Source organism: Pararhizobium polonicum (genome assembly GCF_001687365.1).
Taxonomy (GTDB): domain Bacteria; phylum Pseudomonadota; class Alphaproteobacteria; order Rhizobiales; family Rhizobiaceae; genus Pararhizobium; species Pararhizobium polonicum.
Map to the genome: position 1 here is coordinate 57,539 of NZ_LGLV01000006.1, position 230,686 is coordinate 288,224.

General features: G+C 59.5%; 208 protein-coding genes and 8 pseudogenes (1 of these 216 only partly in view). 127 read left to right on the forward strand and 89 right to left on the reverse strand.

Annotation, left to right across the window (positions count from 1 at the left end):
• Positions 1-4 precede the first annotated feature (4 nt).
• Positions 5-1,012: an IS481 family transposase gene (locus ADU59_RS09145; RefSeq protein ID WP_244506382.1), complete on the forward strand. Its 1,008-nt coding sequence runs from the start codon at positions 5-7 to the stop codon at positions 1,010-1,012.
• On the opposite strand, the gene ADU59_RS09150 is transcribed toward ADU59_RS09145, so the two are convergent.
• Entirely contained in the window at positions 994-1,287 is a 294-nt protein-coding gene (locus ADU59_RS09150) for a DUF6393 family protein (protein WP_068953807.1), read from the reverse strand. The genes ADU59_RS09145 and ADU59_RS09150 overlap by 19 nt on opposite strands.
• A 179-nt stretch (positions 1,288-1,466) precedes the next feature.
• A complete protein-coding gene (locus ADU59_RS09155; protein ID WP_202970064.1) occupies positions 1,467-1,994 on the reverse strand; it encodes a hypothetical protein in 528 nt (175 codons plus the stop codon).
• Positions 1,995-2,284: 290 nt separating this feature from the next.
• Here ADU59_RS09155 and ADU59_RS09160 point away from each other — a divergent pair, with 290 nt between their 5' ends.
• Together ADU59_RS09160 and ADU59_RS09165 are read left to right on the forward strand one after the other, a co-directional pair.
• Entirely contained in the window at positions 2,285-2,677 is a 393-nt protein-coding gene (locus ADU59_RS09160; RefSeq protein ID WP_068953809.1) for a hypothetical protein, read from the forward strand.
• A gap of 40 nt (positions 2,678-2,717) precedes the next feature.
• Positions 2,718-3,179 carry a hypothetical protein gene (locus tag ADU59_RS09165; RefSeq protein ID WP_068953810.1) on the forward strand — a complete coding sequence of 154 codons (462 nt, stop codon included), beginning with the start codon at positions 2,718-2,720 and terminating at the stop codon, positions 3,177-3,179.
• 181 nt (positions 3,180-3,360) lie between these two features.
• Here the strand turns inward: ADU59_RS09165 and ADU59_RS09170 are convergent, their stop codons facing one another.
• The 14 genes from ADU59_RS09170 to ADU59_RS09235 form a co-directional block, all read right to left on the reverse strand.
• Positions 3,361-4,302, reverse strand: a complete 942-nt coding sequence (locus tag ADU59_RS09170) for a dihydrodipicolinate synthase family protein (RefSeq protein WP_068953811.1) — start codon at positions 4,300-4,302, stop codon at positions 3,361-3,363.
• Positions 4,303-4,339: 37 nt separating this feature from the next.
• The gene (gene hydA / locus ADU59_RS09175; RefSeq protein WP_068953812.1) at positions 4,340-5,752 is read right to left on the reverse strand and encodes a dihydropyrimidinase; all 1,413 of its coding nucleotides are present in this window, start codon (positions 5,750-5,752) and stop codon (positions 4,340-4,342) included.
• A gap of 28 nt (positions 5,753-5,780) precedes the next feature.
• A complete protein-coding gene (locus ADU59_RS09180) occupies positions 5,781-6,194 on the reverse strand; it encodes a DUF3830 family protein (RefSeq protein WP_083198183.1) in 414 nt (137 codons plus the stop codon).
• Positions 6,191-6,943 (reverse strand): HpcH/HpaI aldolase family protein, encoded by a 753-nt coding sequence (locus tag ADU59_RS09185; RefSeq protein ID WP_202970065.1) that lies wholly within the window; start codon positions 6,941-6,943, stop codon positions 6,191-6,193. The genes ADU59_RS09180 and ADU59_RS09185 overlap by 4 nt, the downstream gene beginning before the upstream one ends.
• Positions 6,944-7,025: 82 nt before the next feature.
• Positions 7,026-7,799: an amino acid ABC transporter ATP-binding protein gene (locus ADU59_RS09190; protein ID WP_068953813.1), complete on the reverse strand. Its 774-nt coding sequence runs from the start codon at positions 7,797-7,799 to the stop codon at positions 7,026-7,028.
• Positions 7,800-7,820: 21 nt separating this feature from the next.
• The gene (locus ADU59_RS09195; RefSeq protein ID WP_425332008.1) at positions 7,821-8,468 is read right to left on the reverse strand and encodes an amino acid ABC transporter permease; all 648 of its coding nucleotides are present in this window, start codon (positions 8,466-8,468) and stop codon (positions 7,821-7,823) included.
• Positions 8,469-8,635: 167 nt separating this feature from the next.
• The gene (locus ADU59_RS09200) at positions 8,636-9,475 is read right to left on the reverse strand and encodes an ABC transporter substrate-binding protein (protein ID WP_068953814.1); all 840 of its coding nucleotides are present in this window, start codon (positions 9,473-9,475) and stop codon (positions 8,636-8,638) included.
• 115 nt (positions 9,476-9,590) lie between these two features.
• Complete coding sequence (locus ADU59_RS09205) at positions 9,591-9,884, reverse strand: DUF4286 family protein (protein ID WP_068953815.1); 294 nt, start codon at positions 9,882-9,884, stop codon at positions 9,591-9,593.
• A gap of 10 nt (positions 9,885-9,894) precedes the next feature.
• A complete protein-coding gene (locus tag ADU59_RS09210) occupies positions 9,895-10,848 on the reverse strand; it encodes a dihydrodipicolinate synthase family protein (RefSeq protein WP_068953816.1) in 954 nt (317 codons plus the stop codon).
• On the reverse strand, positions 10,845-11,279 hold the full coding sequence (locus ADU59_RS09215; RefSeq protein ID WP_068953817.1) for a MaoC family dehydratase: 435 nt from the start codon (positions 11,277-11,279) through the stop codon (positions 10,845-10,847). Before ADU59_RS09215 ends, ADU59_RS09210 begins: the two co-directional genes overlap by 4 nt.
• A 4-nt stretch (positions 11,280-11,283) precedes the next feature.
• On the reverse strand, positions 11,284-11,697 hold the full coding sequence (locus tag ADU59_RS09220; protein ID WP_068953818.1) for a MaoC/PaaZ C-terminal domain-containing protein: 414 nt from the start codon (positions 11,695-11,697) through the stop codon (positions 11,284-11,286).
• Positions 11,698-11,709: 12 nt separating this feature from the next.
• Positions 11,710-12,873: an acyl-CoA dehydrogenase family protein gene (locus ADU59_RS09225; RefSeq protein WP_068953819.1), complete on the reverse strand. Its 1,164-nt coding sequence runs from the start codon at positions 12,871-12,873 to the stop codon at positions 11,710-11,712.
• A gap of 37 nt (positions 12,874-12,910) precedes the next feature.
• The gene (locus tag ADU59_RS09230; RefSeq protein WP_068953820.1) at positions 12,911-14,116 is read right to left on the reverse strand and encodes a CaiB/BaiF CoA transferase family protein; all 1,206 of its coding nucleotides are present in this window, start codon (positions 14,114-14,116) and stop codon (positions 12,911-12,913) included.
• The gene (locus tag ADU59_RS09235; RefSeq protein WP_068954115.1) at positions 14,116-15,303 is read right to left on the reverse strand and encodes a CaiB/BaiF CoA transferase family protein; all 1,188 of its coding nucleotides are present in this window, start codon (positions 15,301-15,303) and stop codon (positions 14,116-14,118) included. The genes ADU59_RS09230 and ADU59_RS09235 overlap by 1 nt, the downstream gene beginning before the upstream one ends.
• A 189-nt stretch (positions 15,304-15,492) precedes the next feature.
• Here ADU59_RS09235 and ADU59_RS09240 point away from each other — a divergent pair, with 189 nt between their 5' ends.
• Positions 15,493-16,395: a LysR family transcriptional regulator gene (locus ADU59_RS09240; protein WP_068953821.1), complete on the forward strand. Its 903-nt coding sequence runs from the start codon at positions 15,493-15,495 to the stop codon at positions 16,393-16,395.
• Between the two features lie 234 nt (positions 16,396-16,629).
• Here ADU59_RS09240 and ADU59_RS09245 read toward each other — a convergent pair.
• Together ADU59_RS09245 and ADU59_RS30595 are read right to left on the reverse strand one after the other, a co-directional pair.
• Positions 16,630-16,833, reverse strand: a pseudogene (locus ADU59_RS09245) (IS6 family transposase); the annotation flags it as partial.
• Between the two features lie 38 nt (positions 16,834-16,871).
• Positions 16,872-17,009, reverse strand: coding sequence for a hypothetical protein (locus ADU59_RS30595; protein ID WP_158515709.1), 138 nt, complete (start codon positions 17,007-17,009; stop codon positions 16,872-16,874).
• Positions 17,010-17,202: 193 nt separating this feature from the next.
• Between ADU59_RS30595 and ADU59_RS09250 the strand changes: the two genes are divergently transcribed.
• The 9 genes from ADU59_RS09250 to ADU59_RS09290 all read left to right on the forward strand — a co-directional run bounded on the left by ADU59_RS09250 (position 17,203) and on the right by ADU59_RS09290 (position 27,056).
• Positions 17,203-18,351, forward strand: a complete 1,149-nt coding sequence (locus tag ADU59_RS09250; protein ID WP_068953823.1) for a transporter substrate-binding domain-containing protein — start codon at positions 17,203-17,205, stop codon at positions 18,349-18,351.
• Between the two features lie 12 nt (positions 18,352-18,363).
• Positions 18,364-18,972, forward strand: coding sequence for an ANTAR domain-containing response regulator (locus ADU59_RS09255; RefSeq protein WP_068953824.1), 609 nt, complete (start codon positions 18,364-18,366; stop codon positions 18,970-18,972).
• Positions 18,973-19,220: 248 nt separating this feature from the next.
• Positions 19,221-20,471 carry a transporter substrate-binding domain-containing protein gene (locus tag ADU59_RS09260; RefSeq protein ID WP_068953825.1) on the forward strand — a complete coding sequence of 417 codons (1,251 nt, stop codon included), beginning with the start codon at positions 19,221-19,223 and terminating at the stop codon, positions 20,469-20,471.
• Positions 20,472-20,627: 156 nt separating this feature from the next.
• Positions 20,628-21,521: an urea ABC transporter permease subunit UrtB gene (gene urtB / locus ADU59_RS09265; protein ID WP_068953826.1), complete on the forward strand. Its 894-nt coding sequence runs from the start codon at positions 20,628-20,630 to the stop codon at positions 21,519-21,521.
• 1 nt (position 21,522) lies between these two features.
• A complete protein-coding gene (urtC, locus tag ADU59_RS09270; RefSeq protein ID WP_068953827.1) occupies positions 21,523-22,662 on the forward strand; it encodes an urea ABC transporter permease subunit UrtC in 1,140 nt (379 codons plus the stop codon).
• A gap of 1 nt (position 22,663) precedes the next feature.
• Positions 22,664-23,413: an urea ABC transporter ATP-binding protein UrtD gene (gene urtD / locus ADU59_RS09275; RefSeq protein ID WP_068953828.1), complete on the forward strand. Its 750-nt coding sequence runs from the start codon at positions 22,664-22,666 to the stop codon at positions 23,411-23,413.
• Positions 23,413-24,108: an urea ABC transporter ATP-binding subunit UrtE gene (urtE, locus tag ADU59_RS09280; RefSeq protein WP_068953829.1), complete on the forward strand. Its 696-nt coding sequence runs from the start codon at positions 23,413-23,415 to the stop codon at positions 24,106-24,108. Before urtD ends, urtE begins: the two co-directional genes overlap by 1 nt.
• A gap of 26 nt (positions 24,109-24,134) precedes the next feature.
• Positions 24,135-25,886, forward strand: coding sequence for a nitrilase-related carbon-nitrogen hydrolase (locus tag ADU59_RS09285; RefSeq protein WP_083198185.1), 1,752 nt, complete (start codon positions 24,135-24,137; stop codon positions 25,884-25,886).
• A 12-nt stretch (positions 25,887-25,898) separates the two neighbouring features.
• Complete coding sequence (locus ADU59_RS09290; RefSeq protein WP_068953831.1) at positions 25,899-27,056, forward strand: iron-containing alcohol dehydrogenase; 1,158 nt, start codon at positions 25,899-25,901, stop codon at positions 27,054-27,056.
• 317 nt (positions 27,057-27,373) lie between these two features.
• Here ADU59_RS09290 and ADU59_RS09295 read toward each other — a convergent pair whose 3' ends face one another.
• The 7 genes from ADU59_RS09295 to ADU59_RS09325 form a co-directional block, all read right to left on the reverse strand.
• The gene (locus ADU59_RS09295; protein ID WP_068953832.1) at positions 27,374-29,086 is read right to left on the reverse strand and encodes a dihydroxyacetone kinase family protein; all 1,713 of its coding nucleotides are present in this window, start codon (positions 29,084-29,086) and stop codon (positions 27,374-27,376) included.
• Positions 29,087-29,103: 17 nt separating this feature from the next.
• Positions 29,104-30,198 carry an ABC transporter ATP-binding protein gene (locus ADU59_RS09300; RefSeq protein ID WP_068953833.1) on the reverse strand — a complete coding sequence of 365 codons (1,095 nt, stop codon included), beginning with the start codon at positions 30,196-30,198 and terminating at the stop codon, positions 29,104-29,106.
• A gap of 34 nt (positions 30,199-30,232) precedes the next feature.
• On the reverse strand, positions 30,233-31,588 hold the full coding sequence (locus ADU59_RS09305) for an FGGY-family carbohydrate kinase (RefSeq protein ID WP_068953834.1): 1,356 nt from the start codon (positions 31,586-31,588) through the stop codon (positions 30,233-30,235).
• 30 nt (positions 31,589-31,618) lie between these two features.
• On the reverse strand, positions 31,619-32,647 hold the full coding sequence (locus tag ADU59_RS09310) for an alcohol dehydrogenase catalytic domain-containing protein (RefSeq protein ID WP_068953835.1): 1,029 nt from the start codon (positions 32,645-32,647) through the stop codon (positions 31,619-31,621).
• Positions 32,644-33,465: a carbohydrate ABC transporter permease gene (locus ADU59_RS09315; RefSeq protein ID WP_068953836.1), complete on the reverse strand. Its 822-nt coding sequence runs from the start codon at positions 33,463-33,465 to the stop codon at positions 32,644-32,646. The genes ADU59_RS09310 and ADU59_RS09315 overlap by 4 nt, the downstream gene beginning before the upstream one ends.
• Complete coding sequence (locus ADU59_RS09320) at positions 33,462-34,391, reverse strand: carbohydrate ABC transporter permease (RefSeq protein ID WP_068953837.1); 930 nt, start codon at positions 34,389-34,391, stop codon at positions 33,462-33,464. Before ADU59_RS09320 ends, ADU59_RS09315 begins: the two co-directional genes overlap by 4 nt.
• Positions 34,392-34,463: 72 nt before the next feature.
• Complete coding sequence (locus ADU59_RS09325) at positions 34,464-35,828, reverse strand: ABC transporter substrate-binding protein (RefSeq protein ID WP_083198188.1); 1,365 nt, start codon at positions 35,826-35,828, stop codon at positions 34,464-34,466.
• Positions 35,829-36,042: 214 nt separating this feature from the next.
• Here ADU59_RS09325 and ADU59_RS09330 point away from each other — a divergent pair, with 214 nt between their 5' ends.
• The 5 genes from ADU59_RS09330 to ADU59_RS09350 all read left to right on the forward strand — a co-directional run bounded on the left by ADU59_RS09330 (position 36,043) and on the right by ADU59_RS09350 (position 42,004).
• Positions 36,043-37,080 (forward strand): GntR family transcriptional regulator, encoded by a 1,038-nt coding sequence (locus tag ADU59_RS09330; protein ID WP_244506383.1) that lies wholly within the window; start codon positions 36,043-36,045, stop codon positions 37,078-37,080.
• Positions 37,081-37,433: 353 nt separating this feature from the next.
• Complete coding sequence (locus ADU59_RS09335; RefSeq protein WP_068953839.1) at positions 37,434-38,216, forward strand: class I fructose-bisphosphate aldolase; 783 nt, start codon at positions 37,434-37,436, stop codon at positions 38,214-38,216.
• A 242-nt stretch (positions 38,217-38,458) separates the two neighbouring features.
• A complete protein-coding gene (locus ADU59_RS09340) occupies positions 38,459-39,394 on the forward strand; it encodes an ABC transporter substrate-binding protein (protein WP_068953840.1) in 936 nt (311 codons plus the stop codon).
• A gap of 67 nt (positions 39,395-39,461) precedes the next feature.
• Positions 39,462-40,997, forward strand: a complete 1,536-nt coding sequence (locus ADU59_RS09345; RefSeq protein ID WP_068953841.1) for a sugar ABC transporter ATP-binding protein — start codon at positions 39,462-39,464, stop codon at positions 40,995-40,997.
• 32 nt (positions 40,998-41,029) lie between these two features.
• On the forward strand, positions 41,030-42,004 hold the full coding sequence (locus ADU59_RS09350) for an ABC transporter permease subunit (RefSeq protein ID WP_068954117.1): 975 nt from the start codon (positions 41,030-41,032) through the stop codon (positions 42,002-42,004).
• A 249-nt stretch (positions 42,005-42,253) separates the two neighbouring features.
• Here ADU59_RS09350 and ADU59_RS09355 read toward each other — a convergent pair whose 3' ends face one another.
• Positions 42,254-43,255 (reverse strand): LacI family DNA-binding transcriptional regulator, encoded by a 1,002-nt coding sequence (locus ADU59_RS09355; protein WP_068953842.1) that lies wholly within the window; start codon positions 43,253-43,255, stop codon positions 42,254-42,256.
• A 215-nt stretch (positions 43,256-43,470) separates the two neighbouring features.
• On the opposite strand from ADU59_RS09355, the gene ADU59_RS09360 reads away from it, so the two are divergent.
• The 12 genes from ADU59_RS09360 to ADU59_RS09415 all read left to right on the forward strand — a co-directional run bounded on the left by ADU59_RS09360 (position 43,471) and on the right by ADU59_RS09415 (position 55,944).
• On the forward strand, positions 43,471-44,418 hold the full coding sequence (locus tag ADU59_RS09360) for a sugar ABC transporter substrate-binding protein (RefSeq protein WP_068953843.1): 948 nt from the start codon (positions 43,471-43,473) through the stop codon (positions 44,416-44,418).
• A gap of 128 nt (positions 44,419-44,546) precedes the next feature.
• On the forward strand, positions 44,547-45,668 hold the full coding sequence (locus tag ADU59_RS09365; protein WP_068953844.1) for an ABC transporter permease: 1,122 nt from the start codon (positions 44,547-44,549) through the stop codon (positions 45,666-45,668).
• Between the two features lie 2 nt (positions 45,669-45,670).
• Positions 45,671-46,471: an ATP-binding cassette domain-containing protein gene (locus tag ADU59_RS09370; protein WP_068953845.1), complete on the forward strand. Its 801-nt coding sequence runs from the start codon at positions 45,671-45,673 to the stop codon at positions 46,469-46,471.
• A 23-nt stretch (positions 46,472-46,494) separates the two neighbouring features.
• Complete coding sequence (locus tag ADU59_RS09375; protein WP_068954118.1) at positions 46,495-47,295, forward strand: TIM barrel protein; 801 nt, start codon at positions 46,495-46,497, stop codon at positions 47,293-47,295.
• 35 nt (positions 47,296-47,330) lie between these two features.
• Positions 47,331-48,353, forward strand: coding sequence for a Gfo/Idh/MocA family oxidoreductase (locus ADU59_RS09380; protein ID WP_068953846.1), 1,023 nt, complete (start codon positions 47,331-47,333; stop codon positions 48,351-48,353).
• Between the two features lie 18 nt (positions 48,354-48,371).
• A complete protein-coding gene (locus ADU59_RS09385; protein ID WP_068953847.1) occupies positions 48,372-48,674 on the forward strand; it encodes a MurR/RpiR family transcriptional regulator in 303 nt (100 codons plus the stop codon).
• Between the two features lie 800 nt (positions 48,675-49,474).
• A complete protein-coding gene (locus ADU59_RS09390; RefSeq protein WP_068954119.1) occupies positions 49,475-50,446 on the forward strand; it encodes a sugar phosphate isomerase/epimerase family protein in 972 nt (323 codons plus the stop codon).
• 90 nt (positions 50,447-50,536) lie between these two features.
• Positions 50,537-51,601, forward strand: a complete 1,065-nt coding sequence (locus ADU59_RS09395; RefSeq protein ID WP_068953848.1) for a sugar ABC transporter substrate-binding protein — start codon at positions 50,537-50,539, stop codon at positions 51,599-51,601.
• Positions 51,602-51,666: 65 nt separating this feature from the next.
• The gene (locus ADU59_RS09400) at positions 51,667-53,184 is read left to right on the forward strand and encodes a sugar ABC transporter ATP-binding protein (RefSeq protein ID WP_068953849.1); all 1,518 of its coding nucleotides are present in this window, start codon (positions 51,667-51,669) and stop codon (positions 53,182-53,184) included.
• A 26-nt stretch (positions 53,185-53,210) separates the two neighbouring features.
• Positions 53,211-54,191 carry an ABC transporter permease gene (locus ADU59_RS09405; RefSeq protein WP_068953850.1) on the forward strand — a complete coding sequence of 327 codons (981 nt, stop codon included), beginning with the start codon at positions 53,211-53,213 and terminating at the stop codon, positions 54,189-54,191.
• The gene (locus tag ADU59_RS09410; protein WP_037168216.1) at positions 54,188-55,063 is read left to right on the forward strand and encodes a MurR/RpiR family transcriptional regulator; all 876 of its coding nucleotides are present in this window, start codon (positions 54,188-54,190) and stop codon (positions 55,061-55,063) included. The genes ADU59_RS09405 and ADU59_RS09410 overlap by 4 nt, the downstream gene beginning before the upstream one ends.
• Positions 55,060-55,944 carry a PfkB family carbohydrate kinase gene (locus ADU59_RS09415; protein WP_068953851.1) on the forward strand — a complete coding sequence of 295 codons (885 nt, stop codon included), beginning with the start codon at positions 55,060-55,062 and terminating at the stop codon, positions 55,942-55,944. The genes ADU59_RS09410 and ADU59_RS09415 overlap by 4 nt, the downstream gene beginning before the upstream one ends.
• A 404-nt stretch (positions 55,945-56,348) precedes the next feature.
• Here the strand turns inward: ADU59_RS09415 and ADU59_RS09420 are convergent, their stop codons facing one another.
• Positions 56,349-57,383 (reverse strand): LacI family DNA-binding transcriptional regulator, encoded by a 1,035-nt coding sequence (locus tag ADU59_RS09420; RefSeq protein ID WP_068953852.1) that lies wholly within the window; start codon positions 57,381-57,383, stop codon positions 56,349-56,351.
• Positions 57,384-57,515: 132 nt separating this feature from the next.
• On the opposite strand from ADU59_RS09420, the gene ADU59_RS09425 reads away from it, so the two are divergent.
• Both ADU59_RS09425 and ADU59_RS09430 read left to right on the forward strand, forming a co-directional pair.
• Positions 57,516-58,463, forward strand: coding sequence for a dihydrodipicolinate synthase family protein (locus ADU59_RS09425; protein WP_068953853.1), 948 nt, complete (start codon positions 57,516-57,518; stop codon positions 58,461-58,463).
• Between the two features lie 268 nt (positions 58,464-58,731).
• On the forward strand, positions 58,732-60,117 hold the full coding sequence (locus ADU59_RS09430; protein ID WP_068953854.1) for an MFS transporter: 1,386 nt from the start codon (positions 58,732-58,734) through the stop codon (positions 60,115-60,117).
• A 315-nt stretch (positions 60,118-60,432) separates the two neighbouring features.
• On the opposite strand, the gene ADU59_RS09435 is transcribed toward ADU59_RS09430, so the two are convergent.
• Positions 60,433-61,323: a LysR family transcriptional regulator gene (locus ADU59_RS09435; protein ID WP_068953855.1), complete on the reverse strand. Its 891-nt coding sequence runs from the start codon at positions 61,321-61,323 to the stop codon at positions 60,433-60,435.
• 101 nt (positions 61,324-61,424) lie between these two features.
• Here ADU59_RS09435 and ADU59_RS09440 point away from each other — a divergent pair, with 101 nt between their 5' ends.
• The 3 genes from ADU59_RS09440 to ADU59_RS09450 all read left to right on the forward strand — a co-directional run bounded on the left by ADU59_RS09440 (position 61,425) and on the right by ADU59_RS09450 (position 64,302).
• Positions 61,425-62,633: an MFS transporter gene (locus tag ADU59_RS09440; RefSeq protein WP_068953856.1), complete on the forward strand. Its 1,209-nt coding sequence runs from the start codon at positions 61,425-61,427 to the stop codon at positions 62,631-62,633.
• Positions 62,634-62,683: 50 nt separating this feature from the next.
• Positions 62,684-63,094: a cyclophilin-like fold protein gene (locus ADU59_RS09445; RefSeq protein ID WP_244506384.1), complete on the forward strand. Its 411-nt coding sequence runs from the start codon at positions 62,684-62,686 to the stop codon at positions 63,092-63,094.
• 98 nt (positions 63,095-63,192) lie between these two features.
• A complete protein-coding gene (locus ADU59_RS09450; RefSeq protein WP_139093164.1) occupies positions 63,193-64,302 on the forward strand; it encodes an alpha/beta hydrolase in 1,110 nt (369 codons plus the stop codon).
• 91 nt (positions 64,303-64,393) lie between these two features.
• On the opposite strand, the gene ADU59_RS09455 is transcribed toward ADU59_RS09450, so the two are convergent.
• Entirely contained in the window at positions 64,394-65,863 is a 1,470-nt protein-coding gene (locus ADU59_RS09455; RefSeq protein WP_083198190.1) for a cytochrome c, read from the reverse strand.
• A 2-nt stretch (positions 65,864-65,865) separates the two neighbouring features.
• Complete coding sequence (locus ADU59_RS09460) at positions 65,866-67,125, reverse strand: GMC family oxidoreductase (RefSeq protein WP_244506385.1); 1,260 nt, start codon at positions 67,123-67,125, stop codon at positions 65,866-65,868.
• 42 nt (positions 67,126-67,167) lie between these two features.
• On the opposite strand from ADU59_RS09460, the gene ADU59_RS09465 reads away from it, so the two are divergent.
• From ADU59_RS09465 to ADU59_RS09485, 5 genes are all read left to right on the forward strand, one after another.
• Positions 67,168-67,377 (forward strand): hypothetical protein, encoded by a 210-nt coding sequence (locus ADU59_RS09465; RefSeq protein WP_068953858.1) that lies wholly within the window; start codon positions 67,168-67,170, stop codon positions 67,375-67,377.
• Positions 67,378-67,653: 276 nt separating this feature from the next.
• The gene (locus tag ADU59_RS09470) at positions 67,654-68,694 is read left to right on the forward strand and encodes a CapA family protein (RefSeq protein ID WP_068953859.1); all 1,041 of its coding nucleotides are present in this window, start codon (positions 67,654-67,656) and stop codon (positions 68,692-68,694) included.
• Positions 68,691-69,809, forward strand: a complete 1,119-nt coding sequence (locus ADU59_RS09475; protein WP_083198192.1) for a 4-oxalomesaconate tautomerase — start codon at positions 68,691-68,693, stop codon at positions 69,807-69,809. Before ADU59_RS09470 ends, ADU59_RS09475 begins: the two co-directional genes overlap by 4 nt.
• 49 nt (positions 69,810-69,858) lie before the next feature.
• Entirely contained in the window at positions 69,859-70,743 is an 885-nt protein-coding gene (locus ADU59_RS09480) for an isocitrate lyase/PEP mutase family protein (RefSeq protein ID WP_158515711.1), read from the forward strand.
• A 63-nt stretch (positions 70,744-70,806) separates the two neighbouring features.
• Positions 70,807-72,054, forward strand: coding sequence for an MFS transporter (locus tag ADU59_RS09485; protein WP_068953862.1), 1,248 nt, complete (start codon positions 70,807-70,809; stop codon positions 72,052-72,054).
• Between the two features lie 17 nt (positions 72,055-72,071).
• Here ADU59_RS09485 and ADU59_RS29590 read toward each other — a convergent pair.
• The 4 genes and pseudogenes from ADU59_RS29590 to ADU59_RS09495 all read right to left on the reverse strand — a co-directional run bounded on the left by ADU59_RS29590 (position 72,072) and on the right by ADU59_RS09495 (position 74,280).
• Positions 72,072-72,822: pseudogene (locus ADU59_RS29590) on the reverse strand (IS5 family transposase).
• Between the two features lie 74 nt (positions 72,823-72,896).
• Entirely contained in the window at positions 72,897-73,070 is a 174-nt protein-coding gene (locus tag ADU59_RS30600; RefSeq protein ID WP_158515712.1) for a hypothetical protein, read from the reverse strand.
• A 130-nt stretch (positions 73,071-73,200) separates the two neighbouring features.
• Positions 73,201-73,989 (reverse strand): COG4705 family protein, encoded by a 789-nt coding sequence (locus tag ADU59_RS09490; RefSeq protein WP_068953863.1) that lies wholly within the window; start codon positions 73,987-73,989, stop codon positions 73,201-73,203.
• Between the two features lie 33 nt (positions 73,990-74,022).
• On the reverse strand, positions 74,023-74,280 hold the full coding sequence (locus ADU59_RS09495; protein ID WP_338012927.1) for a hypothetical protein: 258 nt from the start codon (positions 74,278-74,280) through the stop codon (positions 74,023-74,025).
• 275 nt (positions 74,281-74,555) lie between these two features.
• Between ADU59_RS09495 and ADU59_RS09500 the strand changes: the two genes are divergently transcribed.
• Positions 74,556-75,233, forward strand: coding sequence for a response regulator (locus ADU59_RS09500; RefSeq protein ID WP_068953864.1), 678 nt, complete (start codon positions 74,556-74,558; stop codon positions 75,231-75,233).
• On the forward strand, positions 75,220-76,581 hold the full coding sequence (locus ADU59_RS09505; protein ID WP_068953865.1) for a HAMP domain-containing sensor histidine kinase: 1,362 nt from the start codon (positions 75,220-75,222) through the stop codon (positions 76,579-76,581). Before ADU59_RS09500 ends, ADU59_RS09505 begins: the two co-directional genes overlap by 14 nt.
• 414 nt (positions 76,582-76,995) lie before the next feature.
• Here ADU59_RS09505 and ADU59_RS09510 read toward each other — a convergent pair whose 3' ends face one another.
• The 8 genes from ADU59_RS09510 to ADU59_RS09545 form a co-directional block, all read right to left on the reverse strand.
• Entirely contained in the window at positions 76,996-77,466 is a 471-nt protein-coding gene (locus tag ADU59_RS09510) for a cytochrome P460 family protein (protein ID WP_083198194.1), read from the reverse strand.
• 107 nt (positions 77,467-77,573) lie between these two features.
• On the reverse strand, positions 77,574-78,716 hold the full coding sequence (locus tag ADU59_RS09515; protein WP_083198195.1) for an aldo/keto reductase: 1,143 nt from the start codon (positions 78,714-78,716) through the stop codon (positions 77,574-77,576).
• A gap of 37 nt (positions 78,717-78,753) precedes the next feature.
• The gene (locus ADU59_RS09520; protein WP_068953866.1) at positions 78,754-79,605 is read right to left on the reverse strand and encodes an SDR family NAD(P)-dependent oxidoreductase; all 852 of its coding nucleotides are present in this window, start codon (positions 79,603-79,605) and stop codon (positions 78,754-78,756) included.
• A 193-nt stretch (positions 79,606-79,798) separates the two neighbouring features.
• A complete protein-coding gene (locus ADU59_RS09525) occupies positions 79,799-80,863 on the reverse strand; it encodes an alpha/beta hydrolase family protein (RefSeq protein WP_068953867.1) in 1,065 nt (354 codons plus the stop codon).
• Between the two features lie 79 nt (positions 80,864-80,942).
• Positions 80,943-81,320 (reverse strand): DUF1330 domain-containing protein, encoded by a 378-nt coding sequence (locus tag ADU59_RS09530; RefSeq protein WP_068953868.1) that lies wholly within the window; start codon positions 81,318-81,320, stop codon positions 80,943-80,945.
• Positions 81,321-81,593: 273 nt separating this feature from the next.
• Positions 81,594-82,487, reverse strand: coding sequence for a LysR family transcriptional regulator (locus ADU59_RS09535; protein WP_068953869.1), 894 nt, complete (start codon positions 82,485-82,487; stop codon positions 81,594-81,596).
• A 684-nt stretch (positions 82,488-83,171) separates the two neighbouring features.
• Positions 83,172-83,717: a flavin reductase family protein gene (locus ADU59_RS09540; RefSeq protein ID WP_068953870.1), complete on the reverse strand. Its 546-nt coding sequence runs from the start codon at positions 83,715-83,717 to the stop codon at positions 83,172-83,174.
• A 162-nt stretch (positions 83,718-83,879) separates the two neighbouring features.
• Positions 83,880-84,548, reverse strand: a complete 669-nt coding sequence (locus ADU59_RS09545; RefSeq protein WP_068953871.1) for a FadR/GntR family transcriptional regulator — start codon at positions 84,546-84,548, stop codon at positions 83,880-83,882.
• Positions 84,549-85,161: 613 nt separating this feature from the next.
• Here ADU59_RS09545 and ADU59_RS09550 point away from each other — a divergent pair.
• The 13 genes from ADU59_RS09550 (at position 85,162) to ADU59_RS09610 (ending at position 100,664) form a co-directional block, all read left to right on the forward strand.
• Positions 85,162-86,637: a 4-hydroxyphenylacetate 3-hydroxylase N-terminal domain-containing protein gene (locus ADU59_RS09550; RefSeq protein ID WP_068953872.1), complete on the forward strand. Its 1,476-nt coding sequence runs from the start codon at positions 85,162-85,164 to the stop codon at positions 86,635-86,637.
• Between the two features lie 13 nt (positions 86,638-86,650).
• Positions 86,651-87,685 carry a 2,5-dihydroxypyridine 5,6-dioxygenase NicX family protein gene (locus ADU59_RS09555; RefSeq protein WP_068953873.1) on the forward strand — a complete coding sequence of 345 codons (1,035 nt, stop codon included), beginning with the start codon at positions 86,651-86,653 and terminating at the stop codon, positions 87,683-87,685.
• 75 nt (positions 87,686-87,760) lie between these two features.
• The gene (locus ADU59_RS09560; RefSeq protein ID WP_068953874.1) at positions 87,761-88,690 is read left to right on the forward strand and encodes an ABC transporter permease; all 930 of its coding nucleotides are present in this window, start codon (positions 87,761-87,763) and stop codon (positions 88,688-88,690) included.
• On the forward strand, positions 88,690-90,687 hold the full coding sequence (locus ADU59_RS29595) for an ATP-binding cassette domain-containing protein (protein WP_083198197.1): 1,998 nt from the start codon (positions 88,690-88,692) through the stop codon (positions 90,685-90,687). Before ADU59_RS09560 ends, ADU59_RS29595 begins: the two co-directional genes overlap by 1 nt.
• Positions 90,688-90,748: 61 nt before the next feature.
• Positions 90,749-91,819, forward strand: a complete 1,071-nt coding sequence (locus ADU59_RS09570) for an ABC transporter substrate-binding protein (RefSeq protein WP_068953875.1) — start codon at positions 90,749-90,751, stop codon at positions 91,817-91,819.
• Positions 91,820-91,916: 97 nt separating this feature from the next.
• Positions 91,917-93,083, forward strand: coding sequence for an ABC transporter substrate-binding protein (locus tag ADU59_RS09575; RefSeq protein ID WP_068953876.1), 1,167 nt, complete (start codon positions 91,917-91,919; stop codon positions 93,081-93,083).
• A 72-nt stretch (positions 93,084-93,155) separates the two neighbouring features.
• A complete protein-coding gene (locus ADU59_RS09580; RefSeq protein ID WP_068953877.1) occupies positions 93,156-93,818 on the forward strand; it encodes an isochorismatase family protein in 663 nt (220 codons plus the stop codon).
• Entirely contained in the window at positions 93,811-94,644 is an 834-nt protein-coding gene (locus ADU59_RS09585) for a hypothetical protein (protein WP_158515713.1), read from the forward strand. The genes ADU59_RS09580 and ADU59_RS09585 overlap by 8 nt, the downstream gene beginning before the upstream one ends.
• A gap of 11 nt (positions 94,645-94,655) precedes the next feature.
• On the forward strand, positions 94,656-96,053 hold the full coding sequence (locus tag ADU59_RS09590) for an amidase (RefSeq protein ID WP_068953879.1): 1,398 nt from the start codon (positions 94,656-94,658) through the stop codon (positions 96,051-96,053).
• Positions 96,050-97,366: an amidase gene (locus tag ADU59_RS09595; protein WP_068953880.1), complete on the forward strand. Its 1,317-nt coding sequence runs from the start codon at positions 96,050-96,052 to the stop codon at positions 97,364-97,366. Before ADU59_RS09590 ends, ADU59_RS09595 begins: the two co-directional genes overlap by 4 nt.
• 147 nt (positions 97,367-97,513) lie before the next feature.
• Positions 97,514-98,530, forward strand: coding sequence for an AbrB family transcriptional regulator (locus ADU59_RS09600; protein ID WP_244506386.1), 1,017 nt, complete (start codon positions 97,514-97,516; stop codon positions 98,528-98,530).
• Positions 98,531-98,604: 74 nt separating this feature from the next.
• The gene (locus ADU59_RS09605) at positions 98,605-99,042 is read left to right on the forward strand and encodes a RidA family protein (RefSeq protein ID WP_158515714.1); all 438 of its coding nucleotides are present in this window, start codon (positions 98,605-98,607) and stop codon (positions 99,040-99,042) included.
• Between the two features lie 41 nt (positions 99,043-99,083).
• Complete coding sequence (locus tag ADU59_RS09610; protein ID WP_068953883.1) at positions 99,084-100,664, forward strand: gamma-glutamyltransferase; 1,581 nt, start codon at positions 99,084-99,086, stop codon at positions 100,662-100,664.
• A gap of 206 nt (positions 100,665-100,870) precedes the next feature.
• Here ADU59_RS09610 and ADU59_RS09615 read toward each other — a convergent pair whose 3' ends face one another.
• Entirely contained in the window at positions 100,871-101,776 is a 906-nt protein-coding gene (locus ADU59_RS09615) for a LysR substrate-binding domain-containing protein (RefSeq protein WP_068954126.1), read from the reverse strand.
• Between ADU59_RS09615 and ADU59_RS29600 the strand changes: the two are divergent.
• From ADU59_RS29600 to ADU59_RS09640, 6 genes and pseudogenes are all read left to right on the forward strand, one after another.
• A pseudogene (locus ADU59_RS29600) lies at positions 101,766-101,987 on the forward strand (IS481 family transposase); the annotation flags it as partial. The gene ADU59_RS09615 and the pseudogene ADU59_RS29600 overlap by 11 nt on opposite strands.
• A gap of 13 nt (positions 101,988-102,000) precedes the next feature.
• A pseudogene (locus ADU59_RS09620) lies at positions 102,001-102,485 on the forward strand (NADPH-dependent F420 reductase); the annotation flags it as partial.
• 102 nt (positions 102,486-102,587) lie between these two features.
• A pseudogene (locus tag ADU59_RS29605) lies at positions 102,588-102,732 on the forward strand (oxidoreductase); the annotation flags it as partial.
• A gap of 22 nt (positions 102,733-102,754) precedes the next feature.
• A pseudogene (locus tag ADU59_RS09625) lies at positions 102,755-103,104 on the forward strand (ABC transporter permease); the annotation flags it as partial.
• 24 nt (positions 103,105-103,128) lie between these two features.
• Entirely contained in the window at positions 103,129-104,418 is a 1,290-nt protein-coding gene (locus ADU59_RS09630; RefSeq protein WP_068954127.1) for an amidohydrolase family protein, read from the forward strand.
• Positions 104,419-106,252: 1,834 nt separating this feature from the next.
• A complete protein-coding gene (locus tag ADU59_RS09640) occupies positions 106,253-107,407 on the forward strand; it encodes an ROK family transcriptional regulator (RefSeq protein ID WP_083198200.1) in 1,155 nt (384 codons plus the stop codon).
• Between the two features lie 126 nt (positions 107,408-107,533).
• Here ADU59_RS09640 and ADU59_RS09645 read toward each other — a convergent pair whose 3' ends face one another.
• The 19 genes from ADU59_RS09645 to ADU59_RS09735 form a co-directional block, all read right to left on the reverse strand.
• The gene (locus ADU59_RS09645) at positions 107,534-109,672 is read right to left on the reverse strand and encodes a beta-galactosidase (RefSeq protein WP_068953886.1); all 2,139 of its coding nucleotides are present in this window, start codon (positions 109,670-109,672) and stop codon (positions 107,534-107,536) included.
• Positions 109,673-109,696: 24 nt separating this feature from the next.
• Positions 109,697-110,842, reverse strand: a complete 1,146-nt coding sequence (locus ADU59_RS09650) for an ABC transporter ATP-binding protein (RefSeq protein WP_068953887.1) — start codon at positions 110,840-110,842, stop codon at positions 109,697-109,699.
• Positions 110,843-110,906: 64 nt separating this feature from the next.
• A complete protein-coding gene (locus tag ADU59_RS09655) occupies positions 110,907-111,758 on the reverse strand; it encodes a carbohydrate ABC transporter permease (protein WP_068953888.1) in 852 nt (283 codons plus the stop codon).
• A gap of 2 nt (positions 111,759-111,760) precedes the next feature.
• Entirely contained in the window at positions 111,761-112,645 is an 885-nt protein-coding gene (locus tag ADU59_RS09660; protein ID WP_068953889.1) for a carbohydrate ABC transporter permease, read from the reverse strand.
• Positions 112,646-112,709: 64 nt separating this feature from the next.
• Positions 112,710-113,972 carry an ABC transporter substrate-binding protein gene (locus ADU59_RS09665; protein WP_068954128.1) on the reverse strand — a complete coding sequence of 421 codons (1,263 nt, stop codon included), beginning with the start codon at positions 113,970-113,972 and terminating at the stop codon, positions 112,710-112,712.
• Positions 113,973-114,510: 538 nt separating this feature from the next.
• The gene (locus ADU59_RS09670) at positions 114,511-115,614 is read right to left on the reverse strand and encodes an ABC transporter ATP-binding protein (protein WP_068953890.1); all 1,104 of its coding nucleotides are present in this window, start codon (positions 115,612-115,614) and stop codon (positions 114,511-114,513) included.
• A 115-nt stretch (positions 115,615-115,729) separates the two neighbouring features.
• Positions 115,730-117,187 carry an extracellular solute-binding protein gene (locus ADU59_RS09675; RefSeq protein WP_068953891.1) on the reverse strand — a complete coding sequence of 486 codons (1,458 nt, stop codon included), beginning with the start codon at positions 117,185-117,187 and terminating at the stop codon, positions 115,730-115,732.
• Positions 117,188-117,229: 42 nt separating this feature from the next.
• Positions 117,230-118,258: a carbohydrate ABC transporter permease gene (locus ADU59_RS09680; RefSeq protein ID WP_068953892.1), complete on the reverse strand. Its 1,029-nt coding sequence runs from the start codon at positions 118,256-118,258 to the stop codon at positions 117,230-117,232.
• A complete protein-coding gene (locus tag ADU59_RS09685; protein ID WP_068953893.1) occupies positions 118,255-119,130 on the reverse strand; it encodes a carbohydrate ABC transporter permease in 876 nt (291 codons plus the stop codon). The genes ADU59_RS09680 and ADU59_RS09685 overlap by 4 nt, the downstream gene beginning before the upstream one ends.
• Entirely contained in the window at positions 119,127-120,059 is a 933-nt protein-coding gene (rbsK, locus tag ADU59_RS09690; protein ID WP_068954129.1) for a ribokinase, read from the reverse strand. The genes ADU59_RS09685 and rbsK overlap by 4 nt, the downstream gene beginning before the upstream one ends.
• A 14-nt stretch (positions 120,060-120,073) precedes the next feature.
• Positions 120,074-120,529, reverse strand: coding sequence for an RbsD/FucU family protein (locus ADU59_RS09695; RefSeq protein WP_068953894.1), 456 nt, complete (start codon positions 120,527-120,529; stop codon positions 120,074-120,076).
• Positions 120,530-120,680: 151 nt separating this feature from the next.
• Positions 120,681-123,065, reverse strand: a complete 2,385-nt coding sequence (locus tag ADU59_RS09700) for an aldehyde dehydrogenase family protein (protein WP_068953895.1) — start codon at positions 123,063-123,065, stop codon at positions 120,681-120,683.
• 5 nt (positions 123,066-123,070) lie between these two features.
• Positions 123,071-124,000 (reverse strand): deoxyribose-phosphate aldolase, encoded by a 930-nt coding sequence (gene deoC / locus ADU59_RS09705; protein ID WP_244506401.1) that lies wholly within the window; start codon positions 123,998-124,000, stop codon positions 123,071-123,073.
• Between the two features lie 278 nt (positions 124,001-124,278).
• Positions 124,279-125,004: a DeoR family transcriptional regulator gene (locus tag ADU59_RS09710; protein ID WP_068953896.1), complete on the reverse strand. Its 726-nt coding sequence runs from the start codon at positions 125,002-125,004 to the stop codon at positions 124,279-124,281.
• A 296-nt stretch (positions 125,005-125,300) separates the two neighbouring features.
• Positions 125,301-126,194: an SIS domain-containing protein gene (locus tag ADU59_RS09715; RefSeq protein ID WP_068953897.1), complete on the reverse strand. Its 894-nt coding sequence runs from the start codon at positions 126,192-126,194 to the stop codon at positions 125,301-125,303.
• Between the two features lie 22 nt (positions 126,195-126,216).
• Positions 126,217-127,023, reverse strand: coding sequence for an MBL fold metallo-hydrolase (locus tag ADU59_RS09720; protein WP_244506387.1), 807 nt, complete (start codon positions 127,021-127,023; stop codon positions 126,217-126,219).
• Between the two features lie 57 nt (positions 127,024-127,080).
• Positions 127,081-128,031, reverse strand: a complete 951-nt coding sequence (locus tag ADU59_RS09725; RefSeq protein WP_068953899.1) for a phosphoglycerate dehydrogenase — start codon at positions 128,029-128,031, stop codon at positions 127,081-127,083.
• 3 nt (positions 128,032-128,034) lie between these two features.
• Positions 128,035-128,988 (reverse strand): shikimate dehydrogenase family protein, encoded by a 954-nt coding sequence (locus ADU59_RS09730; protein ID WP_068953900.1) that lies wholly within the window; start codon positions 128,986-128,988, stop codon positions 128,035-128,037.
• 22 nt (positions 128,989-129,010) lie between these two features.
• Positions 129,011-129,637 (reverse strand): glucose-6-phosphate isomerase, encoded by a 627-nt coding sequence (locus ADU59_RS09735; RefSeq protein WP_068953901.1) that lies wholly within the window; start codon positions 129,635-129,637, stop codon positions 129,011-129,013.
• Between the two features lie 259 nt (positions 129,638-129,896).
• Here ADU59_RS09735 and ADU59_RS09740 point away from each other — a divergent pair, with 259 nt between their 5' ends.
• From ADU59_RS09740 to ADU59_RS09770, 7 genes are all read left to right on the forward strand, one after another.
• Positions 129,897-130,865, forward strand: a complete 969-nt coding sequence (locus tag ADU59_RS09740) for a sugar ABC transporter substrate-binding protein (RefSeq protein ID WP_068953902.1) — start codon at positions 129,897-129,899, stop codon at positions 130,863-130,865.
• 144 nt (positions 130,866-131,009) lie between these two features.
• Positions 131,010-132,518, forward strand: a complete 1,509-nt coding sequence (locus tag ADU59_RS09745) for a sugar ABC transporter ATP-binding protein (RefSeq protein WP_068953903.1) — start codon at positions 131,010-131,012, stop codon at positions 132,516-132,518.
• Positions 132,518-133,513, forward strand: coding sequence for an ABC transporter permease (locus tag ADU59_RS09750; RefSeq protein WP_068953904.1), 996 nt, complete (start codon positions 132,518-132,520; stop codon positions 133,511-133,513). Before ADU59_RS09745 ends, ADU59_RS09750 begins: the two co-directional genes overlap by 1 nt.
• A 17-nt stretch (positions 133,514-133,530) precedes the next feature.
• Entirely contained in the window at positions 133,531-135,051 is a 1,521-nt protein-coding gene (locus tag ADU59_RS09755; protein ID WP_068953905.1) for a xylulokinase, read from the forward strand.
• 7 nt (positions 135,052-135,058) lie between these two features.
• Positions 135,059-135,832: an SDR family NAD(P)-dependent oxidoreductase gene (locus ADU59_RS09760; protein WP_068953906.1), complete on the forward strand. Its 774-nt coding sequence runs from the start codon at positions 135,059-135,061 to the stop codon at positions 135,830-135,832.
• Positions 135,833-135,875: 43 nt separating this feature from the next.
• Complete coding sequence (locus ADU59_RS09765) at positions 135,876-136,634, forward strand: SDR family NAD(P)-dependent oxidoreductase (protein WP_068953907.1); 759 nt, start codon at positions 135,876-135,878, stop codon at positions 136,632-136,634.
• Between the two features lie 31 nt (positions 136,635-136,665).
• Complete coding sequence (locus ADU59_RS09770) at positions 136,666-137,787, forward strand: glycerol dehydrogenase (protein WP_244506388.1); 1,122 nt, start codon at positions 136,666-136,668, stop codon at positions 137,785-137,787.
• A 294-nt stretch (positions 137,788-138,081) separates the two neighbouring features.
• Here the strand turns inward: ADU59_RS09770 and ADU59_RS31140 are convergent.
• Together ADU59_RS31140 and ADU59_RS09775 are read right to left on the reverse strand one after the other, a co-directional pair.
• Positions 138,082-138,210, reverse strand: a pseudogene (locus tag ADU59_RS31140) (IS110 family transposase); the annotation flags it as partial.
• 39 nt (positions 138,211-138,249) lie between these two features.
• Positions 138,250-138,444 (reverse strand): tautomerase family protein, encoded by a 195-nt coding sequence (locus ADU59_RS09775; RefSeq protein ID WP_068953908.1) that lies wholly within the window; start codon positions 138,442-138,444, stop codon positions 138,250-138,252.
• A 467-nt stretch (positions 138,445-138,911) separates the two neighbouring features.
• Between ADU59_RS09775 and ADU59_RS09780 the strand changes: the two genes are divergently transcribed.
• Both ADU59_RS09780 and ADU59_RS09785 read left to right on the forward strand, forming a co-directional pair.
• Positions 138,912-139,799: a LysR family transcriptional regulator gene (locus tag ADU59_RS09780; RefSeq protein WP_068953909.1), complete on the forward strand. Its 888-nt coding sequence runs from the start codon at positions 138,912-138,914 to the stop codon at positions 139,797-139,799.
• A 107-nt stretch (positions 139,800-139,906) separates the two neighbouring features.
• Complete coding sequence (locus ADU59_RS09785; protein WP_068953910.1) at positions 139,907-140,560, forward strand: GntR family transcriptional regulator; 654 nt, start codon at positions 139,907-139,909, stop codon at positions 140,558-140,560.
• Between the two features lie 48 nt (positions 140,561-140,608).
• Here the strand turns inward: ADU59_RS09785 and ADU59_RS09790 are convergent, their stop codons facing one another.
• Together ADU59_RS09790 and ADU59_RS09795 are read right to left on the reverse strand one after the other, a co-directional pair.
• Positions 140,609-141,772, reverse strand: coding sequence for an NAD(P)/FAD-dependent oxidoreductase (locus ADU59_RS09790; RefSeq protein ID WP_068953911.1), 1,164 nt, complete (start codon positions 141,770-141,772; stop codon positions 140,609-140,611).
• Positions 141,773-141,881: 109 nt separating this feature from the next.
• Positions 141,882-143,261: an NAD(P)/FAD-dependent oxidoreductase gene (locus ADU59_RS09795; RefSeq protein ID WP_068954132.1), complete on the reverse strand. Its 1,380-nt coding sequence runs from the start codon at positions 143,259-143,261 to the stop codon at positions 141,882-141,884.
• Positions 143,262-143,374: 113 nt separating this feature from the next.
• On the opposite strand from ADU59_RS09795, the gene ADU59_RS09800 reads away from it, so the two are divergent.
• From ADU59_RS09800 to proC, 10 genes are all read left to right on the forward strand, one after another.
• Positions 143,375-144,811, forward strand: a complete 1,437-nt coding sequence (locus tag ADU59_RS09800; protein ID WP_068953912.1) for an NAD-dependent succinate-semialdehyde dehydrogenase — start codon at positions 143,375-143,377, stop codon at positions 144,809-144,811.
• Positions 144,812-145,018: 207 nt separating this feature from the next.
• Entirely contained in the window at positions 145,019-145,765 is a 747-nt protein-coding gene (locus tag ADU59_RS09805; RefSeq protein WP_068953913.1) for a transporter substrate-binding domain-containing protein, read from the forward strand.
• A gap of 46 nt (positions 145,766-145,811) precedes the next feature.
• A complete protein-coding gene (locus ADU59_RS09810) occupies positions 145,812-146,468 on the forward strand; it encodes an ABC transporter permease subunit (RefSeq protein ID WP_068953914.1) in 657 nt (218 codons plus the stop codon).
• A complete protein-coding gene (gene glnQ, locus ADU59_RS09815; RefSeq protein WP_099050792.1) occupies positions 146,465-147,193 on the forward strand; it encodes a glutamine ABC transporter ATP-binding protein GlnQ in 729 nt (242 codons plus the stop codon). The genes ADU59_RS09810 and glnQ overlap by 4 nt, the downstream gene beginning before the upstream one ends.
• Positions 147,194-147,311: 118 nt before the next feature.
• Positions 147,312-148,172, forward strand: a complete 861-nt coding sequence (locus tag ADU59_RS09820; RefSeq protein ID WP_068953915.1) for an EamA family transporter — start codon at positions 147,312-147,314, stop codon at positions 148,170-148,172.
• A 48-nt stretch (positions 148,173-148,220) separates the two neighbouring features.
• Entirely contained in the window at positions 148,221-148,880 is a 660-nt protein-coding gene (locus ADU59_RS09825; protein WP_068953916.1) for a GntR family transcriptional regulator, read from the forward strand.
• A gap of 261 nt (positions 148,881-149,141) precedes the next feature.
• The gene (locus ADU59_RS09830; protein WP_068953917.1) at positions 149,142-150,767 is read left to right on the forward strand and encodes a choline dehydrogenase; all 1,626 of its coding nucleotides are present in this window, start codon (positions 149,142-149,144) and stop codon (positions 150,765-150,767) included.
• Between the two features lie 43 nt (positions 150,768-150,810).
• The gene (locus ADU59_RS09835; protein ID WP_068953918.1) at positions 150,811-151,560 is read left to right on the forward strand and encodes an electron transfer flavoprotein subunit beta/FixA family protein; all 750 of its coding nucleotides are present in this window, start codon (positions 150,811-150,813) and stop codon (positions 151,558-151,560) included.
• 27 nt (positions 151,561-151,587) lie between these two features.
• Positions 151,588-152,517, forward strand: coding sequence for an electron transfer flavoprotein subunit alpha/FixB family protein (locus tag ADU59_RS09840; protein WP_068953919.1), 930 nt, complete (start codon positions 151,588-151,590; stop codon positions 152,515-152,517).
• A 109-nt stretch (positions 152,518-152,626) separates the two neighbouring features.
• Positions 152,627-153,436 carry a pyrroline-5-carboxylate reductase gene (gene proC, locus ADU59_RS09845; protein WP_068953920.1) on the forward strand — a complete coding sequence of 270 codons (810 nt, stop codon included), beginning with the start codon at positions 152,627-152,629 and terminating at the stop codon, positions 153,434-153,436.
• Between the two features lie 29 nt (positions 153,437-153,465).
• Here the strand turns inward: proC and ADU59_RS29615 are convergent.
• Positions 153,466-153,717: pseudogene (locus ADU59_RS29615) on the reverse strand (Tn3 family transposase); the annotation flags it as partial.
• 300 nt (positions 153,718-154,017) lie between these two features.
• Between ADU59_RS29615 and ADU59_RS09850 the strand changes: the two are divergent.
• Complete coding sequence (locus tag ADU59_RS09850) at positions 154,018-155,532, forward strand: amidase (protein ID WP_068953921.1); 1,515 nt, start codon at positions 154,018-154,020, stop codon at positions 155,530-155,532.
• A 65-nt stretch (positions 155,533-155,597) separates the two neighbouring features.
• Complete coding sequence (locus ADU59_RS09855; protein WP_068953922.1) at positions 155,598-156,473, forward strand: DMT family transporter; 876 nt, start codon at positions 155,598-155,600, stop codon at positions 156,471-156,473.
• On the opposite strand, the gene ADU59_RS09860 is transcribed toward ADU59_RS09855, so the two are convergent.
• Complete coding sequence (locus ADU59_RS09860) at positions 156,470-156,907, reverse strand: MarR family winged helix-turn-helix transcriptional regulator (RefSeq protein WP_068953923.1); 438 nt, start codon at positions 156,905-156,907, stop codon at positions 156,470-156,472. The genes ADU59_RS09855 and ADU59_RS09860 overlap by 4 nt on opposite strands.
• A gap of 204 nt (positions 156,908-157,111) precedes the next feature.
• Between ADU59_RS09860 and ADU59_RS09865 the strand changes: the two genes are divergently transcribed.
• The 20 genes from ADU59_RS09865 to ADU59_RS09960 all read left to right on the forward strand — a co-directional run bounded on the left by ADU59_RS09865 (position 157,112) and on the right by ADU59_RS09960 (position 177,766).
• The gene (locus tag ADU59_RS09865) at positions 157,112-158,161 is read left to right on the forward strand and encodes a substrate-binding domain-containing protein (protein WP_068953924.1); all 1,050 of its coding nucleotides are present in this window, start codon (positions 157,112-157,114) and stop codon (positions 158,159-158,161) included.
• Positions 158,162-158,332: 171 nt separating this feature from the next.
• Positions 158,333-159,112: an ABC transporter ATP-binding protein gene (locus tag ADU59_RS09870; protein WP_068953925.1), complete on the forward strand. Its 780-nt coding sequence runs from the start codon at positions 158,333-158,335 to the stop codon at positions 159,110-159,112.
• Between the two features lie 16 nt (positions 159,113-159,128).
• Positions 159,129-159,971, forward strand: coding sequence for an ABC transporter permease (locus ADU59_RS09875; protein WP_099050793.1), 843 nt, complete (start codon positions 159,129-159,131; stop codon positions 159,969-159,971).
• A gap of 7 nt (positions 159,972-159,978) precedes the next feature.
• The gene (locus ADU59_RS09880) at positions 159,979-160,986 is read left to right on the forward strand and encodes an ABC transporter substrate-binding protein (protein ID WP_244506391.1); all 1,008 of its coding nucleotides are present in this window, start codon (positions 159,979-159,981) and stop codon (positions 160,984-160,986) included.
• Between the two features lie 300 nt (positions 160,987-161,286).
• The gene (locus tag ADU59_RS09890) at positions 161,287-162,651 is read left to right on the forward strand and encodes an amidase (protein ID WP_068953928.1); all 1,365 of its coding nucleotides are present in this window, start codon (positions 161,287-161,289) and stop codon (positions 162,649-162,651) included.
• Positions 162,652-163,036: 385 nt separating this feature from the next.
• Entirely contained in the window at positions 163,037-163,915 is an 879-nt protein-coding gene (locus tag ADU59_RS09895) for a hypothetical protein (RefSeq protein ID WP_068953929.1), read from the forward strand.
• An 11-nt stretch (positions 163,916-163,926) separates the two neighbouring features.
• On the forward strand, positions 163,927-164,064 hold the full coding sequence (locus ADU59_RS30605) for a hypothetical protein (RefSeq protein WP_158515715.1): 138 nt from the start codon (positions 163,927-163,929) through the stop codon (positions 164,062-164,064).
• A 245-nt stretch (positions 164,065-164,309) separates the two neighbouring features.
• Positions 164,310-165,254, forward strand: a complete 945-nt coding sequence (locus tag ADU59_RS09900) for a LysR substrate-binding domain-containing protein (RefSeq protein WP_068953930.1) — start codon at positions 164,310-164,312, stop codon at positions 165,252-165,254.
• 207 nt (positions 165,255-165,461) lie between these two features.
• Positions 165,462-166,232 carry an ABC transporter ATP-binding protein gene (locus ADU59_RS09905; protein ID WP_068953931.1) on the forward strand — a complete coding sequence of 257 codons (771 nt, stop codon included), beginning with the start codon at positions 165,462-165,464 and terminating at the stop codon, positions 166,230-166,232.
• Positions 166,233-166,316: 84 nt separating this feature from the next.
• Positions 166,317-167,081 carry a transporter substrate-binding domain-containing protein gene (locus ADU59_RS09910; protein WP_068953932.1) on the forward strand — a complete coding sequence of 255 codons (765 nt, stop codon included), beginning with the start codon at positions 166,317-166,319 and terminating at the stop codon, positions 167,079-167,081.
• 7 nt (positions 167,082-167,088) lie between these two features.
• Positions 167,089-167,778, forward strand: a complete 690-nt coding sequence (locus ADU59_RS09915) for an ABC transporter permease (protein WP_068953933.1) — start codon at positions 167,089-167,091, stop codon at positions 167,776-167,778.
• Complete coding sequence (locus tag ADU59_RS09920) at positions 167,775-168,467, forward strand: ABC transporter permease (protein ID WP_068953934.1); 693 nt, start codon at positions 167,775-167,777, stop codon at positions 168,465-168,467. The genes ADU59_RS09915 and ADU59_RS09920 overlap by 4 nt, the downstream gene beginning before the upstream one ends.
• Before the next feature lie 74 nt (positions 168,468-168,541).
• Complete coding sequence (locus ADU59_RS09925) at positions 168,542-169,504, forward strand: arginase family protein (protein WP_068953935.1); 963 nt, start codon at positions 168,542-168,544, stop codon at positions 169,502-169,504.
• Positions 169,505-169,842: 338 nt separating this feature from the next.
• Positions 169,843-170,979 (forward strand): transporter substrate-binding domain-containing protein, encoded by a 1,137-nt coding sequence (locus tag ADU59_RS09930; RefSeq protein WP_068954135.1) that lies wholly within the window; start codon positions 169,843-169,845, stop codon positions 170,977-170,979.
• Positions 170,976-171,557, forward strand: coding sequence for an ANTAR domain-containing response regulator (locus ADU59_RS09935; RefSeq protein WP_068953936.1), 582 nt, complete (start codon positions 170,976-170,978; stop codon positions 171,555-171,557). The genes ADU59_RS09930 and ADU59_RS09935 overlap by 4 nt, the downstream gene beginning before the upstream one ends.
• On the forward strand, positions 171,557-172,405 hold the full coding sequence (locus ADU59_RS09940; RefSeq protein WP_068953937.1) for an ABC transporter permease: 849 nt from the start codon (positions 171,557-171,559) through the stop codon (positions 172,403-172,405). The genes ADU59_RS09935 and ADU59_RS09940 overlap by 1 nt, the downstream gene beginning before the upstream one ends.
• Before the next feature lies 1 nt (position 172,406).
• Positions 172,407-173,327, forward strand: coding sequence for an ABC transporter permease (locus ADU59_RS09945; protein ID WP_068953938.1), 921 nt, complete (start codon positions 172,407-172,409; stop codon positions 173,325-173,327).
• 33 nt (positions 173,328-173,360) lie between these two features.
• Positions 173,361-174,983 (forward strand): ABC transporter substrate-binding protein, encoded by a 1,623-nt coding sequence (locus ADU59_RS09950; RefSeq protein WP_068953939.1) that lies wholly within the window; start codon positions 173,361-173,363, stop codon positions 174,981-174,983.
• A gap of 162 nt (positions 174,984-175,145) precedes the next feature.
• Positions 175,146-176,090: an acetamidase/formamidase family protein gene (locus ADU59_RS09955; RefSeq protein WP_068953940.1), complete on the forward strand. Its 945-nt coding sequence runs from the start codon at positions 175,146-175,148 to the stop codon at positions 176,088-176,090.
• Positions 176,087-177,766 (forward strand): ABC transporter ATP-binding protein, encoded by a 1,680-nt coding sequence (locus ADU59_RS09960; protein ID WP_068953941.1) that lies wholly within the window; start codon positions 176,087-176,089, stop codon positions 177,764-177,766. The genes ADU59_RS09955 and ADU59_RS09960 overlap by 4 nt, the downstream gene beginning before the upstream one ends.
• Before the next feature lie 145 nt (positions 177,767-177,911).
• Here ADU59_RS09960 and minE read toward each other — a convergent pair whose 3' ends face one another.
• The 4 genes from minE to ADU59_RS09980 form a co-directional block, all read right to left on the reverse strand.
• Entirely contained in the window at positions 177,912-178,175 is a 264-nt protein-coding gene (gene minE / locus ADU59_RS09965; RefSeq protein WP_068953942.1) for a cell division topological specificity factor MinE, read from the reverse strand.
• Entirely contained in the window at positions 178,172-178,987 is an 816-nt protein-coding gene (gene minD / locus ADU59_RS09970) for a septum site-determining protein MinD (RefSeq protein ID WP_068953943.1), read from the reverse strand. The genes minE and minD overlap by 4 nt, the downstream gene beginning before the upstream one ends.
• A 37-nt stretch (positions 178,988-179,024) precedes the next feature.
• Positions 179,025-179,759 carry a septum site-determining protein MinC gene (minC, locus tag ADU59_RS09975; protein ID WP_068954136.1) on the reverse strand — a complete coding sequence of 245 codons (735 nt, stop codon included), beginning with the start codon at positions 179,757-179,759 and terminating at the stop codon, positions 179,025-179,027.
• A gap of 308 nt (positions 179,760-180,067) precedes the next feature.
• Positions 180,068-180,733, reverse strand: coding sequence for a TetR/AcrR family transcriptional regulator (locus ADU59_RS09980; RefSeq protein WP_244506393.1), 666 nt, complete (start codon positions 180,731-180,733; stop codon positions 180,068-180,070).
• A 45-nt stretch (positions 180,734-180,778) separates the two neighbouring features.
• On the opposite strand from ADU59_RS09980, the gene ADU59_RS09985 reads away from it, so the two are divergent.
• From ADU59_RS09985 to ADU59_RS10060, 16 genes are all read left to right on the forward strand, one after another.
• Positions 180,779-181,507 (forward strand): NIPSNAP family protein, encoded by a 729-nt coding sequence (locus ADU59_RS09985; RefSeq protein ID WP_068953944.1) that lies wholly within the window; start codon positions 180,779-180,781, stop codon positions 181,505-181,507.
• 290 nt (positions 181,508-181,797) lie between these two features.
• Positions 181,798-182,406 (forward strand): J domain-containing protein, encoded by a 609-nt coding sequence (locus ADU59_RS09990; RefSeq protein WP_068953945.1) that lies wholly within the window; start codon positions 181,798-181,800, stop codon positions 182,404-182,406.
• 546 nt (positions 182,407-182,952) lie between these two features.
• On the forward strand, positions 182,953-184,359 hold the full coding sequence (locus tag ADU59_RS09995) for an LLM class flavin-dependent oxidoreductase (RefSeq protein ID WP_068953946.1): 1,407 nt from the start codon (positions 182,953-182,955) through the stop codon (positions 184,357-184,359).
• Between the two features lie 136 nt (positions 184,360-184,495).
• Entirely contained in the window at positions 184,496-185,308 is an 813-nt protein-coding gene (locus ADU59_RS10000) for an ABC transporter ATP-binding protein (protein WP_068953947.1), read from the forward strand.
• Complete coding sequence (locus tag ADU59_RS10005) at positions 185,305-186,186, forward strand: branched-chain amino acid ABC transporter permease (protein WP_068953948.1); 882 nt, start codon at positions 185,305-185,307, stop codon at positions 186,184-186,186. The genes ADU59_RS10000 and ADU59_RS10005 overlap by 4 nt, the downstream gene beginning before the upstream one ends.
• 3 nt (positions 186,187-186,189) lie before the next feature.
• Complete coding sequence (locus ADU59_RS10010) at positions 186,190-187,242, forward strand: branched-chain amino acid ABC transporter permease (protein WP_068953949.1); 1,053 nt, start codon at positions 186,190-186,192, stop codon at positions 187,240-187,242.
• Positions 187,243-187,275: 33 nt separating this feature from the next.
• A complete protein-coding gene (locus ADU59_RS10015) occupies positions 187,276-188,604 on the forward strand; it encodes an ABC transporter substrate-binding protein (protein ID WP_068953950.1) in 1,329 nt (442 codons plus the stop codon).
• A gap of 108 nt (positions 188,605-188,712) precedes the next feature.
• Complete coding sequence (locus tag ADU59_RS10020; protein ID WP_425332009.1) at positions 188,713-190,011, forward strand: ABC transporter substrate-binding protein; 1,299 nt, start codon at positions 188,713-188,715, stop codon at positions 190,009-190,011.
• A 53-nt stretch (positions 190,012-190,064) separates the two neighbouring features.
• Entirely contained in the window at positions 190,065-190,847 is a 783-nt protein-coding gene (locus ADU59_RS10025; RefSeq protein ID WP_068953952.1) for an ABC transporter ATP-binding protein, read from the forward strand.
• Between the two features lie 532 nt (positions 190,848-191,379).
• A complete protein-coding gene (locus ADU59_RS10030; protein ID WP_068953953.1) occupies positions 191,380-196,878 on the forward strand; it encodes a glutamate synthase-related protein in 5,499 nt (1,832 codons plus the stop codon).
• A gap of 10 nt (positions 196,879-196,888) precedes the next feature.
• On the forward strand, positions 196,889-198,658 hold the full coding sequence (locus ADU59_RS10035) for a sulfite reductase subunit alpha (RefSeq protein WP_068954138.1): 1,770 nt from the start codon (positions 196,889-196,891) through the stop codon (positions 198,656-198,658).
• 445 nt (positions 198,659-199,103) lie between these two features.
• Positions 199,104-199,550, forward strand: coding sequence for a PRC-barrel domain-containing protein (locus ADU59_RS10040; protein ID WP_068953954.1), 447 nt, complete (start codon positions 199,104-199,106; stop codon positions 199,548-199,550).
• A 161-nt stretch (positions 199,551-199,711) separates the two neighbouring features.
• On the forward strand, positions 199,712-200,182 hold the full coding sequence (locus ADU59_RS10045) for an MgtC/SapB family protein (protein ID WP_068953955.1): 471 nt from the start codon (positions 199,712-199,714) through the stop codon (positions 200,180-200,182).
• A 61-nt stretch (positions 200,183-200,243) separates the two neighbouring features.
• Complete coding sequence (locus ADU59_RS10050; RefSeq protein WP_068953956.1) at positions 200,244-201,539, forward strand: alpha/beta hydrolase family protein; 1,296 nt, start codon at positions 200,244-200,246, stop codon at positions 201,537-201,539.
• Positions 201,540-201,747: 208 nt separating this feature from the next.
• On the forward strand, positions 201,748-203,745 hold the full coding sequence (locus ADU59_RS10055) for a primary-amine oxidase (RefSeq protein WP_068953957.1): 1,998 nt from the start codon (positions 201,748-201,750) through the stop codon (positions 203,743-203,745).
• 235 nt (positions 203,746-203,980) lie between these two features.
• Positions 203,981-204,676, forward strand: coding sequence for a helix-turn-helix transcriptional regulator (locus ADU59_RS10060; RefSeq protein ID WP_068953958.1), 696 nt, complete (start codon positions 203,981-203,983; stop codon positions 204,674-204,676).
• Between the two features lie 87 nt (positions 204,677-204,763).
• Here the strand turns inward: ADU59_RS10060 and ADU59_RS10065 are convergent, their stop codons facing one another.
• The 6 genes from ADU59_RS10065 to ADU59_RS10090 all read right to left on the reverse strand — a co-directional run bounded on the left by ADU59_RS10065 (position 204,764) and on the right by ADU59_RS10090 (position 211,400).
• The gene (locus tag ADU59_RS10065) at positions 204,764-205,579 is read right to left on the reverse strand and encodes an ABC transporter permease (protein ID WP_068953959.1); all 816 of its coding nucleotides are present in this window, start codon (positions 205,577-205,579) and stop codon (positions 204,764-204,766) included.
• A gap of 4 nt (positions 205,580-205,583) precedes the next feature.
• The gene (locus ADU59_RS10070; protein WP_083198204.1) at positions 205,584-206,522 is read right to left on the reverse strand and encodes an ABC transporter permease; all 939 of its coding nucleotides are present in this window, start codon (positions 206,520-206,522) and stop codon (positions 205,584-205,586) included.
• Between the two features lie 25 nt (positions 206,523-206,547).
• The gene (locus tag ADU59_RS10075; protein ID WP_068953960.1) at positions 206,548-207,648 is read right to left on the reverse strand and encodes an ABC transporter ATP-binding protein; all 1,101 of its coding nucleotides are present in this window, start codon (positions 207,646-207,648) and stop codon (positions 206,548-206,550) included.
• 82 nt (positions 207,649-207,730) lie between these two features.
• Entirely contained in the window at positions 207,731-208,912 is a 1,182-nt protein-coding gene (locus tag ADU59_RS10080) for an ABC transporter substrate-binding protein (RefSeq protein ID WP_099050794.1), read from the reverse strand.
• 155 nt (positions 208,913-209,067) lie between these two features.
• Entirely contained in the window at positions 209,068-209,904 is an 837-nt protein-coding gene (locus ADU59_RS10085) for a DUF2182 domain-containing protein (protein WP_068953961.1), read from the reverse strand.
• A gap of 422 nt (positions 209,905-210,326) precedes the next feature.
• A complete protein-coding gene (locus tag ADU59_RS10090; protein ID WP_068953962.1) occupies positions 210,327-211,400 on the reverse strand; it encodes an alkene reductase in 1,074 nt (357 codons plus the stop codon).
• A gap of 106 nt (positions 211,401-211,506) precedes the next feature.
• Here ADU59_RS10090 and ADU59_RS10095 point away from each other — a divergent pair, with 106 nt between their 5' ends.
• Positions 211,507-212,376, forward strand: a complete 870-nt coding sequence (locus ADU59_RS10095) for a LysR family transcriptional regulator (protein WP_068953963.1) — start codon at positions 211,507-211,509, stop codon at positions 212,374-212,376.
• 62 nt (positions 212,377-212,438) lie between these two features.
• Here the strand turns inward: ADU59_RS10095 and ADU59_RS10100 are convergent, their stop codons facing one another.
• The 3 genes from ADU59_RS10100 to ADU59_RS10110 form a co-directional block, all read right to left on the reverse strand.
• Entirely contained in the window at positions 212,439-213,170 is a 732-nt protein-coding gene (locus ADU59_RS10100; RefSeq protein ID WP_068953964.1) for an SDR family NAD(P)-dependent oxidoreductase, read from the reverse strand.
• A gap of 248 nt (positions 213,171-213,418) precedes the next feature.
• Positions 213,419-214,180 (reverse strand): pirin family protein, encoded by a 762-nt coding sequence (locus tag ADU59_RS10105; protein ID WP_068953965.1) that lies wholly within the window; start codon positions 214,178-214,180, stop codon positions 213,419-213,421.
• Between the two features lie 37 nt (positions 214,181-214,217).
• Positions 214,218-214,811 carry an isochorismatase family protein gene (locus ADU59_RS10110; RefSeq protein ID WP_068953966.1) on the reverse strand — a complete coding sequence of 198 codons (594 nt, stop codon included), beginning with the start codon at positions 214,809-214,811 and terminating at the stop codon, positions 214,218-214,220.
• Between the two features lie 110 nt (positions 214,812-214,921).
• Between ADU59_RS10110 and ADU59_RS10115 the strand changes: the two genes are divergently transcribed.
• On the forward strand, positions 214,922-215,830 hold the full coding sequence (locus ADU59_RS10115) for a LysR family transcriptional regulator (protein ID WP_068954141.1): 909 nt from the start codon (positions 214,922-214,924) through the stop codon (positions 215,828-215,830).
• Positions 215,831-215,900: 70 nt separating this feature from the next.
• Here the strand turns inward: ADU59_RS10115 and ADU59_RS10120 are convergent, their stop codons facing one another.
• The 5 genes from ADU59_RS10120 to ADU59_RS10140 all read right to left on the reverse strand — a co-directional run bounded on the left by ADU59_RS10120 (position 215,901) and on the right by ADU59_RS10140 (position 221,633).
• Positions 215,901-216,965: an ABC transporter ATP-binding protein gene (locus ADU59_RS10120; RefSeq protein WP_068953967.1), complete on the reverse strand. Its 1,065-nt coding sequence runs from the start codon at positions 216,963-216,965 to the stop codon at positions 215,901-215,903.
• A gap of 17 nt (positions 216,966-216,982) precedes the next feature.
• Positions 216,983-218,497, reverse strand: coding sequence for a DUF5060 domain-containing protein (locus tag ADU59_RS10125; RefSeq protein ID WP_068953968.1), 1,515 nt, complete (start codon positions 218,495-218,497; stop codon positions 216,983-216,985).
• A 29-nt stretch (positions 218,498-218,526) separates the two neighbouring features.
• A complete protein-coding gene (locus tag ADU59_RS10130) occupies positions 218,527-219,402 on the reverse strand; it encodes a carbohydrate ABC transporter permease (protein ID WP_068953969.1) in 876 nt (291 codons plus the stop codon).
• Positions 219,399-220,298 (reverse strand): carbohydrate ABC transporter permease, encoded by a 900-nt coding sequence (locus tag ADU59_RS10135; protein ID WP_068953970.1) that lies wholly within the window; start codon positions 220,296-220,298, stop codon positions 219,399-219,401. The genes ADU59_RS10130 and ADU59_RS10135 overlap by 4 nt, the downstream gene beginning before the upstream one ends.
• A gap of 90 nt (positions 220,299-220,388) precedes the next feature.
• A complete protein-coding gene (locus ADU59_RS10140) occupies positions 220,389-221,633 on the reverse strand; it encodes an ABC transporter substrate-binding protein (RefSeq protein WP_068953971.1) in 1,245 nt (414 codons plus the stop codon).
• 285 nt (positions 221,634-221,918) lie between these two features.
• Between ADU59_RS10140 and ADU59_RS10145 the strand changes: the two genes are divergently transcribed.
• On the forward strand, positions 221,919-223,112 hold the full coding sequence (locus tag ADU59_RS10145) for an ROK family transcriptional regulator (protein ID WP_068953972.1): 1,194 nt from the start codon (positions 221,919-221,921) through the stop codon (positions 223,110-223,112).
• A gap of 69 nt (positions 223,113-223,181) precedes the next feature.
• Here the strand turns inward: ADU59_RS10145 and ADU59_RS10150 are convergent, their stop codons facing one another.
• On the reverse strand, positions 223,182-224,042 hold the full coding sequence (locus tag ADU59_RS10150) for a DMT family transporter (protein ID WP_068953973.1): 861 nt from the start codon (positions 224,040-224,042) through the stop codon (positions 223,182-223,184).
• Between the two features lie 122 nt (positions 224,043-224,164).
• Between ADU59_RS10150 and ADU59_RS10155 the strand changes: the two genes are divergently transcribed.
• Complete coding sequence (locus ADU59_RS10155; protein WP_068953974.1) at positions 224,165-225,562, forward strand: aminotransferase-like domain-containing protein; 1,398 nt, start codon at positions 224,165-224,167, stop codon at positions 225,560-225,562.
• Positions 225,563-225,620: 58 nt separating this feature from the next.
• Here the strand turns inward: ADU59_RS10155 and ADU59_RS10160 are convergent, their stop codons facing one another.
• Together ADU59_RS10160 and ADU59_RS10165 are read right to left on the reverse strand one after the other, a co-directional pair.
• Positions 225,621-225,995: a hypothetical protein gene (locus tag ADU59_RS10160; RefSeq protein ID WP_068953975.1), complete on the reverse strand. Its 375-nt coding sequence runs from the start codon at positions 225,993-225,995 to the stop codon at positions 225,621-225,623.
• 353 nt (positions 225,996-226,348) lie between these two features.
• Positions 226,349-227,269, reverse strand: coding sequence for a LysR family transcriptional regulator (locus tag ADU59_RS10165; protein WP_068953976.1), 921 nt, complete (start codon positions 227,267-227,269; stop codon positions 226,349-226,351).
• Between the two features lie 124 nt (positions 227,270-227,393).
• On the opposite strand from ADU59_RS10165, the gene ADU59_RS10170 reads away from it, so the two are divergent.
• The 5 genes in view from ADU59_RS10170 to ADU59_RS10190 are tightly spaced (at most 30 nt apart) and all read left to right on the forward strand, a layout consistent with a single transcriptional unit that may run on beyond the window.
• Positions 227,394-228,230 (forward strand): transporter substrate-binding domain-containing protein, encoded by an 837-nt coding sequence (locus tag ADU59_RS10170; protein ID WP_068953977.1) that lies wholly within the window; start codon positions 227,394-227,396, stop codon positions 228,228-228,230.
• Positions 228,231-228,260: 30 nt separating this feature from the next.
• Positions 228,261-228,959 (forward strand): amino acid ABC transporter permease, encoded by a 699-nt coding sequence (locus tag ADU59_RS10175; protein ID WP_068953978.1) that lies wholly within the window; start codon positions 228,261-228,263, stop codon positions 228,957-228,959.
• The gene (locus ADU59_RS10180) at positions 228,959-229,669 is read left to right on the forward strand and encodes an amino acid ABC transporter permease (RefSeq protein WP_068953979.1); all 711 of its coding nucleotides are present in this window, start codon (positions 228,959-228,961) and stop codon (positions 229,667-229,669) included. The genes ADU59_RS10175 and ADU59_RS10180 overlap by 1 nt, the downstream gene beginning before the upstream one ends.
• Entirely contained in the window at positions 229,666-230,397 is a 732-nt protein-coding gene (locus ADU59_RS10185) for an amino acid ABC transporter ATP-binding protein (protein WP_068953980.1), read from the forward strand. The genes ADU59_RS10180 and ADU59_RS10185 overlap by 4 nt, the downstream gene beginning before the upstream one ends.
• Positions 230,398-230,418: 21 nt before the next feature.
• On the forward strand, positions 230,419-230,686 hold the 5' end (the start) of the coding sequence (locus tag ADU59_RS10190) for a 4-carboxy-4-hydroxy-2-oxoadipate aldolase/oxaloacetate decarboxylase (RefSeq protein WP_068953981.1). It continues 407 nt past the right edge of the window; 268 of the gene's 675 nt are visible here — the first part of the coding sequence; the start codon lies at positions 230,419-230,421; its stop codon lies beyond the right edge, outside the window.

The following is a 230,686-nucleotide window of genomic DNA, read 5'->3' on the forward strand; positions in this document are numbered from 1 at the left end:
CACTATGGGCCGGGTTCTTCACGGCAGCGCCACGACGACAGAGGCGGTCCGTCGAGCGATACAACATAGTCAAGAGAACCTGAGATTGCTTGCCAAGCGCTGCGGCATAAACCAGAAGACCGTTGCCAAATGGAAGAAGCGAACCTCGGTTGCAGATCTGCCGACCGGTCCAAGCGAACCGAAGTCCACGGTCCTGTCCGGTGACGACGCGGCGATGATCATTGCCTTCCGTCGGCACACTCTTCTGCCTCTTGATGATTGTCTCTACAGCTTGCAAGCGACGATCCCGCACCTGACGCGATCGTCCTTGCAGCGCCATGGCATCTCTCGCTTGCCGGATGTCGAGGGCGACAAGCCTGCCAGGAAGAAGCTCAAAACCTACCCGATCGGCGTCTTCTACATCGCCGAGGTGCAGACGGGGGAAGGCAAGCTATATCTGTATATTGGCATCGACCGCACCTCGAAGTTCGCCTTCACTGAACTCGTCAACAAGGCCAACACAGCGACGGCACGTGCATTCCTCGGTGCTCTGGTGGCCGCCGTTCCCTACAAGATCAAGATTGTTGTGACCGACAACGGCAGCCAGTTTGCCGATCTGCCGAGGAACCGTTCAGGGCCGACGGCTATCTGGCGCGGGCATCCGTTCGATCGAGCCTGCCAAGCCCTTGATATCGAACACCGGCTGACAAAGCCCAAGCATCCATGGACCAACGGCCAAGTCGAGCGCATGAACCGCACCATAACGGACGCGGCCGTCAAGCGCTTCCACTATGACGACCACGATCCGCTCCGAACCCATCTCAAAAGCTTCATCGCCGCGTACAACTTCGGTCGCCGTCTCAAGACCTTGAAGGGGCTCACGCCCTACGAATTCATCTGCAAACGATGGACAATAGAACCGGAAAGATTCATCATCGATCCGATCCAGCAAATGCCGGGATCAAACAACAGAGCCGGCACAAGCGGTGCAGGCTTCGCGCCGCCCGCTGATCCCTATTGGCTCTTGAGATAAATAGCTTTTACGTTTGTGAGCGTGCCGGCGGCATCGAACCGGAAGGTGATGACGATGGACCGGGCATCCGGGTCTAGCATGGCTCGGCCCCTGTCATCGCGCACCACCAGCTCGTCAGCCGCATTTTTCGTGATTTTCGAGGAGACGGAAGCCTTCAATGCTTCGTTTACCGCTGTCCTTCCGGTTCCCTTTGGAAAATGCTTCAGGACGATTTCGTCGACGTCGATTTGCTCGAAACGAACCGGCTTTCGAGACGCATAGACTTCCTCCAGCATGCCCTGGATTCTTGTTTTCACGGAGCTCCCGGGGAGAACTGCATCGGTCCCTGCCGCGACATGGCTTGCTAGCGGCAGCAGTGCCACAGTAGCCATAGTGTAGAGTATCGGCCATATGCGACGTGGGATAGCTGGCATTTCCGTCTCCTGCTGCGTTGGGCGAGATCTTGCATCATCCGTTACCGCAGTGTTGGTCGTGGGATTGGAATGTCTTTTGAAATCAGCTTGCTGCCATCGGGAACTTTTTTACATGTTCCCGAAGCGTCCCACTTGGTGACGGTTCCGTTTTCAATCAGGAATTTCTGCACGCAGTTCCGGTAATCGCCGGCGGATCTGTACCCGAACTCCTGTGCGTGGATACTGCTTTTTTTCCACACATGCTCGTATGAGAGGATTTTGGAGCCGTCGGACAGCGTATAACTGCTATCAGGTAGGCCCCACGAGGTTACAAGATCGTCTTCCGATGAACCGACCCAGGTATTCATGATGTCCCAGGTGGTCTGGTAGCGTTGATTGCCGAGTGCATTGCCAATCGGAGAACCTGCGCAGCCTGTCAGAGAAAGGCATATTGCCATAGCAAGCAGTTTTTTCATGACGTATTCACCTTTGGTATGGCGGGACAATCCAGCTGATTTTTCCCTGAGTTCGCGGCAATCCGGGCGTGAAGACGCAGGTTTCGCTGTTAAACTGAATTTCAGCGCAATCATGCGCAAAGGAAGAGCGTCCCTGTAAGTCCCCGAGACGCGGCATACTCCTGTGTCTAGCCGCTGGAATTGATTATCGGGAAACCAATGCCATGCCCATTAGGTCATCTGTACTAGCGGTACAGACGTCGGGAGAGGCGCCTTCTTTGTTTGTTCTTGAATGTCGGACAGCTTTGTGACTGGCGTGTCATGACGCCCCAAGGTCAATTCTGTTCGACGGCTCAGCAAGCCAGTAGGGCATCCGTACTAATGGCTTTGGCGCTCAAGATTGGGGTATCTAAGACTATTCGCGCTTGCGGCGCACCATCGCCGGTTACGAGCAGGATATCGAAATCGCTGTGTCTGCCTTCCATCTTCGAGGCACGCTGCGGCCCCAGAGCAACGTGAGCGACAATCCTGCGGCATTTTCCCACTTCATTCTCAGGCGCGGTGTCGATTGGCACATCTTCGACGTCGAAAGCCTGCGGCCACGGATTGGCTCGACACTTGCCCCCGAGGATGGCGATCTGGTCGGGGCCAAAGGATACCCGTCCTTCATTCTATCTCGCACCGGTCGCAACGCCGGCAGGATGCAATTCGATCGTGCAGGCAGGAATATCAGCGAAAAGAACCTCCGCTTCTGTCCAGGTACGATCGCTCGATGGAATGAGTTGGGACGTGGCCTGCGCGTTTGCCGGTTCGGGTAGAGTCATGAGGATGCAATAGGAATGGGTGGCTGGCGGTCAGATGACGATTTTCAGATATTTTGATTGGGCTGCAATCCTTGTTTTCGCAATTGCTGGCCCGCTGGTCGTCGAGGTGGCGTTCTTCTTCTGGCTGATTGTGGTCGGTCCGATCGACCTCCTGTACATCGCAAATTTAGGAGGTACCCGTGTCGATTTCTTCAGCATTCTGCCATTCTTCTACCTGCTCTGTTTTGTCCCGGCCCTTTTCGCTGGTGTGCTGTTCGGCATTGCCTGGAGGATGTGGCCAAAGAGAATGCAGCGCGGCATGCTGATCTGCACTATCGCGGGCGGCGGAGCCGGCATGTTCGCCGCTCTCTCATGGGCAACATTGTTCGGCTTTCCCGACTATTCTTCAGCTTTTCTCTATTTTGGATTGCCGACCTGCAGCGGAGCCCTATGCGCGCGTTTTGTCCGACGCATTAAGATCGTCACCCAAAAGCCTCTTGCGACGGATGCTCCGTGAGATTTGTAAAGAATACGGTTCGAGTTTCAAAGTGGAGTGATGCTGTGGATGCCTCCGCGCGGGAGAACCGCTCTCGTGGTATCCGTTTTATGGTCGGATAGAGAAACAAGGAGCAGGCGTCGTCAACTTAACTGCCGCTCTTCTATGGACGTGCGGCAGTTAAGTTTACGATGCCGACGATTCATCTAGGCGCAGGACGGACCGCAGCGGCGAGCGCCTCGGCCAGCTGTCGTATTTCCACCGGTTCGAGCTGCGTGATGGGCGAACGCGATGCGACATTCGGAAGTCGATCGAGAAGCTGCAGGCAGGTCTTGATGCGGAGCGTCGCAAGATGGCCGGGTGCACCGTAGATTGCACGCGCAAGCGGGTAAAGTCTGTCATGGAGCGCGCGCCCCTCGGCCAGATCCCCCTTGGAGACGGCGCGCTCCAGCGCGACGATCATTTCCGGCACGACGGCTGCAAGGCTGACAAGGCTGCCGTCGCTGCCAATTGCAAAGCATGGGAAAAGATGCTCGTCGCCCGAAGCCATGACGGCGACGTCCGGACGCAGCCGTTTGGAAAGCCTGCGGGTGGCGTCATAGGCCGCAGTTTCCCAGCTTCCTTCCTTAATGCCGACGACACTTTCGATTTCCAGCAAGCGCGCCAGAACCGCCGCGGAAAATGCCGTCTTGCCGGCACTGACGGATCCCTGGAAGAGAAACAGCGGCAGGCCGCTCGCTGCCGCCACCGCCCTGTGATGTTCTACGATCAGTCGGTCATCCGCACCGAGCGCCCAGGAAAACGGCGGGAAAACCATGACCGCATCGGCTCCTTCCCGGGCGGCATCTTGTGCCAGTGTTGAGGCCATGTCCGTGCGCTCGGCATTGATGCCGGCAACGATCAGGGTTTTGCCGCCCATGGCTCTTGCAGTCCTGATGACCGTTGCACATTCAGCCCGCTCCAGCGCGAAACTCTCACCCGCATGACCGTTGAGGAGCAGGCCGCTTATCCCGTCCGTGCCGGTTACTGCTGCCAGGTGTCTGGCAAGATTGTCGGTATCGATCTCTCCGGTCGGGGCCATCGGGCAGATGGTCGCGGCGAAAACGCCACCGAAAGCGTGGTTCGGGGTCGCTGTCTGTTGCATCGTGTTTCCTTGGGCTGTTGGCATGTGCATTTGCGGCCTATTGACGGCTGACATATTCGCTGATGCCACGCGCAAGGATCTGCCCGTGACCGGGATGACCGAGAACCCGTCCGTCACGATAGACGAGGCTGCCCCGGACAAATGTGGCAACGGGCCAGCCCGTCACTTCGAACCCTTCCCACGGCGTATAGTCTGCACCGTGATGCAGGATTTCCTGCCGCAGCGTTTCCTTGCGCGTGTGGTCCCACAGGCAGATGTCAGCGTCGAAACCAATGCCGATGGAACCCTTGCGCGGATAGAGCCCGTACATGCGGGCATGGTTGGTCGCAGATAGCGCGACAAATGCCTGCGGCGTGATCCGCCCCTTGGAAACGCCCTCCGAAAACAGAATAGGCAATCGCGTTTCGACGCCCGGTATGCCGTTCGGTACCCAGCGAAACGACGACCGGGCCTTGGGATTGAGCTTGCCGTGCGGGGATTCGTAGCGGAACGGGCAATGATCGGAGGAAAATGTCTGGAATACACCTTGCGAAAGACCTTCCCAGATGGCCTGGTGACTTTCGGCGTCGCGCGGTGGCGGAGAGCAGACGTATTTTGCCCCCTCCATATCGAGGCCCTGGAGGTCATCGGCGGTCAGTGTGATGTATTGCGGGCAGGTCTCTGCATAGACCTTGAGGCCGCGCTGCTGCGCCCAGCGCACCTGCTCCATGGCCTCTGCGCCTGATACATGAACGATCATGATTGGAACGTCGACAAGCTGTGCGTGGCTGATCGCCCGATGCGCGGCTTCCCGTTCGACGATCTCCGGGCGGGAAACGGCGTGATAGAAGGGAGCGACCTTTCCTTCCTGCTCCAGCCGTTCCGCCAGGAACCGGATCGTGTCGTAACCCTCGCAATGGACCATGACGAGGGCCTTTTCGCGCCGGGCGACATCGAAGACGTCCAGCAATTCGCGATCGTTCAGCACCAGGTCGTCATAGGTCATGAAGACCTTGAACGAGGTATATCCATCCTTCACCAGAGCGGGCAATTCCTGACCGAGAACGGCCGGCGTCGGGTCCGAGATGATGAGGTGGAAGCTCGTGTCGATGAAACACTGGTTTTCAGCCACCTTGCGGTAATCCTCGACGGATTGCCGCAAGGATTGCCCCCGCTTTTGCAGGGCAAAGGGCATGATGGTGGTATTGCCGCCGGCTGCCGCAGAGGCGGTGGCTGAAGAGAAATCGTCTGCCATGACGATACCCGGTCCTGAATCCTGGGCGATATGCACATGGCTGTCTATGCCGCCGGGCATGACCCAGAGGCCGGAGGCGTCGACCTCCTCTCTCGCGCCGGTAATCTCGTCTGAAATCGCCACGATCCGGCCGCCGGCGATACCGATATCCGCCTTGTACATGTCGCTCGCGGTGACGATCGTCCCGCCGCGGATTGCAAGATCCAGTTCGCTCATGACAGCTCCTTCTCTGCGTGATTGCGTCTTATGCCTGCTCGAAGGCGATCGTCTGGGCGCCTTCCCACAGCACCTTCTGGCCAACCAGAGCCAGACGGTCGTGGCCTTCGGTGATTGTCAGGAAATGATTGCCGGCAAGTTGCCCGGCCATGCTGGCGAAATTGACCCGACCATAGGCCAGCAAGATTTCCGTCTCGCTGACGCCACCCGGATAAAGAATGATCTCGCCGGGTGACGGATAGCTCGTGGCGTTTTCAAAGGGCACGTCGAATTTCATGTCGCCCAGTGGCATCCAGACCCCTTGTCCGCTCCAGCGCACATGGATGACCCGTTCAAGAAACGGCAGGCGCGCCAGGAAGCTTCTGCATGTGGCGGGCGCCTTCTGCATTTCCAGCCGGGCGGGAAAGACTTCGCCGGCAATCGTGATCTTCAATGCGGTCAACGCTTTTTTCCTTCTTCGAGCAGTTTCCGGGTCGTTCTGGCACAATTCACAGCGGCTTCGGCCAAGAGGTTGATCTCGTTGGTGGCAACGACCAACGAGGCGCCCAGAGCCATGGCGTGCGACGCCAGAAGCGAAAGTGGCACGCCCATCACGCCGAAGACTTTCCCATTGTCCCGCGCAGCGGCCGCAACGCGCGAAAAGGCGGCGACCACATCGGGGTGAGTGAGATTGCCGGCATGACCGAGCGACTGGGCAAGATCCTGTGAGCCGATGATCAGCCCGTCCAGCCCGTCTAAGGCGGCGATCTCCTCCACAACCGAAAGCGCCTGCATGCTCTCGATCATGGCAAAGATTCGAAAATCCCGGTCGCAGGCCGCAATCAGATCTGCTGCCGACACTGGCCAGAACGAGGCGGCAGCCACCGGGCTTGGCAGGGAGCGGTTGCCTCGGGGCGGAAAGCGGAGTTTGTCGACGATGTCGCGCGCTTCCGCAAGGCTGTCGACATGGGGGACGATAATGGCCTGAGCGCCGCAATCTGCTGCCCGCGTCAGATGGTCGGACGAGGCTTTCGGCACACGTACATAGACTGGGTAACCGGCCATGCGTCCGCTGACACAAAGCGTCGCCGCTTCGCCGAGCGACATGGCGCCGTGCTCCATGTCGGCGACCAGAAAATCGAAGCCCGCGTGGCGCGCGACGGTCAGGATCTCGACGCTTCTAAACACACAGGCGGCCATGCCGAGTTGCATACTGATATCCGTTCTTCGTCGAAAGGGGCTGTAGCGGATGCCGGCAAAGGCGGGTGGATCCTCTGCCTGCCGGCATCGCATTTCAGTGAATGATCTGATCGAGGAAATAGCGTGCCCGTTCTGTCTGCGGTGCGGTGAAAAACTGGTGGGGCGGTGCCTGTTCGACGATGCGGCCCTTGTCCATGAACACGACGCGATCGGCGACCTCGCGGGCAAATCCCATCTCATGTGTCACGCAGATCATGGTCATGCCGTCGCCGACCAGGCTTTTCATGGTTTCCAGAACCTCCTTCACCATCTCCGGATCCAGCGCCGAGGTAGGCTCGTCGAACAGCATGACTTTCGGCTGCATGCACAGGGCGCGGGCAATCGCCACACGCTGCTGCTGGCCGCCCGAAAGCTGCGCGGGGAACTTCTGCGCCTGGTCGGCGATATGCACGCGTTCCAGAAGCGACAGGGCGCGGCCCTCGGCATCTTTGCGGGATAGCTGGTGCGCCGACATGGGCGCGAGAACGCAGTTCTCCAGAATGGTCATGTGCGGAAACAGGTTGAAGTTTTGAAAGACCATTCCCGTCTCGCGCCGCACCCTGTCGACCGACCGGGGGTCACGCTGCAATTCGATGCCGTTGACGAAGATCAGGCCTTCGTCGTGCTTTTCAATGTGATTGATGCAGCGGATCAGCGTCGACTTGCCGGAGCCGGACGGACCGCAGATGACGATGCGCTCGCCTTTCTCGACCTTCAGGTCGACTTCCGCCAGGGCGGTGAAATCACCGTAGCGCTTGTAGACGGCTTCCATACGTACAGCATAACGCTCGGTCGCCTGCGAGCTGTCGGATAGGGTGTCGGAATTCATGTTGACCTGCCTTTCTGGAAATTAGTGCCGTTTGGCAGGAATGGGTTTGGCATTGCGGTCCAGGGCGCGGCCGAAGTGATGCTCAAGGCGCTGCTGCACAAGATCCCAGATGGAAACCAGCAGAAGGTAATAGACTGCTGCCGCCGCATAGACTTCAAGGATCTGGAAATGCTCCTGCATCAGCATGTCGCTGCGCCGCATGATTTCTTCGACCGATATGACTGAGGCGAGCGATGTGGCCTTGAGAAGCGAATTCACGGAATTGCCGAATGGCGGGATCATCAACCGGAACGCCTGAGGCAGCATGACACGCCAGAAAATCGTGCGCTTGGGAACGCTGAGGGCCAGCGCGGCCTCGCGCTGGCCGTGCTGTACCGACATGAAGCCGCTGCGGATGATTTCTGCCAGATACGACGCTTCATGCAGGATGAGGCCAACCAGGGCCGAACCGACGACGCCGAGCTTGATGCCGAGTTGCGGAAGGCCGGTATAGATGACCACCAGCTGGATCAGAAGCGGCGTTCCGCGGAAGAACCAGATATAGACCCGTGCAAAACCGTAGAGGGCACGGTTCTCGGACATTCTCATCAACGCGATGATCATGCCGAGGACAAGGCCGCCTGCGACGCCCGCCAGGGTCAACCCGATGGTGACCAGGACGCCGCCCATCAGGAAGTAATTGAGAAGGTAATCGACGAATGCAGCCGGGTCGAAATAGCGCACGTTCATCTCCTGTTTGGTGTCCGGCACATGTGTTCGGCGCGGTCGATGAGAGCGTTGAGCCCGCGCGCTTCATGATTGCATGGAAATCGTGAGCGCACGGGCAGCGTTTGCGATCAGGCCGGGCCCGGGCCGGCGATTTCGACCGGTTCGTTGTCGTTGAGCGGCGTCAGACCGAACTTCTCGAAGAGAGCCTTGTAGCTGCCGTCGGCGCGCATCTCGGTCGTTGCCTTGACGATCGCTTCCGCAACGGCCTTGTTGCGGAAGGCCATGGCCGTGCGTGCGGCTCCGAGACCGGACAGCGCTTCTTTCACCCTGCCCTTGCTGACGAGGTCACGGGCGACGCTGTCTACCAAGAGGGCATTGTCCGTCTGTCCCGCCAGAAGCGTGCTGACCACGTTGGTGGCCGTGGGAAAGGTGCGCATCTCGACGGCCTTTCCACCCTTTGCGACATTGTCGTCGCTGAACTTCTTCAGCCAGTTCATCTGGTAGGTGCTGACTTCGACGGCCGAGGTCTTGCCGAGAAGTTCCTCAGGTGTGGCATAGGTCGTCTCGCTGTCCGGGGCGACGACCACGGATACCGACTGGCGCCCGTTCGGGACCAGGTACATGATCTTGGAACGCTCTTCAGTCCAGAACATACCCGTATTCATGCCATCGATGCGGCCGGCATTCACGGCTGGGATCATCGCCGGAAAATCCATGCGGATGAGTTCGACCGGCATGCAGAGGCGCTTCGAGAGTTCGGCAGCCATTTCGACGTTGAGACCCTGCAGCTTGCCGTCCTTGTCGATGAACTGTTGCGGCGGGTTGGTTGGGTTGATCGAAAGCTGCACTTTGCCCTTTTCGACGAGGTTGTCGTCGCTGATGACCGGTGCGGTGCACGCCGCGAAGGCGGCGACGGGGGATAGCATCAGGGCAGCGACGGTGCCCGCCCGCAATAAGGATTTCATCATGTTGTTCTCTCCGGAGTTGTGAAACCTTGAATTCACGTTCTTCTTTTTGTTGTTCTTGGGCCGCCACTACCCGCAATGCATGGTGGCGGCCTGAAATGCATCGCACCCGTTCGGCTCAGTCGATCCGATGCAGCTGTATCCGGGTGAAATTCTTGATGTGCGGCTCGAAGGGGCCAAACCCCTTTACCTTGAGAAATTCGGGCGTCTCGAAGGCCCACTGTCCCGCCACCTCGTACATGGCGGCATAGCGCGGGCCGCCGCCAAGCGAAACGAACCGCTTGGCCGAAAGCCAGCCGGGGCAGGAGAGCAGGTCGGGAAAGTGCTTCTCGACATACCACCTGTTGAACGCTTCCTCGTGTTCCGGTTCGATATCGACCCGCACGATATGCGTGAAAGCTTCGTCCTGCATCGGCTACTCCTCAGGACAGGCGGATGTTGCCAGCCTTGCGGGCGGCTTCAACGACGGTTGCGATATTCTCGGCGATGCCGTCCTGCGTCGGCATCATGGGCGGGCGCGGCGATGCGTTGCGGATGACGCCGAGTGCCTTCAGGCCGGCCTTCATGCGGGTGTGCATGTCGATGAGCGGCGAGGGGCCGTAGATCGCCCGTACGATCGGGTAGAGCCGGTCGTTGACGGCACGCATGCCCGCAAGATCGCCCGCCGCCGCTGCCAGCCACAGTTCGGCGAAGAGATGCGGTGCAAGGCTGCCGAGCCCGGACAGGATCCCGTCTGCGCCGACGGCCATCTGCGGCAGGAACCAGTTGTAGTTGGAGGCGAGGATCGAGACATGCGGGCTGGCCTTCTTTACGGCGCGCCAGTTCTCGTCATAGGCAAGCATGGTATCGCTGCCTTCCTTGATCGCGATGACGCCGTCTATTGCCGCGAGTTCGCACAGTGTCTCGGTGGAATAACCATAGCCGGAGGTGATAGGGTACTGGAAAAGCGAGACCGGGATATTGATGGCTTGCGACACGGCCTGCACATAGGCGACCGGCGCCCGCGACGTCGCCGAGGCTCCACCTCCGAGCGGACCTGGCGGAAACAGAACGGCGCAATCGGCTCCGGCTGCTTCGGCCATCTTCGCTTCCGCGATGGCGTCGACTGTCGAGGTGGCAATGATGCCGGCAAGTAGCGGCTTGTTGGGAATATGGGCGCGAGTACGCTCGACCACCTGCCTGCGTTCCTCGACGGTCAACAGGCCACCTTCGCCGGCATGGCCGTTGACGAGGGCCGCGGTCACGCCGTCCGGTGTTACGCAATGGTCGAGGACACGGGCATAATCGTCCCAGTCGATGGAAAAGTCGTCGCGATAGGGCAGAAGCGTCGCGACCGTCAGGCCCGTCAGGTTGGGTGTCTTCATCGTCTTCCTCATGCGGCCGGTTTCCTGCGGGGGAATTTCAGTGTAGCCTCAGCCTTCAGCACCTCCAGCCCGTCGGTGTTGCGGGCACTTGCCTGCCAGATGATGGTGCGGTTTTCCTCGTGCTTCTCGGCGATCCACACCTCGAAGGTGATGGTGTCGCCATAAACGACGGGACCGGTAAACCAGAAGCGGTCCTCGATGGAAATACCGACCACGCCGACGAGCTCGCTCGTCAGAATGCTGGTGCAGAGGCCAGCCACCATGATGCCGGGGGCCAGCCGCTTGCCGAAACGTGTCGCTCCGGCATAGACCTCATCCACATGGACCGGGCCGAAGTCACCGGTCGCGGCGATGTAAAGCGCGCCGTCGGCCTCAGTGATCGTCTTGGAGATCGTGACCTTTTCCCCGACTTCCAGGTCGTCGAAGGATTTCGTTTGATACATCGGATCACCCCTTCTTAGCGAAGGGTACGAGGCGGGCCCTGCCGGAAACGACCTCTTCGCCGGTGCCACTGTTGATGCAGGTGATGCTGCAGACAGCGTCATCGCCTTCGACGGAGATGATCTCGGCGGTGGCCTGGATCGACTGACCGACGATGACCGGTGCCTTGAACGACAGCTCGATCGCACCGAGACGACGGTCGGCACCGCCGAGCCTGGCAAGGCAGGTGGTGGCAAGCGCCGACACCGCCATCTCGAAGGCGACCATGCCGGCCGCCCCGGCCTTTTCGGCGGCGCGCGCGTCGACATAGAGCGGGCCGAGATTGCCGCTGATACCGGTGAACATGGCCTGTTCAGCAACCGTCATCGTCTTGCGGAAGGAGAAGGTCGAACCGACCGTCAGGGGGGATTGCGCGCTCATGACATGTCTTCCTTAGAGAGTGAGGCCGTTCTTGATGGTGCTGCGGGCAATCAGCATGCGATGGATTTCGGACGTGCCGTCATAGATGCGCGTCACGCGGGCATCGCGGTACATGCGCTCCAGCGGCATTTCCTTGGTGAAGCCCATGCCGCCGAACACCTGGATGGCGCGATCGACGACGCGCCCCTGCATTTCGGATGCAGCGACCTTGATCATCGACACCTTGTCGCGCGGTTCCATGCCCTGGTCGATTTCCCAGGCGGCGTTCAGCACCATCATCTTGACGCCGAAGATCTCGATGGCGCTGTCGGCGATCAGCTTCTGGACCATCTGGAACTCGCCGATCGGTTGGCCGAACTGTTTGCGCTCGCCCGCATATTTGCGCATCAGTTCCAGCGCACGGGTCGCCATGCCGACGGCGCGGGCGCCGATATGCGCCAGACGGATCTCAAGCACGCTCTTCATGATCAGCTTAAAACCGTTGCCGACCTCACCGAGCACGGCCGAGGCCGGAATGCGGCAATTGTCGAACACCAGTTCGGCATGGCCATACCCGCGATGGCCCATCATCGGCTGATTGCGTGCGACCTTGAAACCGGGCGTATCCTTGTCGACGAGAAAAAGAGTGATGCCGCCGCGGGCGCGCTTCTCCTTGTCGGTGAGTGCCATGACGATTACGTAATCGGCGATGTCGCCGTCGCTGATGAAGTGTTTCGTGCCACTCAGAACCCATTCATCGCCATCGAGATCGGCGGTAGTGCTGATTGAGGCGGCATCGGAACCTGCACCCGGTTCGGTGATCGCCATCGCGCAGATCTTTTCGCCACGTACGGTCGGCAGCAGGTATTTTCCCCTCTGCTCGTCCTTGCAGGCGAGAAGCATGGGGTAGACCTGGCCGAACACGCGGCGGATCAGCGCATCGGACGTCTTGCCGAACTCTTCCTCGACCAAACAATGATCCACACAGGAGAGACCGCCGCCGCCGACATCTTCCGGCATGTTCATGGCGAACAGACCCAGCTCCTGCGCCTTGGTCTTGACCCGCTTCAGTTCCTCGGGAGGAATGCGGGCATCGTGCTCGGTGGCTTCTTCGAGAGGCTGCACTTCCGCCTCGACAAACCTGCGGACAGTCTCGACCAGCAGCCGACTGTCATCTGTCAGTGAAAAGTCTATCATCTTGTCTTCCAATTGGCCCGAAGGCATGGTGCTGGCGTCATCGGTCGGGCTCGGCCTGCCCGATGACGCTTTTTCCGATGAGTTCGGCCTGCCTTTCGGCATTCAAACCCAGTTCAGTCATGATCTCCCGGCTGTCGATGCCGGGATAAAGCGGCATGCGCCGGAGCGGTGGCGTGGCGCCGTCGTAGCGAAGCGGATGGTTGATGAGCGTGGCGGCCCTGCCGTTGACGTCGATCTCGCCGAACACACCCATGTGGTTGGCCTGCGGGTCATCGCGCAGGTCTTCGTAGGACTGGACACGCTCGAACCAGACGCCATGTACATTGAAGACAGCCTCGACCTCTGCAAAGGCGCGTGGGGCAAGGGTGGCTGCCATTACCGCCGCATAACGGTCGCGCTCGGCATAACGGTCGATCGAGGACAGTGCCCGCAATTCGTCGCTGTCGAGCGCTTCGGCAAGCTTGCCGGCGTCGTTCATCGACAGAACGATGTGTGCATCGGCGAGCTTGTACAGGCCGTAGGGCGCGTCGTGGTACCAGCTGCCGCAATTGCGGCCGCGCTTGATCCGGCTCGCCCTGTCCGGGGCGGCATAATATTTGGTCAGCGCCTCAACCTGGAGATCGATGGCCGCCGCAAACAGGCTGGACTCGACCCGCGTGCCTTCGCCCGTCTGCAGGCGGCGGACATAGGCGCCGAGAATGCCCATCGCCAGCAGCGAGCCGCCGTGCTGATCAATGACCGCGGCACCCACGACCGAGGGGCCTTCCTCACCGCCGCCGGTCGCAGCAACGAGGCCGGAGCGGGCCTGCATCAGCAGGTCCTGGCCCGGCCGGCTGGCCGCCGGGCCGGTTGCACCCAGCCCGGATGCGGAGGCGTAGATGATGGAGGGGTTGATCTTACGCACTGCCTCATAGCCGAGGCCGAGACGGTCGAGCACGCCTGGCCGGTAGTTCTCGACCAGAACATCGGCGCCGGTGATCAGCTCGCGGGCGATGGCAAGGCCCTCTTCCGACTTCAGATCGATGGCGATCGAACGCTTGTTGCGGTTGACTGCCAGCGAGAAGGCGCTGACATCCGTCACCCAGGAATTGCCGCCCGACCAGTGACGCTCGAAGGCGCCCTTCAGCGGTTCGATCTTGATGACGTCTGCGCCCATGTCGGCGAGATACTGGCAGCAGGCAGGTCCCTGCAGGTAATGACAGAGGCTGACGACCTTCATGCCTATATTCAGCGAGCCAGCCATCAGTTCGCTCCGACTGCGCCGGTTGCGACAAGCGCTTCGATTTCGCTCTGGCTGTAGCCGGCTTCGCTGAGGACTTCGCGGGTCTGGGCGCCGAGGCGTTGCGGCGCCAGTCTGACATCCGGCGACTGGCCGTCGTAGCGGGCCGGGTGCATGACCATGGTCACGGGTGCGCCGTAGGCACCCTCAACCGTCTTGAAGGCGCCCATGTGAACGAGCTGCGGATCGGCCCGAAGATCCTGGTAATCCTGAACGGGCGCATGCCAGATCTTGTCGGCTTCGAGCAACGGCAGCCATTCTGCTGTCGGCTTCTCCTTCAGTTTTTCGGCCACTGTGAGCGTGATCTGCTCGCGCCGGGCAAAGCTGTCTCCATCGGTAAAGCTTTCAAACGCGGTAATTCCGAGCGCCGCGCCGAGTGCTTTCGGGGTGGCCATCGAGACGGCGAGATGGCCGTCGGCGGTGGCGTGGATACCGTAGGGGCCGGGCGAGAACCACGAGGCGATCCCGGCAGGCCCACGCGAGGCGGGCGAGGACGCGCCATTCAGCCAGGCTGTCAGCGGCTCGACCTGCAGGTCGATCGCCGCCTGGTAGAGGTTGACCTCGACAAGCCGGCCTTGGCCGGTCTTGGCCTTGGCAAAGAGGGCGGCAAGGATCGCCGTGCAGTAGAGCGAGGCGGCATGCTGGTCGATGATGACGGCGCCGATCGCCGTCGGCGGACCATCGGAGCGGCCGGTACGGGCGGCAAGGCCCGACATCGCCTGCAGCAGGAGATCCTGGCCGGGGCGATCGCGATACGGGCCATCCGTGCCGAAGCCGGTCGCCACCGCGTAGATAAGGCCGGGATTGATCGCCTTCAGCGTCTCGTAGCCAAGCCCCAGTTTTTCCATCGTGCCGGGCCGGAAGTTCTCCATGACGACATCGGCGCTTTCGACCAGCTTCCGGACTGCCGTGACCCCTCCGGGATCTTTCAGATTGACCGCGATACTCCGCTTGTTGCGACCGGTGGCGATATGATTGACGCTGTCTCCCTCGACGAAATGGTCCGCCACTGCCCAGTTGCGCTGGAATGCGCCTTCGACGGGTTCGATCGCGATGACATCCGCTCCCAGATCCGCCATTGTCTGGGCTGCGAGCGGGCCGGCCAGAAAGTGATTGAAACTGAGGATTTTGACGCCGGCCAGGAGATTCATGATTTCGGTCACGCTTTTCGGGGTAGGTTAAATTTTAGGCACTAACTTTTTGTGCTGAATTACAAGGCAATAATAGGGCCGGGGTCCCAAGAATGGCAATATCGGTTTCAATTATTTTATCGGTTGATTTGATAGGTTAGATGAATACAATCTGCTGATTATGTTGATTTTATTTGAGGGGTGTCAGGTGTGAACTTACGGCAACTGGAAATCCTGGCGGCGGTCATTCGGACGCATTCGACAATCGCGGCCGCCCAAGATCTGGGGATGTCGCAGCCGGCGGTCTCAAATTCCATCAAAAGCGCGGAAGCTTCGCTCGGCTTTCTGCTGTTCGAGCGGATCAACAATCGTCTGGTTCCGACGCCGGAAGCGCAGGTTCTTCTCGCTGAAGCGGAATCGCTGTTCATGATGCGTGATGCCGTCATGCAAACGGCCGCCTATCTGAAGGCCGGCCGTAAAGGCCGCATCCGGGTGGCGGCGACAGCGGAGCTTTCGGAGTCGCTCATGCCGCAGGTGATTTCCCGCTTTCTGAAAAATCACCTGGGCGTCGAAGTCGCGCTCGAAACGCATCGGCTCGATACCGTGCTGAATTACGTCGAGACCGGCGTATCTGACATCGGCTTCGCCATGGAGCCCTATCCAAGGCCGACGCTGGAGCAGAACCCGCTCGCGACACTGAACATGGTTTGCGCTTTTCCGCGTGACAGCGAACTCGGCGAGCTGCAGTTCGTCACCCCTCTGGATATTGGCGGCATGACCCTGATGAAGGCCGGCTCGGGCAGTCGTATCAGCAAACTGGTCGAGGAAGCCTTTGAGAAAAGCCGGGTGGCCTACAATCCAGGCATCGACGTGCGTTTCATGAACGTGGCTCTGTACTGCGTCGAACAGGGGGTTGGTGTCGCTATCATCGACGAGTTGACGGCATCCTGTCGGCCGCACGGGGCCATGCAGATTCGTCCGTTCAGACCCCGCCTGCAGATTAACGTTGCCGCAATCAGTTCCGTAGCACGTCCCCAGCAGCGCCTGGTAAAACTGTTGGTGAAATACGCGCGCGAAGAGATAGCCCAACGCCTGAAACAGGTATCGACCTGAACTTCTGTGCATCTGGAGGGCTGCGCATCGACTGGATCTTTGGCTTGCACGCGGTCCCAGATGGCCCGAAGTGGATTTAAACGCTTGCGGATGCGGGATCGCGTCCAGTAGCACGCGTGTGTACCGTTCTGCGGCTGTTCAGATATTCCGTCAGATCATCGCATATGCAGGGGGGCTGAGGGCTCTGTTGCACATTTCCATTTGTGCCATAATGACCGTTGGTCGGGACGTCGATTACCTGACAGCCCCGCGATTTTCCAGACTCTGAGCGAGCAGTCCTACCGCCTCCGTCAGCGCGCTTGGTACGATGCCGAAAGCACGTTCAACAATACGTGCTTCTCCACGAATATCGCCCGTTAGGTTGAAAATCGCAGCCTGTCCTTTGTGCAAAGCGCACATGACCTTGAAGCCTTTGATCGTCGCATAGGCCGTTTTCAGGGTCTTTTGACGTGTGGTCGGGTGAGCCTTCTGTTCGATCATGCGCCCAATCGGGCCATCGCGGGGTCTCGATAATCTTCCTGCTTCGTCAGTATGGCCCAAATTATCGGAGCCATTTTGTTCGCCAGTGCGATCACCTGCGGCAACACCAACTCGCCCACGGCGACGATCGCCATGACGGGGCTGCGATGCCGAGCTGATCGAGGACCCGCGAAATAACGCCGATGCGCGCCCTGCTTGAGGGATTGTCAGGCGCCAAAGAAGCTGACATCATGAGATACAGGCTCCAACGAGCTGTTGTTATTCCATGAGCAGGGTAGCTCTCGACCGGAAACGGGCGGGAGCTTTTTTATTTTTTGGTGGTCAAATATGGATTCTGATAGCTGGCGGGTGGGCGTTCTCTTCTCCGAAACGGGAGTGACCGGGGCCATCGAAAGAACCCAACGGGCAGCAACCTTGCTGGCGATTGACGAAATCAACGCCACAGGAGGCGTTCTCGGCAAACGGATCGAGCCGGTCGCCTACGATCCGCGATCGACACCGAACCTCTACAAGGAACTCGCCGTCCGGCTCTGCGACGACGATCGGGTGCGGGTCGTTTTCGGTTGCCACATGTCGAGCACGCGCAAGGCGGTTTTACCGGTGATCGAGGCGCGCGACGCGCTATTGTTCTATCCGACGCTCTACGAAGGGTTCGAATATTCCCGGCATTGCATCTATACAGGCGCAGCACCCAATCAAAACTCCGTCCAGCTGGTGGACTTCCTGACCAGGCACTATGGCAAGCGGGTTTTTCTTGTCGGCTCGAATTACGTCTACCCTTATGAATCCAACCGGACCATCAGCGATCTCTTCCTGCAGCTGGGCGGACAGGTGCTGGACGAGCTTTACGTGCCTTTGAACCTCAAGGCCGAGGACGTCGCCAAAATCATCGCGCATATTCGGGCGGCTCAGCCGGACGTCATCTATTCGACCATTGTCGGCGACGGCATCATTCCGTTCTATACCGCGTTCAAGGAGGCCGGTTTCGATGCATCGACAATGCCGATTTCAAGCCAGTCGACCAGCGAGGCGGACGTGATCCGGATGCGTCCCGACGTGGCCGAAGGGCATATCACCGCTGCCCCGTTCTTTGCGTCGCTCGATACGCCGCGCGCCCGCGCTTTCGTGTCCGCCTATAAAAAGAGCTACGGCAGGGATATGCCGCCGACAGCTCCGGCGGAAGCCGCCTATTTCCAGGTCTATCTCTATGCGGCGGCGCTTGGGCGGGCCGGCAGCGACAGGCTGGAAGAACTGCTCCCCGCGCTGTACGAAGCAGAGTACGACGCGCCGCAGGGGGTGGTGAAGATCGACCGGCTGACCAACCACACACATCTCTGGCCAAGAGTAGCTCGCGTGAATGCGCAAGGCATCTACGAGATCGTCCATGATCCTTCGCTGCGGGTCGCCCCCGATCCATTCATGCGGGAATATCGTGCGGACTTTGTCGAGCCGGCACCGCACCGCGTTCAGCGTTGAAAGGGGGCGAGGGTGTCGTTTGCACTTCTAAGAGACTTGCGGGATCTGAAGGTTCTCGTGATCCATCCTCGCACGTCGGAGGGCGATTTTCTCGTTGATCACCTGCGTCGCATCGGGTGCATGGTCAACGTCCTGTGGCCAGTGCCCGCCGAGCTGCCGCACGATACCGACGTGGTGTTCCTCGCCATGGAGGACGAGGCCAGGCCCGAAATCGAGCGTCTGCTGAAGGCCCTGCCCAATCCGGCACCGACGATGCTGGCGATCGTCGGTTATGAAAACCCCTCGACCCTCCAGATCGTGCTCGAAAGCGGCGCGCTTGCCATCGTTGAGCGGCCTATCAAGCCATTCGGGCTGCTGACCAACCTGGCGATTGCCCGCAGTCTCTGGCTCGAGCGACAGAAGCTGATCAAGGAGGCGCGCAAATACAAGCGCAAGGTTCTGGGCGACCAGAAACTCGCCCGCGCGAAGGCCATCCTGATGGCCAGCCGCGGCACCAGCGAGAGCGAAGCCTACCAGGAGATGCGCCAGCAGGCGATGGCCCGGCGCGTGCCGATCGACGACATTGCCAATTCGATCATCAACGCGGAACACCTCTTGCGCATGCCCCAAAAACATGATTAGTTTTTGTTGCGCTTCGATTGAAACGCCTCTGATACATCCCTTCCCGAACGAAGCCATGTATCGGTGTTGCATGCGGTAAAGCCGTGATGCTTTGGTGGCAAGGATGCCCGCAGGCTTTGACAAGCCTCGCGGGTTTTTTGTTGTCTGCTGACAGTGACGTCAGACCTCTATCCATATTTCCCGTATTGCGGCCTGTCCCTTCGGCAGGCGCTGCGGTCGTGTGCGCCAATCAAAAAAGGGGAACCAAGATGGTGTTCAACAGACGTGAATTTCTCAAGACAGCCGCAACCGCATCCGCGGCGCTCGCACTTCCGGCACTGGGCGGCCGGGCATTTGCCGCGGATTCCATCAAGGTCGGCGCGCTCTACTCGCAGACCGGAGGTCTCTCCGTCGCGGAAAAACTCCTGGCCAACGGTGTTATGATGGCCGTGGCCGAGATCAATGCGGCCGGCGGCGTTTTGGGCCGCCCGGTCGAGGTGGTCATCGAAGACGGCGCTTCCGATCCCAAAACCTTCAGCGAGAAAGCCTCCAAGCTGGTCCTCAAAGACAAGATCACCACGGTCTTCGGCTGCCACACCTCGGCAAGCCGGAAGGCCGTGCTGCCGATCTTCGAACGACGCGGCGCCATGCTGTTCTATCAGACGCATTACGAGGGCTTCGAGTGCTCGCGCAATGTCGTCTATTCTGGCGCGGTGCCGAACCAGCAGCTCGCCAACTACATTCCGTGGATCGTCGAAAAGCTCGGCAAGAAGAAGTTCTTCATCGTTGGCTCCAACTACGTCTATCCGCGCGAAATGGCCAAGGTCTCGAAGAAACTGATCGAGGCGGCCGGTGCCGAATGGGTCGCCGACGAATATCTGGAACTCGGCCATTCGGAATGGGCCGTGATGGTCAGCAAGATCAAGGAATCCGGCGCCGACGTCGTGCTCTCCAATGTGGTCGGAGACTCGATTATCGCCTTCTATCGGGAATTCAAGAACCAGGGGCTTTCGCAGGAGGTTATCCCGATCTGCGCGACGGTGACGTCCGAAATCGAGATCGCCGCCATGGGCGCCGAATATGCCGCGGGTAGCTACACGTCCTTCCCCTATTTCATGTCGATCGACACGCCGGCCAACACGAGCTTCATCGATCGCTTCCGGGTCTTCGTCAACGATCCGAAGGCTGTGACCTACCACTCGCTCGAAGCGGCCTATTTCCAGGTCTTTCTCTGGAAGCAGGCCGTCGAAAAATCCGGTGATCTTTCGGCGGACGCGATCCGCGCAGGCATTCGCGGCCAGACATATGAGGCGCCCGGCGGTAAGGTCACGACCGATCCCGACAACCTGCATTGCTGGCTGACGCCGCGTATCGGCCAGTGGCAGGCCGATGGCCAGAGCAAGGTGGTGGACGCCTATCCGGCGCCGATCAAACCGCTGCCTTACTCGGCCTATGGCGAGACGGAGAGCAACCTGTTCTGCACCGACAAGGGCCTGGACGCCGCGAAGCTGAAGGGCTGATCGCTTTGCATACGTGATCCCCGCATCCATCGGCTGCCGGGGTCACACATGGCAAGGCGGATCGGCCTGTTCGAGATCTTGCCCGCACCGCGATTACCGTGGGCGTGCAGAGCGCGTTACGGATCGATCCGCCGTTTTTAGCAACGGTGGTAGTTCATGCTCGACATTCTCTTTATTGGCCTCAGTCTCGGCTCTATCCTGCTTCTAGTCGCACTCGGCCTGGCAATTACATACGGCGCCATGGGCGTCATCAACATGGCACACGGCGAAATGGTCATGGTCGGTGCTTATGTCGCTGTGTTGTCGGGCATCTGGCTCGATGCCAATCTCTTTGTCGCCATTCCCCTTGCCTTCGTGGCAACGGCGCTGCTCGGCCTGCTGATTGAACGTCTCGTGGTGCGGCGGCTCTACGGCCGGCTGCTCGATACGCTTTTGGCCACCTGGGGCATCGCCATGCTGCTTCAACAGGCCGTTCGGCTGGAATTCGGACTGTCCTTCTTCGGTGTGCACATCGAAGGACTGGGCTCAGGTCTTCAGAACGTTGCCGTGCCGCCGTCTCTGCAAGGCACGCTCCATCTCGCAGGAGCAGAGATCAATGCCTATCGCACCTTCATCATCGGTGTCACGGCGCTCCTTACGCTCATGACATGGTTCATTCTCTATCGCACATCGGCGGGGATGCAGGTGCGCGCCATTATCCGCAATCCAAAGATGGCGGCGGCCTGCGGCATCGATGTCAAGCGCGTCAACGCCATGACCTTTGCCTTCGGTTCGGGCCTTGCGGGCGTGGCCGGCGTCATGATGTCCGGCTTCAAGACGGTTTTTCCCGACATGGGCACGACAATGGTTGTGGACGGCTTCATGGTCGTGGTGACCGGCGGTGTCGGAAGCCTGTTCGGCACACTCCTTTCATCGGGCCTGCTCGGCGAGATCAATGCGCTGGTGGCCATCGGGACCAACGACATCCTGGCGCGCGCGGTCGTGTTCGGCGTCGTCATCCTCGTCATTCTGGTCAAGCCCAGCGGGCTGTTTTCCTTCAAGGGACGCTGACATGAGCATCGAACGAAAATTCCAGATCGCCGCCTATGCCCTGTTCATCATCGTGATCTTCGCGGCTCCGGCGTTCGGCGACGAATTCTGGCTGAATCGCATCTCCAAATACCTCGTCTACGGCATGCTCGGCGTCGCCATTGCGCTGACCTGGGGCTATGCCGGCATCCTCAATCTCGGTCAGGGACTGTTTTTCGGCCTCGGGGCCTACATGCTCGCCATGTCGCTGAAGCTATCGAGCCTGACCAGCCTGCAACAGGGTTCCGACAGCCCGGTTCCGGATTTCATGCTGTGGAACGCCGAACCAGGCGCTCCGACGGAACTGTGCTGCATCACCAACGGCTCCTTTCTCTGGCTGCCGTTTCAGAGCCAGTGGGTGGGACTCATCCTTGGTATCGCACTACCGGTGCTGATTGCCGGCCTGCTTGGCATGCTGGTTTTCCGCAAGCGCATTTCCGGCGTGTTCGTCTCGATCATCACACTGGCTCTGGTGCTGCTGGTGCGCCTGCTGGTGGTCGACGCTCAACCTGTCACCAACGGCTTCAATGGCCTGACGGATCTCGGCTGGCTGACGATCGGCGGAATCGAGTTCGATCCCTATAGCCGCTCCACCTATTATCTCTGTGCCACCTCCTTGTCCCTGGTGCTGATCGGGGCCCGGCTATTGGTCGAAACGCGTGCCGGCATGATCCTTCAGGCCATTCGCGACGATCAGCTACGGGCACGCTATCTCGGCTTTGACGTCTCGCTCTATCAGGCCTTCTTCTTCCTGATATCGGCAGGCATCGCCGGTCTTGCCGGCATGCTCTATGTGGTGGTGGCGGAATTCGCCTCACCGACCTTCATGGACCTGTCCTTCTCGGTAACCATGGTCGTCTGGGCGGCCGTCGGCGGCCGATCTTCCCTGCTCGGCGCCTGCATCGGCGCCATTCTGATCAACATGATCGAGGCGCAGGTCAGTGAAACCGAAGCGCTGGTCGAAGCCTGGAAGGCCATCATCGGGCTGATCTTCGTGCTGGTCGTTCTGTTCATGCCGCGCGGCCTTGGCGGCGTTGCCCATGACGCGGTCCGGCGGTTTGCTCGCGGCCGCAAGCGCGATGAGCCGTTCCCGGTCCTGCAACAGCAAAGCGAGGCAGTCTGACATGGCAAAGATTGCATTGACCATTGACGGTTTGAGTGTCGATTTCGGTGGTTTCCGGGCCGTCAACAATGTCGGCATGACCGTCGAAGACGGCGAACTGCGGGTGCTGCTGGGCGCAAACGGAGCCGGGAAAACGACGCTGATGGATCTGATCAGCGGCAAGACTCACAGCACCAAGGGCAAAGTCTTCGTCTATGACAGGGAGATCACCAACTGGCCCGAACACCGCATCGCCCGCTCCGGGATCGGTCGAAAATTCCAGATCCCCAGCATCTTTCGAGAGCTGACCGTTCGCCAGAACCTGGAGGTGGCGAACTGCCGGAACCCATCGGTGCTTGCCAACCTGCGCTTCGGGTTTTCACGCACCGAAGCGGATCGGGTCGACGAGGTGCTGCTTCTGACCGGCCTTGCCGGGGAGCAGAACCTGATGGCGGCCTATCTCAGCCATGGCCAGACACAGTGGCTGGAGCTCGGCATGCTGATCGTACAGGATCCGAAGGTGGTGCTGCTGGACGAGCCGACCGCCGGCATGACGCAGGCGGAAACCCGCAAGACGGCGCAGATCATCAACAATCTCAAAGGCCGACATACGATCCTTGTCGTCGAACACGACATGGGATTCGTCCGCGAAATCGCCGAACGCATCACGGTTCTGCATCTCGGAGAGGTTCTGGCGGAAGGGTGTGTCGAGGATATCGAGCAAAACCCGAAGGTCCGTGAAGCCTATCTCGGTTCGAAAGGAATTTCTTGATGCTGTCTTTGAAAGATGTGCACAGCTACTATGGGCGCAGCCATATCCTGCACGGAATCACCCTCGACATTCCCGCCGGAAAGGTGACGAGCATTCTGGGCCGCAACGGCACCGGCAAGACGACCCTTCTGAAAACACTGATGGCGCTGACCGACCGCATGACCGGAGAGATGCGGCTGGAAGGGGCCGACGTGGCGTTGGCGCCGACACATCTGCGGGCCCGGGCCGGGATCGCCTATGTGCCGCAGGGGCGCGAGATCATTCCGGATTTCACCATCCGCGAAAACATCCTGATGGGCGCTTTTGCCCGCAGTGATGGCAAGCGGGAAATTCCCGCGCTGGTATACGAGCTCTTTCCCTATCTGATCGCCAATCTCGACCGTCCGGGCGGTGTCCTGTCGGGTGGTCAGCAGCAGCAGCTTGCCATCGCACGGGCGCTTGCCGCCGACCCGAAGGTGCTTCTCCTCGATGAGCCGAACGAGGGCATCCAGCCTTCTATCGTCGAGGAGATTGAAAAGATCATCATCCGCCTCAACCGCGAGATCGGCATGACCGTCATCCTTGTCGAGCAGAACGTCAGTTTCGCCCGTCAGGCATCTCACCAGTTTGCCATGCTGGAGAAAGGGCGTGTCGTGGCGGCGGGCGCCATCGACACGCTTTCGGACACACTTGTCCACCGGCATATGGCCGTCTGAAGCGGCCGGCACATATCATCCAGACAATAGGAACATCCATGACATCGACACCGAGCTATACCGCGGCGGCTATCCAGTTCGAACCGACCATGTTCGAAAAGGCACGTAATATCAGCCGTCTTGCAGCGCTTTGCGAAGAGGCCGCGCAAGCCGGCGCGCGCCTGATTGTCACGCCTGAAATGGGCACCACCGGATATTGCTGGTTTGACCGGGCCGAAGTGAAGCCTTTCGTCGAAACCATCCCCGGCCCGACCACCGATCTTTTCCAGACGATCGCCGCCAAGCACTGCTGCTACATCGTCATCGGCATGCCCGAAGTCGACCCGGCGAGCGATCTTTATTATAACACCGCCGTCCTGATCGGACCGGACGGCGTGGTGGGACGGCATCGCAAGTCACACCCCTACATCGCCGAACCGAAATGGGCCGCCAATGGCGATATCGTCCATGAGGTCTTTGAAACGCAGATCGGCCGTATCTCCATGCTGGTCTGCATGGATCTGCATTTCTTCGAAACGGCGCGGCTGGAGGCCTTGGCAGGTGCCGATGTCATCTGCCACATCTCCAACTGGCTGCAGGAGCGCACGCCGGCGCCTTACTGGATCAACCGTGCCTTCGAAAATGCCTGCTACGTCATCGAAAGCAACCGCTGGGGACTGGAGCGTACCGTGCAGTTTTCCGGTGGCAGCTGCCTGATCGAGCCGGACGGAACGGTGTCGGCCTCGATCGATACCGGCGACGGTATCGCCTACGGCACTATCGATCCCGCCCGCGCCCGCCGCCGGGAGGTTCTATCGGAACCGGTGTTCAAGGCCCGGCGGCCGGAACTGTACATGAACATGATGACCAACAGCTTTACCTGGAACCCGGGCGACTATTTCCGTCTTTACGGCTATCAGCCGATCCCCCGCGGGCGCACCTCGCAGGCGGCGGTCGCGCAGTTCGCACCAACGGCCGTGGTCGCTGACAATCTCGCCCGCATCGGCGCCATGGCTGCACAGGCAAAGGCGGCCGCAGCGCCCGACATTCTTGTCTTCCCCGAACTGTCGCTGACGGGGCTGGAGGCACCCGGAAGCCGGGCCGAGCCGCTGAGTGGCCCGACAGTCTCTGCCTTCGTGCGTCTTGCGATGAAGCTCGGTTTCTATCTTGTTGCCGGATTTGCCGAAGCGGATGGCGACAAAGTTTATAACAGCGCGGTTCTTGCCGGCCCCGAGGGGCTTGTGGGCAGCTACCGCAAGACACATCTCGGCGTTGCTGACAGCTGGGCGACGGCTGGCGACGAATGGAAAGTCTATGATCTTGCCATCGGCCGCGTCGGCCTGGCGATCGGCCATGACGCGCTCTATCCGGAAGCCATCCGCTCGCTGTCTCTGATGGGATGCGACGTGGTTGCCTGCCCATCGGCCATCGCAGGCACGTTCACCGGCAGCCACAACGGCACGAAAATTCCGCACAACTATCCGATCCCGAAGGGCGCCGATCCCTATCACTGGCATGCCTTGCGTGTGCGTGGCGGTGAGAACAATCTCTATTTCGCCTTCGCCAATGTGCTGGACCCGGCTCGGGGATATCACGGCAAAAGCGCTGTCTTCGGACCGGATTCCTTTGCATTTCCACGCCAGGAGTCTGCGATTTTGGACGAGGACGGGATTGCCGCGGCAACGGTGGACACCACCAATCTCGATACGCCTTATCCGACGAACGTCGTCCGGAGAAAGGATCTCGTTGTCATGCGCCAGCCGCATCACTATCAGCCGCTCGTCAAATGGCATCAGTGAGAGGCCGGAAAAATGTCCACATTCACTTTTGCAACCGTCCCGCAGATCATCGCAGGCCCGGGTTGCATCGCCAGACTTTCGGAGCTGACGAAAGCCCTGCTCGGCCCGCGTGTCACGGTGATTTCGGATGAGGGGGTGGTCAAGGCGGGGCTGGTTCAGACGGCCTTGACGAGCCTTTCGGCAGGCGCCGCCGAGACATCGATCTTCACCGGCGTTGTCGCCGATCCGCCGGAAGACGTCATTCACGCTGCAGTGGCGCACGCTATCGGTTTCGGCGCCACCGGTGTGCTCGGCATCGGCGGCGGCTCGTCGCTCGATGTCGCAAAGCTGGTGGCCCTGCTCTGCAAAAGCGGCGAAGCACTCGACGATATCTATGGCGTGGCTAAGGTAAGCGGACGGCGCTTGCCGCTGGTGCTTGTTCCCACAACTGCGGGCACCGGGTCTGAAGTCACACCAATTTCTATTGTCACCACGGGCGCATACGAGAAAAAAGGTGTCGTGTCGCCGGTGTTGCTGCCGGATGCTGCCCTTCTCGATGCCGAGCTGACCCTCGGTCTTCCGCCGGCTGTGACGGCTGCAACGGGGATTGATGCCATGGTACACGCCATCGAGGCCTTCACTTCTGCAAGCGCGAACAACAATCCGGTTTCCCGTGCTCTTGCCAAGGAGGCACTTCGGCTTCTCGGGGCGAATATCGAGACTGCCGTGATGGAAGGAGCCGATCTGGACGCCAGGCAAGCGATGCTGATCGGTGCCATGCAGGCTGGCCAGGCCTTTGCCAACTCGCCGGTCGCGGCCGTGCATGCTCTCGCCTACCCGATCGGCGGCCGCTATCACATTCCGCACGGCCTTTCCAATAGTCTGGTCCTGCCGCATGTGCTGCGCTTCAACGCGACGGTGTGTGGTGATGCCTATGCGGAATTGGCCCCGTGCCTCTTTCCTCACCTTGAGCCTGCCTGCCGGGAAGAGCGGCTTTTGGCTTTCATCGAGGGATTGGCTATGCTCCCTCTGCGCCTGAACCTGCCCACGCGGCTGCGGGATGTCGGCATTCCCAGAGGCGATCTATCTCTGCTTGCGGCAAGCGCAATGGAACAGACGCGGCTTCTGGTGAACAATCCCCGTGCGATGTCGCAGTCGGATGTCACTGAGATCTACGAGGCGGCTTGGTAAAGAGAAGCCTGCATTCAGGGGCAAGGCGCTGACAAAGTTTTCCACCTGGACGCTGGTATTGTAGCTGACCGGCCGGAATAAACCCGGCCAGTGGTCGGCTGTCCTCTTGTCGAGCATGGCCGGGAATGTTTGCCGTGAAGAGCCACGCCGCCGTTCACCGGTTTGTTTTCGTTGAGGGTTACAGTCTATGCGGGGCCTCTCAGGTCTTCGGTTTAAGCCGTGAGACGGTATCGAGGATGTACCGGTTCTCGCTTCCGCTCCGATCGAGTGTCAGACAATGCAAACTCTTTGGGCTCCTCCGTGCCGATCTGGAAAGCTCAATGGACGAAAATGAACGCCGATAAAAAGGCGGAGATGGCCCTCAGCCATACCGTTACCGCGACCGCTCCCCCGTCCGGGTGTCCGATAGCACGGTCGCCGAGATAGCTCGCTCGACCCAGACGAGGACGCATCGAACTCGTGGCGTCCGCCCCGGCTATGCCTGCGCCTATCGCGTTTTGCCATGCGGTTGCCGTCGGCGCGCCGGCGGCGAGGGCACCTGCGAAAGCCTGAGCGGCAGGGTTCAGGGCGTCGATCATCGTTCTGTCGCCAGGCTTCGCGCCACCGAGATCAGATATTGCCTGAACGGCGGCGAGAAACGCTTCTGAGTACTGGGCTGCCGTTGGTTCGTCCAAACCAGCGAGGTGTCTGGACGCCCGCATCAATGCCGTGGCGTAGAAGGGGCCGGAACTGCCTCCGATCGCTTTTCGCATCGCATTTGCCGTAGCCATCAAGCCGCTGGCGACGTCGCTGAAGCTTTCTTTTGGGAGCGCAAGCACAGCTTCAGCACCACGCTTCATGCTCGTTCCGAGGTCTCCGTCTCCGGTGAGGCTGTCCAGCTCGGTGAGCTGTGGCTCTGCGGCGATCAATGCGCGGGCGATCGTTTCGATAGCCTTCCGCAATCGGGTGCCGGCGTCCGTGGTCTTGCCGCTGGACACCATGTCTTCTCCGCCCGCCGTCGATGACAATACACGCCGTTTGTTGACGGCTCCGCCCCGCGGCCACGCGATGGCGTCTGTAAAGGAGTCGATGAGGGTAAGGTCCTGGTCGGAAACCGGTAGTAGCGACAACGAAAAACCTGGCATGTCCAATGCGGACAAGAAGGTTCCGGCCCAGGCCCGCTCTACGGTCACGCCCATTCTTTCGAGGATTGCGACTGCAGACCGGGCGACGATGGAGAGTTCCATGGGCGGCGTAGACCCAAGTCCGTTGACCAGCAGTAGAACCCGGTCACCGCTTTTGACCTTTCCGTCGGCTTCGATCGTTTCTATGACGAGCGAAGTCAGCTGCTCCGCGGACGCGATCGGCATCCGGCGGACACCCTGTTCTCCGTGGATGCCAAGCCCGACTTCGATCTCCTCGTCGCCGAGTCCGAAGCCAGGTTTCCCGACGGCCGGAAGAGTGCAGGACCCCAACGCGATTCCCATCGAGGAGAGACGATCGGCGGCCGAACGAGCAACCCGGGCGACGTCGGCAAGCGGCAGACCCTGTTCTGCCGCGGCTCCTGCAAGTTTGTGGACGAGAACAGTCCCGGCAATGCCGCGGCGGCGGTCCGCGGGTACGGTGTCCTTGAGGGCGACGTCGTCAGCGACGACGACAATCTCGACCGGAATCCCGTCTGCGCGGGCAAGTTCCGCCGCCAGGCCGAAGTTTAATCTGTCTCCGGTGTAGTTCTTGACGATTACCAGCGCACCCGCCGGTCCGGATGCGGCTCTGATCCCGGCCAGCACCGCGTCGGCGCTGGGAGACGTGAAGACATCACCGGCGACGGCGACGGTCAGCATGCCTCTGCCCACGTAACCGGCATGAGCGGGTTCGTGGCCGCTGCCTCCGCCCGACAGCACTGCGACTTTTCTCTGACTGGCCTCGGGAAGGTCAGATCTTATGACGACGTTTTCGTCGGCGAGCAGGACGGTGGCCGGAGAGAGCGCGACAACTCCCTCCAGCATATCACGCACGACCGTAGACGGCTCGTTGATCAGCTTCTTCATAATTCTCTCCGGAACGGTCAGTTGGCGGGCGTGAGGACAGAACGCTCGCTCACGCTATCAAAGGCATGGATGGTATTCGGTCGATGCACGAGCACGATTTCTTTCCCGACTTCGACTTCGGGGCCCCGTTCGAACTGGGCTGAGACGAGATTGCGACCGACCGCAACCTGTATCATCACCTGAGACCCGAGCGGCTCAATAAGCTCAATGCGCCCCTTGACCGTGCCGGCGTCTGCCTTCACTTCGTCGAGTTGGGGGGAAAGGTGTTCGGGGCGGATTCCGGCGATCATTGTTCCGGCTCTATTGCGCAGGGCATCGGCCACGGTACCCTGCGGCACCAATTTGAAGCCCGGGCCGACGAGCGCCCCATTCTCAATTTCGGCGTTCACGAAGTTCATCGGAGGACTGCCGATGAATCCGGCGACGAACGTGTTTACCGGGGTATCGTAGATATTCTGTGGCGTGTCGATCTGCTGGGCGACGCCACCACGCATGACCACGATCCGGTGACCCATCGTCAAGGCTTCGAGCTGGTCATGGGTTACGTAGAACGTCGTGATTTTGAGGCGGCGGCAAAGCTTGACGATCTCCGCACGCATTTCGATCCGAAGCTTCGCATCGAGATTGGACAGAGGCTCGTCCATAAGGAACACACGCGGTTCCCGCACGATGGCCCGGCCAAGCGCGACACGCTGACGTTGTCCACCCGAGAGCGCGGATGGCTTGCGCTCGAGAAGCGCTTCGATGTCCAGCGCCTTTGCGGTCTTTCGTACCTGAGCGTCAATCTGCTGTTTGGACCATTTCCTGACCTTGAGGCAGAAAGCCATATTTTCATAGACGGTGAGATGCGGGTAGAGGGCGTAGTTCTGGAAAACCATCGCGACGTCCCGTTCAGACGGGCTGTATTCGGTTACGTTTTCGCCATCGATGCTGATCCTGCCCGATGTCGAGCCTTCGAGACCCGCGATCATTCGCATTGTTGTTGTCTTGCCGCAGCCAGACGGCCCGACGAGCACAACAAATTCACCGTCCTCCGTCGTCAGGTTGAGGTTATCGACGGCATTGAACGCGCCGAACGATTTGTTGAGGTTTTCGATTGCGATGACGGACATAAATTCCTCCCGGATGTTTGCAGATCAGTCGGCGTCAAATCGCCTGACGTATCGAGGCGTCGTAAAACGCCTGGTATCTATCGTCGTAGAATCGGGCCCAGTGCGGGTCCGGATCGATCGTCTGCGTCGTGACTCCAGTGGTGAAGTCGACGACCTCGCCGAGCCCCTCAGCCGCGAGCAGAGCGGCTCCGGCGACCGCAGGTTCCTGCACGCTAAGCACCCGAATGGAGCGGCCAAAGATGCTGGCCCGCAATTCGAGCAGGCTACGCGAACGGCTCCAGCCCCCGGTGGCGTAGATTTCCGTGTCCCGGACGCCGGCGAACCGCATGTGATCAAACATCCGTCGCGCCGTGATCCCGGCCATTTCCAGAACGGAACGTGCGTCCGGCATCGCCGGCAGGTCGGCGGCAGACGCGAAGAAGTTCGGCTCACCCGGAATTTTGGGCATCGCCAGGATGGGGCGGATATCGAGGCCTTGCGATTGCAGAGATCGAACCGCTGACGAGAATTCGAAAACGCCAAGGCACGCGACACCGATCTTTGCCTGCACCGGAACCGTGAACGCCAGATACCGATCGAACCGATCCAACGGGAACGATGCGGTTTCGCCGTAGATGACATTCGCCGTGCCGATCGAGTCCACCCGGGCCACTGGATCGATCCTCTGGATCATCGCCGCGGCGACCGGATGATCGTGTCCGCCTGCGACAACGAGCGTGTCGTCGTTCGCCGCGCCCGCGGAGATAAGGCGACCGGGCCGCATAGTACCGATGGCTTCGCCTGCTCGCCGTACTGCCGGGAGTTCGGGCGACCCGCATATTTCGAGCAGTTCCGCGATCCACGCGCGTCGGCCAATGTCATAGCATCCCGAGCGGGACGCCAGCGTTTCGCTCATGAACGGCTGACCGGTCCAAACAACGGACGGATAGTCCGTCAATGCGATCCACGTGCTATGCTGCGCAAAGAGTTCCGGCCGGTGGCGGCGTAGCCACAGCCACTTCGCTCCCGTCCGGGTATGCTCCATTTCTATCCCCGCTCGCGTCGTCGCGAGCGCGTTTTGCCTTATCTGCGTGGCCTCGCCCACCGCGCGTCGATCGTACCATGGGATGGCCTGGTCCAGCGGGGTTAGCGTCTGGTCGATGAAAATACCGTCTTCACCGACACCCGTCGTCGCGATCGCCGAGAGCCGCATACCTCCGCCGACCGCACTCCACCCTTCGATGATGAGGTCTTCAATCGCGCCAACGAGCTGGCTTGCGTCCACGCCGGCACCAATCGACGCCGCGGTGCGCGGTGTCAAAACGGCACGCGTCCATCTGGAAACACCCGTCCCATCTACGATCGAGACCTTGAGATTGGTCGTCCCGATATCGACGCCGCACACTAGCATTCCATATTCTCCTTGCCAGAACAGGGGCGCTCAAAAGCTCAGTTGAGTCTTGATCGACGTTCCTGCCTGCATGCTCCGAACAGCCGTATCGAAGCTCCAGACCGGGAAGCTCTCGCCAATGAGAAGCTTGGCCTTGTCCCGGATGTCGGGCATCAGCTCGACGGCTGCACCGAACTTGCCCGCACACGAATTCGAGCCGATGAGACGGAACTCCTGTTCGTAAAGCTTGAAGGGGACGAAGGAGGCCTCGGCATGCTCGTCATGCACGCCGACCTGGACGTAGGCCCCGGTCTTCTCGACGAGCTGCAGGCCTTGGTTCAGAGCCGCCGGAACGCCCGCTGCTTCGAAAACAACATCAAATCGCTCGCGACCAAGGTCAGACGGCTGTACCGCGGCGTCGACTCCGACATTTCTGGCGATATCCAGTTTCGCGGTGGCCGGGTCGGCGAGGGTAACCTTTCCGGCACCCGCATGCTTCGCTGCGATTGCGATGAGCAGCCCCATTGTACCGCCGCCGAGAACAAGAACCTGCCGTTCTTGGACCCCTTGCGAGGAATCGACGGCATGCAGAGCGCAGGCCAGCGGTTCGATGAGAGCCGCGACATCGGAACCGATGGACTCGCTCACCTTGAAAGCGTTGCGGCTGGGCACAGCAACGTACTCGGCAGCTGCGCCCGCACGCCCTACGCCGATCGGAGTGAGGTGAAGGCAGAGATTTGGCCTTCCGGATTGGCACCAGCGGCAAGCGCCGCAGACCACGTTCGGATCGACGGCCACGAAATCTCCAGCCTTGACGTTTCGGACATTCCGACCCGCTGCGACCACATGCCCGGCGAATTCATGGCCGGGGATAACCGGGTAGTTCGTTCCGACAAAGCCGTGCTTGAGGATGTGAAGGTCGGTGCCGCAAATCCCACAGCATGTCGGCTTGACCAGAACTTCGTCGTCGGCGACGGCCGGGACAGTTGTTTCGATCACGCTGATCCGATGGTCCTGGGTAATCCGGATCGCTTTCATCTTGCCGCTCGCCGCGCCGCCAAACAAATTGTCCATGCTCATTTTACTGCTCCGAATGTTAGGCCACGTGTCAGGCTCTTCTGCGCCAGCCAGCCCGCGACGACGACGGGAACGTTGATGAGTGTCGCAACGGCTGCGACCTGCGCGGTGTAGAGTTTCCCGAAACTCAGGAATTTCTGCAAGAAGACGGGAAGGGTGCTCACCGTCGTCGTAAGGTTCACGGCGAGGAAGAACTCGTTCCAGGCGAAGATCGCGCACAGCAACGCTGTGGAAGCGAGGCCGGGCCTGATCAAGGGAACGATGATCTGGATCATTTCCCGGATGCGGCCCGCGCCATCGACGGCGACGGCATCGAAGACGTCGCGGGGGATTTCGACCATAAACGAACGGATCATCCAGATCGCCAGCGGTAGGTTCATCGAGGTGTAAACGATGACGAGAACGGTGGACGTATTCAGGAGATCAAAGGTGCGCGCCACCAGATAGATCGGCACGATACCCGCCGCGATCGGCATCATCTTGGTTGAAATGAAGAAGAACAGGACATCCCTCCACTTCGGCACGGGCCGGACGGTCAGAGCGAACGCTGCGGGAACGGCTAGCACGATCACGATCGCGGTCGAGACAATTGTAACGAGGATCGAAACCACCGCGAAGGAAGCGAAGTCGTTCTCGAATATCCGGCGATAATGGTCGAGTGTCGGGGTAAAGAACAGCTTGGGTGGATAGCTGACCGCGTCTTCCTCCGTCTTGAAGCTCGTCAGTATCATCCAGGCGATCGGCACGAACATGATCAGCGTCCCGGTCCAGGTAAGGAGCGTCAGAAGCGGATCGAGGAAACCGGCTCGACGGCGGTTCATGCGCGGCCTCCTTCCTTGAAGATGCCCGACACGACGCGCAGCATGGGGATCGTGAGCGCCATGGCGAGTGCGAGCGAGATCATTCCGAATGCGGATGCGCGACCGAGGTCGAAGGCGCTGAAGGCCTCAAGGTAAACGTAATAGGAAAGATTGGTCGTCGCGTGCGCGGGACCGCCATTCGTCAGGATGGCTATCGCCGCGAAATTCTCAAGCACGTACATGGCGACGAGGAGAGCGGTCAATTCGATGAAGGGCCGCAGGTGCGGCAGCATCAAGCGTCGGAAGGTGTAGAAGCGGTTCGCGCCGTCAACTTCGGCAGCTTCGGCGACTTCGGTCGGGAACGACTGCATGCCGGCCAGCAGAATGAGGAGCGCAAAGGCTGACCACTGCCATGCCGTGATAATGATGATCGTCACTTTGGGGTACTGGCTGATCCAGTTGATGCGCCCGATACCGATCTCGTCGGTGATCCAGCCGAGAATACCGAAGGTCGGATCGTAGATTCCGGTTTTCCAGAACAGCGCGGCTGCCACTGGCATGATGAAAAACGGTGTGACCGCAAGCGTGCGCGCGATAGTTCGTCCGCGGAATTCCCGGTTCAGGCCTGCTGCGAGAAGCCCGCCGACGACCACTGATGCGACGACGATCGAAAGCGTCATAATGCCAGTGTTCAGTATCGCCTTCAGGAATGTAGCATCGGAGGCCGCGTTGACGAAGTTCCGGAACCAGACAAACCGCGGAGGGTTGGTCGAGACCAAATTCCAACGTTGGAAGCTATAGTAAAGAGTGATGACGAACGGCAGCTGTGTGACCAAAATCACGAAGATAAGTGCAGGCAGGAGAGGGAGCCGGTCCCACCAGCCTTTCGCGCCGCTTCTGCGGGCTCGCGCACTCCGGGAACCGTCTGATAGTGAAATCGATGTCATGATTTTCATCCGCATGAAGAATGCCGGGATTTTGGCGGGCCGCCGGGAGGGAGGCGACCCGCCAGGGCTCGGTTACTTGATGTAGCCCGCGTCTTCCATGATCTCCTTGATCTTGGTCTCGCTCGCAGCGATCGCGTCGTCGGCACTCATCTGGCCGCTAATCGCGCCGGCAAGCTGCTGCGACGTGAAGTCGCCGATTTGCTCGAATTCCGGGATCGTAACGTACTGGACGCCCGTATATGGAACAGGGTCTACCGTCGGTTTCAGCGGATTGGCAGCGTTGATCGACTTGAGCGTCAGACCGGCATAGTCTTTCGTCGCCGCTTCGTATTCAGCCAGCCTGTAGGTGGACTCGCGGGAGCCGGGAGGGACGGTGCCCCAGCCAGCCTTCTCGCCCGCAAGCTTTATATACTCCTCGCTGGTCAACCAGGCGATCAGCTTCCAGGCGGCGTCCTGATGCTTGCTGGTGGTCGGGATGGAAAGTCCCCAGGCCCAGAGCCAGCCAGAGCCCGGCTTTTCCTTGATCGGAGCGAGAGCGAAGCCGACATTGCCCTTCACGGCAGCATTTGCCTGGTCGATGACGGGGCCTGCGAAGACCGTGTCGTCGTACCACATCGCGGTCTTGCCCTGCGTGAAGAGCTGCAGGCACTCCTGCCAACCGTCCTTTGCCGCGTCCTGCTGGCCATGTTCCTTGAGCAGGTTGACATAGAAGTTGATCGCTTCCTTGCTCTTTGGCGAGCTCAGCTGCGGCTCCCAGTTCTCGTCGAACCAACGGCCGCCAAAGGTGTTGATGACAGTCGTCAGCGGGGCGAGGCTCTGACCCCAGCCGGGGATGCCGCGCAAGCAGATGCCGGAGACGTTATGGGCGTCATCGTCAAGCTTCGCGGCGAAATCCGCGACCTGTTCCCATGTCGGCTGCTCGGGCATTGTCAGGCCCGCCTTTTCGAAGAGGTCCTTTCGATAGAACATGAAGGACGACGAGCCGTAGAAGGGTGTCGCGAACATGTCGCCTTCGTATGACACCAGGTCACGGATCGGGGTCAGGAGGTCATCGGCCTTCCATTCCGCGTCGTTGGCGGCATATTCCTTGCTAAGGTTTGTGATCCAGCCCTTCTGTGCCCAGAGGGGAACTTCATATGCGCCGATCATCACGACGTCGAACTGTCCGGACTTGGTCGCGACATCCTTCAGGACGGTCGGGCGCAGTTGATTCTCCGGAAGAGTCTGGAACTTGACCTTGATGTCGGGGTATTTGGCGTAGAAATTGTCGATCAGCTTTGCCGCTGTTTCCATCTGCGGGTTTGCGGCAAGGGCAACGGTCAGGGTCACGTCTTCCGCCTGGCCCGGCTGAACTGCAAGCAGTCCAAATGCGACCGAAAGCGCAAGCGTGCTCACATGCGCACCGGCATTAGCCGGCCGCCACTTCATCATAGACATCGAGACTTCCTCTCCCAAAAAAACCGACACTATTGTCGGAAGCATCAACGGTGGCGAATGAGCGCCTGACCGACAGAAAAACCTCTCGCTCCACCCGAGATGTTTCTACTGTATGCTCTGTACGTACAAAATTGATCGGAGCTCGTCAACGTAATTATAGAATTGTCGAGAGACTCTTTTGTCCGGCCGTCTATCGGCGGTTCGGCTACACACGGTGCGCCATGAGATCGCTAATTATCGAGAGACAATCGCCACTGCTGGCCTATCTCCTGCAGATGACAGCAGTATCCGGCGTTGCGTCCTCGATGACCGTGGGGTCTATAACCATGGAAAGCGGATCGGTTATAAGCCCATAGTCGGCCCGCAGTTTATCGACGTCGGACCTGCAGCCGGCATGAAGGCGTTTGAAAATCGACCAATAGACGACAACCCTGCGTTTGGTGTACGCTTCGTTCGGACAAAAGTGAGAGCTGTTATGCAAAATATCGATCGGACCGCCGCGGAGCCCTACTATCTTCAGCTCGCTCGCATAATCGAGGAGCAAATTAAGACGGGAGAATACCGGGTGGGTGACCGTGTCCCCGGTGAAACGGAACTTTGTCGATCGTTCGATCTGGCTCGATCCACAGTCCGCGAGACGCTCCGTGCACTGGAGCAGCAGCGCCTGATCCGGATCGTTCCCAGACGCGGCGCATTCGTTTCCGACCCGGCGGAGAATCAATGGAAGCTGCAGGTTACTCAAGGCTTCCTGGAAACAGGCGCGCACTCGCCCGACAACGCCATCGAAACCTCGGTGCTGCGCGGCGGCTTCGAAACCCTGCCGGACTTTGCCGCCGATGCCTTGAGGCTGCCTAAGGGTGAGAATGGATTCGTGATCGAGCGTATACGGCATATCGATGGCAAGGCTGCAATGCACTCCACGAACTATCTTCCGGCTGAGGTCGGTGCATCGCTGATGGGCAAACCGGTCATGGAAGGTACCGCGTCATTGAACCGGACCCTGGCCTCCGCGGGTTTCTCGATCTACGCTGCGAGGCGCGAAGTCGCGGCCGTGGGCGCACCTGCAGATACGGCAAAGCTATTGGGGCTGGCGAAGGGCGCACCCGTTCTTTTCGTTCAATCGACATCTCGCTCGGAAGCCGGTCGCGTCTTTGACTTCTATCAGTCGTTCGTTCGAAGCGATGTCGTGACAATCTCCGTCGATGCGGAGGCTCCGGCGGATGTTGTGCAGAACCCCGGCGCGAGCGAGTAACCTCTGAAGGCAAAGAGCCTTATTGGGCGCTGCAGACCGCAGCGCCTTTCTCATTTTCGGAAATAGCCGTCACTGCGAAACCCAACGGCATCGTCTTTGGGTCTATTTCCACCCGCCTGCGGCACGACTCCCAGATAGCACAGACCCGGCTTCGATCCCGATACGACGTGTCGGGATCGTTTTTGCGCGCCTGAAGACGTCGGTGTTCAACGCCATCTCCCAATTTGTGCTTGACACCTCAAAACGAAGGATCGTAGATACGTATCGTCCGTCTTGTCCGTACAAAATACTCGAGACTTGGGTGGAGCACTAATCATGGCGGCCGAGGCCGTCGAGAAGATAGGAAGAATGTCATGTCGATGGAATATCGTCTTCGTCGTACCCTGCCGAGCGATCGCGCTGCGATCATCATGCCGGTTGACCACGGCCTAATTTTTGATCGTATCGAAGGGCTGGAAACGCCTTCCGCCCCGTTTGCGGCATGGGCGGGCAACGATGTGACCGGCTTCATGATGACCCCCGGCCAGGTCAAGCAGACCGAGAAGTTCTTCGCCGCACATCCTCATCTGACGCGCGTTCTCACGATCGATACATACAATGAATTTCGCGAGCTCGACGGCGGTGGGTCGCATGATCTGATCACGACGGTTGAGGAAGCTGTCCGCATGGGCGTCGACGCCGTGAAGATGCTCTTCCCATGGAACATGTCCAGGCACGAGCGTGTCCAGATATGCGCTCGCGTGGGCCGTGTCGTCGCCTCGTGCGATCGTTGGGATATTCCCTTGGTCCTCGAGCCCGTCATCATGGGTGCCCCGCGCACGCAGGAAGTGATCGAGGAGGAAGAGAAGGTTGCTCGTATCGCTTACGACCTTGGCGCGCATATCATCAAGATCGCATTCCCCGGCGAAGAACGTACCAAGCGTCTCTCCGAAGAACTCAAGGTTCCGCTGGTCATCGCCGGTGGCCCGTTGTCCGGCCCGCCGTCGGAGACGGTCGACGCCGTTGCCCAGACCCTTCGTGGTGGTGCTCGCGGCGTCATCGTTGGCCGCAACATTTGGCAGCGTGATCGCAAGACTGGCGAAGAGACGCTTGCGGAAATCGCCAAGCTGACGCGCAACGTGAGGTTCCAGGACTAGGTCACGCTGGGAGGTCTGCAAATTTTGGCAGCGGGGAGGATGAGTTTCCGCAGCTTCCTTGACCTCTCCAAGCAATGAAGTTCCCGAGGCGGGGTTACTCGGATGGGACGGGCCGTCAACCCGCCTTCCGGGAGAAACGCTCGCCTCGGGCACGAAGCATAAGCCTATCGTCTGCCGTGTGCGGATATACGAGCAGAGAGGTGGACTGTACGACTGATCGGCTCAAAACAGGAGGAGAAAACATGAGAAAGTTAGTATTGCTCGCGGCTGTGGCGGTCTTCGCCATTCCTGCGATTTCGTCTGCCGAAGATAAGCTCACAACAGCTGGAATTACTGTGGGCACACTTGGCAATCCATTCTTCGTTCCGCTGATCAAGGGCGCCGAAGATGGGCTGCAGGCAAAGAGCCCGGACGCCAAAATCACCGTTGTTGGTGCGGACTATGACTTGAACAAGCAGGCATCCCAGATCGAAAGCTTCATCGCGGGTGGATCGCAGATCGTCATGATCAACGCGGTCGACGCAGTTGCCGTGAAGCCATTCGTCGAGAAGGCAAAGGCTGCCGGGGCTATTGTGGCAGCGATGGACGTATCGGCCGCCGGCTCCAACCTCACGGTCATGACGAACAATGTCCAGGCTGGCGAACTTGCGTGCACAGACCTTGCGGAACGGCTGAAAGGCAAGGGTGACGTCGTGATCATCAACGGACCGCCAATCTCGTCGATCATGGACCGTGTGAAGGGCTGCAAGCAGGCCTTTGAAAAATATCCGGACATCAAAATCCTGTCCGACAACCAGGATGGCAAGGCTTCACGTGAAGGCGGGCTTGCGGTGATGCAGGCCCTGCTTACCCGTTTTGAGAAGATCGATGCCGTCTTCGGTGCGAACGATCCGACGGCGATCGGTGCCGATCTCGCGGCAAAGCAGCTCAATCGATCCGAAATGATCATCGCGGGTGTCGATGGCTCTCCGGATATTGTTGCGTCGCTGAAGAGCGGTAACAGCCTGATCGTTTCCTCTTCTTCGCAGGATCCCTACGGGATGGCGAAGAAGGCGGCTGAACTCGCTGTCGATTTGTTGAACGGCAAGCAGCCGGAGAACGAAGTGACCCTCCTGGATACCACCCTGGTCACCAAGGACAACGTCAACGAATACGTCGGCTGGGACGCACAGCGTTGACAATCGGCAGGGCGGCGGCAATGTCGCCGCCCTTTCGGGGGCGCAGGAGCAAGAGGAGGCCAACGCCATGACCGAGGAAAGCAAAGACACACGTCCGCTTCTGGAAATGCGTGGGATCAGCAAGACCTTCGGCGGGACGCGCGCTCTGAATAACGTTTCGCTGGCGCTGTTCGCAGGGGAAACGCATGCCCTGATGGGTGAAAACGGCGCGGGCAAATCGACGCTGATGAAAATCCTGTCGGGGGCATATTCTCCCGACGCGGGAGGGGAAATCCTTCTCGCTGGAAAGCCGATGGCAATGGGCGATCCGATCGCATCGAGATCAACAGGAATAGCCGTCATTTACCAGGAGCTGTCGCTGGCTCCCAACCTGACCGTTGCCCAGAACATATTCCTCGGGATGGAGCCCCGGCGATTCGGGATGACGGACCGGCAGGCGATCCTCGAGCGTGCGAAGCCGATCCTGCAGCAGCTCGGTGCAGCTTTTGCTCCGACGGACCAGGTTTCATCGCTGTCACTTGGCGAACGACAAATGGTGGAGATCGCCCGAGCCCTTGCTGTGGATGCTCGTATCATTGTTATGGACGAACCGACCACGTCCCTCACGTCCCGGGAAACCGACAGGCTTTTTGACGTTATCGGGGCTCTGAAGCAGCAGGGGATCGCGGTGATCTATATCAGCCACCGGATGGAGGAAATTTACCGGTTGGCAGACCGTGTATCCGTCCTTCGGGATGGCAATTTCGTCGGGACGCTGACCAGGAGCGCGCTGTCGGCCGATAGCCTGATTTCGATGATGGTCGGGCGCGACCTGGCTTCCTTCTACAAAAAGGCCCACGGTGGTTCGCGCCGAGGTGACATGTTGATGAGCGTCCGGAATATGGGCGACGGCGTGAAAGTGCATGACTGCTCGTTTGATGTGTTTGCAGGCGAGGTGCTGGGAGTGGCAGGCCTTGTAGGATCGGGAAGAACCGAGCTCGCCCGTATGATCTACGGCGCTGAAGCGAAAGTCTCCGGCGTCGTCGAAATCGACGGAGCCACGGTGAGCATCAAGTCCCCCCGTGAGGCGCTCAATGCCGGCATCGCCTATCTGACGGAAGACCGAAAGGGCCTCGGTCTTTTCCTCGACATGACCATCGAACAGAACATCAACATCGCGGTCGTCGCACAAGACGCGTTTCGGGGAGGGGTTTTGAATTTCGCGGGCTCGAAGAAACGCGCTGACGATGCTGTCGGACAACTTTCGATCCGTACGAAATCGATTTCAGCGAACGTCGGCTCCTTGTCGGGAGGCAATCAACAAAAGGCATTGATCGCACGCATCCTTGCCGGAAAGCCGAGGCTCGTCATCCTTGACGAGCCGACGCGTGGCGTCGACGTCGGTGCCAAGTCCGAAATCTACCGGATTATCGACGAACTGGCTGCCAGCGGTATCGCGGTCATCGTCATCTCGAGCGATCTCCCTGAGATTATCGGCATCAGCGACCGCGTTCTCGTGATGCGGGAAGGCCGTATCGCGGGCGAGGCCGGTTCTGGCGCTGCGGGGGAAATATCTCAGGAAAATATCATGGCCATCTCTACCGGGACCACGAAGGCCGCATAACACAGACGCAGAAAACGGAGGAGACAATGACCATGTCAATGAGCGGAACTGCGGATCGGAAGAGAGCCGGTGTTCGCGCGACGATGACCGCGCTCGGAATGCTGCCAGTCCTGGTGCTTTTGTCGCTGGGCTTTCACCTTCTGACGGGGCGGTTCATCAGTGTCAGCAACTTGTCTATCGTCATGCAGCAGGCCTCGATCAATACCGTCTTGGCCGCGGGAATGACATTCGTGATCCTGACGGGCGGTATTGATCTGTCCGTCGGCTCGATCCTTGCAGTGGCTGCCATGGTCGCCGTTATCATGTCATTGTTCCCAGATATCGGAATGCTTGCAATCCCTGCGGCACTTGCTGTCGGTCTTCTCTGCGGCCTCGCCAACGGGGTGGTTATCTCCACGCTCCGGCTGCCTCCCTTTATCGTCACCCTGGGCTCGCTGACGGCAATTCGTGGTATCGCGCGACTTCTCGGTGGCGACACAACGGTGTTCAACGCAGAACTTCCATTCGCCTTTATCGGCAACGGGACCCTGCTCGGCATTCCGTGGTTGGCGGTCATCGCGCTGCTGACCATCGCGGTCTCCTGGTTCGTCCTGAAGCGCACTGTGTTGGGAACCTGGATATATGCGATCGGCGGCAACGCCGAAGCCGCCAGGCTGACCGGGATCAAGGTGCCGGTCGTCCTTCTCTTCGTGTACGCGACCTCGGGGCTGCTCGCAGGATTGGGCGGCGTCATGTCCGCCGCGCGCCTTTACGCCGCGAACGGTTCGCAGCTGGGACAAGCCTATGAACTCGACGCGATTGCGGCCGTCATTCTCGGCGGAACGAGTTTCGTCGGTGGCGTTGGTTCGATCTGGGGCACGCTGATCGGTGCGCTTATCATCGCCGTGCTTTCAAACGGTCTTATCCTCGTGGGCGTCTCGGACATCTGGCAATACATAATCAAAGGGCTCGTCATCATCGTGGCCGTTGCGCTCGATCGATTCAGGCTGCAGGGCGGTCGTACCTGAATTCCATTTTTCATTCCAATCACACTGGCATCGGGTTTTCACCGCGACCCGACAGCCAGAGAGAGGGCCGGTGAAAGCCGGAGTTCCCGTGGCTTTGCCAAAACGGTCCGGCTTCACTCCGGCGGTGGCGGCAAGGCCGAGCATGCACTGCATTGAACCCGGATTACCCGATGGGGCAGACCAGAGCGCTATGAATATTTGTGCACCGGCGGGGCCGCTTGCTGGCTCATGAGGCGCCCGCAATGTGTCTTATGTCCGTTTCGTTGATCCCCTGACGACCAGCCTGCCACGCAATTGGACCGTCTGTCGTTCGCGCCTGCCCAAAATCATGTCGATCGTGGTTTTGACCATGTCCTCGATTGGCTGCTCATAGGTTGTCAGATCATAAGCCGGAGCGTCTGCGAACATGATGTTGTCAAAGCCTGCCACAGCGATATCCTGCGGCACGCGTAGCCCGAATTCGCTTCGTAAAACGTCAAGCGCTCCCAATGCCAAGGCATCGTTCTCGCACATCAGAACGTCGATCCGGTCCCCGGCGGAGGTTTCCTGCAGATAGTGTCGCACCGCTTCAGCGCCGGACGTCATGCTGTAGCTCTTGGCCGGAAGTTCCGGAACGTGCTCGACGCCGTGGCGAACCCAAAAGGTCTTGAACGATCGGCGGCGCCCGAGCGCGGTTGACAGCGTCTGTGGCCCGGCCATAAAGCCCGGTCGTCTGTAACCCTGCTCGCGCAGATGGGCGCACAGTTCCTCGATCGCGATGGTAGCATCGCATGAAATCGCGGGAACGCCTGGAATCTGGCTGTCTCTGGCCAGGACGAACATGGGCGCAGCGCCCTCGAGCCTGGCATCCTGCAAGGTTTCATTTCTGAAGGCCGTACCGAAGAGGATAACGGCATCAACCTGGCGCTGTCCGGCATTGAGGAGCGCATGCACATGGCCGAATCGTTCGTTGATATTGACCAGCATCGGCACAAGCCCTTCGGCCTGTAGTTCCAAAGTCAGTCTCTCGAGAACCGGGAGCTTGTGCGGGTTCTCGAAATCATCGACGAGGATTGCTACCTGATGGGTCAGGTTGGTGGCAAGGCTTCGAGCGAGGAGGTTCGGCCGGTAATTCAGCTGTCCAGCCGCCGCCATTACCTTGGCGCGGCTTTCCTCCGTGATCGAAGCCCCGGGCGTGAACGCACGGATCACCGTCCATTTGGAGACCCCTGCCATATCGGCGACGTTCTGCGAAGTCGGCCTTTTTGCCACTGCTGCTCTCCCGGTCGATGTTCGGAATATTTATTCCAGTCACACAGAAAATGAAATGATACGATTGACATTTATTGGCGTTGCACTATCAATATCCACGCTTGCTACCGGTAGCAAATATGGTTTTCGGTGGCGAACGGGAGAGATGGCACATGGGAGTGTGCCGCACGTGGAGAAGGGCGCCGCGAAGCCGCGCCCATTGTGGAGGAATCAAAATGAAATCGCTATTCAAGGCGCTCGCGATGAGCGTCGCTGTGTTCGGCTGCCTGACGGCTGGGGCGCAGGTCGCCGTGGCCAAGGACATCAAGATCATTGCCGTCACCCATGGCCAGGCCAACGACCCCTTCTGGTCCGTGGTCAAGAACGGGGTAACGGCCGGTGCCAAGGATGCCGGCGTCCAGGTCGATTATCGTGCCCCGGAGACGTTCGACATGGTCGCCATGAGCCAGCTCATCGATGCTGCAGTCAATCAGAAGCCGGATGGGCTGATCGTCTCTATCCCGGATTCTTCCGCCCTCGGGCCGTCGATCAAGAAGGCGGTCGCAGCCGGTATCCCGGTGATCTCCATTAATTCCGGTTCGGATGTATCAAAAGAACTCGGTGCTCTTTTGCATGTCGGTCAAGATGAATACGGCGCTGGCAAAGCGGCTGGTGAGAAGCTGAAGGAGATGGGCGGCAAGACCGGCATCTGCATCAACCAGGAGGTTGGCAATGTCTCGCTCGATCTCAGATGCAAAGGCTTCGCGGACGGCTTCGGTGGCGAGGTGAAGGTGCTTCCGGTCTCCAACGATCCGGCGGATGTTCGTGCCAAGGTCAAGGCGGCGCTCAGCTCGAATACCGCGATCGATACCGTGATGGCACTTGGGGCGAGCACTGCGGGCGAACCCGCGCTCGACGCTGTCAAGGATGCCGGCCTGGTGGGCAAGGTGAATGTCGCCACCTTCGACCTGTCTGCTGGCTTTCTCAAGGCGGTAGCCGCTGGTGAGGCCGCTTTTGCCATCGACCAGCAGCAGTTCCTGCAGGGCTATCTGCCCGTGGTCTTCCTGGCAAACGATGCCAAATATGGTCTGATCCCCGGCGGCAATGTGCCCTCCGGCCCCAACCTGATCACCAAGGACAAGGCGGCCCAGGTGGTCGATCTGTCGGCCAAGGGCATTCGCTGATCCCGGACAGCCGCTAGGCATGATTTCGATCGCCTCTCCCCGGCCTCCGGGGAGAGCATTCGACAGGCCGTGCGCAAGGTCAAAATAGTCTGAGCGCCGCGCGCAAATTGTATCCCTTGGGAGGAACCATGACCCCGATCGAACAAAATACCGTCGTTACGGCAAAGGCCGACGAACGAATAAAACAAGTGGGCTTTCTTACCCATATGATGCGCCGCCCCGAACTCGGCGCTGTCGCCGGGCTCGTTCTGGTCGTAGCCTTTTTCTTTTTGACTGCGGACCGTTCGATGTTTTCGCTGTCCGGCGTAATGACCATCATGGCGCCGGCGTCTCAGCTGGGGATCCTCGCCATTGCCGCTTCGCTGCTGATGATCGGCGGCGAGTTCGACCTCTCCATCGGTTCGATGGTCGCCTTTTCCGGTCTGATCTTCGGTGCCGCCTTGACCAATTTCGGCCAACCGCTCTGGATTTCCATCATCATCACGATGCTGCTCGCCGCCGCCATGGGCGCGGTGAATGGACAGATCGTCATCAGGACACGGCTGCCGTCGTTCATCGTCACGCTGGCCTTCCTGTTCATCCTGCGGGGCTTGACTCTGGTCGGTCTGAAATGGGCGACGGGTGGATCGACCCAGTTGCGCGGCATAGAAGAGGTTGTTGGTGATGGACCTCTGAAGGGGGCTTTTTCCGGCGTCGCTTTTCAACCGCTGTTCAACTGGCTTGCCCAGCACGACCTCATCGAGAAATTCGACAATGGCGTGCCAAAGGTCACGGGTGTACCGGTTTCCGTTCTGTGGTTCATCGGCATCGCCGTGGTTGCCACCTGGGTGTTGTTGCGCACACGCACCGGCAACTGGATCTTCGCAGTTGGCGGCGATCCCAATGCGGCGAGAAACTCCGGCGTGCCGGTCGATCGTGTGAAGACAGGCCTGTTTGCTCTGACAGCATGCGCCGCAGCGCTGGTCGCCATCATCACCGTGCTGGATGCCGGCTCGACCGATGCGCGCCGCGGCTTCCAGAAGGAGTTCGAGGCGATCATCGCGGCCGTGATCGGTGGAAGCCTGCTGACCGGCGGCTATGGCTCGGCGATCGGTGCATTCTTCGGCGCCATCATCTTCGGCCTGGTCTCGATCGGCCTGACCTATACGCAGTTCGACTCCGACTGGTTCCAGGTGTTCCTCGGCTCGATGCTGCTGCTGGCCGTCCTCTTCAACAATTTCATCCGCCGCAAGGTGACAGGGGAGCGCTGACCATGGCTGACAACAAGGTAGAAACCACGACACCCGTCATCGAAGTCAAGAATATCGTCAAGCATTACGGTTCCGTCATCGCGCTTTCAGGCGTTTCGATGCAGGTGTCGAGTGGAGAAGTTCTCTGCCTGCTGGGCGACAACGGTGCCGGAAAGTCAACGCTGATCAAGACGCTGTCGGGCGTGGTGCGCCCGAGCGGCGGGGATTTTCTCGTCAACGGCAAACCGGTGGCGTTCAGCAGTCCGCGTGATGCGCTCGATGCCGGCATTGCGACCGTCTATCAGGATCTGGCGATGATTCCGCTAATGTCGGTGACACGGAATTTCTTCATGGGGCGTGAGCCTCGCCGGGGTATTCGGCCCTTCCGCTATGTTGATTTCAAGCACTGCAATGCGGTGACGCGTGAGGAAATGCAGAAAATCGGCATCGACATCCGCGACCCAAATCAGGCGGTTGGCACACTTTCGGGTGGCGAGCGGCAATGTGTGGCGATTGCGCGCGCCGTCTATTTCGGCGCCAAGGTGCTGATCCTCGACGAACCGACCTCAGCTTTGGGTGTCGCCCAGACATCGATGGTTCTCAAATACATTCACCAGGTGCAGCAGAAGGGCCTCGGCGTCATCTTCATCACCCACAATGTTCGCCACGCCTATGCCGTCGGCAGCCGTTTCACCATCCTTAACCGCGGCAAGACGCTCGGCACTTTTGCCAAAGGCGAGATCAATATCGACGAACTGCAAAACCTGATGGCCGGCGGCAAGGAATTGCAGACGCTGTCCAACGAACTTGGCGGCACGATCTGACTTTTTGAACCAGGAATGAGATGATGACGACAAACCCTGAAACCACGGGACCCTTCACCTTGGCCGTTTGCGCGGAAATGGTGTTCCGGTCGCTCCCCGTCCTCGACCGTCTCAAGCGGATCACCGAACTCGGCTTTGTCGCCGAGATCTGGGACTGGACCAAGCACGACATTCCGGCACTCGCCAAGTCTGGAGCGACGTTCTCATCCATGACCGGCTACGTCACCGGCACGCTCGCCGATGACGCGGGCGCCGACGAATTGATCCGGACGGCGAAACAATCGATCCCGATCGCCAGGGAATTGAACTGCCCGAGGCTCAATCTTCACGGCACGGGTCTCGATGGCCAAGGCCTGCCGGTCGTCAAGACCGAGGTCGTCACCGGCGCGATGTGGCTCAAGGCCCGTGATACGCTCAACCGGATCGCCGACCTCGGCGAGAGGGAAGGTGTGACCTTCGTGCTCGAAAACCTCAACGAGGCGGTCGATCACCCGAAGACACCCTTCGCCAGAGCCGCCGACACGATCGCACTGGTCTCATCGATCAACCGGCCCTCGCTCAAGCTCAATCTCGACCTCTACCATGCCCAGATCGGCGAGGGGAACCTGATCGAACTCTGCCGGCTGGCGCTTCCCCATATCGGCGAAATCCAGGTGGCTGACGTTCCCGGACGCAAGGAACCGGGTACCGGCGAGATCAACTATCCGGCCATTGCGCGTGCCCTGGATGCCATGGGCTATCGTGGCGTTATCGGCATGGAAGCATGGCCCTCCGGCGATGACGAGTTGGCTCTCAGCCGCTTCAGGCAGGCTTTCACTCTTTAACCAGCATTCAACCCAGGAATTTTTGGAGTTCACGCATGTCCTCTATCCGCCCCGTCAATATCGCTCTTATCGGAGCAGGCCGCATCGGTTCCTTCCACGCGGAATCGGTCGCACGCCGTCTGGTCGATGCAAATCTTGTTGCAATCGCCGATCCCGCGTCGGGCGCGGCCGAAGCACTTGCCAGCAAGCTCGATGCGCCCAAATCATTCACGGATGTCGCAGCAGTTTTGGCCGATCCTGACGTGGAAGCCGTCATTATCGCCACGCCGGCGCGATTCCATTCCAGCATCGCCGTTCAGGCGGCAGAGGCCGGAAAGGCCGTGTTCTGCGAAAAGCCGATGGCACTGACGCTTGAAGATGCCAATCGCGTCATCGCGGCGACGAAGAGTGCCAAGGTGCCGCTCCAGATCGGCTTCAATCGCCGATGGGATCAGTCCTTTGCCGAGGGCCGCGCGGCGATAGACGAGGGCAAAGTCGGCACACCGCAGCTGCTGCGATCGCTGACGCGCGATCCCGGTCCCTATGGCGGCAGTCCGGAAAAGACCCCACTCTGGACGATATTCTACGAAACCCTGATCCATGACTTCGACACGCTGCTTTGGCTCAATCCTGGCGCCAGGCCCGTCGAAGTCACTGCGATTGCCGATGCGCTGATCCGCCCGGATTTTAAGGACAAAGGTTTCCATGACACCGCGGTAGTCACCATTCGTTTCGACAACGGCTCGATCGCTGTCGCCGAAGCCAATTTCTCCGCCTCCTATGGCTACGACATTCGCGGCGAGGTTTTTGGGTCCGACGGTATGATCACCATGGGCGATGTGCGCCGTTCCAGCATGACGCTGTTCGACAAGAATGGCGTATCGAACGATACCTGGAGGCGCGACACCGACCACTTCGTCCATGGATACACTGCCCAGCTTGCTTCGTTCGTGAATGCCGTGCGGGGTGCCGCTCTCGTGGGGCCAACCGGAGAAGACGCCCGCGCAGCGTTGGCCATCGCACTGGCGTGCATCAAATCCGTTTCTGAAAATCGAACTGTCAGCCTCTCGGGCTTCTAGGGTAGGAGGAGGGGCGTGATGTCCGGTTCGAACTGCGATCCCGCCCCTTCGCCTTCGAGTGTTCTCGAAATCAAGTCCCGGATAGCCGCGAGGCAGTTGGTTTTGCCTGAAGGCGTCGTCAAGATCGCCAGACTGGCGTTCGAACGCCCGGAACTCTTCGCGTTCGAGAGCGCGGCGATGATTGCACAGATCTGTGGTGTTTCCGAACACAGCGTCATCCGTTTTTCGCGCAGTCTCGGGCACGCACGGTTCAAGGACACGAAGAGGCTTTTTCAGGACGAAATCATTCGGCGTTCTCAAACGCGATTGACGCCAGGTTAGTGTCGCAGGGCATTGGTTGCGATGAGCTGGAGGTGCCACAGCGAAGCTTTCGCGCGGTCGTCCATGTCTGGCCGATACAATGGTGGCGGTTCTTGGATCAATGCCGGATCCTCCAATCCTGATAACACCGCAGGGCCCTTAGCGGGTCGGGCGATATCCGATCCGGGTCAGGTTTTCCCATGGCGATTGTAGCGGGTACCGTGACCGCGGGGATCGGTCTAGCCGGGTTTGGCCTGTGAGCCGGCATTGAGCATCGAGCGCCGGGGTTGAAGCAACTTCAGAGGTGCGGGATGCTTCCTCGCGGGCCTCGGTCGCGACCTCCCGAAACTGCCGAGCTTCTCAGTGATATCCACCGCAAACGCGAAGATGCTGTCTTTACGCGAACGATGGGCGGAAAGCCGCCCACGCGGCGATGCCCTGGCCGATGAGCTCGTCTAGCAGCTTCACGCATGTCCCCTGACCACCGAAGATAGCATGACGGTGCGCTTGCGGCGGAACGGCCCCTGCAATGCCCAGGCTTGCCCAGATCGAGACCGTAACGGCGCGCTGATGCCGCCATCCTGCCCGTGCTGGCGACCGGAACGTCCATGGTCTTTTGGAGGCCTTCCCAGCCATGGCTGCCGGATTCCGGCCGCCGGTTTCTGCATGTTCGCGATCGGTCAGATGAGGGGGGAGATACATCTCTCGACGCGATTGCATGACGAATTGGTGCGTTGCACAACATTTATAACTTTACAATTATAAATTATTTTGTGAAGTAATGTGCATAACGACCGAAGTGAGCCAAAGCCGTGACCCACCTGAAATTCGCCACCCGCCTCAATTCTTTCGCCTCCAAGCCAAAGGCCGAATGGCCGGATTTTTCCGGCAAGCCGACGATGCTGCAAATGGCGACGCGTGCTGCCAAGGTCGATGGCCTGACCGATCTCGATCTCAACTATCCCGACCATGTCGCCGACGATCCGGCTGTTTTGGCTCGGCAGATCGGCGATCTCGGTCTGTCGATCAATGGTTTTGCCATGCGCTATTATACCAATCCGGCCTTCAAGATTGGTGCCTTCACCAATCCCGATCCGGCGGTTCGCCGTGAGGCTATCGACTTGACGAAGAAGGGCATCGATGCGACGCGCGCCGCCGGCAGCAACCTGATGACGCTCTGGCTCGGCCAGGACGGTTTCGATTATGCCTTTCAGGCCGACTATGATACGCTGTGGCAACACGAGATAGACGGAATTCGTGAAGTTTGCGCCCATGATCCGGACTGCCAGATCAGTATCGAATACAAGCCGAACGAGCCGCGCTCCTACAGCCTGATGCCCGATGCAGCCACAACGCTTTTGGCCATCAAGGATGTGGACATGCCCAATCTCGGCGTCACGCTGGATTTCGCCCACGTGCTCTACGCCGACGAGCAGCCGGCCTTCGCGGCGGCGCTGATTGCCCGCTACAGCCGCGTTCTCGGCGTCCACCTCAATGATGGATATGCCAAGCGCGACGATGGCCTGATGGTCGGCGCCGTGCATACCCAGCAGACGATCGAGCTTCTGCGCCAGATCCGCAAGGACGGCTACGGTGGCGCGATTTATTTCGACACGTTCCCCGACATGACCGGTCTTGATCCGGTGCACGAATGCGAGGTGAATATCCAGACCGTGAAGCGGATGCTTGATGTTGTGGACCGTCTCGAGCAGGACAATCGCCTTTCCGGCGCGATTGACCGACAGGATGCCGTTTCCGCGCAGGCCGTCATCCAGGAGCTGATGCTCGGCTGAACTGCCCGAACGTTGAAATTCTGAAATCTGAAGACCCTTGAACCGAGGTCCGCCGAAGGCGGGCCTGTTGAAACCATCCGGGAGGAACCGATGAAGACCTTTTTGAAAACGACCCTTGCTGCCGGCGTCGCCGCCAGCTTCCTGTTTGGCGCAGCCTTCGCGCAGGAACTCAGCCCCCTCAATTCCGACACCGAAAAGGACCGCATGGACTGGTCGGAACTGGAAGCCAAGCTCGGCGCTTTCCCCAAGCTGCCCGAGGGAACGAAGGCCGGCGCCGTCTCCAAGACGCTGACCAACGAATACTGGCGGTCGCTGGGCGAAGGCTATGAATCCTTCGGCAAGAAGATCGGCGTTCCCGTCGCCTACCAGGCCGCCCAGAGCGAGGGCGACCAGCTTGGCCAGCTGACGATCGCCGAAGGTATGATCACGCAAGGGTACAACGTCCTGCTCGTCTCGCCGCAGACGGACGCTAATCTTCAGCCGGTGATCGAGCAGGCCAAGGCCGCCAATATTCCGGTCGTCAATGTCAACGATGCTGTGATTCCGCAGGCCGAGCATTATGTCGGCAATGTTCAACGTGACAATGGCGTCCGCGTTGCCAAATGGTTCATCGAGAACCGTCCTGAAGGCGGTAAGGTGGCGATCGTTGAAGGCCAGGCAGGCGTCTATGCCGCGGTGCAGCGCACGGACGGTTTCAAATCGACCATCAGCGAAGGCGGCAAGTTCGAAGTCGTTGCCAGCGTTCCCGGCAACTGGGATCGCCAGACGTCCTACGATGCGGCCACCAACATCCTTAACCAGCATCCGGACCTCGTCGGTTTCTACGCCAACAATGACGGCATGGCGCTCGGCATCGTCGAAGCGGTCAAGGCTGCCGGTCTTGCCGGCAAGGTTGCCGTATTCGGTACGGACGGCATTTCCGACGCCTATACATCGATCAAGGCCGGCGAGCTGACCGGCACGGTCGACAGCTTCCCGGTTCTGACCGGTGAAGTGGCGCTGGAAACAGCCCTTCGGCTCGTTGCCGGCCAGAAGCTGCCGCGTGTGGTCGCCACCCCGCAGGCTCTGATTACCGCCGACAATCTCGGCCGCTATCAGGGCGAGGGCGTCGATGTCCGCGCAGTGCTGATGGAAGACGCCAAAGCTGCCAAGTAACGAACGCCAAAGGGGGTGCCGGTCGTAATGCCGGCATCCCTGCAAGCTCTTCAAGAGGTGGAACGATGGTGCCGCGACTGAGATTCGAGACGATTTCCAAGAGCTTTCCGGGCGTGAACGCACTGACCGATGTGTCGTTTAGCGTCGCGCCCGGCGAGATCCATGGACTTCTCGGCGAAAACGGTGCCGGAAAATCCACGCTGCTGCGGATCCTCTCCGGCGTGTTTCGCCCGACGTCGGGTTCCGTTTTCGTGGATGGCGAGGCCGTGGCCTTCAAAAAGCCCATGGATGCCCGCGAGGCCGGTATCGCCATGATCCATCAGGAATTGCAGCAGGTGCCGCATTTGAGCGTCGCCCAGAACATGTTTCTCGGTCATTCGCTGACCCGTATGGGTGGTCTCTTCGTCTCCCGTCGCGAGCAGGAGAGACGCGCGGCGCAAGCGCTTTCGATGATCGACAAGACGATCGATCCCTCCGCTCCGATATCCTCTCTGAAGGTGGCGCAACGCCAGATCGTCGAGATCGGCCGCGCGCTGCTCGACAAGGCGAAAGTCATCGCCATGGACGAGCCGACGTCGAGCCTGACGCCGAGCGAGTTCGATCGTCTGGCGGAGGTGATATCCAGCCTGTCGGCAAGCGGCGTCTCGATCATCTACGTGTCGCACAAGATGGACGAAGTGTTCCGTATCTGCCAGCGCGCCAGCGTCATGCGCGACGGCAAACTCGTCGGCATGGTCGATCTCAAGGCGGCGTCGGAAAAGGACGTGATCGCGATGATGGTAGGCCGCGAACTCATGCAGGAGGAACACAATTCCTTCGTCACCGATACGGTCAAGCTCGAAGCCAGAGGCCTTTCGTCGGCGACGAAGATCCGCGATGTCTCGTTTACGCTGCACAAGGGCGAAGTCCTCGGTATTGCCGGGCTCGTCGGATCCGGCCGGACGGAATTGCTGCGCCTTCTGGCAGGAGCTGACAGACTGACGGCCGGCACAATCGTCATAGACGGCAAAACCGTGAGCTTGCGCAATCCCCGTGATGCCATTTCCGCCGGCATCGGCCTCGTTCCGGAAGAGCGCAAGCGGGAGGGGATCATTCCTGTCCGCTCGGTCACCATCAACATGGCACTCGCCTCGCTCGAAAGCTTCTCCAAAGGCGGCATCCTTCAGGGTGGCAAGTTGCGCAACACGGCTCAGGACCTGCTGCGCCGGGTCAATCTCAGGCCTTTCCAGTTGGACAGACCGATCCGGCTTTTCAGCGGCGGCAATCAACAGAAAGCGATTATCGCCCGCTGGCTGGCAAGCAAATCGCAGATTCTCCTGTTCGACGAGCCGACCCGCGGCATCGATGTCGGCGCCAAGGCGGAAATCTACCACCTGATCGAGGCGCTGGCCGCCGATGGGCATTCCATCGTGGTGGTCTCTTCCGAACTGCCGGAAGTCATCCGGCTTTCCGATCGGGTCCTTGTCATGCGGGACGGGCAGATTGCCGCAGAAATCGCACGCGCCGACCTTACCGAAAGCGCCATCGTGGCGCATGCCATTCCCGGTGCAAATACCGGCCGCACGCCAGCCCCGGCCGCCTAGGCGTGGACGACATAAAGGAACACGTTATGAGCAACTCACCGGCTGCCGCCGACACGAAACTTTCGCCCGCATTCGGCCGCATCTCGTTTTCTTTGAGAGACGCTGGCACGCTGATCGGCCTCGTCATCATCATGGCGGTATTTGCAACATTGGTCCCAAGCTTCCTGTCGGAACGCAATCTCGTCAATATCCTGCAGCAATCCAGTATCAACGCCTGTTTGGCGCTTGGCATGACATTGGTGATCATATCGGGCGGTATCGATCTGTCTGTTGGGCCGACCGCTGCGATATCGGCGGTCATCACGGCGACCCTGCTTCTTTCCGGAACTCCGGTTCCGCTCGCGATCCTGGCGGGCCTCGGGATTGGCATGGCTTGCGGTTTCATAAACGGAGTCCTGGTCGCCTATGTCGGTCTGCAGCCCTTCATCGTGACACTCGGAACGTTGAGCACGTACCGCGCGCTCGCGTTGATCTATACCGGCGGCAATCCTGTTCTCGGTATTCCGGCGGGTTTTCGATCGCTCTTCAATGGAAACCTGTTGGGTATCCCGACACCTGTTCTGATCGTGGCGGTCGTCGCACTGGCTGCCTGGGTCTTGCTCAAGAAAACCCCGATCGGCGAGTATCTCCTGGCCGTCGGCGGTAACGAGGAAGCGGCCTATGTCGCCGGCGTCCCGATCGCCCGGACCAAGATCACGGCTTACGTGATCTCCGGCGGACTTGCAGCGCTTGCTTCCCTCATCCTGATCGGGCGCCTGGGCGCCGCCGAACCGATCCTCGGCAATCTCTGGGAGCTTGATGCGATTGCTGCCGCGGCCATCGGTGGGGCCTCGCTGATGGGCGGCAAGGGCAGCATTCTGGGAACGATCCTCGGCGCCATCATTCTCGGCACGATGCGCAACGGTCTGACGTTGATGAACGTCCAGGCCTTCTATCAACTGCTGGCAACCGGTCTTATAATCCTCGTCGCGATGATGATCGATCGCGCCACGAGGGGACGAGAATGAATACCGAAAACTTCGACACGAAGGCTGTCGGCCCTCGCATCCGCATGATGATGCCCTTGCTGACGCCGCTTGAAGCAAAGGTGGTCGATACGGTCTTTGCGTTGCGCGACTTCAGCGACGACACGTCGCTGAAACAGATTGCCGACGATGCCGGTGTTTCGGAAGCCATGGTGGTGAAGATCACCAAGAAACTCGGGTTTGCCGGATATCGGGATTTCCGTGCGGCGGTCAGCCAGTATAACCGCCAACCCACGGCCGAAATGCATCAGGAACTCTCGGTCGACGACACGTCGCAGGAGATCGTGCAAAAGGTCTTTCGCACCTCGATCAATGCCCTGGAAGAAACATTGTCGATCCTCGACATGGAGGCGTTCGACAGGGCGGCAGATCTGATCCATCGTGCCAAACAGCGCGATTTCTATGGTGTGGGCGGCTCCGCGCAGATTGCACGGGATGTGTCGCACAAATTTCTGCGGATCGGCGTGCGCGCCAGCGTCTTCGATGACTTGCACATGATGCTGATGTCGGCGTCGCTGTTGGTCGACGGAGACATTGCGATCGGCTTTTCCCATTCGGGCAATACCACCGCCGTCATCGAGGCGATCCAACTCGCCCGGCGAAACGGCGCTCGCACAATCGCCATCACCAACTACAATTCGTCCGCGTTGGCGCAAGCGGCCGACGTGGTGCTTTGTTCCACCGCGCAGGGCTCTCCTCTGATGGGGGAGAACGCCGCCGCGCGCATCGCGCAACTCAACATCCTGGACGCCGTGTTCGTTGCCGTTGCCCAGCGCGACTATAAAGCGGCAGAGCGCAATCTCGAGCGGACCATGTCTGCCGTGACGTCAAAAAGAAAAGACCGACTTCCATGACACCTGCACCTCTCGTTACCGTGTTTGGCAGCCTCCACTACGACATCGCCGTGATGGGACCGGCCCGGCCGCGCAAGGGTGAAACAGTGACTGGGACATCCTGGCACCCGAAAAGCGGTGGCAAGGGGGGTAACCAGGCTGTATCCTCGGCACGTACGGGGATTGCGACGTCGATGATAGGGGCGGTCGCCGACGACGATTTCGGAAGGTTTCTCCTTGCTAGCCTCAAGCGTCAGAATGTGGACGAACAATTCGTGCGCCGCGACGCCTTGCAACCCACGGGCATGAGTGTTGCGATCTTTGATGCCGAAGGCGATTATGGCGCAGTCATCGTTTCTGGGAGCAATTTGACGCTTGGTAGCGATGATGTTGCAGCGGCGCAGAACCTGCTGAGCAGAACGACTGTTTTGGTTCTTCAAAGTGAAGTTCCCGATGCTGCCAACGTTGCCGCGGCGAGGGCCGTAAAACGAGCCGGCGGCCGTGTTCTCATAAACGCAGCGCCCGCTCGTTCGGTCTCAGACGACCTTCAAAAATATGTCGATATCATCGTCGTCAACGCGATCGAAGCCGAGATGCTGGCCGGTGTTTCAGTCGTTGAGACGCTTGACGGAGCGCTCGAGGCGGCAAAACTGCTGGCGCGCGTCTATCCGGAGGTTGTTGTAACGGCCGGCGGAGCGGGTGTCGCCTACGCTGATCGTAACGGGATCGAGATTCTCATTGAAGCAGTAAAAGTGAAAGTCGAAAGTACCCACGGTGCCGGTGACGAGTTTATCGGCGTTCTGGCTGCCGAGATCGCATACGGAAGGCCTATGGAGGCAGCGCTTCGCACGGCGAATGCCGCAGCCGCGAGACTGGTCGGTACGCCAGAATCGGCGCGATAGGATTTTCCACCGTTTGTGTTGGGGCAACGTCTATTTGAGTTCCTTCAACGTGGAAAACAATGGGGTTCTCCGTCCCATCGAACGAAGGCTGACCGCGCCCGCCCGCCCGCCGCCCGGCTGCCTCCATCACAGTCGACGAACTGTCGAAAAATCACGCTGTCGCCGGCGACCAGCCAGGGGATGGCTTGCCGTCTTCCCCCTAACGGTCCTGCAATGTGCCGAGTGGTGTAGGCCACGGGATGGAGAAAACGGCGATTTGCGCAAGAAACTCTTGCGGGGCTGTTCTCCCGGTTCATGTCGGACCCAGTCGCCAGCGATTGTCTTCATGGAAGCGGCGGCGCCCATTATGGGTGCATGAATTGATCGAACCGGCGAATTCCCGGGGCAGAAGTTCGAATCCCTTCTCAAGCCTCAAAAGGAGGAGCCGTCGATTTTCTCGGAATGAGCGTGGGTGCCGTAATCCGAATCCGCTCCTCTGTGGCGATGCTTTCTCCCGAGAGCAGTTCCAGGGCGGCCGAGGCGATCTGATCGAAGGGAACCCTGAGGGTCGTCAGCGGCGTCGGCAGATGGCTGACGACTGGAATATCGTTGTATCCGACGAGAGAAACGTCGCCCGGCACCGACAGGCCGAGCTTGGCGAGACCCGACAGCGCGCCAATGGCCGTGTTGTCGTTCACGGCGAATATGGCCGTCGGCCGCCGCCCGAGTTGCATGAGCATCAATGCGGCCTCCGATCCGGACTCGATGCCGAATGTCGAGGGAACGATATAGGTTGGATCGAGCTGAATGCCCGCTTCGCCCAGTGCCTGCTTGTAGCCTTCCACACGGCCACGCGAACTGGATGCATAGGCTGGGCCGGCAATGACGCCGATCCTTCGGTGCCCGAGATCGAGCAGGTGCCGCGTTGCCAGATAACCGCCGAGTTTATCGTCACCGACCGAGGACAGGCTGTGTCCATCTGTTCGCAGCGCCAGGACATAGGGCACTCCTCTTCGAACCAGTTCGTCCGGGAAGTCATCGTCTTCGCGGGCCGTTGACAGAATGAGCCCATCGACCCCCCGTTTTAACAAGGATTCCGCTGCGAGCCGGTCAGCTTTTGGCTTGTCATCGGTCGTTGCGACAATCGCAAAGCGGCCCGATCGGCTGCATGCCTTTGCCAGCGATTCATACAGCATTGCCATTACCGTGTCTGTCAGCCTGGGCACAATGACGCCTACAGTCATGGTGTTGCCGCGACGCAGACTCGCAGCCGACAGGTCTCGGACATATCCGAGTTCTTCGGCAATCTTCCGCACACGCGTGGCTGTCTCGCTCTCGGAACGGGGCAACCTTTCGTCCAATATACGAGATACCGTGGATTTGGACACACCTGCGGCGGCGGCCACGGCGTGCAAATTCACACGGGGCTGTCGAACAGGATCTTTTACCTCTGAATTCATTGCAATTTTCCATCAAAATGACGGCGACTGGCCACCGCTTGCCTCAAGATGCCCTAAAAAAATCGTTGACACCAGACTTTTTGAGATCGATTATGGGAACGTTCCCATTAACGATCCCATGGAGGAGATCTGATGATACCGATGGATCTGCGCGGCCTGAGCCCGGCGCCCGTTACCGCTTTCACCCGCGACGGCGAAGTTGACCACAAGGCAAACGCCCGTATCGCCAAGTGGCTTGTGTCGATGGAGGGCGTGAAAAGCCTGGTCATCCTCGGCCATGCCGGCGAAGGCACATTCCTGACAGAAGAAGAGCGTCTCGCTCTCATCCGCACCTATGTGGAGGCCGTGGACGGGGCGGTTCCCATCATTGCCGGCATCACCGGCGAGGGCACCAGGGTTGCTGCTGCCGAAGCCAAGAAGTGCAAGGCCGCCGGTGCCACCGGCGCGCTGGTTTATCCCAATCACGGCTGGCTGCGGTTTGGCTTTCAAAAAGGTGCGCCGCAGGATCGCTACAAGGCGATCTGGGAAGAATCCGGCCTGCAGTGCATTCTGTTCCAGTATCCGGATGCGACGAAGGCTTCCTACGATCTCGATACCCAGCTTGCGATCGCTACCCAGGACGGCGTTGTCGCCACCAAGAACGGCGTTCGGAACATGAAGCGCTGGTACGTCGAGATCCCCGAACTGAAAAAGGCCAATCCGAACCTTCAGGTGCTGAGTTGCCATGACGAATGGCTGCTGCCGACCATGTTCGATGTTGATGGTCTGCTCGTCGGCTACGGCAACATCGCACCGGAATTGCTGATCGACCTGATTAAGGCCGGCAAAGCGCAGGATTATCCAGCGGCCCGCGCCGTCTTCGAACGCCTCTTGCCGGTGACCCGCGCTGTCTATCATCGTGGCTCGCATATGGAAGGAACCGTTGCTCTCAAGCTTGGCCTTGTCCATCGCGGCCTTCTGGATCACGCAACGATCCGCGAGCCGCTCAAGAATCTCGGCGAAAAGGCTGAAGCCGAGATTTTCGCGGCCTTCGATGCCGCCGGCATCGGCCGTGTAGAGCAGTTGCTCGCTGCGGAATGACCTGCGACGTCCCCCCGTGCCTGTCGCGGGGGGCTTTCGTTATCGACGGGAGGAGACGCCGTAGAAATCCGGAAACGATCCGCATATGCAGCCGTTTTGGATTCAGCTACGAACTGATCATAGAGATCGGCTGAGAAAAACTCCTTGTATGAGCGACCTCGACGTCCAGGCGGACATCCTTGGGCCCCGGAAACGATTATTCCAAAACGTAGAATTTGCGTCCCTGGCTGGGAGAGACGAGCGCCAGGGCAAAGGGAGGAAAAGATCAATGAATATCCAAAACCCAATCCCGGCTGCGCAAGCGCGCGGGGTGGATCCCCAGGCCGAGATCAGCGCCCGCCTGGAACGGCTTCCCATCACCCGCGAAGTGTTCTGGGCGCGCAACATCGTCGGAGCTGCGACGTTCTTCGACGGCTATACCGTCATTGCCATCGCCTATGCGATGCCTGTTCTTGTCCGGGAATGGGGCCTTAGTCCCTCGCAGACGGGCATGATCCTGTCGATGGGCTATTTGGGGCAATTGATCGGCGCGATCCTGTTTGGCTGGCTGGCTGAAAAGATCGGGCGGCTGAAGGTTCTGCTGTTCACCATCCTTCTTTTCGTGAGCATGGATGTCGCCTGCCTGTTTGCCGCGGGCGCCGGAATGATGATGGCCTTCCGCTTCGTCCAGGGTATCGGGACGGGCGGCGAGGTCCCGGTCGCCAGCGCCTATATCAACGAGATTATCGGTTCGAAGGGGCGTGGGAAGTTCTTTCTTCTCTATGAGGTTATGTTCCTGCTCGGCCTCGTCGGGGCCGGCTTGATCGGCTACTTCATGGTTCCGACCTATGGTTGGAAGGCAATGTTCGTCGTTGGCCTCGTTCCCGCAATTCTCATGATCCCGCTCCGCTGGCTCCTGAAGGAATCCCCACGTTGGCTGGTTGCAAACGGCCGCTACGAAGAAGCTGATCGCATCGTCACTCAGATGGAAAACAGCGCCCGTTCCTCCGGTAAGGAACTGCCCGAGCCGAGGATCGTCGCAGCACCGGCTCAGCGTCAGTCCGACTGGCGGGAACTCTTCCAGGGCATCTACTTGAAACGGACGCTGTCGATCTGGGCCATGTGGTTTTGCGCATACATGGTCGCCAACGGTACGATCACCTGGCTTCCTACTCTGTATCGTCAAACGTTCAACCTGCCGCTTGAGACGAGCATCCTTTATGGCTTCATCACATCGGTCGGCGGCGTCATCGCTGCAGTCATCTGCGCGCTGTTGATCGACAAGGTCGGCCGCAAGCGCTGGTACACTGGCGCACTTCTCATCGCGCCGCTGCCGCTCCTTCTGCTTGCCTGGCTGGGTGCAACGTCACCTATGCAGGTTCTGGTGCTGGCCGGTCTTGCCTACGCGATTGTCCAGACCGTTACCTTCTCGCTCTATCTCTACTCTGCCGAAATCTACCCGACCCGCCTGCGCGCCATCGGAACCGGTACGGGTAGTGCGTGGCTTCGTCTCGGGTCCTCGGCTGGCCCCATTCTCGTTGGCTTCGTGATGTCGTCAATGGGCATTCAGTACGTGTTCGCGACGTTCGCAGTCATTCTGCTCATTGGTGCACTGATCACCGCGCTCTTCGCGATCGAGACCAAAGGCCGTGTTCTGGAAGAGCTTTCGCCGTAAGCGTTCGATTTTAACTGCGTTGCAAGTTTGAACCTGGTCGGCTTTCGTCAACCAGGTTCACTGTATGAATTGGCGTACCTCCCGTATGTGCAGACGCCGCCAATACCAGCAATCGTTCCGGGATCAAGTTGCGGCCATCACTGACTTCTCCCGCGACGTCAACGGTGAAGGGCATGTCATGTCAGAAGGGCAATTTCATGCGTGAATGAGCTCCCGGACAGAGCGAAACGACGAGGCTCTGGCAAGAATTTCTTACATGCAACAGTGGACCTAAAGGCAGCCGGCGCGGGACGGGAGTCGCTGATAAATTGAAGCCTACGTTTGTCGCAAGGCTTCGACCACGACCTTGAAAGCGGGTGAATTCTGCTTGCGGCTGGGATAATAGAGGTAATATCCGGGGAAGGCCGGCGACCAGTCGTCGAGGACCCGCACCAGATGCCCGGATGCGATTTCCCTTGCAGCGATGTCTTCCGGCACATACGCGATCCCGTACCCGCTCACCGCAGCATCGATCATCGCGTAGCTGGTGTTGAAGGTGAGCTGTCCGTCGACACGGACGCGAAGTTCCCTCTTGCCCTTGGCGAATTCCCAGACATAAAGGCCGCCTGATCGCGATTGGCGATGATTGATACAGTCATGGCTGACGAGGTCCTGTGGTGTCTGCGGCGCTGGACGGCTGGCGAGATAGTCAGGAGACGCGACCGCTACCAGGCGCCAGTCGGGACCGATCCTGACGGCGATCATGTCTTTGTCGATGCTCTCGCCAAGTCGAACGCCCGCATCGAACCGGTCCTCTACGATGTTGCGAAAGCCGTTGTCTGTAATCAGCTCTAGCCTGATGTCCGGATAGTCTTTCAGAACCGCTCGCACTTTCGGCCAGACGACGCTTTCCAGCGCATGGTCCGACAGGGTGATCCTCACGGTTCCCGACGGCTTGTCCCTGATCTCCATCAGTTCGTCGATCTCGGACTCGAGTTCTGTGATCCGAGGAGCGAGCGAACGGATCAGCCGCTCTCCCGCTTCCGTCGGTGAGACACTGCGGGTGGTTCGGGTTAAGAGCCGCAGGCCCATGCGCGCTTCGAGCTTCTTAATCGTATGGCTGATCGTCGATTGCGACGTGCCGAGCTTCGCCGCCGCCTTCGTAAAACTGCGCTCCTCGGCTACGGCCAGAAACCACAGCATGTCGTTCAGATCTTCCCGTTTCATGAGCCGTGCCTCGTGTGATCCTAGATTAATGTCAAAAATAGATAAGTTCAAACAAATTGCAGTGGCTAATCATAGAAGTCGGTTCGGCTTATCTGTGGAGCATGACACAGCAAGCTTTCACCCAGTCCGGTATTCTCTCTCGTTCCCAAGCCGTTCCGGCTGCATGGGGCGCGGTCATGGCGATGACCCTCTGCGTGGCGGCGCTGATCGCATCGGAGTTCATGCCGGTCAGCCTCCTGTCGCCGATCGCAACCGATCTCGGTGTGACCGAGGGGCGTATGGGGCAGGCGATTTCGATCTCCGGCATCTTTGCTGTCCTGACAAGCCTCTTCGTGTCGAACCTCACCCGCAGTATCGATCGGCGTCTCGTTCTGACGTCGTTCTCCCTGATACTGGTGGTATCCGGAACCATCGTCACCGTTGCGCCAAATTATCTTGTGCTGATGGCTGGACGCGCCCTGTTGGGCGTTGCAATCGGCGGCTTCTGGTCGATGTCCACCGCCATTGTCATGCGCCTTGTTCCCGACGAATCCGTCCCAAAAGGGCTGGCGATGTTGAACGCCGGGAATGCCATCGCTGCCACTATCTCTGCGCCGCTTGGAAGCATGCTTGGCAGCTATATCGGCTGGCGCGGCGCGTTCTTCGCAGTCGTCCCGCTCGCACTCCTGTCGTTTGTCTGGCAGTGGGTCAGTCTGCCCTCCCTGCCGCCACGAAAGAGAGAGCGGTCGCCGCACGTCCTCACCTTGCTCGTCCGCCGTCCGATCGCGTTCGGTATGATGTCCATCATGCTGCTGTTTGCCGGGCAGTTCGCGCTTTTTACCTATCTCCGTCCGTTCCTGGAAACGGTCACGTCGGTCTCGGTTTCGACACTCTCGCTTCTGCTTCTGCTGATGGGCTTGGCGGGCGTGGCGGGAACCTATCTGATCACTGGCCTGTTGCGGACGCACCTGTTCAGCGTCCTTGGCATTATCCCCGTCGTGATGGCGATGATTGCGCTCGGACTGATCGCGTTTGGCACCTCGACCGCTGCGACGGCGATTCTCCTCGTCGGATGGGGGCTGTTCGGCACGGCGGCACCCGTTGGCTGGGGGACATGGCTGAGCAGGATGATGCCTGACGATGCCGAGGCCGGGGGCGGACTTCAGGTGGCGACGATCCAACTGGCCATTACCTTCGGCGCATCGTTCGGTGGCGTCCTGTTCGATGAGGTGGGCTGGCAGGCTACCTTTCTATTTGCGGCCGCCGCTCTGACTGGATCGTCGCTGCTCGCCATCCTTGCCTGGCGTTCACCATGGAGGGAGCCGCGATGACGTCCACGACAATCCGCCGCCGAACGCTCCTCGCAGGGATGGGTACCTCGATGATTTTACCAGGAATGGGGCGAGCTCAGCAGGGACGCGATCCCAACTGGGAGAAGCCGACCGATGTCAGGATCAGGCTGACCTTCAACGACCTTGTCCTGATCGCAGCACTCTACGATAGCCCGTCAGCGCGGGATCTTGCCTCCATGCTGCCACTAAGCCTCAAGATCGAGGATTACGGCAGCAGCGAGAAGATCGTACGCCTGCCACGCAAGCTGATCGAGGACGGAAGCGGGCCATTCGGCAACGAGCGGCCGGGTGACCTCTGTTATTTCAAGCCCTGGGGTAATCTGGCGCTCTTCTACGACGACTACAGATGGGACGGACTGATCCGGCTCGGCCGTTTCGACGGCGGATATGAAGCCCTCCGCGTCCGCGGCGAATACCCGGTGCACATTAAACGCATCTGAAAACCTGACAAGCACCGAAGTTTCGACCGCGCGGAGACTGGACGCCCGCGAGGACCGATCCCCCTGACCCTACGCGTCCATTGCCACGGAGACCACGGATGACTGAAGAGCGTGAACCCAACATCCCCGCGTTCGATCGGGGTATCGACCGCCGTCAGATGCTGAAACTGACAGCGGCCGGCATCACGACCCTCGGCGCGGTGTCACTTTTCGACACCCAGTTTGCAAAGGCACAGGACATGGCAAACAGCGCAAACAACTTCTACACCAGCGACAAGGTGGCCTTTCAGAAGGTCACTTACAGAACCCAGTATCAGATGAACATCGCGGGCAACCTCTACCTCCCGAATGATCTCGACCGTGCCGCCAAGCATCCGGCGATCATCGTCGGCCACCCCATGGGCGCGGTGAAGGAGCAGAGCGCCAACCTTTACGCCACCAAAATGGCCGAACAGGGCTTCGTCGCCATGTCGATCGACTTGCCGTTTTGGGGTTCAAGTGCAGGCCAATCCCGCAATCTCGTTTCTCCGGAGATCTATGCGGAAGCCTTCAGCGCGGGCGTCGATTTCCTGGGTAGCCTGGACTACGTTGATCGACAGCGGATCGGAGGCATCGGTATTTGCGGCAGCGGCAGCTTCATTATCAGCGCCGCCAAGATTGATCCCCGGATCAAGGCGATCGCCACCGTCAGCATGTACGATATGGGTGCGGCCTTCCGCGATGCTCTTAACAAATCGCAGACCGTCGAGCAGCGCAAGCAATTCATTGCGACGGCGGCCGAGCAACGCTGGTCGGAATTCGACGGCGGTGATACCCAGTATATCGGGGGCACTGTTCTCGAGTTGACTGGTGACACTGATCCCGTCCAACGCGAGTTTTACGACTTTTACCGCACGTCTCGCGGCGAGTTCACACCTGAGGGCGCGACCCGGCAGACCACGACGAAGCCGACGCTCACCAGCAGTGTCAAATTTATGAATTTCTACCCGTTCAATGACATCGAGACGATCTCGCCTCGGCCAATGCTGTTCGTTTCAGGTGACCAGGCGCATTCGAAGGAGTTCAGCCAGAACGCATATGACCGAGCATCGGAACCGAAGGAACTCGTCTGGATCGCCGGTGCGGGCCATGTCGATCTATATGACAGGGTCGATCTGATACCATTCGAGAAGCTTCGGAGTTTCTTCGATCTGCACCTTACAGCGTGAAGTAAGGTATAACGCTGCAGATAAAGACGATCGGCGTTCCCAACGGCCTGGGAACGCCCTTTTCGTCGCGATCCATAACGCCACAGAAACGTTAGCGAACGCCACCGTAGGAAGACTGCTGCTTTTTTCGTCCCCGTAAGACGAACCACGCAAGCACGATCAACAACAGAAGCATGGCGACCATGACCAACGGCAGGATGTAAGGCTGTAGCGATGCCAAGAAGGGCACGGGGCCGCCCGCCCGAGCGCGGGCTACGTCGAGCAACGATACCTTGACCGCCGGATTGCCAAAACTGGTCAGAACATAGTTGGATATGTCAACGATCTGCTGATCGTTGAGCGGATTGACGTAGGAGCGTTCGCCGAAGCTCGGCATCAGCACCTGCTGCCCGTCCGTTTCACGGTCCACACCATAAAGAATGGCCGAGACCAGATTGGCCGGTTCGCTTGATCCCGTGGCTGTGTTGTGGAAAAGCGACGGATAGGCCTGGTTCTGGCTGCCGGCACCGTCGATCTGGTGGCAGCTTGCGCAGTATCCACTGTAAAGCTCGCGGCCGTTGCGCAGGCTGTCATGTTCGTTCGAGGCGGAGATGCCGCGGATGCTCTCTTCCGAGCGGAACGCCTGGCCATACTGGTGGGCTGGCCTTGTATCGCGTTCGTCGCGGATGGGCGGAACACTTTTGATATAGGCTGCCAGGGCCCGCAGATCCGTGTCAGGCAGATGTTGCAAGCTGTTCTGTACGGCTTCCGCCATGCCGCCGGCTGCCTGGTTCTTGCCATCGGCATGGCCAGTGCGGAAATATTGGACCAACTCGTCTTCGCTCCAGCCTCCGATGCCGCTGACGGCATCGGAGGTAATGTTGGGCGCATACCAGGGGCCGACGAAGCCGCCCGCAAGAAAGCTGCTGGCACTTTCGCCCATTAGAATATCGCGCGGCGAGTGGCACGAACTGCAGTGCCCGAGAGCGCCGGCAAGGTACGCACCGCGGTTGATCTCTTCGTTCTGGGACGGCGAGGGCTGGAACGGGGCCTTGGTCGAATAGATCAGGTTCCAGAAGGCCATGGAGAAGCGGATATTGAAGGGAAACGGCAGCGCCGTGTGATTGGCCGCCGGTTCATCGACAGGGGGAACGCCGTTCATGAAATAGGCGTAGAGCGCATGCATGTCGTCGTCGGTGATTTCGGCATAGGATGTGTATGGCATCGCCGGGTAGAGATGTGCGCCATCCTTGCGGATGCCCTTGCGCACGGCCTCGTCGAAGTCGCTTTCCGTGTAGTTGCCGATACCGCTGGTCCTCGACGGGGTGATGTTGGTCGAATAGATTGTGCCAAGCGGCGATACGATGGGATAGCCGCCCGAAAACGGCTTGCCGGTATGCGGGACCGTATGGCAGGCCATACAGTCGGCCGCCGTCGCGATACCTCGGCCTTTCTCGACGAGCGCCTCCATATCGCTCGACTGGGCGTTTGCTGGCCCGGCACCTGCTACAAGCGCCGAAACTGCAAACAAGATCGCTGCGGCCTGTTTTCCGAGACGGGATCGAGACGAAGTGGTTGTCATGCTCAAGCCCTCAGCGATTTCGAGATGTCGTCGGCAGCCTTGATGCCAAGGGCTGCCATCGTCAGCGTGCTGTTAACCACGCTGGCCGAGGGAATTGCCCCTCCGCCCGGGATCCAGAGGTTCGTGTGATCGTGGGCACGGCAATTGCCGTCCACGACGGAATCCTTCGGGTCGCTGCCCATGATCGAGCCGCCCATGATGTGGTTGTTGGCGTTGAGCGCGGTGGTGACGTGGAAGTCGGTGGCGTTGAAAATCCGGCCGATGTCTTCCAGCTGCTTGACGGCAGCGTCGTAGCCTTTGTGGACGTAGTCGCCGACATCGTAATAGACATCCGGGCAGGGGATGCCATGCGGGTCCACTCGGGTCTTGCTGAGCGTTATCCTATTCTTGGGATCGGGCAGCGGTTCAAGGCTGATCGATAGGTCCACGCCATGCGTCGTCAGGCGACGAATTTCTGCATCGAGCGCCGGTCCGACAAGGCCTTTTTTCAAAGCGACGGACGTTGCCGAGGTGACCTGGGTAATGTTGTTGAGAATGATCTTGTTGGCAGAGTATTCGGAGCGGAATGCGCCGTCGCGCGGCCCCACAAGGCAGCTGCTCTGCGCCGGGCCGCGGCCGATCCAGAGTGGTTCGGGCGACTGGAAGAAGCAGTGGAAGCCCGAATGGTCCATCATGTTGCGGCCGACCTGATCGGAGCTGTTGGCAATGCCGCCGGGGTTGCGCTCGTTGGCGGCCGCCAGAAGCAGGCGTGGCGATTCCAGCGAATTGCAGGCGATGACGAAGGTCTTGGCCGTCACTTTGTGCGATTGGTGCTGGTTGTCGTACCAATGGACAGCGGTCACGCGATTGTTTTCGTCCGTATCGATCTTGTAGACGACGGATTCGGCAAGCACATGCGCGCCGAGCGTTTCGGCTTCCTGCACCGAATGGATCGCGTTGTACATCGCGCCGATCGGACAGATCGGCTGACAGTTGTTATTGCCGCAGCAGGTTGGGCGACCCTTCCAGGGGCGGGTGCTGCGGGCCTGCGGGATCGGCACCGACCGATAGCCGTGTGCATTCACCACCTCGGCAAAACGCTTGTCGCCATAGCTCCAGGGTACCATGTCCATCGGGTAGGGCTTGCTGCGCTCAGAGGGTGATTGCAGCAGCGGGTCGTTGGGACCGGCGACACCCATGGCTTCTTCGGCCCGGCAGTAATAGGGCTCCAGTTCATCATAGGAGATTGGCCAGTCGCGACCGACGCCATAGGCGGATCGCATCTTAAGATCCACGGGCAGATGACGCCAGCTCGATGCTGCCCAGTGCCATGTGGTGCCGGCGCCTGTCTCGTATCAACCCTGCCGTTTCTGGTTCCGGATGCTTTTCTTCCAACGCCCGTCATTGTCATCGCTCTCGTTCTGCGCGGTTTCGGGGTTGGCATCGTCAACATGCCGTCGGCGGTTTCCGCCTATTCCTCCATCGATCGCGCATCGCTGTCGGATGCCGCTACCGCTCTGAATATTGCCCAGTGACTTGGTGGCCCGGTCGCGACGGTGGCGCTGACTCTTTGCGTGGCGTCCCATTTCGTGCCGGGAGCAGAGATGGCAGTTAGCGCCACTCAATGGTCATTCACGATTGCCTTTGGTTTGCTGATGGCCATCAACATCCTATGCCTAGCCTCCGCACTGCGCCTGCCGCGCCGCCTGAAGTCTTTCTTGTAACTTGGGTATTAATGGGTGCTGCTTTTGCAATTCTCTCAAACTTCACTTTCATGCGACCTAACGCTCAACCACAAGGGAGGGCGAAGGTTGGTCCAGACTGAAGACAAAACCCTGTTGATTGTCGGCGATATCTTCGTGAGCCGACCGGATCCGAAACAGGCTTTCGCTTACGTACGTGAGACGTTCCACGCTGCGGATTTTGTCCTTGGAAACCTGGAGGGCGTGGTCGCCGACGGAGGCACACCGTGGCAAAAGGGTGACATCAACGTCTGGAAGGCGGACGCCAGGCAGATCGACGCCATCGAGACGGGCGGCTTTCACGCCCTGTCCGTGACCAACAATCACATCCTTGATTTCGGTCACGACGGGCTTGCAGAAACGCTCGACAATCTCAAGCGCATCAATGTTAAACATGCCGGCGCCGGAAAGAACATTGCCGAAGCACATGCGCCGGCCGTGCTGGAGCACGGCGGTGTGACAATCGCCATGCTCGCCTACAATTCCGTCTTCGTTAAAGGATGGGAAGCCGGACCGGAGCAACCGGGTCTTGCAGTGGTGCGGGTGCGCACAGCGTATGAGCCGGACTATCGGGTTGCCGAATTGCCGGGTGCACCGCCGATCATTCGGACCTGGGTCGAGAAGCCTGATCTTGCAAGGGTCAAGGCCGACATCGCAGCGGCCCACGAGATCGCGGATATCGTGATCTGCAGCTTTCACTGGGGTATTTCTGGCGGCTATGAAAAGCTTACCGAATACCAGGTCGAACTGGGGCACCATGCCGTGGACTGCGGTGCCGATCTTGTGTTCGGTCATCACCCCCATCTTCTCCAGGGCATCGAGTTCCACAATGGCAAGCCGATCTTCTATTCGCTCGGTAACTTCACTTTCGCCCGACATAACCCTGACAAGGGGCAGGAGCTTGAATGCCTGATCGCGCGCTGCAGGATCAGTGGCGGAAAAATCGCCAGGGTCGGCTTTTACGCAGCCTGCTGCGACCATGATCAGTCGCCCCATATCCATGCTGGAAAAGAGGCAGACGCGATCCTTTCTCTTGTCGAAAAGCGCTCCAAAGCGTTCGCAACGGTGTTCCTGCCGGATGGTGATGGTTTCGAGGTGCGGCCGGCATGAGCGCAACACCCGCGAAATTATCCCCCGGGCGCCGCCTCCCTTGTGTTTTGATGCGTGGCGGAAGCTCACGGGGGCCATTCTTCCTGGCATCCGATTTGCCGGCGGATATCCAGACCTGCGACAAGGTCCTGATCAGCGTCATGGGTTCGTCCAACAGCCTGCAGATCAACGGTATTGGAGGCGGTCATCCACTGACCAGTAAGGTCGCCATCGTCAGCCGATCGGACGCGGACGGCGTGGATATCGACTATGAATTCGTCCAGGTCCTGGTCGAAAGCGCAGCCGTGGACCGCAAGCCCAATTGCGGTAACATGCTTTCAGGTGTCGGGCCGTTTGCGATCGAGTCCGGTCTTTTAACTGCCACCGACCCGGAAACACTGGTTCGCATCCGCAATACCAATACCGGAGCAGTCGTTGACGTGGTGCTTCAGACGCCGGGCGGTGAAGTCGAATATGAAGGGAATGCCGTCGTGGACGGTGTCCCCGGCACCGCAGCGCCGATCCGCATGCTGTTCGAGGATTCACGGGGTTCGATCACCGGAAGTCTGCTTCCGGCCGGTGCGCCGGTCACCGATCTGGACGGGGTTCCGGCCAGCCTTGTGGATGGCGCCATCCCCGTCATGATCCTTGCGGCGAAAGCGCTTGGTCTGCGCGGTGACGAGAGTGCTGAAGAAATAGACGCAAACCATGCGCTGTTCGAACGTGTCGAGGCCCTCCGGCGGCTCGCCGGTTCGCGCATGGGCCTTGGCGATGTAGGAGGCCAGGTCGTCCCCAAAGTCGCCCTCCTTTCGAGGCCGACCCGCGGTGGCACGCTGTGCGTGCGATACCTGACGCCGGACAAATGCCACAGGACGCTGGCTGTCACGGGAGCAGTGACGCTGGTCATGGCGCTTTTCGCTCCCGGCACCATCGCAAACACCCTGGTGGAGGGGCTGGAAGTGATCGACGAAGTATCGATGGAACATCCGGAAGGGATGTTCCGGATCAGCGTCGAGACGGAGCGCGCGCCCAATGGCCATCGGGAGATCAAACGGCTTTCGACGATCAGGACGGCGCGGCGAATATTCGAAGGCAGTATCATTCTGCCTTCCGACGTCTGGCCGTCCGGCCTGTGACAACATCCGCCAAACGAAAAGACCACAGCACAACAAGGAGGAGATAAAAATGTCTCAAGGACAAGCAACCGCCACATCCCGCATGCGGGCACTGATGGATGCCCCCGGCATGATCCGGGCGGTCAACGTTTATGATGCCTTCAGCGCCCGTGTCGCGCAGGATGCCGGGTTCAAGGCGATCGGCCTCGGCGGTTTCCAACTGGGTGCACAGCGCTGTGTAACGGAACCGACGCTGACGATGACGGAGGTGATCGACAGCGCACGGCTGATCACACAAGCTGTTTCCATTCCCCTCAAGGTCGATTGCGGTGCCGGATTCGGCGAGCCGGTCCATGTGACCCGGACCGTCCGCGAAGCTGAAGCCGCGGGCATTGCCTGCATTCACATCGAAGACCAGCATTATCCGAAGCGTGCTCATTATCACGAGGGGATCGAAAAGGTCATTCCGGTTGAAGACATGCTGGACAAGATCCATGCTGCTCTGGCTGCGCGCCGCAACCCGGATTTCATCATTGTCGGCCGCACGGACGCCATGCGCACCCACGGACCGGCAGAGGCCATTCGCAGGGCGAACCTCTATCGCGAAGCCGGTTGCGATATGATCGAGTGCTTCCCCAACAATCTTGAGCAGGTGCAACTGGCCGTCAAGGAAATCGGTGCGCCGCTTCTTTACGTGAACAGCCCCGGTAACCGTCACAATCGCGTCGTCTTCAGCTGGAACGAGCTGGAGGACATGGGCTACAAGATGACGCTCGATTCGACCTGTGTCCTGCTGACCGCCGCGCGCGCCTTGCGTGAAAATCTCCGCGAATACATGGCGACCGGCCGGCCACCGGCGAATGTCGATGAAGGACCAGAGCTTCGTCATTGGGTCGAAACCATAATCGGCCTTCCCGAACTCTATGAGATCGAAGCCAGGACGACGGAAAAATGAGCGGTTTGAGTGTGAACTGCACATAGGGTGCGATGCGGCCGCTCGCCGCGGGAAGGGGATGAGTTGAAATCGCATTCTGCGACGGGTTTTCGGGTTTTCCGGCATGTGGCCTTCCGCTACTATTTCGCATCCCGCTTCCTTTCGACCTTTGCCATACAGGTCATCAGCGTGGCAGTCGGATGGCAGGTTTATGATGTAACGCGCGACGCATTCTCGCTTGGCCTGATCGGGCTCGTTCAGTTCATGCCCGCACTGCTTCTGTTTCCCGTAACGGGATCGGTCGCCGACCGGTACAGCCGAAGGATGATCTTCGGGATCTGCTGTCTGGTGGGACTGGCGGCTTCCGCCGGGCTGGCGATACTGGCGATGCCGGGCTGCTTTTCCCTGCCGTTGATCTATGCCCTGCTTCTTGTGCTTGGCATCATGCGCGCCTTTCTCAATCCGGCCATGCAGTCCCTCGCACCCAGCCTGGTGCCGGCGCAGAATCTGGCAAGCGCCGTCGCTTGGATGTCCAGTTCCGCAAAGACGGCCCAGATCGTTGGTCCGGTCGCGGGGGGCTTCATCTACCTTCTGGGGGCGGTGGCACCCTATCTGGCGTCTACGGTGCTCTTCGCGCTCGCGTCACTGACTGTCTTCGCGATCACCGAAACGGTAGAGCGAACGACTGCCAAAGCTGCGGCGAACTGGGAAACTCTAACCGCGGGCTTGCGCTATATCATGACCGAGAAGGTCGTCCTTGGCGCGGTCTCGCTCGATATGTTCGCGATACTCCTTGGAGGCGCCGTCGCCCTGATGCCGGTCTTTGCCAGCGATGTCCTCCAGCTCGGACCTTCGACCCTTGGCCTATTGAGAGGAGCGCCGGCCATCGGTGGTGTCGGCATGGCCTTCGTTCTCGCTCTCCGGCCTGTGCGCAAGAACGCAGGACGGCTTATGCTGGCCAGTGTGGGCGTCTTCGGTCTGGCAACGGTTGTGTTCGGGATATCAAGGTCATCGTGGCTGTCGATTGCTGCGCTCGTCGTTCTCGGAGCTGCGGACATGTTCTCCGTCTACGTGCGCAGTTCGCTGATCGCGCTCTGGACACCGGACCCGCTGCGCGGCCGGGTCAATGCGGTCAATCAGGTCTTCATCAGTGCTTCGAATGAAATTGGTGCATTTCGGGCAGGCATGATGGCCGGGGCCATCGGAGCCGTGCCCACCGTGCTTTTCGGTGGGGCGGGAACGCTGGCCGTTGCAGGCCTTTGGTTCAGGCTCTTTCCGGCGCTCGCCTCCGTGCGTTCGCTTGCTGCGCCCCACAACAGTGCAAACAGCTGACTAGGGTCCAGACTCAATCAAATCCACCATGTGAGGAGGGCTGCGATGTAGCAGGTTGCTGCGAAGTCTAGCATGAGCTTGTCATATCGTGTCGCGACGCGCCTCCAGTCCTTAAGGCGGCAGAAGGCGCGTTCGACGATGTTTCGTCGGCGGTAGGCGACCGGGTCGAAGGGCTTGATGCGTTTCCGGGTCGGATTGTTGGGAGTGACTGGCTCAGTGCCGCGCGTGGTAAGAAAGTCTCGCAATGCGTTGCTGTCGTAAGCTGTGTCTGCGGTGCAGAGGCGGCTGGGAGGTAGAGGCTTGAGCAGTGGAATGGCAACGGGAGCGTCGTCGCGCCGACCAGGCGTCACTCGCAGCGCGATTGGACGGCCACAACCATCGACAACAGCATGGATTTTTGTCGATCTGCCGCCTCTCGAGCGACCGATTGCTTCGGCATCTGCCCCCTTTTCCGCCAGCGGCTGATCGGTGCGCTTTTGCGGTGGTGCTATCGATCATATGGGTATCCCGATCGGTCGTTTGCACCAGAGCCTCAAACAGTCGTCGCCCTATGCCCTTGGCAGATCAGCGATGGAACCGGTTGTAGACGGTTGTTGGAGGCCCATAGCAGGCTGGACAATCCTGCCATCGGCAGCCGGATCGCAAGACATGGATGATTCCGCTGACGACCCGGCGGTCGTCTGTGCGATGAGCGCCGGGTTGGTTGGTAGGAAGCAGAGGAGCAATCACAGCCCACTGCCGATCACTAAGCCAGAATTCTCCTGCCATGATCCAATCTCCCATCATCGAAGCAGTGAATCGGGTAGAGTGGAATTTATCAATATCCTGATTGGGTTTGGACTCTAGCGATCCCGGCGTCGCGTGCCCGTTGCCTGCGTTGCTGACCATTTGATCTTTTCGACAGCCTCCTCGCAGCTATTCACCTCAAGATCGATCAGCAGCTTCCAGTCGATGCTCTTTCGGTCGGCCGGAGGGTTGGGCTCTACCGCGTGAATGGCGGTAAGATCTGCAGCCATTGTTAGCTGTTCTGCAGCGCTTACGCTTGCCAGTTCATCCATCCGAGCTTGGGCAAATGAAGAAACTGGATGCCATCAGAGAGGGGCAACGGTCTGTTTTGTCTCGTGAATTAACAACAGAGGATTCCGGTTAGGAAGACTCTCGTGCGGTGGTTCTCGGTTCCGGCTCATGCCGGACAGTCATGTAGACAACCGTCGCACTGATCGTGGCGAGGAAGAGGGCGCTGGTGACGATCGTGCCGAAACCGAGACCGCCATATTCGAGGGGCTGCGACAGCAGATCCCCGAGCGACGCCCCGAGCGGGCGCGTTAGGATATAGGCCAGCCAGAAGGCCAGGATCGGGTTCAGCCTTGCTCCATAATAAGCGGCGGCAATGGCGGCAATGATAACGCCAAACAGCACTCCGGTCGTGAGATATCCGAAATCGAAGACTTCAGCCACCAGATCGCCGGCGGCGGTGCCGAGCGCGAACGTGAACAGGATCGCCAGCCAGTAGAAGGCCTCGCGCCTGAAGGTGAAGATGGAGTGGATCGACAGCGTCCGCTCGCTCCAGTACCAGGCGGCAAACGTGGCGGCGAGCAGGACTGTGAACGCGATCGTGGTGGTCTGCAGCGCCACACCGAAATTGTCGACAAGGTTGTCGGTGACCAGCGTGCCGACCACGCTGATCAGGACGACCGCCAACCAGTAAGCCCAGGGCACATAACGCTTGCGGGCAAATTGCAGAACGAGCGCCAGGGCGAGAACGGCTGTCATGATGAGAGAGGTGGCGGTGAGGCCGAGGCCCATATTGACGGCAAGATAGTCGGCCGCCGTTTCGCCCATGGTCACCGCCATAAGCTTGATCAACCAGAATTCGGCGGTCACTTGCGGCACGCGGTTCAAGATGGCCGGCGCGGAATTGGACTGTGATTGCATTTGACGATCTCCTGCTGAAGGCTGCGGCGGCGGTTACTTGCCCATCAGGCTCAGGGCATCCTGGAAGAACGTGTCGGCGCGGCTATCGTCATCTGCATTGCAGCGCTCGATGCCCTTGGCCTCCAGATCGGCAACTTTCGTTTTGTCGGCATCGTTGAGCTTGGCTGTCGCCTGGGCTGCGCGGACGGTCTTCAACATCTCTTCGCAGGGAACGGCCGCTGTGGCGGCCGGGACATTGGTCATGCCGCCAATAATGGTGGCGAAGAGGAGGGCGAGAAGAAGCTTTTGCACGATGGTGTCTCCGTGTCATGCGCCTGGCGCGTTGAGTTGGACCGGAGTATCTGACAGAGGCGCCGCTCCGGCTGTCCTCTGTCTAGCGGCTGCTTCATACCGCCACCTGTCCGGAAGAATACAGTTTCGTAAGATTGGCAAAGCGGCATCGACGGCTGGAAATTTGCGTCGCTTTACAAAACTGTAAGCCTTGCCCACTGTGGGAGACAGTTTAACGGGTCAAGAATGGTGTTCGGCGGCTCTGTCCGCGGAAGGATCAAACGAAAGTCCGCCCTATGCGTATTCTGATGATCGAAGACGACCGCAGGACCGCGGATTATGTAGCGAAGGGATTTACGGAGGCAGGGCACGTCTGCGATGTGATCGCGGATGGGCACGATGCTCTGTTTCAGGCAACCCGCGAACCCTATGACGTCATCGTTGTCGATCGGATGCTCCCCGGTCTCGACGGTCTTTCCGTGATGAAGGCCATTCGTGCCGCCAGGGTTACGATCCCGGCGATCTTCCTGACAGCGGTTGGCGGCGTCGATGACCGCGTCGAGGGGCTGGAGGCAGGCGCCGATGACTATCTGGTCAAGCCGTTTGCATTTTCCGAACTGATGGCTCGCGTCAATGCACTGGCGCGCCGTCCGCCGGTGCTGGAGCGGAAGACCGTGCTTCGCGTTGCGGATCTTCAGCTCGACCTGATAAAACGGCAGGCAACACGCGGCGGCCAGATCCTCGACCTTCAACCGCGGGAATTCACCTTGCTTGAGGTGCTGATGCGCGGGGAGGGGCGTGTGCTGACGCGCACCATGTTGCTGGAAAAGGTCTGGGAATTTCATTTCGATCCCAAGACCAGCGTAGTCGAAACGCATATCAGCCGGCTCAGGTCAAAGATCGACAAGCCATTCGACGTCCCGCTGCTACACACGATCCGCAACACGGGGTACAGCCTGCATGCTCCGCGTTAAGCTGTGGCGAAGCACACCTTTCCGGTTGGCGGTCACGTTCGGATCGATGTTCATTCTGGCATTTCTGATGTCGGGCTTCATGACCTACCAGTTCCTGAAACGGGAATTGCTGGGGTCGCTCGATAGAACCGTCTCTGAAGTCTACACTGTCGTTGCGTCCACCTATGCGACAAACGACCTTGAAGATGTCATCGGGGCGGTCGATACCTATGCGCGCCTGAATGGGTCCGAGGAGCGTGTGTTCTCCGTCATGGACGCTTCTGGAAAACGTCTGGCGGGCAATGTTACCGTACCGGCGCTGCCGTTCGGACTGTCGACGGTTGAAGCCAGGGATATCGGACTTCAGGGCGATGCCCGCTACCGCGTGATTGCCGGTAAAGTCGGGGATCAGGTTTTGACAGTCGGCCAGAGTTTCGCGGAGACCGATGATCTGGAAGACATCGCACGGGCCAGTTTTGGCTGGTCTTCGCTACTGGTTGTCGTCATCGCTGTTGCCGGCGGTCTGATTGTCGCCTCTCGTGCGCAAAAGCGGCTCGATCGTATCGCGCAGGCCATGAATGCGGTGTCGCTCGGCAATCTCGATGTCAGAGTGCCGCTCAAGGGAAATGGTGATGACATCGATGCGGTTTCCGGCCAGATCAATCAGGCGCTGGAGCGGTTGTCGGTGCTTGTCGAAACAATGCGGCAGGTCAGTTCCGATATCGCCCATGAACTCAAGACTCCCCTCAACCGGTTGAAGATGATCATCGAGGATGCGGTCAGTAGAGACGATCTCCCCGAGGATACGTCGTCGCTGCTGCTGGACGCGAAAAATGAAAGCGATCAGATCAACGCCACCTTCGAAGCTTTGCTGAGAATCTCACAGATCGAAGCGGGCGCGCGAAGGGTTCGCTTCAGCATCGTCGATCTCAAGGATATGATGCATGCCGTCCAGGAAATTTACGCCGATGTCGCCGACGACAACGGCATGGTGCTCGATGCCGATTTTGTCAACGTGTCCGGGCCGGTTCTGGGAGACCGGGAGTTATTGACGCAGATGTTCGTCAACCTTGTGGAGAACGCGATCAATCACTGTCCCCGTGGCACACGGATCAGCCTGTTGCTGACCGTGAAGGCCAATCAGGTGACGGCTGCGGTGAGCGACAACGGCCCCGGAATTCCGGCTGACGAGCGCGACAAGGTCTTCCGCCGTCTCTACCGGCTGGACAAGAGCCGCACGACGCCGGGAAGCGGCCTTGGCCTCAGTCTTGTTCGGGCAATAGTCGACCTTCATGGTGGGCATGTCGTCATCGACGACAATCATCCGGGGGTGGCGGTGAAAATAACCATTCCGATAGTGCAAGCGTAGGTGCCGGGGCCGTCCGCATCCACCTGCCATACTCGAGGAGCAAAGCATCCCGAGGGGCACCCCTCCCTTTAAGGAATATCAAGTATCAATTCGACAAACCGTTACGATCGATTTTATGGTTGCTCCTCACCGTTGCCCCATAAACCTCGTGCTCTCTTCCCCGTCGCAGTGGCCGTCGGATAACTTCGTCATGGGAAGGGGGATCTCGGCCATCAGACAATTTGGTAGTGTGCGAGAGGTTCTGCAAAATCCGTTGAGGATCTGAGTGTCTTTGGCTCGTCGGAATAGCGGATGCGACTGAGAAATGGACCTTACTTCGACAATCTAGATCGCCAAGCCAGTCGTAGGCCAGGGCTGCTATCAGCAGGCTGCCCGATAGGAAATCCATTGCCAGTCGGAGGGGACGCGAGGGTGTCACGGAAGATAGTTCCGCATCCGGTCGATCGTGAACATGAAGTCGTTGCTGGCCTGCGACTGATGGCACGACTCGCATCGGTCAGCGATCGCAGTCCGGTTCACCTGTTTGTCGAGGCCGAATTGTTGGAAATGCCAGTCGCCTGTGCGACGCTCTTCTTCGACGTCTAGGCCCCAGTCCACGCCCTTGTGCATGACGAAATAGCCCGTGAGTTTGTAGTCCGTCCAGATGCCGAGTACCAGGCGGGTGCCGGCTGGCAATGGGTTTCCGGATTTCGATAGCTCGATCGTTTCGGGAAGAGCGAACGCTTCTTCCTTCGAGGAACCACGGTCGTAGGTCGCATAGAGAACGAATTTGTCGAAGTCCGCGGGAAAGATGGCGCGATTGGTGTCCGCCGTTGCTCCCGGCCCAGGTAGGAGAAGGGTCGCGACGGTGACGGCGATGAGGGAAATTATGTGCATGGAGAGCATGAAGAGCCTTTCGCTGCGTAATCGATTTCGGTCGGGTTCCGGCTGAGGCCTGGGAAGGGTGGCCGGACAATGTATGGGTTTTGCCCGGCATGACGAACGTCCTGCGGCTATGCAGAGGCGTCGACCAGTTCCATCTGCATCTTGTTCATACGACCGCCATGTACCGTGATTTTGGAAAGGGCGGCGTCGATCTCGATGAGGTCTGCAGGCGTGAGTTCCACGCGCAGCGCACCGAGGTTCTCGTTGAGGTGATCGACGTTTCGCGTGCCAGGGATCGGGACGATGAACGGCTTGCGGGCGAGCAGCCATGAAAGTGCGATCTGCGAAGGCGTCGCGCCCTTTGTCCCGGCGTATTTCTTCAGGAAATCGATGATCGGCATGTTCGCTGCAAGATTTTCGCGGCTGAACCGCTCGAAGGTCGTGCGGAGGTCTGACTTGGGATCAAGCTTCGTGTTGCTGTCTATCTTTCCGGTGAGATAGCCCATTCCCATGGGACCCCATGGAACGAAGCCGATGCCAAGTTCTTCGCAGGCAGCGAGCACACCATTGGTTTCCGGGTTCCTTTCCATCATCGAATATTCGGTCTGTACGGCGGTCACCGCCTGAACAGCATGGGCCAGCCGGATCGTCTTCGCGCTTGGCTCGGAAAGTCCGAAATGCAGAACCTTGCCTTCCTGGATCAAGTCCTTGACCGCACCCGCCACGTCTTCGATCGGCACGTCCGGATCGACGCGATGCTGGTAGAATAGATCGATACGGTCAGTCTTGAGGCGCTGAAGCGAAGCCTCGGCCACCTGCTTGATCCGTTCCGGCCGGCTGTTCAGTCCGATTGTGCCGTCGATGGCAAAACCGAATTTGGTCGCGATCCTCACCTGGTCGCGGATCGGCGCAAGGGCTTCGCCGACGAGTTTCTCACTGGTGTACGGACCGTAGACTTCAGCGGTGTCGAAGAAAGTTACTCCATTGTCATGCGCTGTGCGCAGCGTCTTGATACCTTGGGTTATGTCCGCCGGAGGGCCATAATTGGCACTGATGCTCATAGCTCCCGCGCCGATTTCCGAGACTTCTAGCGTTCCGAGTTTCCGCATCTTCATAAGGGTTTCCTTGGCCTGCCCGGATGTTGCGGCCCATGCCATCGACCCGAGGGGCAATGCTGCGCCGACGAGCGCGGCGGTCGTCAGGAAGTCTCGGCGGTTCAGTGTCGAACGGCTTTCTGCGTTCGGTCCGGTTGATTCATCTGTCGGGGACATGGTCTTCTCCTGTTCAATCGATTGAATGTAAGGGTGATCAGTTGCCCGTGGCGGCAGCTTCGTCGAAGTCCAGGGAGGTTGAGAGCCGTCGATGGGCATCGATTTGCTTTTGAAGCGTCGCGATTTTCTGTTCCGCGATGCCGATAGCATCTGCACCTGCGATGAAGCGGGCTGGCAGCTCGTCCAAATTGGTGAGCGTCAGCAAAGCCTGGGCAAGCCTGGCTGGGTCACCGGATTGCTTGCCATTGTAGGATTTCCAGAATTCCAACTGTTGTGTCCGCCGCTCGGCATAGTCCTCGATTGATGGGACCGCGTAATTGGTCGACTCCTCTGTCAGAAGCTCGGTACGGAAGAAGCCCGGATTGACGATCATGGTCTGAATGCCGAATGGCGCGACCTCGGCTCCGACCGACTCCATCCATCCTTCAAGGGCGAACTTGGAAGCGGCATAGGCGCTTCCGAACTCGAAGCCGCCGAATCCAGCGCTCGATGATATCGAGATGATTTTTCCGTCGCGCTGTTTGCGCATGACGGGAAGGACGGCGCGGGTGACGTTCATCGGACCGATGAGGCTCGTCATCAGCTGCATGTCCAACTGGAAGGGGGCCAGTTCCTCGAAATATCCAGCGAAGAAGCTTGCGGCGTTGTTGACGAGCACGTCGATGTGGCCAAAGCGTTCGACCGCCGACTTCACCGCCTGCTCGGCATCCTCGGGCTTGTTCACGTCGAGTTTGACGACTACCAAGTTTGCAGACTGTCCAACGGCTCTGCCCACCTTGTCGGGATCACGACCAGTCGCTACCACCTTGTGACCCGCCGCCAGCGCGGCTTTTGTGAAATCCAACCCCATGCCGCGCCCGGCACCTGTGATCATCCAAACGTTGCTCATATTCACATTCCTTCGTTGTCTGAAGGTAAGATAGGCTGAGAGCCGAATGCTGATTAGCCGGTATTATCTGCATGTACTTAGAAAGGGGATTTCTAAATAGGCGCTTTGACGAAAACGCCCGGCAGCGTTTCCACAACTGCCAGGCTGCTTTCAGATAGGTTTCCTTTGGAGGCAAACACGATCAATCAGACCATCAAACGGCATTGATGTGAGCGCCAAACCAATCGAGCACGAGTTGTGGGTTTTGGCCGAAGTAGTTGTATCCCTGGAAGCGTTGGTCGGTGCCTTCGATCCAGAACAACCTCTTGTCCTTTGCAGAGATGGTGTCGTAGATTTCCTGGACATTGGACGGCTTGGTCAGGAAGTCATTGCGGACCTGCGCGACGAGGGTTGGCACGGTGACCGCCTTGGCATATTCCATCGGCCAGACGTCTGCGAGATGAAAGCCGGTCCGCTTGTGGAACGCGACGTCGAAGCGCTCGAGACCGTTTTCGATCTTCTGGTTTTCGACTGCGGTCTGGACAAATACTCTCGGCGAGACTGGCTGCAACGCGATCATCGCCTTGATGTGCGCGAATTCTTCTGGGTGTTTCTTCATGCCGACGATGGTTGCGTTGGATCCGAGGCAACGGCTGTAAAGAGCCGTTTTCATGTCCTTGGTATCGGGTCTTGATTTGGCGTAGCGCGTCGAGCCGACGACGTCGCGATACTCGAGGACGCCATGGCCATTAACGCCGCCGCTACCCGTGCCGCTGCGGCCGTGGTTGCGCATGTCATAGGCGATGATGTTGTAGCCGGCATCGTGCAGGACCTTGTATTCCGGCAGGAAGTTGACCTCGAAGCCACCGAAATTCGTCCAGGGCTCCAGATGACCTGGATAGCCGTAGCGATTGCAGGGCATCGGATGATTGCAGATGATCAGGCGATCTGAATCGGCGGGAATGAACCAGCCTTCGATCGTCACACCATCCATCGCCGGGAAGAAGATTTCCTCGTAGTCCATGCCATATTCATGCGGCCAGCGCAGAATGGGGGTGCGGGTCGAGTGCGCCATCAGGTCGGCCATGCCGTTGATAAAGTCTTCTGATTTCGTGTCCGTCATCGTCGTTGTTGCTTTCGCGTCTGCGGGCTGCGCACTCGCAGTGGAGGCGGCCATGATGGGAAGGGTGGTGAGCACCGCACTGGCTTTCAAAAGCTGCCGACGGCTGCTCGACGTTGCACCGTCTTGCTGAAGGGTGCTGTCATTCGGGTTGCCCATATCAGGCTCCTTCTCGATGAGTTTGATATTCGACGGGAAATGGAGGCGATGCTCGGGATCGGGGCCACCTCGTTTGCCGTCACTGCTTGGGCGGTGCGAAGCCTTCGGTAATCACGACCGAACCTTCGGTTGAGTCGACGCGGAACTTGCGCGCTGCCGTGTATTCGGGCGAGTTGTAGAATCGTCGGGCGTCGGTAACGCTTGGGAATTCAGCGATAGCCATGACGGACTGCGGCTTGCCTTCAACTGCGGTCGCATTCAGATTGAAGACGATGATCTTTCCGCCGAATTTCGGAGCCAGCGGTCCAGCTCCTTCCATGTATTTTTTGAAGCCGGCCTCATCCTTGATCGTGTAGTTGGCGATCATGTAGCCAGGCGCCTGAGTATCCTGTGCGTGGCCAGTAGAGGCAACGGCAATCATGATAACGCTGGCCGCACCAATGATGAGTTTTTTCACGGGAGATGTCCTTTTCTGTCAAGTGGCCAAGTTGCACCGTTGCCACGATCGAATGGATCGCGGCTCCCCGGGGAAACCGATAGGGTGATGCGAAACCCGACGGTTTCTCCGTCCGGCTTTCATGAAGAGGAATATAGCGGAGACCCATCCATGAGATTAGATTGCATAATCTGCATGAAGCTAGAAATCAGAGAGATAAATCCTGTCATCGCTGCAAGTGCTCGTCGCGAGAAGCGCTCATCCTGGAACGGACAGAAAAAATGCGCGGAGTGACTATCCCTTGTGGCGAAGCGCTTCGAGCAGGATAGCGAATGCGGGCGTGTGCTGTTTTCTGCTCGGATAATAGAGATGGTAGCCAGCGAAAGGAGGGCACCAATCCTCCAGGACCCGGACGAGACGTCCTGCTGAAATATGGTGGGCGACCTGACTTTCGAACGTACAGGCTAATGCTAACCCATCGAGGGCGGCGGCTTCCAGCATTTCTCCGTCGTTGAGAACGAGTGGTCCGTTGACCCTGACCTCAAGCTCGACACCGTCTCGTTCGAACTCCCATGCAAACAGGCCGCCAGCTGTGGTCTGGCGATAGCTGGTGCATCGATGGTCGCCAAGGTCGCGAGGTGTTTCCGGTGGCTTATGCTTGGCGAAGTAGGAAGGCGAACCCACGACTGCCATGCGCAAATCCGGGCCGACCTTGACCGCCACCATATCCTTCTGGACCTGCTCCCCAAGCCGGATGCCTGCGTCGAACCGACCCGCCACGATGTCGGTCAGTCCTTCCTCCAGATTGATCTCGACCGAGATGTCTGGATAGTCCGGAAGGAGTTTAGCCAGGACTGGCCAGAGCACCGTTTTTGCCGCATGCCGGAACGTTGTGATGCGGATCGTGCCAGCCGGTTTATCATGAAGCGCTGTCAGTGCCGCGAGTTCACTATCGATGTGATCGAAGGCGGGCCTGAGGCCATTCAACAACCGTTCCCCGGCATCGGTCAGCGACAGGCTTCGCGTTGTCCGCGACAGCAAGCGGACTTTGAGGCGCTCCTCCAGCATGCGCACTGCGTAGCTCAAGGCCGACTGGGACAATCCCAGCTTTGCGGCGGCGCGCGTAAAGCTCCCTTCCTCGGCGACGGCTATGAATACCGCCAGGTCGCTAAAGTCGCCTCTTCTCATTTATCAATCCCATTTCTAAATTTGGACCGATAATAGCGGCGGCAGAGTCATATAGTAAATATCATGAGGGCAGAATGGTTTGAGGTCTGGGCTTGCTTCTGGCGTCAACACTACGGGTTCGCAGATCGTATCCGTTCGAGGTGAGGGATTGGGCCATCAGCCAAAACACTGTTGGTGAAGTTGCAAAACGAAATAAGGCGCACTCGAACCGAGTTGAGGGAAGGATGTCTCAAAAACGAGAATGGCTGGCAGATGTAGTTGAAAGTGTTCCATCATTCGTTTTCCTCGCTCTTTGGCCAAGCGGATGGGATTTAGAACTAGCTGGCTGAGCAGGCGCCGCCTTGGCAGCGGTCGCGCTGATCGGGCTCCGTAGTTGCCGTAGGCATTACAATCCGATCTTGCTCGGAATAAACGTTCATCTCCTCATCATCACGCCATTGATAGTGACACTGTTTTACACGGGTGCAGAGAGATGCAGCGAAGCCTTGGCGGCATTATCGTATCGGGAAGCGCTCGTTACTGTCTTCCTGGTCAGCTGCGCCCTGACTATAGGCTCAAAACGCCGCGACGATCGCTTAAAGCGTCATTCCGCCCTCTACCGGAACCGATTCCTACATCTGAGAATATGTTTACCAGATCAATGACTGTCGACGGATCCAAATCCGATAGGACCGTTGCCCACGTTCAGGTCGCCAGGTGATGCGGGAAACTGAAATGCCCGCCAGCGTAGACAAGACTGCGCGCAAGTGGGTCGTGCATCATTCCCTCGACACGCCCGATCAGAATGGTGTGGGTAGGGGAGTCGTATTCGCATTCGAGACGGCAATCGAAGACGGACAGGGCGTCGTGCAGCACCGGCGCACCGGTGACAAGTTGCCCCCAGATCTCGGCCTCGAAACGGTCGGGGCCATAGACCTTGGTGAGCCCTGCGAACCGTTCGGCAAGTGCCGACTGCGTTTCGGTAAGGAAATTCGCGGAGAAGCAGCCATTGGCACGGATGTGAGGCAGCACGGTGCTGTTGGAATTGACACAGGCGAGGATCATCGGCGGACGATCGCTGAGCGAACAGACTGCCGACGCCGTCATCCCGTGGCGCAAGCCTGCTTCGCCGGTGGCGATCACTGTCACGGCCGTGGCGACAATGCGCATTGCTGAGCGAAATCCCTGAGCATCGACACGGGGCGTGTCGATTCCTGTCGAGATTTTGATATCGGGTGCGGAAAGAGGCATCTGGTCAGTCTCCCACTGGCTAGAGCAACTCAAAGGAAACGCAGGCAGCGATTTTCTCTTTAAGCTGCATAAAAACAAAGAGATAGAGCGTTGCACCGGCCGGGTTTAACCGGGCATGCTCTGGTGGCCGTACATTGCGATCTCTGATAGGGCGATGGGGTTCTATTTGCCGTTCATACGGGGCGTCTCGCTTCCTCCGTTGAGCCATTTCAAGATGGCGACCAGATGATCACGCATTGCCTCTTCCGCCTCGGCTGCGCGTCTCTCGCGGATTGCTTCGACGATCCGTTCGTGGTGTTGCCAGCCTGTCTCGTTGGTATAGGCAGGCAGTCGGGTGCGGAACGTCTCGTCCCATGTGAGGTCCATAATCTGTTCCAGTAGATAGGCTGCCAGTATGTTGTGGCTGGCGACCGCGATGGCGCGGTGGAAACGATCATCCTTGGCCCGATCAAAAACCGCCGGCTCCGAGAGCGCATGCGCTGAAATGATTTCTTCTATCTCGGTCGGCGTGCCGCGTGTCGCGGCCAATCGGGCGATCTCCGGCTCCAGAAGAAGGCGGACCTCCCACAACTCGGCGGGACTTGTCTTGTTGGTGATCTTGCGACGGTTGGTCAGGCCCTTGCTCGCGGTATTCCGCGGCTGGCTCCGGGGAATCTTCTTCTCGCTGCGAAGGGCGCCGAGTGCCTTGCGCAACAGATAGCGATTCACGCCAATGCGTTCGGCCAGTTGCCGTTCGGGAGGGATCGGCCCCTCCTTTGCCAGCTCGAGAATGGCTCGGGTTATCTCTTCGATCGAACCTTGATCCTTTATCATCGTGGAGCCCTCCTTCATTTTTCCTCCAATGCCTGTAACGCTTTCTGGCGGCGCTTCTGTTTCTGCACAGCGATGACCTGAGCTCTGGCCGAGAATCGATGCACTCCCAGATCGGAATCCGGTCAACCGCGCGCGCATCACTATGCATGTCTCTGTATACGGTTGAAGCGACCGGATGTCTACCGGATGCTTTGGACGTTGTTTGGTTTTTTATTTGGTCGTTTCCTGTGGTGTCCATATTTCCGCACCGCACAAAAAAATTTAAAGAATCCGATTTTCTATAAAATATAATATTATTAGATAGTTATTCCGATTTCCCGCGAGAAATTCAGTGGCGGAAGCCGATTGTTCGGTCGATTTTTGAAAAGTTTCACTTGTCATGAATACGACCAAGGCATAACGTCACAAAAAAAGAGGGTGTGGTTGACGAGGGTTGAAAAACAACCATTGATTCAACCAAAAGAAAAACCAAACTAAAACCAGACCGTGCCGCACTTGGCTGTGCGTGTCGATGCCTTATGCGCTCTTGCCTCGATCCGGATCTGCGGACCGGCAGGGAACGATCCTTCGTGCCAACTCGGTCCGGCTGCGAATGCGCCCGGAACCAGCTGAAAAAGACGGAAGTGAACAGATGAACACCATGACGAAAATCATGCCTGAGCATGCGCTGAGGACAGGCGCGGAATTCAAGGCCTCGCTGGATGACGGACGGCAGCTCTGGGTCAACGGAAAGAAGCTCGACAAGGTGACGCACGACCCGGCGCTTGCTGCCGGGATCGATCTGATGGCCTCGATGTTCGACGACCAATTCACAGACGAATATGCGGAAGCTACGACAGTACTCGACAAGAAGTCCGGCTTGCTCACGGGCCGTTCATGGCAGGTGCCGGAAACGAAGGAGGAACTGCTCGGTCGCCGCATGATGATCGAGTATACGTCGCGTAAAACAGTGGGAACCTTTGGCCGGCCGCCGGATCTCGGGCCGACGCTCGCTGTGGGAATTCTGGCTCATCTGCATCTTTTCAAAGACTTCAGTTCGGCATTTCCGGAATGCCGGCCTGATTTCATCGAAAATGTCGAACGGTATGTCGAATTCGGCCGGATGAACTCGATAACCTGCGCAGAAAGTCTGACAGGTCCGCAAAATGACCGCTCGTCTCCGCTGGCGCAGTCTGCCTCGCTGCTGCGGGTCAAGAGGGCGGAGAAGGACGGCGTCTATATCTCGGGCGCCAAATCGGTGGGCTCGGTTGCGGCCCAGACCAACGAGATCTTCTTTTCAAATCTGGCCTATCCCGGCACACCGAAAGAAGCAGCGATCTGGGGTGCGGTGCCGATCAATTCCGAGGGGATCAAGCTTGTCAGTCGCGAGATGCTGTCGAACCCCGGCGCTGATCCCTTCGATCACCCGCTCGGTTACAAAGGGGAAGAGGCGGACCAGCTTGTCATCTTCAGCGACGTCTTCGTTCCCAGGGAGCGTATCTTCAATCTCGGCAACGAGCATGTCTCGGCCATTTCCGGCAAGGCGACGCTGTTTGCACATTATCATGTGCTGACCCGGCTCAAGGTCAAGTCGGAAGTCTTCGTCGCCTGCGCGAAAATGGTCACCGACGTCCTCGGCACCGGGCAGATACCGGGTGTGCGATCGATGATGGCGGAGATCATCGAATACAATCGCACGCTGGAGGCTTTCGTTCTGGCGTCCGAGGTCAATGCCACGGTCAACGAGAGCGGGGTCATGTGCCCCGACGTGATGATGATCACCACTGGCCGGCTCTACGCGATCCGCAATTACCCGCACATTATCCATGTGCTGCAGGAAATGTGCGGCCAGGGCCTTGTGATGCGCTTTGGCAAGGCTGCCTTCAACAATCCGGATATCGGTCCGCATCTGAAGGAGCTTCTGCCCGGCAAGGGTGTCAGCGGAATGCAGAAGGAACAGCTGATGAACTTCATCTGGGACCTGACCTGCTCGTCGCTCGCAGGACGCGTGGCGCTGTTTGAAAACGTCAATGCCAGCCCCGCTCCACGCATGCGCGAACGTCTGGTCGCCGAGTTCGATACCGATCCCATGGTGGCCGAACTGAAAAAGATTGCCGCACTCGACTGAAGGAGGCAGAGAGATGACAACGCAACATGAGATGGTGAAACTGTTCACCGAACAGCTCAGGCTCTGCGCGCTCAAGCCCGACGAAACCGTGATCGTCCTGAGCGAGCACGATATCCGTGCTGATTACGCCGCGGCATTCATGCTGGCCGCGCGCGACCTGGGCGCCACACCGTTCCAGATCACGGTGCCGTTGCGCGAGAGGCGTTCGGCCCGCCAGACCACGGGACGCACGGCGATTGCCGGCAATCGTCCGGTAATCGAGGCGCTGAAGAAGGCCGACCTGATCATCGACGTGATGGGTACGCTGTTTTCCCCGGAGCAGGACGAGATCTGTGCCACCGGTACGCGCATGCTGTTCGTGCGCGAACCTTTCGACGTCCTCGCCCAGAATTTCCCCACAACCGATCTGCGTCGCCGCATCGAGCACGGCGAAGGGCTGCTCTGCAAGGCAAAGACCCTGCGCATCTGGTCAGAGGCCGGAACGGATGCCACATTCGATATGGGCGGCTATCGGGTGATGACCCAGTACGGCTATACCGACACGCCTGGCCGCTGGGACCACATGGGCACCGGCCAGGTGCTGAGCCAGGCCTATGACGGCAAGGTGAACGGCACCGTCATGGTCATGCCGGGAGATACGGTCACCGCGTTCCAGCGCATGATCGAAAGCCCCGTCCGGCTGACGATCAGGGACGGTTTCGTGGTCGGTATCGACGGGGACGGCACCGATGCTCCGCTGATGCGCGATTACATGGAGAGTTTCCGCGATCCTCGTGCCTATGCAATCAGCCATATCGGCTGGGGCCTGTTGAACACGGCCACCTGGTTCCATCGCGCCATTACCCGCACCCGTCCGCAGGAAATCAGCGTCAATTCGCTAAGCTATTACGGGAACGTCCTCTTCTCGCTCGGTCCGAACACCGAGCTGGGCGGCTCGAACGATACGCAGTGCCATCTGGACATTCCGCTCCGCAAGACCTCGCTGTCGCTGGATGGCGTCACGATTGTCGACAAGGGCCGCATTGCAATCCCGGAGATGGCAGTCTGATCGTTTGCCGGCGATCCCGAAGATTTCGGAGCGTGAATTGTGACGCATGACGTCGGAGACCCGACAGGAGAAACAATGAACCGGATTGAAGCATCGGCGCCGACAGAGAGGAAGAGCAGACTGTTGCCCGATCCTCCGAGTACAAGCCTCACGGCATGGGAGCGCCAGCAGCGTGGGCTGACCCTATCCCTGATGACGTTACCGACTTTTGCAATGATTGCCGTTTTCGTCCTGCCGCTGCTCGTCCTTTTGTGGATGAGCTTCGGCGGCGGTGCAAGGGACGGGTTTTCGTTGCAGGGGTATCGTGACCTGATGCAGCCGGTCTACATCAAGCTTCTGCTCTTCACGCTCCAGCTTGCGCTGCTGACGACGGTCCTCTGTGCGATTTTCGGCTATCCGTTGGCCTATCTGATGGTCAATGTCAGTTCGCGCTTTGCGGCGTGGATGGGCGTCGTCCTGTTCATTACGCTCTGGCTCAGCTTTCTGGCCCGGACATTCGCCTGGATCATCATCCTGCAACGGCGTGGGGTGGTGAACAATCTGCTGATGAGCACCGGGATAATCGATGCTCCCCTCGAGCTGGTCTATAACAAGCTCGGTGCCTATATCGGCATGGTTCACATCCTGCTGCCGTTCATGGTCCTGACGCTTATTCCGGCGATGAAGGCCATCGACCCGGCTTATGTTCGGGCGGCGTTGAGCTTGGGCGCCCGCCCGGCAAGGGTGTTTCGCGATATCTATCTGCCTCTCAGCCTTCCGGGTCTTGTTGCAGGATCGATGCTGGTTTTCACGCTGGCCTTCGGCTTCTTCATTACGCCGGCGATCCTCGGTGGTGGCCGCGCGCCGACCATCGTCATGGCAATCCGCGACCAGATCCAGCAACTCGGCAATCTGCAACTGGCGGCGGCCACCTCCATGGTCCTGCTCGTCTTCTGCCTCGGGCTTCTCTTTGTCTACGACCGTGTCGCGGGTATCGACCGTCTCTATGACAAGGGAGGGAAGTGATGGAATTTCTCATCCATGGCAAGGCGCAACGCGTCCTGAAAATCTACGGCTGGGTAATGCTTGTCGTCGTTATTCTGCCGGTTCTCCTGATCGTTCCGATCAGTTTCGGGGCTGGTAGCGCCATCGTCTTTCCGCCGAAAGAACTGTCTCTCGAATGGTATCGCAATCTGGTCGACGACCCACGCTGGGGCCGCGACGCGCTGCTGTCGCTGCAGGTCGCCGCACTGGCAACGGTTCTGGCTACGGTCACCGGTACGGCTGCAGCGATCGGCATCTCGCGGGTCGAGAACAGGGCGCTGGCCAAATTCCTGAAGATGTTCTTCATCGCGCCCATGATCGTGCCACTGATGGTGATTTCCGTCGGTCTCTACATCGTCTTTGCCCGTAACGGATTGTTGGGGTCGGTCTGGGCGCTGGCGGTTGCCCACGCCATCGTGGTGCTGCCCTTCGTTGTCATGCCCGTGATGTCGCGGCTCGCCAGCCTCGATCCGGCCTATGAGCGAGCCTCCGCCTCGCTGGGGGCCACCCAGTTGCGCACGCTGGTCGAGGTGATCCTGCCGCTGCTTGTCCCGGCAATCCTTGCGGCGGCTATCTTCTCCTTCGTTTTTTCCTTCGATGAGGTGGTGCTGGCCCAGTTCCTGTCCGGTCCCCGGTTCGAGACGTTGCCCCGGAAAGTCTGGGACGGTCTCAGCCAGAACGGGCTGGACAAGACCATCACCTCGATCGCGTCGGTGCAGTTGTTCTTCGTGCTTGCAGCCTTCGCGATATGGAGCGTCTGGAATTCCGGCCGCGCCGGTCGTCTGGCGCGCCGTGCCGATAGCACCCGGACACCGGTTCCTCCGTCGACGGACGCGACCTCCCTTCCTGCCAATGGATCCTTTCCCATGAACACAGCTCTCCAAACCTCTGCCCCCGCAAATGACCCTGCTGTCGCGAAGAGTGGCGAGCAGCATGGCTATGGCATCGATTTTCAGCACCTGAGCAAGTTCTACGGCGACAAGGTCGTGGTGGAAGAGGCCAACTTCTCGGTGAAGCCCGGCGAATTCCTGACCATTCTTGGCCCGTCAGGATCGGGCAAGACGACCTTGCTGATGCTGATTGCCGGTTTCATTTCACCCGACGCCGGACGGTTGATGTTGGGCAAGCGCGACATTTCCCGCGTGCCGCCGCATCAGCGCGACATCGGCGTGGTCTTTCAGTCCTATGCGCTGTTCCCGCATATGACTGTCGCCCAGAATGTGGCCTATCCGCTGCGTGCCCGCGGCCTGCCACGCTCCGAACAGGAGGCCCGAGTCAAATGGGCGCTTGGTCGGGTGCATATGCAGGACTTTGCCGACCGGCGCATCACCCAGCTTTCCGGTGGTCAACAGCAGCGTATTGCGCTTGCCCGCGCCATTTCCTTCGGGCCGCGTGCCTTGCTTATGGACGAACCGCTCTCGGCGCTCGATCGCAACCTGCGTGTCGAAATGCAGCGCGAGATTCGCAGCCTGCAACAAAGCCTCGGTCAGACCGTGGTTTTCGTCACCCATGACCAGGAGGAGGCGCTGAACATGAGCGACCGCGTCGCGGTGATCAACGAGGGGCGCATTCAGCAGGTGGCAAGTCCGCGCGACCTGTACCTGAAGCCGGCCAACAGCTTCGTGGCTGACTTCTTCGGAGAATCCAACCTGTTCCGCGGCTCGGCGGATGGACACCGGCTGGTGCTCGGTAGCGGCGTGCTTCCTCTGGCCGATGCACGGTCCGGCGCAGCTGTTCTCTGCGTAAGGCCCGAAACAGTGCGCACCGATGCCGGAACACAGCCTGTACCGGACTGGGCAATCGACGGGACGCTCAGGACAGCGCGCTTCCTCGGCAGCCTGTTGCACATGCAATTCGAGACGCATTACGGCCCGATGACCGTAACCCGGCCGCTGGACGGCACGATCGATGTTCCCGAGCAAGGAGAAACCCGGCGACTGTTCTGGGTTCCCGAAACCGCACATCTCATGGCGCATTGATCAGTACCGCATTGCAATCACAAAACAGACCGCCCCGACCTATTCCAACCAGGAGAGACCAATGACACGCAGAATTGGACTGGCCGCGATTGTGGCACTCGGAATGTTAGGCACTTCAGGACTGCATGCGCAGGAGGCGCCCGAAGAATTCCGGGGCACCGGCAAGCTGATCGTCAACAATTGGGGCGGCCCCACGGTCGAACGCATGCACGAGGCCTGGTACGGCGATTTCAGCAAGGCGAGCGGCATCGACGTTTCGTTCACATCCATACCGGATGTCGCGAAGCTGAAGATCATGAATCAGGTCGGCAATGTCGAATGGGATGTGGTCGATTTCGAAGGCAGCCAGATGCTGCTGGCGATGCAGGACGATCTGCTTGCGCCCATCGACTACGACCTGATGTACAAGCTGGTGCCCAAGGCCGAACTCGATCCCGCCCAGATGACCAAATACGGCATCGGCTCGATCGGCTTTTCCACCATCATGGCCTGGAACACCGAGACGGTGGGCAAGAAGGGCCCGGCCACCTGGGCGGAATTCTTCGACACCACAGCCTTCCCCGGTCGCCGTGCCCTGTATGCCCGCCCGAAGCCGACGCTGGAAATCGCACTGATGGCCGATGGCGTCGCGCCGAAGGATGTCTATCCGATCGACATCGACCGTGCGTTCGCTGCGCTCGACAAGATCGGACCAAAGGTCAACCTATGGGTCGAAAAGACCTCGCAATGGGACGTTCTGATCCAGAACAAGGAAGTGGATCTGATGGGGTCGGGCCTTGCCCGCACGATGGCACAGATCGAGCGTGGTGAACCGATTGCGGTCAACTTCAACCAGAGCATCATGGAGCAATCCTACTGGACCATCCCGAAGAACGCTCCGAACGTCCAGGATGCACAGAAGCTGATCGCGTGGATGATGCTGGCCGAGGGTGAGCGCAAGGCATTGAAACTGCTTCCCTACTACAGCATGGCCAACATGGCTGCGCTCAACGATATGCCCAAGGAAACGTTGGCCAAGCTGCCCGGTTCACCGGAAAACGCGGCAAATTCGCTCAGCATCGATGCCAAGTGGTGGCTGGAGCACGACGCTGAGGTTCAGACCCGCTGGCTGGATTGGATCAGCCGTCAGTAATTGCCGATCAGGAGTGGCCGGGGCCCGTTTCTTCGACCGGGCCACCTTCCATGCCGTTGCTTCCCCGTTTCCCGTCGTACCATCCGGAGATCTATCAATGACAATAGAAAAATCCAAATCTACCCGGTCGGACCCCGTCAAGGCGCCGGCATCCACGGCCCCTGGCTCCGGGATTGATCGTCGCAGCTTTCTCGGCGGCATGGGTGCCGCAAGCCTTGCGCTCGGGACCGGCATGGCTGGCGGTTTCGGGGTGAAGCCCGCGCTGGCGCAGGACCTTTCTCTCCTGAAAGGCTCGGGCGATGTCGTCGTCTGCACCTGGGGTGGCGCTTCCACCGATACGATGAAAGAGGTCTGGTTCGAGCCGTTTTCCGAGGCAACCGGCATCAATGTAACGAGTACATCCGTCCCGGACATCGCCAAACTCGAGGTGATGGAAGGCATGGGCAATGTGGAATGGGACCTGCTGGACGCCGAGGGCACCCAGATGGAACTCGCCATGCAGAAAGGCCTGCTGCAGCCCATTGACTACGATATGATCTTCAAGATCGTTCCGCGCGAGCAGATCGACCCGAAGGTCATCAAGGAATACGGTGTCGGCTCTGTAGCCTTTTCGACTGTAATCGCCTGGAATACCGGGCTGTTCGGGTCGGAAGGGCCGCAAAACTGGACGGAATGGGCCGATACGACACGGTTCAAGGGACGTCGTGCGCTCTATGCCCAGCCGCGCCCTTCGTTCGAGATTGCGCTGATGGCGGCGGGCGTTCCGCCCGAGAAAATCTACCCGATCAATATCGATGACGCCTTCAAGGCACTGGACGCGCTCAAGCCAAAGATAGACCTCTGGGTCGAGAAGACCTCACAATGGGGCGTTCTGATGCAGAATGGTGAAGTCGATCTGATGGGGTCGAGCCTGTCGCGTACGCTGGATGAGAAGAAACGCACCGGTAGCATCGACTTTACCTTCAACCAAAGCATCGTCGAGCAGGACTACTGGGTCATTCCGAAGTCGGCTCCGGGCGGCGCCAATGCACAAAAGATAATCGCGTGGGCGTTGATGGCCCAGGGCCAGTTGGCCTTTGCATCGCGTATGCCGTTCAACGTGGCCAATACCTCGATTTACGGGGATATCCCGAAGGAGATGCAGCAGCAGTTGCCGGGTTATCCCGAAAATGCCGCGCGCAATCTTCAGATCGATCAGGCCTGGTGGACGGCCAATGCCGAGCAAGTGCGTCTGCGCTGGCTCGACTGGATGAGCAAGGGCTGATTGCCCTGTCCTCGGACGGAGTAAGACCAGAACTCCGTCCTATTTCCCAAGCCGCAGCCATCCGGAGCTGAAATGGAACTTTCCGACATGACCGCCCGCCAGATGTTCGAGCATCTGGGCAGGAACCCGACGCGCCCTCGCTACGGGTTCGGCACGCGCCCGATGCTGATCAATGTGGATCTGCAATGTGCCTATACCCGACCCGAAGTCTACAAAACGGCCTATGAGGCCGATCCGCGACAGATGGACTACGTCAATCGCCTGGCCGCACAGAATCGGAAACTCGGGCTGCCCGTGATCTGGACCTATGTGGCTTTCTCTGAATCGGGAGACGATTGCGGCGTTTTCGGGTCCCGCACGGATACACCGGACAGTCTGCAGAACATCAAGGAGGGCTCGCCGCGCGCCGGGCTCGACCCCCGTCTGGACGTCTGTGCGGGTGATGTTGTCCTGAACAAGAAGATGCCTTCGGCGTTTTTCGAAACGCATATCGGCTCGCTCGCCACCTGGCACAAGATCGACACCGTGATCGTGACGGGCGGATCGACGTCGGGTTGTGTGCGCGCGACTGTGGTCGATAGCCTTTCTCGCGGATTCCGTACAATCGTTCCGATAGAATGTGTTGCCGATCTCCACGAAAGTCCGCATTTCGCCAACCTCTACGACATGCACAGGAAGTATGCCGACTGTATCCCCGTTTCGGAGGTGCTCGACTGGTATGCGACGCTTGGCTGAAACGATGATGGCGGACCGGGATTGCAGCATTCGGACGGAGCCGTTTATCAACGACGGTACCAGGCCGATGCCGCCCGAGTTGCGCGGCTCGGTGCTTTTGCTGGGTAATTTCGATGGTCTGCATCTGGGGCACCGGGCGCTGGTGGCCGAAGCATTCCGGCTGGCCGCGCGCAGCCTCCGTCCGATGGCCGTGCTGCAATGCGATCCGCATCCGCGCGCCTATTTCCGTGGCGAGGGGGGCTTCCTCATCTCCTGCGCATCGGTACAGCGCCGGCTTCTGACGGAAGCCGGCATCGATCTCATTTACACGCCCTCGTTTGATGCAGCGTTCGCGGCGCAGTCTGCAGAAAGCTTCATTACCCGTCATCTGGTCACCGAACTGGGGGTCTCCGCGGTGGTCGTCGGGAGCGATTTCCGCTTCGGCCACCATCGTCTGGGGGATGTGGCGCTGCTGGAGCGGATGGGCCGATCGTTGGGGTTTGCGACCCATGTGATTGGCGAATGCCGGGATGCCGGAATGCGGATCTCTTCCAGTCGCGTCCGGACGGCGGTCGAAATGGGGGACATGGCAGAGGCGAAACGGCTGCTCGGACGTCCGTTCGAGGCTGCGATTTTACGCGGACCGACTGGATGGTGCTTCGACCCGATGCAGATCCTGCCGCCCGATGGCACTTTCAGGGTGGAAGCCCGCGGAGCCGCCGGCGGCTATCCCGGACAAAGGATACTTGCTCTCAAGGGGCGCAGTCTCATGGCCAGTCTGCCGGCCGGAACGCTGAGCCTGTGCTGGAATACAGGCCCCACCGGCACGCTTGAAACAACGAATTGAAAGGGCGTCCGATGGACGAAGACAATCTTGATGCGTTCGGTATGGCTGAGCTTGTGCGGCGGCGTGAGGTTGCACCTGACTACTTCGTCAGACAGACGCAGGCACGGATTGCCGCGCTGAATCCGATCTTGAACGCTGTCGTGCATGAATTCGAGATGGTGATGCCGGAGGCGCTGGACGGCCTCTTCGCGGGCGTGCCGCTCCTCCTGAAGGATACCGGTGTTGCCGTGAAGGGGGTGCCGCTCACCTCTGGCTCGCGTCTGCACGCTGAGGTGATCAGCCCCGCCGACAGCACGCTCGGTACCCGCCTGCGCCAGGCGGGGTTCGTCTTTGCCGGACGCACGAATACGCCGGAACTGGCGCTCAGCTTTACCACCGAGGGCCGTTTTCATGGCCCTGCACGCAATCCGTGGGATTTGAGCCGCACGCCCGGAGGGTCTTCCGGGGGAGCTGCGGCCGTCGTGGCGGCGGGTATCGTGCCGATGTCGCAATGTTCTGATGGTGCGGGTTCGATCCGTGTTCCGGCAGCGCATTGCGGCGTGTTCGGCATGAAGCCGTCGAGATTGCGCAACCCTTCCGGTCCGGCTCTGGCCGAAGGCATCGCAGGCATGTCGACGCCACATGCGATCAGCCGCTCGGTTCGCGATAACGCCATGATGCTGGATGCTACCCATGGGGCCGATATCGGCGATCCCTGGGCTTCCCCACCGGTCGAAGGCAGTTTTCTCGACGCTGTTTCGCGCCCGCCACGCGCCTTGCGTATCGGCATGGAAGTGACAGGCAACGCGGATTGCCGCGCCGCTGTCGAGGCGGCGGCGCGTCTTTGCGAAAGTCTCGGTCATCACGTCGAACTGGCCGCTCCGCAATACGATCGGGAAGCCATAAAGAATGTGTGGTTTACCATTTCCGCCGTCTCGGTGTCGCGCGGCGTTCGCGGACTGGCTGCGGCACGGGGCATCGAAAGCCCGCTGGCAATGCTTGAGCCCGTGAATGCGGAATGGGTCCGGAAAGGCGATGAGATTTCGGGCACCGACTATCTCGGGGCCGTGAGTGCACTGCACCAGTCGAGCCGGGCCATGGGCCGCTATTTCTCGGATTATGACATCTATCTCTCGCCCACCACCGCCGAAGTGGCGCCTAAACTCGGCTGGCTTTCGGGCGAAGGTATGAGTGTCGACGCGTTCTTCGAGCGGTTCTGGGCGCACGCGCCGCTGACGGCTGTCTTCAATGCTTCCGGTTGCCCGGCGATGAGCGTGCCGCTGCACTGGACTGAAACGGGCTTGCCCGTCGGTGTCCAGTTCGGTGCTGCCTACGGCGCTGAGGCGCTCCTTTTCAGTCTGGCGGGCCAACTCGAAATGGCCAGTCCGTGGGCCAGACGTCGCCCGCAAATCAACGAGGTCAAACGATGAGCCTGCTTCCTTCGATATATTCTGCAGCCGAGATCGCCGGGATGAGCGCCCGCGCCATTGCCAAAGCCGTCGCTTCGGGCAAGCTTCGGGCCGAAGCCGTGACCGAGATCTGGCTGGACCGTATCGCAACCGTCGAACCGGCGCTGCGCGCTTTCATCCATCACGCCCCCGACCAGGTGCGCGCCCTGGCTGTCTCGGCAGGGCAGGGGCCGTTGGCCGGTGTGCCCTTCGGAATCAAGGATGTCATCGATACCGCCGACATGCCGACCGGATATGGCTCGGCGGCCTATCCGGGCTGGCAGCCGTGCCGCGATGCGCCGGTGGTCCATCTGGTGCGGCGGGCAGGCGCGGTGATGATGGGCAAAACCGTCTCCACGGAATTTGCCACGGCTGCCCCCGGCTTGACCGTCAATCCATTCGATGCTGCACGCACGCCCGGCGGCTCCTCCAGTGGCACTGCGGCGGCGCTTGGGGCAGGGCTGATCCTGATGGGGCTGGGCACGCAGACATCCGGTTCGACGATCAGGCCCGCAGCCTATTGCGGGGTTGCGGCAATGAAGCCGTCACCCCGGCTGATCGAAACTTTCGGCGTCAAACCCCTTTCGGCCACGCTCGATGTGGTCGGCCCGATGGCGCGCGACGTGCGTGACCTTGCCTTGCTCGTCTCGGTGTGCATGAGGCGGGCCGAACTGGCTCCGGAGACATTGGCACCGGATGGATTGCTGCCGTTGGAGCCCATGGGACTGTTTCTGCCGGTTCACGATCCGGCCGCCGATTTCATGCCGCTCGAAAGGGCGGCGTCCATCCTCGGTTCGGTCACCTTCCGTGCCGTGCCGGGCTGGTGGGAAGGATTGGGCTCTGCGCAGGACGATGTCTTTGCCTGGGAGGCCTCGGCATCCCTCGGCGTCGATCGGGATCTGCACTGGGAACAACTGCGTCCGGAGACCCATGCGTTCCTTCGGCGTCATGACGGGATTACCTTTGCCCGCTGGCAGGAGGGGATCGCGGCACGGGACAGGGCGCTGGCGGATCTGGACGCGGTGTTTGGCGATGCGGACTTCGTCATCACCCCTTCGGCGCCCGGTGAGGCGCCTCTTGGCCATGCAAAAACCGGCCCCGCGACCTACAATATCCGCTGGACGTTGCTGGGATGCCCCTGTGTGACCGTGCCGGCTGGCTTCGGCCCGGCAGGGTTGCCTGTCGGTATCCAGCTCGTTGCCCGGCCCGGACAAGATGCTCTTCTGTTGCGTCAGGCCGCCGCCGTCGAGGACCGACTTCGCGCAGCCGGGGTCGAGGCACGTCCTGGTGTCTGATCGCGCCGGTATTCTCATCCATATCGTAATTTTCCGGGAAAGCGCGCCTGCGGCCAGTTTCACCGCAGCCGATCAGGCCCCGTCCCGCGTTTTGAAAGATCGGTCATGAAGATCGGTACATTCCCAGGCGCCGTGCAATGGGTTATTTTGCTGATCGCCGGATTGATGGCAGGTCAACTCCTGCAGGCACTTTCTCTCCCTGCGGCATTGATGATTGGGCCAATGCTGGTCGGGATCGTCATGGTGCGGGCAAATTGCACGATCCAGATCCCGGGCGTTCTTCACCGGATGGCACAGGGCATCGCAGGTTGCCTGATCGCGAGCCATCTCGACGCCGCGATGCTGGCCCGGATGGGCGATATCTGGCCCATCGTCATCCTCTTCGTGACCCTGACCTTTGCCGCGTCCTGTCTCGTGGGCTGGCTATCGGGCCGGATGACAGGAATCGATAGCGAAGTTTCGATCTGGGGCTTTCTGCCGGGCATGTCGGGGACAGTCATCGCGATCGCGCATGATCAAGGGCTGGACAGCCGGTTGGTGGGGCTGATCCAGACGGTGCGCCTGATGGTGGTTATCGCAACGATGGTCGTGGCCGCAATGTTCATCGTCGGTGCAGCGGTGCCGCATATTGCACCCGGACCATCACCCGATTCCGGATCGGTCGCCTGGGTGCTGGGTCTGGCTGTGCTGGGGATGCTGGCGGCACGCCGCCTGCGCTGGCTTCCCTCGGCGGCATCGCTTCTGCCCCTCATGGTTGCGGCAGCGCTTCGGTTGGAAGACATCAATGTAGCCGTACCCGGCTGGCTGTTGGCGCTGGCCTTTCTCGCCTTCGGGGCCCATATCGGGCTGCGTATGACACCCGACATCCTGCGTGCAGGCGCCCGCGCACTGCCCTCGCTGATCGGAGCGTCGTTCCTGTTGATGGCGTTGTGCGCATTTTCGGGCGCCGCACTGTCGGTGATTGCGCAGGTGGATCTGATGAGCGCATTGCTTGCGACCGTACCCGGCAGCATCGACTCCATCGCCCTGATTGCCGTCAATGCCAATGCCGATCTGACCTTCATCATGACATTGCAGACGTTGCGGCTTTTTGCGGTCGCAGTGCTCGGTCCCGTGGTCGCACGCAGCATGGTCCAAATGCTTCACCGCCGCAAGACAACATGAAATCCCCGATCAGGCTCATGGAACCTTGCCTGCAAATTCAAAACGTCAACATCCAACGAAAAGGAATGAGATCGATGCACAAGGAAATCATCAGAGCGGACGTTCCCGAAAATGGCGGCGCCTACAATCTCTGCGTTCGTTACGGCAACATGCTTTATCTCTCCGGTCTTGCCCCCTTCGATGCAACATTCTGCGCGCAGGTGGCTGAAGCACGGGCCAGGGGCACCAAAGTGCCCCCGATGCCGGACACGCCGTTTCCGCGTCAGGTGGAAATCATCATGGAGAATATCAAGAAACTGGTCGAGGCAGCCGGTTCCAACATGGATTGCCTGCTGAAGACCAATGTGTGGCTGCGCGACCAGAACCAGGCGGAAGAATTCGAGAAGGTCTACGTCAAATATTTCTCCAGTCCCGACATGCTGCCTGCCCGCGCGCGTCTGCAGGCTGGCCGGACGCCCATGGATTGCGGCCTTGAGATCGAAGCCATCGCCTATGTGCCACAGGACGATTGATGCCGCAGACCCGCATAGGACAGGTTGAAGGGGACCGATCCATGAGCAGCTTTTCGACAACGCAGCGCATAACCAAGGACGTCGTCTGGACAGATGGCGGAGTTGTTGCCGCCCATCACCGGACCGCTGCGGAGGTCGGCGCGAAGGTTCTGGCTGAAGGTGGAGACGCGATAGACGCGGCGATCGCCACCTCGTTCGCGATCGGTGTTGTCGAACCATGGATGAGTGGCCCGATGGGCGGCGGGATGATGACACTCTGGCGCGCGGGCGAACAACGTGCCGAGACCATCGAATTCGGCATGCGCGCGCCGCGCGGCCTGCAAATGTCGGATTACCCCACGGTCATCGAAGGCGGGGTCTCGGATCTTTTCACCTGGACCCGTGTGAAGGACGATCGCAACATCTTCGGTCCTCTGTCCGTTGCGGTTCCCGGCACGGTCGCGGGCATGGAGCTTGCGCATCGGCGCTATGCGACCCGACCGTGGGCAGAGCTGCTGCAGCCGGCTGTCGAGTTGGCGAGGAAAGGCATGCTGATCGACTGGTACGCATCGCTGATGATTGCTGCCGTAACGCGGCAACTGGCAAAGGACAAGGACGCGGCGAAGATGTTCCTTGTCGATGGGCAATGGCCCAACATCGCGGGGTGGACCGATATCAGCGAAAGCCGTCTGGACCAGTCTGTGATGGCCGCCACGTTGCAGCGTCTCGCCGAGGCCGGCCCTCGGGACTTCTACGAAGGCCAACTGGCCGACGCGCTGGTGACGGACATGGCTGAAAAGGGCAACCGGCTTTCGGCGGAGGATCTCGCGACCTACCGTGCCAGCGCCTGCCAGACCCGGACGATGACCTATCGCGATGCCGTGATCCATGCCCCGTCGGGGCTCAGCGCGGGTGCAGATCTCGTGGCGACATTGCAGCGGATGGAGCGTGGGTTTATTCCCGGTAAGAAACCTGACGCAAACAGCTATGCGACAATGGCAAGAGCCTTGCGGGACGCCTACCGGCACCGTCTGAGCCATGCGGGGGATGAGGGCGGACATGTCGAGGCCCCCGCCTGCACGACCTCGTTCAGCGTCGTGGACAAGGCCGGAAACATGGTGAATGTCACACAGACGCTCCTGTCGAAGTTTGGCAGCCGTGTCGTCTCGCCTTCGACCGGCATGCTGATGAACAACGGGATCATGTGGTTCGACCCGGAACCCGGCAAACCGAATTCGCTGGCGCCGGGCAAGGCTTGCCTGATGAACGTCTGCCCGACGATCGGTGAGCATAAGGGACGGATGTTTGCCATCGGAGCTGCGGGAGGACGCAAGATTCTGCCTGCGGTGACTGCTCTGACGAGCTATATGGTCGATTTCGGTATGACGCTTGAGGAGGCATTTCACCACCCGCGTATCGATGTGAGCGGCGTTTCACAGATTATCGCCGACGAGGATTTGCCGGCCGGGATTTCCACGGCGCTGGCTGACATAGCGCCAACCCAACGCGCCAAAAGAACCGTGCATCCATATGCCTTCGGTGTGCCGGTCGGCGTCATGCGTGCCGATGGGCGCAATTGCGGCGCAACCGAGATCATGACGCCGTGGGGAGACGCAATTCTTGAAGAGCCCTTTCTTTACTGACGGGACATCATACTCCATGTCCTCGGAAGGGTGGGCTATCCCATAATCAACAGCGACGCCAAATTATATAGGTCAAAAATCCCATATGACGCGCATTGATGGATTCAAGCGGGCACTCGATGGTGAGGTTCGCAATTGTCAGGTGGATGCCTGCGGGCCTTCTGGAAGCGGGAACGCCCAGCACTGCGAAGTCTATGGTGGATGCTTCACTTGATCAGTCGAGAGGCATCCAATGGTTCCGTCGAAACCCACTGTATGAAAGCCGAGGCGGCGACATTGGCTGGATCGGCAGCCACGACATAATAGGGATCGAGCGGCTGCACGATGCCGGGCAGGACATGGCACAACCGTGCGGCCATCAGGTCGTTGGCGACCAGGCTGGCTGGTCCGACAGCAATTCCCAAGCCGTCCGCCGCTGCCCTGAGCGCAAAATCAAGATGGTCGAAGCGCATCTCGCCAGACGGCGTCAGCTTTTCGGCGTCTGCGAAACGTAGCCATCTGCGCCAATCCTCCTCGCGGGTCTCGCTATGCAGAAAAACATGTTGTTTGAGGTCCTCAACGCTCCGCACCGGCTCCTTCTCGATCAAAGAGGGGGCCGCGACAAGATAGGCGCGGTCGGAGAGAAAGGCCTGCGGTTGAAGATCGACCGGCCATCCCGCCGTGCCACGCCGGATGACAATATCAAATCCATCCCGGTTCAGGCGCTCGGGTTCAACGGTGCTGGTGATCACCTGCGGCGTGATATGCGGATAATCGCGGATAAAACGAGGCAGCTGTGGAATAAGCCAGCGCGCGGCAAAACTCGCCCGCACATTGATGCGCAGGCTCGATCCGGGTGCGGATTTTGCCACAGCCGCGGCTGTCGTAGCGATCCGCTCCAGCGCCGGAGCCATCCCGGCAAAAAGCTCGCGACCGGAGGAGGTCAAGGTAATTTGCCGGATGCCCCGCGTAAAAAGCGGCACACCGAGATGCTGTTCAAGCTGTTTGATCTGGCGGCTGACCGCGCCATGGGTGACGCCCAGTTCGGCCGCCGCAACGGTGAAACTAGCATGCCTGGCGGCCGCGACAAAGGCGCGCACAGCGTTTAAAGGCGGGAGACGGCGATGCGGCATAAACCAGAAGACCGTTGCCAAATGGAAGAAGCGAACCTCGGTTGCAGATCTGCCGACCGGTCCAAGCGAACCGAAGTCCACGGTCCTGTCCGGTGACGACGAGGCGATGATTATTGCCTTCCGTCGACACACTCTTCTGCCTCTCGACGATTGTCTCTACAGCTTGCAAGCGACGATCCCGCACCTAACGCGATCGTCCTTGCAGCGCTGCTGGCATCTCTCGCTCCGCTGCGGCCGCAATCGGCCCCACAATCATTCCCAGAAAACTGGCGGAAGCGGTCAAGGCGGACGTCGTGTTTTTGGCTGTCCGTTTTGAGTCGCATCAGGATGTCGCGAAGGCGCTGCTCACCTGGCAGGGGAAGATCATCGTCGATGTGACCAATGCCTACGGCGTGTCCCCGGAGGAGCTGGGAGGACAACCTTCGTCCAGGTTCGTCGCGCAGGCCTTCTCCGGCGGAAGGCTGGTTAAGGGCTTCAATCATTTGGCCGCCGCGGTTCTTGTCCAAGACCCGGCCGTTCATGGTGGCAGGAGAGTGTGTTCCTGGCGAGCGATGATGACGGCGCCGAAACGGAGATTGGTGCACTTGCGGAAAACCTCGGTTTCTCGCCGATCAAACTCGGCGAGCTTTCGGAAGGCGGACTACTTGTTCAAGCGCGCGGGAATAGCTGGGGTCAACTGATTTTTAAGGACTTGGTCAAGTTCGACTGATGAATCGCGATCGCAAATTTCGACGCGATCCTACCTCGTGGAAAAAGGCGGCCACATTTTGATTGAAGTGAGGGCGACACCCTCCAAAGAAGGATGGATGACATGAACATACTGCATGGAATGACCGCCGTGATCATCGGTGGCGCTACCGGCATCGGCCGCGCCGCAGCGCTTCATCGAGGAGGGCGCCTTCGTCTGGATCTTCGGCCGCCGGCAGGAAGCGCTCGGCGCTGCGGTGGCCGACCTCGACTGACTCTACGCAGCGGTGAAGGCCGAGCGCAGTCATCGCCGCGAGCGCGCTGATGGGCATGGGCGGCGCATTCCTCACGTTGTCGGCGTTCAGCAGCTTCTTCCCGACCATGGTGCAGGGACGCGGTTGGATCTGCATCGTGCTCGTCGTCTTTGCCTCCTGGCGGCCGGGGCGTGCGCTGTTCGGCGCATTGCTCTTTGCCTTCTTCGATGCCTTCCAGCTTCGGCTTCAGACAGCCGTCGACGGTGTGCCCTACCAGATCTTCCTGATGACGCCCTATGTTCTGTCGATCGTCGCGCTTGTCGTCAGGCCCGCCACGCCCGCGTGCCGCAGGCCCTGATGCAGCCTTACCGGCGCGGCGAGCGATAATTGCTTTCACTCAACGAGGTTTCCATGTTCGACCTGATTATCCGCAGCGCAAATCTTCCCGATGGCCGCAAGGGCATCGATATCGGCATCACGGGCGGCAAGATCAGTGCCATCGATAGATCGATCGCGGCGCAGGCGGGGGAGGAAATCGATGCCATCGGACGGCTGGTGAGCCCGCCCTTCGTCGATCCGCATTTTCACATGGACGCGACTTTATCCCTCGGCCTGCCGCGCATGAACGTGTCCGGCACATTGCTCGAAGGCATCGCGCTCTGGGGCGAGCTCCGCCCGATCGTGACGAAAGAGGAACTTGTAGACCGTGCCCTGCGCTATTGCGATCTGGCGGTGACGCAAGGTCTGCTGTTCATTCGCAGTCATGTCGATACCAGTGATCCGAAACTGGTGACGGTCGAGGCGATGATCGAGGTTCGCGAGAAGGTCGCACCCTATATCGACCTGCAACTGGTCGCCTTCCCACAGGATGGCTATTATCGCGCAGCCGATGGCATCAGTTCATTCAACCGGGCGCTGGACATGGGCGTCGATATCGTTGGTGGCATTCCGCATTTCGAGCGTACCATGGGGGATGGTACGGCCTCGGTCGAGGCTCTCTGCCGCATCGCCGCCGATCGTGGCCTGCCGGTGGACATGCATTGCGACGAGACCGACGATCCCCTGTCGCGCCACATCGAGACACTGGCCGCGCAAACCATCCGCTTCGGCCTTCAAGGCCGCGTCGCCGGTTCGCATCTGACCTCGATGCATTCGATGGACAACTACTACGTCTCCAAGCTGATCCCGCTGATGGCGGAAGCGCGGATCAACGTCATTCCCAATCCCCTGATCAACATTATGCTGCAGGGCCGGCACGACACCTATCCCAAGCGCCGCGGCATGACCCGCGTACGTGAATTGATGGATGCCGGGCTTAATGTTTCCTTTGGGCACGATTGCGTCATGGATCCCTGGTATTCGATGGGATCGGGCGACATGCTGGAGGTTGGCCACATGGCCATCCATGTCGCGCAGATGGCCGGCATCGACGACAAGAAGAAGATCTTCGACGCGTTGACCGTCAATTCGGCAAAGACGATGGGCCTCGAAGGCTATGGCCTGGAAGTCGGCTGCAATGCCGACCTCGTCATCCTCCAGGCGCAGGATACGCTGGAAGCGCTACGGCTGAAACCGAACCGGCTGGCGGTGCTCCGCCGGGGTAAGGTCATTGCCCGTTCGGCGCCGCGCATCGGCGAGCTTTTGCTTGCCGGGCGCCCGGCAAGGATCGATAGCAGTCTGGATTATGCGCCTCGCGACTGAGGCGCGGTCTGGAGTGAACCACTCGGACTGGGCCACGGGACTCGAAAAAACTGATACGTTCTGTGGGCCTCAGTCGGATAAGGCTCATGAAATCCAGAGGAGCATATCGATGGCGTTCAATGCCATTCAAGCTACAGCTTTGCCAGGATATCCGAAACGGTATCACTGGGCGGCATGACTCATGACGCACTTACGGGGCGTCGGCCAACCTCATCCAGTTTTGGCTGACACAGTTCGGTCGCGGCGAACTGAACGATGAGGACCCCTCCATCGTCACCGGCCCGCGACCTGCTCCGTCAGACGACGGTGAAAAATGACCGGCCTTCTGAGGATCATTTTCTATTGCCGATCCGCGGCAAGAGCCTCGAATCTCAGTGATGCCGAACATGTTACGATTATTGAGGACATCCAGGGCGAGTTGCCCTGCTATGGATATTACCGCGTGACGCATGAGCTTCACCGACGGGGCATCTCGTCAATCACAAGCATGTTGCTTATGTAATGCGGGCCAATGGATCGGGGATCAAGTCGTGCAGGCGTTATGTTGGCGCGACGGACAGCAACCACGATTTGCCCGTCTACCCGTACCGCATCCCGATTCCGGATCGACCCGACATGGTCTGGGTCGCCGATTTTACGTAGATTCGTATTCCCTCTGGCTTCTGCGGTGCGCAGGTGTGCCGTGATTTTGGAGAATGCCATCCCGATCGGATTGAGGTCGGGGGTAGGGTGGCAGGAAGAGGAACCATGCGCCGTGATCCTACAGGATTTCGGCGGCCTTTTTGCTTTTCTGGACGCCAGGCTGTCGAGGATGATGACATCGCCGCGCAATAGAGGTGGGGCGAGCTGGGTTTCAATATAGGATCGAAGGCGGCGCTATTCATGGGGCGGTTGATGATCCATGGCGCGGTCAGCCCGAAGCATCCGAGGGTGGCGATGAAGGTCTGCGTTCCCCAATGTCCGAACGGCGCAGTCATGTGTAATCGTGGCCGCGCGGGCAACGGCCCCGAAAAGGCACCATCTTCGTGTTCACGGATGTTTCGTCAATATAGGCAAGACGGTGCGGTTCCAGCCGGATGCGTGGCCGGCGTTTTGTGATTCTGCCGTACCGCCCGCGTGCGCGTTCCGATGCCATTTAATATGTGAATTCTTCGGCCACCAGCGCCCGTGACAGGGGCGAAGGCGGAAACCGAGCCACGCATGTGGTCAGGGATCCCAGCCAGTTCCGGCAGGGTGATGTTGGGTTTGGTCTTGACCCGAGCAATCAGAAAGAACCCTCCGGACGCGAGCTTGCCGTGGCCGGAGGGGCCTGATGGAGTGGCGATATCGCTCCCGTCGTGCAGTGGCGTTGCATGATGTGGATTGCCGTGCCGTTACCAATGGCGAAGTGGCGGGCGGCCGAACGACAGGAATATCCCGCCTCAACCATGGCCACCACGCGTTCGTGAATATCCTGTGATTGTGATTTGCCTATCAAACGCCTCCAATTGAAGGGAATCATGAAATCTGGCGAAAGCTAACAACAGACGATTCACGTTTTGTGAGCAACGCTTTAGCAGTCGACGGGAAGCGAAACTGCTTAGGAACGGCAAGGGAGGCAGTAACGTATACGGCGATTACCTCCATGAAGATCAGCGGGACATTCCCGTCCGTGTGCACGGACCCGATTGGGCTAGGATTTCTGCGTGTATGGTCAAAAATGCGTTATAGCGCTTGTGGTTAGCCTGTAAGCGGAAATACAACTTCCCAGTTGCCGTGATTTGGCTAACGAGGCAGTATTCGCGCAATCATGAAAGCTGAAATGCTCAAAATAGACCAACGTACGACGCGTGCCATGAACCGCCGTCTGATCCTCAATCTTTTAAGACGGGAAGGATCGCTAAGCCGTGTGGAGATTGCCGAGATCACCGGTCTCAGCCGTGCGACGGTAACGTTTGTCGTCAACGACCTGATTGCGGAAAATTATCTGGTGGAAGGGGAGACCGTGCGCGGCGCGGGCGGGCGTCGGCCAATACCGCTGGCGATCAATTATGCCGGTCATCTGGCCATCGGCATCAAGATGAATGTCGGCAGCCTGGAGTGCATCCTGACGGACCTATCGACTGAAGCCATTTCCACGGTGACGGTCAATTTTCTGGACCCGTCACCGGAAAGCGTTCTGGATGCTGCCGAAACCGCGATCCGCCATCTGATGACGGCCGCTCCGACAGATGCGGGTGCTGTCACCGGCATCGGGTTTTCCATGCCTGGAACGATCGATGTGGAAAACGGTATCTGCATCAAAAGCCACCGCTTTTTCTGGGACAATGTGCCGTTTGCCGACATGCTCTACAAACGCGTTCAGGTTCCCGTCTGGATGGAGGACGATACGATTGCCTTTGCGCTGGCGCATCACCTTTTCGGGCTCGGTCGGCAATACAATACCTTCGGCGCGCTTGCGATTGGCGTGGGCATCGGCTGCGCGGCGGTCTCGAACGGTGTCGTTCTGCGCGGGGGGCACGGTCAGGCGGGCAAGCTCGGCCATACGATGCATAAATTGAACGGCGCATTGTGTGAATGCGGCCGGAAAGGTTGCCTGCAGGCCTATTATGCCGAACCCGTCATCGTTGAACGGTGGCGGACCGAAAAAGGGCTTGGACCGCAACATGATCGCTTTTCCATGCGGGATGCTGCCTTGCAGGGCGAGCCGCTCGCCAAAGCGATCCTGCGTGAGGCGGGCGAAAATATCGGCATTCATCTGGCGGCATTCGTCGATATTGTCGATCCGGAGGTCATCGTGGTCGGTGGCGAGGCTGTCTGTTTCGGTGATCTGCTGTTTGGTCCGATGCGTGAGGCGCTGGATGTCTACTGCTACTCCAGGCCACCGGCGATCCTGCCGGACGAGCGCGACAATTTCTGGAGTTCGGGGGCCGCAGCCCTTGCGACGCAGCGGCTGTTCAATTTCGAAAAAGGGCCGGGATCGCAGCAGGGCGATTCGAGTATCGCCTGATTGAGAATGAATTCGGCAGGCGGCTTATGGCGCTTGCCCATCATAAAAGACGGGGAACGGTATCGAAATACCGCTCCCCGTCTTCAATTCGGGACGGCAATGCCATCCCGTCTCTGGGAGGCGTTTTTAGTTGAGGTGGATGACGGCGCAGCCGTAGCCCTCAAGCGACAGGCTGCCATCAAGCTTGCGACCGCTCAAAAGATCCGTTCCGGCTGGAACACCCGGCACGATGGCGGCTGTCTCCAGGGTATTAAGCACAAACAGCAGCTTGCGGTCATCGGCGGTGCGCAGCGAAAGCTCGACACCTTCAGGCAAATCGGCGACCAGCGGTGTAATGCCTGCCGGGGACAGAACGAGTTCGTCCAGACTGCCGGCAAGTTCTTCAGTCAGATAGGTGCCGACATAGATGACGCGACCCTTGCCAACCTTGCGGGAGGTGATGGCCGGGCGATCCTTGGCAAACCGGTTTGACCATGTGCCGATGGTCTGCGTGTCACCGGACAGCTCCAGCAGTTCATAGAGATGTTCAACCGTAATGGTCTTGCCGCCGATGTCGATCGTATATCTTCGCTCCGAAGACGAGGATGGCAGCGGCGATGGCGGCGCATACATGCCCTGCTCAGGGCCGGACCGCTGGAACAGGCCTTCGCCGCCTTTTGCGACGAGACGGCCGAACTCTTCGACTTTGACGCCGGAAAGCTTGCTCAACGATGCGCCCGGCGCCTGCTCGCGGATGATATGATTGTTTTCATCGCGCGTGCCGGTCATGGCGCCAACGATCAGTGTTCCACCATTTTCCACATAGCTCTCGAGCTTGGGTGTCCAATTGTTGTTCCACATGACCCAATGGGGGATATAGAAAGCCTTGAGCTTGGAAAGATCGTCTTCCGGATGTACAAAACCGCAGGCGATGCCACGTTTGTAGCAATGGCGATGCATGACGATGGCATCTTCAAGCGGTGAGGGCAGGCCGATCGGATATGTCTTGTGGGCTTCCTGATTGTCGAAATCGGCCCCGGCGATCCCCAGATCGATGTGCACCGATGTGCCGAGCAGCTTGTCCTTGATGGTGTGGATGTCGGAGGCGAACTGCTTGGCTTCCTCGTAGCGACGGCGGGTGACATCATCGTGGTCGACAATGCCCATCCAGTAGATTTCGGCGCCAAAATGCGCCGGACGCCAGCGGAAGAACATTAGGCCATCGGCACCGCGCGCCACCGATGACAGTGCCATTCTGCGCATTTCACCGGGTTCCGGGTTCATGGTCGTGAAGGAGGGCTGGCTTCCCAGGCCAGATGCCTGTTCCGGAACGATGAAATTGCCGGTGTAGCTGCGGCAGACATCCATCTGCAGCGCCTGTGTTGCCGCGTGGCCGCCGGTGCGGCGGAATTCGTCGTAGAGCATCGGATAGATATCGAAGCCGATAAAATCCAGATCCTGTCCGAACTGGCCGCGGAAATCGATATCCGTCAGATTGCCGAGGTTGTGGAAGATGAACCAGTCCTGATTGGTGGCGCGCAGAATTTCGACCTGATCGAACTGGAATCGTGCCGTGGCGATGGCAAGGAAGCGGTGATAATCCTGCACATGGCCGGGGCTGAGATAGGACGGCGCCATCGGAAATGGCAGAACCACCTGGTCGAAATGATCGTAGGCCGTCGCCCAGAAATTTCCGCCCCAGGCAAAATTCAGATCACCGATCGTATCGTATTTGTGCCGCAGGAAATTGCGGAACTCCAGCGCAGCGGAATCGGAGAAGGATTCCGAGACCGTGGTGTTCAGCTCATTGTCCGTCTGCCAGCCGATGACATAAGGGTTGTCCTTGTAGTGGTCGGCCATCGCCTTGGTGATGCGGCGGCTGTGCTGGCGCAGCACCGGACTTGTCGTGTCGCAATGCTGACGGGAACCGTGGCTGGCGCGGCGGCCGTTGCGGTCCACGCGCAGGACTTCGGGATAGTTTGCTGTCAGCCAGCGCGGCGGCGTTGCTGTTGGCGTGCACAGGATGGTGTTGATGCCGGTTTCCCCCAGAACCTCGATGGCCCGGTCGAAAAGATCGAAATCGAACTTGCCCTCATAGGGCTCCCAGAGATGCCAGGCAAACTCGCCCATACGAACGGTGTTGAAGCCGGCCGCCTTCATCCGGTCGGCGTCGCGCTGCCAGTAGCTTTCGTCCACATGTTCGGGATAATGGGGCACGCCCAGAAGAAAATCGTCAAGGTTGAGCGGGCGCCAGGCTGAAAGCGGCGCGGGTTGTGAACGTCTCATGGTTCTTGCGGACTCCGTTTATATTTATTTTTCGGCAAATGGCTTGTCGGGCGATAACGTCGCGCCGTCGGACCCAAAGAGATACGCATCGGCAATATCGAAGGTGACGCGCACGGCGCTGCCCGCCTCGAACGGCACGATGTCGCCCATCTGCAGGGTGACATTGTGAGTGCCGGTGTCCGATCCGACGGTGCGCAGCGGCGAGGCATCGGCGTAAACGACGGTTTCGCGGCCGAGATGTTCGACAAGCCGGACCGTGGCATCAAAGGACGGGGATGCGGCTTGCTCGTCTGAAACGACTTTCAGCCGTTCGGGGCGGACGCCGACAGTGACCTTGTCGCCGACCTTCAGGCCATTCGGCTTCAGCGCCGGGAAAACAACGCCGGTCAGGCCGTCGATGGCGATCGCCACGCCGGATGCGTCAATGCTTGCCACTTTGCCCTCGGCAAAGTTCATGCGCGGTGCACCAAGGAAGCCTGCGACAAACTGGTTGACCGGATTGGCATAAAGTCCAAGCGGCGAGCCAACCTGCTCGATTTCGCCCCTATTGAGCACGACGATGCGGCTGGCCATGGTCATGGCCTCCACCTGATCGTGGGTCACATAGATCATCGTCGAACCGAGCTCACTGTGCAGGGTCGACAGCTCGACTCGCATCTGGGTGCGCAACGCCGCGTCGAGATTGGATAACGGCTCGTCGAACAGGAAAACTTCCGGCGACCGTGTGATCGCCCGGCCGATGGCCACACGCTGGCGCTGACCGCCGGAAAGCTGTTTCGGGCGCTTGTCGAGCTGTTCGGTGATGCGCAGAATTTCTGCCGCGCGTTTAACGGCGGCGTCGATTTCAGCCTTTGGCCGGTTGGCCATTCGCAGGCCAAATCCCATGTTCTCGGCGACCGTCATATGGGGATAAAGCGCGTAGGACTGGAAGACCATGGCGATGCCCCGGTCTCCCGGCTCTTCCTTCGTCACGTCCTGGCCGTTGATGAACAGGTTGCCGGAGGAAATACTCTCCAGCCCAGCAATGGTCTTCAGCAGCGTGGATTTGCCACAGCCGGATGGGCCGACCATGACGATGAATTCGCCTTTGTCGATGGTCAGATTGATGTTCTTCAAGGCATGGAAGCCGCTATAGTGCTTCTCGACATTGCGGATTTCGACGCTGGTCATCTCGATAGGGTTCCTTCGGTCGTTTCTTGTTGCGTCAGGGCGCCGTGCGGGCAGGCTGTTAAGGTCATCCCTTGATCGCCCCCATCGTCAGCCCCGATACGAAGTGTTTCTGCATGAGGAAGAACATCAGCACCGGCGGTACGGCGACGAAGATCGTTGCGGCGGAAACCACGTTCCACGCCGAGACCCACTCGCCCTTGAGGTTGGACAGGCCGGCGGTAACCGGCTTGACCGCGTCGCTCTGGGTCAGCACCAGCGCCCAGAAATAGTCGTTCCAGATGAAGGTGAATGTCAGGATCGCCAGCGCTGCCAGCGCCGGGCGCACGAGGGGTACGACGACATAGCGAAGGATCTGCCAGGGCGAGGCGCCTTCGGCGCGGGCTGCCTGAAACAGTTCGTCTGGCAGCGCTGCGATGAAATTGCGCATGAAGAGCGTGGCAAAGCCGGTCTGAAAGGCAATGTGAAAGACCATGAGGGCAAAGAAGGTGTCGTAGAGTCCGATCTTCACCATTAGATCGCGGATCGGGATCATCATGATCTGTTGGGGCAGGAAGTTGCCGCCGACAAACAGCGCAAAGATCAGCATGGAGCCGCGAAAGCGGTGGCGCGACAGCACATAACCGGTCAGTGTCGACAGGATCAGGACCGCGATCACCGAGGGGATGGTGATGATCAGGCTGTTGGTGAAATAACGCAGCATCTTGGTCTGCTGGAAGACCGCCATGTAATTTTCGACAAGATTGAACTTTGTCGGCCAGCCCCAGTAATTGCCGGCCATGACGTCGTCAAACGAGCGGAACGAGGTCATGATGACGGCCAGAAGCGGCAGAAGCCAGAGCGCCAGAATGAGCCAGATCATCGCCATATAAGCAAAGCGCGACAGGGGTTTGTTTTCAGCGATGGGACGCGGATACATGCTCAGTTCCCCTTTTCGGCTTTGATCAGCCCACGCAGATACCAGGCGATGAACACGGACATGATGAGGAACAGGATGGTGGCGATGGCTGCGCCATAACCGAAGCGGAAGGAAAAGATCGACTGCTCGTACATCTGATAGGCCAGCACCGTCGAAGAGCCGAAAGGACCGCCCGCCGTCATAACGGAAACCGCATCGAAGGAGCGCAGCGCGCCGACGATGGTGATTGCCACAGCGATGAAGCCGACCTGCGTCAATTGCGGTAGGACGATATGGCGCAGCATGCGCCAGCCGCGGGCGCCATCGACACGGCCAGCCCCGATCTGTTCTTCATCGAGATTGTTCAGGCCCGCCAGAAACAGCACCATGCAGAAGGCGATCTGCGGCCATAGCGCAGCGGCAGCCACCGCGAACGTCACCAGATATTCGTCAGACAGAAGTGCTGGCGCTTGCGCGCCAAAGGCATTGTAGATAATCGCCAGAAGGCCATAGGTCGGGTCGTAAAACCATCCGAAGATGACGCCGACGGTGACGGCGGCCAGTACCAGCGGCATGAAGAACAGCGATTTGACGAGCCGCATGCCTGCGATTTTCTGATTGACCAGAAGCGCTATCGCCAGCCCTGCCGGTGGGGCGAGCAGGAACATCAGCAGCCAGATGACGTTGTTTTTCAGTGAAATATAGAACTGTGGATCGTCTAGCAACTCGGTGTAGTTGGCCAGTCCGATCCAGGTCATCGGTCCGAAACCGTCCCAGTCGTAGAACGAAATCCAGAACGTCTCCACCGACGAGGCGATGATCACCACCAGAAACAGCACCAGCCCCGGCGCAAGAAACAGGGCCGGCGCCAGCCAGCTGCGCTGGCGCCGCCACAAACCAACTGTCATGATATTTATTCCTTGGAAAAAGGGAGGTGTCGCCACCTCCCGTCAGGAGAGAGTTGCCGACCGGTCAGCCGTGAATGCGCGCGCGCGTCCGTTCTATCTGCTGAAGAATGGTATCGCGCCGCTCGGGCTTGACCATGAATTCCTGAAGGCCCTTGAGGCCCGCCTGGGCCAGATCCGGATCTGTATCGCGGTCGTAATACTGCGACGTGCCCTTGACCTTCTTCATTTCCTCGACCGCCATCTTGAGGATGGGATCATCGGAGATCGGGCAATCATTACGCGCCGGCACGTTGCCTTCGGGGGCAAGATAGGCGGCGAGATTTTCCGGCTTGTAGAAATAGGCGAGGAATTCGCGCGCCAGTTCCTTGTTCTTCGAGCCCGAGGGCAGATGGATGGAATCCACCGAGAAATCCTCATATTGGGCCATACCCGGCTTGATTTCCGGGAACGGCGCGAAACGGACCTGTGCAAGATCTTCGGGCGGGAAGGCATATTTGATGAAATTGCCGAGATCCATCATCGCCGCCTTCTTCTGGACAAGCGCTGCCGCAGCCGGGTCCCAGGCGAAGGATGTACCGTTCGGTGTGAAGAAGTCTGCCTTGATCAGTGTCTCCCAGCGGTCGAACACGTCTTTGAGCGACGGGTCGGTGTATTTCACCTTGCCGGCCATCAGATCCATGTGGTGCTCAAGACCGTTGATACGCAGGTTCATGTGATCGAACCAGCCGCCAGCCGGCCACTGATCCTTGGTGCCCATGCTCATCGGAATGATACCGGCCTTCTTCGACTGCTCTGCGAGCGTGAAAAAGTCGTCGAATGTCTTGGGCACAGTCAGGCCGAACTGATCGAATGTGTCCTGGCGATAATACAGACCCCAGAGAATGCCGCCGGTCGGCAGGCCGTATTGTGCGCCGTTGACAGTGACCGAACCGAGCGTCGCACCCAGCACATCCTTATAGTTCTCGCGCTGGACCAGATCCGAGATGTCATCGAACAGGCCCTTCTCGACAAAGGTGCGCATGCGGCTGCCCGAGAACCAGAAGCAGATGTCGGGCGGGCTTGCGACCAGATAGTTGCGGATGGCGGTCTTGTGCGCTTCATGATCCATATTGTTGATGGTAACGGTGGCGCCGGCGGCATCGCCGAATTCCTTGGCAATACGCTCAAGCGCTGCGCGCTGGTTTACATCGCCGCGGTTCGAAATGATCGTGAGCTGTTTGCTTTGGGCGATCGCTGGCGAATAGAGCGCGGCTGACGCAATCGCCGCGCCGCTAGCCTGAAGAAAACGACGGCGCGTCGTCCGCAGGAATTGCATCTTGGTGTTCATATCCATCTCCTCCTGTCAGCTTCCCAATATCTGACGCGGGGTATGGAAAATCAAAAATTGGGTGCGATGTCAATCATTAGTTTATTAAACAAACTATCATGCGAGCGAATGTTCAGGCTGACCGGGGAGCGTCCTGTTGATTTCATTGAAACCCATGACGATCATCTGGAAATGCGGGACAAAAGAACCCGAGCGTTTCAGGTTAAGTCCTGATCCATCAAATACTGGGACTGAATACCAAGCTGAAGGTCGTCATCCTTGCTTCCAACGTTGACTTTGAGCAGTGCGCCGAGAGGCGAGGCTGTCGTACCTCCAACGGTTCAATTGTCGCATTGCTAAATGGCCTCTACACCGCATATGTCTTACACCAATTGAAACACGTTGCCCGACATCTCCAGCGTTCCGCTTCCATGCATGAGCCGTCGCCATGCAGATGTGGCATGAGATCATACGTCTGCGGCCCCAATAAGCGGAGGCGGAGGGCCAGACTTTCGGTCAGGGCCGGCTAACTTTGCGGTCCCGGATGTGCATTAAAATTTCAATCCGGAGCGCTGTAACCGAAGGCGTCGCCTGTGCTTTTCAGGAAGAAGTGCAGCTTCTGCGGATCGACTGGAACGTCGATCGTGTCATCCGGCTTCACGCGTGAAGAGGCATGAATCTGAGCGGTGAAGGCAGCGGGACCGACCTTGCCGATCGCCAGCGTATGCGGCCCGAGTGGTTCGATGTCGGCGACATGAACACGCAGGTTCGGAAAGAGGGGATCCGTGTTCATCGTATGCTCCGGCCTTATACCGAGAACCACAGCTTGCCCGATCCCGGTCGACAGGCGTGCGGCCCAATCGGATGGGACCGTGATATCGACACCGCCCTCAGCCCGGAAGGCGATGTTCCCATCGGCTTGTTCCAGACGCCCTTCGATGAAATTCATGCTCGGCGCGCCGATGAAGGCCGCGACGAACAGATTTTTCGGTGATTCGTAGAGTGTGATCGGATCGGCGGCCTGTTCGATACGCCCCTGGTTCATCACGACGACCCGGTCGGCCATGGTCATGGCTTCCACCTGATCGTGCGTGACATAGACGATCGTCGTCTGAAGACGACGGTGCAGCAGTTTGATTTCCGTTCGCATTTCGATGCGCAGCTTGGCATCGAGGTTGGAGAGTGGCTCGTCGAACAGGAACACATCCGGCTGGCGCACGATCGCGCGGCCGATGGCAACGCGCTGACGCTGTCCACCGGATAGCGCGCTGGGCTTGCGCTTCAGATAGGCCTCGAGATTGAGGATGCGGGCGGCGTTGGCGACAGCCGTTTCGATATCCTCCTTCGAAGTGCCGCGGACCTTCATGCCGTAGCCGATATTGTCGGCGACGGTCATATGCGGATAGAGCGCGTAGTTCTGAAAGACCATCGAGCAATTACGAAGGCCGGGCCTCAGCGACGTCACGTCGCGCTCTCCAATGCTGATTTCTCCGGACGAGGCCTGCTCGAGTCCGGCGATCATGCGCAACGTCGTCGTCTTGCCACAGCCGGAAGGCCCCACGAGCACCACGAATTCCTTATCCGCGATCGTCAGGTCGAGCGCCGGTATGACCGCAACACTGCCGAAAGACTTTGTAACCTGGTTCAAACGCACCTGGGACATGCTGTGTCCTTTTCATGGGAACTCCATCGCCATTGGAAAAGCGGCGATGGATTCCCTGCCTTCTTCTCTTTTTCGTCGTCGTCCCCGAAAGCCGGGTCCGTTTCGGATCGATCCGTTACTTTGCCGGCAGACCCATCGATGCGCGATAGGCAGCCAGCTGCTTGTCGCGACCGAATTCGTCGGTCAGTTTGTTCCAGCCTTCCGCGACGGTATCCAGCGCCTGCTGCGGCGTCACCTCTCCGTCGAGAGCCTTGGAAAGTTCGATTTCCAGGATTTCCGTGTAGGAGAAATAGCCCGGCAGACGCATGTCGAGTGCCGTGTTCTTGGCCGTCACGGCATCCTTCTGGGCGCCCAGATATTCCTTGGCTTCGCGTGGTGAGAAAATCTTGGACCACAGCTCGGTATTGGTCGTGTGCGAGATGCGGTAAGGATTGACGCCGGTGCCGCCGGTGATCGCCGCCTGACCGGAGACCGCCGGGCTCGTTACGTATTTGATATAGTCCCAGGCTGCTTCCTGGTTCTTTGAGGAGGAGGGAACAGCTGCCTGCCAGCCGCCGAAGGCCATGAACGACGTCTGTACGATGTGATCGAACTTGTCCCACGTCTTGGTCTTGTAGTTCCAGATTTCATCGGATCCCGGCAGCGATGCCGAGCCGACATTTCCGGCCACCTTCGATTGCTTCGGATCTGCCCCGATGACGCCAGTGTCGCCCCAGCCGATCGATTCAGCCACTTGGCCGCCGGCAAAGGCTGCGTTCACTTCACCGAAGGAGAAGTTCAGGGCATTCGGTGGTGCGAGTTTCGACGCGCGGATATATTCCTCCAGACCGCGAACCCAGCCCGGATTGTTGACCTGCGCATCCATCGTATCCGGATCGAAGAACATGCCGCCCGGATTGTCGGGATGGCTGACATAGCCGGCCACGTGACTGAAAAGGAACCAGAACTGCTGCCCGCCGCGGCGAAAGGCTTCGGCCGTGCCCCAGAGTTTTTTGTCCGGCTGCTGGAAGAACTCGGCTATGTCGAGATATTCCTTCCATGTCTTCGGTGGTGCAAGATCATGGCCGTATTTTGCCTTGAAGGCTTTCTGGTTGTCGGGATTTTCAAAAAGGTCGATGCGATAGGAATAGGTATGCGCGTCGCCATCCATGGTCTGCGACAGAACCTTGCCGTTCCAGACCATCAGTTGCTCGCGGTAAACCGGAGCGATATCTTCCCAGTCGGCACCCTTCTGCATCGCGGCAGGCATTTCGGAGAGATAGTCGGTGAAGTCCGGCGCCCAGGCCGGCGCGAACGCGATCACGTCGAACGTGTCTTCGCCGGAGGTCAGCGACGTCACGATCTTCGGGTACAGTTCTGACCAGGGAAATTCCACAACATTGACCTTGCCGCAGGTCTTTTCTTCCCAGCCCTTGGCCGCCAGTTGTAGTGCGGATGCGATATAGGGCCCGGTCTGGGTGGTCGCTGTAATGGTTACGCCGGTGTAGTCCGGTTCGCAGGCCGCCAGTGCCGATGTTGCTCCCGCGAGCGCGAGCAGTGTCGCCGCTGTGGATGTCAGTAGAAATCTCTTCATGTTTTCCTCCCCGGAATTGAAAAAGATAGATGGGTTAGGCGGTCACTTTATCGCTCCCAGAAGCAGGCCAGACCGCATGAGCCTGCTTAAAAGCCCCGCCATGACGACCATGGGTATGATCGCCACAAGGGCGGCTGCCGATATCGACCACCATTCGTCGCCGCGCTGGCTGTTCTGGCCGGCGACGAGGATGGGCAATGTCTGCCATTTGGAATTGGTCAGGAAGAGCGCGAACAGGAACTCGTTCCACACGAAGGCAAGGGTGATCATGAAGGTGGCAATCAGGCCCGGCTTCGACATCGGCAGAACGATCCCGAAGAAGATCCGCCATGATGGAACGTTATCGACCATCGCTGCCTCCTCGACTTCGACCGGCAGGGCGGCGAAGAAATCACGCATCAGCCAGATGACGATCGGCAGCGAGAAGGCGATATAGGCGAAGGTCAGGCCTGTATAGGTATCGACCAGCTTGAAGCCCATCTTGCCCATCTCCGTGTACATCAGGAAAAGGGCGAAGGCGGCGACGATCGGTGGAAACATGCGCTGGCTGACGAACCAGAAGACAATGTCGTCATTGCCGAGGATCGGGCCGGGAAGCCTGATTCGGCTGGAGCCGATGGCCAGCGCGAGGGCTGCGATGAAGGCGTAGATCAGCGAGGTCGCCTGTCCGAGACCGAGGTAATGACGCCCAAGCAAGAAGCCGCCGAAGGCTACGACCACGAAGATGACGCCGGTCAGGAGCTTGACCTCAAAGGTGAAGCGCACCAGGGCATAGGCGGCCATTGATCCGATGAACGTCGCCAGCAACGAGGCGGACAGACCGATAATCGTCGAGGCGATGAACGTATTGTGGAACTGCCCGCGCGCGCCTGACAGAAGCTCGGTCCAGGCCGTCAGGGTCGGATCGAAATCAATGAAGGGGATGTAGGTCGGCCCGCCGACCACGCCGAGCGGCGACTTGAACGAGGTGATCGCCACCCAGTAGAGCGGAAACAGGGTGAAGGCGAGCCACAGAAGACAACCTGCCAGCGCCCACCAACGGCTGTTGCCCTTAAGATCGCGCACGCTCATTTGTGCTTCTCCAGAATGGGCTTGAGGATGGCGAGATAGACAAGGCCGATGACCGTGATGACGATCAGGAACAGGAAGGACAGCGCGGAGGTGTAACCGAGATTGAACTTTTTGAAGCCTTCCTGATAGGCAAACAGCGTCAGCGTTTCCGTGGAAATGCCGGGGCCGCCGCCGGTCATGACGAAGACGGTGTCGATGATCTTGTAGCTCTCGATCAGGCGGATGAAGACGACTGCCACCGAGATCGGCAGCATCATCGGAAAGGTGATGCCCCAGAACTGCTGCCATGGCGTGGCGTTTTCCAGCGCTGCGGCCTCGTAGACGTCATCCGGCAAGGTCTGAAGGCCGGCGAGCAACATCAGGATGACGAAGGGCGTCCATTGCCAGACCTCCACGGAAATGATCGCCCCCAGCGCCCAGCTCGTCTTGGTCAGAAAGGGCAGGTTCGGAAAACCGAAGAAGGTCATGAGCTCGTTGAGCGGACCCATCGTGGGGTTGAGGATCTGCCGGGCGATCAGCGCCACGGCAACCGGCGCTACCAGCATCGGCAAAAGGAAGCTCAGCCTGAACAGGCCCTCGCCCGGCACCCGTCGGTTCAGCGCAAGCGCAACCGAAAAACCGATGACATATTGTAGCGAGACGGCAATGAATGCGATCAGCGTCGTGGTGCCTACCACATGCCAGAATCGCGGGTTTTGCAGCAGCTCGGTGTAGTTTCCAAAACCAACGAAACGGGCGGGCATGGGCGGCACCAGCCGTAGGCTCATGAAACTGGTGGTTAGCGAATAGATTAGCGGAAAGATCGAGATCACAAGAACGATCAGTAGCGCGGGCCAGATGAAAAAGTGCTTGATCGGATCCTGGCGGGTCATGCGGCACCATTTCCGCCCAGAAGCGTTTCGATCTCCGAAAGTTGCGGCATCGCCGGTGCAGTTCCGCGCCGCGTCACTGCAATGCCTGCCGTGGCGCAGCCGAAGCGGGCGGCGTCCACCGGCCGCATGCCGTTGGAAAGTGCTGCCGAAAAGCCACCGACAAAGGCGTCGCCTGCACCTGTCGTATCGATGACCGGGCCGGAGGATAGGGCAGGAACATGCACCGATTCCGCGGCCGTATGATACAGAACGCCGCGGCCACCGAGCGTAATCAACGCTGCCTTGACGCCTTTCGACAAAAAGACGTCTCCGGCCCGCTTCGCGTCTTCCAGCGTCTCCAGTGGGAAACCGACGATGGCGGCGGCTTCGGTTTCGTTGGGTACGATGTAGTCGCAGAGTGGATAGATCGCGTCCGGAAACGGCTCGGCGGGTGCCGGATTGAAAACAGTCGTCACGCCGGCGGCGTGGGCGATCTCAAGGGCGCGGAGGGCCGCATCGGCCGGCTGCTCCAACTGGGTCACGAAAACCGCGGATTGCTCGATGGTGTCGCGCGTGGCCTCGACATCGGCAATGACAATTGTTCCGGCGGCCCCGGGATAGACGATGATGGCATTGTCGCCATTGGTCTCGTTGACGTAAATGAAGGCGGCTCCGGTCGGCATATTGTCCATCTGCACGATCTTCGGGGTAACGCCGGCCTCGGCATAGGTCTTTAGGGCCATCTCGCCGAATGTGTCGCGGCCGATCTTCGAGATAAAGGACACCTTGCCGCCGGCGCGTGCGGCGGCAACGGCTTGGTTAGAACCCTTGCCACCGGGGCCGACAGAGAACCCGCTTCCGGTGATGGTTTCGCCGACAGCTGGCATGCGCTTGGCGACATAGGCCGTATCGGCCACAAAAATTCCGAGGATCGAAACACCCGACTTCATCATCGTCTCCGCACTCAAGAGTTTTCCGGCGGAATCACGCCCTTGGTGAACAGGAAGCAGCCGTAGAAGCGGTTTTCACCGGTGGTGATCACGCAATAGGCTTTCTTTGCCTCTTCATAGAATGCGAAACGTTCGATGCCATACATCGGAGCAGGCTTGCCCTCGGCCTGATCAATCTCGGCCTGTACCTCCTGCTGGACCGGAGGCAGGTCGCTCGGAGCGCCGACGACCTCCATACGCCCTGCCGACGGCTGTAGCGGTGTGTCCAGAGGCATCACCGACAGAATCGCCTTGATCGCCTGGGCGGCCGAAACATTGTCGATCCGCAGGAGTTTGCCGAGGGTCGTCTGGCGCGCGATGGAGTCCGACGGAAAATTCGTATCGGATACGATCAGCGTGTCGCCATGTCCCATAGCCCGAAGCGCATACAATATGTCTGCATTGAGAGCCGGATCGATATTCTTCAGCATGAAAGTCCTCCCTTGCGCGCGACGCTCCGGCAAGTTTTGCCGCGGCGTCCTCCCCGGCCGCAAGGCATCAGGCTTTGCGGCATTTCTCACCCATGTCTGCTTCCGTCAGCCGGCGCGGTCTCCTCCCGCCGGCAGGACGAAAGTAGGATCCCTATTCCCCGTAGGGGATCCAGATATTCTTCACGTCCACGGCACGGCGCAGATAGTTGGCGCCTTCGGCCGCCGCACTGTCGAACCAGTCGGTCGCCTTGCCATTGTCGACGAACGTCCGTTTGAGATTGCCCACAGACAGTTTTTCGACGGTTGCCGAAAGCTCAGGAGAGCCGAACGCCCACAAGGCATCGACGTCGTTATGGGCGGCCATCGTTTTGGCCAGTTCGTCCGGCGAGCCCGTGATGATATTGACGACGCCGGCAGGCACGTCCGAAGTTTCGAGAATTGAGTAGAAATCGGTGGCTGACAGCGGATAGGTCTCGCTTGGAACGGCGACGACGCGGTTTCCGGTGGCGATCAGTGGCGCTACCAGGCTGATGAAGGCGAGGAGCGGAGCTTCCGGCGGGCAGATAACGCCGACGACACCGATCGCTTCGGGCATGGCCAGCGCCACACCCCTCAGCGGCGGCATGTGCACGACGCCCTCGTATTTGTCGGCCCAGGCGGCGTAGGTGAAGAGGCGCGAAATCGAAGCCTCCACTTCCGCTTTGCCCGCCGCGGCGGACGCGCCGGTCATGGTTGAAATGCGGGCGGCAAATTCATCCGCGCGGCCGCTGAGATTTTCAGCGATATAGTAGAGGATCTGCGCGCGATTATGGGCTGTCGCATTCGTCCAGCCGGCTGCGGCCTGCGCCGCAACAACCGCGTTGCGGATGTCCTTGCGATTGCCTTCGCCAACTTCGCCGATAGCCTTGCCCTTCGGCGAAACGATCACGCGGGAATAGTTGCCGTCCGGACGCGCCTGCTTGCCACCAATGAAAAGCTTTGTCGTTCGATCGATCGACGAAAGGCTGAAATCGCCGGCTGTGGTCTTCAAGTGCGGCAGCGACGGCATCGTCCGGGCCTTTCGGGCGGCCCACGCTTTTGGCTTCAGATATTCATAGCAACCTTCGCGGCCACCCTCGCGACCGAAGCCGGATTCGCGTTTTCCCCCGAAGCCGACCGCTGCATCGAACAGGTTGGTGGCATTGACCCAGACCACACCGGCTGCAAGCTTGGCCGCGACATTCAGCGCCAGCCCGATCGTCTCGCTCCAGATGCTCGCCGCCAGTCCGTATCGCGAATGGTTGGCAAGCTGGATCGCCTCTTCCGGCGTCCGGAAGGTCATCGACACAGCAACCGGTCCGAAAATCTCCTCGGTTGCAACGGTCGATGTCGGCTGCACACCGCTCAGCAGCGTCGGCGGATAGAAACTGCCGCCCTTCGGCGCGTCGATCTTCGCCTGATGCAGGATAGCTCCCTGCGCGACGCCCTGCTTGACCAGGGATTCGATGCGCGCCAGTTGCACCGGTGCTACGATCGCCCCCATGTCGATGCATTTGTCGAGCGGTTGACCGACGCGCAAGGTCTGCATGCGGCGGATCAGTCGCTGATGGAAGAGATCGGAAATGCCTTCCTGAACCAGAAGGCGCGATCCGGCGCAGCAGACCTGCCCCTGATTGAACCAGATCGCATCGACCACGCCTTCGACCGCGCCATCGATATCTGCGTCGTCAAAGACGATGAACGGCGATTTGCCGCCCAGTTCCAGCGTCAGAGACTTGCCGCGGCCGGCCGTGCGCTCGCGAATGATGCGGCCGACATCCGTCGAGCCGGTAAAGGCGATCTTGTCGATATCCGGATGGTCGACCAGCAGGGCGCCGGTGTTGCCTTCGCCGGTGACGACGTTGAAGACGCCGGGCGGCAGGCCTGCGGCGGCGGCAAGTTCGGCAAAGAGCAGCGCCGTCAGCGACGTAAATTCAGCGGGCTTGAGAACGACGGTATTCCCGAGTGCCAGCGCCGGCGCGATCTTCCAGGCCAGCATGAGGAAGGGGAAGTTCCAGGGAATGATTTGTCCGACGACACCCACCGGCACCTGATCGCCAAATTCGGTCTCCTGGAGCTGCGCCCAGCCGGCATGATGATAAAAGTGGCGGGCAGCCAGAGGAACGTCCAAATCCCGCGTCTCGCGGATCGGCTTGCCGTTGTCGATCGCCTCGACCACCGCAATCAGGCGGGCATGGCGCTGGATCATCCGGGCCAAAGCATAAAGATGTCGCGCGCGGGAATGGCCGGACAGTTGCGCCCATTGCACCTGCGCCTTGCGCGCGGCGGCTACGGCGCTGTCGATATCGGCCTTGTCACCGGTCGCGAGCCTAGCGAGCACCTTGCCGGTGGCGGGCTCGAACGTATCGAAGCTTTTGCCGGAAGCCGGTGGCGTAAACGCGCCATTGATAAAGTGGCCGAAGCCTGACGCATGGCGTGCTAGCCAGGTGCGGGCTTCAGTGTCGGATTCGGGAGCGGGGCCGTAGGACATTTCGTCAAAATACTCTGCGACAGTCATCGGGCTCATCCAATCGGGTGTCTGTTGAGGGCCGAATAGGCACCGGTGACATGGTGTTCCAGCTGGCGCTCGATATCGGCCAGCAGGCTCGATGCGCCGATGCGGAACAGGTCCGGCTCCAGCCATTCGCGGCCCAGTTCCTCTTTCATCAGAAATTGATAATTCAGCACGTCCTTGGCCGCAGAAATACCGCCCGCCGGTTTGTAGCCGATCCTGATGCCGGTGCGCTCCTCATAGGCGCGGATCGCCCGCAGCATCGTCAGCGTCACGGCGAGCGTTGCGTTCACGCCTTCCTTGCCCGTGGATGTCTTGATGAAGTCGGCGCCGGCCATCATGCAGACCAGCGAGGCCTTGGCGACGTTGCGCAACGTCTTGAGATCACCGGTTGCCAGGATAGCTTTTACATGCGCGTCACCGCAGGCCGTGCGGTATTCCTTCATTTCCTCGTACAGCGCCGTCCAGTTGCCGGTCAGCACATGTTCGCGGGTGATGACGATATCGATTTCTCTGGCGCCATCGGCAACCGAGGCCTCGATTTCCTTGACTTTCAGATGGTGCGGACTGAGACCAGCGGGAAAGCCGGTCGAGACCGCGGCCACGGGAATGCCCGAATTGCCGAGCGCCTCGACGGCGGTTGCGACGAACCGGTGATAGACGCAGATGGCACCGGTGGTAATGATGCGATCGCCCATGCCGAGCGCATCGAGAATTTCGGGGCGAACCGGGCTGATCGCCTTGGCGCACAGACGCTTGACGCGCTCCGTCGTGTCGTCGCCGTTGAGCGTCGTCAGGTCGATGCAGGTGACGGCCTTCAGAAGCCAGGCGGCCTGCGCATCTTTCTTTACTGTACGCCGGCCGGGAAGGGACGCGACCCGGCGCTCGGTGGCCGACAGATTGACTCGGGAATCGAGTACCCACGACAAGTCGAGCGCCATGCCGGGGTTGCGCACTTGGTTATGAACTCCGGCGGACAACGGTGCAGAGGAGCGGCTACTGCGCGCGCGTGGCACATCGTTAGCGGCAACGGCTTCCAATTGATTTCCTCCCGGTCCGATCGCAAGCCGCATGTCTCGATCTGCACAAGCTGCGCTTGAGGACACGGCGTCGTTGCATCTTACTTCATGTTATTTAATTTTCATTTTTTGTGACAATTCCATCATTTCTGAATGTCGTCAAGTTTCATTCCGGGATGTGCAGGAAAAATTCGATATGTTCAGCTGAAATCGGTCTCGCCGTTTTCTGTGATAACGGTATCGAATGCCGTCATGGCGCTGAAAAAGGCGGGCTTCAGTTTGCCGATCTTGCTGCTATCGACGAGAAGAATGTTCCGCTGTGCCCGCGACATCGCCTTCTTCTTGATTTCGGCTTCGTGAAAGTGCGCACAGGTTGCACCACGCCCGCGATCAACGCCTGCAGCGGAGATGAAGGCTACGTTTATGACGATCGAATCCAGTGTTTCGAGCCCCGGCGCTCCTGAAAAGCTGGCAGAGGCAGGGTGGTAGAGACCGCCCAGCATGACGATGCGGACATTGGGTTTGCGTGTCAGGCGGTCGGCGATATTCAGGGCGTAGCAGATCGCGGTAATCGAAAGATCATCCGGCAGCAGATCGACCAGGTAGGGCAGCGTGGTGCCGCAATCGAAAAAAACCGTATCCTCATCATTAATAAATTCAATGGCTTGTGCGCATACTTGCCGTTTTGCTGCCGCATGGCTGTCGGCAGCTTTCGAAAGCTCGTAAGGATTGTCGTTTTCCAGATCAGCGGAAGGTACGATGTGGCCGCCCAGGAACGAGAACTGGTCGGGATTGGCACCGACGTCGCGCCGCACCGTCATCTCCGACACGCCCAGGATTTCGGCCGCGCTCTTGATATGCAGAATGCGGTGTTGCGAAAGGGCCTCGGATAACACCGCTATGCGCTGCCCCTTACGACTCTTCATGTGGCATGGTCCTTACCGGTTCTTCACGACGGAGGGCTCTGCTGACAATCTGACAAGATGGTGCGCCTTCACATCTCCGTCATCTCTTGAAAACAGCCGTATTTACCCCAGACTGCGTCGTATGGATCAACTACGCGTGCACCAGCTTTAATCAAAGGGTTTAACTTTTGAAACTGTAAATTGTGATTCTCGTATCTTTTTTTGGTAGAAAATTCACAAACCATTGATGTCGCTGCGGTCCGCCTTGTTTACGGCCGGGCGAATATTATTCTCTCTGTTCCTGTCAGGTGAGGCACTTAAACCGGCTTTTTCGGGCCGTAGATGCGCTGATTGCGCAGCAACTGTTTCATATTTTCAAAGCGATGTCCGTGCTCGGCATCGCGCCGCAAGCCAACCGCCGAACAGAGAATATCGACGACGACGAGGGCGGCGATACGGGAAATCGTCGGCGTGTAGATATCGGTGTTGTCGAGTGTCTCGACCAGGATGGCGACATCGCAATGGTCGAGCAGCGGCGCGCTTGCACCCGAAACGCCAATCACCTTGGCGCCGCCATTGCGGGCGACTTCCGCCACCTCGATCATCGCGATCGTGTGGCCTGTATTGGAGAAGATCACAGCGACATCGCCGGCCTGCATCATGGAGGCGGTCATCAGTTGCTGGTGGGTATCGGACTGGGCGCCGCAGGGCACGCCGAACAGCGGAAACTTCTGTTGCGCGTCGAGCGCCACGATACCGGAGGCACCCAGCCCGAAAAATTCGATACTGCGCGCTTCGCTGAGAAGCGCGATCGCCCGCCCGAGCGCCTCGGTGTCGAGATGGCTGCGCGCCCAGTCGAGGCTTGTCATGGTATAGCCGAAAATCTTCTCGACGAGTTCGGCCGTCGTGTCTTCTTTGGTGAGAACGGAGTGGGTGGCCGTGGTGCCAAGCGCCAGACTGCGCGCCAGCCGGAGCTTGAATTCCTGAAAGCCCGTGCACCCTATCGCGACGCAGAAGCGGATTACCGTGGGCTCACTGACCTCTGAAAGGGCGGCCGCTTCTGCCAGTGCCGCATTGAGGATTCTATCCGGATCCTCCAGAACGCGGTTGGCGACCTTGCGTTCGGATTTGCGCAGGTTTGGCAGGGCCTGCCGCACGATTTCGAGAATGTTCTGACCGGGAGCCCGGGCCATGATGTCTTCATATGCCATCGTCGATTCCTGCCATTCAGGCCTATGAACCGTCAAGGCGAAATTCCGTATTGTAGCATGCGCGGATCAGGTCGATCGGCGCGGCCGGTCTTGCGTTCTCGATCGCTTCCGCGGCAATCGTGTTGAATGCGAACATGCCGTAATGGTGGGCTATCATGTTTGGAATGCTGCAGCGCCGGCAAAGGGCAGTCGCCTCCGCCAGTGTCAGGTTGCCCGCAAAGCCTGCTGCCTTCAGCGCCGCCGAACGGCCATTGACCGGCAGCAAAGCCAGATGCGGGCCAAAGGCCAGGATCTCGTCATCCTGCCCTTCGAACGGAATCGTATCGCCCGAATGAAAGAGGCGAAGTGCGCCGAAATCCAGCCCGTAGCCGAGGAAACGATGATAGCCGTTCTCGTCGCGTTCGAGCGTTTCGTGGGCCGCGCGCATGACCTGCAGCCCGAATCCAGCCAGTGGCATCCGGTCGCCGGCATCGACCTCGATCAGGCGATTGCTGCCCGTGCCGATCCGCTGCGCGGCCAGTTCGCGGGAAGCTGCTGGAACGACGAACCTCAGTTCCGGCAAGCGCGCCGCTAGACGATGCAGCGTTTCTCCATCCATATGGTCGGTATGATGATGTGTGCAGAGCACAAGATCCACGGGGCCAAGTTCTTCGGCGTCAAGTGGGGGCTGCATCATTCGAGAATGGGAATAGGCCGTGTTGCGGTATTTGACGGCGAGCGAATCCGAGAGGTACGGATCGATGACGATGCGCTTTCCGTTTGCGTCGATAATGAACCCCGCTTGTCCCAGCCAATAGAACGACAGGCCGGGACCGGCGCTCCTTGCCAATTTCCGACCCAGGGGCTCATCGAATGGGATTTGTGTCAGCGTTACCATGGTGTCGTCTCAGGCTGATTGTGCGCTATGGCGAATGCCAAGCGATTCCAGAAGGTTGAAGACGGCCATTTCGGTGGCGCGATTGACGCTCTCTTCGGTATAGCCGCCTATATGGGAGCTGGCGATGACGTCAGGCCTTGAGGCGAGGCCGGGATGGGCTGGCGGTTCGGGATCGAACACATCGACGCAATAGGTCTGCAGACGTTTTTCGTTGAGTGCTGTCGTCAAGGCACACTCGTCCACCAGAGAGGCACGCGCGGTGTTGATGAGGATAAGTCCGGGTTTGACGATTTGCAGGACTTCTGTGTCGATCAATGGCTTGCCGTTGCGGTTTGGAGGGCAGTGCAGGGTCAGGATATCCGCCTCGCGAAAAATCTCCTCATGCGAGGCCCAGCGAAAGCGCCTCGGGTCGATGCCGAGTTCCGGGCAAGCCGGGTCGAAGGCCAGTACATGGGCACCCATGGCCGAGGCGAGGCGTGCGACCGTGCCACCGACCGCCCCCGTGCCTATGACGCCGACCGTGCGCCCGAAGAATTCGATGCCGCGACGACGCGGCCAGGTACCGGCCTTCAGCCCCTGGTCGGTATAGGGAAGGTGGCGCAAAGCCGAGAAGATCATGGCAATCGCCAGTTCCGCCACGCTGCGGGCATTGGCGCCATCGGCTGTGCGCACTGCTATTCCGCGCGATTTTAATGCGCCCAGCGGCAGATTGTCGAGGCCGGTTCCATTGCGGCTGACGACGCGCAGTTTGGCAGCCGCGGCGATTACGCCGGGCGAGACCGGCTCCACACCGGCCAGCCAACCGACAACATCGGGTACCAATCGAAGCAATTCGTTTTCGTCGGGCAATTTTCCCGGTCGTGCCTGGACGATCTCGAAACCATATTCTATCAGCGCCTCGACGGCTGGGTGCGGTGCTTCGGTCAGCGAGCGTGGCGTGACCAGGATTTTCTGTCTCATGGCTCAGCCTTTCGTGACACTCAGAGCGATTCTGGAGATTTCGTCGAATTCGGGGCCGCTGGAGGGGATATCGATGTCGAAGACCTCCGATATCACCTGGGTCCAGCCATGAATGAAATAGATCCAGCCGTCCTCTATTTGCAGCCGGGCCGTTCTCTCTTGTTTCCGGGCCTGATCGAGAAAGACCAGGTCGCCGCGATAGTTGAGATCCCAGACGATGGCGTTTTCCGGGAAACGGACCGCATCGGAGAGCGGTGAACCGGGCGCGTCCTTGCCAAGGCCGGTTGCGTTGATGACCACCGAGCCCGGTTTGAGCGACGCAACGATGGCGTCATTGTCCGCCGGATGTGGTGCCAGGACATAATCGACGGGCAAGGTGGTGCCCATAGTGTCATGGATACGCCTGATCTCGTCGATGCGGTGCTGGCTACGGTTGGAAACAACGATGCGCGACGGCCGGTCGCCGTTACGGCGGGCATGCATCATATGCCAGGTGAGCGCGATGGTGGATCCACCCGCGCCGATCGAAAACAGTTCGGCGCCTGTGCGTTCGAAATATCCGTCTGGCAGAAAGGCGTCGAGTGCCAGTCCCGAAGAGATCGGATCCTTGGCGTGGCAAACGAGCTTGCCGCTTTTCTTGGAGATGCAACTCGTCTCATCCATCAACCGTGCATGCGGATCGATCGTGTCGAACATATCCTTGCAGGCGTTGAAAAGATCGATTTTATGCGTGGTCACCAACGCTCCCAGCGACATGGGGTCGTCGCGGATAAACGCGACGGCCTCCCGGTAGGCGTCGGCATTTGCGTGAAGGGGAAAATCGATGCCCTTTATCGCAGCATCCGTCAGCCCGAGAGAGGCGGCCCATGCGGGAAACACTTTCATGATCGAGCTTTTGCCGGTCGTCACGCCAATGAAATAGAGCGTCGGTCGGTTCGCTGGAGTGTAATCCGTCATTTTGCATCTCCTCCCGGCGGCTTCACTCAACCTTTGCCATGATGCTGTCGACCAGCGCTTGCGGTCTGATCCGGTAGCCTTTGTTTTCGACCGTTTTCCAGCCGCCCTTGCCGTCGTCAACGATGCGGCTGCGCATGCCGCCGGCCTTGGCGATGATGTCGTAATCCTGGCCTGAATCGGCGGGATAGGAGAAGGTCATCACCAGCGGTTGGCGGCCGACATTGACCGAGCGGTGGATCCAAAAGGGCGGCACGTAGCACATCGTCCTTGGCTTGATCTCGATCGTGCGGATCTGGCCGTCAGGGGACTCCAGCAGCATGACGCCAAGCCCGCTTTCGCCATAGTACATTTCCGGGCGATTGGGGCGCGCATGGATATGGCCGCGCGTCATGTAGTACTCGTTGCCGATCTTGCCGGGCTCCATGCGCGTGACCCCGATGATGATGTCGCCGAGGTTGCTGGAGGGCTTGTAGTCGGTGACTTCATAGGCGACCTCATCGCCGCTGCGATCGACAAGCGATGAAAATGCGGCCGAATCTTCGTACAGGCCGTCCAGATCGCGGAATGTTTTCACATATCGGCTGGTGGCTCCCTTCAGCTGACCGGATGAGATGTCGACATATGCGACGCCCGGCTCGAACAAAGGCATATTGTTTGTACTCCCTAAACATTATTTGGTAGTAATACTACATAAAATAGAAATGGATGCAAGTCGGAGATCCGAAAATCTGGCGAAGAAAAGCCATTGCAGTGCAAACCTGCGCTATCGCGCCGCAATATGCGCCGATAATGCGCGTTGAGATCAAATTTTGGGTTGAAATAATCCTTGACGGATTTCCGAAATGTATTTTAACTACATAAAGGAGGCCGAATAGCTTCCGTTGTCATGGAAATCGGAGGAGAAAACCATGAAGATCACACTTTCCGGGTGCGTGCTGGCTGTCGCGATGAATGTCGCGGCGTTCGGTGCGGCAAATGCCGCCGACTGCAAGGTCGGCATCGCCATGTATACGCTTGGAGCACCCTATTTTGCCGCACAGGTTGCTGCTGCTGAGGACCAGGCCAAGAAAGCCGGTTGCGAGGTCACCAGTGCCGACGGCCAGAACGATATGGCAAAGCAGATCGCCGATGTGGAGGACATGGTTGCCAAGGGCGTCAATCTGCTGATCCTCAATCCGCGCGATCCGGAAGGTCTGGTTGCCGCAGCCGACGCTGCAACCGCCGCGGGCGTCAAGGTGGTCGTGATGGATTCCTCAATCAGCACGAAGGCGAACGTCATCAGCCAGGTTCGTTCGTCCAACGACCAGAACGGCTATCTCGTTGGCCAATGGCTTGCCAACAGCATGAAAGGCAAGCCGATGAAGATTATTCTGCTCTCGGGTGACAAGGGTAACGAGGTGGGCCGCGACCGGCGTCTCGGCGTGTTCAAGGGGCTGGTCGAAGGGCAGCTCGTGAATGATGGCAAGGTCAGTTTCGAAGTCGTCGGACAGGGCTGGGGTGGCTGGTCGAATGAGGGCGGCCTTGCTGCCATGGAGGACTTGTTGACCGCCCATCCGGATGCCAACGTCGTGCTTGGCGAGAATGACTCGATGGTTCTTGGCGCCATGAAGGCTCTCGAAGCACAGGGGAAGACCGACGTGCTGGCGCTCGCTGCAGCCGACGGCCAGAAGGAAGCGCTTGCGCTGATCAAAGATGGCAAATACGGCGCGACCGGTCTCAATGATCCCGATCTCGTGGCGCGCACGGCCGTCGATATCGGCCTCAAGGCTGTCAAGGGTGAACTGGGTGCGGACTTTCCGAAGCTCGACCTGACGACGCCCGCGGTCATCACCAAGGAGAACGTCGACAAGTTCTACCGCGCCGACGCTGTCTTTTGAGTCTTTTCCGCGCGTTACGACACGAATGCATGTCGCCTGAAAACGCATAAGGCGGCTTGCATCAAGACCAAGGACTGAAGGCGCATCGCATAAATCCGTTGAAACGCGCTGCGCCTCAAGTCGCCATGTGTCCGGAGAGCCACGTTGACCGAACTCGTCAAACTCAAGTCGATCTCCAAATCATTTGGAGGCATCCACGCGTTGAGATCGGTAGATTTCGATGTCCGGTCCGGCGAGGTTCATGCGCTTCTCGGCGAGAACGGTGCAGGAAAATCCACCTTGATGCGTGTTCTGGGCGGTGAAATGAACCCCAGTCAAGGTGAAGTCGTCATCGCCGGCAGGCCTGTGGTCTATCGCGATCCGCGCGCCGCGCGCGCGCTTGGCATTGTCGTCATCCACCAGGAACTGGCGCTGGCGCCGGACCTGACAGTGGCGGAGAACATTTTTCTCGGTGAATTGCCGGGTGTCATTTCTCATTCCAGTCTGCGTAAGCGTGCCAAGGACCTGATCGACCGGTTGGGTTTCACGATCGATCCCGGCCGGACAGTGGGGGCCTTGGCCGTCGCGCATCAGCAGGTGGTCGAAATCGCCAAGGCCCTGTCGCAAGAGATCAAGATCATCGTTTTTGACGAGCCTACCGCCGTGCTTGGCGCGCAGGATGCGATGAAGTTGCATCAGATCATCCGCGGCCTGCGCGATCGCGGCGTCGGTGTCGTCTACATTTCCCACCGCCTCGACGAGGTTTTTGACATCGCCGATCGGATGACGGTCCTGAAGGATGGCCAGAAGGTTGGAACCGTTGCGACTGGCGACGTAAAGGTCGACGATATTATCCGCATGATGGTCGGCCGGCCGATTGCCACGATGTTTCCCGAGAGAGCGAAACGCATCATCGGTGCGGAACTGCTGAAGGTGGAAAATCTCAATGCTGGGCGGATGGTGCGGGACGTCAGTTTTTCCGTGCGCGCAGGCGAGATCGTCGGTCTGGGCGGTCTCATCGGCTCGGGCCGGACAGAGGTTGCGCGCGTGATCTTCGGTGCCGATCCTTTGGAGAGCGGCACGATCACGCTCAAAGGCAAGGTTTTGAAGCCGCGGTCCCCCAGCGATGCCGTGAAAGCCGGAATCGGGCTGGTGCCGGAAGATCGCAAGCATCAGGGCGTTATTCTCGACAAGCCGATCCGCGTCAATGCCACGATGGCCAGGATGTCCTCGGTGGTCAACGCGTTCGGCTTCCTCAAACAGGGTAAAGAGCGGACTGATGTCGCCACGCTGGGCAAGAGTCTGCGCCTGAAGGCCTCCAGCGTCGATGCGACTGTATCGAGCCTGTCGGGCGGCAACCAGCAGAAGGTGGTTCTCGCCAAATGGTTTCACGCCGATGGCGACGTGATCATTCTCGACGAGCCGACACGTGGCGTCGACGTCGGTGCCAAGACTGAAATCTATGCGCTGGTCAACAAACTCGCCGAGGATGGCAAGGCCGTGCTGGTGATCTCGTCGGAGCACCAGGAATTGTTCGGTCTTTGCGACCGGGTCATCGCCATGGGGCAGGGCCGGATCCGTGGCGAGCTGGTGCCGCAAGACTACAATGAAGAAAACCTGCTTGGCCTGTCGATGACGGGCGGAACCATAACCGCAAATCAGGGTAGCCGCTGATGACCATCACAACAGATTCAGTTCCGAAACCGGAAGATAAGCGATCCGTCGATATCCGCGTTGTCGTCCAGCGTTTCGGCACCCTGGCGATTTTTCTGGTGCTCGTCATCGTTGCCACGCTGTGGTCCGACAGTTTCATGAGCCGCGGCAATATCCTCAACGTGCTGCGCCAGGTCGCTTCGGGCGCCGGCATCATGGCGGTGGGCATGCTGTTCGTGATCCTGACGCGTGGCATCGATCTTTCGGTCGGCTCGATCATGGCACTGGGCTCTGTACTGACAGGCTATTTTTGTACGATCTCCGGTTTCGGCACGCTTCCAACCATTTTGCTTGTGTTGTTGTCTGGAGCGGTTTGCGGACTGGTGACGGGCGGCTTCATCGCCTATCTCAGGTTGCCGTCTTTCGTGATGTCGCTGGCTATGATGGCGATTGCGCGCGGACTGTCGCTGATCATTTCCGAGGGGCGACCGATCCCGCTGGGCGAGGCGGGGGACGCTTTCAGCCGGTTTGGCTCGGGCTTCCTGTTTGGAATTCCGCAACCGGTGCTCCTGATGTTCGCGGTGTTCATTGTCGGCGGCGTGGTGCTGAATTTCACCCGGTTCGGGCGCCTGGTCACGGCAATCGGCTCAAACGAAGAGGCGGTCCGCCTTTCCGGCATCGCCGTGCCGCGCTACATTCTGGCGGTCTACATGATTTCCGGCGTGCTTGCGGCAGTAGCGGGTATCATCTCGTCCAGCCGCACCGGCGTCGGATCGGCCCAGGTCGGCGTCGGCGCCGAACTTAATGTCATTGCGGCTGTCGTTATCGGCGGTGCAAGCCTGATGGGTGGCAAGGGTGGCGTGATCAACACGCTGCTGGGTGCGCTCGTCATGGGCATTATCGCCAATATCATGAACCTTGCCGGCGTGCCTGGCTATCATCAGCAGGTCTACATGGGCGCCATCATCGTTATTGCCATGCTCCTGCAATACAGCACCGGCTCGCTGAAGCGCTAAGAGTGAGGGAATACCCCATGACCTCCGCCCTCACTCTTGCCATCGATGTCGGAACCGGTAGCGTTCGCGCAGCCCTCGTCGACAGCAACGGCCAGATCGTCACCATCGCCGCGCGCGAACATGATCAGATCGTGCCGCGTTTCGGCTGGGCCGAGCAACGGCCGGTCGATTGGTGGGCAGGCGTCGTCGCTACGATCCGCGCGGCGCTTGCGGACGTGCCGGATGCAAGGGCACGCATTTCCGTCGTCGTCGCCTGCGGCCAGATGCATGGAACGGTTCTGGTCGATGGCGACGGAAACCTTACCCGTGATCGGGTGCCGCTCTGGAACGACAAGCGCACGATCGACCTCGTGCGCGACTTCGAACGGGCGAACGCACCGGACACCTATCTCTCGCAAAGCGGTAATCCGCCGACGCCGGCTTGGCCTGGCTTCAAGCTGGCATGGCTGCGCGACAACGATCCGCGAGCCTATGCGCGCACGGCTTTCGTGATCATGCCGAAGGACTATATCAACCTACGGCTGACCGGTGAAATTGCCATGGATGAAGGCGATGCCTCGTGCTCGTTCCTGATGAATCCGACAACGCGCTCCTGGTCGCCGGACATGGTGGAACGGCTGGGGCTTGATGCAACGAAACTGCCGCCGATCCGCAATCCGCTTGATGTTCTGGGAGCGGTCACGCAGGCCACGGCGCTTGAGACCGGCCTTCTGGCCGGCACACCTGTGCTGGTGGGCGGGGCTGATTATCCCGTCGCACTTCTCGGCTCTGGCACCTGCCGGCCCGGTCTGGTCTCCGACGTCACCGGCACGTCTTGTATTCTGACACTGATCGCGCCTGCGCCGCTTCTCGATCCCGACATTTCCAATGTTGCGACGGTCGAGGGCAATTGGGGGCCGTTTGCGCTGCTGGAAAGCGGCGGGGACGCCATGCGCTGGTCACGCCGGGCGCTGCATGAGGGCAAGGAGAGCTATGACCAACTCGTGGCACGCGCCGCGGAAGCACCGGTGGGTTCCGACGGCCTGTTTTTCCTGCCGTTCCTGACCGGAGAACGACTGGGGGCGCATCGCAATGCACGCGCCCAGTTCTTCGGCCTGGGGGCGGCCCATACCCTGTCGCATATCAACCGGGCGATTCTCGAAGGGGTGGCCTTTGCCGGTGCCCGTCATCTCCGGATCATGGAGAAGGCATCGGGGCAGACAATCGAGCGCGTCATCGCCTCGGGCGGTGGCGCCAAGACCGAGCTCTGGCTGCGCATCAAGGCAAGCATTTACGGGGTGCCGATCGTCGTGCCGGAGGAGCAGGAATGCGGCATTCTGGGCTGTGCCGTCCTGGGAGCGGTCGCCACCGACCGATTCTCGTCGCTGGAGGAAGCTGTGGCCGCCATTGTCCGCCATGCCGACGAGATCAAGCCGGATCCGGCATGGCAGGACAAATATCGTCGGATGCAGCCAATTTTCGACACGCTCTATTTCAACAGCCAGTCGCTTTATGCCGCGCTCGACGCGCTGGCGGAAACACCCTTGCGGGGAAAGTAAGCCATCCATGTATCTCGAACTTTTCAGCCTTCATGGGAAAACCGCGGTTATCACGGGCGCTGCACGCGGGATCGGTTTTGCAGCAGCCGATGCGCTGAGCGAGGCTGGCGCCAGAGTCGTCATTACTGACATGAACGGCGAGGCGGCTGCCGCGGCCGCGGCCGAACTGAGCGCCAAGGGGCGTGAGATCGACAGCGCCGTCCTTGACGTCACCGACCCGCGCGCGGTCGAGGCCGTGCATGCGGCGATGACGGCCAAGCACGGGCGCATCGATATCCTCGTCAACAACGCCGGTATCGCGATCTCCAACCGTCCGGCCGAAACTATGGACGATCCGACTTGGCTGAAGGTCATCGACGTCAATCTCAATGGCGTCTTCTGGTGCTGCCGAACCTTCGGCAAGGCCATGATCGACCAGGGTGGCGGCACTATCGTCAATGTCGGTTCGATGTCCGCCGATATCGTCAACCGACCGCAGGAACAGGCGCAATACAACGCCTCGAAGGCTGGCGTGCACCATCTGACACGCTCGTTGGCAGCCGAATGGGCCACCCGCAACATCCGCGTCAATGCGGTCGCACCGACCTATATCGAAACGGAACTCACCCGCTACGTCTACGACGATCCCGAAATGATGAAGCACTGGGTCGGCAACACGCCCATGAAGCGCATGGGGCAGCCGCCGGAGATCGCCGCCGTCATCCTGTTCCTGGCGTCAGAAGCGTCGAGCCTGATGACGGGTTCGATCGTCGCCGCCGATGGTGGCTATACGGTCTGGTAGAGCGGCCGGGTTGACGGGAGACACAATGTCAGGAGGAAGAGACATGCAAGCCATATTGGACACGTTCCGCAAGGATCTCTACGCAGGCCAGACAGTGCTGGTCTCCGGTGCTACCAGCGGCATCGGGCTAGCCATCGCTCAAGGCTTTGCCGGCATGGGCGCCACGGTCGTGGCAACCGGAACGTCGCAGGAGAAAATCGATCGAGCCCGCAACGACCCGGCGCTCTTGGCAATCCGCTTCGAGCGGCTGGATGTCAGAGACCGGTCTGCGATCGATGCGTTCGTGCCGTCGCTCGGGTCTCTCTCGGTGCTGGTCAACGCTGCCGGCATCGTCAAGCCGGACGCGGAGTTCAGCGAGGATGCCTATATGGAGGTGATCGACGTCAACATGAACAGCGCCATGCGGCTGGCCATGGCGTCGCATCCGCTGTTGAAAGCCTCGAAGGGCGCGATTATCAATACGGCCTCGATGCTGTCTTATCTGGCAGACGACCGTGTGCCTGCCTATTGCGCGTCGAAGACCGGTATCGTCGGTCTGACGCGCGCTCTGGCCCATAAGTTCGGGCCGGACGGCATCCGCGTCAATGCGATTGCGCCTGGCTATCACAAGACCGCCATGACGCAGGATATCTGGTCAGTTCCGGAATTGGCGGGCAAAATCGAACGCCGGACGGCTATGAAGCGCTGGGGCACGGTCGAAGATCTCGTGGGAACGTGCTTGTTTCTTGCGTCTCCCGCCGCCCTCTACGTCACAGGAACGACGCTGCCGGTCGATGGCGGTTATGTGAATGGCGGCTGGTAAGGCACTGGTGGGCAGCACGAGGAGAGAGCATGTGGCAGAGGATACAGGCAACAGGGGCGGCCGCTCCTACGGGGGGCCGAACAAGTATATTCAGCGCGCCGGCGAAATGGGCCGACTTGGGGAGCATATCGGCCGGCTCGGCACCAAAGCGTTTCTGCTTGCCGATCCTTTCGTGCTCGACCAGTACGGGGCGACGCTGAAGGCGACGATGGAAGCATCGGGTCTCACCTTTGACATCGAACGTTTCAACGGCGAGTGCTCGCGCGGTGAAATCGACCGTGTGACCGGTCTGGCAAAAGCCTCCGGTGCACAGATCGTGGTTGGTATCGGCGGCGGCAAGACGGCCGACACCGCCAAGATGGCGGCCATCGCCATCGGCGCCCGGATCGTCATCGTTCCGACCATCGCCTCGACCGATGCGCCGTGCAGCGCCGTTGCCGTCCGCTACACGGATGACGGTGTCTATCAGGAGGCCCATTTTCTCGGCCGCAATCCCGACATGGTGATCATAGACAGCGAGGTGATCGTGCGGGCCCCCGTACGCTTTCTCGTCTCAGGCATAGGCGATGCGCTTTCGACCTGGTTCGAGGCCCGGTCCAATCTCGATTCGAACGCCGACAATCTGGTCAAGCCGGGCATGCTGCCGCCGGTGGCGGGCATTGCCATTGCGCGCGCCTGTCATGACGTGTTGATGCGCGACGGACTGGCCGCAAAGCTTGCAGCGGAGAAGGGGGCACTGACGCGGGCCGTCGAAAACGTCATCGAGGCCAACACCTTGCTCTCCGGGCTCGGCTTTGAGAATTGTGGCGTGTCGGCGGCTCATGGCATCCACGATGGCCTGACGGTTCTCGACGAGACCCATACTTTCTTTCATGGTGAGAAGGTTGCCTTCGGGGTGCTGTGCCTGCTGATGCTGGAAGGACGGCCGCTTGCCGAAATCCGCGAGATGACCGTCTTCTGCCGCAGTTTGGGCCTGCCGACGCGGCTCGCCGATCTCAATCTCGCTTCCGTGACGAAAGCCGATCTCGAGCGTGTCGCAGAAGCGGCCCTTCTGCCCGGCGCCCCGACCTGGAAGGTGGCCGTGCCGCTTTCTGTACCGATCGTGCGCGACGCGATCATCGCCACTGACGCATTCACCAGCAGCTTTGAATAGCTGGGCATTTCATTCGAAAGACAGGAACAGGCGATGCGCGCAGCCGTCATGGATTCATCTGGCGATCATCGCCTCGAACATATTCCCAGGCTCGAACTCAAGCTGGCTATGTTGAAGGCCGCCGTTGTCGGCGTCTTTTGATGTGTGGTCGAGTGGGGCTTCTGTTCGGTCTTTATTTGCAGCACTTTCGGAAGCCGCTGGCCGGTATGGTGATCTGCGGAGCGGGTCCAAATCTGCAAAAAGAGTTCTACACCCGCAGTTAATCCCTGATTTTCCCGATCCGATTCTGTTCGATCATGCGCCCATTCGGGCTATCGCTGGGTCTCGATAATCTTCCTGCTTCGTCAGCATGGCCCAAATTATTGGAGCCATTTTGTTCGCCAGTGCGATCGTCATCAGCATACGCGGCTTCGTCGCCAGTACCGGCCCATCCCGCTGGGCCGGTATCGTTCGGTCGAAATTTCAGGTCTTGTTTGCCTGCGATAGAAGCTTGCCCGAAAAGGCCCAGTTGTCTGCCGTGACGTCGTTAAAGATGATGCTGACGGATTCCGGGGTGCAGTTGCAGAATTCGACGAGGGCGTTCGTGACAGCCTCGGCGGTCTTCTGCTTCTGCTCTTCGGTGCGGCCGGTTGAGAGATCTATTCTGATCCAGGGCATTTGTTTTCCTTTTCCAGTTGAATTGACCGATGGCCGTCACGTTGGCATTGCCAACTGCGGCAATGGTGTTGACGGAGGTTGACCGCGCGTCGAGCTTGATAGGGTGGGTTTCCTTGCAACGTCTATTATTATATCCACTTTTATAATATTGAATAATATATTTAGTCTTTATATAACTTTATTGAGCATTGCAAGCGACGGCCATGATCCCGTTTTCAGGCGTTTTCGACAGGAGAAAAGGATGTCTTCGATCTTGGCACCCACATCGAAGTCAGACTGTCGGACACAGGCAGGCCTGCGCTGAGGGATTTCAATCGAGAGACTTCCAAGATGTGCACGTCCTCAATGCGAAGATGCAGACATGTCGGTCGTGATCGTCTATCCGCCTTGCCGCGCGTTGCGAGTACCTTGGCCTATGTGGTGATGGAGGCTGTTAAAAAGACCCGATTTGGCAGCCCGGATATGTCATGAACGATGCCAGCCTCTGGAATGAAATGCCGGTTCTCGATATCGAAGCGTTGGCCAGTTTCGTCGCAATTGCAGAACAAGGAAGCTTTTCCTTGGCGTCCGCAGACCTCCAATGTGCGCCATCGAGTATTACGATGCGGATTAAAAAGCTCGAGGCGCTTTTGGGTGTTTCACTTTTCGATCGACGATCCCGCGCCGTGACGTTGAGCAAGAACGGTGAAATCCTGCTGGTTTATGCGAAATCGATTTTGTCTCTGTCCGACGAGGCCGTCGTAGCGATCACCAGATCGCCATTTTGCGGATTGGTGAGGATAGGTACAACGATCGACTTGAGTGAGACCCTCCTTCCCCCGATACTGAAAACACTATCCCGGAAATACCCGAGTATCACCATTGATGTGATGATAGCCGAATGGCGGGATTTAGTTCGGCAACAAGGCGACAGATCCGTTGATATTGCTGTTTTCAGTTGCATCGAGAACGATATGGCCTCCCAAGGTGAACTCGTTAGCGCCGAACCGCTGGTGTGGGCGGAGCGCCTGGGCGGGCGCGCACGACGGCAGCCTCGATTGCCGTTGGCTTTAGGCTGTCAGCCGTGTGAGCTCCGCGAGATTGCGCTAGCACTGCTGGGAGGCCAAGGCTGGCAGTATCGTTTGGCTTACGAGAGCGTGTCGCCCTCGCTTCAGCGGGTTGCGGTACTTTCAGACCACGCGATCGCACCACTTCCTCTATCCTTCATGACTTCTGAAATGCGTGAAATTCCGCTAGGCGTGGACCTCCCGAAATTGCCCCTGAAGGAAATTCGACTGTTGGGGGGCGGTTCAGAGGCCGCCGAAGCCGTTCAGATTATTTGCGACGCGATCCGGCAAGGATGTCTCCTCGTTTGAAGAGCGGATGGAAACCACCGCACTTTCCACCCATTGGCAGGCCGCGAAGGTTGACAGTTTATACGAAAACCTCTCATCTGATACAGATTTTTGAGGATGAGGGACTTATGGCTTTAAACGTAACCGAGGTGCGGAAGTCGGCGCCTGACCTTGTTCGCGATGGCCTTAGGGAAGCGATCCTGAGTGGGGTGTATAGCGAAGGACAGCAGCTTAGACAGGATGAATTGGCCGAGCATTTCGGGACCTCGCGTATTCCTGTCAGAGAGGCTTTGCGGCAGCTTGAGAGTGAAGGTCTGGTCGAGCTTCAGGCCAATAAAGGCGCTATCGTCAAGGGCGTATCCGCCGACGATGTGCTTGAGATGCTTGATATTCGCATCGCCCTGGAATGCCGCGCCTTGAAACTGGCCGTTCCCAATATGGCGTTCGAAGATTTCGAAATCGCCGAGCAGATTCTTGTGGAATACGAAAATGCGTCCGAGCCTGCGGCGTGGGGCGAAATGAACTGGCGGTTTCACTGGGCGCTGTATTGCCCATGCAACCGCCCAAAGCTTCTGGCCATGATCGAAGCCAATTATGGCCACGTCAATCGTTTCACGCGTCGTCAGGTATCCATGGCAACGGGAAAGACGAAGCCTCAGCAGGAGCATTTCGAGATGCTGAAACTGTGCCGGGAAGGGGATATTGACGCGGTCGTTACGGCGCTGGAAAAGCATATCGAGCAGACGCAGAAATCACTGCGCGCCATAACGCGCCGCCGCTGAATTTCATTGAGGAAGAACGGCGGCCATATCGGCCGCCGTCAGAATTGTTCAGATGATGCCGCGTTCGCGAAGTGGCGTTCCGTCGAGCAGGCGCTGCCATCCGAAACGGCTCAGGTCTATGGTCTCGAAGCGACCTTTCAGGAGCAGTTCCGCCATTGCCAGACCGCAACCTGGCGCATGCATCAGGCCGTGACCTGAGAAGCCGGCGAGCATATGGAAATTCGACAAACCGTCGGCACCGGGGCCGATGATCACATTGCCATCGAAATCGTTCTGGTCGTAGAGGCCTGGAAGCGAATTCTTGCACTTGGTCTTTTCGAATTGCGGGAAGCGATGAGCGAGAGCCGGCCAGACGATGTTTTCGAAATAATCGTGGTCGATCTCGAAGTTGTAGCCACGCGGCTCTGCCAGGGTCGGTACGCCGCCTGAGTAGCCTTTGCCTTCCGGGCGAAATGCAAGGCGTTCCGGATCCTTCAGATAGGGAAGTGGCTCGATCGGGTCTTCGGACTCGAAATAATGCTCGAAGCGGCGCAAGGGCTCGATCGGCACCTTAAAGCCCAGCATCTCGCAGATATCCTTCGCCCATGCGCCGGCGGCGTTGACGAAGTGACCGGCTGCGATGGTTTCGCCGGACTTCAAGACGACGGTGCGGACCGTTGCGCCGTCGCGCGTCAGACCAACGACTTCGTCCGCCACGAACTCGGCTCCAAGCGAGCGGGCCTTCTTGCGGAAGCCCATCAAAACACTGTGTGGGTCAAGCCAGCCGTCATCGGGCGAATGCACCGCAGCGCCAAGATCAGAAACGTTCATGGAGGGAAACTTGTGCTTCAGTTCATCCGGAGTGAGCCAGACGACATTGCAGCCCATGCTCAGTTCGATGTCGTAGTTCTGCTTCAGCATGTCGATGCTGCCTGGCGGCACGATGAACAGATAACCGTTCTTCTTGAGGCCGATATCAGCGGCGACGCCGTCCAGCGCCATCGTTTCGGCAAATGTGTCGAAGAACGGAATGCTGTAGTTGGAAAGCGCAATGTTCTCAGGCAAAGAGAACAGACGGCGGACGCCACCTGAGGCGCGCGGCGTCGAGGCGATGTTGTAGGACGGGTCCCTCTCGATCACGGTGACCGCGACGCTCGCATCCATCGATTTCAGGTAATAAGCAACAGCGGCTCCAATCGCGCCGCCTCCGATCACAACGATATCCGTCTTCAATTTTGTCTCCTTGACAGTTTATCGGGAGCGGCGGACGCAAGCGCTCTCCAATGATGACTCGACTGAGATAATTTCTCTGTTGCCGCCCAACGGCGGTTCCCATGTCTTCTCAAAGGTGGCCGCGGCTGCCCAGGGCCTTGAGTTCCGCCATGATCGCGGCGTCTTCGTACCGTCCAGGCGTTAAAACCCTTGCATAGCTAGCGGTCGGCTTTCCGCCGATCCAGTCGGCGCAAAGTTCGCCGGTGACGCAGGCTGCCATGGTGCCAAATCCCGAAAGGGCACCGGCGACGAAGACGCCGGGCGTCTTTGTCGGCCCGACCAGCGGCCAGTTTTCTTCCGTCGTCGTATAATAGCCGCCATAATGGTGCGCGCCGCGGGGCAGGCGGCCGATGTAGTTCGCCAATCCCGGTTGCAGGCGGCTTGCCGCGCGAAGAACGATATCCGGAAACTGGCTATCGATCGGCTCCTCGCCATGCGGGTTGGAGGGCATGCTGTTGAATGCCCAGCCCAGCTTGACCCACTTTCCGTCTTCGGCGCCGTCCGGACGGCAGTGGATGCCACCATGCATAAATTCGGTCAGCTTTGCCGTTGCCGGGTCTTCCGCCAGGATATCGCGCTCTTCATCGGTCCATGCCAGCTTCTGGCCATCGAGGTCGATTGTGAAGGGCAGGTTGCGCGGCACGATCGCGTCACGATCTTCGAACGCAATTTTCTGCTGGTAGACACAGGATACGCCAAGCGTTTCGCCGAGCATCGCGGCCACGTCGTCGACATAAGGGCCGGCAGCGTTGACGATCCTATCCGCCTGCAGTTCCATGTATCCTTCAGCCGTCTTGACGGACAGCACGAACAGCGAACCGGTCTCGATCGCCTCAGCCTCACCGCGCAGGACGCGTCCGCCGTTCCCCTTGATATGCTCAAGCATATATTGCCCGAGCTGCTGCCCGCTGATGGAGCCGGCGCGACGGACATGCATTACAGTGGCGACGTCGTGTTCGAATGCGGGAAATGTCTTGCGGATGAGAGCTCTGTCACAGAGCACGTCTACACCAGAGGGAGCGTCTTCCCATTTCGCCGACAGCGGCGGCCGGTAGCTGGAATGCGGGCCGGCGCCTTCGTGGATGCGAATCGACAGTTCCGCATCAGCGCCGTAGCCGACGTAAAGGTCGTCGATCAGATCCTGCGGCTTTTGCCGGCGGGTGACCAGCGCATAACCCCGGCGCGTCATGTTGATGCGGTTGCCGGTGTTCTTGGAAATCTCTTCCAACAGCCGAATGCTGTCGTTTGTGAAGGCGGTCATCACGGGATGCGGCCACCAGTTGCGGTAGTTTTCGCCGGACTGGGCGGATGTCAGGCTCATTGGATCGCGCGGGTCGATAATGACGATGTCGCGATAGCCGTATTTGGTGTTCAGATAATAGGCGACGGCAATGCCGACGCTTCCCGCGCCGATCACGGCAATCTCAGCGGATGAATTAGAGGCAACCATCTTCCCGACTCCGTCCATATGCGATATTTGAATATTGCATACATTAATGTATTTATTTATACAATCTGCGTGGGCAAAAAGTTTGCGGCCTTCTCTTTCGAAGAGGATTTATGATGTATTCCGAAAAGCTTGAATTGTTGATCGACGGGGTTTGGGGGCAGGGTAGCAAATGCGCAACCGGCCCCTTGTTCAATCCAGCGGATGGAGCCGAGGTTGCTCGGGTTCCTCACGCGGAAAAAGACGATCTGGATCGGGCATTGGCCGGAGCGGACAGGGCCTTCAAGACCTGGAAAGCCACGACCGCCGTCTATCGCTGGGACATCCTCAGCAAGGCGGCCGATCTGATCGAGGTTCGCAAGCCGGGGATCGCCCGGACATTGACGATCGAGAACGGTAAGTCTTTGGTTGAGGCGACCGGCGAAATCCAGTTCTGCGCCGACGCGACGCGCTGGTATGCCGAGGAGGCAAAGCGCGCCTATGGCCGCATCATTCCGGCCCGCTCACCCGGCGTGCGGCAACTGGTGCTGAAGGAGCCGGTGGGGCCGGCGCTCGGGTTTGCGGCATGGAATTTCCCGGCCGGCAACGTGACGCTCAAAATCGCAGCTGCCCTGGCTGCTGGCTGCACGATTATCGTCAAACCAAGCGATGAAACCCCCGGGACCGCGGTTGCCATCGGTCGCTGCTTTCAGGATGCGGGCGTTCCTGCAGGCGCCTTGAACATCGTGTTCGGACCACCTGCACCGATCTCGGAACATCTGATCGCTTCACCGATTCCGCGGAAGGTTTCGCTGACCGGCTCTACGCCTGTCGGGAAGCTGCTTCAGCGCCTCGCTTCCGAAACGTTGAAGCGTTGCACGATGGAGCTCGGCGGCCATGCCCCGGTAATCGTTTTCGACGACGCCGACCTCGACAAGGCGCTCGACGTACTCATCGGAGCAAAATATCGTAATGCCGGTCAGGTCTGCACGTCGCCGACACGCTTTTACGTTCATGAAAATGTCTACGAGCGCTTTATCGAGGGCTTTGTTTGCCGGAGCCGGAAGGTTGTTGTCGGCAACGGGCTGGACCCTGACACGCAGATGGGGCCGCTGATTACCGAGCGCCGCCTCGACCTGATGGACGGTTACGTAAAGGACGCCGTCGATAAGGGAGCCTCGGTCGCATTGGGTGGTCACCGTCTGGATCGAGAAGGCTATTTCTACGCACCAACGGTTCTCCGCGATGTCTCCGACGATGCGATAGCGATGAGCGAAGAGCCTTTCGGACCAATCGCTCTTCTATCGTCTTTCAAGTCTGTCGACGAGGTGATCGCGCGCGCAAACTCCTTGCCCTTCGGTCTTGCAGCCTATGTGTTCACCAAGGATCTAGCAACGGCATCCAACCTCGGTGAGGTGCTCGAGGCAGGGGTTGTCGGTATCAATCACACGTCGGTTCACGAGGCTGAGACGCCGTTCGGCGGCGTAAATGAATCCGGTTACGGTGCGGAAAGCGGTATGGAAGGTTTCGACGCTTATCTTCGCACGAAAATGATCAGCGAAAAGCGAGTTTGATAAGCATTTGCTTTAAGTGAAGATTTCGTCGGTCGTGCCGTGATGGGCTCGGCCGACATTGTAGTTGCTTCACAGTGACCGCGGAAGATTTTATACAATATTATATTGTATTATTATATTTCTCATGATTGTATCCATTTTGGCGCGCGGGGCGCTCTGACGGAGCCAAAACCTGCGGCGTCGTCACGTACAAAAAAGGGGAACAAGATGAACAGACGCACTCTTATCGGCGCAGTGTTTGCGACCATGGCCTTTGCGCACGCGGCAATGGCGCAGGACAAGCCTGTCGTTGTCGGTACCAGTATAGACTCCAAGCCGTTCGATTTTGCACAGGATGGAAAGTATGTCGGTTTCGACCAGGATCTGCTTGCCGAAATCGCCAAGGATGCGGGTTTCAAATACGAGATCACGCCGATGGACTTCGGGGCGTTGATCCCGGCCCTTCAGACGGCCAATATTGACTTGGCTATTTCAAGCATTTTCATGACCGATGCCCGCAAGAAGGTCGTCGATTTCTCCGACGTATATTACACAAGTGCTCTCGGCATCCTTGTTGCCGCAAATGACATGACGATCAAGTCCGGCGATGATCTCGCCGGTAAGAAGGTCGCGTCCGTCACCGGTGCTGCGGCGACGACCTGGCTTAAGGAACACGTCCCCACCGCGCAGGTCACGCTGTTTCCGCAGGTTACGAACATGTTCATGGAGCTCCAGGCTTCCCGCGCAGATGCCGTCGTTTATGACTATCCCTTTCTCGCCTACTTCGCTGCCACTGAAGGCGAGGGCAAGGTGACGGTTCTCGAGAGGCCGGTCGGTGACGGTATTCCCGTCGGTATCGCTTTCCCGAAGGGCAGCGCTCTGGTGGACAAGACGAATGCCGCACTGAAGACGATCAAGGCGGATGGACGTTACGACGCCATCTACAAGAAGTGGTTCGGCAAGCTTCCGGGCTGATCTCTGCGATCACGAATAGCTCAATCAGTACACAAGGGGAGTTCGCATGACCTTCGAATGGTCGGCAATTATTGACGCCCTTCCCGCATTGCTGCGCGGCGCGGCCGTAACTGTCATGGTTGCGGCTGCGTCGCTTCTCGCGGGAATGGTCCTGGGGACGATTGTTGGTGTGGCGAGAACCTACGCGCCGCGGCCGGTCTCCCTCAGCTTGCAAATTTACATCGGCCTGATCCGGGGGACACCGATGGTCGTGCAGATCATGTTCATCTATTTCGCATTGCCATCCTTGCTCGGGATCAAGCTGACGGCTCTGACGGCCGGGATGATTGCGTTGACAGTGAATTCGTCGGCCTATCTGGCGGAGATCGTTCGCGGGGGCTTTATGGCCGTGCCGATCGGCCTACGCGAGGCCGGACTGGCAATGGGCTTACCGCTTCACAGAGTCCTCCTTTACATCATTGGGCCGGTTGCCTTCAGGCGCATGGTTCCGGCATTGGGAAATCAGTTCATCATCGGGCTGAAGGACACTTCGCTGTTGATTGTCATCGGTGTTGCCGAACTGACCCGGACAGGTCAGGAGATCATGACGGAGAACTATCGGGCCGTGGAAATCTGGGCCGCTGTCGGCGTCATTTATCTCGTCATCATCAGCATCATGGCAATCACCTTCCGCGTGATCGAAAAACGGATTCAAATGACATGAGCATCGTGGAATTTCGAAAGGTCGTAAAAAGTTACGGCAACCTCGATGTCTTGAAGGCGGTCGATCTGGCGATAGACAAGGGTGAAATTGTTTTCCTGATCGGGCCTTCTGGGTCGGGCAAGTCCACTCTACTGCGCTGTATCAACGTGCTTGAGACCATTCAAAGTGGTGACCTGATCGTTGATGGTCTCAGTGCCAAGGGAACCAGCGCGGAAATCCGTCAGATCCGGCTCGAAGCTGGGATGGTATTCCAGCAGTTCAATCTTTTTCCGCACATGACAGCACTCGAAAACGTCATGTTCGGACCGTTGAAGGTGAGACGGTCGGGAAAGGTGGAGGCAGAGGCAATCGCCAGGGATCTGCTGGCGAAAGTCGGGCTGTCAGAACGGGCAGGGCATTACCCGAGCCAGTTGTCGGGCGGCCAGCAACAGCGCGTGGCAATCGCAAGATCGCTCGCGGTACGGCCGAAGCTGATGCTCTTCGACGAGCCGACATCTGCGCTCGACCCTGAGCTTCGACACGAGGTTCTTCAGGTGATGCGCCAACTGGCGGATGAAGGTATGACGATGGTCGTCGTCACCCATGAAATCGGCTTTGCCCGCGACGTGGGTAGCCGTCTGCTCTTCATCGACAAAGGCCATATCCTGCACGACGGTGACCCTAAGGAACTGCTCGCCAATCCCCCCAGCGAGCGCCTTGCCGGTTTCCTCCAGCACATCCGCTAACCCGCACTTGGATGTGCTGGCGATCCGGCTGCGTTGAGCCGTCGGTCACTGCCATCGCCGATCCAGATGACACCGAGCGCACGCATCTGATTGCGTGTGCCGATAGATTGGAAATGAAGTGCCCGCGCCGCAGACACACCATGCATTTGCAGTTTTGAGCGTGTTTGCAGCGCTTTCATGTTCGGCACTCGGAGCGGCTTATGCAAAATCGCTGTTTCCGATGATCGGACCTGAAGGAGTGACCGCCTTCAGGGTCGGCGTTGCGGCATTGTTGCTAGCGCCGATTGGCCGGCCTTGGCGCCGGCGGCTTCCCGATGTTTCGCTGACATCCGTCATCGGGTACGGCATTGCGCTCGGTCTTATGAATATCCTAATCTATCAGGCCTTTTCCCGGCTACCTCTGGGCATCGCAATGGGAATAGAGGTCCTTGGGCCATTGATGGTGGCGCTGATCTATTCGAAAAGTCGCCTCGATCTCATCTGGGTCGCGAGTGCGTTCGTCGGCCTGTTTCTGCTCTTGCCGATAGCGGTTTCAAGCGATCTGGATCCGCTTGGCTTGCTTTTTGCCGGTGGCGCCGCGATCTGCTGGGCCTGCTATATCCTGCTTGGGCGCATGGTCGCACCGCTCGGGCCGACGCAAGCAGTGTCGCTTGGGATGGCAGTTGCGGCGACATTCGCCGTGCCCTTTGGTATTTACGGCTCCATCGGAACCTTTCTGGACGGAAAAGTGATCGCCATCGGTGTTTCTGTCGCCATCCTCTCGAGTGCGATCCCTTATCTACTCGAAATGTTTGCCTTTCGGCATTTGTCCTCCGGTGTTGCGGGCATATTTCTAAGCGCCGCTCCCGGCATAGTCGCGGTGATCGGTCTATTGGTCCTCGGTGAGCGACTTACGAGTTCCCAGGTGCTTTCGTTGGTGTTGATCATGGGTGCCACTGCCGGATGTGCAATTTTCTCTGGCCGGCCGCATCAAATTTGAATAAATTATGGAAATATATTATTTAATATTCGACTCAATGTATAAGGTATGGTGGTGAGCAAGATTGTAGTGCAGCGTCGTCCGGCTCCGGAACTGGTCAGAGATGGCTTGCGGGAGGCCATACACAGCGGCGCGATAGCCGAAGGAGCCCAGCTGCGCCAGGACCAATTGGCCGAGCAGTTCGGGACGAGTCGGATCCCAGTCAGGGAAGCGCTTCGACAGCTGGAAGCGGAAGGGCTAGTCAAGATCGAGCCGAATCGTGGTGCTGTTGTCGTCAGCCTGTCGATCGACGATATCCTGGACATGCTCGACATCCGGATAGCACTTGAGTGCTACGCTCTGAGGCTTGCCATTCCGCAAATGGCGGAAGAGGATCTCCACCTCGCACAAACCATTCTCGAAAACTACAACGGCGAGCCCAACCCGGAAAGCTGGGGCATTATGAACTGGCAGTTCCACTGGGCGATTTACGCCCCCTGCCACCGCCCTCGCTTGTTGGGGATGATCGAAGCCAACTACGGGCATGTCAACCGGTTCGTGCGTACACAGGTTTCTTTGGCAGTTGGCAAGGAAAGGCCGAGGCAGGAGCATGAACTGCTTCTAACTCTCTGTCGCGATGGTGATATAGACCACGCTGCCGATCTGCTTCAGACGCATATCGAGCAGACAAAGAGGTCCATGCGGGCCAGCCGGCGCCATCGGGCCTAATCATATCGTGGGCCGACGGCGATGATGTCGCCGATTGCAACACCGTTGCGGCGGGCATTGCCGAGCCGTTTTATTTGGCGAAAGACAGACTACATGGGATGCATTTTTCCACCGATTATCGTCATTTTGATTTGACAAATTTATCCAAACTAATACGATCGTATCCAATCTGGAGCGTATGCCGATATCAACGGCGCTCGTCGATGATGATCCCGAAGCTTTCAGCCTTTAGGGTTTTGTCCAAGACAAAGGGTTCAGGTATTGAACTACGGCTATATTATTGTCGGCGCCGGCTCTGCCGGCTGCATCCTCGCCGCACGATTGAGCGAGGATCCAGCTGTGAAGGTCCTGCTGGTCGAAGCGGGCGGTTCGGATCGCAGCCTGATTATCAACATGCCAGCGGCGCTGCCATTCGTCTATCAGAAGGCGAAACTCGGCTGGGGCTACCAGTCCGGTCCGGAGCCGCATCTTGACGGCCGCACCATCGATGAAAAGCGTGGTCGGGTGATCGGTGGATCCTCGTCCATCAATGCAATGATCTACAATCGCGGCAATCCTATGGATTTCGACGGCTGGGCCGAAGATGGCCTGCCGGACTGGAGCTTTTCTCACTGCCTGCCGTATTTCCGTCGGATGGAAACGTTCGGCGGTGGTGCCGACCCGTGGCGCGGTGGCGACGGGCCGATGCACATCTCGCGCTGCAAGGCCGAGCATAAGCTGTACGACGCATTCCTGCGCGGTGGCGAGCAGGCCGGCTTCCCGGTCACGCCGGATCATAACGGTTATCAGCAGGAAGGGCTGCACGTCGCGCAGTCCTTTATCCGTGATGGTCAGAGGTGGTCGAGCGCCAAGGGGTATCTGCACCCAGCTGGCAACAGGCCCAACCTTACCGTGTTGTCGAATACGCTGGTCAATAAAATTGTGATCGAGAATGGTGCCGCCGTCGGTATAGAGATCGTCTCGGGCGGTGAGGCGCGCGTGGTCATGTGCGATCGCGAGGTCGTCCTGTCTGCCGGCGCGTTCAACACACCGCAGCTTCTGATGCTGTCCGGCGTCGGCGATCCGGACGAACTGCGCCGTCATGGCATAGATCTCAAGGCAGAGGCTCGACAGGTTGGCCGCAACCTGGAAAACCATCCGGGCGTCAATGTGCAGTATGCGACCAATTATGAGGACTCGCTGGTTTCAGAACTCAATCTGTTCGGTCAGGCAAAGTTGGGTGCACAATGGCTGCTGACCAAAAAGGGGCTCGGCGCAACGAACTTCTTCGAGACTGGCGCATTCCTGCGGACCCGCGACGATCTGGCGTTTCCGAACATGCAGTTCGAGTTTCTGCCGCTTACCCGCTACGTGAATAACGGCAAGCTTGTCGCCATCCCGGGCTTCCAGTTCTGGATGGATCTTTCACGCCCTGAAAGCCGCGGGTCCGTGACGCTCAGATCGGCCAATCCCTCCGAGGCACCGTCGATCGTCTTTAATCACCTCGCTTCGCGGCAGGATCTCAAAGATCTGGTCGCTGGCGTCAGGCTTGCCAGAAACCTGATCAGCCAGCCAGCTTGGGATAAGTTCAGAGGCAAGGAGCTTGCACCTGGACTGGACGCGCAAAGTGACGCCGATCTGGAACGCTTTGTGAAGGCAAACCTGGGGTCGTCCTACCATCCGGCGGGAACATGCAGAATGGGGGCGGATGATGACGCGGTCGTGGATAGTGAGGCTAGGGTCAAGGCGGTCCGTCGCATGCGCATCGTCGACGCCTCAATCATGCCACGCGTTGTCACCGCCAACCTCAGCGCCGCAATCATGATGATGGCTGAAAAACTGTCGGACAAGATTGTCGGCAAGACAGCGCTGGCACCGTCCGAAGCCGGTTATTACCGGGCGCCGTGAGCGCCATCGTACATTGTAAAATCAGCAGATTTGGGAACGCATCATGAAAGTTCTGGTCACCGTCAAGCGGGTCGTCGATTACAACGTGAAGATCCGGGTCAAGCCGGATGGCACGGGTGTTGAGCTTGCCAATGTGAAGATGTCGATGAACCCGTTCGACGAGATTTCGGTCGAGGAAGCGCTGCGGCTGAAGGAAGCCGGCAAGGCTTCGGAAGTGGTCGTGGTTTCGGTTGGTCCGGCGAAGGCTGAAGAGACGCTGCGCACGGCGCTGGCCATGGGCGCCGACCGGGCGATCCTGGTCGAAACCGACGATGCGGTCGAGCCGCTCGCTGTCGCCAAGATTATCAAGGGTGTGGCCGAGGCTGAACAGCCGGGCCTGATCATCGTCGGCAAGCAGGCGATCGATGACGATAGCAACCAGACCGGCCAGATGCTGTCGGCGCTGCTCGGCTGGGCGCAGGGCACCTTTGCTTCCAAGATCGAGATCGGTGACGGCAAGGCTGCAGTGACCCGCGAAGTCGATGGCGGCCTGCAGACCATCGAGATCAAGCTTCCGGCCGTCGTGACGACGGATCTGCGCCTGAACGAGCCGCGCTATGCCTCGCTGCCCAACATCATGAAGGCGAAGAAGAAGCCGCTCGACAAGAAGACCCCGGCCGATTTCGGCGTCGATACCGCTGCCCGCCTCAAGGTGCTGAAGACCGAGGAACCGGGTGGCCGCAAGGCCGGCATCAAGGTCAAGACGGTGGCCGAACTGGTCGACAAGCTGAAAAACGAAGCCGGCGTGCTTTAAGAGTCCAGGAAAAGGGAGACACACATCATGGCCATTCTTCTTCTGGCTGACCACGACAACGCAACACTGTCCGACCAGACCGCCAAGGCCCTGACGGCCGCCCAGAAAATCGGCGGCGACGTCCACATTCTGGTTGCCGGCAAGGGCGCCAAGGCTGCTGCCGATGCGGCTGCCAAGCTGTCCGGCGTATCCAAGGTCCTGCTTGCCGACAGCGACGATCTTGCCAACAACCTCGCAGAGCCGTTGGCAGCCCTGATCGTTTCGCTGGCCGGCGGCTACGACACCATCATCGCGGCGGCCACCTCGGTCGGCAAGAACGTTCTGCCGCGCGTCGCAGCGCTGCTCGACATCGCCCAGATCTCGGAAATCACCGAAGTCGTCTCATCCGACACGTTCAAGCGTCCGATCTATGCCGGCAACGCCATCCAGACGGTGCAGACATCCGAGCCCAAGAAGGTCATCACCGTGCGCACGGCATCCTTCGCCTCTGCTGGCGAAGGCGGCTCGGCCTCGATCGAGGCCATTTCGGCGGCTGCAAACCCCGGCCTGTCGAGCTTCGTCAAGGACGCCCTGTCGTCGTCGGATCGTCCGGAACTGACCTCCGCCAAGATCATCATCTCCGGCGGCCGTGCACTCGGTTCGTCCGAGAAGTTCCAGGAAGTCATTCTGCCGGTCGCCGACAAGCTGGGTGCCGCCGTCGGCGCCTCGCGCGCCGCCGTCGATGCGGGCTATGCGCCGAACGACTGGCAGGTCGGCCAGACCGGCAAGGTCGTTGCCCCGCAGCTCTATATCGCGGTCGGCATTTCCGGCGCCATCCAGCATCTGGCCGGCATGAAGGACAGTAAGGTCATCGTCGCCATCAACAAGGACGAAGAGGCCCCGATCTTCCAGGTCGCAGACTACGGTCTCGTCGGTGATCTCTTCGACATCCTCCCGGAACTTGAAAAGGGGATATAACCTCTTGGAAACATGCCTGCTCGGCGCGCCTTTGCCGCAGCAAAAAGGTCCTCTTCAAGGACAAACAGTGGCGCAGCCTGATGTCCGCCGCCTATGAGGGAAACCCAACATGTCGCATATAGTTCTTGTCGGCGCTGGAAATATGGGCTTTGCCCTGCTGAATACCTGGTCGACGATGATGGAACACAGTTTCTCCTGCATCGAGCCCAACCAGACTCTGCGGGACCGAGCCGCCGCTCTGGGCGTCAACGCCTATGGTACACCTGACGAATTGCCCACCGATGTGCTCATCAATGTGCTGGTGATCGCCACGAAGCCACAGATGGTTGGCGATGCCGTGGCTCGCTATGCACCGAACCTCGCAGCCAATGCGCTACTCATTTCCGTTGCCGCAGGTATCAGCATCGATGCAATCGCCGCCCGCTCGGATCAGCCGGTCGCCATCATCCGCGCCATGCCGAATACGCCTGCGTCCATCGGTGAAGGGATGATTGTCTGTTGCTCGAGCCCTGAGGCGGCGACTGCCGATTTCAAGGCGATCGCTGAGCAATTGCTTTCCGCCGTCGGCCGTGTCGCGTTCGTCGATGACGAAGTCTTGATGGATGCGGTGACGGCTGTATCAGGCTCTGGGCCGGCCTATATCTTCCATTTCATCGAAGCGCTGTCTGCAGCCGCGACCGAAGCGGGGCTGCCCGGCGAGCTTGCCATGCTGCTCGCCAAACAGACGGTGTACGGAGCGGCAAAGCTTGCAGTCGGGAGCAGCGAAGAGCCGTCGAAATTGCGGGAACAGGTGACGAGCCCGAACGGCACCACTGCCGCGGCGCTGAATGTGTTGATGTCCGAAACCGACGGCTTACGCAGCTTGATGAAAAACGCCGTTGGCGCGGCACAGAAGCGGTCGATTGAGCTCGGCAAATAAGGCCGAACATACGATGAAGTCATGCGCCTCCGGAGATGATGGCCAGGAACTCGTCTGAAGCCTTCGGGCATCTGCTGCTTGGTCGCCCAAGAGTAGGTGCCGGTGAGGTTGATGTGTTCCCAGCTAAGTGGCGGTGTGTGTTTGAGCAACTCATCAGAAATATTCCGGCCCGGTTGGCGCAGATGGGCGGTGATGCGGCTGCGACAGACGGTGTTTCAACGCACGATGGCGCTGACGGCGAGGTTGAGGCCGGAGGCACGGAATACCTGACTGTCAAAAGAGCCATAGATCTCAATACCAATGTTGAGATCGATGAGGGGCACGCCTTTTCCGGATCCCCCAGCAAGAGCGATCGCTTTATCGGTCGCCATGCCGCTGATTCCGTTTTGATCACTGCACCAGTTTTGCCTTCGAAATCTTTTAATGGGAGATAGACCCAGCCTTCCGCGCCGCTTGACACGCTCGCCAGGCGGGTCTCTCCGTCGGAACTCATCGGTGCCAGCGAAATTCATTTTTAATAGAATTTACAATTATCGTAATTACGCTATGCTGGCTTCAGTGATTGTAAGATTGAGGCCCCCATGACTTTGGTTCGCCCGACAACGGGACAGCTGTCCAAGCTGGCTCATTCCTTTGGTTTCAATATGTCTGATACCGAGGTGGAGCAATACCGCTTGGAGATGACGGCCGGGCTTGATGCCTACGATATTGTCGATGCCCTGGCTGAGATGACCGAGCCTACACCCTATGGTCGCGGCATCGGATACCGACCGGAGCCTTCGGACAACAGGTCGGGCGCCTGGGCGTGGAAGAGCCGGGTCGAAGGTGCAACAGCCGGCAAGCTGCGGGGCAAGACCATTGTCCTGAAGGACAATGTATCCTTGGCGGATACGCCCATGGCAAACGGATCGCATTTGCTGTCTGACTTCATTCCGGCAACGGATGCAACGGTGGTGAGGCGTATCCTGGATGCCGGCGGCACCATCCTTGGCAAGGCAACCTGCGAAAGCTATTGCATGTCCGGAGGCAGCCATACATCGCAGCCGGAGCCGGTACACAATCCATGGCGCCGGGGATATTCGGCCGGCGGTTCGTCGTCCGGGTGCGGCGCGCTGGTGGCTGCCGGCGAGGCGGATATGGCAATCGGTGGGGATCAGGGAGGATCCATCCGGATCCCGTCATCCTATTGCGGCATCTATGGAATGAAGCCAAGCTGGGGCCTTGTTCCCTATACGGGTATCATGCCAATTGAGGCGACAATCGACCATGCCGGGCCGATGACCGGTACCGTTGCCGACAACGCGCGCCTGCTTGATGTCATCGCCGGAGATGATGGTCTCGATCCGCGTCAGCGTGCGCCGGTCAAGGGCGATTATCTCGGCGCGCTTGACATGGGAGTAGTCGGCCTGCGGATCGCGATCGTTTCCGAGGGCTTTAGCGGGCCGACGATGCAGGACGATGTTGCCCGCAGGGTGCGGGAGGGCGCTGAACGGCTGGCGGCCCTTGGCGCCATCGTCACGGAGATCTCCATTCCCGAACATTTCACTGCGGCTGCCGTGTGGACGCCAATCGGTTCGGAAGGGCTGACGATGCAGATGATGATCGGCAACGGCATGGGCTTCAACTGGAAGGGGCGCTACGATGTCGGCTTGCTGGATGCTCATGCCCGCTGGCGGGATCGCGCCCAGGAGCTGCCGGCGACTTTGAAGCTGGCGATGCTGACCGGCGGCTGGGCAATCCATCAGCACAATGGTCGCTACTATGCCAAGGCGCAGAATCTCGCACGCCGTATCAAGGCGGCTTACGACGGTGCCCTTTCTTCCTTCGACCTTCTTTTGATGCCGACATTGCCGCGCGTCGCCTCGCCACTGCCGCCGCCGGATGCTCCGTTGTCGGAGATTATCCAGCGTGCTGCCGAGCTTAACGTCAATACATGTCCGTTCGACGTTACGGGGCATCCGGCGATGTCGATCCCTTGCGGGCTTTCGAATGGCCTGCCTGTCGGTATGATGCTGGTCGGCAAGAGCTTCGACGAGGCAACGATCTACCGTGCCGCGGCGGCATTTGAGGGGATCGGGGACTGGCGTCAATTCTGATCCGGACCTCGACCATCATCATTCTCCGCCGGTAGTCGGCGCTTTACCCAGCGAGCTCTCCAGCCATGCGCCCCCTCGATTTTCTGTCCATGGTCGGCATATGTCTGATCTGGGCCATCAATGCCGTACTCAGTCGCTACGTCATCGCTGTCGCTGGCGTACCGCCGATTTTCCTGTCGTCGTCCCGGTTTCTTCTGGCCGCTTTGGTCCTGTGGCCATTCCTGCGGCCCTTGCCTCGGCCGCTGACGCCCGTCGTGGCAACAGGACTATTGATGGGGGCAGGTCATTTCGGGTTGCTGCTGAGCGGATACGGATTGATCAGCGCGGCACTGGCGGCGATCCTGCTGCAGATCGGCGTGCCGATGACGGCGATCCTGTCGGCCTTGATACTCAAGGAGCGGATTAGCCTGCGCCGCATCATCGGAATCGCAATTGCGCTTGCGGGAACGATCGTCGTTTTATGGCGGCCGGGCGAGGTTTCCGCAGGGCTGGGCGCGAGCCTTGTATTGTTGGCTGCCGCATCGCTTGCGTTGGGCTCGGTGTTGCTCAAGGGTCTCGTCGGCATGACACCGCTGCGCATGCAGGCTTGGACCGCGACGACGTCCGTCCTGCCGCTTGCCTTTGCGTCCACGCTTCTCGAGCAGGGCCAATTCGCCAAAGTAAGTGCTCACGGGGTCGCCTTTGGCGGTCTCCTGCTTTTTTCTGCCCTCATCGTTACCGTGATCAGTCATACGGCTTATTACAGGCTTCTCAAGTCGTATGATGCCAGCGTGGTCTCGGCACTGACCTTGATGTTCCCATTGATGACGGTTGCACTCGGTATTCTTGTCCTCGAAGAGCAGACCACCTACAGTTTCTGGATTGGCACGGCGCTGGCGATTTTCGGCGTCGCCGTCATCCTGTTTCACCAGAAGAAAGCGCCTCTTGCCGTTGGTGTTTAGCGGTCGCCGTCTTTCAGCATGCTTTGGAGCAGCGCGCGCAACTGGCTGACCTGGTCAGGCCCGAGCCGGTCGACCAGCCCGCTGCGGGAGCCTTTCAATGCTTCCCGCAATTCGGCCAGTGTCCTGTGTCCCTTTACCGAAATGAAAATAAGCACCTTCCTGCGATCTGTCGGCTCTGGAGCACGATACACGTCGGCAGTCCCGACCATGCGATCGATGATCTTGGTCAGGCTCGCGGAATCAACAAACACGTCGTCGGCAAGCTCGCGCATCGATTGCCCGTCCTTGCGCTGTAGCGATTCCAGAATACGGTATTGCTCGATCGGCAGCCCCTTCGGCTTCAGCCGCAGATCGACCGCCTGCTTGTATTGCCAATTGATGCCTGAAATTAGCTCCATCAGCTCAGCGGATTCGCTGTCCGAAAGCAGTTCCATGCATTATCCTCCATTACGACTATCTCTTTTTCTACCTTCTGGCAGCCTGCGCTTCAAGCGGCAGTGCACGACTTTTGTTGCGGATCTTTTGGGCAGCGTGGTGAGTTTTGCTCAAAATCGAAGCAGAGCGCCTGGGATTGGGGCCTCATCAACTGGCACGATTTGTGCGTCGATTCGGCTGCGTGACAACGCGGGAGTATGAAAATGGCAGGTATTAAGATCGGTCTTTTGGTTCCGGAAGTTGGCCCGGCAGGCCTCTGGGCTCCATCCGCATGGGCGTGTGCAACGATGGCGGCGAGAGAGATAAACGAGCTCGGCGGCATGCTTGGCCGTTACGTCGATCTGGTGTCGATCGACGCTGGCACGACCGGGGCCAGCGCTGCCTGGGCCGCACGCAACGCGGTCGATATCGATGGTGTCGAGGCAATCGTCGGAATGTTTCCGAGCTACGCGCGTCAGCCGGTGATGCACTCGATCGGCGATGCCGTGCCTTTCATCTACACGCCACAGTTCGAAGGCCTTGCGGAGCATCCCAATCTCATCACGACGGGCGAAACATCGAGCGAACTGCTGGGGCCGACAATCGAGTGGCTGATGCAAAGCCGGAATGTTTCCCGCTTTTTCCTGTGTGGCAGCGACTATAACTGGCCACGTTCGTCTTTTGCGATTGCCAAGCGCATCATCCGTGATGCCGGTGGTACGGTGACGGGCGAAATCTATCGCCCTTTCGAGCATGATGACTACGACGATCTCTTCCACGCGATCCGAGAGACGCGCAGCGATGTCGTGCTGCCCCATTTTCTAGGCCTCGATGCGATCGAGTTCAACCGGGCATTCGCGCAAGCCGGTCTGAGCTCTCGCACCCTTCGTCTTGCCTCCGCCGTCGATGAGACCGTCATATACGGACTGGATGAAGACGCGACGGAAAACATGTACATCGCGTCTGCCTATTTCTCGGCCGTGCCTTCGCGAAACAACGGTGCATTTCTTGAACGCTATCACGGCATCTTCGGTGACAGCCCGCCACCGGCCAATGCGTATGGTCAATCCTGCTACGAAGGATTGCATTGCCTCGCCGGTCTCGTTGCAGCAGCCGGCACGACGGAAACGCGTCAGGTCCGCGCAGCCCTGGGCAGATCGCGGCAGACGAAATCGGCGCGCGGCCTTGATTCCGCACCGGTGACCGGTGGGCGCCATCCCATTCATATTGCCCGGGTCGATGGCTATGACATCCGCCTTGTCGAGGCAATGTGACGGCACTCTGAGCGAAGAGTAAAAAGTACTTGCATTTCCTATTATCGTAATTACAACTAAATCACTCGGCACGAAACGCTGGGCTGTCGGTTAGCGCGCGAGCGTGGCAGGCGCCTATCGCTCCGAGACGGCGCTACGCCTGCGCTGAAGCAGGTGAGGGAAAGGAAGCCTATGAGCCATACGCTCGAAGCCATCGATATCTCGAAGTCCTATGAAGGAGCGGCCGGTCCGGTGCAGATCCTGCATAAGATGAAGTTTCATGCGGACGCCAATGAATTCGTATCGTTCGTCGGGCCATCGGGATGCGGCAAGTCGACCCTTTTCAATATTATCACTGGTCTCTCAAGGCCTGACAGCGGTTCCATTCTGGTCGAGAGCCGCGAAACCACCGGTCATACCTCGTCGAAGATCGGCTATGTCCTCCAGAAGGATCTTCTCTTTCCGTGGCGCACAGTGATCGACAACGTCGTGCTTGGTCTTGAGATCGCCGGCGTTTCGAAAAAGGAAGCGCGAGAAAGGGCCAAGGTCCTGCTGCAGACCTACCGCATGGAAGGCTACGAGGACAAATATCCTTCCCAGATCTCAGGCGGCATGCGTCAGCGCGTGGCGCTGATGCGCACGATGATCACCGATCCACAAATCATTCTCATGGATGAATCCTACAAGGCGCTGGACTATCCCTTGAAGATCGCGCTCGAAAGCGAGCTGCTGAGTATCGTCAAGAAAGAGCGCAAGACGGTCGTGTTCATCACCCACGACATCGAAGAGGCGGTGACGATGTCGGATCGTGTCTATGTCATGAAGGCGCATCCCGGCGAGATAATCAACGAGATCAAGATCGATCTCGAGACGGACAGCCCGCTCATTCCCGAGCGCCGGATGTCCCGCCGCTTCAACGACTACTACGAGATGATCTGGCGCAACATCGGCGTTACGCCGGTACTCGCCTGAAAGACATGGTGATTTCATGAAAGCGATATCGGATACGGTTTCCGCGCCCGTTGCCCCCACCAGGCAATCGAGGGGCGAAACCACCTTCTTCAAGAGCGCGGCGACGCGACGCTATTTTCTGATCTTCCTGCAGATCACGATCGTTGTTGGTCTGCTCGCCTATTGGGAAATCGGTGCACGGACGGGTTACATCAGCCGCTTCCTGTTCTCCAGCCCAAGCCAGATCTGGGACGTGCTGGCGCAAAGGATGGAATCAGGCGAACTCTTCAATGATATTCTGACGACGACGGAAGAGACTCTGATCGGATTTGTGGTCGGCGCTATCGGTGGTTCGGTGCTCGGGTTGCTTCTTTGGTATTCTAAGTTCATCTCCGACCTTGCCGCCCCCTTCATCGCAGCGATCGGCTCCATTCCGGTATTGGCCATAGCGCCGATCACCATCATCTGGTTCGGCACGGAAATGTTGTCGAAAGTGATGATCGTCGCCTTTTCCTGCGTCGTCGTGTCGCTGACCACGTCCTATCGCGGCGCGCAGCGGACGGATCAGGACCTCATAAACCTGATGCGCTCCTTCAATGCATCCCGCTCGGCCATCTTCCGCAAGCTGGTCGTGCCGTCCTCGATGACATGGGTCGTGTCGGGTCTGAAACTCAACGTCGGCTTTGCGCTGATTGGCGCCATCGTCGCGGAATATATCTCTTCGGACGCTGGCGTCGGTCACATGATCCTGCTCGGCAGTTCCAACTTCGGAATGAACATCGTGCTCGCCGGCGTAGCCCTGGTGATGATCATGATGCTTGTCTTCAACGCCCTCATCAATCTCCTCGAACGCTTCATCCTCTCATGGGAAAGGAAATAACATGCGCATGGCATCTCTTCGGAAGACATTCGTGGCCACGACCATCGCCAGCCTTATCGCTGTCTCCGCTGCGTCGGCCGCCGATACGGAGGTTCGCATCAATCAGGCGTTCCAGTCGCTGCTTTATCTGCCGCTTTACGTCGCCCAGGAAAAGGGCTTCTTCAAGGAGCAGGGCCTGGATGTGAAGATCGCGACCGGCGGTGGCGGGGCGCAGTCATGGGCGGCCGTCATTGGTGGCTCCGCGGATTTCTCGATTCAGGACCCGATCTTTGTGCCAAAGAGCCGTGAAAACGGTGGCGACGGCGTGGTTGTTGCCGGTATCCAGGATGCACCGACCGTTTTCGTCATCGGCAAGAATGCGGCTTCTCTGCAGGACGACCTCAAGGGTTTTGCAGGCAAGCGGGTTATCACCAGCCCGGAGCCCGATACGACCTGGGCATTCATGAGCTATCTCATCAAGCAGCAGAAGCTCGAGGGTGTGAAGCTGGTTCATGTGTCGATTGGCAACGAAATCCCGGCCATCGTGAGCGATCGCGCCGATTATGCCTTGGCCGTCGAACCGCAGGTTACGCAGAGCATCCATCAGAACGGCCTGAGCTCGGTCTATTCGTTCTCTGCCAACAAGGACTGGTACCCCTTCGCCTTTTCCAGCCTGACGACGACGAAGGAATACATCGCCGAAAATCCGGAGGCTGCGCAGGGCGTCGTGACCGCTTTCGAAATGGCGTCGCGCTTTATCTACAAGAACTTTGACGAAACGGTTGATGTCGCGGCGAAGTACTTCCCCAACCTGCCGCGCGAGATCGTTGCCGAAGCCGTCAAGCGTGAGATCGATGCCAAGGGTTATCCCGAGAACGTTCTGGTATCGAAGAAGGCCTGGGACAACAATCTCAACATCGCCCTCTACGCCAAGAATGTGAAGGCCTATCCGTCGGAGGCGACATCCTACGAGAACAACGTCAACACGGAACTGGCGACGAAGGCCAAGGAAGCCGCCGACGCCAAGATGAAGTGAACTTTTGATCGGGTGAGGGAGGCTAAAGGCCTCTCTCATTCCCTGGAGCCTGTCATGCCCCTTTCTCTTGATGCCCGTATGCAGATGATCGGTCCTATCTCGCAGGATCATGCAGAGGCCGCCCGCCCGACCGTCGGGGCCTGGGCAGTGCGCGCTGAAAATCTCGCGGCCTTCTGCAACAGAACTTTGTCGCCGGAGACATCGCCAATCACCGCTTTCGTGTCATCCGAAGTTCTATGGCGCAAGCCTTCCTAAATACCGCCGGCAAAACAGACACGATACTTTTTGTGAGCTTCTTTCATGACCGATCTTTCTGACCTCTCGATCGTTGAGGCTGCCAAGGCTATTCGCAGCGGTGAAATTCTTCTGACGGATCTCGTCGCACACTGCCTCGACCACGAGGAGGCGACACGTGACCTTGTGGCGTTCAGCGACGTCTATCGCGACAGGGCCCTCGCCGTTGCCTCCGCCCATCAGGCGCTGCTTGACCACGGTTACGATCTGGGGCCGCTTCATGGCATTCCGGTCGCCGTCAAGGCGAACATCGCGGTCAAGGACGAGCCGATGACCGCCGGCAGCGCGGTCTTGAAAAATTACATCGCCGGCTCGGATGCGGATGTGTCCCAAAGACTGAAGCGTGCGGGTGCAATCATCATTGGCGCGACCAACATGCACGAATTTGCCTGGGGCGGAACGACATCAAATCCACATTTCGGGCAGTGCCGAAACCCCTGGGACAAGGCGCGTATCCCAGCGGGATCGAGCGGCGGCTCGGGCGCGGCGGTCGCAGCGGGTACTGTCATGGCCGCCCTTGGTACGGATACCGGTGGCTCCGTGCGCCTTCCCGCCTCCATGAACGGCGTGACCGGCCTGCGGCCCGGCGTTGGGCAGATCAGTACAAAAGGCGTGTTTCCACTGGCCTGGAGCATGGACACTGTGGGTCCGCTTGCGCGCAGCGCCGAAGATTGCCAGGCGGTGTTTTCTGTTCTGTCGCACCAAGCACGTCAGGTCGCCTGGGGAGCCAGATCGCTTAAAGGCGCGCGTATAGGCCTGATCGAGGGCTATGGATTTGAAAATCTGCAGCCTGATGTCGAGGCCGCGTTCCGGGCGCTTGTTAAAGCCTTTGAGGATATGGGCGCCATTATCGAGATCGTGGCAATCGATGGTCTTGATGTCGCTGTCGATGCGCAGGTGATCGTCGATGCCGCGGAGCCGAGTGCTGTTCATGCCCCGTGGCTGGCCGATAAAGCCGCCCAGTATGGAGAAGATGTCCGTATTTTGCTCCATGCCGGAATGACCTTCACCGCCGTGGAATATCTGCAGGCGCAGCGTTACCGCACCTATTTGCGCGATCAGATCGACCGCCATCTGAAAAATGTCGACGTTATCCTGACACCGACCCTGCCGTTCACCGCGCCGCTCATCGGGCAGGAGACGATCATGCTCGGCAATGTCGAGGAGAGCACGTTGACGGGCAATATGCGCTTTACCTGCATCCCCAGCCTGTCGGCGCTGCCGGCAATCAGCTTTCCGATCGGCGTCGATAGTCTCAACCTTCCGATCGGCGCACAGCTGATGGGCGGTGACGGTAGCGAAGAGCAGTTGATGCAACTCGTCGCTGATTTTCAGGCGGTGACGGAGTTTCACAGGATGAGGCCGCGGTAGTTTTCCGGTGGATGACTACTATCAGGATCATCTTTACGTTCGGCCCTTGAAAAGGGGGGCGTTGTCGGTTGTGTACCCTGGGGTCGTTACCTCGGCCCGCTCTAAATAGAGTTGATGTAGGCAGCTTTGTCGTTGGAATGTTGTTTTTGAGCATATTGCTCATTGCAGCACGCCGGCTTGCATATCTGCCGCTTCGCCGGAATCGTTCGTGTGGTCACCGCCGTTTCGCTTCTGTAATCGTCGCAAGCTTTGTTTCTGTCGTTTTGATTGACTGGGGTTGAAAATCGGGTTGCAGCGAAACTGAGGAGGATGCGATATGCCCAATCCTGGATATGGTGTTGTTAAAACCCTCAAGTCCGTTGGCTGGAAACGGTAGGACACTGGTATGAATTCAGTGCGTCGCGGCGTTCTTGCATTTCTGGGCGGACTTATCCTGGGAAAGCCATCTCTCGGGAGGGCGTCGAGCAGACAGCCGGCATTTGCGGTATTCCGTTCCAGTTACACACCGCGTCATGTGCTTTGTTTTCTTGGCGGAGAAGATGGTCTCGCAACGCTCCTGCAGAGCGCCCGCGCCGCCATCGGCCTGTTTGGTGATGATTTTTCCATTGATGAGGAGAGCTTGCAGAATGAGGCGGATGATCGGATGGAACGATCGTTCAATGTTTGCTGGGACCGCGTCGACCCCGATGCCTATCAGAAGACTGACGAAGACGCTGTCGCCGGGCATGGGGCTGTTCTGTACGTGCTTGGTCCGTCAATGACGGCGGAAACAACGGTAACGACCTCCGCAAAAGCCTTGATGTTCGTCCAATACATGCTTGATCACGGCGCAGTTGCCGCAAAGGGCGAGAGTGCCGGCGTAGCCCATGGAGTGCGGCGATGGAGAGAACTTTTTGAGCAGGCGCGCAGTGCGGCTGCGTCCAGTGATGTGTTGATGCTGGCGAGAGCCTGCCGTTTGGCCTTTGCGCGCCGGCCCATCGGCGATGATATCAAGGGGATGGACAGCGTCGGGTTTCATCTGGTTGGCTTGCCTGATGCGCTGGTCACCTTTGATGGAAAAGACGATCGGCAGCCGTCAACCAATGCCGAACAGCTCAAGGTTGCTGCTCTAATGGACGATCTCGCCGATGAAATGACACGGAAAGGTGTTGAAGCAGCCTTGGTGGCCCGTCATGCGGCTCTATCCGACGACACCCGGTATGAGGAAGATGAGTATAAATTCAATCCGTTCGGAGTGGTGAATATTCAGGTGAGAAAGCTTTGACGAGGAGGCATTTGAAACTTGCCCTCATTCTGGTGGCTATGATCGTCGGAGTTTCTTTTCCTGTTCCAACCTATCCAGAAATCCCTGAAGAATCGAACGAACCCGTCGTTGCGCTGAACGTCAGCGGTTCAGGGGAGCGCCTGCCCTAAATACGACGAGGGACTTGATGTGGCAGGCGTTGCTATCCGCCGCGCAAGCCAGATGGCAGGAAGACGCAAGATGCGATATGAGCAGCGCTATTGAGTCAGCCCGTAGGCATCCGAACGAGCTATGCCGGGGGAGAGGAGCAAAGTCGCGGGACTTCGGTTTCGATCGTTTTCAGGTCTTACATCTCGCTGTTTGTTAAACCCCACGGACATCGCGAGCACTGACCTGCCAAAGAGGCGCGAATACATTGAGTGATCTGCGAAATCTTCCCCTCCCAACGCTGCGAACGTTTGAAGCGACGGCACGCCACCAAAGTCTCTCGAAGGCTGCGGTTGAACTTCATCTGACCGACAGCGCCGTCAGTCATCAGTTACGCAGACTGGAAAGTGCGCTCGGCTACGATCTGTTCAGCCGGGCGGGCCGAGGCGTCGTGCTGACGGAGGCAGGCCAGGTCTTTGCCAAGACCGTCGCTACCGCGCTTCAGGACATTTTCGCGGCGGCCTTGCGGCTTTCGGAGGCGGGACAGGAGGGCGGCAAGCTCGATATAGCCTGTCCTCCGATGTTTGCGGGAGGGTGGCTCGCCAAGCACTTGAAGGATTTCTGCCAAGACCATCCGGGCGTGGAGTGCCATATCCGGCTTTCGGAAAATCAGCGGATTCATGAGATTGCCGATATCGACATCGGTATCCTGTTCGGCAGCGGTGGGTGGCCGGACAAGTGGTCCACGTTGCTGGCGCCCGTCAATATCACCCCGGTGTGCAGTCCCATGCTGTTCAACCGGATCGGCAAAACCATCACCAAGGTATCGGACCTGCAAGACGTGATGTTGCTGCACTGGGACGATGGTTCGGAGTGGCGGCGATGGCTGGCCGAGGCGGGTGCACAGGATCCGCTGACCTATTCGCGCGGCCTTTATTGCAGCGACCTTGGCATGGCCATCGATCTGGCCATCAACGGCACCGGTATGGCGCTGGTCAGCGATACGCTCTCGGCCTCTGATCTTGCTGCGGGAACCCTGCTCGCGCCATTCCCTTTTTCGATCGATGCGTTTGGTGGCTGGCATGTGCTGTGCAGTCCGGCAAGTTTGCAGCGGTCGAGTACCCGTCTTTTCCTGCGCTGGCTGCTCGGGCGTTTTGGCCGTGGTGCGGCTCTCGACACGGCGATTGCTCATCCGGCGGGCGGCCACCCGTGAGAATGCATCATATGAAGTCGCAATTCTCGCTGCCATCTCCTCAGATGGCTCACGGAATACATGATTTATTGTCATGTATTCCGTGAAAATTCATCAATTGCCGATTTTTCCATCATGTCCTTAATTGGCGCAACAAACAGGCAAAACGGCTGAGGCCTCCCGGCAAGGTCACCGTGATCTGCCGCAGATGCGCGTTGAGGACGAAGGATGGAAAAGCTCGCTGTCACCGGTATTCGCAAATCCTATGGTGATACGGAAGTGCTGAAAGGGGTCTCTCTTGCCGCCGGGGCTGGCGATGTCATCAGCGTCATCGGTGCCAGCGGTTCAGGCAAGAGCACCTTCCTGCGGTGCGTGAATTTTCTGGAACGTCCGAATGCGGGCAGCATCGTCATCGATGGCGAAATGTTGAAGACCGCGCCGGATCGTGATGGTCTTTTGAAGGCGAAGGACAAGGCGCAGCTCCAGCGGATCCGCAGCAAGCTGGCGATGGTGTTTCAGAATTTCTGCCTGTGGTCGCATATGTCCGTCATTTCCAATGTCATCGAGGCGCCGATGAGCGTGCTTGGTCTCTCGCGGGCTGATGCGATCGACCGTGCCAAGGCCAATCTTTCCAAGGTTGGTCTCGGGTATGACGTGCTGCACAAATATCCGTCCCACCTCTCCGGAGGCCAGCAGCAGCGTGTGGCGATCGCCCGCGCTCTTAGCATGGAACCCGACGTCATGCTGTTTGACGAGCCGACATCGGCGCTGGATCCCGAGCTTGTCAGCGAAGTGTTGAAGGTGATGCAGACCCTGGCCGATGAAGGCCGCACAATGATCGTCGTGACACACGAAATGGGGTTTGCCCGGCAAGCGTCGAGCAAAGTGGTCTTCCTACACAATGGTGCCATCGAGGAGCAGGGTTCTCCGGGCGAGATGTTTGCAAACGCCCGCAGTGAACGCTTGCAGCAATTCATGGCGGGCCGCCTCAAGCACTAACCAAATCCTTGCCGGCGGCCTCTCGCGACGGCCGGATCAGGGCACCACAAGAATACTATCAATCAACATCCAGAGGACAGAGATATGAAAATTACCGTCAAATCCATTCTTGCCGCCACGATGATCGCACTGATCTCGTCAGGATCCCATGCCGCCGACCAGATCAGGATTGCGACGGACGCCACGTTTCCGCCCTTCGAATCGATCGATGCCAGCGGCAAGCTCGTTGGCTACGATGTCGAACTGATGCAGGCGATATGCGAGGCCGCCAAATTGAACTGCGATATCTTCAATGCGGCCTGGGACGGCATGATCCCCGGTCTGATCGACGGCAAATACGATGCGTTGATCTCGCAGCTGACCGTCACCGAAAAGCGCCGTCAGGTGATTGCGTTTAGCGATATCTACGATCACCCGATCTTCCGCTTCATCGCCAAGAAGGGGGCAGCGTTCGATTTCACGCCGGAAGGGCTCGCAGGCAAGACAATTGCCGTGCAGACCGGAACGCCGATGGATGCCTATGTGACCAGCCATTATCCGAAGGCCACAATCAAGCGCTATGATACCGGCAGCGCGCCATATCTTGAACTGACGGCCGGCCGGGCCGATCTCCACATCAGCTATCAGGCGCAGATCACCCACAGCTTCCTCAATTCCGACAATGGCAAGGATTTCGAACTGACCGGTCCGCAACTGACTGGCAAGGACGCCAAGGAGTTTGGCGAAGGTGTCGCGATCGCCATCAACAGGAAGAATACGGATCTCGTCAGCGCGATTAACAAGGGTCTGGCGATCGTCCGTGAGAACGGCGCGCTTGCCGCGCTGAACGCCAAATATTTCGGCGAATAAAGCGGTCATGATTGCTGATTTCACGAGAACGATACTGGCAGCAGGGGTCACTACCCTGCTGCTGGCCTTCGCATCGCTTGTCCTTGCGACGTTGCTCGGGCTCGTGGCGGCCTATTGCAAGCTGTCGCGCAGCAGGTTTCTTCGCTCCGGTGCACAGGTTTACACCTTTGTCGTGCGCGGCATCCCCGATCTCGTGGTGATGCTGCTCGTCTATTACAGCCTGCCGTCGCTGCTCAACCAGCTGGCGGACAATGCCGATCTCGATATCCGTGTCGAGTTCTCACCGCTGTTTGCGGGCATTGTCACGCTTGGCCTGATCTTCGGGGCTTATATGACCGAGACTTTTAAGGCCGCTTTGATGAATATTCCCAAGGGGCAGATCGAGGCGGCCGTTGCCTATGGATTGCGCCCATGGCGCATCTTTACCCACATCGTCCTGCCGCAGATGATCCGGCTCGCCCTGCCAGGCTTCACCAACAATTGGCTTGTGCTTGTCAAGGCGACGGCACTCGTTTCGCTGATCGGCCTTCAGGACGTGATGTTCCGGGCCAAGGGTGCGGCGGAAGCGACGGGAAAACCCTTCACCTTCTATCTGGTCGCGGCAGGCTTCTATCTCACCGTCACCATCCTTTCGATGCTCGTTCTGATGCGGATTGCGCAACGTTTTGAGCGTGGCACACGGGAGCTTTCGCGGTGAACTGGGATATCATTGCCGAAAATCTCGGCCTCTATGCCAATGGTGCAAAACTGACGCTGCTCTTGACGGTGGCGTCGCTCGCCATTTCGTTTTTCCTCGCAGTGCCGCTGGCCTTTGCGCGCAACAGTCAATCGCGCGCTATTCGATATCCTGTCTTCCTTTACGCGCTGGTTTTTCGCGGTACGCCCCTGCTGGTGCAGCTCTTTCTCATCTATTTCGGCCTCGCTCAGTTCGAACTGGTTCGCGAGAGCGTTGTCTGGTCCTGGCTCTCAAGCCCGCTTGTCTGCGTGCTGATCGCGTTCGTTCTGAACACCACCGCCTACAGCACGGAAATTTTTGCCGGCGGACTGCGCCACATTCCGGTCGGTGAAGTCGAGGCCGCACGGGCCTACGGCATGTCGCCGCTGACGCGTGCGTGCCGTATTTTCATTCCGTCGATGCTGACGCGTTCGCTACCGCTCTACGGCAATGAAACGATCATGATGCTGCAGGCAACATCGCTTGCAAGCACCGTCACGCTGCTCGAGACCACCGGTGTCGCGCGCAACATCACGCTGACCTACTACATCCAGTTCGAACCCTATGCCACGGCGGCGGCCGTCTATCTCGTGCTGACATTTGTGCTGGTCGGCGCATTTCAGCTCATCGAGCGTCGATGGGCCGGTTATCTCGACCACCGGACCGGCTGACATCGCATATCCGCAACCACAGACAACAAAAGACCTGCCCCGGCAAAGGGCGACAGACAACAGAGGACATCCCAATGCAACAAAAAGCAGATCTCGGCGCTCTCTTCGGCGCGGCATCGGAAACCACGACATTTCTCGGTCTCGACGCCTGCACCGACCTCGACACGCTGAGCGCGCCGATTGCGTTGATCGGCGCACCGTGCGGCACGTCCTACCGGACTGTCGGAGCCTATTGCCGCAACGGTCCTGATGCCCTGCGCCAGGCAACCGGTTCGCTGACGGCCAATGTCGACCGTCATGATTTCGACAATGGCGGCAAGGTCTTTCCGGAGCCGCACTTGCGTGCCGTCGATTGCGGCAATCTGCCTTATGACGAGGAAGATGGAGAGGGAAACCGGCGCATCATCCGTGATGCGGTGTTGAAGGTACTGAAGCGCGGCGCTGTTCCCTTTCTGCTCGGCGGGGACGATTCCATCCCGATCCCGATGATCGAGGCGATCGGCGCGCAGGCCAACGGGAGAAAATACACGATCCTGCAAATCGATGCGCATATCGACTGGCGCGAAATTCATATGGGCGAGCGTATGGGCCTCTCATCAACCATGCGTCGCTCATCGGAGATGCCGCATGTCGAGCGCATTATCCAGGTGGGTGCGCGCGGCATCGGATCGGCCGCGACGCAGGATTATGAGGATGCCGTGGCATGGGGTGTCAATTTCATCCCTGCCTACGAGTTGCATAAGCGCGGCGTCGAGGCTGCACTGGACCTGATCCCGGAAGGCAGCAACGTAATCATCTGCATCGATGCCGATGCGCTTGACCCTTCGCTCGTTCCAGGCGTTATCGGCCGCGCCCCCGGTGGACTCAGTTATTATCAGGTGGTCGACCTCATCAGAGGAGCTGCGGGACGCGGCAAGATCGCGGCGATGGATTTTGTCGAGTTCATGCCGGAGCGTGATGTCGATGGTCTCGGTGCTTTCACATTTGCACGCGTGATCACCTCGGCGCTCGGCATTGTTGCGCGGCAAATTGCCTGAGATCCGGATCTCAAATCACAATGGAAATCTGCCGGGTCGCATCCGGCGGATTTTGCGTCTCTGCCGAACATGCATGGTGCGGCGTCGGAGAAAGGTCAGTGAGCGGTGCGCACGGATTCGCCTGCCCACCCGGAGCCACCAAATAACCTGAAGCGATTCCTCCGCACCCGAGCGAATCGCGCTTGACAGCAATCGTCTGCCCGTATTTTAATCGTGCTCTCGGATTGAGCAGATATTTCCTTTGACATGACCATATGGTCGACGGGCAGTTTGGCCCCATGATGCTTCCCATCATTGATGGGCTCGGCGTCATGGGGTTTTTGGCTTTTGGCGGATCGATGAAAAACACAGTGCGGATCGGCATCCTTTATTCGACGACAGGCCCCTATGCAGGGATGGGCCGGGACGGACGTGATGGCGCCGAGCTTGCCATCGAGGAAATCCGCGCCACCCACGCAAACGCCATCGAGCCGGTCTTCATCGATCCGCATGCCGATATCGCGGCCTATCTCGAAGGCGCCCGCTCGATGCTGCGCGACCACGGCTGCCGGCACATCATCGGCACCATCACTTCGCTTGCCCGCAAGGAGGTCATCCCGCTGGTCGAAAAGCATGATGGCCTGCTTTGGTACATGTGCCCCTATGAGGGTTTCGAGGCCAATGACAACGTCATCTATACAGGCGGCTGCCCCAACCAGCATCTGTTGCCGCTGTTCGACTACCTGATCCCCCGTTTCGGCCGACGGCCCTATCTGGTCGGTGCCAATTACGTCTGGGGCTGGGAAATGAACCGCCTTGCCCGCGAACTGATCGACGACGCCGGCGGCGAGGTGCTGGGCGAGCGCTACCTGCCGCTGGAAGAGACCGCGGTGGAGCGGATCGTGCTCGATATCGAGCAGCGCCGCCCAAGCTTCATCCTCAACAATCTCGTCGGCCCGTCGAGCTACGCTTTTCTCACGGCCATCCGCGCTTTGGGCGCACGCGATCCCGCCTTCCGCCCAGAGAACTGCCCGGTCGTCAGCTGCGACCTGCAGGAATGCGAACTCCCCGATATCGGCCTTGGCGTTGCCACCGGCCAGCTCTGTGCCGCGGCCTATTTCGACACGGTTACCACACCAGAGAATACGGCCTTCAAGGCGCAGGTGGCAGGCCGTTTCGGCTCCGGCCGTCGTATTTCCAGCGTCTTTGCCAGCGCCTACGCCTCCGTAAAGCTTTGCGCCGAAGCGATCATCGCCGCCGGAACGGACGATCCGGCCGCGGTGTCGCGGCTGCTGTCGGCCGCGCCATTTGCGACCGTTCTCGGACCGATCCTGATCAGCCCCGAAACCCGGCATGCCGCCCTTCCATTCCATCTCGGCCGGATCAACGGAGAAGGCGGCTTCGACATCATCGCTTCGCAGCCGGCCATCGCTGCCGATCCGTACCTCACAGGCCGGCGAACGCGCCTGCCGCCGAAGTTGAGGATCGTATCATGAGGGAGACGCCGAATTTTGCCGGCTGGCGTGCAACGATCCTGCACCGCGAAGACAGCAATACCGAACGCCTGACACGCCAGCTGAAGCTGATCGGCTTGCAGGTGACCGTGCAATGGCAGCCGCTCGATGCGCGCGATCTGCCCGATATCGTGCTGGTCGATGCCGACCAGGGCTGGGACGGCCTGTTGCCGTGGAGCGGCGAGGATGCACCGTGCCCGCTGGTGGCGCTGCTGGGCTCCGAAGCGCCGGGCCGGATTGCCTGGGCGATGGAACAGGGCGTCGGCGCGATCATCGCAAAACCGCTTGCCTCCTCAGCCGTCTACCCGGCTCTCGTCATGGCGCTCGGCATCTACAAGGAGCGCAAGGCCGTCATCGACAAGATGAAGCACCTGGAGGAGCGGGTCCGCCTGCGGCCGCTCGTCCATGCCGCCGTCGAGCGCATCATTGCCGTGCGCAAGGTTGACGAAGAATTAGCCTACACGATCCTGCGCAATTGCGCGATGCAGCGGCGGATGCCGATGGAGCAGGTCGCAGCCTCCATTCTCGGCGGTGCCGAACCGTTGCCGGAGGCCGGTTGATGCGGATACTGAAAAGCATGGTCCGCCAGCCATCGGCACTGTTCGGCCTGGCGATCGTCGCCCTCCTCATCTTCATGGCGGTCGCAGCACCCTTGATCGCGCCCTACAACCCCGATGAACAGATGTTCGACGGGCTGACGCTGGAGGGCGCGCCAATGCCGCCGAGCGCACAGTTCCTGCTCGGCACCGATACGCTCGGCCGCGATCTGTTTTCGCGGCTGCTGTTCGGCGCACGGACCTCGCTGGTTATCGGCCTCGTCGCCAATGGCATCGCGGTGGCGATCGGGCTTCTGATCGGCATCCTGTCGGGCTATATGCGCGGCCTTGTCGGCAATGCGCTGATGCGCTTCACCGATCTGATGATGGCCTTTCCGGCCCTGCTTCTGGCCATCGTGCTGGCGGCACTGTTGCGTCCCAGCCTCTGGATCGTCGCCATGGTGATTGCGCTGGTCAACTGGGTTCAGGTGGCACGCATCGTCTATACCGAGACCCGCGGACTGGTGGAGCGCGATTTCATCCTGGCGGAACGCTCTCTGGGCGCTGGTCACTTGCGCATCCTGTTTCATCACATCCTGCCGCATCTGATGCCGACGGCGATCGTCTGGGGCACGCTCGGCATCGCAACCACCGTGCTTCTGGAAGCAACCTTGTCCTTCCTTGGCATCGGCGTGCAGCCGCCGACGCCCTCCTGGGGCAATATCATCTTCGAAAGCCAGAGCTATTTCCAGGCAGCCCCCTGGCTGGTCTTCATCCCCGGTGCCGTCATTCTTCTGACCGCGCTTTCCTTCAATCTGGTCGGCGATGTCCTTCGCGATATTCTCGACCCGACCCAGCGCGGGAGGGGCTGAGATGATCTTTCTCATGATGCGGCGGCTGGTTCAGACGGCGTTGATCCTTTTTGGCGTCGCGGCCATCACCTTCCTTTTGCTCTATGCGCTGCCCGCCGACCCCGCCCGGATGATTGCCGGCCGCAGCGCCACGGCGCAGACGGTTGCCAATATCCGCCATGAACTCGGCCTTGATCAGCCGCTGCTGGCACAGTTCTGGACCTATCTGAAGGGCCTTGCCGAGGGCAATCTCGGCCGCTCCTATGCGCAGAAAACCGATGTCGGCGCGCTGATCGCGGCCCGGCTTCCGGCAACGCTGATCCTGATGGCGGCCGGTATCTTCGTCGAGGTGGTGCTCGGCCTTTTGCTCGGCGTTATCGCTGCTGTGCGCCGTGGCGGGCCGGTCGACCGCTTCGTGATGATGGCGTCCTTCGTCGGCGTTTCGGCACCGCAATTCGTTGCGGCCCTCCTGCTTCTCTACGTCTTTGCGGTGACGCTCGCCTGGTTCCCGATGAGTGGTTTCGGCACCTTTGCTCATGTCATTCTGCCGGCGACCACGCTCGGTATTCTCGGGGCCGGCTGGTATGCGCGCATGGTGCGCTCGGCGATGATCGATGTGCTCAATCAGGACTATGTCCGTACTGCCCGCGCCAAGGGCCTGTCGTCTGCCCGCATCATCTTTCGCCATGCGCTGCCGAACGCGCTTTTGCCTGTTATCGCCATGATCGGCATCGATATCGGCCAGTTCATGAGCGGCGTGGTGGTGGTCGAGGCCGTCTATGGCTGGCCGGGCATCGGCCAGCTCGCCTGGCAGGCGATCCAGCAGGTCGACATTCCGATCATCATGGGCGTCACGCTCGTGTCCGCGCTCGCCATCGTGCTTGGCAATCTCGTCGCGGATGTCATCGCACCGCTCATCGATCCGCGCATCCGTGCGCGCTAGTTCACATCAGCAACCAAAAAGGGGAACTTAAAAATGTTCAAACGCTGGCTTCGAAACACCACAATAGCGGCGGCGCTCGCCTTCATCCCGCTTAATGCCTTCGCGCAGCAGGACGCCATCAAGCAGGGCGGCGACATCGTCATCACCTACAAAGACGACATCGCCACGCTCGATCCGGCCATAGGCTATGACTGGGTCAACTGGTCGATGATCAAGAGCCTCTATTCGCGGCTGATGGACTATACGCCCGGCACTCCGGACCTGGTCCCGTCGCTTGCCGAAAGCTTCACCGTTTCGCCCGATGGGCTGACCTATACCTTCAAGCTGCGCAAGGGCGTGAAGTTCACCAACGGCCGCGAAGTCGTCGCATCGGACGTGAAATATTCGATCGAGCGCGCCGTCGATCCGAAGACGCAAGGCCCGGGTGCCGGCTTCTTCGGCGCGATCAAGGGCTTTGACGCAGTCACCGGCGGCACATCCGCAACGCTGGAAGGCATCGCAATCCCGAATGATTCGACCGTGGTCTTCACATTGTCGCGTCCGGACGCGACCTTCCTGCACGTGCTGGCCATCAACTTCGCCTCCGTCGTTCCAAAGGAGGCCGTCGAAGCCGCTGCCGGCGATTTTGGCAAGAAGCCGGTGGGCTCCGGCACCTTCGTGCTGAAGGAATGGACCGTCGGCCAGCGCCTCGTGTTCGAGCGCAACCCGGATTATTTTGTGAAAGACATGCCGCACATCGACAAGTTCACCGTCGAAGTCGGCCAGGAGCCGCTGGTGGCGTTGTTGCGCCTGCAGAAGGGCGAGGTCGATATCGCCGGCGACGGCATTCCGCCGGCAAAGTTCCTCGAAATCAAGAACTCGCCGGAGGGCGCCGACATCATCGTCGACGGCGCGCAGCTCCACACCGGCTACATCACGCTCAACACCAAGGTGAAGCCGCTCGACAATGTGAAGGTGCGCCAGGCGCTGAACATGGCGATCAATAAAGAGCGCATCACCCGCATCCTCAACGGCCGGGCGACCGCCGCCAATCAGCCGCTGCCACCGTTGATGCCGGGTTATGACAAGACCTTCACCGGTTATGCCTTCGATGTCGAAAAGGCCAAGGCGCTGCTGGCGGAAGCCGGTTTCCCGGATGGTTTCGAAACGATCCTCTACTCCACCAACACTGATCCGCAGCCGCGCATCGCCCAGGCGATCCAGCAGGATCTGGCCGCCATCGGCGTCAAGGCCGAGGTCCGCGCGCTGGCGCAGGCCAACGTGATTGCCGCTGGCGGTACCGAAGGCGAAGCGCCGATGATCTGGTCGGGCGGCATGGCCTGGATCGCCGACTTCCCGGATCCGTCCAATTTCTACGGCCCGATCCTCGGCTGCGCCGGCGCTGTTCAGGGCGGCTGGAACTGGTCCTGGTATTGCAACAAGGATCTCGATGCCCGCGCTATTGCCGCCGACTCGATGTCGGACCCGGCCAAGGCTGCCGAGCGTCAGGCCGAATGGGGCAAGATCTTCACCGACATCATGGCCGACGCGCCGTGGATCCCGCTGACCAACGAACGCCGCGTCGTCGCCAAGTCGCCGCGCATGGGCGGTTCCGGTGACATCTACGTCGATCCGACCCGCGTCATCAACTACGACGCGATCTTCGTGAAGCAGTAAACATCGGGGTGGGGTGGCCCCTCATCCGGCCTATCGGCCACCTTCTCCCCGTAAACGGGAGAAGGGACAAGCGGCGGCCTCACCCCAACCCTCTCCCCGCCTGCGGGGAGAGGGTTGGGGTGAGGGGCAATCCGCCAAGATCATATTATGGGAGAACAACCAATGTGCGTCGCCTGCACCCATACTATCCACCGTGCCAAGCATCATTTCGGCTGGAACAAGGATTTCGAACCGACGCTGATCGCCAAGCCGGGCGAGACGATCCATTTCGAATGCCTGGATTCCTCCGGCGGCCAGCTCGGTGCTGGCTCTACGCTGGAGACGCTGGCAGCGCTTGATTTTGACAAGATCAATCCAGTGACGGGTCCGGTCTATGTCGAAGGTGCCAAGCCAGGCGATGCGCTGAAAGTGACGATCCGCCGCTTCATTCCCTCCGGTATCGGCTGGACGGCGAACATTCCCGGTTTCGGGCTTCTGGCCGATCAGTTCAAGGACCCGGCGCTACATATGTGGTCCTATGATGCCAGCACCATGGCACCGTCGCTCTACGGCCCCGGCGGCAAGGTGCCGCTGAAACCCTTTGCCGGCACGATTGGCGTCGCGCCGGCCGAGCCCGGCCTGCATTCGGTCGTGCCGCCGCGCCGGGTCGGCGGCAATCTCGATATCCGCGACCTGACCTCGGGCGTGACGCTTTATCTCCCCGTCGAAGTCGAAGGCGCGCTCTTCTCGATCGGCGATACCCATGCCGCTCAGGGCGACGGCGAAGTCTGCGGCACGGCGATCGAAAGCCAGATGGAAGTCGAGGCGACGATCGAGTTGGTCAAGGACGCGCGCCTGCAGAGCCCGCGCTTTACCACCACCGAGCCGGTTACCCGCCATCTCGACGGAATGGGTTATGAGGTCACCACCGGCATCGGCCCCGACCTCATGACCGGCGCCCGCGAAAGCGTCATGCGGATGATCGATCTGCTGGTCGCAGAACACGGCATGAACCCGGTCGACGCCTATATGCTCTGCTCGGTCTGTGGCGATTTGCGGATCAGCGAGATCGTCGACATGCCCAACTGGGTGGTTTCCTTCTATTTCCCGAGGATCGTGTTCGCGTGACATTTCCAGCTGCTACCCCAACGGTTCTGACTGTCGACAGGCTCTGCGTCGATGCCCGCACGCCGGAAGGGCTGCGGCGTGTGCTCGACGATATCACCTTCGACCTGAAACTTGGCGAAACGCTCTGCATTGCCGGCGAGAGCGGATCGGGCAAATCCGTCACCTCGCTTGCCATTATGGGCTTGCTGCCGAAGGCTTCGCTGCAGATCGCATCGGGCAGCATTGCCTTGGAAGGGCGGGAGTTGTCGCGTCTCTCCAACCATGCCATGCGCAGCGTGCGCGGCGGCGATGTCGCCATGGTGTTCCAGGAGCCGATGACCTCGCTCAACCCGGTGATGTCGATCGGCGCGCAGCTGACCGAGGCCATCCGCGAGCATCAGGGATCGGAAGGCGGCAGTGCCGAGGCTGTCGCGCTGCGCATGCTCGACGCCGTGCACATCACCGAACCTGCCAAACGGCTGAAACAGTTTCCGCACGAACTGTCCGGCGGCATGCGCCAGCGGGTGATGATCGCCATGGCGCTCTCCTGCCGGCCGAAGGTGCTGATCGCCGACGAGCCGACGACGGCGCTCGACGTCACGGTACAGGCGCAGATCCTCAAGCTGATGGACGAATTGAAGCGCGAATTCGGCGCCTCGATCATCCTCATCACCCACGACATGGGCGTCGTTGCCCAGATGGCCGACCGTGTGGTCATCATGCAGGCCGGCCGCATCATCGAGCAGGGCAATGCCCTGCCGGTCTTCAACGCTCCGAAGGAACGCTACACACAGGACCTCCTGGCGGCAGTACCCCGTCTCGGTGCCCATGCCGGCACCGATGGCCCGCCGCGCATCAGCCCGACAACGGTGGATGCGCCGCAGCTCGATCGCACGCCGGTGCTGACCGTGCGCGGACTGGACGTCACCTATGGCAAGGCCACCGGCTGGCTTTCGGGCAAAAAGCCGCCCGCTTCCGCCGTCAGCGGCGTCTCCTTCGAGATCCTGCCCGGCCAGACGCTCGGCCTTGTCGGCGAAAGCGGTTCGGGAAAATCCACCACCGGCAAGGCCGTGCTCGGCCTTATTCCCTTCACCGGCGACGTTGTCATCGACGGCCAGAATATCGGCGGCCTCAGCCAGCGCCAGATGCGGCCGGTGCGGCGCAGCGCCCAGATGATCTTCCAGGACCCCTACGCCTCGCTCGATCCGCGCATGGCGGTGGGTGCCGCGATCGGCGAGCCGCTGATCATCCATGGTCTGGCCAACAAGGGCGAACGGGAAGACCGTGTCGCCGACCTTTTGCGCCGCGTCGGCTTGCAGCCGGATGCCGCCAGCCGTTATCCGCACGAATTCTCCGGCGGCCAGCGCCAGCGTATCTGCATTGCCCGCGCGCTGGCGCTGGGCCCAAAGCTGATCGTCGCCGACGAAAGTGTGGCGGCTCTCGACGTCTCCGTGCGTGCCCGCGTGCTCGACCTGATGCTGGAGCTGCAGGAAACCATGGGGCTTGCCTATCTGCTGATTTCCCACGACATGGCGGTGATCGAGCGCATGTCGCACAATGTCGCCGTCATGCGTTCGGGACGTATCGTCGAAATGGGATCGCGCCGCGCAGTCTTCGAGAACCCGCAGGATGCCTATACGCAGGCTTTGATGGCTGCGGTCCCGATTCCAGATCCGGCGTTGCGGCAGGTGGCGTGAGAGGCCACTGCCCGGGAATGCACTGCGCCCGTCGCCCGTCTGGCTACGCAGGAGGGGCTCAGATGGTATTCAAACCACACTCGTATCCCTACAAGACAAACCCGGCCAAAATGACCGGGTTTGCCGGCATGCTCCGGTACGGCCCCTAGGCTGCCTTCTTCGAAGCATCGAAAGGAATTTCAACATCCACGACGAGCGTTGAGACCTGGGCGCCGCGCTCCAGCTTTACGCTGACCTTGTCGCTATCGATCTGCATGTGCTTGGAGATGGCGCGGAGGATCTCGTCGCGCAACTTGGTGACAAGGTCCGAATCGCCGGACGAGGCGCGCTCGTGGGCCAGCAGGACCTGCAGACGCTCGCGAGCAGCCGGTGCGGACTGCGGTTTGGAAAACAAACGGAAAAGATTCATGCCGCTTTCCTTCCGAAGATCTTGCCGAAGAAACCCCGCTTGTCGCCGGCAATGGTGACGGGCAGGACTTCGCCTTTGAGCCTGCGTGCAGCGTCGAAATAGGCCATCGCAGGGGCGCTGCGGCCATCTGCCAGGGTGACAGGTGCACCGACATTGGATGCGCGCAAGACATCCATGCTTTCCGGAATGATGCCGAGAAGCGGGATCGACAGGATCTCGAGAACGTCGTCAACCTTGAGCATGTCGCCGCGCTCGGCGCGAACCGGGTCGTAACGGGTGAGAAGGAGATGCTTCTCCATCTGTTCGCCATTCTCGGCTTTCAGCGTCTTTGAATCGAGCAGGCCGATGATGCGGTCGGAATCGCGCACCGAGGACACTTCCGGATTGGTCACGACGATCGCGATGTCGGCATGACGCATGGCGAGCGTCGCGCCGCGTTCGATGCCCGCAGGGCTATCGCAGATCACCCAGTCAAAAGCACTTTTGAGTGCTGCAATAACCTTCTCGACACCTTCGGGCGTGAGATTATCCTTGTCGCGGGTTTGCGAGGCCGGGAGCAGGTAGAGTGTTTCCACGCGCTTGTCGCGGATCAGCGCCTGTGTCAGCTTGGCTTCGCCCTGAATGACATTGACGAGATCATAGACCACGCGTCTTTCCGCACCCATGACGAGGTCGAGATTGCGCAGGCCGACGTCGAAGTCGACGACCACGACTTTTTCGCCGCCTTGTGCGAGGGCAGCACCCAATGCTGCGGTCGATGTCGTCTTGCCGACGCCGCCCTTGCCGGACGTAACCACGATTACCTTGCCCATGTGTACCTCTCTAATGAAATAGGAATACGCCTTCGGTTTAGCCGAGCGCTTCTATTTTGATCGTTTCGCCTTCGAGCCAAATCTGGACCGCTTTTCCACGCAGACCCGCCTCCATGTCCTCGGCGGTCTGATAGAAGCCGTCGATCGCGATCAGTTCTGCCTCAAGCTTGCGGCAGAAGATGCGTGCCGAGGCGTTCCCCATCGTGCCTGCCATCACCCGCCCCCGGAGCGCGCCGTAGACATGGATAGATCCACCGGCGACGACTTCCGCACCGGATGCAACCGAACCGACGATGGTGACGTCGCCCTCGGGGTAGAGGAGCGACTGCCCTGAACGAACGGGCTGGCTCACCACGATCGACGGCATGGCCTTTGCCAAGGGTGGCCCAGAGACAACAACGCTCTCACTTGGGGCTGCTGTTTGTGCTTCCTCGCCGGTCGGCAATTCAAGGTCCGAAGCAGCCCGCCCATCCTTCATCGCCGGCGGCAGGTCCGGGCCCAGCAATGAGGAGCGGGCTCCTTCGATCCCCATCACTCTGACATTGCGCGCGCCCAGCTGGCTGACAAGATCGCGCAATTGTGTTCGATCGATCTCAAGCCCTTGAACATCCAGGACAATTGGACGCCGGAGGAAAAACCCGGCGGAACGGCCAGCAAGCGCGTCGAGCTGCACAAGCCAGTCGTCGAACGGCAGTTCGGGCGTCAGGGCAAGCGCAAGGAATGAGCGTCCCTTGAGACGGATTGGCCGAGATTGAGTTAACACATCATTCAACTTGGTAAATTTTCTGTTGCCTCGGTGTAGTGAGGAAATGGTTAACAGAAGGTTAACAAGGAGCGGTGTTTCATCGCAGTCGACGCGCGACGGGCTCATCGCGTGCCATCGCATTTTTCGGCTGGACTGCTATCTATCAAACAACCCGTGCATCGCCAGATGACGGATATGACAAGGTGACAGTCGGAGCGATATAAAGCGTATTGATTTCAATGCTTTGTAATCTATTCGGTTCATTTTGAAACTGCTGAGCCGAGCACTCGAACCGCTCCAATCACAAGCGGGCTCTGCATTCGCACGTGCAGGAGTTATTGCATGCGATATTTCGAGGCCAGAAGCGCCGCGAGTTCCGTTCGGCAGTCGATGAGTGCGCCAACATCTTGCCGCGTTTTTGCAATCGCCATGGCACCGGAGTAGAGGGCGATGACCAGCGTCGCAAGACTGTTCGGGTTCATGCCGACGGTGCGTCCTGCTGCCACATCCGCTTGAAATTTTGCAGACAATGCATCGTGCCAGGCGGCAAAAATTTCGCTGAGGGCAGCACGCATTTCCGGGTCGTGGTGGGAGATTTCCATCGCCATATTGTTGAGTGGGCAGCCGGAAACCGAGCCCTTATATGTCAGTTCACTGATGATATTTCCGAAAATGAGATCAATGGCCGCCGGCGCATCGAGAGAAACATCCAGCGGCTCGATCCATGTCTGCCGAACAGCCTGGGTCACCCGATCGCGGATAACCGCCAATCCCAACTGGCACTTTGCCGGAAAATGATGCGCCATCGCGCCACCGGATACCGAAGCCTTTTCGCGGATCTCCAGCATTCCGGTTGCGATATAGCCCTGCCGGACGAACGTGTCATACGCCGTGTCGACAATCCGGCGACGCACACCCTGAGGGTCATTGGTCCTTCTGTTTCCGATCGTGCAACTCCAATGCAATTTCTTCCACAATAGCATCTTGACAAAACAGGTCAATCGCCCTGTTATTAAAACAGGATGATTGACCTGTTGGGAGAAAAAATGGAAACACATACCGTATTTGAACTTCGTCGCTACAGGCTGCTCCCCGCAGGGCGGGAGCCGCTGATCGGCCTGTTTGACAGGGAGTTCGTCGAGCCGCAGGAGGCGCTCGGCATGCGTGTCGAGGGCGAGTTTCGCGATCTTGAGGATCCTGATGCTTTTGTCTGGGTGCGCTCCTTTCGGGGTATGGAGGCACGAACGGAAGCGCTGCGATCTTTCTATTCGGGTCCGATCTGGAAAACGCACGGACCGGCGGCCAACGCGACGATGCTCAACTCCGACAACGTGCTGCTTCTGAAATCGGCGGGCGCTTTGCAGCCGTTCGCGCACAACCTGCACAGACAACAGGAGACCGGTCGGCTCGACGCGAAAGGCATTGTCATTGTGAACAGCTGTTCGCTGGCGCCGGCAACAGAGGGTGATTTTGCCGACTTCTTTTTTGATCGCGCGCTGCCGGTGATCCAGGCAGCCGGCGCTCGGGTTGATGCCGTGTTTGTCACGGAGCAAAGTATGAATGGTTTTCGCAGACTTCCGGTTCGTGAGGGAGAGACGGTTCTGGTCTGGTTCGAATGCCATGAGAACGAGGCGAGCGTATCGCGCTATCAGGAGCAATTGCGTCGAAACGCCGATTGGACGAACGAAATCTACCCGCGCATGGACAGCCTGTGCTGGCGTAAAATTGAAACGGCACGTTTGGCGCCAACGTCACGGTCGCTTTGTGCTTGGTGATTGAAGCTGGCCACCGTGTCCGTTTGTTGGCAAAGGGCTGCGCTGCTTGCGCTTTGAGCGTGGTTCCACACAGAATACCCCACAAAACGTTATACCCTCTCAAATGAGAAACGCTTCGCTGCGAGCATCTTGGTTAAAGAGATGTTGGGGCAAGAGCACCTGTCAGCCGGTGCAAGTGGATCAGATGTGTTTGACGAATGTGTGGTAATATCGGTGGGTCGTTAAAAATCCCGAATTGCCCGACGCGCCCATTCTTGCCGAAATGCCGCACTGCCTTCTATACAGGTGGCATGACGCTTGATTCGAAAATATTCGTGGGCCTTAAATCCGCTCGCAAAAAGGCAGCTCCCACCAGCGAGCCCACCGGGCCAAAATGCCAATGGGATGGCTGCGACAAGACTGGTACGCACCGCGCGCCTGTCGGCCGGGATGCTGAAGGTCTGTATCTGTTCTTCTGTCTTCGGCACGTGACGGAATACAACAAGGGATACAATTTCACGACGGGTCCATCCGACGCGGAAATCGCCCGCTACCAGAAGGAAGCGACGACCGGCAGTCGTCCGACCTGGGGGACTACCGTCAACCAGGCCACCGAAATTCCGATCCCGTCCACGGTTCGCTCCGGGTCTGCCAAGACATTGAATGCCCGCAGAAACGCCACACAGCGCCAGGCGCAAAAGGCTGAGCTACAGGTGCGGAAACTCAAGGTGCTCGAAGCCAAGGCTTTCGAGACGCTTGGCCTTTCACCGGATGCGACGCCGGAGGAAATCAAGAGCCGCTACAAGGAAAGGCTCAAAATGCACCACCCTGACGCCAACCAGGGAAACCGCACCTCCGAGGACGAGCTTCGCGCATCGATCGAAGCCCATAAGATCCTTAAACTGAACGGGTTTTGCTGAGAGGTCTCGCGCATCAGGCTCTACGCGCCGTTGTGCTCCTCGATCGGGCGAGAATCCACATGTTCACCAGACGTCGTGCACGATGTGGATATCGTTGAACCATTTGCGAAGCAGGTTCTAAGGCGGGGCGCGCACCCAACCCCGCATCACCCAGAATTCTGAAAAAATGCGCCTTCGGTTTCAACGAGAAGTCAGGCGACATGGTGTGCCGTTAAGTCGATCTCGTTTCGCGTGCTGGAGTTTTCGGACGGTCTGCGAAAATTCGCGACTGTTTTCCCGCTCGGGGGAAGTTACGGCAGGCACAGACAGTGACGATTTTTTCAGAGGCGGCTTGGCCGAGCATGTGACGATCTTGAGCTTCGGTTGTGTCGGTCCCGTAAGGAGCAACCATGGCGGCAGGCGGATGAATTCGAAATTTACGGAAGACTCTCCCATATATTCACGCAAAATTATACCTCTATAAATTCTATAAAAATAATAGATTTCCTACCTTCGCAGTTTGTGACCTTCTAGTGTCCCGTTGCAATTCACGCTGCGGGAACGCCAATGACGAAAACCATACGCTTCAACGCTTTCGAAATGAACTGCGTGGGCCATCAGTCGCCGGGGCTGTGGCGTCACCCGCGTGACCGGTCCTGGCAATACAAGGACCTCGAATATTGGACGGACCTCGCCAAGTTGCTGGAGACCGGCTTTTTCGAGTCCATCTTCATTGCCGACGTCGTCGGCTACTACGACGTCTACAAGGGCAATCTCGACAACGCACTGCTGCAGGGCGTTCAGATTCCGGTCAACGATCCCTTGCAGCTTGCCAATCCCATCGCGCTGGCGACGCAGCATCTCGGTATCGGCATTACCGCCTCCACGAGCTTCGAGCATCCCTATACGTTCGCACGCCGGCTTTCGACGGCGGATCATCATACCAAGGGGCGCGTCGGCTGGAATATCGTCACGTCTTACCTGGAAAGCGGCGCGAAGAATGTTGGCCAGGGCGGCCTGCGGTCGCATGACAATCGTTATGACGTTGCGACGGAATATGTAGAAGTTCTGTACAAGCTCTTCGAGGGAAGCTGGGAGGAAGGGGCCGTTATCCGCGATAAGGAGCGCGGTATCTTCGCCGATCCCTCGAAGATTCACGAGATTGGCCACAAGGGCCAGTATTTCGACGTGCCGGGCTATCATCTGTGCGAACCATCGCCGCAGCGCACGCCCGTTCTCTTCCAGGCCGGCGCCTCCGGGCCCGGCAAACAGTTTGCCGCCGGTCACGCCGAGTGCGTCTTCATTTCGACGCCGCTCAAAGATGCGACACGCGCTTATGTCGCCGATATTCGCCAGCGCGCGGCCGCACAGGGACGCGATCCCAAGAAGGTGCTGATCTACGCCATGGCGACAATCATCGTCGATGAGACCGACGAGAAGGCGCGGGCGAAATACGAGGAATACGCCAGCTATTCCTCGTATGACGGCTCTCTGGTGCTGATGTCCGGCTGGACGGGTATCGATTTTGGTCGCTACAAGCCAACGGATACGGTCAAGAAGGTCAAGACCAACGCCATCATTTCAGCCGTCGAGCATCTGTCGGAAGGCAACAAGGTCTGGACGATCGAGGAGCTGGCAAAATGGGGCGGGATCGGCGGTCTCGGTCCGCTGTTTGTCGGATCGCCATCGACGATCGCCGATCTGCTGCAGGAATGGGTGGAGGAGACCGATATCGACGGCTTCAATCTCGCCTACGCGCTCGCTCACGACACGTTTGCTGATGTCATCGGCTATGTGGTGCCGGAGCTGCAGAAACGCGGCGTCTATGCCACCGGCTACAGGGAAGGCACGCTTCGCGACAAGCTGTTCGGCGAAGGCCCTTATCTGCCGGAGAGCCATCCGGCACACAGATTCCGCGACATCGAACGGGTGAAGCGCGAGGAGGCACACAAGGCCTCCGGCGAGGCGGCCTGATGTAAACTGGTCCTCCTATCCGCCGAGGCGCCCGGCGAAAGATCCCCTTGCAGGCAAGGCTACCGCCACAATCAAACGATTCTGGCGAAGGATGGCTTTTGCCTGTCTTACGAAGGAATGACGGAGTCATGAACCGATGAACACGTCCGCGGTTCCCACGCTGGAAATCAGACCCGCACTGGAAATCAGAAATGTGTCGCTGTCCTTCAAGGGCGTCAAGGCGATTTCCGATCTGACGTTTCAGGTGGAGCGTCAGGAGATCTGCGCGCTGATCGGCCCGAACGGCGCCGGCAAGAGTTCGCTTCTGAACATCCTGAACGGCGTCTATGTACCGGATTCCGGCGAAATCGTCTTCGAGGGCGAACACTTCCGGCGGATGCAGCCGCTGGAGGCGGCCCGAAGGGGGATTGGCCGGGGATTCCAGAACAATGCCCTCTTCTCCGGCATGAGCGTCCTCGACAATGTAATTGCAGGTCTTTCCCGGCATTCGCGGGTGACGCTCCTTGAAGAGGCCTTTCGGTTTCCCCGTGCATTGAAGGAGGAGCGGCAGTTTCGTGAACGGGCGCGGGACGTGCTCCATCTCTTCGACCTCGATAAACATGCCGGCACGATTGTCGGAACGTTGCCTTACGGCGTCCAGAAGAAGGTCGAGATCGCGAGGGCCATCGTTGGCACACCGAGGCTATTGCTGCTCGACGAGCCTCTGGCCGGGATGAATTCTGAGGAAAAGCAGGCAATCGCAGCCGTTATCGCGCGCCTCAACAAGGAGCTCAAGCTGACCATCGTGCTGATCGAGCACGACATCGGCATCGTGTTGAAGCTCGCCCATCATGTCGTCGTGCTCGATTACGGTCGAAAACTCGCCGACGGATTGCCGGAAACGATCCGCGACAACCCCGATGTCATCGCTGCCTACCTCGGCTCCGATCGCAAGGAGGTTGCCGCATGAACATGTTCCTCGAAACACTGATCGGCGGCCTTCTCGCGGGCACAATGTATTCGTTGGTCGCGATCGGCTTCGTGCTGATCTACAAGGCGTCCGGCGTCTTCAACTATGCGCAGGGATCCATTCTCCTCTTCGGGGCGCTCACCTACGTGACGCTGACCGATCAGGGCGTGCCGGCGCTCGGAGCGATCGTGGTGACGATCGCTCTGCTGGTCCTGACTGCAATTGCCATCGAAAAACTGCTGTTGCGACCGCTGACCAATCGGAGCCCGATGACGCTGTTCATGGCAACCCTCGGTCTGTCTTATGTGGTGGAAGGTGTCGCTCAAGGCATCATGGGATCCCAGGTGCGGGCGCTGAACCTCGGGATCGACGATCTGCCGATTTTCGTTGGTGATATCATGATCAGCCAGTTCGATCTGATCGCTGCCGGTGTTGCTCTTGCGATCGTCGTCGTCCTGTCGCTGTTGTTCAACCGGACGCGCATCGGCATTCAGTTGCGCGGCGTTGCCGACGATACGCGGGCAGCACTTTCGCTCGGCATCGACATCAATCGTATCTGGCAGATCGTTTGGGCGGTCGCCGGCATCGTAGGGCTTGTTGCCGGGCTCCTGTGGGGCGCGCGCCAAGGGGTACAGTTCTCGCTCTCGCTGGTGGTGCTGAAGGCGCTTCCGGTCCTCATCATCGGCGGCTTTACCTCGATCCCCGGCGCCATCGTCGGCGGTCTGATCGTCGGTGCGGGGGAGAGCCTGGCCGAGACCTATATCGGCCCATATCTCGGCGGCGGCATCACACCCTGGTTCGCCTACGCGCTGGCGCTCGTTTTTCTTTTCTTCCGCCCGGCCGGTCTGTTCGGCGAACGACAAATCGAAAGGGTCTGACCGATGTCCGAGATAGGTTTGCGCGCCGCACCGGCGCCGCTGGAGAGTATCGGGCTGAAAGCCGTGGCCGGCGCGGGACTGCTTGCTCTCGTTTTCGCGGCGCCCTTTCTCGCATCCGAATACTGGATCAACGCCATCATCGTGCCATTCTTCATCCTGTCTCTGGCCGGGCTCGGTCTCAACCTGGTGACCGGTTATGCGGGGCAACTTTCGCTTGGCGCCGGTGCGTTCATGATGGTCGGCGCCTATGCGACGTTTTCCCTGCAGCTGCGGGTGCCGGATCTGCCCCTGCCGTTTGCGCTTGTCGTTTCGGGCCTCATCGCTGGGGCGGTCGGGCTTGCCTTCGGCCTGCCGTCCACGCGCATCAAGGGCTTTTACCTGATCGTCAGCACGCTCACCGCACAGTTCTTCTTCGAGTGGCTCTTCCTGAAGTTTCCGTGGTTCTACAACGGCAATTCATCTGCGACGATCGCTCTGCCGCACGGCCTTTCCTTCTTTGGTCTGGATATCAACAGCCCGCACGGCCGCTATTTTCTCACGCTTGGCATCGTAGGGCTGCTGACGCTGCTCTCTTTCAATCTCGTGCGCAGCCAGACGGGCCGCAACTGGATGGCTATCCGCGACATGGACACGGCCGCGGCCGTGATCGGCGTGCCGACGCTGCGGGCGAAGCTTCAGGCATTCGCCGTATCGAGCTTCATCCTCGGTATTGCCGGGGCTCTCTGGGCCTTTGCCTATCTCGGATCGGCGAGCGTTCAGAGCTTTGGTCTGACCCGCTCCTACCAGATTCTTTTCATCATCATTATCGGTGGCCTTGGCACCATTCGTGGCGCTTATCTCGGCGCGGCTTTCGTCAGCCTGCTTCCGCTGGCGCTCGATTGGCTGTTCCAGCACCTGTTCAGCGGTCATGTCGACGCCGGGCTGCTCCAGAACACCCAGAAGGCAATCTTTGGCATCCTCATCATCTGGTTCCTCATCAAGGAACCGGAGGGGTTGTCGCGGCTACTCGGATTACGGCGGGCACCGGGCGCCCGCCGCCGTCTCTTCCCATCATGAATCCGTCCCATCGTGAACCCAGGAGTTGAAACCATGAAACGATTGCTTGTCGCCGCGCTCCTCGCGGGTACTGTATTCTCCGGTGTCGCACCGGCCTTCGCCGCCGATGTCAGCCAGTATATTCCCCTGCCGACCTACCGCGTCGGTGCATACGCCTCCTCCGGCGAGCTCTGGTGGGCCGGCGAACGCGATTATTTCCGCTACATCAACGAGGTTGAGGGCGGTGTCGAGGGCGTGAAGCTCAACTACGAGGAATTCGAAACGGAATGGAGCCCCGACCGCACCGTCGAGGTCTATGAGCGTGTCAAGGCTGGCAAGGACGGCTCGCCGCTTGCCTTCTTCTTCACGCACGGCACGCCGGCGACCTATGCCCTTCTCGAAAAGGCCGCAGCGGACAAGATCCCGCTGATCGATCCCGCTGGCGGCAAGACGGAGACGGTCGATGGCACAGTCTTTCCCTATGCCTTTCCGCTGCTGTTCAGCTATTACAGTCAGGCCTCCACGGGTATCAACTACATCGCTTCCAAGGTGGGCGGCTTCGACAAGCTCAAAGGCTTGAAGATCGCGACCGTCTATCATGACAGTGCTTATGGCCGCGCCAGCCAGCCGGCTGTCGATGTTCTCGCCAAGAAATACGGTTTCGAGAACATCCAGATCCCGGTGGCCGATCCGGGGAACGAACAGTCGCCGCAGTGGCGCCAGATCCGCGAGCAGAAGCCCGACTGGGTGTTCCTGCGCACCTGGGGCGTCTCGACCGTCGTGGCGCTCAAGACGGCGCAGCGGTTCGGGTTCCCGGCTGACCATATTATCGGCGATGTCTGGGCGGGTTCGGAATCCGATGCCATTCCGGCGGGCACGGCGGCGATTGGTTATTCGGCGCTTGCACCTTATCCGGGCGGCACGGATTTCGAGATCCACAAGCGCCTCAAGGCTGAAATCCTCGACAAGGGCAAGTCCGATCTGCGGGATCCGAAGCTCTTCGGCGCGGTGAACTACAATGTCGGCCTCGTCAATGCAGCACTTGCCGTCGAGGCGCTGCGCACCGGTTACAAGCATTTTGGTGCCCGGCCGCTCAATGGCGAGGAAGGTCGCTGGGCCTTCGAACATCTGACCATCGATGACAAGCGTCTGGAGGAGATCGGCTTCAAGGGCCTGCTCCAGCAGATCAAGATCACACCTACCGATCATGAAGGCGGCGGTGCGGCGCGCATCCAGAGTTGGGACGGTCAGAAGTGGGTGCTGCAGACCGACTGGATCAAGGCCGACCACGAGCTTCTCAATCCGCTGATCGCCGAGGGCGCCGCCGCCTACGCCAAGGAACACGGCATCACACCGCGCACCCCGGAAACCGAAACCAACTGATCTGCGATGTGAGGGCGCGGCGAAAGCCGCGCCTTCCACCGGCAACAGGAGAAAGTCATGTTCAGGACATTTGTACGCAGCACAATTGCTGTTGTCGTATCCGCTTTCATGTTCGCGGGGGTGGTCCAGGCCGCCGATACGACGCCCGGACCCGATAGCGGCAAGCAGTTTTTCCCGATCGCAAGTTACCGTGTTGGTCCGTATGCGGCTTCGGGTGCCTCCATCTGGGCAGGCCGTATTGACTACTATCGCTATATCAACGAAGTCGAAGGCGGTATCAACGGCGTCCCGATCGTCTGGCAGGAATGCGAGACGGAATGGACGGCGGAAAAGGGCATCGAGTGCTACGAGCGCTTCAAGCGCGGCCTGAACGGCGCGCCGGTGTCGGCCTATTTCCCGAACGGCGCTCCGGCCGCCTATGCGCTCTCCGACCGTGCGGCCGTAGACAAGATCCCGCTGGTCACGCTCGCCTATGGCCGCACGGAAGCGACCGACGGCCGCGTGTTTCCCTACATCTTCCCCGTCATGGTGACTTTCTATAGCGAAGCCTCCGCCGTGGTGAACTACATCGCGGAAAAGGAAGGCGGCTTCGACAAGCTCAAGGGCAAGAAGATCGCGACCGTCTACCACGACAGCGCTTACGGCCGGGAAACGCTCGACCCGCTGGCGCTGCTCGCTGAAAAATACGGCTTCGAAAACATTCAGATTCCGGTTGCGGATCCCGGCAGCGAGCAGTCGTCCCAGTGGCGGCAGGTTCGCGAGAAAAAGCCGGACTGGGTCTTCCTGCGCACCTGGGGCGTTTCGACGCCGGTGGCTATCAAGACCGCGCAGCGCTTCGGCTTTCCGGCGGATCACATCATCGGCGATGTCTGGGCGTCTTCCGAAGAGGATGTCATTCCGGCGGGTGACGCCGCCAAGGGCTATCTGGCGCTGACGCCGTACCCCGCCGGCGCGGACTTCGAGATCCACAAGCGTCTCAAGCAGCATATCATCGACACCGGCAAATCGGACCTGCGTGATACCAAGGCCTTTGGTAGCGTCTACTACAATTCCGGTCTTGTCGATGCGCTGATCTCCGTCGAGATCGTTCGGCAGGCACAGGCGAAATTCGGCAACCGGCCGATCACCGGCGAGGAAGGCCAGTGGGCTCTGGAACATCTCAAGCTCGACGATGCCGCGCTCGACAAAGCCGGTTTCCTCGGACTGGTCCAGAATCTGCAGCTGACGCCGGCTGACCACGAGGGTGGCGGCGCCGTGCGCGTGCAGCAGTGGAGCGGCAGCAACTGGAACCTCGTCAGCGACTGGGTACAGGCCGACCGCCAGACCCTCCGGCCACTGATCGACGCAAAGTCGGCGGCTTATGCCAAGGAGCACGGCATCACGCCGCGCGACGTCGGCACCAATTGATGGGCAGTTGGCCGGGGCCGCCTTTTGTCCCGGCCTCTCAAGGAGATGATGGTATGATCCTTCGACATGAGCCACTTGTGCCCGAGAGAGCCGAAAACCGCATCCTGGAGGTTTCCGGCATCGAGGTCGTCTATGGTGGCGCCATTTTGGCCGTTGCGGATGTCTCGCTGACGGTGGGCGCGGGCGAGATCGTGGCGTTGCTCGGCGCAAATGGTGCCGGCAAAAGCACCGTACTGAAGGCGATTTCTGGCTTGGCGGCGGCCGACAGGGCCACCGTGCGCCGGGGGCATATACGCTTCGATGGAGACGATATTCTCGGCATCGCAGCCAACAGGCTGGCGGCGCGCGGTATCGTGCATGTGCTTGAGGGGCGCCATGTCTTTCCCCATCTCACGGTGGAGGAAAACCTGTTTGCCGGAGCCTTCCTCCATCGGCCGGGACGGCGCGAATTGTTGCGCCAGATCGACGATGTCTACGATTGGTTTCCACGGCTCAGGGACAAGCGCCGGACCCAGGCCGGGCTGACCTCCGGCGGCGAGCAGCAGATGCTTGCCATCGGGCGGGCGCTTCTCACGCAGCCAAGGCTCGTGCTTCTCGATGAGCCCTCCATGGGGCTCGCGCCTCGCATCGTTCAGGAAATCTTCCAGATCATCGGCCGGCTCAACCGTGAAAAAGGCGTGGCCTTCCTGCTCTCCGAACAGAATGCAGCGCTGTCCCTCGCGCATGCTACACGCGCCTATATCCTCGAAAGCGGACATGTGGCGCTGGCGGGCGAGGCTGCCGATCTTGCCCGGCGCGATGACCTCCATCGTATCTACCTTGGCGGCTTGGCCTGAGCTGCCGGCCATCAGGACACGGAGCGTTCACGTCACAGATTGATCCTGGTTCAGGCAAAGGCCCGTCAGGGCGCTTCCATTCTGTACAATTAAAGCATCCTTGACATGGGCTGCTTTGAATTCCGTGTCTGACGTTTCTGACATGGCGTTGCACTCCGCGCCGGACCGGTGGATCGTGGTCGGCTGCGGCTATGCTCGCGTGCGCAATATACATTTCAAAAAATGCGATTGCCCGTCCACATTAAGTTGACTCTTTTCATCAAGATAAGTAAGGTCTACTGACATAATCCGGGGGCTGGTCGATCGACCGATGCCCCTATGGGGCATCGATATGACCGCGCGAACGCAAGACAAGGCGATGATGACATCGGTGGCTGTAAAGCCGCTGACCGCTGCTTGTGCCCCGACGCGTCACACGACCACAAAACACCGATAAATCGATAGCGGAGGAGCGTGCAAGGTCACCTGCGGCTCCGCCCGCGGGTGAGAGGTGACGCTGCGCGCTGTGGCGCGATCAAGGGGAGACGGGCATTTGAGTGCGGACGATCAGGGCTTGAGCCTTTACGATATCACCGAGGACAAGAGCAGCTGCGGCGTCGGCTTCATCACCCGTAAGGACGGTATTCAAACCCACGATGTTCTCAAAAGAGGGCACGAGGCGCTCTGTGCGGTGCCGCACCGCGGAGGCATGTCGGCGGAAGGGGTTGGGGACGGCGCCGGTGTTTCGGTCGATCTGTCTCTTTCCTTTTTCCGCGGTCTGACCGGAAACCCGGACCTGAAGCCGGGCCGGTTTGGTGTCGGCAATTTCTTCCTGCCCAAGGATGCTTGCGAGCACCCGCGCGCCGCGCGGATCATCGAGGATGCTTTTGCTGGGCAGAATTTCCCCGTTCTGCTGATCCGTGACATTCCGGTCGATGATAGTGCCATCCGGCCGATTGCGATGCGCTACCAATTGCCGATTCGCCAATGGGTTTTTGCCGCGCCGGACGATTGTGCGACGCTCGCCGAATTCGACTGGCGCATCCACAAGGTACTTTTGACCATCGAGGCGGCTGCCTATACCGATCCTGCGCTTGCCGGCTTCTATCCGCTGTCGCTCAGTGCCAGGACGCAGGTTTTCAAGGGCAGGCTGAATTCAAACGAGGTCATGCCTTACTTCCGGGACCTGGTCGACCCGGCCCATGACGTGCATACCATGTATTTCCATACCCGGTTTTCGACCAATACCGACCCGCATCCCTCCATGGCGCAGCCCTTCCGGCTGATGGCGCACAATGGCGAACTGAACACCGACAAGAAGAACCGGCTTTCCGAAGCCGCCATCGCGCTTGCCCGCAACGCGGCCATCGTGCGGCCGAAAGGCCAGTCGGACAGTTGCCGCCTCGACCAGACGCTGCAAAGCCGGGTGATGGAAGACGGGCTCGACCTGGTAACCGCCGTCGTCTCGATGATGCCGCCCGCCTGGGAGAACGACGAGACGCTGTCACCGGACGTGAAGGCGATGTTCGAGTATTTCTCGCTTTACGAGGAGAAGAACGACGGCCCCGCAGCCCTGATCTTCGGCGATGGTACGATCATCGGCGCGCGCCTCGACCGGCTGGGTCTCAGGCCGCTGCGCACGGTGGAAACGGATGATTATCTCTGCGTGATGTCGGAAGCCGGGCAGATCGCCTTTCCACCGGAAAGCGTCTTGCGCCGGGGCCGTATCGAGGCCGGCGGTATGCTCTATTACGATCACGCCGAAGGGCGGTCCTGGTCGACGAGCGAGGCGCTGGAAATGCTGGCAGCGCGGCGTGACTACAAGATATTGCTGACTGACGCACGTGTCCGCCTTGAGGATCTGCCCGAGATTCCGGCCGACAGTCAGGGCTCGCCGCTGCGGTATAATGGCGATCTCGAACGGCATCAGCGCTATGTCGCCTATTCGCACAATCAGGAGAGCTTCAAGTTCCTGATGGACCCGATGCTGACGACCGGTGCTGAGAAGATCTCTGCCATGGGCTATGGCAATGCGATCAATGCTCTGTCCGATCAGGAGGGCGGCGTTGCCAAGTATTTCTCGCAGCGGTTCGCGCAGGTGACCAATCCGCCGCTCGACAGCATCCGCGAAGCGGACGGCATGACCTTGCGCGTTGCGCTTGGCGCAAAGCCAAACATTGGGGCGAAGGCTGCCCGCCAGATCGTCGTGCGATCGCCGATCCTGACGCATCTCGACATGCTGAAGATCCGCGAGCAGGTGGAAACGCCGCTGCGCCGGTTCGAAATGCTCTACACGCCCGTTCTCGATGATGCCAAGGCCAATACCGCGGCGCTCGAGGCGGCGATTTCCGCCTTGTGCGATGCTGTCGAAATCTTTGCCTCTGAAGAGGGCGGTATCGCCGTTATTACCGATCGTCATGTGGCCCGCACGCGCGCCGCGCTGCCGATGATCATCGTGATTTCGGCTCTTAACCAGCGCCTGATCGAGACCGGGCTACGCCTGCGTGTGTCGATTATTGCCGAAAGTGGCCAGATGTCCTCGTCGCACCATATCGCGGCGGCCTTGGGCTTCGGGGCGGCGGCCGTGTATCCGCTGGGTGTGCAGTTCCGGGCAGAGGAAAAGTTCGGCGCGGATGCCGACAAGGCTTTCAAGCGCTTCGCCAAGGCTGCCGAAAAATCGCTGATGAAGACCATGGGCAAGGTCGGGCTCTGCACTGCCGAAAGCTATATCGGCGGCGAATTCTTCGAGCCCAATTTCCTCGACACCAACGATCCGGTTCTTCAGCGCTATTTCCCCAACGTGAAGACGCCGGTGGGCGGGGTCAATTTTGCGGTTATCGCCCAGGCTGTTGCCGACTGGCACGGACGGGCGCTGTCCGTGAAAAGCGAAAACGACATCCCGCTTCTCGGCCTGTTCAAGGAACGGGCCGAGGGTGCGGGCCATTCCTATGGTACCACCGCCGTGCGCGGCTTTGTCGACATGACGGAGGAAAAGATCGATTTCGCCCGGCTGGATGGCAGGGAGGACGGAAGTGAACATCTGCGCCTCATGCCGCTGAACCGGCTGGAAGATGCATTCGGGTTAAACGACGACGCCTATTACAGTACCAGCTTCGACCGTCTGACGCCGGAGGCCGTTGATCGTTTCCAGATCACGCCCGGCTACCGTGCCTTCGCCCGGATGATGATGGAGGAGCGCATGCGGCGCCCGGCGGCGTTGCGCGATGTTCTGGATCTCCCGGCCGATGTCAGTTTCTGTGCTTCGCCAGAGGAGTTTCGCAAGGAAATGGGCCGTTTCTCGCGCAAGGGAAACACCTGCTTTATGGTGCGTGGCCTCGCCTGCGAGCGGATTGCACATGACGAGTTCCGGCTTCGGCTAACGGGCACGACCGATCTTGCACGGCTTGCGGCGCTTGGCCAGTCGCTGGTGATCCGCTTCAACAGCGATATTCTCGGCCATTGGCTGGAGAGCGGGGCTCTTGTCGTCAACGCGTCCGGGCAGGCGCATGATTACTTGTCCCTGTTGCGCAGCGCGCCCGCAAGCATCCCGATATCCGCCGTGCAGAAGGCAAGCGAGATCACGCCACTGCTCGCTTCCGGAGCCATGAGCCATGGTGCGCTTGTCGCGACGGCACATGAGGCGGTGGCGCACGGAACCAATATGGTCGGCGGCATGTCGAACTCCGGTGAGGGCGGCGAGCACATGTCGCGCTACGGAACTATCCGCGCCTCGAAGATCAAGCAGTTCGCCTCCGGTCGTTTCGGCATCTGGGCCGGATATCTTGCCGATACGATGCTGGAAGAAATCGAGATCAAGATCGGGCAGGGAGCAAAGCCCGGTGAGGGCGGACAGTTGCCGTCGCCGAAGGTCACGGTCGAGATTGCGGCGGCGCGTGGTGGTACGCCCGGTGTCGAACTGGTCTCGCCACCGCCGCATCACGATACCTATTCGATCGAGGATCTGGCCCAGCTGATCCATGATGCCAAGGCAGCACGCGTGCGTGTCGTCGTCAAGCTCGTCTCGTCCGAAGGTATCGGCACGATTGCGGTTGGCGTCGCCAAGGCGGGCGCGGATGTCATCAATGTTGCCGGCAATACCGGTGGCACCGGTGCCGCCGCCGTCACCAGCCTCAAATATACCGGCCGCGCCGCCGAGATCGGCATTGCCGAAGTCCATCAGGCGCTCTGCGCCAACGGTCTGCGCCAGAAGGTCAAGCTACGCTGCTCGGGCGCACACCAGACAGCAAGTGATGTTGTCAAATCGGCACTGCTCGGTGGCGACAGTTTCGAATTCGGCACCACCGCCTTGATGATGCTGAAATGCGTTATGGCGAAGAACTGCAATATCAAGTGCCCGGCGGGCCTGACCACCAACCAGGAAGCCTTCGATGGCGATCCGCGTGCGCTGGCGCAATATCTGCTGAACATCGCCCATGAGACGCGCGAAATCCTGGCCGGGCTCGGTCTGGAATCGCTTGCCGTCGCGCGTGGGCGCTCCGATCTCCTTCATCTGCTCGATCACCCCTCCAGCGTCGGGCAGCTTGATCTCCGCGCGATGCTGGCAGTCGTCGAGGAGGTGCGGGTCGCCGAGCCTATCTATATGGAAAAGGACTATGCCATCGATGACAGTTTCATCGATCTCGTGCGGTCTGCGCTGATCGACGGCAAGCGTGCGAACATCGAGCTTGGCGGCAACCGGTTCCTCAACAACTGCAACAAGACTGTCGGAGGGCAGCTGGCTGTCGATATCGAGCGCATGCTCAACCACGACATAACCGGCGAGGATGCCCGCGCCATGCCCGCGGTGCGGCAGGATCATCGCGGCCGCCGCTTTCTCGAAGCCGGTAGCGTGCGTATCGCGACGTCAGGCTCGGCCGGCCAGTCCTACGGCGCCTTCTGCAATGACGGCATGGTGCTGACGCATACCGGCACATGCAATGACGGCGTCGGCAAGAGCGCCTGCGGTGGCACCATCGTCGTGCGTTCGCCGGGCGGCGGATCGGGCGAAGCGGGCGGCAATGTGCTGATCGGCAATTTCGCATTGTTTGGCGCAACCGGTGGCCGTACCTTCATCGAGGGGCAGGCGGGCGACCGCTTTGCCGTGCGCAACTCGGGCGCCACCGCGGTCATCGAGGGCGTCGGTGATTTTGCCTGCGAATACATGACCAACGGCGCGGTGCTCAATCTCGGCAGTTTCGGCAAGGGTTTCGGCAACGGCATGTCTGGCGGTTTCGTCTACCAGTATGACCCCTACGGTGACCTGCCGAAGAAGGTCAGCCACGACTCGATCCTGCTCGGTTCGATCGGCGGCGACAATCCCGAGGCTGTGATCCACAATCAGGCCGTCCATTTGCTACTCGGCTGGCATTTTGCCGAAACGGGATCGGCAAAGGCCGGCTGGCTCCTGGAAAACTGGGAAAGCGAGCAGCATAATTTCGCCTATGGCATGCCGCGCGCCCTGCTTCTCTATCAGGACAGCGATGCAATCCTGGCCGCCAAACCGCGCAAGGAACTGATCGAGGAACTGACATCGGCGTTATCAGCGCATCAGGTGCGCAAGTTCAAACTCGCCTATCGCGACCGCAAGGCCGTGCTCAACGGTACGGTGCCGGGCTATGGCGAAACCGATACGGACGGGATGTTCGCGCTTCTCAACAATTACACCGTGCTTTCCATGGCGCAGGGGCTTGCCATGGCACGTGTACCCAATGCGCTCGGCCCGTCGGACCGGGATGTGGAGAAAGCGGTTCGCAATCTGATCCTGACTGAAGATTTCGCCTTGATGAGCAAGCTTATGCGGCACGCCCGGGAGGCTGTCAGCGGTTACGGCGACGAGGACCTGGCCGTGATGATCGCTGCCAAGCGGCTCGCCGATTACAAGGAGGCGCTATCGCGCCGCAACGTTCTTTCCATGGACAGCCCCGGCACCTACGGCTGGATCATTGAGAGGCACGCCCGCAACATCGAGAAGATTGGCAGAATTCCGAGTTTCGAAGAGCTGTTTGCCAAACATGCTCTGTCTGATCTCGCTCTTTCCGCCCGCAATGGCTGAGTTTCCAACGATGACGATACCTTACATTCCTGACGACGCACCGTTCAACGGCGACCAGCGTGCCTGGCTTGCCGGTTTTCTGGCCGGGCTGCATTCGCGGCTTGCACTGGATGGCGATACCCCCGCAGCGGCAGCCAATCCGCAGCAAGCAACAGCGGCCATGCTGCATATTCTGTTCGGAACCCAGACGGGCAATGCCGAAAGCATTGCCATGGACGTCGCCGCAGATGCGCGAGCCAAGGGCATGCAGCCGGTCGTCGAAGCGCTGGACGATGTCGACATGATCCGGCTTTCCGCGATGAAGCGGGCGATCATCGTCACCTCGACCTATGGGGAAGGTGAAATGCCGGACAATGCCCAGCTTTTCTGGCAGGCCCTGTCGGCGGCCACGGCTCCGCGGTTGGAGACCATGCACTTCGCCGTACTGGCGCTCGGTGATACCGGCTATGACGGATTTTGCCAGTCCGGAAAGCTGATTGATACGCGGTTGGAGCAGTTGGGTGCCAAGCGCATCGTCAACCGCGTCGATTGCGATGTCGATTATGAGGATGCTGCCGCCAGCTGGATCGGCGAGGTGCTGCCGCTTGCCGCCGCCGTCGACGGCGGTCAGGCCGCTCCGCTGCTTCCCGACGCCATGATTGCTCCCGCGGCGCGCGAAAAGTCGCCGTGGAGCCGAAAATCTCCCTATCTCTCGACGGTTACCGTCAACCGGGCATTATCCGGTGCGTCATCGGCGAAGGAAATCCGTCATTTCGAATTCGATCTGGGTGACAGCGGCCTGGAATACGAGGCTGGCGATGCCCTCGGTGTGATGCCGGTCAATAGCCCCGCGCTCGTGACGGCCATTCTGTCACGTCTGCGGGCAGACGGCGATTTGCCGGTGCAGGGCCTGTCGAGGCCGCTTGCCGTCGAACTTGCCAATAGCTTCGAAATTTCCACACCGTCGCGCGAGCTGATCACCGAGATCGAACAGCGTGCGGGCAACGAGGAACTCAGTCACATCCTGCGCCATGGCGACAAGGAAGCGCTCGACGCCTGGCTGTGGGGCAAGGATATTCTCGACCTGCTGATGCTTGACACGCGCATGGCGATGACTGCCGGCGAATTCGTAAGCCTGCTCAAGCCATTACAGCATCGCGCCTATTCGATCTCCTCGAGTCCTTTGGCCGCCGGGGGAAGCGTGCACCTGACGATCGCCAGCGTGCGCTATCGTTCGAACGGCCGTGAGCATGGCGGCGTCTGCTCGACCTATCTGTCGGACCGGGTCGCAGAAGGCGACAAGGTCGGCATTTTCGTGTCGCAGAACAAGGCGTTCCGCGTGCCTGCGGACAATGACGCGCCGATGATCATGGTTGGCCCCGGCACCGGCATCGCCCCGTTCCGCGCTTTCTTGCAGGAGCGCCGGATGCGCGGTGCGGCTGGGCGCAACTGGCTGTTCTTCGGCGACCAGCACCGGGCCTCCGATTTCATCTACGAAGACGAACTCAGCCAGATGAGCAGCGACGGTGTCCTGACGCGGCTCGATCTGGCCTTTTCGCGGGATCAGGCCGAAAAGGTCTATGTGCAGTCGAGGATGCGCGAGAACGGCAAGGCGCTCTATAGCTGGCTGGAAGAGGGCGGACATTTCTACGTCTGCGGCGATGCATCGAGAATGGCGAAGGATGTCGACCGGGCGCTCCACGACATCGTTGCCTTGCATGGCGGCAGAACACCGGAGGCCGCAAGCGATTACGTCAACGGCTTGAAGCGTGAAAAGCGCTATCTGCGCGACGTCTATTGACGCGCGGCAACGCATCTCGTGGCTCTTCAGGAGAACGACCTTGAGGAAAATACCGGCCGAAAGCGGGCCGCTTCCAGACGCGTGCGATGACAACGAGGCGAGCCGCAGGCATCGGATATTTCGGGCGCCGTAGACACCGATCTTGATACCCTCGTCCGGCCGCACCGCAGTCTCACCGCGTAAATCCACGCCGTTCCAGGACAGTCAAAGCAACTGCATCGGCTGTTGCGGGCATCACTGCAATAGGTGCATTTTCCAATTAGCCATCACTCATCATGTGGGTTACGCCGGATACCCGGCCGGACGGCGATCGTGCAAGCGGGGCAGCCAATCTCCCTCTTTAATGCCGAAAGCGGCGGAACCATTCGCCCGGCCGCGTGTTTATCGCCGCCGGGCAGACGGCATCTCTTCTGTCACATGCATTCTCATTCAGGAGCCTACGCATATGAACTTTCGTCCGATCGTCGCTGGTCTTGCCCTTTCCCTTCTCTCCGGTGCCGCCTTTGCGCAGACCGCCGCAGCAACAGGAGCCGATGCTGCGCTCACTGGCCCGGGCATCACTATGGGCACTGCTGCCACGATCCCGCTTCGATACGTGAACATCCAGGACACTGACCTGATGACCTCGAAATTGATCGGCATCGACATCTACAATAAGCAGAATGAGGAAATCGGCGAGATTTCCGACGTCGTGATTGGCGACGGCAAGTCCGTCATCGGCATTGTCGCCAGCGTCGGCGGCTTCCTCGGCATCGGCGAAAGCTATGTTGTCCTCGATCCGGCGTCGATCGCTCTTGCTGAAGTTAACGGCACATGGAAGGCCAATGTCGACACGACAAAGGATGATCTCTCGAACGCGCCCAAGCTCGACTATTCGAAGATGAAGAAATAGCAATTCTGGGCCAGCTCTCGGGCTGGCCCTCTGCCTCAACGATGAGGATGCCAATTCCAGAGGCATTCCCACTCCGCTGAAAGCCTAAGCGTCGCTGCGGGCGGTTCCCGGCGACCGGATATCGTGCCGATACGTCCAAACACCGGTATTGGGGACAGCCCATGATCGACCAGATTTCCGCAATCGGCCAATCCTTCAACGTGGTGCCACATATCGGTGCACTGATCGTCGCCTATCTCCTGGCGCTGCCGATCGGGTGGGACCGCGAAAAAAGCGAACGCAGCGCTGGCTTGAGGACGTTCCCGCTCGTTGCGATTGCAAGCTGTGGTTTTATCCAGGCGACAGAGCCCCTTACCGCGGGCAATCCCGAAGCAACCGCCCGGATCGTCGAAGGATTGATTACCGGCATGGGTTTCATCGGGGGTGGCGCGATTCTGGTCGTCAGCAAGAGTGTCCGGGGGACCGCCACGGCGGCTAGCCTCTGGGCGACGGGAGCAATCGGCACCGCCGTTGGACTGGGTGCGTACGACATCGCCCTCGTCCTATCGATCATGACCTTCCTCACGCTCCGTCTGATGGGCAATTTCAAACAATCCGACGAAAACGACGAGAAAGCCAACCCACCGTCCTGATTTTGGCGGCTAAGAAGTCGCGGATGGCATGGAGGATGGTCGATACAGAGAGGAGACTTCCATGAGGATCAAGACGATCATGGCCCTTTGGGCCTTTGCCGCGGTCATGTCACTGCCTGCCGCAGCGCAGGAAAAGAAGAATTGCCCTGCGGCGCTTCCCGAAAAGACCGAGTGTTTTGCTGGCGTCGATCCGAACGGCGCCTTTTACTGGCTTGCCAAGCCGCAGAATTGGAACGGCGTTCTCGTGGTGCATTCGCATGGTGGTCCGCGCACGGCAAAGCCCAAGGCCGATGATGCGGTCGAAGACATGGTCAGGTTCGCCGTTACCCTCGACGAGGGCTATGCCTGGGCAGGGTCAAACTATCGCCGTGAAGGCTACGGCGTCCGCATGGCTGCGGAAGATACCGACAACGTGCGCAAGATCGCCGAAGACCTGCTCGGCAAACCCCGGCTAACCCTGCTCCACGGTCAATCATGGGGTGGCAATGTCGCTGCGAAGACGGCCGAACTCTACGCGCTCGATGCGGACGGCAAGAAAGTCTACGATGGCGTGGTTCTGACGAGCGGCGTGCTCGGCGGCGGCACCGGATCGTATGGTTTCCGCGCGGATCTGCGCGCGATCTACCAGTATTATTGCAAGAACCATCCGCGTCCTGACGAAACCGCCTATCCCGTTTGGCAGGGACTGCCGAAGGACGGCAAGATGTCCCGCGCCGATCTGGAAAAGCGCGTCGAGGAATGCACCGGATTGTCACTTGCCAAGGATCAGCGCTCGCCCGAACAGGCGAAGAAACTGGCCAATATCCTCGCCGTTTCCAGGGTGCCGGAAAGCAATCTCGTCGCGCATCTCGCCTGGGCAACGACCCTGTTTCAGGACATCGTCTGGCGCCGGCTCGATGGCAAGAACCCATTCGACAACGCAAAAACCGTCTATTCGGGATCGGACGACGATGACGCGCTCAACAGGGGTATCGAGCGTTTCACGGCAGATGTGCAGGCGCGGCGGTTACTGGCCTATGACGCGGACCTGACCGGGGTAATCGTCGCTCCGACCATTACGATGCATGCGAAAAACGATCCGACCGCCTTCGTGGAGCTGGAAGCGATTTACCGCGATACGGTCGCAGAAGCCGGCAATTCGGATCTTCTGGTGCAAACCTTCACCGACGAGGACCAGCACAGCAAACTCTCAACGCCTCAGTATGCGGCCCTCTTCGCCGCCATGGTCGACTGGATCGATCACGGCAGGAAGCCGACCCTTCAATCTATCGCGCAAAGCTGCGAAACGGCGAGCAAACGCTATGCCGAACCGTGCCGCTTCCTCACCGACTATGATCCCGCTACGGCGAGCAGATAGCGGGCTTGGGGGCAATAGGGTGATGCCGAGGGCATGCGTGAACCGTAACGGTTGTTCAGGGTCGACGCCGACCCAACACCCGTCCACCGAACGGTCGATTGCCGCCTTGCGTCCTTGCTCGCTAGCTTGGCTTTCATCAGGTGCCCGGACACGCCGCCGAACGGCTGTGCGTCCCGCCTTCCGGCATCATGCTTCAGAGGACAAGACGATGGACCAAGCTGTAGAAACCAAACACCGCACCGCAATCCCGGCCGCCGCCGCTCATCCGCTCGATCCCTTCTCCACTGCCGAGCTGGTTCTTGCTGCGCGGATCATCAGTGATCATTTCGGCTGGGGTGACGATCTGCGGGTGGAGACCATCGATCTTGACGAGCCTTCGAAGGATGTCGTGCGCGGCTTCAGGCCGGGAGACAGGATCCGCCGCATCGGCCGTTTCAATGTCTACCAGCGCGGCGTGATGGGGGTCTGGCAGGGCAAGGTCGATCTGGATGCCGCAAAGGTTATCGGCGAAGTGTTCAAGCCGGAAGCCCGCGCCATGGTGGCGATCGAGGAAGTGCTGGAAATCGAGGCTGCGGTGAAAGCCGATCCGCGCTTTCAGGAGGCACTGAAGCGGCGCGGCCTGCTCGACGAACTGGATTTCATGTGCGTCGATCCGTGGACAGTCGGTAATTTCGGCCATGAATTGCATCAGGGCCGCCGCGTGCTGTCGTGCTTCATCTGGATGCGCACATTCCCCGACGACAACTACTACGCCCATCCGGTCGAAGGCATTCACCCGCTGGTCGATCTCGCCACGCTCGAAATTCTGGAGGTCAAAGACTATTTCGAGGAATCCGGCGATTTCATCCCCGTGCCGCGCACACCGCTCAACTACGATGCCGATATCCTCAAGGAGTTCCGCGCGCCGTCTGTTCCGCTCGACGTTGTGCAGCCGGCCGGTGCGGGCTTCAAGGTCGATGGCAATAGGGTCACCTGGGAAAACTGGGATTTCCGCGTCGGCTTCAATGGTCGCGAAGGCCTGGTGCTCTACACCATCGGCTACACCCAAAAGGGCAAACGCCGTCCCATCGTCTACCGCGCCTCGATTGCCGAGCTGGTCGTGCCCTATGGAGCTACGGAACGCAACCACTACCACAAGAACGTGTTCGACCACGGCGAGCTTGGCTTCGGCCGTATGGCGAATTCGCTGTCACTCGGTTGCGATTGCCTCGGCGTGATCCATTATTTTGATGGCGTGGTGCCGGGCCTGTTCGGCGATGCGCGTACCATTGAGAACGCTATCTGCCTGCATGAGGAAGATGCTGGTCTGTCATGGAAGCATTTCGACGTTCGCAATGATCGCACCGAGGTGCGCCGTGCCCGCCGTCTGGTCATTTCCTCGATCTCGACCATCGGCAACTACGAATACGCCTCCTACTGGTATCTGCATCAGGACGGGCGCATCGAGTTCGAAATGAAGGCCACCGGCGTTATCAACACGGCGGCCTGCAAGCCGGGCGAACCGGGCCGCTTCGGCACCGAGGTCGCCCCGGGCCTGGTCGGCCACATCCACCAGCACGTGTTCTGCGCGCGGCTGGACATGGAAGTCGACGGGCCGAACAACACCGTCGTGGAATGCGACACCTTTGCCCTGCCCGCCGGTCCCGACAACCCCTATCTCAACGGGTTTGCCGTCGAGGCGACGCCGCTCACCACCGAACTGGGCGCAAAGCGGAATGTCGATTTTGACAGGATGCGTTACTGGAAAGTGATCAATCCGGATGTGAAGAACTGGGTGGGCACGCCGACCGCCTACAAGCTGGAAGCCTCTTCTCCGGTCAAGCCCTTCACCCATCCGGATAGCCCGTCCGGCAAGCGCGGCCGCTTCATCGAGCATCAGCTCTGGGTCACGGCCTACGACCCCGACGAACGTTATCCGGCAGGCGAGTTCGTCAACCAGTCGACGGGTGACGACGGTGTGGCGGTATGGACAACGAAGGACCGCCCGGTCGAAAACACCGATATCGTCCTCTGGCATGCCTTCGGCCTGCACCACCTGCCGCGGCCGGAAGACCATCCGGTTCAACCCTGCATCTCCTGCGGCTTCAAGCTGATGCCCGCCGGCTTTTTTGATCAAAATCCAGTCATCGATCTGCCGCGGACTAAAAATGAAGCAAGTCGCCATGCGTCCAAATGCGGCTGCAGCGCATCCGAAGCCGCGGAATAGGAACCAGTCCCTAAACGGAGCCTGAACTCCAGGCGGGCGGCGTCAAAAGCCGCCCCTTTTCGTTGGGAATCGCGCAAAAATCACCGCTTCACCGCAAAAATCCACGCGACACCCCCCCGGACGGTTTGATCCGGCCTTTTGGCACGGGACTTGCTTGTTTCCAGGGGGCGCATACGTCACGCTCCGGCCGTCAGGTCTGGAGCAAATCGATCTCTAGTTCTTCTGCGAGGCTATCATGGCTGCATGTACGAACCGAAAGAACGAATTCATCGACAATACTTTCGACATGCTCGGCCGAACGTTGGGCGCCAGCAGCCTTGCATTCTACTCCGTCGATGGGGACTACAATCTCTACGACTTCCGGTGTTCAGGCGTACCGCGCGAATTCTTTCGCCTCTACCTGTGCGAGATGCACAAGCTCGATCCGCTTCATGTGCGCCGCGTTGCGTCGCGGCCGGATCGCGTCGTGCGGATGCAGGATGCGCCAACCTATATGGAGCAAGGCGAAATCGACGAATATAAACGCTTCCTGCGCCGCTACGATTTCATCGAGAATATCGATATCCTGTTTCGCAGCGAAGGTGAGATCAAGGCTGGCCTCAGTGTCATCTGGAGAGAGAAGGACCGCCGTCCGATCGAAACACTCCATCAGCTTGCCAACGATCTTCAGCCATTCATCGAATATGCACTATGGACGCATGTGGACATGCCCAAGGGCGACCCGATGATCAAGGCGACCAAGACCTTTCACCTGACCCCGCGCGAAAGCGAAGTGGTGAAGCTTCTGTGCTTCGGGCGTACCAATGCCGATATCGCCACCTGTCTGGGTATCGGTGTTTCCACCGTGAAAACGCATCTGATCCGGATTTTCGACAAGACCGGCGTGGAAACCCGCGCCGGCGTGGTGGCACGGTTTTCAGCATTTTCGTGATGATATTCCCCTCGGGGGAACCCCGCTTTGCCTTTCGGCTGCGTTTATCGGGGAAAGGGAAGCGGTTCTTCCCTCGAAAAACCTGCGTCAGGCGGCCGCATCTGCCGCGCGCCGGCGGTGCGCTTGCCAGACGGCGGCGCCATAACCGAGCGCGAGGATGAGCGCTGCCCCCAGCATCATGAGCGTACCGACGGCGGGAACCTGGGGCGTATAACCGGACTGCACCTTGGCGCTGATCCATTCAGGGATCGTCTGGTCCGCCCCCGTCGAGAACATGGACAGCGGAAAGTTCGCCCACGACAGCAAGAAAGCCGAAACGAAGCCGGAGAGAATGCCGGGTGCCAACAGCGGCAGGGTGATTTCGCGCATCACCTGGAGGCGTGTCGCACCGAGATCGTAGGCGGCTTCCTCCACCGCCGGATCGAACCCGTAAACCGGAATGGCGATGACCAGCGTGGTGATCGGCGCGATCCAGACTATATGGGCGAAGACGGCGGATTTCCATGTCGGCTCGATGCCGATGGCGGTGAACCAAAGGAGGAGCGCCAGCCCCAGCACCGCCTGCGGAAACAGGATCGGCAACAGCAGCAGTTTTTGATAGAGTTTTCGGCCTTTCCAGCGATAGCGGGCGAACGCCAGCGCCCCGAAGAAGGCAAGCACCGTGGACATGATGCCGACGAGAATGGCGATCATCAGCGATGTCCAGAAGAAATCCCGGATCGACAGCGACTGGAACACTTCGCCGTACCAGTGCGTGGACCACGCGGGGATGGGGAACTTGAAATATTTCGAGCGCGACAGCGAAGCGAGCGCGATCGTGATCATGGGCAGGTACATGAAGAGCAGCAACAGCGCTGCAAGCGTGCCATACAGGAAGCGGGCGGTGCGGCTATAGTCGTTCATGAGATCACTTCCGTCCAAAAATGCTGTCGAGATCGATGCGCTTGAGCAGGGTGAGCGACAGCGCGCCCGCCAGCAGGATCATAAGAACCGACAGCGCCGAACCGCGCGGCCAGTTTTGCGCGAAGGTGAATTCCTTCTGGATATCCTGTGCGATGGTGACGACGGCGGTGCCGCCCATCACCTTGGCTTCGGTGATGGCGCCCGCCGTGAGGATGAAGCACATCAGTGCGCCCATCATGATGCCGGGCATGGCCAGTGGAATATCCACCTCCTTGAGGATCTGGAACCGGGTCGCCCCCAGATCGAATGCGGCTTCGCGCGCCTGCGGCGGCACCATGGAAACACCGAGCACCATGGGAAACAGCATGAAGGGCAGGTAGATGTAGACGAGGCCGAATAGTGTCGCACCTGTTGTGTAGAGGATGGATTCCATCTCGATACCGATCAGGCCGAGTGTTCCGGGCAACACGCCGCCCTTGACGAAAAACAGCATCCAGCCCGTCAGGCGCAGATTGTCGGCCACGAACAGCGGCGCCGTGATGAGAAGTGTGAGAACCGCCCCCTTCTTGCCGAACACCCGCACCAGCGCCACGGCCAGCGGGTAGCAGATCACCAGCAGAATCGCGACGGTGACGGCGGCAAGAAACAGCGAGAGCACGAAGGAAATATAGTAGGAATTGGCAAAGATATCGGCATAGTTTTGCAGCGTCGGCATCTGCATGAGCGAGAAGGTGGAGGCGGGCATGAATGAAAACGCCACCACCAGCGCCAGCGGCCCGATGAAGCCGAAGAGAAACAGAAGCCCGATGGGCACGGCGGCGAGAAAGCCGGGATTGGTCAACGCCTCCTTCAGCCGTTCGGCAGCGCGGGACGGTTTTGCTTCTGATGCAGCCGCGTTCACGGCGGCGCTCTTGCCGGAAATCAGTTGAGTTATATCCGTCATGGTCTTGCTCCGTCGATTGTCCGCTTCAGCCTTGCAGCCGGGGTGTCGGAAACAGCATGGAATCCTTGACGTTCCAGCCGATGAGGACGGTGCCATCTGGGCCTTCCAATGGGTTCTGATCGCGCAGGCGCTCCACCAGAAGGATTTGGCGTCCCGCAACCTTCACCTGATACTGGATGCGTGAGCCTAGCAGGTATTCGTTGCAGATGACGCCGGTCAGGTGATTTTCGGCTTCGTCTGCCGCGCCGAGAAAGCGGACGTCTTCCGGCCGCACAATGAGCGTGCCGGTTTCGAAAGCCCCGGCTGGAGGCGTCACATAGGTCTTGCCGGTGAGGCTATCGACGACCGCCCCGTCTTCCCCCTGGTTGACCTCCATCACATTGACCTCACCCATGAATTCGGACACGAACCGGCTGTGCGGGCTGCCGTAGATTTCACGCGGCGTGCCGATCTGCACGAAACGGCCTTTGTTCATGACGCCGATACGGTCGGACATCACCATGGCCTCTTCCAGCGAGTGGGTGATGTAGACGAAGGTCTTGCCGGTAGCGCGATGAATGTCCTTCAATTCCTTTTCCAGAAGCTTGCGCAACCGGTAGTCGAGCGCGGAAAGCGGCTCGTCGAAAAACAGGATATCGGGATCGAACGCCAGCGCGCGGGCCAAGGCCACGCGCTGGCGTTCGCCGCCCGAGCATTGCATGACGCCCTTCTTGTAATAGCCTTCCGGCAGGCGAAGCTGGGCCATCAGTTCCAGCGCCCGCGCCTTGCGCTCCTCGGCTGAAACACCCCTGATCTTCAGGGGAAACTCGATATTCTGGCCGACGGTTCTGTGCGGGAAAAGCGCCAAAGACTGGAACACCATGCAGGTGGGCCGCTTGTTGGCGGGGACGTCGTTGATGCGCTTGCCGCGGAGCAGGATATCGCCGTTCGTCGGCTTGTCCATGCCCACCAGCATGCGCACCATGGTGGTCTTGCCGCTACCCGAAGGGCCGACGATGGTGAAGAATTCGCCCTCATTGATATCGAGGTTGATCCGGTCGACGGCCGGAAAATCGTTGAACAGCTTGTCGACGCCGCGCAACTGGAGAATGGGGCGGGGGGCGTCGGCGACCATTTTTGCTGTCATTATCAAGGCTCCGCAGTCGTTCTGAGCTGGACCGAAAAACGAAAAGGCCGGCTATTGGCAGCCGGCCTGGTCTTGTGCGGGATCAGGCTTTGCGCTCACGCACCGCCGATGTGAAGATCTCATGCAGCTTCGAGTAACTCGGTATGGTGTCGAAATCCGCGCATTTGGACATGCTTTCCGACAGCGTATCGAACTGAAGCGCCTGCAGTTCCTCGGTGCTGAACAGCGCCATGACCCGCTTGTCGCCCATCTGTGCGACGGGGTTGTAGGTCCCTTCCGCGAAGGACACGTTCTTGGCGGTTTCCGGGCGGAAGCAATATTCCAGGAATTCTTCGGCGCGCGGCGAGAGTTGCGGGTTGTTGACGGTGGAAGTCAGTTCCATCCAGCAGACGCCGCCCTTGCCACCGGTTTCGGCTGGTCCTCTGTCAGGGATGACGTTCATCATGTTGAGATTGCCGTCGAAGCGCGCCGCCGAAATCGTATAGACGCTTCCCGGGAAGCTGCCGATGATTTCGCCGTTGATCATGTTGAGCGCAATGGCGTTCATGTCGTCGCTGAGGAAGGCAGCATTGTTGATGACGGTGCGCATGACCGTATCGAACTTGGCGATTTCGGCTTCGGACAGCTCCTTGAACGGGCTGAAGCCCGCTGCCATCGCCGTATGCATGATCACCCAGTCGTCATACATCAGGACGGCATATTTGCCCTTGAAGTCGTCGGACAGGAACATGTCGTAGCCCTCGTCCGCCGCCGTCTTGGCCGACACCTTGTCGGTGTTGACGTTGATGCCCGATGGCCCGTAGCGCTGGATCATACCCAGAAGCTGCTCGCCGTCTTCCGACATGGCCCAGTGGTACGGCCATTTGAATTCCGGCAGCATCATGTCCCATAGCGGTTCGAAGCGCGCCTTGGTCAGCGGCTTGATGAGGTTTTCCGGATAAAGCTGGCGCCGGCCCCAGGAGTTGTTGAGATTGATGATATCCCAGGTCTTGGTATCGCCCGCCCGAAGCTGGTTGACGGCATCCGGGTCCGAGATCAGGCCCTGCGCCTTGACGTTGGTGTTGAACTCGCGGCGGAAGGGGTCGAGAACCTTGTCGGAATTGTAGCCTTCCCAGCAGTAGATGTTCAGCTCGTTTTCGCGCGCGGCGCGCGCCGCATCCGGCAGAAGGCTTGCCGCGGCGATGCCTGCGGAAATGGCCGATGCCTGCCGCAGGAAATCGCGGCGGGATTGGCTGAAGGATTGCAACAGGTTCTTGCGCTTCATCTGTCAGTTCCTCTGGTGGTCGTGGCGGCTTTTGGGAGCAGGGCAACGTCCGCCGCCGGCAGTACCGTTGCCTCCTTGTAACGGGACATTATCGAGAGCCTGAAAGCGGCGACCATCCACCGTTCGGTTGACTGCCGCAATAACAACACATCCGTTCAAGGCGAGAGCGCCGCAAAGATGAAGGCGCCACCTGCGCCCACAAGCCCGACGCCGATAATGCCGGCTGCGACGCGCCCTGGAGACACCTTCTCCACGAGCATGACAAGTGCGAGCAGAACCATCGCCACCACATTCATCATGCCGAGCGCCAGCATGGTCGACATGAGGAGCGCATTGGCTTTCAGGCAATGGCGGGCATAGCCTGCACCCGTGCCCAGGGCGTTTGTCCCGCTCCGGGGAGGGGTGGTGCAATGCATGTGCCGCATCGCCGACAGTTTCGCGGGAGTGAATTGATAAAGACCGGCCAACACAATCAACCCGCCTGCCGCCACGCCCGCACCGGTAAGTACAGGCGGTCCGCCGAATGCCATATGCAATCCCGCCTCCGCCGCGGCTGCCGCCAAAGCAAAAACAAACCAGACCAGCGTATAGCCGGCCATGAACCGGTAAGCGCCTGCGCCGTCCTGTTTTTCCAACAGGCTTTGCCAGGCGGGCAGCGCGCAAGGCAGCATCATCGCCACGGTCATCAACGCTGCCATGGAGCAGGTGGAGGCCAGAACCTGCCACCACGGCGCACCGGCATCGCTCAGGCAAAGGCTCGCCCAGAAATCCGCCGGAAGCTCACCGGGGCGCAGAAGCCCACCTGAAACGAGTTGCACGCCAGGCCCCAGCGCCGCAATGTCGCCAGCCCCTGCCATATCGCGCAGCATCCACGCAATTGCCGCCCAGCCGGCCACAACGATCGCGGCAGGCGGCAAGGCGGCGATGCGCCGTTCCCGCCTCCACAGGAGACGGTTGGCTGAAAGGAAGAGCAGGGGGCGGGCATTCGCCATGGGGCAGGGTCCGGCTGGAAACGAAAAGTCATTTTCGAAAACTGAACCTGGCCGGAGCGCCGCACAATCAATCCTTTGGTGGATCATCGCGGGTGCTGTTACGCGATTTAAAGCTTTGTGGGTCGATGCCGGTCGGGAGGACTGCCTGCATAGAATTTACGGCAAGGCGTGACGTCATAGTGTGATCGACAACAAGGTGTCGATCACACTGGTGAATTCGGGAAGCACAGCCAGCCCGCCTCCATGGTGGTGGCGTTCCGGTGAAGAATGCTTCCCGTCGTTCATTCTCCTCCTGACGGGTCGGAGCGAAATATGCCCCATTACTCCGTGGGGCTGTACACCTGTTGCTGGCGGTAGCCCTGCTTTGACCGGCTGGCCTGGGTTGTCGGGGAGGAGCGGTGGTGGCTATCTCCCCAATTTTGTCAGGCGCGTTTTGCGACATCCAGCGCGGGATAGTCGATGTAACCTTTCTCGCCTGCGGAGAAGAACATGTCCCGATCCGGCGCATTGAGTGGCGCTCCTGTGGCGAAACGGACGGGCAGATCCGGGTTGGCGAGGAAGGCGCTGCCGAATACGGTCGCGTCCGCCTTCCCATTCTCAAGCGCAACCTCGGCGGCTGCTTGATCGAGCCCGCCGCCCATCAGATATGCACCGTTGAAACGGGGTCTGAGCAGAGCGTGGTAGTCGATGGGGGCTCCGAAGAGAGCCACATGCAGATAGGCGAGATTGAAGCTGTTCAACTCCCCGACAAGATCCCAGTAGGTCGCCTGAGGGCTTTCATCGATGATGTCATTGTAGTTCATCTCCGGCGAAATTTTGATGCCGACCCGGTCGCCGCCGGCCTCTTCGACCATCGCCGTCAGGACGTCGAGGATGAAGCGGGCGCGCTTTTTGATCGACCCGCCATATGCGTCATCGCGCTTGTTGCTACCCGAAGCGAGGAATTGTTCGGGGAGATATCCTGACGCGCCGTGCAGTTCCACGCCATCGAAACCGGCCTCGAGTGCACGACGGGTGGACATACGGTATCCCGTGACGATTTCGGCGATCTCGGTGGTGCTCAATTCATGCGGCGTCACGAATTCCTGCTGGCCGCTGGCGGTCCATGTCTGACCGGATGGCTTGATTGCCGACGGCGCGACCGGCTGCGCGTTTCCGGGCAGCAAGGACGGGTGCGAGATGCGTCCGCAATGCATGATCTGCATGAAGATCCGCCCGCCACGGGCATGAACGGCGTCCGTCACCTGCTTCCAGGCGTCCATCTGGGCTTTGGTTTCGATGCCGGGTGTGCGGACATAACCCTTGCCATTTGCGGTCGGATAGACGCCTTCGCTGATAATCAGTCCGGCCCCTGCGCGCTGGCTGTAATAGGTCGCAACGATATCCGTGAGCACGCCGTCGTCATCATCGGCACGGGAGCGTGTCATCGGCGCCATGACGAGGCGATTGGGAAGTTCGTAGCGGCCGATACGGATCGGGGTGAAGAGCTGACTCATGTTGGGGCCTATCCTTTTCGATTGTTTCCCAACACAAATGGCTGCTGCACGGATCAAGATAAATAGAATATAATGGAAATGATTGATCCATTTATGAGGCAATGATTTGGAACTTCTGAATGATATGGCGCTGTTCGTCGAGGTTGTGAAAGCAAAGAGCTTCCGTGGCGCTGCCGAAATTATTGGCGTCCCGAATTCCACCTTGTCACGCCGGATCAGCACGTTGGAAAAAGCGATCGGATTGAGGTTGCTGCACCGCACGACACGGCGGATCGAACTGACGGAGGCCGGTCAGATTTATTTCGAGCGGTGCAAGCGCATTGTCGACGAAGCCCGGCTCGCACATGAACAGCTTGGCGAGATGCTGGAGCAGCCAAGCGGCCTTTTGCGCGTATCCTTGCCTGTGGACTTCGCAAATACGTATCTGGCACCGTTGATCGCCGACTTTGCACGGCAATATCCCGGCATCAGTTTCGAGTTCGATCTGACGCCGCGCCGGGTCGATCTGGTGGCGGAACCGTTCGACGTCGCCATACGCATGGGAGAGCCGGAGCCATCCCACATGATCGCCCGGCCGCTGGCGCGCTTGCGGCCGTACCTCTATGCCTCGCCGCACTATATTGCGCTTCATGGGAAACCTGCCAACCCGTCGGAACTGGGGCAGCATGAGTGCCTCTATATGCTGAAGGGGAAGGTCTGGACGCTGAGCAATGGCACGGAAACGGTGGAGGTTGCGGTCGATGGCCGGTTCCGCCTGAACAGCATTGGCCTGATCCGGCGCCTTGCCGCACTCGGTATGGGTATTGCCATCCTTCCGGAAGAGATCGTCTCCGATGAATTGGCGGACAAGAGCCTGCAGCGGATACTGCCGGATTGGCAGGGCGCTCCCATGTCGGTCTACGCAATCACGGAAACCCGATTGTTGCCGGCAAAGACCCAACGCTTCATCGAATTTCTGCGCAGCCGATTAAAATAGTTTCCACCCCACTCGGCACAGATGACGAGCGGGATGGGACGTGATCGATGGAGATTTCCAGATCAGTTTCGGATGTTGCCACCATCGGCTGCGATGGTCTGGCCCGTCACGAAGGCAGAGTCGGCCGAGCAGAGAAACGAGACGACGCCAACGATGTCCGAAGGTTCGATGACCCGTGGGATGGCCTGCACCTTGGGCAGATAGTCGAAGATTTCCTGGTTCTCGCTGCGCATGGACTTGGTGTTGGTCAGCCCGGGCGCAATCACATTGACGGTGACCCCGGATGCGCCCACTTCGCCTGCGAGCGCCCGTGTAAAGCCGATGACGCCACCTTTGCTTGCGACATAGGAGGTCATCTGCGTCGAGTTCAGCCAGAAAGTCGTGCTTGCAACGTTGACGATACGGCCGAGCTTTCGCTCGACCATTCCCGGCACGAAGGCCTTGCACATCAGGAAGGGGCCATCCAGATTGACGCTGATGACCTTGCGCCAGAGGTCATAGTCCGTCTCCTCGAAAGACTTCCACGGATAGATCCCGGCATTGTTGACAAGAGCGGTCACAGGCGGGAGAGCCTTCGCGACCTCTGCGGCAAACTCCAACGTTGACGCGGGCGACGTCACATCGACTTTCGCCGCGAAAAACCGGCGCCCCTCGGCTTCTATCAGCGCCTTTGTCGCGGTGGCATCGCCAACGTCCGCGACGGCGATGTCGAAGCCGTCGATAGCGAGCCTCTGGGCATAGGCCTGGCCAATGCCGTTTGCGGCTCCAGTAATGACGGCTGTTCCTTTGGACATGATTGTATTCTCCATTTGCAAATCTGCATTCAAGCTGAACTTCCATGGGCTGCACGGTCTCGCAAAACACCGTGCTTTCGCCACCGGACGCCTTCAGCCAATGATATAAAAGATTGTCTGCTGCCGTTGCGGAGCAAGGGCCCAATAATGGCAATGACTGCTCCAATTATGGATCAGCCATTCGCCCGTTGATACCGGATAGCTGTGGTGGAGAGGGCCACCGAAGCGGTGGTGGTTCTTGGATAACCTCAGCCGCTGATGGTTCCGTCTCGTGAAAACGGCGCATTCCGATCGACGAGAAAGAGCACAAGATCCGATTCCACGGTTGCCGTCACCGAGGTGGTTTCGTTGGCCCCGATCATAAGCGCCGTATGGGTCGTGGCTTCCTGCTGGCCCACCGTGACCGCGCCGCGAAAGATGTAAAGCCAGCGGTCGAACCCTGCCATGGACGGAAGATCAATGCTCCCGCCCACCGGCAGATGGGTATCGTAGAGGTAGACGGCCTGGCGGATGAAACTCGGTGCTGCCGACCCGATCGGTCCCGTCAAAAGCCGCCATTGATCATTTCGTGCCGTTTCGTCCAGATCAATGAACTGGACACCTGGTTCCATATCGGTGGCCTCGGGCCGAACGAAAATCTGCAGCATCTCGATCTGATCGTTACCGACCACCTGTTCCTCGTGGGAAAAACCATAGCCTGCGTTCATCACCATCAGCCGATCGGATGATATGACTTCGCTTCGACCGGCGGAATCCGTATGCTGCATGCGGCCCTTGCGCATGTAGCTGATGATCTCGTCATTACGATGCTCGTGCATCTGGACGACGAGGCCGGGTTGCAGTTGGGCGTGGTCGATAATTCCAAGCCCGCCGAAGCCTGCGTCACCCCATTGCCCCAGGGTAATACCGGGACGGATTCGGCGGAGTTGGAACGGGCCCTGTGCCCTAACCAGATGAGTATCGGGCGATATGACGCCGGTTCCTCTGATGGCAGTTGCTTTTACGGTCATGTTCTTGCTCCTTGGCTTCGGGCGGGCTGGATATCGGTTAGGCCTCGATCGGCGGAAGCACCTCGGTGAACAGCAACTGGATGAGCTTCTGTCCGTTCGGCGAGCCCCAGTTCTGGGCAAGTTCCGCGATCATGGTGTTGGTTGCGGTCAGAATGACGCCGGCGTCCTGCATGCGACGACGGGACATGTCCTCGGACAATTCGTAGGGCGAACCCGAAGCGTCCATGACGGCCTGCACGTTGTAGCCCTCGGCAACGGCGTCGATCGCCGGGAAGACGAGGCAGACGTCGGTCGTGACACCGGCCATGATCAGGTTCTTGCGGCCGGTCGCTTCAACGGCTGCCTTGAAATTGGTATCGGTCCAGGCATTGACGATGCCTTCGCGCTTGACGCGCTTGTCGAAGGCGTCGGGAAGGATATCCCGCAGTTCCGGCAGCAACGGTCCCTGCAGCCGATCTTCCTGGCTGGATGTCAGCACGGTCGGGATGCCGAGGATGCTGGCAGCCTTCGCCAGCGCCAGCGACATGCGCTTGGCCTGCTCGACGTCGATGTTCTTGATCAGCTTCATCGTGCCGACCTGATGATCGATCAGCAGCAGCGCGGAATTCTCAGGTGTGAACAGCTTGGACATGATGTGATCTCCTTGGCTTAAAGAGCGTCATCGCTCGAGCATCAAGTACGATTGAAACGACCATCGCGGCAGACTTGAAAAGTACCCACGTCATGTTCCATAATTGGAACATGACGACATTTGCAGATTTCGACGGCCTCGCGCTGTTCATTCGTATCGTTCAGGCGGGCGGGCTGGCCGCGGCCGAACGTGCAACGGGGATTCCGAAGGCGACGCTGTCCCGTCGCCTCTCGGTGCTGGAAGAAGCCTTGAACGTCCGGCTTGTCCGGAGAACGAAGAAGGGTGTCATCCTGACCGAGCAGGGCCAGCAGCTTTATGACCGAAGCCGGGATGCCTTCATGCTGGCCGAAGAAGCTGTCGCCGAGGTGCAGGACGAGCGGGTGGCACTGTCAGGAATTGTTCGCCTGTCGTTGCCGCCCGACATGGCAACAGAAGTCCTTGCCCCGGCCTTGATCCGGTTCAAGAGCCGGTATCCCGATGTGATGATAGAGATGACGCTTGCCGACCGGCGGGTGTCGCTGATCGAGGAAGGCTACGATCTCGCCGTCCGGATGGGGGCGGTCGCGGACTCAGGGCTTGTGTTCAAAAGGATAGCGACTTTGCCGAGGACCCTGGTTGCCAGTCCGGCCTATCTGACGGCACATCCGGGACTGGAGGAGCCGCAGGACTTGAAGGATATTCCAGCGCTTGCGATCCGTCGTGATCTGGTCGAGTGGAATTTGCGCAACCACGACGGTGTGACAACGACAGTGACTCCCAGGATCGGCTTTGCGGCAAACCGGCAGACGATCCTGATCGATGCCGCGATTGCCGGCCTTGGCGTTGCCAATTTGCCCACTTTCATGATCGGGGCCGCTCTGAAATCCGGCGCGCTCGTCCGCGTCCTGCCGGACTGGGAGCCGTCTCCTGTCGAAATGACCGCGCTTTGGCAGAAGGACAGAATTACCGGACGCTTGATAAAAGCGATCGTTGCCGAGTTTGCAGAAGCGTTCAAGGCTGAGAGTGCGCGCATGCCTTAAAGGAGAAGCCTACGGGTTCATTCCGATTCATCGGCGAAAATACCGCGATAGAATCGGGGGAGAATACTGTTCACAAACGCTCCTGGGTTGCCTTGTCGAAGAAATGCACATTGGGCGATTTGAATGACAGCCGTACCGTGTCATCGGGAGCAAGAGTGACGCGCTGGCGCAAAACGCAGGTTATTTCCCGGCCGGCCAGCTGAACGGCCAGATGCGTTTCCGAACCGGTCGGCTCGACCACACTGACCGTCGCTGGGATGCCGTCGTCATCCCCGAGCGAGATATCTTCAGGGCGAATGCCGACGATGACATCCTTGCCCAACGCATTTTCCGGACTTTGCGACAATGGAACGAGAGCTCCACCGACGGTTCGCAGGTGAGGGGAGGCTCCACCGATCACTGTGCCTTCAAGGAAATTCATCGCCGGTGAGCCGAGGAAGCCGGCGACGAACACGTTTTGCGGCCGGTCGTAAAGCTCGAGCGGCGTGCCGATCTGTTCGACGCGGCCCCCCTGAAGCACGACGATCTTGTCTGCCATCGTCATGGCCTCGATCTGGTCATGGGTCACGTAGACAATCGTCGTCTTCAGCCGCTGGTGCAATGCCTTGATTTCAGCCCTCATCTTGACGCGCAGCTTGGCATCGAGATTGGAGAGCGGTTCATCGAACAGGAATACCTTGGGGTCACGCACGATGGCACGCCCCATGGCAACCCGCTGCCGCTGGCCGCCGGAAAGCTGGGCCGGCTTGCGTTGGAGGAGCGGTTCGAGACCAAGGATCCCGGCTGCGTGATCCACTTTGCACTTGATCTCGTCCTTTTTGATGCCGGCAAGCTCAAGCGCAAACCCCATGTTCTGGGCGACGGTCATCTGTGGATAGAGGGCGTAGTTCTGGAACACCATGGCGATGTCCCGGTCCTTGGGCTCGAGGTTGTTCACCACCCGCTGGTCGATGGCGATGGTGCCACCCGTGATGGTTTCCAGCCCCGCCACCATGCGCAGGAGAGTCGATTTCCCGCAGCCCGAAGGCCCGACGAGGATGACAAATTCGCCGTCGGCAATGTCGATATCGATACCGTGGAGGACGTGCATCGCGCCGTAGGACTTGCGGATGTCGCGGATCTGGACAGTAGACATGATGTTTGCTCTTTCCGTTAGCGGCGCGGCCGGACGCGGATCGCCAGATGCGGTTTTCCGGGCAGCTCGACAGCGAAAGCGGCGTCGGGTCGGCGGGGCCTCAGCATTGCACCGTGGCGCGTGGGATGATTGGCCGGCGCGTCCACGATTTTTGCCGGGGTCACCGTCATTTCCCAGGTATCGATGATATCAACGTCATAGTCCCCGGCCTCCACAGGCAGGCCGGGTGCCCAGATCACCGGCTGATGTTCGCCGAGGTAGATATAGGTGACATCACCGTCGGTGGCGCCGGAGACGCGGCTCCAGGGCCAGTTCGCTTCCCGCCCGATCGGGGTCAGCCCTTCCTTGGCATCCTGCTCGAGCAGGTCTCGCAGGAAGCCGATGCGTTGCCAGGCTTCACCCTGCAGCGTGCCGCCCTTGGCCCACCAGAGAATGTCCTGCGGATGCATGAAGGTTTCGCCATGGCCGGCATATCCACCGCGCAACAGGGTTATCCAGTAGCGATGCACCAGTTCCTGCGCCGAGATATTGCCCCAGGAGAGCATGATGTTGCCCTCGTATTCCGGCTCGTCGTTGACGACTGGCTTGCCGTAAGCCTCACGCCATTCCTGCGTGCGTTTGACGTCCCAGTTCTGGATGCAGACATGGCTGACCCAGGGCCTGCGATGATCGTAGTTGGCATTGACGTCGCCATTGTGGATCGATTTGAGGTGGTGGTACGGGTCGTTTTCCTCGATGATCTGGAAATAGCGGTCCCACTGCGCCATCGGTTTGGTGTCGAGCAGGAAGTCATATTCGTTGGCAAGCGACCACCAGACATTCCGGTAAGCCGCCAGTCGCGCCGTCAGGTAAGCGACATAACGGAAATCCTGTTCGGCGCTCATGTCGCAATAGCCCCAACGATCATAGGGGTGGAAAATGATGATATCGGCTTCGATGCCAAGGGCGCCGAGCGCTTTCACCTGATTTTCGAAATGGCGGAAGCTCTCCGGGTTTGGCCGGTCGAAATCGAGCTCGCCTTCGGCGTCACGTTCATAGACGTCATGGAGCGGCTCGTTGATGTTGAACGGATAATCCTTGGGGAAGACGCCCATGCGCAGCTTGTTGAAGCGCGCCTGTTTCAGAGTGTCGAGCGTTTGTGCCTGCAGGTCGAGCGGCTGATGCGTCCATGCATAGCATGTGGTACCGAATGCCAGGTACGGCGTACCGTCGGCATAGGCAAAGTGAAATCTGTTGGCCACGTGGACGGGGCCGTGCACGTCCGGCTGGGCGGGGCCGGCCGCAAACACGCCGGAATGCCCGTCGAGTTCGGTTGCCGACGAGCGTGTGGCATAGTGCCATTCGCCCTCATTGTCAGGCATGAAGCGGACCTTGTAGATACCTTCTCCGTCGTAAAACCCGGGCACGCGCACCGTGCGGCTTTTCTGGCTGAAAACGGCCTCGAAATCGACGTCGATAAAAGGGTTGCCCGAGGACGGGCCGTTGAATGCCGCTTCAAAGACATCCCATTTGGCAATCGTAGTTTTGGTCATGTTTGATCCTTGCAATAGCATTGACTGAATCAGCCCTTGACCGCGCCGGAGGTGAGACCCGACACGAAATAGCGCTGGAAGATGAGGTAGACGATCGCGGCCGGCAGCACCGTCATGACGATCGCCGAATTGAGTTGGCCGTAATCACGCGAAAATTGTCCCTGGAATGCCGAAAGGCCAAGCGGCAAGGTCCACATGTCGCGGTCCTGGAGCAGCACAAGCGCCATTGCGAACTCGTTCCACGTCGAAACGAAATCCAGGATCAGCAGTGCGGCAAGGACGGGCAGACAGACGGGCAGAAAGATGCGCCGGAAAATGATGAAGTGCGATGCGCCATCGATGCGTGCCGCTTCGCTGAGTTCTTTCGGGATGCCCCGGAAGAAGCTCTGCAGGATAAACACCTGGTAGGGGATACCGAAGGCCAGATAGGGCAGGATAACGCCGGGATAGGTATCGATCAGGTGCAGGCCGTTGACGAGGGTAAAGAGCGGCGCCAGCATGACCTGGAACGGAATCATCGTTCCGAACAGGATCGCGAGCAGCAGGAGTTTGCGCCCCTTGAACTCAATCTTTGCCAGCGCATAAGCCGCCATTGCTGAAATGAAGAGGCCGAGCGGAACCTTGATGACGGTAATGATGACGCTGTTGAAAAACGTCGTGCTGAAGCGGCCGCGGCTCCAGGCCGTCACATAATTGGAAAATTGCGGATCGGAGGGCAAAGCAAAGGCACTGGAATTCATCACCGCCGCATTGGTTTTGAGCGACGTGAAGATGATGAAGACGAAGGGAGCGATCCAGACGACCGCGACCACGGCCAATGCGATCCAGAGCCCGATCAGAACCCAGTCGCGCGCCGGCTTTTCAAAGGCCGTTTCCTGTTCGATGGAGGCAGCTGTCAGGGTCATTCCTCGATCTCCTCGCGCTTTTGGGTCCAGCGCAGATAAGGCACGACCACCGACAGGGTTATGAGCAGAAGCACGACCGAGATGGCGCTGCCGCGGCCGAAATCGAAAATCTGCATGGATTGGGTGAAAGCCCAAAGCGCCAGCATCTGGGTCGACTGGGCAGGTCCGCCGCCGGTCAACCCGTAGACGATGTCGAATGCCTTGAGCGACGAGATGACTGACAGGACGAGCACGATGGTGATCGTCGGTTTCAGTGCCGGAACCGTGACGTATCGAAAGACATTCCAGCGGCCGGCCCCGTCGATCCGGGCTGCCTCGATCAATGTCTTGCTGACACCCTGCAGACCGGCAAGGAACAGCACCATGGAAAAGCCGACCGTTTGCCAGACATAGGCGACGAAAGCCGAATAAAGCGCGATGTCGCGGCTTCCCAGCCAGTCCCGGATCCAGGATTGCAGCCCCATGGAAGTCAGTACCTGACCAAATAGGCCGAAAAAGGGATCATACATCCACCGCCACATCGTCGCGACCGCGATCGGCGCGATGATGACGGGAAGATAGTAGATTGCCCGCAGGCTGTTGCGCCCGAAGATCGGCTGGTTGAGGCCAAGCGCGAGCATCAGGCCGATGAGCGGCGGAAAGATGCTCGAAAGAATGGTCCAGATCACCGTGTTGCGAAACGCACCCCAGAAGACGGGATCTTTCGTGAAGATATCGACATAGTTGCTGAAGCCGACGAACTGCTTTTGCGCGTCAAGGCCGTTCCATTTCTGGAAGCTGAGGCTCACCACATCGACCATCGGATAAATGGCAAACACGAGATAGATGATGAACGCCGGCGCTATCAGCAGGGCTGCCTGCGTGCGAACATCCGACAGGATTGTTTTGGACGTCATGAGGCACTCCATACGGCGCTGGCCGGCAGGTCGGGCGCAATCATCAATGTGCCAACCCCGTTGCCGGGGCTGGCCGCAAATTTTTGAAGACTACCGGCGATTGTCGATGAAATTCTGCAATTGGCCACCGGCATCGGCCGGTGCAACGTTGCCGCTTGCCACTTCGTTGATCACCCGGAAATATTCCGTGGTCACGTCGAGCGGAAAGGCCTGATCGCCATTCATGTAGACCTGGGTGTAGGCATTGAAAATATCGACCCACTTCTGGTCAAGGGGACGCAGGTCTTTGTAGACAACGTTCCTGTTGATCGACGTGGTGCTGAACTGCCCCAGAACCGCCTGCTGTGCAGGGGTGGACATGAAGTAATCCAGGAACTTGGCGGCAGTGTCCGGATTCTTGCTCTTGCTGCTAATATAATGATATTCGGCAAAGCCATACAGCCGGTTTGTCCCGGTGGGGAACGGAAAGACGTCGTAGTCGTCGAGGCTTCCGGCCTCCGCCAGCTGCTGCACGAGCCAGTCGCCCTCCAGCATCATCGCCGCGCGGCCGCCGACGAACAGGTTAAACGACTGCGCGTTGTCGATGCCCATGAATGGGCTCAGAATATAGTTTTTGCTCCATTTATCGAGTTCGGCAAACGAGGCGGCAGCGCAGGGTTCCGTCGCCCAACTCGTCTTCATGTTCGTGAGCGCATCATGTTTGTCGATGCCGCATTTCGATTCCAGGATCACGTCCATCAGGCGCATGAGGTGCCAGTTGACGGTACCGCCAAAAGTGATGGCCGGAATACCGGCAGCCTTGAGCTTTTCGGCATCGGCGACCAGTTCGTCGTAATTCTTGGGCTCTTCGGTAATGCCAGCCTTCTGAAAGAGTGCCTTGTTGTAGTAAAGCGCCTCACCTCTAAAGCTATACGGAACCCCGTGGCGACCGCCTTCGTAAATCTTCGAGAACGAGGCCGCGGCAGGGACAAGCTCGTCGTCCCATTTGTATTGGGCATAATACTTGTCGAGCGGGAGGCTTAGGCCGGCCTTGATATACTCGCCGCCCAGGCCCAGGCCTGCCCAGCTGAAGAAAATGTCAGGACCCTTGTCGGATCCGGCGGCGACGCGCAGTGCTGTCTTGTGGTCGTCAGTGCCCCGCGTCACAATCTCGACATTGATCCCCGGATTGGCTGCTTCGAAGTCGGTCGCGATTTTTTGCATTGCATTGTTGGCCGCCTCGGAGCTGAAATTCAGCGTCCAAAGCGTGATATCTTCCGCGGCAGCAACGCCAGCGGTAAGCGTCAGCGCACCTACCACAGCCCCGGTTCGAACGATATTGGAAAGCAAAGTCATCAGTTCCTCCCTCCGTTTTTATTCTCATCCTCGCCGCTTTTAAATCTTCCCAGTCAAAATTTGTCAAGGATGAATTATGTCAGATATGACAGAAGTAAGTTGGATCGTTCGATTGTGTCCGGTATTTCTGTCGTAAATCGACATTTCGCAGGCGAAAATATGAGGGATTTTGTAGAAAGTAAGAGTGCATTTCGTCAATTTTGACATTAGTGTCGCCTTCACGGGGATGCTGACGACATGCTGTCGATCGGGTAAATAGAGCTGCGGTGGGGCGAAGAGGAAAAAATGGCGAATATGATCAGTGACGGCCTGCAGGGCCTTCTTAGCGAGCGCCAGGTCGATTCTCCGGTGGCCCGTGTCGTCCGCGCGCTTAGTGGTCACGGAGCCGTCAGCGCAGCGCAGATCGCCCGCACCACGGGACTTGCCCGCTCAACGGTGTCGACGATTCTGGGGGACCTCAAGCGCTCGAGCCTGGTGGTGGAGGTCGAGACGCGTAGCCCGGGCATTGGCCGGCCGGCCCTGGCGCATTCGCTGAACCCGGAGGCCGGCACCTGCCTTGGGGTTCTGCTCGGCCGGAACGAAGTCCGTATCGTGCTTGCGGACGTCGCCCACAATGTCATTGCCGACGTCGCTATTCCACTCGAACGGGATTACAGGCCCGACAAGGCGACGCGAACGGTCAAGCAGGCGATAGACAATATCTACAAGGAACACAGCTTGCCCTTTTCCGGTCTGCTTGGTGTCGGTTTTGCCGTGTCCGGACCGATTGCCGCCAATGGCCGGATCATGCGCGGTTCGCTGCTGCCGGGCTGGTATGGTGTCGATCTCCGCTCGACCTTCGAGCCGGTTTTGCAAAAGCCGATCTTCGCCGACAATGAAAGCAATTGTGCCGCCCTTGCCGAGATGATGTGGGGGGCTGCCACGGGTGTCGAGGACTTCGTGCTGTTCAAGCTCGACCTCGCCATCGGCGGTGCCATCGTTGCAAACGGCAAAGTGCTGACCGGGATTGCCGGTACGGCCGGAGAGTTCGGGCATATGCTGCTCGATCCGCATGGTGACCTCTGCACCTGCGGCAATCGCGGGTGTCTTCAGCTTTATTGCAGCGGCGCCACGGTGTTGAGCGTCGCGGAGAGGCGGCTGGCGCGGGCCATCACGCTCGCGGATTTCGTCAAGACGGCACAGGCCGGTGATATCGGCTTCCAGCGCCTTCTTGAAGATGCCGGCGAAGCTGCCGGGCGCGGGCTGGCGGCTGTCGGCACGATCATCAACCCGGGACTGTTCGTCATCAGCGGTGGCATGGCGGCGGCAGGCGAAATGCTGCTTGCGCCGATGCGATCCAGTTACGCGAAATACACCCTGGTCAAGCCGGGCGACATAGAGGGCCCGGTGCCGCAGTTCGTGACCGGGAGGTTTCTCGACAATGACAATTGCATGGGCGCCGTCGGGCTCGTGCTCCGTCATCATGGGCGCCTGTCGTAAGGAGCCCATCCGGCGGATATCGTCCCCGCGCCGCCCGGGCGTCAGCTCAGCAACAATGCGGGCCGCCGTTCAGGCAAAGCGTTTCGCGCCTGCCACGCACAGGACAACGATGACGGTAGACGCAATCATGGTCCAGGCGACTGGTTCGTGCAGGAAAATCGCTGCCAGCAGAAGTCCGAAAAAAGGTTGCAGGAGCTGCAGCTGGCCGACGCCCGCGATGCCGCCGAGAGCAAGCCCCCGATACCAGAAGATGAAGCCGACAAGCATGCTGAAGATCGAGACATAGGCAAGACCGATCCAGGAGGATATCTGGACCCCGCTCCAGCTGGCCGGCAGGGTGACCAAGGCAATTAGCGCCATGATCGGCAGCGACAGCAGCAGGGACCAGGAGATGACCTGCCAGCCGCCCAGCCGGCGCGATAGCGCCGCTCCTTCCGCGTAGCCAAGGCCGCACACCAGGATGGCGGCGATCATCAGAAGATCACCCATGAGGGTTCCGCCGTCACTTCCATAAAGGGCGAAGCCCGCGACGGCCGCCGCACCGATGATCGAGAACAGCCAGAAGGCCGGTTTCGGCCGTTCCCCTCCGCGCAGCACGCCGAAGATGGCGGTTGCAAGCGGGAGAAGCCCGATGAACACGATGGAATGCGCCGCCGTGATGTGCTGAAGCGCCAGCGCAGTCAGCAGCGGGAACCCGACCACGCAGCCGATGGCCACCAGTGTCAGCGGAAAGAGATCCCGGCCTTCAGGCCGCGCCTGGCGCAGCACAAACAGAAAGCCGGCCCCAAGCAACGCGGCAATAACCGCACGCGCCGATGTCAGAAATATTGGCGAAAAATCCGCGACCGCCACCCGCGTCGCAGGCAAAGACCCGCTGAATATGATGACTCCGAGGAGGCCGCTGCCCCATCCCGCTGTTGATCGGTCCATATGCCCTCACTTTCTGAAGCCGATCTGTAACAGCCGGAGGGCTGGCACAAACAGGCACAATATAATACGATTTCAGCGAACTGTATGGCTAACAGGTCCCATACAGATGCAGGGTGCAAACGATGAGCGAGCGAGAAATGACGCGCACGGAGGCGTTGATGAGCGTTGTCCGCACCAAAATTGCAACCAGGGTGCTTGTCCCCGGAGACCGTTTGCCGTCGGTTCGCAGTTTCGCCGAAACCCTGGGCGTCTCACCTTCCACCGTCGTCGAGGCCTATGATCGTCTTTCCGCCGAAGGTGTCATTCGAGCACGACGCGGCTCCGGCTTTTACGTGACGAGCACGAATCTGCCGCCGATGGCGCTGGCGGAGATGGGGACGCCGCGCGAGCGCGCTGTCGATCCTCTTTGGGTTTCCAGACAATCCCTTGATGCGGCACCTTCCGTCCTGAAGCCCGGCTGCGGATGGTTGCCGGCCGACTGGATGCCGCACGAAGCGCTTCGGCGTGCTTTCCGGGCACTCGCCCGTGCCGACGATACGGTGCTTTCGGATTACGGAAGTCCGCGCGGCTCCTTGACGCTGCGACGATTGCTGTTGGGCCGGTTCGCCGAGGAAGGGATCGATGCAAAACCGGACCAGCTGATGCTGACGGGGTCCGGGACACAGGCGATAGACCTGATATGCCGCCTCCTCTTGCGCCCGGGCGATACGGTGCTGGTCGACGATCCCTGCTACTTCAATTTCCAGGCCCTGCTGCGCGCGCATCAGGTGAGGATTGTCGGGGTTGCCTATACTGCAACGGGACCGGATATCGCTGCCTTTGAGGAAGCGGTGACCACGGAAAAGCCGCGCCTGTACATCACGAATTCGGCTCTCCACAATCCAACGGGTGCGAGCCTTTCACCGCAGACCGCACATCGAATGCTCAAGATTGCATCGGCTCATGATGTAACGATCGTCGAAGACGACATCTTCGCCGATTTCGAACCCACACTATCACCTCGTCTTGCCGTGCTCGACGGGCTCAATTTCGTCATCCGGATAGGAAGCTTCTCCAAAACGCTCTCCGCGTCCGTTCGGTGCGGCTATATTGCGGGCCGGGCCGACTGGATCGAAGCGCTTCTCGATCTCCAGGTTGCTACGAGCTTCGGCGGTTCCAGCCCCGTCGCCACGTATGTGATTTCTCATGTGCTGGCGGGCGGGAGCTACCGCAAGCACATGGAAGAGACACGGCAGCGGCTTACGCGGGCGCGAAACGTGGCGGTAGACCGGCTGGGCATGCTTGGCATCGTGCCGTGGATCATTCCGCGCGGTGGCTTTTATCTCTGGTGCCGCCTTCCGGAGGGGCATGATTCGTCTGTGCTCGCACGGCGATGCATGGACGAGGATGTCGTTCTCGCACCGGGAAACGTCTTCAGTATCTCCCAGTCAGCTGCATCCTTTCTCCGGATCAATGTCGCTCAGCTGGGCGATGAGCGATCATTGGAGGCATTGGAGCGAGCTATGAAAACGCCCCTCTAACGCCGTCGCATCAACCAAGGCCTTCAAGACGCAGGCGGGGTCGCGCCGGGGCGCCGGTTCAAGAGCGCTCGTGCACGACGCCCATGATCTCACCACTCTTCGACACGCTAACGAGAAGATCATCTCCCCCTCGGGTTGCCTTCACGAGATATCGTATGCCGACATCCTCGACGTCCCTGACGCGATAGCCGCGCCGCTCGAGCAGCCGAATAGCATCCTCCGGCCCGAAGTCTCGCCGGCCTTCCCCCCACCGGTTGCGAGAGTCATGACGCTGATTCCACTCCTGGAGGAACTGAGATTCCACGCCATCCTGGTCGACATAACCGGAGGACGACCACGGATCTTCATGAATGACCACCTGTGCATGGGACGGGCTTGCCGCTCCCACGGTGACGATGATTGTTACGGCAAATGTGGCCAGATAATTTTTCATGGATCTCTTCCTTCGTCAAAGAGGTGGTGCGGGCTGAAGGACCCCAACTGCCGCGACCGGAAGCAGAGCCGTCAGAGGCGGGCTTTCGCTCGCAGACTTGCGTGGACACGAGAGCTATCTCCGTGGGTCTCCCGCAAGGAATAGCCGATCTTCGTCTATCCGTTTGTTCGGTTTTATTCCGTTTTGTTGCGGCCCGCTGTTTCAGTCGCCCGGGCTGCAAACGCACACGGGCGGCATATGCTACGTCAAACTCAGGGAGCGGCCGTCGCGATGAGAGAAAGAGAGAATGGTATGCGACAAAAGCTGGTGGCTCTGCCGCACGGTGTGCTTGGGTTGGTATCGCTGGCAGCCTTTCAGGAAAGGCACGTCCAATGGCCTTCCGTGCCCAGCCGCCGGATGACCGACATCAGGATATTTCGCACTTCGAGGACGGCCTTTGTCGGAGGGTGATTGACCGGCATATCGAGCACGAGGCGTCTTGAGAGGTCAGGACGGGTCAAGGGAACAGCCGAGAGATGTCCAAGCTGCTGATCGGTGTAGACCGCGCAGCGCCCGAGAATGGTCAGGCCGAGCCCCGCGCGAATGGCGGCCTTGGTGCTCGCCACGCCTTCGATCACCCGGACGATGTTCAGGTCCTTGCCGAGGATCAGTGCCTGCCTTTCGAGGAGGATCCGGATGCCGTGGCGCCGTGTCGGCAGGATGAGTGGTAGGCCGAGCGCGGCGTCAAGGGAGAGATCGGCCTGTTTGCCCGAAAACTCACCGGGCGGGCCGACCGCATACAGACGTTCGTCGAACAGGGGTACGGAGGCGGGCTTGGCGACGTCGATCAGATTGACCGCCAGATCATGGACGCGGGAGTCGATGGCAGAACGCAGGGCCTGACTGTCGCCTTCGCTGACGGTGAGGCGAATTTTCGGAAACCGGCGATCGCATTCTTCCAGCACAGGCACGCAAAGCGTCGGCGAGAGCGAACTCAGGACGCCAAGAGAGACATCACCCGTTGGATATTTCGCCTGCTCCCGCGTCGCCACCTCCGCCTGCTCGACCGCGCGCAAGATCGCCTGCGAGTGCGACAGCAGCGTCTGTCCGGCCTCGGTGACGACGACACCGCGGGAGGTTCGGTTCAAAAGCTGAAGGCCGAGATGCTCTTCGAGCGCGCGCACATGAAGGCTCAGCGCCGGCTGGGCGACACCGAGTTCGGTGGATGCGCGCGTGAATGAGCCAAGCTCGGCAATCCGCGCGAAGTATCGCATCTTCATCAGATCCAGCGCCATGGCCAATGATCCTTCCATACACAATCAATATATCTTCTATCCGCAATATATATTTGTTCACATAACACAAGAGACGTAAACAGGGGGTACAGCGAGAGGACGCGCTGCTCAGGAGGAGAATCCCATGAAAATCACGACACTCGTGACTGCCGTCGCACTCGGCATTGTCACCTTTTCGACGGCAGCCCTTGCAGACCAGCTTGCCGACATCAAATCGGCTGGAAAGCTGAACTGCGGCGTGCTCACCAACTCGCCGCCGCTCGGCTTTCAGGATCCGAAAACGCGGGAACCCGCCGGCTACGAAATCGAGCTTTGCGGCATGTTCGCCAAATATATCGGCGTCGAGCCGCAGCTGACGCCCGTTTCTCCGCAGACCCGCATGGCGGAACTGACCCAGGGACGCGTCGATATTCTGGCGTCGCTCCTCAGCTACAGCAAGGAGCGCGCCGAACAGGTCGATTTCAGTGGTGCCTACATTGCCGAGGATTTCAATTTCGTCGTGCTGGATGCTTCGCCGATCAAGACGGTCGATGACCTGTCCGGGCAGCGTATTGGTCTCGTCAAGGGATCCGTTCTCATTCCGTTGACGGAAAAGAGGCTTCCCGATGCCCGTGTTCTTTCGTTCGAGACGAGCGCCGCATCGTTCCTTGCTCTCCAGCAGGGCAAGGTCAAGGCGACCGTCTATCGTTATTCCGAAGGCAAGGCCGTCCAGCGAAACGCTGGCGATGAGATCAAGGCACTGCGCTTCCTCGACGAGCCGCTTCTGTCGATGCCGTCCGGTTTTGCCTTTCGCAAGGGCTCTCCGGAACTCGTGAAGACCGCCGACGAATTCCTGGCAAGTCTCGAGACAAGCGGCGAGGGGCAAAAGCTCTATGACAAGTGGCTTGGCAAGGACTCGGATCTGAAGGCAACGCGGAAGTTCGAATTCGGCAAGCCGCAGGCGACCTGGTTCACGAACTGATCCTGAAGAACGAAGTAGGCTTGCAGTATCATGGGTTACCAGCTCGATTTTGGTAAAGTCCTGCGGGGTGAGTATCTCGATCTCATCCTGCAGGGACTTCAGACGACGATGGTTCTGTTCGTCCTGTCGTGGGTCTTCGGGCTGGTGCTCGCGATCATCCTGACCGTTGTCCGCGCGATCGAGTTCCGGCCGACGCAACTTCTTGTCGCTGCCTTCGTTGAATATCACCGCAATGTTCCGGTGCTGATCCAGTTGTTCGTCTGGTATTTCGGGTTCGCCGTCGTGCTGCCTGATGCCGTCAATGACTATCTGAACGATGTCGGGGCGGAGATCGGCTATGCGATCGTGGCGCTGGCGCTCAACAAGGCCGCCTATATGTCGGAAGATTTCCGTAGCGGCATGCGCTCGATCCATCCCGCGCAGATGGAGGCCGCCCGGTCGATCGGCCTGACCTATCTCGGCGCGATGCGCTGGGTCATCCTTCCGCAGGCCTGGCGGCTGGCGCTGCCGGCCCTGCTCGGCCAGACGCTGATCCTGTTCAAAGGCACAAGCCTTGCCGCCGGCATCGGCGTGGCGGAGCTGAGCTATCAGGCGCGCTACATCGAGGAACAATCTTTCCGGATCTTTGAAGCCTACGGGATTGCGACGGCCATCTACATGCTGATCTCGTTTGCGATCATGTGGCTTTCTTCCGTTCTGTCCGACCGCTTCCGGCTGAGGGTGAAATAATGCTGGAGATCCTTCACGAATACGGCCTCATGCTACTGGTCGGAGAATATCCGCATGGGAAGCTGGGCGGTCTGGCGCTGACGCTGATCATCTCGATCGTCAGTCTCGCCGTCACCTTTCCCTGCGCGGTGCTGATCGCGCTGGCGAGAACCGGCCCGTCGGGGCCGGCGAAGACCATTGCGAGCGGGTTTGTCCATTGCGTGCGCGCCATTCCACTTCTGATGCTGATCTTCTGGGCCTATTTCGCGCTGCCGATGGTGATCGGCTTTCCGATCGACGCGACCTATACGCTGATCATCGCCATCGTGATCTATCAGGCCGCCTATCTCGGTGAGATCATCGCTGCCGGGATCGAGGGTTTGCCCAAGGGGCAGATGGAGGCCGCGAAAGCGCTGGGGCTTGGATATGTTCCGACAACCTTCCGCGTGATCCTGCCGCAGGCGATTTTCAATGTCATTCCCGGCATCGTCAATCAGCTGACCACCATCATCAAGGAATCGTCGCTCGGATCGATCATCGCCGTGTCGGAGCTTTCCTATGTGATGCTGCAGGTCAATTCGAACGAAGTGACCAAGCCGCTTCAGATCTTCGGCATCCTGGCCGCCACCTATTTCATCCTCTGCTTTGCGCTGAGCCAGGCGACAAGCTGGCTGGAGCGACGGATCGCCAACAGGCGGACAGGCCGCGTGGTCGTGGAGGCGATGGCATGATCGAGTTTCAAGGCGTCTCCAAGTGGTTCGGGGCTCTCAAGGTCATCAAGAATATCTCGGCGACGGTCGACAAGGGAACGACCATCGTGCTGTGCGGGCCTTCCGGCTCGGGAAAATCGACCTTGGTGCGAACGGTCAACCGGCTGGAGCCGATCCAGGAAGGCACGATTACGGTCGGCGGCACGGACATCCATGCCAAGTCGGTCAACGTCAACACGCTTCGAACCGGCATCGGCTTCGTCTTCCAGCAGTTCAATCTGTTTCCGCATCTGAGCGTCGTCGACAATGTCATGCTGCCGTTGCGCCGGCTGCGACAGCAATCGCGCAAGGAGGCATTGCCGACAGCACTTTTGATGCTGGAGCGCGTCGGTCTGGCCGATAAGGCAAACTCGCTTCCGGCCGATATTTCCGGCGGCCAGTCCCAGCGTGTGGCGATTGCCCGCTCGCTGATCCTGAAGCCAGAAGTGCTGATCCTCGACGAGCCGACCAGCGCGCTCGATCCGGAAATGGTCGGCGAAGTGCTGAAGCTGCTGCGCCAGCTTTCCGGGGAAGGGATCACCATGATGTGCGTCACGCATGAAATGGGCTTTGCCCGCGAGGTGGCAGACCGCATCTGGTTCCTGAAAAGCGGAGAGCTGACGTTCGATGCCAAACCGGAGCTGTTCTTCTCCTCCGAGACCCATCCGGACGTGCGTGGGTTCCTTTCCGCCATCCAGAAAAACCACTAGACCCATCATGCAGAGGTTATCATGATCCATATCAAGCAAATGCCTGACCGTCCGAGCCGCGAAGCTGTCGAAGCGATCGCCAAATTCTCGCCGGCGACGCTGCACGAGGCGCAGGGGCGCAAGGGCGCACTTTCCTCGCGCCTGAAGCCGGTCGATTACCGGATGAAGCTGTGCGGTCCGGCCTTCACGGTGAAATGCGCGCCGCGCGACAACATCATGCTGCAGCTGGCGATCAACTACGCCCAGCCGGGCGACATCGTCGTCGTGTCCGCCGGCGAATACGAGGAAG

Bases quoted from the DNA above. Each gene is read 5' to 3' on its own strand.
- ADU59_RS09145 (WP_244506382.1), top strand. From the start codon at position 5: ATGGGCCGGGTTCTTCACGGCAGCGCCACGACGACAGAGGCGGTCCGT.
- ADU59_RS09150 (WP_068953807.1), bottom strand. From the start codon at position 1,287: ATGCTGGAGGAAGTCTATGCGTCTCGAAAGCCGGTTCGTTTCGAGCAA.
- ADU59_RS09155 (WP_202970064.1), bottom strand. From the start codon at position 1,994: ATGATTGCGCTGAAATTCAGTTTAACAGCGAAACCTGCGTCTTCACGC.
- ADU59_RS09165 (WP_068953810.1), top strand. From the start codon at position 2,718: ATGACGATTTTCAGATATTTTGATTGGGCTGCAATCCTTGTTTTCGCA.
- ADU59_RS09170 (WP_068953811.1), bottom strand. From the start codon at position 4,302: ATGCAACAGACAGCGACCCCGAACCACGCTTTCGGTGGCGTTTTCGCC.
- hydA (WP_068953812.1), bottom strand. From the start codon at position 5,752: ATGAGCGAACTGGATCTTGCAATCCGCGGCGGGACGATCGTCACCGCG.
- ADU59_RS09185 (WP_202970065.1), bottom strand. From the start codon at position 6,943: ATGCAACTCGGCATGGCCGCCTGTGTGTTTAGAAGCGTCGAGATCCTG.
- ADU59_RS09190 (WP_068953813.1), bottom strand. From the start codon at position 7,799: ATGAATTCCGACACCCTATCCGACAGCTCGCAGGCGACCGAGCGTTAT.
- ADU59_RS09195 (WP_425332008.1), bottom strand. From the start codon at position 8,468: ATGGGCGGCGTCCTGGTCACCATCGGGTTGACCCTGGCGGGCGTCGCA.
- ADU59_RS09200 (WP_068953814.1), bottom strand. From the start codon at position 9,475: ATGATGAAATCCTTATTGCGGGCGGGCACCGTCGCTGCCCTGATGCTA.
- ADU59_RS09205 (WP_068953815.1), bottom strand. From the start codon at position 9,884: ATGCAGGACGAAGCTTTCACGCATATCGTGCGGGTCGATATCGAACCG.
- ADU59_RS09210 (WP_068953816.1), bottom strand. From the start codon at position 10,848: ATGAGGAAGACGATGAAGACACCCAACCTGACGGGCCTGACGGTCGCG.
- ADU59_RS09215 (WP_068953817.1), bottom strand. From the start codon at position 11,279: ATGTATCAAACGAAATCCTTCGACGACCTGGAAGTCGGGGAAAAGGTC.
- ADU59_RS09220 (WP_068953818.1), bottom strand. From the start codon at position 11,697: ATGAGCGCGCAATCCCCCCTGACGGTCGGTTCGACCTTCTCCTTCCGC.
- ADU59_RS09225 (WP_068953819.1), bottom strand. From the start codon at position 12,873: ATGATAGACTTTTCACTGACAGATGACAGTCGGCTGCTGGTCGAGACT.
- ADU59_RS09230 (WP_068953820.1), bottom strand. From the start codon at position 14,116: ATGGCTGGCTCGCTGAATATAGGCATGAAGGTCGTCAGCCTCTGTCAT.
- ADU59_RS09235 (WP_068954115.1), bottom strand. From the start codon at position 15,303: ATGAATCTCCTGGCCGGCGTCAAAATCCTCAGTTTCAATCACTTTCTG.
- ADU59_RS30595 (WP_158515709.1), bottom strand. From the start codon at position 17,009: ATGGCGATCGTCGCCGTGGGCGAGTTGGTGTTGCCGCAGGTGATCGCA.
- ADU59_RS09250 (WP_068953823.1), top strand. From the start codon at position 17,203: ATGGATTCTGATAGCTGGCGGGTGGGCGTTCTCTTCTCCGAAACGGGA.
- ADU59_RS09260 (WP_068953825.1), top strand. From the start codon at position 19,221: ATGGTGTTCAACAGACGTGAATTTCTCAAGACAGCCGCAACCGCATCC.
- urtB (WP_068953826.1), top strand. From the start codon at position 20,628: ATGCTCGACATTCTCTTTATTGGCCTCAGTCTCGGCTCTATCCTGCTT.
- urtC (WP_068953827.1), top strand. From the start codon at position 21,523: ATGAGCATCGAACGAAAATTCCAGATCGCCGCCTATGCCCTGTTCATC.
- urtD (WP_068953828.1), top strand. From the start codon at position 22,664: ATGGCAAAGATTGCATTGACCATTGACGGTTTGAGTGTCGATTTCGGT.
- urtE (WP_068953829.1), top strand. From the start codon at position 23,413: ATGCTGTCTTTGAAAGATGTGCACAGCTACTATGGGCGCAGCCATATC.
- ADU59_RS09290 (WP_068953831.1), top strand. From the start codon at position 25,899: ATGTCCACATTCACTTTTGCAACCGTCCCGCAGATCATCGCAGGCCCG.
- ADU59_RS09295 (WP_068953832.1), bottom strand. From the start codon at position 29,086: ATGAAGAAGCTGATCAACGAGCCGTCTACGGTCGTGCGTGATATGCTG.
- ADU59_RS09300 (WP_068953833.1), bottom strand. From the start codon at position 30,198: ATGTCCGTCATCGCAATCGAAAACCTCAACAAATCGTTCGGCGCGTTC.
- ADU59_RS09305 (WP_068953834.1), bottom strand. From the start codon at position 31,588: ATGCTAGTGTGCGGCGTCGATATCGGGACGACCAATCTCAAGGTCTCG.
- ADU59_RS09310 (WP_068953835.1), bottom strand. From the start codon at position 32,647: ATGAGCATGGACAATTTGTTTGGCGGCGCGGCGAGCGGCAAGATGAAA.
- ADU59_RS09315 (WP_068953836.1), bottom strand. From the start codon at position 33,465: ATGAACCGCCGTCGAGCCGGTTTCCTCGATCCGCTTCTGACGCTCCTT.
- ADU59_RS09320 (WP_068953837.1), bottom strand. From the start codon at position 34,391: ATGACATCGATTTCACTATCAGACGGTTCCCGGAGTGCGCGAGCCCGC.
- ADU59_RS09325 (WP_083198188.1), bottom strand. From the start codon at position 35,828: ATGTCTATGATGAAGTGGCGGCCGGCTAATGCCGGTGCGCATGTGAGC.
- ADU59_RS09335 (WP_068953839.1), top strand. From the start codon at position 37,434: ATGTCGATGGAATATCGTCTTCGTCGTACCCTGCCGAGCGATCGCGCT.
- ADU59_RS09340 (WP_068953840.1), top strand. From the start codon at position 38,459: ATGAGAAAGTTAGTATTGCTCGCGGCTGTGGCGGTCTTCGCCATTCCT.
- ADU59_RS09345 (WP_068953841.1), top strand. From the start codon at position 39,462: ATGACCGAGGAAAGCAAAGACACACGTCCGCTTCTGGAAATGCGTGGG.
- ADU59_RS09350 (WP_068954117.1), top strand. From the start codon at position 41,030: ATGTCAATGAGCGGAACTGCGGATCGGAAGAGAGCCGGTGTTCGCGCG.
- ADU59_RS09360 (WP_068953843.1), top strand. From the start codon at position 43,471: ATGAAATCGCTATTCAAGGCGCTCGCGATGAGCGTCGCTGTGTTCGGC.
- ADU59_RS09365 (WP_068953844.1), top strand. From the start codon at position 44,547: ATGACCCCGATCGAACAAAATACCGTCGTTACGGCAAAGGCCGACGAA.
- ADU59_RS09370 (WP_068953845.1), top strand. From the start codon at position 45,671: ATGGCTGACAACAAGGTAGAAACCACGACACCCGTCATCGAAGTCAAG.
- ADU59_RS09375 (WP_068954118.1), top strand. From the start codon at position 46,495: ATGACGACAAACCCTGAAACCACGGGACCCTTCACCTTGGCCGTTTGC.
- ADU59_RS09380 (WP_068953846.1), top strand. From the start codon at position 47,331: ATGTCCTCTATCCGCCCCGTCAATATCGCTCTTATCGGAGCAGGCCGC.
- ADU59_RS09385 (WP_068953847.1), top strand. From the start codon at position 48,372: ATGTCCGGTTCGAACTGCGATCCCGCCCCTTCGCCTTCGAGTGTTCTC.
- ADU59_RS09395 (WP_068953848.1), top strand. From the start codon at position 50,537: ATGAAGACCTTTTTGAAAACGACCCTTGCTGCCGGCGTCGCCGCCAGC.
- ADU59_RS09400 (WP_068953849.1), top strand. From the start codon at position 51,667: ATGGTGCCGCGACTGAGATTCGAGACGATTTCCAAGAGCTTTCCGGGC.
- ADU59_RS09405 (WP_068953850.1), top strand. From the start codon at position 53,211: ATGAGCAACTCACCGGCTGCCGCCGACACGAAACTTTCGCCCGCATTC.
- ADU59_RS09410 (WP_037168216.1), top strand. From the start codon at position 54,188: ATGAATACCGAAAACTTCGACACGAAGGCTGTCGGCCCTCGCATCCGC.
- ADU59_RS09415 (WP_068953851.1), top strand. From the start codon at position 55,060: ATGACACCTGCACCTCTCGTTACCGTGTTTGGCAGCCTCCACTACGAC.
- ADU59_RS09420 (WP_068953852.1), bottom strand. From the start codon at position 57,383: ATGAATTCAGAGGTAAAAGATCCTGTTCGACAGCCCCGTGTGAATTTG.
- ADU59_RS09425 (WP_068953853.1), top strand. From the start codon at position 57,516: ATGATACCGATGGATCTGCGCGGCCTGAGCCCGGCGCCCGTTACCGCT.
- ADU59_RS09430 (WP_068953854.1), top strand. From the start codon at position 58,732: ATGAATATCCAAAACCCAATCCCGGCTGCGCAAGCGCGCGGGGTGGAT.
- ADU59_RS09435 (WP_068953855.1), bottom strand. From the start codon at position 61,323: ATGAAACGGGAAGATCTGAACGACATGCTGTGGTTTCTGGCCGTAGCC.
- ADU59_RS09440 (WP_068953856.1), top strand. From the start codon at position 61,425: ATGACACAGCAAGCTTTCACCCAGTCCGGTATTCTCTCTCGTTCCCAA.
- ADU59_RS09445 (WP_244506384.1), top strand. From the start codon at position 62,684: ATGATTTTACCAGGAATGGGGCGAGCTCAGCAGGGACGCGATCCCAAC.
- ADU59_RS09450 (WP_139093164.1), top strand. From the start codon at position 63,193: ATGACTGAAGAGCGTGAACCCAACATCCCCGCGTTCGATCGGGGTATC.
- ADU59_RS09455 (WP_083198190.1), bottom strand. From the start codon at position 65,863: ATGACAACCACTTCGTCTCGATCCCGTCTCGGAAAACAGGCCGCAGCG.
- ADU59_RS09460 (WP_244506385.1), bottom strand. From the start codon at position 67,125: ATGCGATCCGCCTATGGCGTCGGTCGCGACTGGCCAATCTCCTATGAT.
- ADU59_RS09475 (WP_083198192.1), top strand. From the start codon at position 68,691: ATGAGCGCAACACCCGCGAAATTATCCCCCGGGCGCCGCCTCCCTTGT.
- ADU59_RS09480 (WP_158515711.1), top strand. From the start codon at position 69,859: ATGTCTCAAGGACAAGCAACCGCCACATCCCGCATGCGGGCACTGATG.
- ADU59_RS30600 (WP_158515712.1), bottom strand. From the start codon at position 73,070: ATGGCTGCAGATCTTACCGCCATTCACGCGGTAGAGCCCAACCCTCCG.
- ADU59_RS09490 (WP_068953863.1), bottom strand. From the start codon at position 73,989: ATGCAATCACAGTCCAATTCCGCGCCGGCCATCTTGAACCGCGTGCCG.
- ADU59_RS09500 (WP_068953864.1), top strand. From the start codon at position 74,556: ATGCGTATTCTGATGATCGAAGACGACCGCAGGACCGCGGATTATGTA.
- ADU59_RS09505 (WP_068953865.1), top strand. From the start codon at position 75,220: ATGCTCCGCGTTAAGCTGTGGCGAAGCACACCTTTCCGGTTGGCGGTC.
- ADU59_RS09510 (WP_083198194.1), bottom strand. From the start codon at position 77,466: ATGCTCTCCATGCACATAATTTCCCTCATCGCCGTCACCGTCGCGACC.
- ADU59_RS09515 (WP_083198195.1), bottom strand. From the start codon at position 78,716: ATGTCCCCGACAGATGAATCAACCGGACCGAACGCAGAAAGCCGTTCG.
- ADU59_RS09520 (WP_068953866.1), bottom strand. From the start codon at position 79,605: ATGAGCAACGTTTGGATGATCACAGGTGCCGGGCGCGGCATGGGGTTG.
- ADU59_RS09525 (WP_068953867.1), bottom strand. From the start codon at position 80,863: ATGGGCAACCCGAATGACAGCACCCTTCAGCAAGACGGTGCAACGTCG.
- ADU59_RS09535 (WP_068953869.1), bottom strand. From the start codon at position 82,487: ATGAGAAGAGGCGACTTTAGCGACCTGGCGGTATTCATAGCCGTCGCC.
- ADU59_RS09540 (WP_068953870.1), bottom strand. From the start codon at position 83,717: ATGCCTCTTTCCGCACCCGATATCAAAATCTCGACAGGAATCGACACG.
- ADU59_RS09545 (WP_068953871.1), bottom strand. From the start codon at position 84,548: ATGAAGGAGGGCTCCACGATGATAAAGGATCAAGGTTCGATCGAAGAG.
- ADU59_RS09550 (WP_068953872.1), top strand. From the start codon at position 85,162: ATGAACACCATGACGAAAATCATGCCTGAGCATGCGCTGAGGACAGGC.
- ADU59_RS09555 (WP_068953873.1), top strand. From the start codon at position 86,651: ATGACAACGCAACATGAGATGGTGAAACTGTTCACCGAACAGCTCAGG.
- ADU59_RS09560 (WP_068953874.1), top strand. From the start codon at position 87,761: ATGAACCGGATTGAAGCATCGGCGCCGACAGAGAGGAAGAGCAGACTG.
- ADU59_RS29595 (WP_083198197.1), top strand. From the start codon at position 88,690: ATGGAATTTCTCATCCATGGCAAGGCGCAACGCGTCCTGAAAATCTAC.
- ADU59_RS09570 (WP_068953875.1), top strand. From the start codon at position 90,749: ATGACACGCAGAATTGGACTGGCCGCGATTGTGGCACTCGGAATGTTA.
- ADU59_RS09575 (WP_068953876.1), top strand. From the start codon at position 91,917: ATGACAATAGAAAAATCCAAATCTACCCGGTCGGACCCCGTCAAGGCG.
- ADU59_RS09580 (WP_068953877.1), top strand. From the start codon at position 93,156: ATGGAACTTTCCGACATGACCGCCCGCCAGATGTTCGAGCATCTGGGC.
- ADU59_RS09590 (WP_068953879.1), top strand. From the start codon at position 94,656: ATGGACGAAGACAATCTTGATGCGTTCGGTATGGCTGAGCTTGTGCGG.
- ADU59_RS09595 (WP_068953880.1), top strand. From the start codon at position 96,050: ATGAGCCTGCTTCCTTCGATATATTCTGCAGCCGAGATCGCCGGGATG.
- ADU59_RS09605 (WP_158515714.1), top strand. From the start codon at position 98,605: ATGCACAAGGAAATCATCAGAGCGGACGTTCCCGAAAATGGCGGCGCC.
- ADU59_RS09610 (WP_068953883.1), top strand. From the start codon at position 99,084: ATGAGCAGCTTTTCGACAACGCAGCGCATAACCAAGGACGTCGTCTGG.
- ADU59_RS09615 (WP_068954126.1), bottom strand. From the start codon at position 101,776: ATGCCGCATCGCCGTCTCCCGCCTTTAAACGCTGTGCGCGCCTTTGTC.
- ADU59_RS09630 (WP_068954127.1), top strand. From the start codon at position 103,129: ATGTTCGACCTGATTATCCGCAGCGCAAATCTTCCCGATGGCCGCAAG.
- ADU59_RS09640 (WP_083198200.1), top strand. From the start codon at position 106,253: ATGAACCGCCGTCTGATCCTCAATCTTTTAAGACGGGAAGGATCGCTA.
- ADU59_RS09645 (WP_068953886.1), bottom strand. From the start codon at position 109,672: ATGAGACGTTCACAACCCGCGCCGCTTTCAGCCTGGCGCCCGCTCAAC.
- ADU59_RS09650 (WP_068953887.1), bottom strand. From the start codon at position 110,842: ATGACCAGCGTCGAAATCCGCAATGTCGAGAAGCACTATAGCGGCTTC.
- ADU59_RS09655 (WP_068953888.1), bottom strand. From the start codon at position 111,758: ATGTATCCGCGTCCCATCGCTGAAAACAAACCCCTGTCGCGCTTTGCT.
- ADU59_RS09660 (WP_068953889.1), bottom strand. From the start codon at position 112,645: ATGACAGTTGGTTTGTGGCGGCGCCAGCGCAGCTGGCTGGCGCCGGCC.
- ADU59_RS09665 (WP_068954128.1), bottom strand. From the start codon at position 113,972: ATGAACACCAAGATGCAATTCCTGCGGACGACGCGCCGTCGTTTTCTT.
- ADU59_RS09670 (WP_068953890.1), bottom strand. From the start codon at position 115,614: ATGTCCCAGGTGCGTTTGAACCAGGTTACAAAGTCTTTCGGCAGTGTT.
- ADU59_RS09675 (WP_068953891.1), bottom strand. From the start codon at position 117,187: ATGAAGAGATTTCTACTGACATCCACAGCGGCGACACTGCTCGCGCTC.
- ADU59_RS09680 (WP_068953892.1), bottom strand. From the start codon at position 118,258: ATGAGCGTGCGCGATCTTAAGGGCAACAGCCGTTGGTGGGCGCTGGCA.
- ADU59_RS09685 (WP_068953893.1), bottom strand. From the start codon at position 119,130: ATGACCCGCCAGGATCCGATCAAGCACTTTTTCATCTGGCCCGCGCTA.
- rbsK (WP_068954129.1), bottom strand. From the start codon at position 120,059: ATGAAGTCGGGTGTTTCGATCCTCGGAATTTTTGTGGCCGATACGGCC.
- ADU59_RS09695 (WP_068953894.1), bottom strand. From the start codon at position 120,529: ATGCTGAAGAATATCGATCCGGCTCTCAATGCAGACATATTGTATGCG.
- ADU59_RS09700 (WP_068953895.1), bottom strand. From the start codon at position 123,065: ATGACTGTCGCAGAGTATTTTGACGAAATGTCCTACGGCCCCGCTCCC.
- deoC (WP_244506401.1), bottom strand. From the start codon at position 124,000: ATGGCGCTCGACTTGTCGTGGGTACTCGATTCCCGAGTCAATCTGTCG.
- ADU59_RS09710 (WP_068953896.1), bottom strand. From the start codon at position 125,004: ATGAAGAGTCGTAAGGGGCAGCGCATAGCGGTGTTATCCGAGGCCCTT.
- ADU59_RS09715 (WP_068953897.1), bottom strand. From the start codon at position 126,194: ATGGCATATGAAGACATCATGGCCCGGGCTCCCGGTCAGAACATTCTC.
- ADU59_RS09725 (WP_068953899.1), bottom strand. From the start codon at position 128,031: ATGAGACAGAAAATCCTGGTCACGCCACGCTCGCTGACCGAAGCACCG.
- ADU59_RS09730 (WP_068953900.1), bottom strand. From the start codon at position 128,988: ATGACGGATTACACTCCAGCGAACCGACCGACGCTCTATTTCATTGGC.
- ADU59_RS09735 (WP_068953901.1), bottom strand. From the start codon at position 129,637: ATGCCTTTGTTCGAGCCGGGCGTCGCATATGTCGACATCTCATCCGGT.
- ADU59_RS09740 (WP_068953902.1), top strand. From the start codon at position 129,897: ATGAAGATCACACTTTCCGGGTGCGTGCTGGCTGTCGCGATGAATGTC.
- ADU59_RS09750 (WP_068953904.1), top strand. From the start codon at position 132,518: ATGACCATCACAACAGATTCAGTTCCGAAACCGGAAGATAAGCGATCC.
- ADU59_RS09755 (WP_068953905.1), top strand. From the start codon at position 133,531: ATGACCTCCGCCCTCACTCTTGCCATCGATGTCGGAACCGGTAGCGTT.
- ADU59_RS09760 (WP_068953906.1), top strand. From the start codon at position 135,059: ATGTATCTCGAACTTTTCAGCCTTCATGGGAAAACCGCGGTTATCACG.
- ADU59_RS09765 (WP_068953907.1), top strand. From the start codon at position 135,876: ATGCAAGCCATATTGGACACGTTCCGCAAGGATCTCTACGCAGGCCAG.
- ADU59_RS09775 (WP_068953908.1), bottom strand. From the start codon at position 138,444: ATGCCCTGGATCAGAATAGATCTCTCAACCGGCCGCACCGAAGAGCAG.
- ADU59_RS09780 (WP_068953909.1), top strand. From the start codon at position 138,912: ATGAACGATGCCAGCCTCTGGAATGAAATGCCGGTTCTCGATATCGAA.
- ADU59_RS09785 (WP_068953910.1), top strand. From the start codon at position 139,907: ATGGCTTTAAACGTAACCGAGGTGCGGAAGTCGGCGCCTGACCTTGTT.
- ADU59_RS09795 (WP_068954132.1), bottom strand. From the start codon at position 143,261: ATGGTTGCCTCTAATTCATCCGCTGAGATTGCCGTGATCGGCGCGGGA.
- ADU59_RS09800 (WP_068953912.1), top strand. From the start codon at position 143,375: ATGTATTCCGAAAAGCTTGAATTGTTGATCGACGGGGTTTGGGGGCAG.
- ADU59_RS09805 (WP_068953913.1), top strand. From the start codon at position 145,019: ATGAACAGACGCACTCTTATCGGCGCAGTGTTTGCGACCATGGCCTTT.
- ADU59_RS09810 (WP_068953914.1), top strand. From the start codon at position 145,812: ATGACCTTCGAATGGTCGGCAATTATTGACGCCCTTCCCGCATTGCTG.
- glnQ (WP_099050792.1), top strand. From the start codon at position 146,465: ATGAGCATCGTGGAATTTCGAAAGGTCGTAAAAAGTTACGGCAACCTC.
- ADU59_RS09825 (WP_068953916.1), top strand. From the start codon at position 148,221: ATGGTGGTGAGCAAGATTGTAGTGCAGCGTCGTCCGGCTCCGGAACTG.
- ADU59_RS09835 (WP_068953918.1), top strand. From the start codon at position 150,811: ATGAAAGTTCTGGTCACCGTCAAGCGGGTCGTCGATTACAACGTGAAG.
- ADU59_RS09840 (WP_068953919.1), top strand. From the start codon at position 151,588: ATGGCCATTCTTCTTCTGGCTGACCACGACAACGCAACACTGTCCGAC.
- proC (WP_068953920.1), top strand. From the start codon at position 152,627: ATGTCGCATATAGTTCTTGTCGGCGCTGGAAATATGGGCTTTGCCCTG.
- ADU59_RS09850 (WP_068953921.1), top strand. From the start codon at position 154,018: ATGACTTTGGTTCGCCCGACAACGGGACAGCTGTCCAAGCTGGCTCAT.
- ADU59_RS09855 (WP_068953922.1), top strand. From the start codon at position 155,598: ATGCGCCCCCTCGATTTTCTGTCCATGGTCGGCATATGTCTGATCTGG.
- ADU59_RS09860 (WP_068953923.1), bottom strand. From the start codon at position 156,907: ATGGAACTGCTTTCGGACAGCGAATCCGCTGAGCTGATGGAGCTAATT.
- ADU59_RS09865 (WP_068953924.1), top strand. From the start codon at position 157,112: ATGGCAGGTATTAAGATCGGTCTTTTGGTTCCGGAAGTTGGCCCGGCA.
- ADU59_RS09870 (WP_068953925.1), top strand. From the start codon at position 158,333: ATGAGCCATACGCTCGAAGCCATCGATATCTCGAAGTCCTATGAAGGA.
- ADU59_RS09875 (WP_099050793.1), top strand. From the start codon at position 159,129: ATGAAAGCGATATCGGATACGGTTTCCGCGCCCGTTGCCCCCACCAGG.
- ADU59_RS09880 (WP_244506391.1), top strand. From the start codon at position 159,979: ATGGCATCTCTTCGGAAGACATTCGTGGCCACGACCATCGCCAGCCTT.
- ADU59_RS09890 (WP_068953928.1), top strand. From the start codon at position 161,287: ATGACCGATCTTTCTGACCTCTCGATCGTTGAGGCTGCCAAGGCTATT.
- ADU59_RS09895 (WP_068953929.1), top strand. From the start codon at position 163,037: ATGAATTCAGTGCGTCGCGGCGTTCTTGCATTTCTGGGCGGACTTATC.
- ADU59_RS09905 (WP_068953931.1), top strand. From the start codon at position 165,462: ATGGAAAAGCTCGCTGTCACCGGTATTCGCAAATCCTATGGTGATACG.
- ADU59_RS09910 (WP_068953932.1), top strand. From the start codon at position 166,317: ATGAAAATTACCGTCAAATCCATTCTTGCCGCCACGATGATCGCACTG.
- ADU59_RS09915 (WP_068953933.1), top strand. From the start codon at position 167,089: ATGATTGCTGATTTCACGAGAACGATACTGGCAGCAGGGGTCACTACC.
- ADU59_RS09925 (WP_068953935.1), top strand. From the start codon at position 168,542: ATGCAACAAAAAGCAGATCTCGGCGCTCTCTTCGGCGCGGCATCGGAA.
- ADU59_RS09930 (WP_068954135.1), top strand. From the start codon at position 169,843: ATGAAAAACACAGTGCGGATCGGCATCCTTTATTCGACGACAGGCCCC.
- ADU59_RS09935 (WP_068953936.1), top strand. From the start codon at position 170,976: ATGAGGGAGACGCCGAATTTTGCCGGCTGGCGTGCAACGATCCTGCAC.
- ADU59_RS09940 (WP_068953937.1), top strand. From the start codon at position 171,557: ATGCGGATACTGAAAAGCATGGTCCGCCAGCCATCGGCACTGTTCGGC.
- ADU59_RS09945 (WP_068953938.1), top strand. From the start codon at position 172,407: ATGATCTTTCTCATGATGCGGCGGCTGGTTCAGACGGCGTTGATCCTT.
- ADU59_RS09950 (WP_068953939.1), top strand. From the start codon at position 173,361: ATGTTCAAACGCTGGCTTCGAAACACCACAATAGCGGCGGCGCTCGCC.
- ADU59_RS09955 (WP_068953940.1), top strand. From the start codon at position 175,146: ATGTGCGTCGCCTGCACCCATACTATCCACCGTGCCAAGCATCATTTC.
- minE (WP_068953942.1), bottom strand. From the start codon at position 178,175: ATGAATCTTTTCCGTTTGTTTTCCAAACCGCAGTCCGCACCGGCTGCT.
- minD (WP_068953943.1), bottom strand. From the start codon at position 178,987: ATGGGCAAGGTAATCGTGGTTACGTCCGGCAAGGGCGGCGTCGGCAAG.
- ADU59_RS09985 (WP_068953944.1), top strand. From the start codon at position 180,779: ATGGAAACACATACCGTATTTGAACTTCGTCGCTACAGGCTGCTCCCC.
- ADU59_RS09990 (WP_068953945.1), top strand. From the start codon at position 181,798: ATGACGCTTGATTCGAAAATATTCGTGGGCCTTAAATCCGCTCGCAAA.
- ADU59_RS09995 (WP_068953946.1), top strand. From the start codon at position 182,953: ATGACGAAAACCATACGCTTCAACGCTTTCGAAATGAACTGCGTGGGC.
- ADU59_RS10000 (WP_068953947.1), top strand. From the start codon at position 184,496: ATGAACACGTCCGCGGTTCCCACGCTGGAAATCAGACCCGCACTGGAA.
- ADU59_RS10005 (WP_068953948.1), top strand. From the start codon at position 185,305: ATGAACATGTTCCTCGAAACACTGATCGGCGGCCTTCTCGCGGGCACA.
- ADU59_RS10010 (WP_068953949.1), top strand. From the start codon at position 186,190: ATGTCCGAGATAGGTTTGCGCGCCGCACCGGCGCCGCTGGAGAGTATC.
- ADU59_RS10015 (WP_068953950.1), top strand. From the start codon at position 187,276: ATGAAACGATTGCTTGTCGCCGCGCTCCTCGCGGGTACTGTATTCTCC.
- ADU59_RS10020 (WP_425332009.1), top strand. From the start codon at position 188,713: ATGTTCGCGGGGGTGGTCCAGGCCGCCGATACGACGCCCGGACCCGAT.
- ADU59_RS10025 (WP_068953952.1), top strand. From the start codon at position 190,065: ATGATCCTTCGACATGAGCCACTTGTGCCCGAGAGAGCCGAAAACCGC.
- ADU59_RS10035 (WP_068954138.1), top strand. From the start codon at position 196,889: ATGACGATACCTTACATTCCTGACGACGCACCGTTCAACGGCGACCAG.
- ADU59_RS10040 (WP_068953954.1), top strand. From the start codon at position 199,104: ATGAACTTTCGTCCGATCGTCGCTGGTCTTGCCCTTTCCCTTCTCTCC.
- ADU59_RS10045 (WP_068953955.1), top strand. From the start codon at position 199,712: ATGATCGACCAGATTTCCGCAATCGGCCAATCCTTCAACGTGGTGCCA.
- ADU59_RS10050 (WP_068953956.1), top strand. From the start codon at position 200,244: ATGAGGATCAAGACGATCATGGCCCTTTGGGCCTTTGCCGCGGTCATG.
- ADU59_RS10055 (WP_068953957.1), top strand. From the start codon at position 201,748: ATGGACCAAGCTGTAGAAACCAAACACCGCACCGCAATCCCGGCCGCC.
- ADU59_RS10060 (WP_068953958.1), top strand. From the start codon at position 203,981: ATGGCTGCATGTACGAACCGAAAGAACGAATTCATCGACAATACTTTC.
- ADU59_RS10065 (WP_068953959.1), bottom strand. From the start codon at position 205,579: ATGAACGACTATAGCCGCACCGCCCGCTTCCTGTATGGCACGCTTGCA.
- ADU59_RS10070 (WP_083198204.1), bottom strand. From the start codon at position 206,522: ATGACGGATATAACTCAACTGATTTCCGGCAAGAGCGCCGCCGTGAAC.
- ADU59_RS10075 (WP_068953960.1), bottom strand. From the start codon at position 207,648: ATGACAGCAAAAATGGTCGCCGACGCCCCCCGCCCCATTCTCCAGTTG.
- ADU59_RS10080 (WP_099050794.1), bottom strand. From the start codon at position 208,912: ATGAAGCGCAAGAACCTGTTGCAATCCTTCAGCCAATCCCGCCGCGAT.
- ADU59_RS10085 (WP_068953961.1), bottom strand. From the start codon at position 209,904: ATGGCGAATGCCCGCCCCCTGCTCTTCCTTTCAGCCAACCGTCTCCTG.
- ADU59_RS10090 (WP_068953962.1), bottom strand. From the start codon at position 211,400: ATGAGTCAGCTCTTCACCCCGATCCGTATCGGCCGCTACGAACTTCCC.
- ADU59_RS10100 (WP_068953964.1), bottom strand. From the start codon at position 213,170: ATGTCCAAAGGAACAGCCGTCATTACTGGAGCCGCAAACGGCATTGGC.
- ADU59_RS10105 (WP_068953965.1), bottom strand. From the start codon at position 214,180: ATGACCGTAAAAGCAACTGCCATCAGAGGAACCGGCGTCATATCGCCC.
- ADU59_RS10110 (WP_068953966.1), bottom strand. From the start codon at position 214,811: ATGTCCAAGCTGTTCACACCTGAGAATTCCGCGCTGCTGCTGATCGAT.
- ADU59_RS10115 (WP_068954141.1), top strand. From the start codon at position 214,922: ATGACGACATTTGCAGATTTCGACGGCCTCGCGCTGTTCATTCGTATC.
- ADU59_RS10120 (WP_068953967.1), bottom strand. From the start codon at position 216,965: ATGTCTACTGTCCAGATCCGCGACATCCGCAAGTCCTACGGCGCGATG.
- ADU59_RS10125 (WP_068953968.1), bottom strand. From the start codon at position 218,497: ATGACCAAAACTACGATTGCCAAATGGGATGTCTTTGAAGCGGCATTC.
- ADU59_RS10130 (WP_068953969.1), bottom strand. From the start codon at position 219,402: ATGACCCTGACAGCTGCCTCCATCGAACAGGAAACGGCCTTTGAAAAG.
- ADU59_RS10135 (WP_068953970.1), bottom strand. From the start codon at position 220,298: ATGACGTCCAAAACAATCCTGTCGGATGTTCGCACGCAGGCAGCCCTG.
- ADU59_RS10140 (WP_068953971.1), bottom strand. From the start codon at position 221,633: ATGACTTTGCTTTCCAATATCGTTCGAACCGGGGCTGTGGTAGGTGCG.
- ADU59_RS10145 (WP_068953972.1), top strand. From the start codon at position 221,919: ATGGCGAATATGATCAGTGACGGCCTGCAGGGCCTTCTTAGCGAGCGC.
- ADU59_RS10150 (WP_068953973.1), bottom strand. From the start codon at position 224,042: ATGGACCGATCAACAGCGGGATGGGGCAGCGGCCTCCTCGGAGTCATC.
- ADU59_RS10155 (WP_068953974.1), top strand. From the start codon at position 224,165: ATGAGCGAGCGAGAAATGACGCGCACGGAGGCGTTGATGAGCGTTGTC.
- ADU59_RS10160 (WP_068953975.1), bottom strand. From the start codon at position 225,995: ATGAAAAATTATCTGGCCACATTTGCCGTAACAATCATCGTCACCGTG.
- ADU59_RS10165 (WP_068953976.1), bottom strand. From the start codon at position 227,269: ATGGCGCTGGATCTGATGAAGATGCGATACTTCGCGCGGATTGCCGAG.
- ADU59_RS10170 (WP_068953977.1), top strand. From the start codon at position 227,394: ATGAAAATCACGACACTCGTGACTGCCGTCGCACTCGGCATTGTCACC.
- ADU59_RS10175 (WP_068953978.1), top strand. From the start codon at position 228,261: ATGGGTTACCAGCTCGATTTTGGTAAAGTCCTGCGGGGTGAGTATCTC.
- ADU59_RS10180 (WP_068953979.1), top strand. From the start codon at position 228,959: ATGCTGGAGATCCTTCACGAATACGGCCTCATGCTACTGGTCGGAGAA.
- ADU59_RS10185 (WP_068953980.1), top strand. From the start codon at position 229,666: ATGATCGAGTTTCAAGGCGTCTCCAAGTGGTTCGGGGCTCTCAAGGTC.